This window comes from Streptomyces sp. PH9007 (genome assembly GCF_059813725.1).
Map to the genome: position 1 here is coordinate 1809814 of NZ_CM187440.1, position 227185 is coordinate 2036998.

The 227185-nt window shown below is 72.2% G+C and carries 203 protein-coding genes, 1 tRNA gene, 1 other RNA gene, 1 pseudogene and 1 riboswitch (2 of these 207 running past the window's edge); of the genes and pseudogenes, 100 read left to right on the forward strand and 106 right to left on the reverse strand.

Features of this window, described 5'->3' with window-relative positions:
* The 7 genes from ACTFAP_RS08115 to ACTFAP_RS08145 all read right to left on the reverse strand — a co-directional run.
* On the reverse strand, positions 1-340 hold the 5' portion of the coding sequence (locus ACTFAP_RS08115; RefSeq protein WP_500468612.1) for a hypothetical protein. 704 nt of this gene lie to the left of the window's left edge; only the first 340 of its 1044 coding nucleotides appear in the window; it begins with the start codon at positions 338-340; its stop codon lies off the left edge, out of view.
* A gap of 64 nt (positions 341-404) precedes the next feature.
* Positions 405-1952: a hypothetical protein gene (locus ACTFAP_RS08120; protein WP_495684023.1), complete on the reverse strand. Its 1548-nt coding sequence runs from the start codon at positions 1950-1952 to the stop codon at positions 405-407.
* 28 nt (positions 1953-1980) lie between these two features.
* On the reverse strand, positions 1981-2361 hold the full coding sequence (locus ACTFAP_RS08125) for a DUF6507 family protein (protein ID WP_495684024.1): 381 nt from the start codon (positions 2359-2361) through the stop codon (positions 1981-1983).
* A gap of 20 nt (positions 2362-2381) precedes the next feature.
* Positions 2382-2696, reverse strand: coding sequence for a pore-forming ESAT-6 family protein (locus ACTFAP_RS08130; protein ID WP_030725553.1), 315 nt, complete (start codon positions 2694-2696; stop codon positions 2382-2384).
* A 93-nt stretch (positions 2697-2789) separates the two neighbouring features.
* A complete protein-coding gene (locus ACTFAP_RS08135; protein ID WP_030725551.1) occupies positions 2790-3113 on the reverse strand; it encodes a hypothetical protein in 324 nt (107 codons plus the stop codon).
* A gap of 129 nt (positions 3114-3242) precedes the next feature.
* Complete coding sequence (locus tag ACTFAP_RS08140) at positions 3243-4028, reverse strand: M23 family metallopeptidase (RefSeq protein WP_500468613.1); 786 nt, start codon at positions 4026-4028, stop codon at positions 3243-3245.
* A 172-nt stretch (positions 4029-4200) separates the two neighbouring features.
* Positions 4201-5355: a PP2C family protein-serine/threonine phosphatase gene (locus ACTFAP_RS08145; protein WP_390116281.1), complete on the reverse strand. Its 1155-nt coding sequence runs from the start codon at positions 5353-5355 to the stop codon at positions 4201-4203.
* Between the two features lie 128 nt (positions 5356-5483).
* On the opposite strand from ACTFAP_RS08145, the gene ACTFAP_RS08150 reads away from it, so the two are divergent.
* Positions 5484-6713, forward strand: coding sequence for a GNAT family N-acetyltransferase (locus ACTFAP_RS08150; RefSeq protein ID WP_500468614.1), 1230 nt, complete (start codon positions 5484-5486; stop codon positions 6711-6713).
* A 196-nt stretch (positions 6714-6909) separates the two neighbouring features.
* Positions 6910-7305, forward strand: coding sequence for an HIT family protein (locus ACTFAP_RS08155; protein ID WP_495684027.1), 396 nt, complete (start codon positions 6910-6912; stop codon positions 7303-7305).
* Between the two features lie 110 nt (positions 7306-7415).
* On the opposite strand, the gene ACTFAP_RS08160 is transcribed toward ACTFAP_RS08155, so the two are convergent.
* From ACTFAP_RS08160 to ACTFAP_RS08180, 5 genes are all read right to left on the reverse strand, one after another.
* Complete coding sequence (locus ACTFAP_RS08160) at positions 7416-9029, reverse strand: dipeptide ABC transporter ATP-binding protein (protein ID WP_500468615.1); 1614 nt, start codon at positions 9027-9029, stop codon at positions 7416-7418.
* Complete coding sequence (locus tag ACTFAP_RS08165; RefSeq protein ID WP_500468617.1) at positions 9029-9985, reverse strand: ABC transporter permease; 957 nt, start codon at positions 9983-9985, stop codon at positions 9029-9031. The genes ACTFAP_RS08160 and ACTFAP_RS08165 overlap by 1 nt, the downstream gene beginning before the upstream one ends.
* Positions 9982-10938, reverse strand: coding sequence for an ABC transporter permease subunit (locus ACTFAP_RS08170; RefSeq protein ID WP_495684030.1), 957 nt, complete (start codon positions 10936-10938; stop codon positions 9982-9984). The genes ACTFAP_RS08165 and ACTFAP_RS08170 overlap by 4 nt, the downstream gene beginning before the upstream one ends.
* Complete coding sequence (locus ACTFAP_RS08175; RefSeq protein ID WP_500468618.1) at positions 10935-12620, reverse strand: ABC transporter substrate-binding protein; 1686 nt, start codon at positions 12618-12620, stop codon at positions 10935-10937. The genes ACTFAP_RS08170 and ACTFAP_RS08175 overlap by 4 nt, the downstream gene beginning before the upstream one ends.
* Positions 12621-12872: 252 nt before the next feature.
* A complete protein-coding gene (locus tag ACTFAP_RS08180) occupies positions 12873-13052 on the reverse strand; it encodes a putative leader peptide (RefSeq protein ID WP_451752071.1) in 180 nt (59 codons plus the stop codon).
* 17 nt (positions 13053-13069) lie between these two features.
* Positions 13070-13188: riboswitch (SAM riboswitch) on the forward strand.
* A gap of 97 nt (positions 13189-13285) precedes the next feature.
* Here ACTFAP_RS08180 and ACTFAP_RS08185 point away from each other — a divergent pair.
* Positions 13286-14620, forward strand: a complete 1335-nt coding sequence (locus ACTFAP_RS08185; protein WP_500468620.1) for an aminotransferase class V-fold PLP-dependent enzyme — start codon at positions 13286-13288, stop codon at positions 14618-14620.
* On the opposite strand, the gene ACTFAP_RS08190 is transcribed toward ACTFAP_RS08185, so the two are convergent.
* From ACTFAP_RS08190 to ACTFAP_RS08200, 3 genes are read right to left on the reverse strand one after another with little or no spacing between them, the layout of a single operon-like run.
* Positions 14599-15444 (reverse strand): Fpg/Nei family DNA glycosylase, encoded by an 846-nt coding sequence (locus ACTFAP_RS08190; protein ID WP_500468621.1) that lies wholly within the window; start codon positions 15442-15444, stop codon positions 14599-14601. The two genes, ACTFAP_RS08185 and ACTFAP_RS08190, sit on opposite strands and share 22 nt — an antisense overlap.
* A complete protein-coding gene (locus ACTFAP_RS08195; RefSeq protein WP_390116252.1) occupies positions 15444-15920 on the reverse strand; it encodes a ribose-5-phosphate isomerase in 477 nt (158 codons plus the stop codon). The genes ACTFAP_RS08190 and ACTFAP_RS08195 overlap by 1 nt, the downstream gene beginning before the upstream one ends.
* A gap of 33 nt (positions 15921-15953) precedes the next feature.
* Complete coding sequence (locus ACTFAP_RS08200) at positions 15954-16535, reverse strand: biotin transporter BioY (RefSeq protein ID WP_500468622.1); 582 nt, start codon at positions 16533-16535, stop codon at positions 15954-15956.
* Between the two features lie 221 nt (positions 16536-16756).
* On the opposite strand from ACTFAP_RS08200, the gene ACTFAP_RS08205 reads away from it, so the two are divergent.
* The gene (locus ACTFAP_RS08205) at positions 16757-17026 is read left to right on the forward strand and encodes a hypothetical protein (protein ID WP_390116248.1); all 270 of its coding nucleotides are present in this window, start codon (positions 16757-16759) and stop codon (positions 17024-17026) included.
* A gap of 6 nt (positions 17027-17032) precedes the next feature.
* Here the strand turns inward: ACTFAP_RS08205 and ACTFAP_RS08210 are convergent, their stop codons facing one another.
* The gene (locus tag ACTFAP_RS08210) at positions 17033-18376 is read right to left on the reverse strand and encodes an NsdA family TPR-like regulatory protein (RefSeq protein WP_500468624.1); all 1344 of its coding nucleotides are present in this window, start codon (positions 18374-18376) and stop codon (positions 17033-17035) included.
* A 125-nt stretch (positions 18377-18501) separates the two neighbouring features.
* Between ACTFAP_RS08210 and ACTFAP_RS08215 the strand changes: the two genes are divergently transcribed.
* From ACTFAP_RS08215 to ACTFAP_RS08230, 4 genes are all read left to right on the forward strand, one after another.
* The gene (locus ACTFAP_RS08215; RefSeq protein WP_451752081.1) at positions 18502-19629 is read left to right on the forward strand and encodes a tetratricopeptide repeat protein; all 1128 of its coding nucleotides are present in this window, start codon (positions 18502-18504) and stop codon (positions 19627-19629) included.
* Positions 19626-19871 (forward strand): hypothetical protein, encoded by a 246-nt coding sequence (locus ACTFAP_RS08220; RefSeq protein ID WP_390116244.1) that lies wholly within the window; start codon positions 19626-19628, stop codon positions 19869-19871. Before ACTFAP_RS08215 ends, ACTFAP_RS08220 begins: the two co-directional genes overlap by 4 nt.
* A 170-nt stretch (positions 19872-20041) precedes the next feature.
* A complete protein-coding gene (locus tag ACTFAP_RS08225; RefSeq protein ID WP_451752083.1) occupies positions 20042-20227 on the forward strand; it encodes a hypothetical protein in 186 nt (61 codons plus the stop codon).
* Positions 20228-20299: 72 nt separating this feature from the next.
* Positions 20300-20938: a superoxide dismutase gene (locus ACTFAP_RS08230; RefSeq protein WP_390116242.1), complete on the forward strand. Its 639-nt coding sequence runs from the start codon at positions 20300-20302 to the stop codon at positions 20936-20938.
* A gap of 115 nt (positions 20939-21053) precedes the next feature.
* Here the strand turns inward: ACTFAP_RS08230 and ACTFAP_RS08235 are convergent, their stop codons facing one another.
* Positions 21054-21683: a mycothiol-dependent nitroreductase Rv2466c family protein gene (locus ACTFAP_RS08235; RefSeq protein WP_451752086.1), complete on the reverse strand. Its 630-nt coding sequence runs from the start codon at positions 21681-21683 to the stop codon at positions 21054-21056.
* Between the two features lie 145 nt (positions 21684-21828).
* Between ACTFAP_RS08235 and pepN (ACTFAP_RS08240) the strand changes: the two genes are divergently transcribed.
* The 3 genes from pepN (ACTFAP_RS08240) to pepN (ACTFAP_RS08250) all read left to right on the forward strand — a co-directional run bounded on the left by pepN (ACTFAP_RS08240) (position 21829) and on the right by pepN (ACTFAP_RS08250) (position 30751).
* Positions 21829-24456, forward strand: coding sequence for an aminopeptidase N (gene pepN, locus ACTFAP_RS08240; RefSeq protein ID WP_500468625.1), 2628 nt, complete (start codon positions 21829-21831; stop codon positions 24454-24456).
* Between the two features lie 236 nt (positions 24457-24692).
* Positions 24693-28028: a S8 family serine peptidase gene (locus ACTFAP_RS08245; protein WP_500468627.1), complete on the forward strand. Its 3336-nt coding sequence runs from the start codon at positions 24693-24695 to the stop codon at positions 28026-28028.
* Positions 28029-28171: 143 nt separating this feature from the next.
* Positions 28172-30751, forward strand: coding sequence for an aminopeptidase N (pepN, locus tag ACTFAP_RS08250; RefSeq protein ID WP_500468629.1), 2580 nt, complete (start codon positions 28172-28174; stop codon positions 30749-30751).
* Positions 30752-30865: 114 nt separating this feature from the next.
* Here the strand turns inward: pepN (ACTFAP_RS08250) and ACTFAP_RS08255 are convergent, their stop codons facing one another.
* Positions 30866-32311, reverse strand: a complete 1446-nt coding sequence (locus ACTFAP_RS08255) for an amidase (protein ID WP_500468631.1) — start codon at positions 32309-32311, stop codon at positions 30866-30868.
* A gap of 128 nt (positions 32312-32439) precedes the next feature.
* Here ACTFAP_RS08255 and ACTFAP_RS08260 point away from each other — a divergent pair, with 128 nt between their 5' ends.
* Positions 32440-33099 (forward strand): TetR/AcrR family transcriptional regulator, encoded by a 660-nt coding sequence (locus tag ACTFAP_RS08260; protein WP_500468632.1) that lies wholly within the window; start codon positions 32440-32442, stop codon positions 33097-33099.
* 239 nt (positions 33100-33338) lie between these two features.
* On the opposite strand, the gene ACTFAP_RS08265 is transcribed toward ACTFAP_RS08260, so the two are convergent.
* From ACTFAP_RS08265 to ACTFAP_RS08275, 3 genes are all read right to left on the reverse strand, one after another.
* The gene (locus ACTFAP_RS08265) at positions 33339-33524 is read right to left on the reverse strand and encodes a hypothetical protein (RefSeq protein WP_390116991.1); all 186 of its coding nucleotides are present in this window, start codon (positions 33522-33524) and stop codon (positions 33339-33341) included.
* A gap of 151 nt (positions 33525-33675) precedes the next feature.
* Positions 33676-33954, reverse strand: a complete 279-nt coding sequence (locus ACTFAP_RS08270; protein WP_234389877.1) for a hypothetical protein — start codon at positions 33952-33954, stop codon at positions 33676-33678.
* A 153-nt stretch (positions 33955-34107) separates the two neighbouring features.
* Positions 34108-34647, reverse strand: coding sequence for an HNH endonuclease (locus tag ACTFAP_RS08275; protein WP_030725505.1), 540 nt, complete (start codon positions 34645-34647; stop codon positions 34108-34110).
* A gap of 98 nt (positions 34648-34745) precedes the next feature.
* On the opposite strand from ACTFAP_RS08275, the gene ACTFAP_RS08280 reads away from it, so the two are divergent.
* From ACTFAP_RS08280 to ACTFAP_RS08290, 3 genes are read left to right on the forward strand one after another with little or no spacing between them, the layout of a single operon-like run.
* Positions 34746-35765, forward strand: coding sequence for a mechanosensitive ion channel family protein (locus ACTFAP_RS08280; RefSeq protein ID WP_500468634.1), 1020 nt, complete (start codon positions 34746-34748; stop codon positions 35763-35765).
* A gap of 31 nt (positions 35766-35796) precedes the next feature.
* Positions 35797-36702, forward strand: a complete 906-nt coding sequence (locus ACTFAP_RS08285) for an NADP-dependent oxidoreductase (protein WP_030725502.1) — start codon at positions 35797-35799, stop codon at positions 36700-36702.
* 34 nt (positions 36703-36736) lie between these two features.
* A complete protein-coding gene (locus tag ACTFAP_RS08290) occupies positions 36737-37387 on the forward strand; it encodes a GNAT family N-acetyltransferase (RefSeq protein ID WP_500468635.1) in 651 nt (216 codons plus the stop codon).
* Between the two features lie 42 nt (positions 37388-37429).
* Here the strand turns inward: ACTFAP_RS08290 and ACTFAP_RS08295 are convergent, their stop codons facing one another.
* A complete protein-coding gene (locus ACTFAP_RS08295) occupies positions 37430-37987 on the reverse strand; it encodes a GNAT family N-acetyltransferase (protein WP_390116226.1) in 558 nt (185 codons plus the stop codon).
* Positions 37988-38143: 156 nt separating this feature from the next.
* Positions 38144-39259, reverse strand: a complete 1116-nt coding sequence (locus tag ACTFAP_RS08300) for a glycoside hydrolase family 5 protein (RefSeq protein WP_400009756.1) — start codon at positions 39257-39259, stop codon at positions 38144-38146.
* A 275-nt stretch (positions 39260-39534) separates the two neighbouring features.
* Here ACTFAP_RS08300 and ACTFAP_RS08305 point away from each other — a divergent pair, with 275 nt between their 5' ends.
* The 9 genes from ACTFAP_RS08305 (at position 39535) to ACTFAP_RS08345 (ending at position 52625) form a co-directional block, all read left to right on the forward strand.
* Entirely contained in the window at positions 39535-40992 is a 1458-nt protein-coding gene (locus ACTFAP_RS08305) for a GlnX family signal transduction membrane protein (RefSeq protein WP_500468636.1), read from the forward strand.
* 26 nt (positions 40993-41018) lie between these two features.
* Positions 41019-42074 (forward strand): glutamate ABC transporter substrate-binding protein, encoded by a 1056-nt coding sequence (locus ACTFAP_RS08310; protein ID WP_390116221.1) that lies wholly within the window; start codon positions 41019-41021, stop codon positions 42072-42074.
* A gap of 137 nt (positions 42075-42211) precedes the next feature.
* Complete coding sequence (locus ACTFAP_RS08315) at positions 42212-43459, forward strand: hypothetical protein (RefSeq protein ID WP_500468637.1); 1248 nt, start codon at positions 42212-42214, stop codon at positions 43457-43459.
* A complete protein-coding gene (locus ACTFAP_RS08320; RefSeq protein ID WP_390116218.1) occupies positions 43456-45960 on the forward strand; it encodes a serine/threonine-protein kinase in 2505 nt (834 codons plus the stop codon). Before ACTFAP_RS08315 ends, ACTFAP_RS08320 begins: the two co-directional genes overlap by 4 nt.
* A gap of 2 nt (positions 45961-45962) precedes the next feature.
* On the forward strand, positions 45963-48563 hold the full coding sequence (locus ACTFAP_RS08325) for a PP2C family protein-serine/threonine phosphatase (protein WP_500469437.1): 2601 nt from the start codon (positions 45963-45965) through the stop codon (positions 48561-48563).
* A complete protein-coding gene (locus ACTFAP_RS08330; RefSeq protein WP_500468639.1) occupies positions 48560-49837 on the forward strand; it encodes a vWA domain-containing protein in 1278 nt (425 codons plus the stop codon). Before ACTFAP_RS08325 ends, ACTFAP_RS08330 begins: the two co-directional genes overlap by 4 nt.
* Positions 49838-49879: 42 nt before the next feature.
* Complete coding sequence (locus ACTFAP_RS08335) at positions 49880-50800, forward strand: FHA domain-containing protein (protein WP_495684053.1); 921 nt, start codon at positions 49880-49882, stop codon at positions 50798-50800.
* A 14-nt stretch (positions 50801-50814) separates the two neighbouring features.
* On the forward strand, positions 50815-51558 hold the full coding sequence (locus ACTFAP_RS08340) for an ATP-binding cassette domain-containing protein (protein ID WP_495684054.1): 744 nt from the start codon (positions 50815-50817) through the stop codon (positions 51556-51558).
* Positions 51555-52625 carry an ABC transporter permease gene (locus ACTFAP_RS08345; RefSeq protein ID WP_390116211.1) on the forward strand — a complete coding sequence of 357 codons (1071 nt, stop codon included), beginning with the start codon at positions 51555-51557 and terminating at the stop codon, positions 52623-52625. The genes ACTFAP_RS08340 and ACTFAP_RS08345 overlap by 4 nt, the downstream gene beginning before the upstream one ends.
* A 57-nt stretch (positions 52626-52682) precedes the next feature.
* Here ACTFAP_RS08345 and ACTFAP_RS08350 read toward each other — a convergent pair whose 3' ends face one another.
* Complete coding sequence (locus ACTFAP_RS08350; RefSeq protein WP_500468641.1) at positions 52683-53087, reverse strand: globin; 405 nt, start codon at positions 53085-53087, stop codon at positions 52683-52685.
* A 134-nt stretch (positions 53088-53221) separates the two neighbouring features.
* Between ACTFAP_RS08350 and ACTFAP_RS08355 the strand changes: the two genes are divergently transcribed.
* Positions 53222-54076: a Scr1 family TA system antitoxin-like transcriptional regulator gene (locus ACTFAP_RS08355; RefSeq protein WP_500468643.1), complete on the forward strand. Its 855-nt coding sequence runs from the start codon at positions 53222-53224 to the stop codon at positions 54074-54076.
* 84 nt (positions 54077-54160) lie between these two features.
* On the opposite strand, the gene ACTFAP_RS08360 is transcribed toward ACTFAP_RS08355, so the two are convergent.
* From ACTFAP_RS08360 to ACTFAP_RS08375, 4 genes are all read right to left on the reverse strand, one after another.
* A complete protein-coding gene (locus ACTFAP_RS08360; RefSeq protein ID WP_495684057.1) occupies positions 54161-54811 on the reverse strand; it encodes a DUF8185 domain-containing protein in 651 nt (216 codons plus the stop codon).
* Positions 54808-55233 (reverse strand): acyl-CoA thioesterase, encoded by a 426-nt coding sequence (locus ACTFAP_RS08365; RefSeq protein WP_390116204.1) that lies wholly within the window; start codon positions 55231-55233, stop codon positions 54808-54810. Before ACTFAP_RS08365 ends, ACTFAP_RS08360 begins: the two co-directional genes overlap by 4 nt.
* Positions 55234-55250: 17 nt before the next feature.
* Positions 55251-56915 (reverse strand): energy-dependent translational throttle protein EttA, encoded by a 1665-nt coding sequence (ettA, locus tag ACTFAP_RS08370; protein WP_495684058.1) that lies wholly within the window; start codon positions 56913-56915, stop codon positions 55251-55253.
* Positions 56916-57137: 222 nt separating this feature from the next.
* Positions 57138-58550, reverse strand: coding sequence for a Cys-Gln thioester bond-forming surface protein (locus tag ACTFAP_RS08375; protein WP_500468644.1), 1413 nt, complete (start codon positions 58548-58550; stop codon positions 57138-57140).
* 432 nt (positions 58551-58982) lie between these two features.
* Here ACTFAP_RS08375 and ACTFAP_RS08380 point away from each other — a divergent pair, with 432 nt between their 5' ends.
* Positions 58983-59828, forward strand: a complete 846-nt coding sequence (locus ACTFAP_RS08380; protein WP_500468645.1) for a DUF1684 domain-containing protein — start codon at positions 58983-58985, stop codon at positions 59826-59828.
* A 47-nt stretch (positions 59829-59875) separates the two neighbouring features.
* On the opposite strand, the gene ACTFAP_RS08385 is transcribed toward ACTFAP_RS08380, so the two are convergent.
* From ACTFAP_RS08385 to ACTFAP_RS08395, 3 genes are all read right to left on the reverse strand, one after another.
* Positions 59876-60562: an OsmC family protein gene (locus ACTFAP_RS08385; RefSeq protein WP_500468647.1), complete on the reverse strand. Its 687-nt coding sequence runs from the start codon at positions 60560-60562 to the stop codon at positions 59876-59878.
* Positions 60563-60973: 411 nt separating this feature from the next.
* Positions 60974-62965 (reverse strand): GTPase, encoded by a 1992-nt coding sequence (locus ACTFAP_RS08390; protein ID WP_500468648.1) that lies wholly within the window; start codon positions 62963-62965, stop codon positions 60974-60976.
* A gap of 42 nt (positions 62966-63007) precedes the next feature.
* Complete coding sequence (locus tag ACTFAP_RS08395; RefSeq protein ID WP_500469438.1) at positions 63008-64600, reverse strand: ATP-binding protein; 1593 nt, start codon at positions 64598-64600, stop codon at positions 63008-63010.
* A 294-nt stretch (positions 64601-64894) separates the two neighbouring features.
* Between ACTFAP_RS08395 and ACTFAP_RS08400 the strand changes: the two genes are divergently transcribed.
* The 4 genes from ACTFAP_RS08400 (at position 64895) to ACTFAP_RS08415 (ending at position 68370) form a co-directional block, all read left to right on the forward strand.
* Positions 64895-64967, forward strand: a tRNA-Arg gene (locus tag ACTFAP_RS08400).
* Positions 64968-65169: 202 nt separating this feature from the next.
* On the forward strand, positions 65170-67071 hold the full coding sequence (locus ACTFAP_RS08405) for a heavy metal translocating P-type ATPase (RefSeq protein WP_500468650.1): 1902 nt from the start codon (positions 65170-65172) through the stop codon (positions 67069-67071).
* A gap of 43 nt (positions 67072-67114) precedes the next feature.
* Complete coding sequence (locus ACTFAP_RS08410) at positions 67115-67876, forward strand: RDD family protein (RefSeq protein WP_500468651.1); 762 nt, start codon at positions 67115-67117, stop codon at positions 67874-67876.
* Between the two features lie 89 nt (positions 67877-67965).
* Positions 67966-68370: a hypothetical protein gene (locus ACTFAP_RS08415; RefSeq protein WP_495684064.1), complete on the forward strand. Its 405-nt coding sequence runs from the start codon at positions 67966-67968 to the stop codon at positions 68368-68370.
* A 146-nt stretch (positions 68371-68516) separates the two neighbouring features.
* Here ACTFAP_RS08415 and ACTFAP_RS08420 read toward each other — a convergent pair whose 3' ends face one another.
* The gene (locus ACTFAP_RS08420) at positions 68517-69242 is read right to left on the reverse strand and encodes an alpha/beta fold hydrolase (protein ID WP_495684065.1); all 726 of its coding nucleotides are present in this window, start codon (positions 69240-69242) and stop codon (positions 68517-68519) included.
* A 159-nt stretch (positions 69243-69401) separates the two neighbouring features.
* On the opposite strand from ACTFAP_RS08420, the gene ACTFAP_RS08425 reads away from it, so the two are divergent.
* The 3 genes from ACTFAP_RS08425 to ACTFAP_RS08435 all read left to right on the forward strand — a co-directional run bounded on the left by ACTFAP_RS08425 (position 69402) and on the right by ACTFAP_RS08435 (position 71574).
* On the forward strand, positions 69402-69785 hold the full coding sequence (locus tag ACTFAP_RS08425; protein WP_495684066.1) for a winged helix-turn-helix transcriptional regulator: 384 nt from the start codon (positions 69402-69404) through the stop codon (positions 69783-69785).
* A 257-nt stretch (positions 69786-70042) separates the two neighbouring features.
* Positions 70043-71002, forward strand: coding sequence for a LysR family transcriptional regulator (locus tag ACTFAP_RS08430; protein ID WP_500468652.1), 960 nt, complete (start codon positions 70043-70045; stop codon positions 71000-71002).
* Between the two features lie 29 nt (positions 71003-71031).
* The gene (locus tag ACTFAP_RS08435) at positions 71032-71574 is read left to right on the forward strand and encodes a DapH/DapD/GlmU-related protein (RefSeq protein ID WP_500468653.1); all 543 of its coding nucleotides are present in this window, start codon (positions 71032-71034) and stop codon (positions 71572-71574) included.
* Between the two features lie 101 nt (positions 71575-71675).
* Here the strand turns inward: ACTFAP_RS08435 and ACTFAP_RS08440 are convergent, their stop codons facing one another.
* The 3 genes from ACTFAP_RS08440 to ACTFAP_RS08450 form a co-directional block, all read right to left on the reverse strand.
* Entirely contained in the window at positions 71676-72215 is a 540-nt protein-coding gene (locus ACTFAP_RS08440; RefSeq protein ID WP_246156855.1) for a GntR family transcriptional regulator, read from the reverse strand.
* Positions 72216-72334: 119 nt separating this feature from the next.
* Entirely contained in the window at positions 72335-72547 is a 213-nt protein-coding gene (locus ACTFAP_RS08445) for a DUF397 domain-containing protein (RefSeq protein ID WP_046723437.1), read from the reverse strand.
* Positions 72544-73416: a helix-turn-helix domain-containing protein gene (locus ACTFAP_RS08450; RefSeq protein ID WP_500468655.1), complete on the reverse strand. Its 873-nt coding sequence runs from the start codon at positions 73414-73416 to the stop codon at positions 72544-72546. Before ACTFAP_RS08450 ends, ACTFAP_RS08445 begins: the two co-directional genes overlap by 4 nt.
* Before the next feature lie 230 nt (positions 73417-73646).
* Here ACTFAP_RS08450 and ACTFAP_RS08455 point away from each other — a divergent pair, with 230 nt between their 5' ends.
* From ACTFAP_RS08455 to ACTFAP_RS08470, 4 genes are read left to right on the forward strand one after another with little or no spacing between them, the layout of a single operon-like run.
* Positions 73647-74075: an ATP-binding protein gene (locus ACTFAP_RS08455; protein ID WP_376046085.1), complete on the forward strand. Its 429-nt coding sequence runs from the start codon at positions 73647-73649 to the stop codon at positions 74073-74075.
* Positions 74072-74347: a hypothetical protein gene (locus ACTFAP_RS08460; RefSeq protein ID WP_500468656.1), complete on the forward strand. Its 276-nt coding sequence runs from the start codon at positions 74072-74074 to the stop codon at positions 74345-74347. Before ACTFAP_RS08455 ends, ACTFAP_RS08460 begins: the two co-directional genes overlap by 4 nt.
* Positions 74344-74727, forward strand: coding sequence for a hypothetical protein (locus tag ACTFAP_RS08465; protein ID WP_500468658.1), 384 nt, complete (start codon positions 74344-74346; stop codon positions 74725-74727). Before ACTFAP_RS08460 ends, ACTFAP_RS08465 begins: the two co-directional genes overlap by 4 nt.
* 20 nt (positions 74728-74747) lie before the next feature.
* The gene (locus tag ACTFAP_RS08470) at positions 74748-75284 is read left to right on the forward strand and encodes a GNAT family N-acetyltransferase (RefSeq protein WP_500468660.1); all 537 of its coding nucleotides are present in this window, start codon (positions 74748-74750) and stop codon (positions 75282-75284) included.
* A gap of 25 nt (positions 75285-75309) precedes the next feature.
* On the opposite strand, the gene ACTFAP_RS08475 is transcribed toward ACTFAP_RS08470, so the two are convergent.
* From ACTFAP_RS08475 to ACTFAP_RS08520, 10 genes are all read right to left on the reverse strand, one after another.
* Positions 75310-75918 (reverse strand): hemerythrin domain-containing protein, encoded by a 609-nt coding sequence (locus ACTFAP_RS08475; protein WP_500468661.1) that lies wholly within the window; start codon positions 75916-75918, stop codon positions 75310-75312.
* 21 nt (positions 75919-75939) lie between these two features.
* Positions 75940-76560: a DUF6875 domain-containing protein gene (locus tag ACTFAP_RS08480; RefSeq protein WP_500468662.1), complete on the reverse strand. Its 621-nt coding sequence runs from the start codon at positions 76558-76560 to the stop codon at positions 75940-75942.
* Between the two features lies 1 nt (position 76561).
* Positions 76562-78361 carry an acyl-CoA dehydrogenase gene (locus tag ACTFAP_RS08485; protein ID WP_500468663.1) on the reverse strand — a complete coding sequence of 600 codons (1800 nt, stop codon included), beginning with the start codon at positions 78359-78361 and terminating at the stop codon, positions 76562-76564.
* Entirely contained in the window at positions 78358-79440 is a 1083-nt protein-coding gene (locus ACTFAP_RS08490) for a pyridoxal phosphate-dependent aminotransferase (protein ID WP_500468664.1), read from the reverse strand. Before ACTFAP_RS08490 ends, ACTFAP_RS08485 begins: the two co-directional genes overlap by 4 nt.
* 91 nt (positions 79441-79531) lie before the next feature.
* The gene (locus ACTFAP_RS08495) at positions 79532-80539 is read right to left on the reverse strand and encodes an acyl-CoA desaturase (RefSeq protein WP_500468665.1); all 1008 of its coding nucleotides are present in this window, start codon (positions 80537-80539) and stop codon (positions 79532-79534) included.
* A gap of 37 nt (positions 80540-80576) precedes the next feature.
* The gene (locus tag ACTFAP_RS08500; protein ID WP_500468667.1) at positions 80577-81557 is read right to left on the reverse strand and encodes an SDR family NAD(P)-dependent oxidoreductase; all 981 of its coding nucleotides are present in this window, start codon (positions 81555-81557) and stop codon (positions 80577-80579) included.
* A gap of 5 nt (positions 81558-81562) precedes the next feature.
* Complete coding sequence (locus tag ACTFAP_RS08505; protein WP_500468668.1) at positions 81563-82585, reverse strand: SDR family oxidoreductase; 1023 nt, start codon at positions 82583-82585, stop codon at positions 81563-81565.
* A complete protein-coding gene (locus ACTFAP_RS08510; RefSeq protein ID WP_500468669.1) occupies positions 82582-83913 on the reverse strand; it encodes an FAD-dependent oxidoreductase in 1332 nt (443 codons plus the stop codon). Before ACTFAP_RS08510 ends, ACTFAP_RS08505 begins: the two co-directional genes overlap by 4 nt.
* 5 nt (positions 83914-83918) lie before the next feature.
* Positions 83919-84851: a class I SAM-dependent methyltransferase gene (locus tag ACTFAP_RS08515; RefSeq protein ID WP_500468670.1), complete on the reverse strand. Its 933-nt coding sequence runs from the start codon at positions 84849-84851 to the stop codon at positions 83919-83921.
* The gene (locus ACTFAP_RS08520) at positions 84848-85099 is read right to left on the reverse strand and encodes an acyl carrier protein (protein WP_030725380.1); all 252 of its coding nucleotides are present in this window, start codon (positions 85097-85099) and stop codon (positions 84848-84850) included. Before ACTFAP_RS08520 ends, ACTFAP_RS08515 begins: the two co-directional genes overlap by 4 nt.
* A 206-nt stretch (positions 85100-85305) precedes the next feature.
* Here ACTFAP_RS08520 and ACTFAP_RS08525 point away from each other — a divergent pair, with 206 nt between their 5' ends.
* From ACTFAP_RS08525 to ACTFAP_RS08535, 3 genes are read left to right on the forward strand one after another with little or no spacing between them, the layout of a single operon-like run.
* Entirely contained in the window at positions 85306-87132 is a 1827-nt protein-coding gene (locus ACTFAP_RS08525) for a thiamine pyrophosphate-binding protein (RefSeq protein ID WP_500468671.1), read from the forward strand.
* Between the two features lie 7 nt (positions 87133-87139).
* Positions 87140-87739, forward strand: coding sequence for an SRPBCC family protein (locus ACTFAP_RS08530; protein WP_495684083.1), 600 nt, complete (start codon positions 87140-87142; stop codon positions 87737-87739).
* Positions 87736-88752, forward strand: coding sequence for a 3-oxoacyl-ACP synthase III family protein (locus ACTFAP_RS08535; RefSeq protein ID WP_390116144.1), 1017 nt, complete (start codon positions 87736-87738; stop codon positions 88750-88752). The genes ACTFAP_RS08530 and ACTFAP_RS08535 overlap by 4 nt, the downstream gene beginning before the upstream one ends.
* 74 nt (positions 88753-88826) lie before the next feature.
* Here ACTFAP_RS08535 and ACTFAP_RS08540 read toward each other — a convergent pair whose 3' ends face one another.
* Entirely contained in the window at positions 88827-89501 is a 675-nt protein-coding gene (locus tag ACTFAP_RS08540; protein ID WP_500468672.1) for a 4'-phosphopantetheinyl transferase family protein, read from the reverse strand.
* A 59-nt stretch (positions 89502-89560) separates the two neighbouring features.
* Entirely contained in the window at positions 89561-91402 is a 1842-nt protein-coding gene (locus ACTFAP_RS08545) for a LuxR C-terminal-related transcriptional regulator (RefSeq protein WP_500468674.1), read from the reverse strand.
* Between the two features lie 436 nt (positions 91403-91838).
* Here ACTFAP_RS08545 and ACTFAP_RS08550 point away from each other — a divergent pair, with 436 nt between their 5' ends.
* Both ACTFAP_RS08550 and ACTFAP_RS08555 read left to right on the forward strand, forming a co-directional pair.
* Positions 91839-93470 (forward strand): AMP-binding protein, encoded by a 1632-nt coding sequence (locus ACTFAP_RS08550; RefSeq protein WP_500468675.1) that lies wholly within the window; start codon positions 91839-91841, stop codon positions 93468-93470.
* A 20-nt stretch (positions 93471-93490) separates the two neighbouring features.
* Positions 93491-94507: a beta-ketoacyl-ACP synthase III gene (locus ACTFAP_RS08555; protein WP_451750122.1), complete on the forward strand. Its 1017-nt coding sequence runs from the start codon at positions 93491-93493 to the stop codon at positions 94505-94507.
* Between the two features lie 13 nt (positions 94508-94520).
* Here the strand turns inward: ACTFAP_RS08555 and ACTFAP_RS08560 are convergent, their stop codons facing one another.
* Positions 94521-95231: an LbetaH domain-containing protein gene (locus tag ACTFAP_RS08560; RefSeq protein WP_495684088.1), complete on the reverse strand. Its 711-nt coding sequence runs from the start codon at positions 95229-95231 to the stop codon at positions 94521-94523.
* Positions 95232-95313: 82 nt separating this feature from the next.
* On the opposite strand from ACTFAP_RS08560, the gene ACTFAP_RS08565 reads away from it, so the two are divergent.
* Positions 95314-96189 (forward strand): glycosyltransferase, encoded by an 876-nt coding sequence (locus ACTFAP_RS08565; protein ID WP_495684089.1) that lies wholly within the window; start codon positions 95314-95316, stop codon positions 96187-96189.
* On the opposite strand, the pseudogene ACTFAP_RS08570 reads toward ACTFAP_RS08565, so the two are convergent.
* Positions 96190-97270, reverse strand: a pseudogene (locus tag ACTFAP_RS08570) (NAD-dependent epimerase/dehydratase family protein).
* Positions 97271-97507: 237 nt separating this feature from the next.
* Here ACTFAP_RS08570 and ACTFAP_RS08575 point away from each other — a divergent pair.
* Positions 97508-98929: an NsdA family TPR-like regulatory protein gene (locus ACTFAP_RS08575; protein ID WP_500468677.1), complete on the forward strand. Its 1422-nt coding sequence runs from the start codon at positions 97508-97510 to the stop codon at positions 98927-98929.
* Between the two features lie 74 nt (positions 98930-99003).
* Here the strand turns inward: ACTFAP_RS08575 and ACTFAP_RS08580 are convergent, their stop codons facing one another.
* The 4 genes from ACTFAP_RS08580 to ACTFAP_RS08595 form a co-directional block, all read right to left on the reverse strand.
* Positions 99004-100341 carry an enolase C-terminal domain-like protein gene (locus ACTFAP_RS08580; protein WP_500468678.1) on the reverse strand — a complete coding sequence of 446 codons (1338 nt, stop codon included), beginning with the start codon at positions 100339-100341 and terminating at the stop codon, positions 99004-99006.
* Between the two features lie 168 nt (positions 100342-100509).
* Positions 100510-101901, reverse strand: a complete 1392-nt coding sequence (locus ACTFAP_RS08585) for a cation:dicarboxylate symporter family transporter (protein WP_400009817.1) — start codon at positions 101899-101901, stop codon at positions 100510-100512.
* Between the two features lie 163 nt (positions 101902-102064).
* Positions 102065-102514, reverse strand: a complete 450-nt coding sequence (locus tag ACTFAP_RS08590) for a universal stress protein (protein ID WP_500468679.1) — start codon at positions 102512-102514, stop codon at positions 102065-102067.
* Between the two features lie 7 nt (positions 102515-102521).
* The gene (locus tag ACTFAP_RS08595; protein WP_500469439.1) at positions 102522-103814 is read right to left on the reverse strand and encodes an SLC13 family permease; all 1293 of its coding nucleotides are present in this window, start codon (positions 103812-103814) and stop codon (positions 102522-102524) included.
* Positions 103815-104027: 213 nt separating this feature from the next.
* On the opposite strand from ACTFAP_RS08595, the gene ACTFAP_RS08600 reads away from it, so the two are divergent.
* Genes ACTFAP_RS08600 through ACTFAP_RS08615 form a run of 4 tightly spaced genes read left to right on the forward strand, consistent with a single transcriptional unit; the run spans position 104028 to position 109867 of the window.
* Positions 104028-106280 carry an MMPL family transporter gene (locus ACTFAP_RS08600; RefSeq protein ID WP_500468681.1) on the forward strand — a complete coding sequence of 751 codons (2253 nt, stop codon included), beginning with the start codon at positions 104028-104030 and terminating at the stop codon, positions 106278-106280.
* 9 nt (positions 106281-106289) lie between these two features.
* Complete coding sequence (locus ACTFAP_RS08605; protein WP_495684096.1) at positions 106290-107675, forward strand: FAD-dependent oxidoreductase; 1386 nt, start codon at positions 106290-106292, stop codon at positions 107673-107675.
* Between the two features lie 50 nt (positions 107676-107725).
* The gene (locus tag ACTFAP_RS08610) at positions 107726-109492 is read left to right on the forward strand and encodes an ABC transporter ATP-binding protein (RefSeq protein ID WP_500468682.1); all 1767 of its coding nucleotides are present in this window, start codon (positions 107726-107728) and stop codon (positions 109490-109492) included.
* Positions 109493-109534: 42 nt separating this feature from the next.
* Positions 109535-109867 carry a heavy metal-responsive transcriptional regulator gene (locus tag ACTFAP_RS08615; protein ID WP_030725327.1) on the forward strand — a complete coding sequence of 111 codons (333 nt, stop codon included), beginning with the start codon at positions 109535-109537 and terminating at the stop codon, positions 109865-109867.
* Between the two features lie 42 nt (positions 109868-109909).
* Here the strand turns inward: ACTFAP_RS08615 and ACTFAP_RS08620 are convergent, their stop codons facing one another.
* Entirely contained in the window at positions 109910-110671 is a 762-nt protein-coding gene (locus tag ACTFAP_RS08620; protein ID WP_500468684.1) for an SDR family NAD(P)-dependent oxidoreductase, read from the reverse strand.
* 133 nt (positions 110672-110804) lie between these two features.
* Here ACTFAP_RS08620 and ACTFAP_RS08625 point away from each other — a divergent pair, with 133 nt between their 5' ends.
* Complete coding sequence (locus ACTFAP_RS08625; protein WP_495684099.1) at positions 110805-111365, forward strand: TetR family transcriptional regulator; 561 nt, start codon at positions 110805-110807, stop codon at positions 111363-111365.
* A gap of 21 nt (positions 111366-111386) precedes the next feature.
* Here the strand turns inward: ACTFAP_RS08625 and ACTFAP_RS08630 are convergent, their stop codons facing one another.
* A complete protein-coding gene (locus ACTFAP_RS08630) occupies positions 111387-112265 on the reverse strand; it encodes an alpha/beta fold hydrolase (protein ID WP_500468686.1) in 879 nt (292 codons plus the stop codon).
* Positions 112266-112623: 358 nt separating this feature from the next.
* On the opposite strand from ACTFAP_RS08630, the gene ACTFAP_RS08635 reads away from it, so the two are divergent.
* Positions 112624-113574, forward strand: a complete 951-nt coding sequence (locus ACTFAP_RS08635) for a phosphotransferase (RefSeq protein WP_500468687.1) — start codon at positions 112624-112626, stop codon at positions 113572-113574.
* 111 nt (positions 113575-113685) lie between these two features.
* Here the strand turns inward: ACTFAP_RS08635 and clpX are convergent, their stop codons facing one another.
* From clpX to ACTFAP_RS08695, 12 genes are all read right to left on the reverse strand, one after another.
* Positions 113686-114948, reverse strand: a complete 1263-nt coding sequence (clpX, locus tag ACTFAP_RS08640; RefSeq protein WP_030725313.1) for an ATP-dependent Clp protease ATP-binding subunit ClpX — start codon at positions 114946-114948, stop codon at positions 113686-113688.
* A 96-nt stretch (positions 114949-115044) separates the two neighbouring features.
* Positions 115045-118080: a BTAD domain-containing putative transcriptional regulator gene (locus ACTFAP_RS08645; protein ID WP_500468688.1), complete on the reverse strand. Its 3036-nt coding sequence runs from the start codon at positions 118078-118080 to the stop codon at positions 115045-115047.
* 37 nt (positions 118081-118117) lie between these two features.
* A complete protein-coding gene (locus ACTFAP_RS08650) occupies positions 118118-118594 on the reverse strand; it encodes a pilus assembly protein TadG-related protein (RefSeq protein WP_495684103.1) in 477 nt (158 codons plus the stop codon).
* Positions 118595-118614: 20 nt separating this feature from the next.
* Positions 118615-119028 carry a TadE/TadG family type IV pilus assembly protein gene (locus ACTFAP_RS08655; RefSeq protein ID WP_390123347.1) on the reverse strand — a complete coding sequence of 138 codons (414 nt, stop codon included), beginning with the start codon at positions 119026-119028 and terminating at the stop codon, positions 118615-118617.
* Between the two features lie 5 nt (positions 119029-119033).
* Positions 119034-119513 carry a TadE family protein gene (locus ACTFAP_RS08660; RefSeq protein WP_390123345.1) on the reverse strand — a complete coding sequence of 160 codons (480 nt, stop codon included), beginning with the start codon at positions 119511-119513 and terminating at the stop codon, positions 119034-119036.
* A 90-nt stretch (positions 119514-119603) separates the two neighbouring features.
* Positions 119604-119834: a hypothetical protein gene (locus tag ACTFAP_RS08665; protein WP_030725299.1), complete on the reverse strand. Its 231-nt coding sequence runs from the start codon at positions 119832-119834 to the stop codon at positions 119604-119606.
* A 21-nt stretch (positions 119835-119855) separates the two neighbouring features.
* Positions 119856-120812: a type II secretion system F family protein gene (locus tag ACTFAP_RS08670; protein WP_030725296.1), complete on the reverse strand. Its 957-nt coding sequence runs from the start codon at positions 120810-120812 to the stop codon at positions 119856-119858.
* Positions 120809-121738, reverse strand: coding sequence for a type II secretion system F family protein (locus tag ACTFAP_RS08675; protein WP_390123342.1), 930 nt, complete (start codon positions 121736-121738; stop codon positions 120809-120811). The genes ACTFAP_RS08670 and ACTFAP_RS08675 overlap by 4 nt, the downstream gene beginning before the upstream one ends.
* A 7-nt stretch (positions 121739-121745) precedes the next feature.
* Positions 121746-123047, reverse strand: a complete 1302-nt coding sequence (locus tag ACTFAP_RS08680) for a TadA family conjugal transfer-associated ATPase (protein ID WP_390123340.1) — start codon at positions 123045-123047, stop codon at positions 121746-121748.
* Complete coding sequence (locus ACTFAP_RS08685; RefSeq protein ID WP_436980721.1) at positions 123044-123946, reverse strand: hypothetical protein; 903 nt, start codon at positions 123944-123946, stop codon at positions 123044-123046. The genes ACTFAP_RS08680 and ACTFAP_RS08685 overlap by 4 nt, the downstream gene beginning before the upstream one ends.
* 31 nt (positions 123947-123977) lie before the next feature.
* Positions 123978-124679, reverse strand: coding sequence for a hypothetical protein (locus ACTFAP_RS08690; protein WP_495684106.1), 702 nt, complete (start codon positions 124677-124679; stop codon positions 123978-123980).
* Positions 124680-124825: 146 nt separating this feature from the next.
* A complete protein-coding gene (locus ACTFAP_RS08695; RefSeq protein WP_500468690.1) occupies positions 124826-129406 on the reverse strand; it encodes an FtsK/SpoIIIE domain-containing protein in 4581 nt (1526 codons plus the stop codon).
* A 281-nt stretch (positions 129407-129687) separates the two neighbouring features.
* Here ACTFAP_RS08695 and ACTFAP_RS08700 point away from each other — a divergent pair, with 281 nt between their 5' ends.
* The 11 genes from ACTFAP_RS08700 to ACTFAP_RS08750 all read left to right on the forward strand — a co-directional run bounded on the left by ACTFAP_RS08700 (position 129688) and on the right by ACTFAP_RS08750 (position 139296).
* Positions 129688-129993: a WXG100 family type VII secretion target gene (locus ACTFAP_RS08700; protein WP_030725286.1), complete on the forward strand. Its 306-nt coding sequence runs from the start codon at positions 129688-129690 to the stop codon at positions 129991-129993.
* 163 nt (positions 129994-130156) lie between these two features.
* Complete coding sequence (locus tag ACTFAP_RS08705) at positions 130157-130459, forward strand: hypothetical protein (protein ID WP_500468691.1); 303 nt, start codon at positions 130157-130159, stop codon at positions 130457-130459.
* The gene (locus ACTFAP_RS08710; RefSeq protein WP_500468693.1) at positions 130456-131730 is read left to right on the forward strand and encodes a putative T7SS-secreted protein; all 1275 of its coding nucleotides are present in this window, start codon (positions 130456-130458) and stop codon (positions 131728-131730) included. Before ACTFAP_RS08705 ends, ACTFAP_RS08710 begins: the two co-directional genes overlap by 4 nt.
* Before the next feature lie 10 nt (positions 131731-131740).
* Complete coding sequence (locus tag ACTFAP_RS08715) at positions 131741-132406, forward strand: hypothetical protein (protein ID WP_495684110.1); 666 nt, start codon at positions 131741-131743, stop codon at positions 132404-132406.
* Entirely contained in the window at positions 132403-133023 is a 621-nt protein-coding gene (locus ACTFAP_RS08720; RefSeq protein ID WP_495684111.1) for a hypothetical protein, read from the forward strand. The genes ACTFAP_RS08715 and ACTFAP_RS08720 overlap by 4 nt, the downstream gene beginning before the upstream one ends.
* A 16-nt stretch (positions 133024-133039) precedes the next feature.
* Positions 133040-133993 (forward strand): hypothetical protein, encoded by a 954-nt coding sequence (locus ACTFAP_RS08725; protein ID WP_495684112.1) that lies wholly within the window; start codon positions 133040-133042, stop codon positions 133991-133993.
* Positions 133994-134255: 262 nt separating this feature from the next.
* On the forward strand, positions 134256-134993 hold the full coding sequence (locus ACTFAP_RS08730; protein WP_500468694.1) for a hypothetical protein: 738 nt from the start codon (positions 134256-134258) through the stop codon (positions 134991-134993).
* A gap of 417 nt (positions 134994-135410) precedes the next feature.
* Positions 135411-136205, forward strand: coding sequence for a DUF8017 domain-containing protein (locus ACTFAP_RS08735; RefSeq protein WP_495684114.1), 795 nt, complete (start codon positions 135411-135413; stop codon positions 136203-136205).
* 311 nt (positions 136206-136516) lie between these two features.
* Entirely contained in the window at positions 136517-137434 is a 918-nt protein-coding gene (locus tag ACTFAP_RS08740) for a DUF8017 domain-containing protein (protein ID WP_500468695.1), read from the forward strand.
* Positions 137435-137581: 147 nt separating this feature from the next.
* Positions 137582-138250 (forward strand): hypothetical protein, encoded by a 669-nt coding sequence (locus ACTFAP_RS08745; RefSeq protein ID WP_500468696.1) that lies wholly within the window; start codon positions 137582-137584, stop codon positions 138248-138250.
* A gap of 440 nt (positions 138251-138690) precedes the next feature.
* Complete coding sequence (locus ACTFAP_RS08750) at positions 138691-139296, forward strand: hypothetical protein (RefSeq protein WP_500468698.1); 606 nt, start codon at positions 138691-138693, stop codon at positions 139294-139296.
* 12 nt (positions 139297-139308) lie between these two features.
* On the opposite strand, the gene ACTFAP_RS08755 is transcribed toward ACTFAP_RS08750, so the two are convergent.
* Entirely contained in the window at positions 139309-140844 is a 1536-nt protein-coding gene (locus ACTFAP_RS08755; protein ID WP_500468699.1) for a N,N-dimethylformamidase beta subunit family domain-containing protein, read from the reverse strand.
* Between the two features lie 74 nt (positions 140845-140918).
* Between ACTFAP_RS08755 and ACTFAP_RS08760 the strand changes: the two genes are divergently transcribed.
* Positions 140919-141452, forward strand: coding sequence for an HAD domain-containing protein (locus tag ACTFAP_RS08760; protein WP_500468700.1), 534 nt, complete (start codon positions 140919-140921; stop codon positions 141450-141452).
* Between the two features lie 8 nt (positions 141453-141460).
* Here the strand turns inward: ACTFAP_RS08760 and ACTFAP_RS08765 are convergent, their stop codons facing one another.
* The 5 genes from ACTFAP_RS08765 to ACTFAP_RS08785 all read right to left on the reverse strand — a co-directional run bounded on the left by ACTFAP_RS08765 (position 141461) and on the right by ACTFAP_RS08785 (position 150862).
* Positions 141461-142186 carry a Clp protease N-terminal domain-containing protein gene (locus ACTFAP_RS08765; protein ID WP_495684120.1) on the reverse strand — a complete coding sequence of 242 codons (726 nt, stop codon included), beginning with the start codon at positions 142184-142186 and terminating at the stop codon, positions 141461-141463.
* 147 nt (positions 142187-142333) lie between these two features.
* Positions 142334-142993 (reverse strand): hypothetical protein, encoded by a 660-nt coding sequence (locus tag ACTFAP_RS08770; RefSeq protein ID WP_495684121.1) that lies wholly within the window; start codon positions 142991-142993, stop codon positions 142334-142336.
* A gap of 106 nt (positions 142994-143099) precedes the next feature.
* A complete protein-coding gene (locus ACTFAP_RS08775; RefSeq protein WP_500468701.1) occupies positions 143100-147932 on the reverse strand; it encodes a DNA repair ATPase in 4833 nt (1610 codons plus the stop codon).
* Positions 147933-148064: 132 nt separating this feature from the next.
* Entirely contained in the window at positions 148065-150095 is a 2031-nt protein-coding gene (locus ACTFAP_RS08780) for a flotillin family protein (protein WP_400013564.1), read from the reverse strand.
* Between the two features lie 122 nt (positions 150096-150217).
* On the reverse strand, positions 150218-150862 hold the full coding sequence (locus ACTFAP_RS08785; protein ID WP_500468703.1) for a hypothetical protein: 645 nt from the start codon (positions 150860-150862) through the stop codon (positions 150218-150220).
* Between the two features lie 97 nt (positions 150863-150959).
* On the opposite strand from ACTFAP_RS08785, the gene ACTFAP_RS08790 reads away from it, so the two are divergent.
* The 3 genes from ACTFAP_RS08790 (at position 150960) to nhaA (ending at position 154375) form a co-directional block, all read left to right on the forward strand.
* A complete protein-coding gene (locus ACTFAP_RS08790; protein WP_500468705.1) occupies positions 150960-152300 on the forward strand; it encodes a TrkH family potassium uptake protein in 1341 nt (446 codons plus the stop codon).
* A gap of 85 nt (positions 152301-152385) precedes the next feature.
* A complete protein-coding gene (locus ACTFAP_RS08795) occupies positions 152386-153060 on the forward strand; it encodes a potassium channel family protein (protein WP_500468706.1) in 675 nt (224 codons plus the stop codon).
* Between the two features lie 79 nt (positions 153061-153139).
* On the forward strand, positions 153140-154375 hold the full coding sequence (gene nhaA / locus ACTFAP_RS08800) for a Na+/H+ antiporter NhaA (protein WP_500468708.1): 1236 nt from the start codon (positions 153140-153142) through the stop codon (positions 154373-154375).
* A gap of 149 nt (positions 154376-154524) precedes the next feature.
* Here the strand turns inward: nhaA and ACTFAP_RS08805 are convergent, their stop codons facing one another.
* From ACTFAP_RS08805 to ACTFAP_RS08815, 3 genes are all read right to left on the reverse strand, one after another.
* Positions 154525-155190 carry a hypothetical protein gene (locus ACTFAP_RS08805; protein ID WP_500468710.1) on the reverse strand — a complete coding sequence of 222 codons (666 nt, stop codon included), beginning with the start codon at positions 155188-155190 and terminating at the stop codon, positions 154525-154527.
* A 146-nt stretch (positions 155191-155336) separates the two neighbouring features.
* Positions 155337-156587, reverse strand: a complete 1251-nt coding sequence (locus ACTFAP_RS08810) for a CehA/McbA family metallohydrolase (protein ID WP_500468711.1) — start codon at positions 156585-156587, stop codon at positions 155337-155339.
* A gap of 121 nt (positions 156588-156708) precedes the next feature.
* Positions 156709-157368: a formylglycine-generating enzyme family protein gene (locus ACTFAP_RS08815; protein ID WP_500468713.1), complete on the reverse strand. Its 660-nt coding sequence runs from the start codon at positions 157366-157368 to the stop codon at positions 156709-156711.
* Positions 157369-157641: 273 nt separating this feature from the next.
* Here ACTFAP_RS08815 and ACTFAP_RS08820 point away from each other — a divergent pair, with 273 nt between their 5' ends.
* Positions 157642-158253, forward strand: a complete 612-nt coding sequence (locus tag ACTFAP_RS08820; RefSeq protein WP_500468714.1) for a DUF4232 domain-containing protein — start codon at positions 157642-157644, stop codon at positions 158251-158253.
* A gap of 93 nt (positions 158254-158346) precedes the next feature.
* Here ACTFAP_RS08820 and ACTFAP_RS08825 read toward each other — a convergent pair whose 3' ends face one another.
* Together ACTFAP_RS08825 and ACTFAP_RS08830 are read right to left on the reverse strand one after the other, a co-directional pair.
* Complete coding sequence (locus ACTFAP_RS08825) at positions 158347-158538, reverse strand: DUF397 domain-containing protein (RefSeq protein ID WP_500468715.1); 192 nt, start codon at positions 158536-158538, stop codon at positions 158347-158349.
* Positions 158539-158547: 9 nt separating this feature from the next.
* Positions 158548-159378 carry a helix-turn-helix domain-containing protein gene (locus tag ACTFAP_RS08830; protein ID WP_452631215.1) on the reverse strand — a complete coding sequence of 277 codons (831 nt, stop codon included), beginning with the start codon at positions 159376-159378 and terminating at the stop codon, positions 158548-158550.
* 266 nt (positions 159379-159644) lie between these two features.
* Between ACTFAP_RS08830 and ACTFAP_RS08835 the strand changes: the two genes are divergently transcribed.
* The 10 genes from ACTFAP_RS08835 to ACTFAP_RS08880 all read left to right on the forward strand — a co-directional run bounded on the left by ACTFAP_RS08835 (position 159645) and on the right by ACTFAP_RS08880 (position 165217).
* A complete protein-coding gene (locus tag ACTFAP_RS08835; RefSeq protein ID WP_500468716.1) occupies positions 159645-160061 on the forward strand; it encodes an ATP-binding protein in 417 nt (138 codons plus the stop codon).
* Positions 160049-160408, forward strand: coding sequence for a hypothetical protein (locus ACTFAP_RS08840; RefSeq protein WP_451750186.1), 360 nt, complete (start codon positions 160049-160051; stop codon positions 160406-160408). The genes ACTFAP_RS08835 and ACTFAP_RS08840 overlap by 13 nt, the downstream gene beginning before the upstream one ends.
* Positions 160405-160773: a hypothetical protein gene (locus ACTFAP_RS08845; protein WP_500468718.1), complete on the forward strand. Its 369-nt coding sequence runs from the start codon at positions 160405-160407 to the stop codon at positions 160771-160773. Before ACTFAP_RS08840 ends, ACTFAP_RS08845 begins: the two co-directional genes overlap by 4 nt.
* A gap of 107 nt (positions 160774-160880) precedes the next feature.
* On the forward strand, positions 160881-161072 hold the full coding sequence (locus tag ACTFAP_RS08850) for a hypothetical protein (RefSeq protein WP_500468719.1): 192 nt from the start codon (positions 160881-160883) through the stop codon (positions 161070-161072).
* A complete protein-coding gene (locus tag ACTFAP_RS08855; RefSeq protein WP_500468720.1) occupies positions 161056-161580 on the forward strand; it encodes a DUF6879 family protein in 525 nt (174 codons plus the stop codon). The genes ACTFAP_RS08850 and ACTFAP_RS08855 overlap by 17 nt, the downstream gene beginning before the upstream one ends.
* The gene (locus tag ACTFAP_RS08860) at positions 161577-162404 is read left to right on the forward strand and encodes a helix-turn-helix domain-containing protein (protein ID WP_500468722.1); all 828 of its coding nucleotides are present in this window, start codon (positions 161577-161579) and stop codon (positions 162402-162404) included. The genes ACTFAP_RS08855 and ACTFAP_RS08860 overlap by 4 nt, the downstream gene beginning before the upstream one ends.
* Positions 162401-162916: a DUF6879 family protein gene (locus ACTFAP_RS08865; protein WP_500468723.1), complete on the forward strand. Its 516-nt coding sequence runs from the start codon at positions 162401-162403 to the stop codon at positions 162914-162916. Before ACTFAP_RS08860 ends, ACTFAP_RS08865 begins: the two co-directional genes overlap by 4 nt.
* 168 nt (positions 162917-163084) lie before the next feature.
* On the forward strand, positions 163085-163219 hold the full coding sequence (locus tag ACTFAP_RS08870) for a hypothetical protein (RefSeq protein ID WP_262832830.1): 135 nt from the start codon (positions 163085-163087) through the stop codon (positions 163217-163219).
* Complete coding sequence (locus ACTFAP_RS08875) at positions 163216-164337, forward strand: methyltransferase domain-containing protein (RefSeq protein ID WP_500468724.1); 1122 nt, start codon at positions 163216-163218, stop codon at positions 164335-164337. The genes ACTFAP_RS08870 and ACTFAP_RS08875 overlap by 4 nt, the downstream gene beginning before the upstream one ends.
* A 271-nt stretch (positions 164338-164608) precedes the next feature.
* Positions 164609-165217: a DUF4232 domain-containing protein gene (locus ACTFAP_RS08880; protein ID WP_500468726.1), complete on the forward strand. Its 609-nt coding sequence runs from the start codon at positions 164609-164611 to the stop codon at positions 165215-165217.
* A 76-nt stretch (positions 165218-165293) separates the two neighbouring features.
* On the opposite strand, the gene ACTFAP_RS08885 is transcribed toward ACTFAP_RS08880, so the two are convergent.
* The 7 genes from ACTFAP_RS08885 to ACTFAP_RS08915 all read right to left on the reverse strand — a co-directional run bounded on the left by ACTFAP_RS08885 (position 165294) and on the right by ACTFAP_RS08915 (position 172268).
* Positions 165294-166367 (reverse strand): ABC transporter ATP-binding protein, encoded by a 1074-nt coding sequence (locus ACTFAP_RS08885; protein WP_500468728.1) that lies wholly within the window; start codon positions 166365-166367, stop codon positions 165294-165296.
* On the reverse strand, positions 166367-167194 hold the full coding sequence (locus tag ACTFAP_RS08890; protein ID WP_390123271.1) for a carbohydrate ABC transporter permease: 828 nt from the start codon (positions 167192-167194) through the stop codon (positions 166367-166369). Before ACTFAP_RS08890 ends, ACTFAP_RS08885 begins: the two co-directional genes overlap by 1 nt.
* Entirely contained in the window at positions 167191-168093 is a 903-nt protein-coding gene (locus ACTFAP_RS08895) for a carbohydrate ABC transporter permease (RefSeq protein WP_500468730.1), read from the reverse strand. The genes ACTFAP_RS08890 and ACTFAP_RS08895 overlap by 4 nt, the downstream gene beginning before the upstream one ends.
* Positions 168068-169438, reverse strand: coding sequence for an extracellular solute-binding protein (locus ACTFAP_RS08900; RefSeq protein ID WP_500468731.1), 1371 nt, complete (start codon positions 169436-169438; stop codon positions 168068-168070). Before ACTFAP_RS08900 ends, ACTFAP_RS08895 begins: the two co-directional genes overlap by 26 nt.
* Positions 169439-169517: 79 nt before the next feature.
* Positions 169518-170258 carry a GntR family transcriptional regulator gene (locus ACTFAP_RS08905; protein WP_500468733.1) on the reverse strand — a complete coding sequence of 247 codons (741 nt, stop codon included), beginning with the start codon at positions 170256-170258 and terminating at the stop codon, positions 169518-169520.
* Between the two features lie 34 nt (positions 170259-170292).
* Positions 170293-171339 (reverse strand): Gfo/Idh/MocA family protein, encoded by a 1047-nt coding sequence (locus tag ACTFAP_RS08910; RefSeq protein WP_500468734.1) that lies wholly within the window; start codon positions 171337-171339, stop codon positions 170293-170295.
* Between the two features lie 32 nt (positions 171340-171371).
* On the reverse strand, positions 171372-172268 hold the full coding sequence (locus ACTFAP_RS08915) for a sugar phosphate isomerase/epimerase family protein (RefSeq protein WP_500468735.1): 897 nt from the start codon (positions 172266-172268) through the stop codon (positions 171372-171374).
* A 203-nt stretch (positions 172269-172471) separates the two neighbouring features.
* Here ACTFAP_RS08915 and iolC point away from each other — a divergent pair, with 203 nt between their 5' ends.
* The 7 genes from iolC (at position 172472) to ACTFAP_RS08950 (ending at position 179396) form a co-directional block, all read left to right on the forward strand.
* A complete protein-coding gene (gene iolC / locus ACTFAP_RS08920; RefSeq protein WP_500468736.1) occupies positions 172472-173524 on the forward strand; it encodes a 5-dehydro-2-deoxygluconokinase in 1053 nt (350 codons plus the stop codon).
* Positions 173521-174399 carry a Cgl0159 family (beta/alpha)8-fold protein gene (locus ACTFAP_RS08925; RefSeq protein WP_500468738.1) on the forward strand — a complete coding sequence of 293 codons (879 nt, stop codon included), beginning with the start codon at positions 173521-173523 and terminating at the stop codon, positions 174397-174399. The genes iolC and ACTFAP_RS08925 overlap by 4 nt, the downstream gene beginning before the upstream one ends.
* Positions 174400-174429: 30 nt before the next feature.
* Positions 174430-175317, forward strand: a complete 888-nt coding sequence (iolB, locus tag ACTFAP_RS08930; RefSeq protein ID WP_400013540.1) for a 5-deoxy-glucuronate isomerase — start codon at positions 174430-174432, stop codon at positions 175315-175317.
* The gene (iolD, locus tag ACTFAP_RS08935) at positions 175314-177194 is read left to right on the forward strand and encodes a 3D-(3,5/4)-trihydroxycyclohexane-1,2-dione acylhydrolase (decyclizing) (protein WP_500468739.1); all 1881 of its coding nucleotides are present in this window, start codon (positions 175314-175316) and stop codon (positions 177192-177194) included. The genes iolB and iolD overlap by 4 nt, the downstream gene beginning before the upstream one ends.
* A 16-nt stretch (positions 177195-177210) precedes the next feature.
* The gene (locus ACTFAP_RS08940; protein WP_500468741.1) at positions 177211-178704 is read left to right on the forward strand and encodes a CoA-acylating methylmalonate-semialdehyde dehydrogenase; all 1494 of its coding nucleotides are present in this window, start codon (positions 177211-177213) and stop codon (positions 178702-178704) included.
* Positions 178705-178874: 170 nt separating this feature from the next.
* Positions 178875-179063, forward strand: a complete 189-nt coding sequence (locus ACTFAP_RS08945) for a MerR family transcriptional regulator (RefSeq protein ID WP_030725159.1) — start codon at positions 178875-178877, stop codon at positions 179061-179063.
* Positions 179064-179177: 114 nt separating this feature from the next.
* Positions 179178-179396 (forward strand): heavy-metal-associated domain-containing protein, encoded by a 219-nt coding sequence (locus ACTFAP_RS08950; protein ID WP_390123248.1) that lies wholly within the window; start codon positions 179178-179180, stop codon positions 179394-179396.
* 309 nt (positions 179397-179705) lie between these two features.
* On the opposite strand, the gene ACTFAP_RS08955 is transcribed toward ACTFAP_RS08950, so the two are convergent.
* The 5 genes from ACTFAP_RS08955 to ACTFAP_RS08975 all read right to left on the reverse strand — a co-directional run bounded on the left by ACTFAP_RS08955 (position 179706) and on the right by ACTFAP_RS08975 (position 186917).
* A complete protein-coding gene (locus tag ACTFAP_RS08955; protein WP_500468744.1) occupies positions 179706-181010 on the reverse strand; it encodes a citrate synthase in 1305 nt (434 codons plus the stop codon).
* Between the two features lie 235 nt (positions 181011-181245).
* Positions 181246-183456: an SF1B family DNA helicase RecD2 gene (gene recD2 / locus ACTFAP_RS08960; protein WP_500468745.1), complete on the reverse strand. Its 2211-nt coding sequence runs from the start codon at positions 183454-183456 to the stop codon at positions 181246-181248.
* A 189-nt stretch (positions 183457-183645) separates the two neighbouring features.
* The gene (locus ACTFAP_RS08965; RefSeq protein ID WP_500468746.1) at positions 183646-184587 is read right to left on the reverse strand and encodes an LLM class flavin-dependent oxidoreductase; all 942 of its coding nucleotides are present in this window, start codon (positions 184585-184587) and stop codon (positions 183646-183648) included.
* A gap of 43 nt (positions 184588-184630) precedes the next feature.
* Positions 184631-185641, reverse strand: a complete 1011-nt coding sequence (locus ACTFAP_RS08970; RefSeq protein ID WP_495684145.1) for a DUF1015 family protein — start codon at positions 185639-185641, stop codon at positions 184631-184633.
* A 13-nt stretch (positions 185642-185654) separates the two neighbouring features.
* Positions 185655-186917: an ATP-grasp domain-containing protein gene (locus ACTFAP_RS08975; RefSeq protein WP_495684146.1), complete on the reverse strand. Its 1263-nt coding sequence runs from the start codon at positions 186915-186917 to the stop codon at positions 185655-185657.
* 402 nt (positions 186918-187319) lie between these two features.
* Between ACTFAP_RS08975 and ACTFAP_RS08980 the strand changes: the two genes are divergently transcribed.
* Complete coding sequence (locus tag ACTFAP_RS08980; RefSeq protein WP_400013534.1) at positions 187320-188249, forward strand: helix-turn-helix transcriptional regulator; 930 nt, start codon at positions 187320-187322, stop codon at positions 188247-188249.
* On the forward strand, positions 188250-189245 hold the full coding sequence (locus ACTFAP_RS08985) for a LuxR C-terminal-related transcriptional regulator (RefSeq protein WP_495684147.1): 996 nt from the start codon (positions 188250-188252) through the stop codon (positions 189243-189245).
* Between the two features lie 137 nt (positions 189246-189382).
* Here the strand turns inward: ACTFAP_RS08985 and ACTFAP_RS08990 are convergent, their stop codons facing one another.
* On the reverse strand, positions 189383-190327 hold the full coding sequence (locus ACTFAP_RS08990) for a cupin domain-containing protein (protein ID WP_500468747.1): 945 nt from the start codon (positions 190325-190327) through the stop codon (positions 189383-189385).
* An 81-nt stretch (positions 190328-190408) separates the two neighbouring features.
* Here ACTFAP_RS08990 and ACTFAP_RS08995 point away from each other — a divergent pair, with 81 nt between their 5' ends.
* Positions 190409-191050 carry an NAD(P)H-dependent oxidoreductase gene (locus tag ACTFAP_RS08995; protein ID WP_495684148.1) on the forward strand — a complete coding sequence of 214 codons (642 nt, stop codon included), beginning with the start codon at positions 190409-190411 and terminating at the stop codon, positions 191048-191050.
* 9 nt (positions 191051-191059) lie between these two features.
* On the opposite strand, the gene ACTFAP_RS09000 is transcribed toward ACTFAP_RS08995, so the two are convergent.
* Positions 191060-192064, reverse strand: a complete 1005-nt coding sequence (locus ACTFAP_RS09000) for a LysR family transcriptional regulator (protein WP_500468748.1) — start codon at positions 192062-192064, stop codon at positions 191060-191062.
* Positions 192065-192167: 103 nt separating this feature from the next.
* Here ACTFAP_RS09000 and ACTFAP_RS09005 point away from each other — a divergent pair, with 103 nt between their 5' ends.
* Positions 192168-193547 carry an MFS transporter gene (locus ACTFAP_RS09005; RefSeq protein ID WP_500468749.1) on the forward strand — a complete coding sequence of 460 codons (1380 nt, stop codon included), beginning with the start codon at positions 192168-192170 and terminating at the stop codon, positions 193545-193547.
* On the opposite strand, the gene ACTFAP_RS09010 is transcribed toward ACTFAP_RS09005, so the two are convergent.
* The 6 genes from ACTFAP_RS09010 to ftsE form a co-directional block, all read right to left on the reverse strand.
* Complete coding sequence (locus ACTFAP_RS09010; protein ID WP_500468751.1) at positions 193436-195271, reverse strand: penicillin-binding transpeptidase domain-containing protein; 1836 nt, start codon at positions 195269-195271, stop codon at positions 193436-193438. The two genes, ACTFAP_RS09005 and ACTFAP_RS09010, sit on opposite strands and share 112 nt — an antisense overlap.
* A gap of 203 nt (positions 195272-195474) precedes the next feature.
* Positions 195475-195845: a transfer-messenger RNA gene (gene ssrA, locus ACTFAP_RS09015) on the reverse strand.
* Positions 195846-195939: 94 nt separating this feature from the next.
* Positions 195940-196440 carry an SsrA-binding protein SmpB gene (gene smpB / locus ACTFAP_RS09020; RefSeq protein ID WP_030725125.1) on the reverse strand — a complete coding sequence of 167 codons (501 nt, stop codon included), beginning with the start codon at positions 196438-196440 and terminating at the stop codon, positions 195940-195942.
* An 89-nt stretch (positions 196441-196529) separates the two neighbouring features.
* Entirely contained in the window at positions 196530-197672 is a 1143-nt protein-coding gene (locus tag ACTFAP_RS09025; protein ID WP_495684152.1) for a S41 family peptidase, read from the reverse strand.
* 78 nt (positions 197673-197750) lie between these two features.
* Entirely contained in the window at positions 197751-198662 is a 912-nt protein-coding gene (ftsX, locus tag ACTFAP_RS09030) for a permease-like cell division protein FtsX (protein WP_495684153.1), read from the reverse strand.
* Positions 198663-198705: 43 nt separating this feature from the next.
* Positions 198706-199395, reverse strand: coding sequence for a cell division ATP-binding protein FtsE (ftsE, locus tag ACTFAP_RS09035; RefSeq protein ID WP_030725116.1), 690 nt, complete (start codon positions 199393-199395; stop codon positions 198706-198708).
* A gap of 229 nt (positions 199396-199624) precedes the next feature.
* On the opposite strand from ftsE, the gene ACTFAP_RS09040 reads away from it, so the two are divergent.
* Positions 199625-199825, forward strand: coding sequence for a hypothetical protein (locus ACTFAP_RS09040; RefSeq protein ID WP_390123219.1), 201 nt, complete (start codon positions 199625-199627; stop codon positions 199823-199825).
* A gap of 93 nt (positions 199826-199918) precedes the next feature.
* Here the strand turns inward: ACTFAP_RS09040 and ACTFAP_RS09045 are convergent, their stop codons facing one another.
* The 4 genes from ACTFAP_RS09045 to ACTFAP_RS09060 all read right to left on the reverse strand — a co-directional run bounded on the left by ACTFAP_RS09045 (position 199919) and on the right by ACTFAP_RS09060 (position 205290).
* Positions 199919-200686: a hypothetical protein gene (locus ACTFAP_RS09045; protein ID WP_500468754.1), complete on the reverse strand. Its 768-nt coding sequence runs from the start codon at positions 200684-200686 to the stop codon at positions 199919-199921.
* A 236-nt stretch (positions 200687-200922) separates the two neighbouring features.
* Complete coding sequence (prfB, locus tag ACTFAP_RS09050; RefSeq protein WP_495684155.1) at positions 200923-202029, reverse strand: peptide chain release factor 2; 1107 nt, start codon at positions 202027-202029, stop codon at positions 200923-200925.
* Between the two features lie 180 nt (positions 202030-202209).
* Entirely contained in the window at positions 202210-203454 is a 1245-nt protein-coding gene (locus tag ACTFAP_RS09055) for a serine/threonine-protein kinase (protein WP_500468755.1), read from the reverse strand.
* Positions 203455-203580: 126 nt separating this feature from the next.
* Entirely contained in the window at positions 203581-205290 is a 1710-nt protein-coding gene (locus ACTFAP_RS09060) for a serine/threonine-protein kinase (protein WP_500468756.1), read from the reverse strand.
* A gap of 361 nt (positions 205291-205651) precedes the next feature.
* Here ACTFAP_RS09060 and ACTFAP_RS09065 point away from each other — a divergent pair, with 361 nt between their 5' ends.
* The 4 genes from ACTFAP_RS09065 (at position 205652) to ACTFAP_RS09080 (ending at position 213789) form a co-directional block, all read left to right on the forward strand.
* The gene (locus ACTFAP_RS09065; protein ID WP_500468757.1) at positions 205652-209899 is read left to right on the forward strand and encodes an FHA domain-containing protein; all 4248 of its coding nucleotides are present in this window, start codon (positions 205652-205654) and stop codon (positions 209897-209899) included.
* A 227-nt stretch (positions 209900-210126) separates the two neighbouring features.
* The gene (locus tag ACTFAP_RS09070) at positions 210127-211524 is read left to right on the forward strand and encodes an ABC transporter substrate-binding protein (RefSeq protein ID WP_500468759.1); all 1398 of its coding nucleotides are present in this window, start codon (positions 210127-210129) and stop codon (positions 211522-211524) included.
* Between the two features lie 25 nt (positions 211525-211549).
* On the forward strand, positions 211550-212860 hold the full coding sequence (locus ACTFAP_RS09075) for an ABC transporter permease subunit (RefSeq protein ID WP_500468760.1): 1311 nt from the start codon (positions 211550-211552) through the stop codon (positions 212858-212860).
* Positions 212857-213789 carry an ABC transporter permease subunit gene (locus ACTFAP_RS09080; protein ID WP_495684161.1) on the forward strand — a complete coding sequence of 311 codons (933 nt, stop codon included), beginning with the start codon at positions 212857-212859 and terminating at the stop codon, positions 213787-213789. Before ACTFAP_RS09075 ends, ACTFAP_RS09080 begins: the two co-directional genes overlap by 4 nt.
* Before the next feature lie 98 nt (positions 213790-213887).
* On the opposite strand, the gene ACTFAP_RS09085 is transcribed toward ACTFAP_RS09080, so the two are convergent.
* The gene (locus ACTFAP_RS09085) at positions 213888-214706 is read right to left on the reverse strand and encodes a methyltransferase domain-containing protein (protein WP_495684162.1); all 819 of its coding nucleotides are present in this window, start codon (positions 214704-214706) and stop codon (positions 213888-213890) included.
* Positions 214707-214911: 205 nt separating this feature from the next.
* Between ACTFAP_RS09085 and ACTFAP_RS09090 the strand changes: the two genes are divergently transcribed.
* The 6 genes from ACTFAP_RS09090 to ACTFAP_RS09115 are packed head-to-tail and all read left to right on the forward strand — an operon-like array spanning position 214912 to position 221751.
* A complete protein-coding gene (locus ACTFAP_RS09090; protein ID WP_500468761.1) occupies positions 214912-217149 on the forward strand; it encodes a bifunctional glycosyltransferase/CDP-glycerol:glycerophosphate glycerophosphotransferase in 2238 nt (745 codons plus the stop codon).
* Complete coding sequence (locus ACTFAP_RS09095; RefSeq protein WP_495684164.1) at positions 217146-218744, forward strand: glycosyltransferase; 1599 nt, start codon at positions 217146-217148, stop codon at positions 218742-218744. Before ACTFAP_RS09090 ends, ACTFAP_RS09095 begins: the two co-directional genes overlap by 4 nt.
* A gap of 16 nt (positions 218745-218760) precedes the next feature.
* Positions 218761-219735, forward strand: a complete 975-nt coding sequence (gene galE / locus ACTFAP_RS09100) for a UDP-glucose 4-epimerase GalE (RefSeq protein WP_495684165.1) — start codon at positions 218761-218763, stop codon at positions 219733-219735.
* 27 nt (positions 219736-219762) lie between these two features.
* Positions 219763-220293, forward strand: coding sequence for a helix-turn-helix domain-containing protein (locus tag ACTFAP_RS09105; protein ID WP_495684166.1), 531 nt, complete (start codon positions 219763-219765; stop codon positions 220291-220293).
* 10 nt (positions 220294-220303) lie between these two features.
* On the forward strand, positions 220304-221140 hold the full coding sequence (locus ACTFAP_RS09110; RefSeq protein ID WP_500468762.1) for a M23 family metallopeptidase: 837 nt from the start codon (positions 220304-220306) through the stop codon (positions 221138-221140).
* A gap of 26 nt (positions 221141-221166) precedes the next feature.
* Positions 221167-221751 (forward strand): helix-turn-helix domain-containing protein, encoded by a 585-nt coding sequence (locus ACTFAP_RS09115; protein WP_200366851.1) that lies wholly within the window; start codon positions 221167-221169, stop codon positions 221749-221751.
* On the opposite strand, the gene ACTFAP_RS09120 is transcribed toward ACTFAP_RS09115, so the two are convergent.
* From ACTFAP_RS09120 to ACTFAP_RS09130, 3 genes are read right to left on the reverse strand one after another with little or no spacing between them, the layout of a single operon-like run.
* Positions 221748-223727 carry a PLL family lectin gene (locus ACTFAP_RS09120; RefSeq protein ID WP_500468763.1) on the reverse strand — a complete coding sequence of 660 codons (1980 nt, stop codon included), beginning with the start codon at positions 223725-223727 and terminating at the stop codon, positions 221748-221750. The two genes, ACTFAP_RS09115 and ACTFAP_RS09120, sit on opposite strands and share 4 nt — an antisense overlap.
* The gene (locus ACTFAP_RS09125; RefSeq protein ID WP_495684170.1) at positions 223724-224131 is read right to left on the reverse strand and encodes a GtrA family protein; all 408 of its coding nucleotides are present in this window, start codon (positions 224129-224131) and stop codon (positions 223724-223726) included. Before ACTFAP_RS09125 ends, ACTFAP_RS09120 begins: the two co-directional genes overlap by 4 nt.
* Complete coding sequence (locus ACTFAP_RS09130; protein ID WP_495684171.1) at positions 224128-225141, reverse strand: glycosyltransferase; 1014 nt, start codon at positions 225139-225141, stop codon at positions 224128-224130. The genes ACTFAP_RS09125 and ACTFAP_RS09130 overlap by 4 nt, the downstream gene beginning before the upstream one ends.
* A gap of 148 nt (positions 225142-225289) precedes the next feature.
* On the opposite strand from ACTFAP_RS09130, the gene ACTFAP_RS09135 reads away from it, so the two are divergent.
* Positions 225290-226864 (forward strand): DUF6056 family protein, encoded by a 1575-nt coding sequence (locus ACTFAP_RS09135; RefSeq protein ID WP_500468764.1) that lies wholly within the window; start codon positions 225290-225292, stop codon positions 226862-226864.
* On the forward strand, positions 226861-227185 hold the 5' portion of the coding sequence (locus ACTFAP_RS09140) for a bifunctional glycosyltransferase/CDP-glycerol:glycerophosphate glycerophosphotransferase (RefSeq protein ID WP_500468765.1). It continues 2459 nt past the right edge of the window; the window shows 325 of its 2784 coding nt (coding positions 1-325); its start codon is at positions 226861-226863; its stop codon lies off the right edge, out of view. Before ACTFAP_RS09135 ends, ACTFAP_RS09140 begins: the two co-directional genes overlap by 4 nt.

The following is a 227185-nucleotide window of genomic DNA, read 5'->3' on the forward strand; positions in this document are numbered from 1 at the left end:
GTTCGTGGGTGAGGCCCGCGAGTGCGGCCGCCAGGCCGAGCAGCGCGGACGCGACGAGGGCCCAGCGCGTCCAGGGGCCACCGAGGACCACCGGGCCGGCCGCCAGCAGGCCTGCCATGAGCCCGGAGAGCGCGAGCAGGGCCAGCGAGAGCGTGAGGGCGCCGTCCACGGGGCGGACCTGGGACGTCAGCAGCAGGATGGCCAGTGCCGCGTAGCCGGTCTGGGTCCAGAGCAGGACCCGCAGGGCACGGACGGCGCCGGGCAGCGGTGCGGGCGGTGTCGGTCGCGGTTCGGGTTCGGGTTCGGGTGGCGGTGGTGGCCCGTTGGTGAGATCGGTCATGGAAGCGCCGGCCGGCCGGTTCCCGGGCCGGAGCCCGGAAACCGGCCGTGCGTCCCTTCTCTCCTTATCGGGGCAGCGCCGGTTCCGGCTCGGGGGCCGGGGCGTCCGCCTTGTACTTGGAATCGTTGATCTGGCCCCAGGGAACCTTGCCGAGGTTGTCCGCGGCCGTGCCCAGGGCGCGTTCCACCTCGGTGGGCGACATGGTCGGGTAACGGTCGCGGAATTCCCGCGGGCTGCTGAAGAGCCGGTCGAGTTCGGCGGCGGAGAGCGGCGGGTCGGGCCGTATCTCGGTGCCGTCGATCCTCATCGTGCCGTCCGGCTTGATCTCCTGGATCGGGCCGGAACCCTGGGGCATCCGGATGGTGTTGTCCGGCAGGACGGTGGTGCCGTTGGCGTGCTCCACGGTGCCGTCGATCCGGTGGGTGGTGCCGTCGTGCAGCCGGATCGAGCCGTCCGGCAGCATCCGGGAGCCGGCGTTGAGTTCACCGAGCCTGGCCAGGTTGCCGCCCAGGTTGGTGGCCCCGGTCATGCCCTTGCCGACGTACAGCATCGGGTCGGAGTACTTGCCGATGGTGCCGAGCGCGGTCAGCGCGCCACGGGCGCCCTTGGAGGCGCCGGAGACGGTCGTGCCGCCCTTGCCCATCTTGAGCAGGGTGCCGGAGCCGATGGTGACGCCGTTGAACAGCACGACGCCCACCGCCCGGCCCGGGTCATCGCTCCAGGTGTCCCAGGCCAGGAACTCCTTGCCGAAGTTGCGGAACGCCTGCCGGCCGTCCTGCCCCAGCGGGGCGATCCAGTCGTCCGGCAGGAAGCCGAACGGCGGGATGTACGTCGCCGCGCCCACACCCACCAGGCCCAGTTGCTTCCACGCCGCCCCCGTGTCGCTCCATTCGGCGCGCCCGATCAGCGGGTTGAGGGGGATGAGGGTGAAGAAGCTGTCGACCGTGCCCCACAGCCCGGTGTAGAAGAAGCCGGAGAAGAAGCTCCCGGCATGCTCGTACCAGGCCCGGCTGGGCTCGCTCGGGGTGCCCCAGGGCACGTCCTCCATCGCGTTGAGCTGGTCGGCGCTCAGCCCGTACTCGAAGGGCTGCCCCTGGTGTCCGGCGGGGATGAGCGCCTTGTCCGCGCCGTACGGGATGGCCATCGGACCGCCGTACAGCACGGCGATGCGGTTGTAGGCCGCCATCTCCGCGCGCTGGAACTCGGAGACGATGGAGTTGATCTCGCGGACCAGTTCGTCCTTGAGCTCCTGCTCCCCGCTCGTGTCGTCGTCCACCGAGCAGACCAGGAACGGGGCGGCGCGCTCGCGTACGCTCGCCAGCCGCGCCACCACGCCCTGCACCGAACACACGTACTCGGACAGGGCGTTGCTGACCTCGCCCAGTTCCTCCTTGAACTCGTCGCCCTCGGTGGTCACCTCCAGCGTGCTGAGGAAGAGGTCCTCCCCCTCGGGCGCCTGGTAGTACGCGCGCAGCAGCTGGAAGTTGTCGTGCAGCGACTTGGCCGTGGTGCTGATCGACCCGGCCAGCGCGGTGATGGACAGGTAGTCGTCGGTCAGACCCTCCAGATTGCCGGTGAACCGGGGGATCTTCAGCACGTTCAGTGTGGCCATGGCGTGTCCTCCTTTCCCGCCGGGCCGCTCACCGTCGCCCTGGTTTCTCGAAGGGCGTGCTGTCGAAGTCGATGCCGAGCGTCCCGGCCCGCTGGGCCGCCGCCGCCATGTCCAGGTCGCCGGCGGCGTACGCGCTGGTGGCGCCGGCCGCCCCCTGCCAGGACCGTCCGTGGCGTGCGGCCACGGACTCCAGCCGGTCGGCGGCGTGCTGGACGAACGCGGTCAGTGCCGCGCCGACCAGCCCCGGCCCGCCGTCATCGCCGTCCCAGGCCAGGGCCCCGGAGTTCGGGATGGCCGTGCCCAGGCTCTCGCCCAGATCCGACGCGTGCTCCGCGAGGTCCTCGGCGATGGGCGTGGCCAGTTCCTGGATGCGGGCGACCTCGCCGATGTCGATGTCCCATGTGCTCATGGTGTGGTGTGCCGCCCCGGTCAGCGGCGGATCGCGGCGACGGCCGCCGCGGCGCGCTGGCCGGTGGACTGGGCGATGCTGTCGTTCTCCTCCAGCACCCGGCGCAGTTCGTCGACGATGATCCGTACGTTGACGGAGACCTGCTCCCAGTCGATCTCCAGGCCGTGGTACTCCTCGGAGACCCCGTCCGCCTGGAAGTTGGACATCGCCTGGTTGACGGAGCCGGTGCGGTCCGTGGTGAGCGTCTCCAGCAGCCCCACGATGGTGCTGATGTTCAGTTCGGCCTCCGCCGAGGCGGCCGAGTCGTAGCTGCGCCGGTCCAGAAATCCACTCATCGCTGTGTGTCCTCTCCCCTGTGGTCCGTGCTGTGTTGCCGCGTCGGCGCGTGCGGACGCGCGACGCCTGATGGTGTGTGGATGCTCCGGGCCTCAGAACTTCGCGGCGTCGAAGTTCATGGCGCTCTGCGACTGGCGCGCGTTGTCCTCCTGCTCCTGATCCCCGGAAGCGAAGGCGGTCTCCATGCCGGACTGCCCCTCCTGGATCTGGCCCAGCGAGATGCGCAGCGCGACGGCGATCTCGTCGGCGTGCTCCTTGAAGTACTGGAACGCCTCGCGGCCGCGTCCGTTGAACTTGCCCTCCAGGGGCTGGATCGAGTCCACCAGCCGGGTGACGAGACCGGAGAGGTCGTCCCCGCTGGTGATCGTCTGTCCCCCGAGGGTGGTGAGTGTGTCGGCCCCCATGTCGAACTTCATTCCGAGACTCTCCTTCGTAACCCCGTTGCCCCGAACGCCTCTTGCGACACGGGCGCAACCGGAACGACGCTCGGTACGACGTTCGAGCGTACGTTCCGGTTGCGTGGGGAAGAAGTGAGTTTCGAGCGGTCAGCCCGTGGCCACGCCGTGCCCGGCGAGATAGGCGAGCGGATCCACATCGCTGCCGTACGCGCGGCTGGTGCGCACCTCGAAGTGCAGGTGCGGACCGGTGCTTCGGCCGGTGTTGCCGGACAGCCCGGCGCGTACCCCGCCGTTGACGCGCTGGCCCTCCTGGACGTGGATCTCCGAGAGATGCGCGTACAGGGTGTAGTGCTGGTCGGCCATCTCGATCAGCACGGCCTTGCCGTAGTCGCCCCAGTCACCGGCGAAGACGACGGTGCCGGGGCCCACCGCGCTCACCGGGGTACCGGTCGGGACGGCGAAATCGGTGCCGGTGTGGCGGCCGGCCGCCCAGCCGCCGGGGATGCCGTAGCCGGCGCTGATCGGGAAGCCGGTGACGGGCATGGTCCACAGCTCCGTGCTCACAGCCCCGGCCAGCGAGGCGGAGACGGCGGTCAGCCAGCTCTCGCCCAGGACGGCGAGGTCCGCGAGCACCGGCGGCTGGTCCTGCGGCGGCCCGGGGAGCGCGGCGGCCCGCTGGCTGGCCCGCGACGGCGGCCCGGACGCCGCGCCGAAGGCCGCCGGACCGTACGCCCCGGCCTGCACGACGGCCTGTTCCGGCGACGGTGCCGGTGCGGCGCCGGTGGCCGCCGCCGGGACGGACCACGGTCCCGCTATCACCAGCGCGCCCAGCAGGCTGCCGGCCAGAGCGCGGCGCAGCGTACGGGGGCCGGTGAGCGTGGCGAGGACGGCGGGCGCGGCGGGGCCTGCGGACATGGGTCGTTCGGTGCTCATGACGTCGAGCCAAGATCAGCGTCCGGCGCTTCGCATCCGCCCGGCGCTCCCGGCCCGCCGCCGTTCGGCGCACGGCGGACGGGGTGCCACGGCCCGCGTCGTGCTGGTGGGGGCGGCCTGTCGCCCCTCGTACCGCAGGCCGCCATGATCACCTGCGCGAGTGATCGTGCGATTACTCTCTGGTGATGAGCAGCAGGGCCCGGTCGTCGTTGACGTCCTTGGCGACCGCCTCGATCAGATGCCAGGCCGCGCCCCGGAAGCCCATCGGCACGTAGCGGTCGGCCTCGCCGGTGAGCCGGTCGATGCCCTCGGACAGATCCCGGGCCGGACGCTCCACGAGGCCGTCGGTGAACAGCATGAGGACGTCGCCGCGGCGCAGGGTGCCCTTGGCCGGGTGGAACTCGGCGCCGTCGTACACCCCGAGCAGCGGCCCCTCGGCGGCGACCTCCGACCAGCGGCCGGTGCCGGCGTTCAGCTGGAGACCGGGAACGTGGCCCGCGGAGAGCAGTTCGTAGTCGCCGGTGTCCAGGTCGAGCACGAGATGGATGGAGGTGGCGAAGCCCTCGTCCCAGTCCTGCCGCAGCAGATAGCCGTTGGCGGCGGGCAGGAAGGAGTGCGGCGGGAGCGAGCCCAGCAGCCCGCCGAACGCGCCGGACAGCAGCAGCGAGCGGGAGGCCGCGTCCATGCCCTTGCCGGAGACGTCCGTGAGCACCGCCTCCAGGGTGCGCCCGGTGGGCCCGGTGCGGGCGGCGACCACGAAATCGCCGGAGAAGGACTGGCCGCCGGCCGGACGCAGCGACATGTTGGCGTACCAGCCGGGCGGCAGCTTGGGCAGCGTGCTCTGGGTCTTGATGCGTTCGCGCAGGTCGAAGAGCATGGTGCCGCCGCGCCGCCAGGGCACGCCGACGCGGCTGCGGAACTGCGCGATGAGCAGGCCGGCCAGGGCCACGGCGGCGACCACCAGGATGGTGCCGGGTGTGACCGGGTCGATGTTGGCGCGGCTGTTGTCTATGAGGGCGGTCTCGGCGACCAGCGCGGTGGCGGCCACTCCGTACAGGCCGAGCAGGCTGGCGGGGCGCAGCAGCAGACCACCGGCGACCAGCGGGAGGGCGAGCGCCTCGGGCGGGCACCACTCGGAGCTGATGAGCGTCCCGGCGGCGAGCAGCGGCACCGAGCACAGCAGCACGGTGAGTGCGCCGGAGTCCGAACCGCCGCCCCGGAAGGAGTCGACGGCGGCGCGGCGGAGGGTCGTGCGCAGGCGGTGATACGCCTTGTGGACCCGGTGTTTCCAGGTCGTCGGGGGTGGATTGTCGCTACCGCGTGCCATGTCCTAGGACCTTATCCACCCATTCGGGGGTGCGTCGAACCTCCCACGCTCCCGTACCTGCGTGCGGGACGCCGGAGCGGCGGAAATACCGTCGCCCCGTACGGAAGGGGGCTGATAGGGATGGAGGTATGACAATTGAGCTGCGCGTTCTGGCCGAGGATGAGTGGGACGTCTGGTACCGCACCCTGAACTGGGCGTTCGGCGGAGCGGTCGGCTCCGACGAAGAAACGGAGCTGTGGCGGTCACTGACCGAGGTGGAACGGTCGATCGCGGTATGGGACGGCGACCGTGTCGTGGCAACGGCGAGCACCTTCTCGTTTGGCCTTTCGGTACCGGGCGGCGATGTGGTGCCGGCCGGTGGGCTGACGATGGTGGGAGTGGCACCGACCTATCGGCGGCGCGGGATTCTGCGGCGGATGATGCGGCAGCAACTGGACGATGTGCGGGCCGCCGGGGAACCCCTGGCGGTACTGACGGCCTCGGAACCCTCAATCTACGGCCGCTTCGGTTACGGTACCGCGACCTGGCAGCTCTCGGCCGAGATCGAGACGCGTGATGTGCGGCTTTCGCCGCCGCCCGGCATCGATGATGTGCAGATCCGGGTGGCGGAACCGGCGGATGTGCTCGCCGAGTGCGAGGCGCTGTACGCACGCCAACTGCCGCTGCGGCCGGGGCGACCGGCCCGCCCGCCCCGGTGGGGACGGTTCCCGCTGCACGTACCCGCGCACCACCGGGCTGGGGCCTCGGACCAGTTGTGCGTGCTGGCGGAGCGCGCCGGCGAACTGCTGGGCTACGTCCGCTATGTCACCGCACCGTCGTGGCAGGAGAGCGGACCCGACGGCACGGTCATCGTCCAGGACCTGGAGGCGGTGGACCCGGCGGGGTACGCGGCGCTGCTGCGCTACCTCATGGAGATCGACCTGATGTCGTCGGTGCGGCTGGCGAACCGGCCGGTGGACGACCCGCTGCTGCACCTGCTGTCGGACGTGCGGCGCTGCGCACTGCGGACGCGGGACGGGATGCATCTGCGGCCGGTGGAGGCGGGCGCGGCGCTCGCCGCGCGCCGGTACGCGACCGAGGTGGACGTGGTGCTGGAGATCACGGACTCCTTCTGCCCGTGGAACGAGGGCCGCTGGCGGCTGTCCGGCGGCCCGGACGGCGCGGTGTGCGCGCGGACGGCCGACGCCCCGGATCTGGCCCTGTCGGCCAACGAGTTGGGCGCGGCCTACCTGGGCGGCATCTCCCTGACCGCGCTCGCGGGCGCTGGCCGGGTCCAGGAACTGCGCCCGGGCGCCCTGACGGCGGCGTCCACGGCGTTCACCTCACCGGTGGCGCCGTGGCTGCCGCACAATTTCTGACGGTGCGTCACCGATGGGCGCCGGGCCGGCAGGGCCGGAGGAATGCCGTCAGCTGTCATGGTGGCTGTCGGCTTCATCGCTGCGGATTCTGCGTAAACTGCCGCGCGTGGATGTCACAGGGTGTCTTGGGTGTGACCTTCTGGCCGGGCGCCGGGAGTTGCCCGGGGGTGTCCTGCACGAGACAGCCGGTTGGGTCGTGAACCACGTCGTCGGTCCGATGAATCTCGGAACCTTGATCGTCAGCCCGCGGGATCACGTCGTGGCCATCGCGGACCTCGACGACACCGCGGCGGCGGTGCTCGGCCCCTTGTTGCGCGATACCGCTCGTGTCGTGGAGACTCTGTGCCGGCCGGAGCAGACCTATGTCTGCATGTGGTCGCACGGCCGTGACGCACGCAAGCACCTGCACATCGCGGTCCAGCCGGTGACCGCTGAGGTGCGAGCCCGCTACGGCGGGCTGCGCTCCGAACAGCTCCAGGCCAGGATGCTGGCGAGCGGTGCCGAGCCGGACATCACGGAGGTCGAGCAGTTCTGCGAGCGGGCACGCGAGCTGTTCCGAGCAACCACCACCAGCGCCGAAGTCCCCGGCTGATCACCGGTACCGCGCCGACGTCACGACGCAGGCCGGCAACCATGTGCGAGTAGGCACCGCGGTCTTCTTCATCTCGCACCCTCAACGTGAGGTGGGAAAAGGCTCAGGCTTCACCCCGCGAGCGGTTCGCGGACGCGGCGGCCCGGGATGGCCGAGAGGAGGTCCTGGGTGTACGGGTGCTCGGGGTGGTCGAAGACCTGGGTGACCGGGCCGGATTCCACGATGCCGCCTTCGCGCATCACCGCGACCCGGTCGCAGATCTGGCGGACCACCGCCAGGTCGTGGGAGATGAACAGGTAGCTGAGCCCGAACTCGGCGCGCAGGTCCGTCAGCAGTTCCAGCACGCTGGCCTGGACGGAGACGTCGAGGGCCGAGACGGGTTCGTCCAGGACCAGCAGCTTGGGGGTGAGCGCCAGCGCGCGGGCGATGGAGACGCGCTGGCGCTGGCCGCCGGAGAGTTCGCTGGGGCGGCGGTGGGCGGTGGAGGCGGGCAGGCGTACCAGGTCCAGGAGTTCGGTGACCCGCTCGCGCCGGCCGCGGCGGCCGGTGACGCGGAAGGCGCGCAGCGGTTCGGCGATGGAGTCGGCGACGGTGAAGTGCGGGTCCAGGGAGCCGTACGGGTCCTGGAAGACCGGCTGGATGTCGCGGCGCAGCCGGCGCAGCGCGGCCGGGGCCAGGGTGGACAGGTCCTGGCCGTCGAGGGTGATGGTGCCGGCGTCCGGGCGGTCCAGGCGCAGCACGAGTTTGGCGGTGGTGGACTTGCCGGATCCTGACTCGCCGACGATGCCGAGTGAGCCGCCGGCCGGGAGGGTGAAGCTCACGTCGTCGACGGCGACGGTACGGCCGCCGTCGAAGGTGCGGCGCAGTCCGCGCACGTCGAGGAGCGGCGGCCGGTCCCCCTCGGGCGCCGGGCGCGCCGGTTGTGCGGTCATGTCGGGGACGGCGGCGACCAGTTCGCGGGTGTAGGCGTGGGTCGGTTCGGTGAGGACGCGGCGGCCCGGGCCGCGTTCGACGATGCGGCCCCGGGACATGACGGCGATCTCGTCCGCGCGGTCGGCGGCCACCGCCAGGTCGTGGGTGATCAGCAGCAGGGAGGTGCCCAGGCGTTCGGTGACGGTCTCCAGGTGGTCCAGGATGCGCCGCTGCACGGTGACGTCGAGGGCGCTGGTGGGCTCGTCGGCGATGAGCAGCCTGGGTTCGCCGGCGAGCGCGATGGCGATGAGCACCCGCTGGCACATCCCGCCGGACAGCTCGTGCGGCAACTGGCGGGCGACGCGCGCGGGGTGGGGCAGGCCGGCGTCGGCGAGCAGGTCGACGGCCCGTTCCCGGGCGGCCTTGGTGTTCTCCGCCAGGCCGTGGATGCGCAGGACTTCGGCGACCTGGTCGCCGACCCGCTGCACGGGGTTGAGGGAGACCATCGGGTCCTGGGGTACGAAGCCGATCTCCCGGCCCCGTACGGTGCGCCACTCCCGTTCGCGCAGGCCGGTCAGTTCGCGTCCGGCCAGGGTGACCCGGCCGCCCAGGACCTTGGCGCCGGTGGGCAGCAGGCCCAGCACGGCGAGGCCGGTGGTGGACTTGCCCGAGCCCGACTCGCCCACCAGTGCCAGGGTGCGGCCGGGCGCGAGGTCGAGGTCAAGGCCGCGCACCGCCCGCACGGTGGAACGGCGGGAGTGGAAGGCCACCGTCAGGTCCCGGATGGTGAGCAGGGTTTCTGGTGAGCTCATCACTGTGCTCCGGTTCGTTCGAGGGCGCGTCCGACGCGGTTGGCGGAGAGCACGATCAGGGCGATGGCCAGGCCGGGGAAGGTGGTCAGCCACCAGGCGGTGGAGATGTAGTCGCGGCCCTGGGCCACCATGGCGCCCAGTTCGGGCGCGGGCGGCGCCGCCCCGTACCCGAGGAAGCTGAGCGCCGACACGGACAGCACCGCGCCGCCGATCTCCAGAGCGGCCAGGACGAGCACGGGCTGGGAGGCGTTGGGCAGCACGTGCCGCGCGAGGATGACCGGGGTGCGGGTGCCGCTGGTGACGGCGGCCTGGAAGTACACGCTGGACTTGATGCGCAGCACTTCGGCGCGGATGACGCGGGCGAAGCCGGGGACGCCCGAGATGCCCACCGCGATGGCGACGTTGGTGACGCCGAAGCCGAGGATGGAGACCACGGCCAGGGACAGCAGCAGCCCGGGGATGACGATCAGCACCTCGACGAAGCGCATCAGGGTCTGGTCGACCCAGCCTCCGAGGTAGCCGGAGAGCACGCCCAGCACGGTGCCGGCCACCAGCGACAGCGAGACGGCGATGAGCGCGGCGGTGATGGAAGTGCGGGTGCCGTGCACGACGCGGGTGAACAGGTCGCGGCCCAGGTTGTCGGTGCCGAACCAGTGCTCGGCGCCGGGCGGGGTGAGCGAGGCGGCCGGGTTGGTGCGCAGCGGGTCCTCGCCGGCGAACAGCGAGGGCAGCAGCGTCCAGGCCAGGATCAGCGCGAGGTAGAGGACGGCCAGCAGCAGCCCGGGGCGGGCGGCGAGGGAGCCGAGCGCCGAGCGGAGCCGGGCGGCCCGGCCGTGCGCCTGTTCCTGCGCCTGCGCCTGCTCCTGGTCGTGGCCGTGGCTGTGGCCCTGCTCGGTGCCGGCGCCCGCGTCGGGGACGGCGGACGTGGTCCCGGTGGTCGTCCCGGTCGTCGTCATGAGGTCGCTCCGGCCTGGAGGACGATCCGGGGATCGACCTTGGGGTAGATGAGGTCGACGGCGAGATTGACCAGCACGTACAGGGCACCGGCGAGGAAGATGATCGCGCGGATCACCGGGAAGTCCTGGTCCGCGATGGCGTCGGCGGTCAGCCGGCCGATGCCCGCGCGGGCGAAGACGGTCTCGGTGATGATGGCCCCGGCCAGGATGTTGCCGATCATCATGCCCAGCATGGTCAGCGCCGGGATCGACGCGTTGCGGAAGGCGTGGTGCCAGGCGGTGCGCAGCCGCCCGGCTCCCTTGGCGCGGGCGGTGCGCACGTACGGTTCGGCCAGCGCCGTACGCAGCCCCTTGGCCAGCAGCTGGGCCAGCACCCCGGCGCTGGGCAGCGCCAGGGCGATGGCGGGCAGCACCAGCCGTGAGGTGTCGCTGTCGCCGTACGCCGGGAACCAGCCGAGCCCGAAGGAGAACACCTGGATCAGCAGGATCGCGGTCCAGAAGCTGGGCAGGGAGATCCCGGCGACGGTGGTGGAGAGCACGGCGTTGCGCAGCGGTGCCCAGGGCGCCAGGGTGGCCGCCAGCGCGGCGGCCACCCCGAGCACGACGGTGAGCAGCAGGGACGCGGTGGCCAGTTGCAGGGTGGAGGGCAGGGCGCGCGCCAGCATGGCGCTGACCTCGTCCCCGGTCCCGAAGGAGGTGCCGAAGTCCAGGGACAGCGCGCGGACCACGAAGTCCGTGTACTGCTCGTACAGCGGCCGGTCCAGGCCCAGCTCGGTGCGGAGCGCGGCGGCCTGCGCGGCGTCGACGCCGACCGGGTCGCCGCCGCCGCCGGAGCGCAGCATGATCGACACCGGGTCGCCGGGGACGAGATGCAGCACCAGGAAGGAGAGGCTCAGCGCCGCCCACAGGACGATGAGTCCGTTGGCGAGCCGGACCAGGACGTAGCGGCTCACTGTGCGATCCACACCTCGTTCAGCAGCGGCTTGCCCTCGATGTCGGCCGCGAAGCCGCCGACCTTGGGGCCGAAGCCGTAGGACCAGTAGCGGTCGTAGACGGGGATGGTGTAACCCTGCTCGACGATGCGCTGCTGGGCCTGCTCGCCGATGGCCTGGCGCTCGGCGGGATCGACGGTGGACTGGAGGGAGTTGAGGAGGGTGTCCAGTTCCTCGTCCGGGTGGTTGTAGAGCATGCTCATCTCGGGGTGGGAGGAGCCGTAGACGAGGCGTATGACGTCGACGTCGGCGCGGCCCTGGCTCCAGGTGGTGAGGTCGCCGGGGAACTCGTCGATGGGCACGTCGGGGAGAGTGGCGACCGGGTCGAGGACGAGTTCGACGCCGATCTCCTTCCACTCCTGCTGCACGAGCTGGTGCTGTGCCTCGGCGTCCGGGGAGCCGGACTGGTAGGTGATGGTGAGGGAGAGCTTGTCGCCGTCGGCGTCGCGGCGGATGCCGTCGTCGCCGACGGTGTCGTAGCCCGCGCCTTCCAGCAGGGCGATGGCGGCCTCGGGGTCGTGCCGGATGTCCTCGGACTGGTCGGTGTAGCCGGGGGTGGCGGCGGTGACGACGCCGGAGGCCGGCTGCTGGGTGCCCTGGAAGATGGCGTCGACGATGGCCTGGCGGTCGATGGCCAGGCTCAGCGCGCGCCGCACGTCCGGGTCCTGGAGCTTGGGGCTGGAGGCGAGCGGGATGTACGGGATGGCGATGCCCGGGGAGGCGCCGGTGACCAGGCCGTAGCCGGGGAGGTTGGTCAGTTCGGCCTGGTTGGTGAAGGGGATGCCGTCGGCGAGGTCGATCTGGTCGCTGGTGATGGAGCCGTAGCGGACGCCGCCCTCGGGGACGACCTCCAGGACGATCTTGTCGAGGTGGGCGGCGCCCTGGTTGGCGGCGATCGGGGAGGCCCAGGCGTAGTCCTCGCGCTTGAGCAGCTCGACGGACTTCTCCGGGGTGAAGGAGCCGAGGGTGAACGGTCCGGAGGCGGCGAAGTCGCCCAGGCACAGGTCGGCGGGGTCGTTGCCGAGGGAGGCCGGGGAGAGCTGGACGAAGGAGGCGGTGGCGGTGGCCTGGAGGAACTGGGCGTTGGGGCCGTCGAAGTCGACGCGCACGGTGTACTCGTCGAGGACGGTCGAACCCTGGTAGCCGGCGATGAAGCTGCTGCCCTGGGGGGCGCGGGCGCCGAGGTCGACGACGGCGTCGAAATTGGCCTTGACGGCCTCGGCGTCGAAGGGCTCGCCGTCGGAGAAGGTGACGTCCTCGCGCAGGTGGAAGGTGAAGGCGCTCACGTCATCGCTGATCTCCCAGGAGGTGGCGAGCCAGGGCTTGATCTCCTTGGTCTGCGGGTCCTGTTCGGTGAGCTGGTCGCCGAGCTGGCGGCCGACGTTGCGGGAGGTGAGCTGCGGGCGCTGGCGCGGGTCGACGCAGTCGATGGTGTTGGCGAAGGCGTACTTCAGGGTGCCGCCCGCCACCGGTTCGCCGGAGGCGCCGGCGCCGTCCGAACCGTCGCCCGAGCCACCGCCGTTGGTGGTGCCGTCGGTGCCGCAGGCGGTGAGGGCGACGGCGATCGCGGCGATCAGCGCGGTGGCGTGGGCGGGGCGGGACATGCGGCGGCTGAGCCGTCTGGGCGTGGGCGAGGTGGCCACGGCGGAGGGTCCTTTCAGGACGAATCACCCGGCCGGTGGCGCGCGAAGGCGCGCGGCGGGACGGGCCGGGGTGAGGAAGGTGAGGTGGAGGGGGCCGGGGGCGACGAGCGGCGCCGCACGGTACGGCAGGGCGGGGCGGAGCGGGAGAGGGCACGGCAACGCGGTGCCCATCCCGCACAGAAGTCCCGGCGCGCCAGGGGCGGTTACGGGCGCGGCCGGGGGCCGGCGCTCACCGCCGCGCGGTGGGAGGAATCAGCAGCCCGCACAGGACGCCGACGTGACGCGGAGCAGGTCCACGTGTCGGCGCGATGTCAGAAGCGGCAGGGCTGGCATGCGGTAAATATCAGCCAACCCTCGGTGAGCTGTCAAGGCGGCGGTCATGTGCCGTGGATCTCGCGATATGGACACAAGGTGTTCATCGCCGATCGGCATGACATAGTCTGCGATCAGGTCACGAGTGACAGCGATCAAGGCCCCGGCCCGCTGTCCGGCAACCCTCCAACCGTCGGCGGGGTGCCCCGGGTGATGACCGGGCCGCAGGCAGCGAGGTCTGTGGCAAGCACGGTTCTTGAGGGAGTTCTTCCATGAGCACGCGAATGCGTTAGGGCGCACGCCCCCGACCCAGCCTGCCTCTGCCTGCCTTCAGCCTTTCCCGGAGCTTTGTCATGCCCACTGCGCCGATCGCCCCTGCCCCGAACACCGCCGACTGTTCCCTCCCGCACCCCCTCCCCCTCCCCGTCCTCGGCGACGAGGTCCGCGCCCCGCTCGCGGACGGCGGGGAGATCGGCTACGCCGCACTCGACTACGCCGCCAGCGCCCCGGCCCTGCGCGCGGTGTGGGACGAGGTCGCCGCGTACGCCCCGTACTACGGCAGCGTCCACCGCGGCGCCGGCTACCTCTCCCAGCTGTCGACCGACCTGTACGAGGAGAGCCGGGCGACGGTGGCCGCGTTCCTCGGCTGCCGCCCCGACGACCAGCTGATCTTCACCCGTTCCACCACCGACTCCCTGAACCTGCTGGCCGGCGCCCTGCCCGCGGGCACCCAGGTGTTCGTCTTCGAGACCGAACACCACGCCGCGCTGCTGCCCTGGGCGCACCACGGCCACCCGGTGACGTACCTCCCGGCGCCGCGCACCCCGGGGCAGGCCATCGCCACCGTGGTCAACGCGCTCGCCGACGCCGCCCCCGGGCCCAAGCTGCTGTGCGTCACCGGTGCCTCCAACGTCACCGGCGAACTGTGGCCCATCGCCGAACTCGCCACCGTCGCCCGCCGCTCCGGCGCCCGCACCGTCCTGGACGCCGCCCAGCTCGCCCCGCACCGCCCCGTCGACATCACCGAACTCGGCGTCGACTGGGTCGCCTTCTCCGGGCACAAGCTGTACGCGCCGTTCGGCTCCGGTGTCCTGGCCGGACGCCCCGACTGGCTGCGCGACGCCGCGCCGTACCTGGCCGGCGGCGGCGCCAGCAACACCGTCACCGCGCAGGACGGCGCGGTCGGCGTCGTGTGGAACGACAACATCTCCCGGCACGAGGCCGGTTCGCCCAATGTGATCGGCGCGTTCGCCATCGCGGCCGCCTGCCGGGCGCTGACCGACGCCGGGTTCGAGCAACTGGTGGCACGCGAAGAGGAGTTGCTGACGGCGCTGCGCTCCGGGCTGGCCACCGTCCCCGGGGTGCGGCAACTGGCGCTGTTCGGCCCGGACGCGCCCCGGGTGTCGGTGCTGTCCTTCGTCGTGGACGGCTGGTCCAGCGAGGAGTTCGCCAAGGCGCTCTCCGAGCGGTACGGGATCGGGGTACGCGACGGGCTGTTCTGCGCCCACCCGCTGGTCCGTACGCTGCTGGGCCCGGAGGGCGACGGCGCCCGGGCGGCCGGCTGCGACGGGCCGCTGAAGGCCATCCGGGTCAGCTTCGGTGTGGGCACCCCGGCCGAACACGTGGAGCGCGTGGTGCGCGCCGTGCGCGAACTGGTCGCCGAGGGTCAGCCGGTGGCGGCGGGCTGACCGCGCCCGGTGGCCCGGGCCGGCTGGCACACCGGGCACCAGAACAGGTTGCGGGCCGCGACCTCGGCACGCCGGACCGGGGTCCCGCACACCAGGCAGGGCAGCGTCGCGCGCCGGTAGACGTACACCTCTCCCCCGTGGCCGTCCACGCGCGGCGCCCGGCCCATGGCCCGGGGGGTGTGCTCCGGCCGCACCGTGTCGATGCGGTTGTTGCGCACCCCCTCGCGCATGAGCGGGATGAGGTCCTCCCACATCGCGTCCCACTCCGCGCGCTCCAGCGAACGGCCCGGCAGGTAGGGGTCGATCCCGTGCCGGAAGAGGATCTCGGCCCGGTAGACGTTGCCGACACCGGCGATGATCCGCTGATCCATCAGCAGTTCGGCGATCGTGGTGCGGCTGGCGGAGATCCGCCGCCAGGCGAGGTCGGGCTCGGCGTCCGCGCGCAGCGGATCGGCGCCCAGACGCCGCTGCACGGCCCCCTTCTCGTCCTGGCTGAGCAGCGCGCAGGTGGTGGGGCCGCGCAGTTCCGCGTACGCCTCGGCGGTGGCCAGGCGCAGCCGGATCTGCCCGGTGGGCGGCGGGGGCGGGCCGTCGCCGAAGGCGACCTTGCCGTACAGCCCCAGATGGATGTGCACCCACTTGCGCCAGCCCAGGCCCAGGAAAAGGTTCTTGCCGTGCGCCTCGGTCTCGCGCAGCACCTCACCGTCGATCAGGGCGGCGCCGCCGGCGAACTTCCCCTGCGGGGAGTCCACCCGCACCGCCCGGCCACCGAACCACTCGCGGTAGTCGGCGGCCAGCCGGTGAATGGTGTGGCCCTCGGGCATCAGGCGCCGGCGGGCAGCGGCGGCAGCGTGCCGTCCGTCTCGTAGGCGCTGAGCATGTCGATGCGGCGGGTGTGCCGGTCCTCGCCGGAGTACGGGGTGGCGAGGAAGACCTCGACGAAGGTGGTGGCCTCGTCGGTGGTGTGCATGCGGGCGCCGATGCCCACCACGTTGGCGTTGTTGTGCTGCCGCCCCAGCTTCGCGGTCTCCACGCTCCAGGCGAGGGCGCAGCGTACGCCCGCGACCTTGTTGGCGGCGATCGCCTCACCGTTGCCGCTGCCGCCGATGACGACGCCGAGCGCTTCGGGGTCGGCGGCGACCGCCTCGGCGGCACGCAGGCAGAACGGCGGGTAGTCGTCCTGCGCGTCGTACGCGTGCGGACCGCAGTCGACCGGCTCATGGCCGTGCGCCGTGAGCCAGTCGACGAGGTGGTTCTTCAGTTCATAGCCGGCGTGGTCGGAGCCGAGATAGACGCGCATGGGGATGAGTCTGACATGCGCGCGGTGGCCCGGTTACGCGCGCCCCCGGCGACCGGCGATGCGCCAGGCGGTGGGCAGCGCGCCCATCGCGAGGGCCGCCTTGAGGGCGTCACCGATGAGGAACGGCACCAGACCGGCGGCCATGGCCTCGCCCGCCGACATGCCGGTGGCCAGCGCCAGGTAGGGCACGCCGATCGCGTACGTGACGGCCATGCCCGCCACCATCGTCCCGGCGGTCCGCAGCACCGTACGGTCCCCGCCGCGCCGCGCCAGCTCACCGACGACGGCGGCGGCGACGGTCATCCCGATGATGTAGCCGAAGGACGGCATCCCGAACCCGGAGGACGCCTCCGCGAACCACGGCATTCCGGCCATGCCGGCCAGCGCGTACAGCAGCATCGACAGCAGGGCGCGGGCGGGGCCGAGCGAGACGCCGACGAGCAGGGCGGCGAACGTCTGGCCGGTCACCGGCACGGGCGACCCCGGAACGGGCAGCGCTATCTGCGCGGCCACCCCGGTCAACACGGCGCCACCCACGACCAGTGCCACATCCTGCACCCGGGCCCGGGAGACGGTCGGGGCGGGCAACAGATCCGCGAGTACAGCGGTGCTCATATACATCCTCCAAAGAACGAAATCCCCCAGCCCCTATCCGACCCCACCCCACCCACCCGGAACAAGAGCCCAATCCACTGCCCGAACCCCTCCCCTCTTATCCACACCCCACAAGACGCCCCGAACACCTCGCGCGGGGGCGGCGCCCCCTGTTCGCGGATGGCCCGCCCCGATACGGTGAGTGAGAATCCGGCAATGGCCACGCTCCGATCGGAGGCACCATGGCACCCCCGTGGGAGGCGGACCCGTCCGCGGCGTTCGCGCGACGCCTGGGCAGGACGGCTCAGGACCTGGGCAACTCGGAGGACGAGGAGCTGTGCCCGGACATCTGGCAGCTGGACAACGGCGACGTGGCGGTCATCGGCCGCGACCTGACGGCCGCCTATGACTCCCGGCTGCCACCGGGGGTGAGGCTCGGCCCCGGCGAACGCCTGGTGATCATCCCGGGCAACATGCTCAGCGCGGCGAAGCCAGACATCCCGGACGCGTGACCGCGCCTATGAGTGCAGCGCGGCCGGGGTGACGGCGCGGGCTCGTTCGTCGAGGCTGCGGGCGGTGGCGTTCTTGAGGTGGGGCCGGATCAGGCGGAACATCTCCCGGATGTGGCCGTCGACCCGGCCGGAATGCACCTGCGGATAGTGTTCGAGGACGCGGTCCCACGAAGAGCATGCCGCCTCCAGGTGACCGATCTTGAGTTGCCTTTCCGCAAGCTTGGCGTTGAAGCGCAGTCCACTCCTTCTTCTGTCGCTGCTGTCACGCAGCCGGAAGTGCGACTCCAGTGACCGGATGCTTCCGGAGACATCGCCCAACTCGCTCTGGACTTCTGCCGTGTGCAGCGCGACGGTGGCGGGTGAATAGCCACCGAAAGTCGGAGCCTGACTCGTGGCCTTGTCCATGCCCACCTCCGTCTCCCGCAGCAGGCGGAGCGCCTTCCGGCGATTCCGGTCCAGGGCGTACGCGTGCGCCTGCTGTCCCGTGAGGAAGGCCTGCATGCGGGGCCCCGCTGTCGGCGCCGCAGCGGCTGCCGCGTCGGCGTAACGCACTGCCGCCTTGGCATGTCCAAGATCAGTCGCCTGCACGGACATGCCGCGCAGGATGTGGCAGTAGGTCATGTGGCCGCCCGCAGCACCGGCGAGTTCCAGGCCCTTCACGTAATACCGCTGTGCGAGTCCATCCCGTCCTTCGTCCATCGCCATCCACCCCGTGATGTAACAGAGGAAGGACGCGGCCTCCATCATCCTGGCTCGCACGTCTTCCGGGCCCTCGGCCCGTAGATATGGCGCCACCGTGTTGACCAGAAACGCCGCCGCCATGGGACGGGCGTGCCTGCCACCGAAATCGTCATCGAGTTCGGAGAGGCGTTCCGTCATCGCGCGGACCACGTCGACGTCCGGATCCCCCATACGCCGCAGGTTGCCGGCCTGCACCGCCTCCATACGGCCGACCACGTCGGGCCAACCGGGCACGGTCAGGGCAACGGAGAAAAGCCCCACCCCGAGCACGCCACGCCGGGACGGATCCATGTCCTGCCTCCCGAGGTCGATCAGAGCTTCCACCGTAGAGGCGCGGGTGTCGAAGGAGCCGAGAGCAGGCGGAAATCCGGCCTCCCCCGCCGTCACCGGGCGGCCCAGCCTTCGGGCGAGTGCTTCGAGGATCAGCGGACGCACCTGCGGCATCGGCAGACCACCGTTGAGCCACTGGTGCACCGACGACTCCCGGTATCTCAGCGGCGTTCCGCGCTCCGTGCCGAGACGGTTGACCGCCTGGGCGAACTGGCGGAGCGTCCAGCCCGCTTCACGGTGCAGGCGGTCGAGTGAGTGGTTCGGTGCGGGAATCGGCATGATCCACAACCCCTCGTGCACTGAAAGCTCTTAAACGCTCACGCGCTGCCAACGGTACCGCTCTCCGCAATCGGACGGTTACCTCTGGCGAGTGAAGGTGTTCACCGCCAACCGAAGGACGTTCGATGATGAACGAGCAGGCCACCCCGCCGACACCACAGAGCGACGCACCCTCCGCTTCCCCCGTGGACTGGGCCGCGTGGGAGCAGAAACACTTCGTCCCGATCGTGCAGGCCGCCGAGGCGGATGGTCCCGACCGGTTCGCCTGGCTGCTGGCCGTCGTGCTCTGGGACACCAAGCTGTCCTCCCTGTCCCTGGACGACTGGTCGGTGGTCGCGGACCGAGGCTTGCTGGCCGTCCGCCGACTCGGCGACCGGGACGGTGAAGCGCGGCTGCTGGAATGCGTCGGCATGGGTCACGCCCGGGTCAACCGATTGACGGAGAGCCTGCACTGCCATCAACAGGCGCTGGAGATCCGTAGCGAACTGGGAGACCGGCGGGGCGAGGCGTCGTCGACGAATCTGCTGGGGATCGTCCATCTCCACCGACGTGAGTTGAGCGCAGCCGAGGAGCACTTCACGCGTGCCCGCGCCCTCTTCGAAGAACTCGGCGACCGGCATCGGGCGGCCATGGCCCTGGCCAATCTGTCGAGCACCCGCTGCGCGGCAGGCCGGGTGGACGAAGCCGAGGCGGACGCGCGGCGTGCTCTGGAGGCCCACCGCGCGCTCGGCGCCCGGCGCAGCGTGGGTAACGCCCTGCGGCAGCTCAGCGTGATCCACCGCGAGCGAGGGGAAACCGAAGCCGCCCTGGCCTGCGCCGAGGAGGCGGTCGCCCTGGCCGTGGACCTGCGATCCGAGACGCTGGAGGGATATTGGCTGCTCGCCCTCGGGAAGGCACAACGGGCGGCGGGCCGGGCCGAGGAGGCCCTGGCTTCCTTCCACCGTGCGGCCGACCTGCACGCCCGGAGCGGCAACCGCTCCCGAGAGGCCATGGCGTGGCAAGCGGTCGCGCAGGTCCTCCTCGATCGGGGACAGCGTTCCGAGGCTGCCGACTTGGCCGGGCGCGCCGCGTCCGCCCACCGGGGACTGGACGACCCCTGGCACGAGGCCCTCGCGCTGGCCTGCCTGGCCGACGCCACCCCCCGCGAGGAATCACAGGGCCATCGAGAACGCGCACTCGAGCTGCTGTCCCGCTACCCGGACGAGCGGGCGGCCGCCCTCCGGCGAACGTTCGGTGAGGGCGGGCTTCGATGACGAACGATCAGCACAGCACCCCGCCGCCCCTGCCCGATGTCGGGTCGCTGGTGCGCGACACGTGGAACGGACGGATCGGGGTCGTCATGGACCGGGTCGGTGGACGGGTCGCGCTGCGGCCTCAGGGTGGCGGCGTGGAGTGGTTCGCGCTGCCGGGGGATCTGGAGGCGGTGGCGCTGTCGGAGGGGTTGTCGCAGCCGGTGCGTGAGGCGAACGCCCGGAGCCGGGGTGGGCGCCGGTGACGCCGCGTACGCCGTCTCCCGCGCAGGTGTGGCTACGTACCGGCCTGTTCGCGGGCTGGGCGCAGAACGGGGCGTGTTCCATGTGCCGGGCCGGGGACGTGCCGACGGTCTGGGCCGGGTCGGTGGCCGGGTTCGGGCGGTCGAGAGCCGTTCACGCCTGCGTCCCGTGCATGACCACACTCATCCGCTTCGTGCACGGTGAGGCCGCCTCGCCGTGCGGGCCGACGCGGTACGGCGCGGGGTTCGTCCGGCTGCGGCGGTCCGGGCCGCCTCCGAAGGGTGGGATCTGTGCGGCGGCCGGGCTGGTCGTGCTCGGGCTGCTCGCCACCCTTCTGGGTGTCATCGGCGCCCGCTGACGCGGTAGATGCTGCTAACTTGTTGTTGCAAGTCTTATGCAATTACTCGAGCGAGACGGGCAAGGCACCGGCATGGCCACCTACACGCTTCCTGAGCTGCCGTACGACTACTCCTCCCTGGAGCCGGTCATCAGCGGGGAGATCATCGAGCTGCACCACGACAAGCACCACGCCGCCTACGTCAAAGGCGCCAACGACACCCTCGAACAGCTCGCCGAGGCGCGGGAGAAGGATCAGTGGGGGAACGTCACCGGCCTGGAGAAGAACCTCGCGTTCCATCTCTCCGGGCACATCCTGCACTCCATCTACTGGCGCAACATGACCGGTGACGGCGGCGGGGAGCCGCTGGAGAAGGACGGGACCGGGGAGCTGGCCGACGCCATCGCCGAGTCGTTCGGGTCCTTCGCGCGCTTCAAGGCGCAGCTGTCCAAGGCGTCCGCCACCACCCAGGGCTCGGGCTGGGGCGTGCTGGCCTACGAGCCGCTCAGCGGCCGGCTGGTCGTCGAGCAGGTCTACGACCACCAGGGGAACATCGGCCAGGGGTCCGTCCCGATCCTCGTCTTCGACGCCTGGGAGCACGCCTTCTACCTGCAGTACCGCAACCAGAAGGTCGACTTCGTCGAGGCCATGTGGCGCGTCGTCAACTGGCAGGACGTCGCCGCCCGGTACACCGCCGCCAAGGCCGGCGGCGGCAGGCTCCTGCTCGCGTGATCGTCTTCTCACCGTTTCACCGGGCAGGTGAAAAAGAGCGGCCCCCGCGTGCCACATACGCGGGGGCCGTTCAGCATCTCGCGCGCCGGATGACGCGCGGCGCGCGGCGCGCGCCTCAGTCGAACTGCGGCTTCGCGTCCCGGGTGCGCTTGATCTCGTAGAAGCCGGGGGTGCTCGCCACCAGCAGCGTGCCGTCCCACAGCCGTGCCGCCGCCTCGCCCTTGGGGGCCGGGGTCACCACGGGGCCGAAGAACGCGATCTGCTCGCCGTCCGCGCCCGGCACCGCGATCACCGGGGTCCCCACGTCCTGGCCCACGAGGTCGATCCCGGCCTTGTGCGAGGCGCGCAGCGCCGTGTCGTACGCGTCGGTGTCCCCCGCGTCCGCCAGCTCCACCGGCAGCCCGGCCTCCTCCAGGGCCTCGACGATCGTCTCCTTGGTACGCGGCTTCTCCTGAAGGTGGAAGCGGGTACCGAGCGCCGTGTACAGCGGGCCGAGCACCTCGCTGCCGAACCGCTCCTCGGCCGCGATCAGCACCCGCACCGGGGCCCAGGCGGTCTCCAGCACCTTCGCGTACTGCTCGGGCAGCTCGTCCTTGCGGGGCTCGTTGAGCACCGCCAGGCTCATCACGTGCCAGCGCACCTCCACCGGCCGTACCTTCTCGACCTCCAGCATCCAGCGCGACGTCAGCCACGCCCACGGACACAGCGGGTCGAACCAGAAATCGGCGGGGGTCTTCTCCGACATGGTCTCGGCTCCTCCAGAAGGTGACGGTTGTTGCCGCTACAACCTCACCATCCCCGGGCGCATTCCCGGTACCCGCCGGTGATCGCACGGCCCCATGACATGCTGGCCGGGCCCCTTCCGTATGCCAGACATGAGGAGAAACGTCGTGCCCGGAGAGAACCTGACCCGCAACGAGGCGGGCGTACGGTCCCGGCTGCTGACCGTGCACGGGTACGAGGTGGTCCTGGACGTACGCGACGCGGCCGGTCCGGCTCCCGCCTCCGGGCCCCGTACGTTCCGCTCCACCACCACCATCCGCTTCTCCTGCGCCGAGGAGGGTGCGGACACCTTCGCCGATCTCATCGCCCCGCACGTCCACTCGGTGACGCTGAACGGGGAGTCGCTCAACGTCGACCGGGTCTTCGACGGCACCCGCGTGCGGCTGGAGGGCCTGCGCGCCGAGAACGAGCTGATCGTCGACGCCCGCTGCGCCTACAGCCGTACCGGTGAGGGCCTGCACCACTTCACCGACCCGGAGGACGGGGAGACCTACCTCTACACCCAGTACGAGCCGGCCGACGCCCGCCGGGTGTTCGCCAACTTCGAGCAGCCGGACCTCAAGGCGCCCTACGCCTTCACGGTGCTCGCCCCGCGGGAATGGGTGGTGCTCAGCAACGGCGCCGCCACCGGCGAGTCGGCGCCCCCGGAGGGCGGCGGGGTACGGCACACGTTCGCGACCACGAAGCCCATCTCCACGTACATCACCGCCGTGCTGGCCGGCCCGTACCACCAGGTGCGCGACCACTACTCCCGCACCTTCGCCGACGGCACCACGCTGGAGATCCCGCTCGGCGCGCTGTGCCGCAAGGGGCTCGCCAAGCACTTCGACCCGGACGAGATCTTCGCGACCACGAAGGCCGGTCTGGACTTCTTCCACGACCACTTCGACTTCCCCTACCCCTTCGGGAAGTACGACCAGGCGTTCGTGCCCGAGTACAACCTCGGCGCCATGGAGAACCCGGGCCTGGTGACCTTCCGCGAGGAGTACGTCTTCCGCGGCCGCACCACCCGCGCCGCCTACCAGGCCCGCGCCAACACCCTGCTGCACGAGATGGCCCACATGTGGTTCGGCGATCTCGTCACCATGGAGTGGTGGGACGACCTGTGGCTCAAGGAGTCCTTCGCCGACTTCATGGGCGCCTACGCCTCGCACGGCGCCACCCGCTTCGACGAGGCGTGGATCACCTTCGCCAACCGCCGCAAGGCGTGGGCGTACCGTGCCGACCAGCTGCCCTCCACGCACCCGATCACCGCGGACATCCGCGATCTGCAGGACGCCAAGCTCAACTTCGACGGCATCACCTACGCCAAGGGCGCCTCCGTCCTCAAGCAGTTGGTGGCGTACGCCGGGGAGGACGCGTTCCTGGAGGGCGCGCGGCGCTACTTCAAGCGGCACGCCTACGGCAACACCCGGCTGTCGGACCTGCTGTCCGTGCTCACCGAGACCTCGGGGCGCGACATGGCCGAGTGGGCGCGGGCCTGGCTGCAGACCGCCGGGCTCAACTCCCTGACCCCGCGCCTGCGGCACGACGCGGACGGCCGGATCGCCGAGCTGGCCATCGAGCAGGACGCGCCGCAGGACCACCCCACGCTGCGCCCGCACCGGGTGCAGGTCGGTCTCTACCGGCTGGCGGAGGGCGGGCGGCTCGTACGGTACGCCGTGGCCGGCGTCGATGTGGCCGGCGCGCTGACGGTGGTGGACGAGCTGGTGGGCACGGAGCGGCCCGATCTGGTGCTGGTCAACGACGAGGACCTGACGTACTGCAAGACCCGCTTCGACCCGGCCTCGCTGGAGACCCTGCGCGAGCACCTGGGCGCCGTCGAGGACCCGCTGGCCCGCGCGCTGTGCTGGTCGGCGCTGTGGAACCTCACCCGGGACGGGCTGCTGCCGGCCGCCGACTTCCTGACGCTGGTGCGCCGCTTCGGCGGCGCCGAGACGCAGATCGGCGTGCTCCAGATGGTGCTCAGCTGGGCCGACTCGGCGCTGGAGTGGTACCTGCCGCGGGCGCGGCGCGCGGAGGAGGCGGCCGAGCTGGCGCGGGCGGCCGGGGAGGAGCTGCGGCGGGCCGAGCCGGGCGGCGACCACCAGCTGGCCTGGGCGCGGTTCTTCGCCGGCCGGGCGGACTCGGACGCGGACTTCGCGCTGCTGGAGGGGCTGCTGTCCGGCAAGGAGCGGATCGAGGGCCTGGTCGTCGATCAGGAGCTGCGCTGGACGATGCTGCTGCCGCTGGCCGCGCACGGCCGGATCGGGGAGGCGGAGCTGGCGCGGGAGCTGACGCGTGACGACACCGCCTCGGGCCGCCGCCACCAGGTGCGCTGCCTGGCGGCGCGGCCCTCGGCGGAGGTGAAGGAGGCCGCCTGGGCGGCGGTGGTGGAATCCGACGCGCTGTCCAACGCGCTGGTGGAGGCCACCATCGACGGTTTCGCGCGGCCGTCTCAGAGGGAGCTGCTGGCGCCGTTCACCGCCCGCTACTTCGAGGTGATCGAAGGGGTGTGGGAGCAGCGGTCGATCGAGATCGGCATGTCGGTGGTGCGTGGCCTGTTCCCGGGCCATCAGCAGGACCGGGCGACGCTGGAGGCCACCGACGCCTGGCTGAACGCCCATCAGGATGCGGCCCCGGCGCTGCGCCGGCTGGTGCTGGAGCAGCGGGACGATCTGCACCGGGCGCTGCGGGCGCAGGAGGCGCAGGAATCCCGGGAGGCGCGGGAATCCGAGGAGGAGCACGGAGCGTAACCGGCGCTCCGCTGGCGGATGGACGCCCGCAACGGCCTGGGCCGTTGCGGGCGTTCCCATTTTTTGGGGGCTTTACGACCCTTTTGCGGCGATCCTCGCGCGTAGATACCCCGGGCACGATTTCTTCAATCGTCCATGACAGGAATGCGACAACTATCTTGTAAAGCCATTACATCAAGTGATCATTTACGTATGATGACCGGTCATCCGGTTCCGGAATCCGAACAAGGATGCCCATGTCTCATACTTCTCCCCTGTTTCCCCCTGCCACCGGCAGGAGACGCTCGGCACGGACCGCCCGGGTGGCGCTCGCCGCCGGGCTGGTGAGCGCGCTGGCCGTCACGGGTGCGCTGCCCGCCTTCGCCGCCGAGAGCGACGCGCTCACCCGTTCGGCCGCGGACAAGCCGATCGACGACAAGTTCGGCACCCATGACGCGACGCTGCTCGCCGAGGCCAAGGCCGCCGGCGAGCCGCACGTCACCCTGATGATCGCCACCGAGCCCGGCCAGACCGACGAGGTCAGCGACGCGCTCGACGCCGTCCGGGGTGCCTCCGTCGGCTACACCCTCGACGAGATCGGCTACGTCCGCGCCACCGTGCGCACCGGCGCCGCCGACGAGGCCATCGACGAGGCGCGGGCGCTGTCCTCCGTGTACGCGATCGACCTCAACGAGGAGATCCAGGTACCGGACCCGCTGCCCGACACGGAGCTGGGCCGCGGCCACGGCTCCGGCGGCAACGGAACGTCCTACCCGGCTCCCGACGCCACCACCAAGGCCGCCAACCCGTACCAGCCCTCGCACGAGACGGGCGCCGTCGACTTCGTCAAGCAGAACAAGAAGTACGACGGCCGCGGCATCACCATCGGCATCCTGGACACCGGCGTCGACCTCGCCCACCCCTCCCTCCAGGAGACCACGACCGGCGAGCGCAAGGTCACCGACTGGGTCACCGCCACCGACCCGATCATCGACAGCGACGGCTCCTGGCGCCCGATGACCACCGCGGTCTCCGGCGAGACCTTCAGCTACAACGGCCGCGACTACAAGGCCCCGGCCGGCGACTACTACGTCTCGATCTTCCGGGAGAACATCGCCGCCGGTGAGCTGGGCGGCGACGTCAACCGCGACGGCCGCACCGACGGCGCCTGGGCCGTGCTGTACGACCCGGCGGCCGGCACCGTGCGCGTGGACCTGAACGACGACGGCGACTTCACCGACGAAGCCGAGATGAAGCCGTACCGCGAGAACCACGACATCGGCTACTTCGGCACCGACAACCCGGACACCGAGATCGCCGAGTCCGTCCCGTTCGTGGTGGAGATCCGCGAGGACGTCCCCATGGACCCCTACGGCGGTGACTGGATCGGCGAGACCCGCGACTTCGTCAACATCGGCATCGTCTCCGGGCGGCACGGCACCCACGTCGCCGGTATCACCGCCGCCAACAGCCTGTTCGGCGGCAAGATGGACGGCGCCGCCCCCGGCGCGCAGGTCGTCTCCTCGCGCGCCTGCCGGTTCGGCGGCGGCTGCACCGCCACCGCCATGTTCGAGGGCATGATCGACCTCGTCGTCAACCGCGACGTGGACCTCGTCAATGTCTCCATCGGCGGTCTGCCCGCGCTCAACGACGGCAACAACGCCCGTGCCCGCGTGTACAGCGAGCTGATCGACACCTACGACGTCCAGCTGTTCATCTCGGCCGGCAACGACGGCCCGGGTGTCAACACCGTCTCCGACCCCTCGGTCGCCGAGAAGGTCGTCAGCGTCGGCGCCGCCATCTCCAAGGAGACCTGGGCCGCCAACTACGGCTCCGGGGTGACCAAGAAGTACGCCATGCTGCCGTTCTCCTCCGCGGGACCGCGCGCGGACGGCGGCTTCAAGCCCACCATCACCGGGCCCGGCGCCTCCATCAACACCATCCCGACCTGGCAGCCCGGCGCACCGGTCGCCGAGGCCGGCTACGACCTGCCGCCCGGCTACGGCATGCTCCAGGGCACCTCGATGTCCTCCCCGCAGGTGGCGGGCTCGGCGGCGCTGCTGCTGTCCGGTGCCAAGCAGCGCGGCATCGAGCTGTCGGCCGCCGACCTGCGCACCGCGCTGACCTCCTCGGCCGACCCCATCTCCGGGGTGCAGGCGCACGAGCAGGGCGCGGGCCTGGTGGACACCGTCGCCGCGTGGAAGCTCATCACCAAGGGCGCCACCGCGCACGAGTACACCGTCAAGGCGCCGGTGAGCAGTGATCTCGCCGAGTTCCTGGCCACCCCTGGCTTCGGCACCGGCGTGTACGACCGCGAGACCGCCCCCAAGGTCGGCGAGCGCAAGACGTACGACATCACCCTGACCCGTACCAGCGGGCCGAACCGCAACGTCCAGCACAAGCTGACCCTGGACAACAACCACGACAAGACCTTCTCGCTGGTCGGCAACAGCTCCGTCTCGCTGCCGCTCAACAAGCCGGTCACCGTCAAGGTGCAGGCCAAGCCGCGCTCGGCCGGGGCGCACAGCGTGCTGCTGGGCGTGGACGACCGCTCCACCAAGGGCGTGGACCTCCAGGTCCTGAGCACCATCCTGGTGACCGAGCAGCTCGCCGGGCCCTCCTACGCGGTGACCACGTCCTCGACGGTGCAGCGCAACGCCAGCACCTCGTACTTCATCAAGGTCCCCGAGGGCACCAAGAGCCTCGAGGTCAAGCTGGACGGCCTGACCGACGGCAGCCAGACCCGGTGGATCGCCATCACCCCGTGGGGCACGCTGGCGGACAACTCCTCCACCGTCAACTGCTACCCCAACTACACCAACCCCTCGAACACCTGCCGCCCCGATCTGCGGTCCTACGAGAACCCGACCCCGGGCGTGTGGGAGATCGAGGTCGAGGCCCGGCGCACCTCGCCGCACCTCGACAACCCGTACACGATGACCGCGACCGCCCTGGGCACCGTCTTCGAGCCCGGCACGGTCACCGTCGAGGAGGCCACCGTCGGCACCCCGCTCCCGGTGAGCTGGGAGGTCAGCAACACGCTGGCGCCGATCGAGGGCTCCCTGTCCGCCGGTGACCTGGGCTCGGTGGTGACCGACCGGCCCACCATCGAGACCGGCGCGTACCAGACCAGCACGGTCGAACTGGCCGCCGGCGTCACCCGCTTCGAGGCCGTCATCGGCGGCACCTCGGACCCGGCCGCCGACCTGGACCTGTACGTGTACCGGGACGGCACGCTGGTCGGCCAGTCGGCCTCCGGCGGCTCCGAGGAGAGCGTGGTCCTGACCAACCCGGCGGCCGGCACGTACACCGTCGAGGTGCACGCGTACGCCATCCCGTCCGGGTCCACCGCCTACGACTACCGCGACGCCTACCTCTCCCCCGAGCTGGGCACGGTCGCCGTGGACGAGGAGCAGGTCGTCTCGCTGGCCAGCGGCGCGAGCGCGGAGATCGACGCCGAGGTGACCGTCATCTCGGCCGCCGGTGACGCCTCCGCCGGGCGCGAGTTCTTCGGCGAGGTGAAGCTGCTGAACGCCGCCGGAACGGTGACGGGCAGCGGCGGGATCATCATCGAGAAGGTGAGCGGCTCCTGACCTCACCCTGACCCCCACGCGGGGACGGTGAACGGCACCGGGGCGGGCGCGGCACAGGTCGCGCACCGCCCCGGTGTGCGTGGCCCGTGGAAGGATGACCGGACGGAGTACAGGAGTACCCACGTGTACGTGAAGGAGAACTGGTGCCTGGCACGAATCTGACCCGAGAAGAGGCCCAGGAGCGGGCCCGGCTGCTGAGCGTGGAGACCTACACCATCGCGCTCGATCTCTCCGGTGCCCAGGAGGGCGGCACCTTCCGCTCCGAGACGACCGTGCACTTCACGGCGCGCGAGGCCGGGGCGAGCTTCATCGATCTGGTGGCCCCCTCGGTCAGCCATGTGGCGCTCAACGGGGAGGTGCTGCCGGCCTCGGACGTCTTCGCCGACTCCCGGATCGTGCTGCCGCACGTGGCGGAGGGCCACAACGAGCTGGTGGTGATCGCCGACTGCGCGTACACCAACTCGGGCGAGGGTCTGCACCGGTTCGTGGACCCGGTGGACGAGCAGGCGTACCTGTATACGCAGTTCGAGGTGCCGGACGCGCGGCGGGTGTTCGCCTGCTTCGAACAGCCCGACCTGAAGGCGTCGTTCCAGTTCACCGTGCGGGCGCCCGAGGGCTGGACGGTCATCTCGAACGCGCCCACCCCGCAGCCCGCCGACAGCGTGTGGCGGTTCGAGCCGACCCCGCGCATCTCCAGCTACATCACGGCGCTGATCGTGGGCCCGTACCACTCGGTGCACAGCAGCTGGGAGGGGCCCGAGGGGCGTTCGGTGCCGCTGGGCCTGTACTGCCGGCCCTCGCTGGCCGAACACCTCGACGCCGAGGCGATCTTCGCCGTGACCCGGCAGGGCTTCGACTGGTTCGAGGAGAAGTTCGACCACCCCTACCCGTTCGCCAAGTACGACCAGCTGTTCGTCCCGGAGTTCAACGCCGGCGCCATGGAGAACGCGGGCGCGGTCACCATCCGCGACCAGTACGTCTTCCGCTCCAAGGTGACCGACGCCGCCTACGAGATGCGGGCCGAGACGATCCTGCACGAGCTGGCCCACATGTGGTTCGGCGACCTCGTGACCATGGAGTGGTGGAACGACCTGTGGCTGAACGAGTCGTTCGCCACCTACACCTCGATCGCCTGCCAGGCGCACGCGCCGGGCAGCCGCTGGCCGCACGCCTGGACCAGCTTCGCCAACTCCATGAAGACCTGGGCGTACCGGCAGGACCAGCTGCCCTCCACCCACCCGATCATGGCCGAGATCCGTGACCTGGACGACGTCCTGGTCAACTTCGACGGCATCACGTACGCCAAGGGCGCGTCCGTCCTCAAGCAGCTGGTGGCGTACGTCGGCATGGACGCGTTCTTCGCGGGCGTGCAGGCGTACTTCAAGCGGCACGCGTGGGGCAACACCCGCCTCACCGATCTGCTGAGCGCGCTGGAGGAGACCAGCGGCCGGGACCTGGGCGCCTGGTCCAAGGCCTGGCTCCAGACGGCCGGCATCAACGTGCTGCGTCCGGAGTTCACGGTGGACGGGGACGGCGCGATCACCTCGTTCGCGGTACGGCAGGAGGCCCCGGCGCTGCCGCCCGGCGCCACCGGCGAACCGACGCTGCGCCCGCACCGGATCGCCATCGGTCTGTACGAGCTGACGGACGGCGCGCTGGTGCGGCGCGACCGGATCGAGCTGGACGTCGACGGAGAACTGACGGACGTCCCACAGCTGGTGGGGCAGATGCGTCCGGCGGTCGTGCTGCTCAACGACGACGACCTGTCGTACGCCAAGGTGCGTCTTGACCCGGAGTCGCTGGCCGTGGTGCAGCGGCACCTGGGCGACTTCACCGAGTCGCTGCCGCGCGCGCTGAGCTGGGCCTCGGCGTGGGACATGACCCGCGACGGCGAACTGGCCACCCGCGACTACCTGGCGCTGGTGCTCTCGGGCATCGGCAAGGAGACGGACATCGGCGTGGTGCAGTCCCTGCACCGCCAGGTGTCCATGGCGCTCGACTTCTACGCCGACCCGGAGTGGCGCGAGAGCGGACTGCTGCGCTGGAGCGAGGCCGCCGAGCGGCACCTGGCGGAGGCGGCGCCCGGCAGCGACCACCAGCTGGCGTGGGCGCGGGCGCTGACCTCGGTGGCCCGTACGGACGGGCAACTGGCGCTGATCGCCGGGCTGCTGGACGGCTCGCGGAGCGTGGAGGGGCTGGCCGTGGACACGGAGCTGCGTTGGTCGCTGCTCCAGCGGCTGGCGGCCACCGGGCGCGCGGACGAGAAGGAGATCGCGGCCGAGCTGGAGCGCGACCGCACCTCGGCGGGCGAGCGGCACGCGGCGTACGCGCGGGCGGCCCGGCCGACGCGGGAGGCGAAGGCCGAGGCGTGGGCGCTGGTGGTGGAGAGCGACAAGCTGCCCAACGCCATGCAGGAGGCCGTCATCGGCGGCTTCGTCCAGGCGGACCAGCGCGAGCTGCTGGCCTCGTACACGCCGGAGTACTTCGCGGTGCTCAAGAGCGTGTGGGACTCCCGCAGCCATGAGATGGCGCAGCAGATCGCGGTCGGTCTGTACCCGGGCATCCAGGTGAGCGGGGCGACGCTGACGGAGACGGACGCGTGGCTGGAGGCGGCGAAGCCGTCGCCGGCGCTGCGGCGTCTGGTGACGGAGTCCCGCGCGGGTGTGGAGCGCGCGCTGAATGCCCAGCTCGCCGACAAGGCGGCGGCCGAGGCGCAGGCGTAGCGGGACGGCGGCACAACGGGGCCACGGCCCACGGTGACGGGGGCGCAGGACCGAGCGGTCCGGCGCCCCCGTCCGTACGAGCGGGGTGCGCGTTCGCCGTACGGACCCGACCCGCTACCGCCCGGGAGGCGCGCCGGCCGGGCCGCCCGCTCGCGGGTCGACGGGGGTGAGCACCCCGAGCCGGTCTTCGATGGCCTGGGCCGCGTCCAGGCACAGGTCCTCCCGGAAGGCGCGCCCGGCGATCTGCACCCCGCAGGGCAGGCCGTCGGCCAGCCCGGTCGGTACGGCGACGGCGGGGACGCCCACGAAGCTGGTCGCGGAGCACAGGCGCATGGCCGACCCGACCCGGTCCCGCCCCGCCCGGTCGCGCGATTCGATCCCGGGCTCCACCGGTGGCTCGGTGAAGACCGGGCCGAGCAGCAGCGGGTAGGTGTCGAGGAACTCCGCCCAGGAGCGGCGGACGGTCATCCAGGTGCTCATCAGCGTCATGAACTCCGCCGCGTCCGCGGGCGGGGTCTGTTCCATGGCCATCGCGAGGTAGCGGTCCCCGCCGTCGCCGAGCAGCCCGCGCACCGCCGGCCAGGACGGCGCGAACTCCGTCACGACGATCCGGCCGTACGCCTCCAGAGCCTCCTCCAGCCGGGGCACGTCCGGCACCTCGCGCACGTCGTACCCGGCGTCGCGGAGCGCGTCGGCGGCGGTCGCGACGGCCGCGCGGATCGCGGGGTGGACGCCGTGCCCGCCGGGGTCCGTCACGACCGCGACCTTCACGGGCCCGGGCAGCGGTGCGCCGTAGGCGGGGACCGGCACGGCGCGCGGGTCCCGCGGGTCGGTGCCCGCCAGCGTCTCGTACGCCAGCCGCAGATCGCCCACGGTACGGGCCAGCGGGCCGTCGGTGACCAGGATCTGGGACGCCGGGCCCGGGTCGGCCGGGCCCAGCACCCGGTGGTCGGCGGGGAAGCGTCCCGTGGACGGCTTGAGTCCGGCCACCCCGCAGAACTGCGCGGGGATGCGCACCGATCCACCGGAGTCGTTGCCGAGCCCCAGCGCGGCCATGCCCGTGGCGACGGCCACCGCGTCGCCCCCGCTGGAGCCGCCGGGGGTGCGGCCGCTGTCCCACGGGTTGACCGTGTCGCCGAACAGTTCGCTGCGGGTGTGCATCCCGGCCATGATCAGGGTGGGGATGTTGCTGTGCCCGATGGGGATCGCTCCGGCCGCGCGCAGCCGCGCCACCGGCGGCGCGTCGGCCGCCGCCACCAGGTCGCGGAAGCGCGCGGTGCCGAACGTGGTCGGTACGCCTTCGACGGGCGTGCTCTCCTTCACCGTGAAGGGGACGCCGGCCAGCGGCCCCAGCGTCTCACCGGCGGCCCGGCGGCGGTCGACGTGTGCCGCGGCCTCGCGTGCGCGCTCCGCCATGAGCTGCGTGACCGCGTTCACCCGCGGGTTGACCTCGGCGATGCGATCGAGGTGACTGTCCACCAGTTCGGCGGCTGAGATCTCCGCGCCGCGCACCGCCTCCGCCTGCGCGGCGGCCGGCATCCTCCACAGGGCGTCCCGCATGACCGCTCACCTTTCCCGTCCTCGTACCAATGCGCTTGCATCGGAACGGTACCCCGGAAACCGATGCGAGCGCATCGAATAAACTGTGCCGTGCACCGGGACACGAGGAGCAGGGGAGACGAGCCGAGATGCCCAGGCAGGTGGACCACGCGGGCCGACGCCGCCTCATCGCCGAGGCCGTGTGCCGGCTCGCCGACGAACGCGGACTGGAGGGCGTGACCCTGCGCGATGTCGCCGCCCGCGCGCAGGTGTCGATGGGCGCGGTGCAGCGCTGCTTCCGCACCAAGGAAGAGATGCTGGTGTTCACCCTGGAACAGATCGGCGAACGGATCGGCGAACGCGTCCGGGCCCGGCTCGTCGAGAGCCCGGCCCAGTCGGCGGGCACGGCCCTGGGGCACGCGGCCACCGAGGTCTCCCTGCTGCGCGAGGAGCACCGCGCCGAGGCCAGGGTCTGGCTCGCCTTCGTCGCACAGGCGGCGGTCAGCGAGCCGCTCGCCAGAACGCTCACAGCGAACTACGCGGACCTCCAGGAGGCGTTCACCCGCCTCATCGCGGAGGCCGTCGAGGGCACCGAGGGCGCTGGGGGCACCGACCACGCCGTGTCCCTCGATCCGCGGCGCGAGGCCCGTACGCTGCTCGCCCTCGCGGACGGCCTCACCGCGCACGTCCTCATCGGTCACCTCAGTGCGCCGGAGGCGCACGAGGTCCTCGACGCGCATCTGGCCGGACTGTGGGAGCGACCGGCCCGGGCGCCGCACCACCCGAACGGCTCCCCCGGCACCCGCTGATCCGCCCGGCCCGTACCGCACGCGACCGGGGCCGGGCGAGGCCCGCACACCCCGCCGGTGCCGGATCCGGGCATGCGAAAACGCGGGCCCCGGGTACGGGGCCCGCGAACAACACGCATGGGTCGCGAGGGCCAGGCCGCAACCTTGGCAGACCTCGCGGTGCGCGCAGCGCCGTTCGCCTCATGCCCCCGACCGGGCGCGCCCCGTTCCGGAGCGCGCCGCCGCGCGGGCGGCGGCGATCAGCTCTGCTGCTTGGCGGGCTTCTTCTTCTCGCCCAGAATGACCAGACCGGCGATCACCACGAACAGGACGATCGGGGCCGCCACGAACAGGCCGAGGGTCTCGATGACGCTCAGGCCGGAGCCCGGGTCGTCGCCGTCCTCGCGCGTCAGGGCCTGGGCGGCCGGGGACGTCATGAGCAGCATCAGCAGCGTGCCGGCCGTGAGGGCTCCTGCGCGCAGGCCGCGCTGGCTCAGTCGCTTCTGCCCACGGGCGTTCTTGTTCGCGTTGACCACGCCCCCCACAGTAACGAACCCCTTCCGCGGCCTTTCCCACGCCCCCGCCGTTTCGTACGGATCAGTGCGGGGTGGCCCCGGTCGGCTCGGAGGTCAGCGGCAGCTCGGCGGCGGCCAGCGGCTGCTCCGAGGTGAGCGGCGCGATGTCCCAGGGGGCCGGCTCGCTGGTGAGCGGCGGGTCGAGGGCACGGGCCGCCGCGTCGGGGTCGGTGAGCTCCGACAGGTCGAGCTCGCCGGTCTCGTCCCAGGGCATGGCCGGCAGCTCGTCGTACGGCACTGCGGGCTCGCCGATGAGGGCGGGCGGATGGGGGGCGACGGCGGGTTTACTGGGTGCGGCCACGGGCCTCACTCCGTTCACGGGCGGTAACGCGGACTTCGGTGCCCTCGTTGCCCTACCCAGTCAACGCCACCCCATCCGTCCTCGCGACCGCAATTACGGGAAAGCGATCGATATCACCCACGGTCGGCGAAAAGATTTACGGCGCTGCTCTCCTCAGGCGGAGGTCCGTCCCTCGATTCTGGCCAGCGCGTCGTCCGCGCCGTACGGCTGGAGGTACGGCAGCCACCGCGGATCGCGGTGGCCGGTGCCGATGATGCGCCAGGCGAGCCCGGAGGGCGGCCCCGGCTTGTGCCGCAGCCGCCAGCCCAGCTCGGCGACCTGCCGGTCGGCCTTGATGTGGTTGCAGCTGCGGCAGGCGGCGACGACGTTTTCCCAGGCGTGCGCGCCGCCCCGGCTGCGCGGGATCACATGGTCGACGCTGGTGGCCACGGCCCCGCAGTACGCGCACCGGCCGCCGTCGCGGGCGAACAGCGCCCGCCGCGTGAGCGGCACGGAACCCCGGTAGGGAACCCGGACGAAGCGTTTGAGCCGTACCACGCTGGGTGCCGGTATGGCATGGGTGGCGCTGCGCATCAGGACGTCCGAGTCCTCCAGACTCACCGCCTTGTCGTTCAGCAGCAGAATGAGCGCGCGGCGGATGGGGACGACGCCGAGCGGTTCGTACGAAGCATTGAGAACCAGGACCTGCGGCACGGATGCCCTCCAGTTCCGTCGGCGGCGCGTGGCTCGCGCCGGGACGATCTCCCACAGTGTGTCCCGGCCGTGGGGGAAAGCGCCACCACGAACAGGGAATGCACCGATGGTGTCATTCGCCACACCTGCCCCGTATTGCTCATACTTCTCCCCCTCCCCCGAGCCACAACGGGGCCGGTGGGGGCCCCTCCCCCGATTACGGTGGACGGGTGAGCAGGGAGAACTGGGAAGCCTGGCTGGGCACGGGCCTGCGCGTCGCGCTGATCGTGGTGATCGCCCTCGTGCTGCGCGCCGTTGTGCGCCGGTCCATCAGCCGGCTCATCAAGCGCATGCACCGCGACGACAAGCGCCGCACCGGCGGCCGGAGCGGCGGCTCGCTGCTGGCCAGCCCCGAACGGCGGATCCAGCGCGCCGCCGCCATCGGCTCCGTGCTGCGCAGCGCCGCCTCCGTCCTGGTGCTGGGCACCGCCGCGCTGATGATCCTGTCCCAGCTGGAGATCGAGCTGGGCCCGCTGATCGCCAGCGCCGGCTTCCTCGGCGTGGCGATCGGCTTCGGCGCGCGCAACCTGGTCACCGACGTGCTGAGCGGGATGTTCATGCTGCTGGAGGACCAGTACGGGGTCGGGGACCGGATCGACGCGGGCGAGGCGACCGGGACCGTGGTGGAGATAGGGCTGCGGGTCACCACCCTGCGCGGCGAGAACGGCGAGCTGTGGTACGTGCGCAACGGCGAGATCAAGCGCGTCGCCAACCTCAGCCAGGGCTGGGCCACCGCCCAGCTCGACATCGAGGTCCGCGCGGACGCCGACTACGAGCAGGTGCGCAAGCTCATCACCGGCGCCGGCGAGGAACTGCGGACGGCCGGCACCCCCTGGGACGAACTGGTGTGGGAGCCCCTGGAGGTCCTGGGTCTGGAGTCGGTGACGCTGGACTCCATGGTGGTGAAGGTGCGGGCCCGCACCATGCCCGGCAAGGCCGTGACCGTGGAACGGGAACTGCGGCGCCGCATCAAGCAGACGCTGGACGAGGCCGGGATCGCGCAGGTGGACGCGGCCGGCGTGACGCTGGAGAAGCTTCGAGCTGCGCCGGGCGCGACGCTCCGTAACACTGAGGGGTGAGGAGCGAAGCGACCTGGGAGGCGATCTCACGATGCGCGCACTGACCTACACGGATTACGGCGACCCTTCGGTGCTGCGGGTGACCGAACAGCCGGAGCCGCACGCGGGGCCCGGCCAGGTCCGGATCGCGGTGCGCGCGGCGGCGGTGAACCCCATCGACTGGAAGATCCGGCGCGGCCTCTTCGACGAGACCTCTCCGCTCGCCTTCCCCGCCATCCCGGGCACGGACGCGGCCGGTGTGGTCGACGAGGTCGGCTCCGGGGTGGCCGGGGTGTCGGTCGGTGACGAGGTCTTCGGCTCCGGGCAGAGCGCCTCCGCCCAGTACGCGGTGCTCGACCACTACACGGTGAAGCCGGCCGAGCTGACCTGGGAGCAGGCGTCCGGGCTGCCGGTGACCTCGGAGACCGCGATGCGCGCGCTGCGCCTGCTGGGGGTGACGACGGGGCAGACGCTGCTGATCGAGGGCGCGGCCGGCGGAGTGGGCAGCGCGGCGGCGCAGTTCGCGGTGGCCAACGGCATCACCGTGATCGGCACGGCGAGCGACCGCAACCAGGACTACCTGCGCTCGCTGGGGGTGCTGCCGACGACGTACGGGGCGGGCCTGCGGGAGCGGGTGGCCCAGCTGGCGCCGCAGGGAGTGGACGCGGTGTTCGACACCGCGGGTTCCGGCTCGCTGCCCGAGCTGATCGAGATCGCGGGCGATCCCGGCCGGGTGGTGAGCATCGCGGACTTCTCCGCGCCGCAGCACGGGGCGCGGGTCACCTCGGCGATGTCGGACGAACCGGCGTACGACGCACTGCCGCAGGCCGCCGATCTGGCCCGGGAGGGCCGGTTCACGGTGGCGATCGACTCGGAGTATCCGCTGGACGCGGGCGCGAAGGCGCACGAGCGCAGCGAGGGCGGCCACGTGCGCGGAAAGATCGTGCTCACCGTCTAGTCGATCACCCCGGGCGGGCCACACAATGGCGCGCATGACACATACCGATGTCGCGGCCGGGGTCGAGGCCGAGGTCGAGATCCGCCGCTACCGTCCGGGCGATGCCGCCGACGCCGCGGCCCTGCGGCGGATCTGCGTCCGCACCGGGTACAACGGCGGGGACGCCCGGGGCCATTACCGCGATCCGGGGGTGCTGCCGGCACTGTTCGCCACCCCGTACGCCGAACTCGCCCCGGAGCTGGTGTTCGTGGCGGACGAGGGGGACGGGCCGATCGGCTACATCGTGGGCGCGGCCGACACCCGGGCGTACTACCGCGACTTCCGCGCCACGTGGCTGCCCCGGGTGCGGGACCGCTTCCCGGAGCTGGCCGGGGCGACGGACATGGACGGCGAACTGCGGAGCCTGCTGCACGCGCCGGAGCGGATGATCGACGCCGAGGTGGTGCGCGAGCACCCCGCCCATCTGCACATCGACCTGCTGCCGCGGGGGCAGCGGCGTGGTCTGGGCACCCGGCTGATGACGGCGTACCTCGACGCGCTGCGCGAACGCGGCGTCCCCGGCGTGCACCTGGGGATGAACCCGGCGAACACCGCCGCGCACGCCTTCTACACCCAGCTGGGCTTCGTCACCCTGCGCGAGCCGACCGAGGAGGCCCAGGTGCTGTATCTGGGCCTGCGGCTGTAGGACGGCCGGCGGCGCGGCGTCCCCCGGCGGCCGGACGGCCGGTCAGGGGTGCCGGGCCCAGGTGAGCAGGGTGACCGCGCGGCCCCGGATCTCACGGTGCAGCGGCTGGTCGGGCGCCAGGGCGAACCCGGCGGCGCGGGCGACGGCGTTGGAGGCCGCGTTCTCCGGCTCGATCCGCAGGATCACCCGCGTGACGGGCAGCTCGGTCAGGGCGTACTCGGCCAGCAGCCGCACCGCGCGGGCGGCCAGCCCCCGGCCGCGGTGGGCGGGGCCCACGGTGTAGCCCAGTTCGGCCTCGCGTTCGGCGTCCGCGTTGGGGAACAGCACCGCCTCGCCCAGCGGGACGGCCCCGTCCAGCGTGATGGCCAGCTGGACGCGGCGGCCCGCCGGCCGGGAGTCGCGGGCCTTCGCCAGGTAGTCATCGGCGGCGGCCTCGTCGAACGGTGAACGCAGCGGGGTCCACCGGGCGATCTCCGGGTCGTCGAACAGCGCCACCATGGCGGCCCGGTCGGCCGCCGTCCACTCGCGCAGCTGCACGCCGTGCCCCGCCAGCCGCAGCGGGGCCAGGGGCAGCACGTATACGGGTTCCTCGCCGGTCATGCTGGTGATCTTGCCCGGTGATCATCGATCTTGGAAGTGGTCGTTCACATCACGGAAGCGGGCGTGGCGGCCGACCGGGCAGGTACGGACGTACGCGGTGCCGCGCACCCCGTACGTGTGTCCGGGCCCCGGCCGGCCGCCACGGCGTGGTGTGTGTCAGCCCACCCGGTCCCGGACCCACACGCCCGCTTCCTTGAGCGGCGCGGTGCCGGAGAACTGACCGGCGGCGCAGGAGCCCTCGCGGAAGACGGCGCCCGAGCGCCAGTCGTCGGAGAAGTTCCAGTTGGCCCAGCTGATGCCCTTGGCGGCCATCAGGTCGAGATAGCGCTGCGACATGGCGAAGTCGTTGGCGCCCTCTCCCGAGTAGTCCTGGGTGCCCCACTCGGTGACGAAGATCGGCAGCCGGTCCGAGGCCCGGTCCAGGACGGAGAGGTAGTGGTCGCGGTGCGAGGCCGCGTAGAAGTGGAAGGTGTACGCGATGTTGTCGGCGTTGACCGGGTTGGCGACGATCTCGTTCTCGTCGGACCCCTCGGAGACGCCGAGCGAGGACCAGCCACGAGTGCCGACCAGGACGACGGCGTCGGGCGCCCCGGCCCTGACCACCGGGATGACCTCCTCGGCGTAGCTCTTGATGGACTGCCAGCTGACCCCGTTGGGCTCGTTGGCGATCTCGTAGAGCAGGTTGTCCTGGTGGCCGTGGCGGTCGGTGATGTCGGTGAAGAACCGCTTGGCGAGGGCGGTGTTGGCGTTCGGGTCGCCGGGGCTCAGCTGGTGCCAGTCGACGATCACGTACAGCCCGCGCGCGGTGGCCTGGTCGATGACCCGGCTGACGATGTCGGTGAAGCGCTGCGGGTCGGTCTCGTAACCGCCCTCCTGCACATAGGTGGACACCCGCAGCAGCGACGCGCCCCAGTCGTCGGCGAGGGCGTCCAGCGAGCCCTCGGTCAGACAGTGCTCGAACCACTGGGTGCCGTGGCTGCTCATGCCGCGCAGCTGGACGGGGCTGCCGTCCTCGCCGCACAGCCTGAGGCCGCAGATCTCCAGGGCGCCGTGCTGCTGGTACGGGGTGACGGCCTCGGAACGCCGCGGCTCGTCGGGGCTCTCGCCGCCGGAGGCCGTGGCGGTGGCGGTGCCGCCGCCCAGCCACAGCGCCGCGGCGGCGCCGGTCGCGGTGAGCAGCGCGGCGAGCGAGGCGATGGCGCGGGTTCCGGGCCGGGTCCGGCGCCGGTGCGCGGCGGGAGCGCCGCTGTCGGTGGTGGGGGTGTGGCTCATGGGACCTCTCGTCTGCCGTGGGGGGGGGGAGGGATCGAGACCGATGTGAACGTAAGTGCAACCTGACGGGTGGTCAATGCGTGTCAGTTGGGGGACGGTGAAGCCGGCCTTAAGGGGGCTTAAGAGCGGACTCCGGCGCCCCCCGGGCGGGTTCGCGGCGCGCGGGACGGGGCGCAACATCGCGATCGCGACAAGATCCCGGTAAAGACTGTCTGGATCCCGGCACAACGGCCATACTTCTGGCCGTGGCCACACACCAGGGGGGAGGGCCCGACGTGAGGCAGCCACCGCACATTCCGGCCCCGCCCGGCCTGCCCCCGGACACCCCGCCGCCACTGCCCGTGGCGCCGGAGGTACCGGCCGCACCGCCGCCCGTACCGCCCTCCCCGTCCCGCGCGCCGGGCCGCCCCCGGCTCTCGGACTGGGCGAAAGGGGTGCGCTCGCTGCGTACTTCGGCCCGTACCGAGCCGGGCCGGCTGCGGATCATCGGGGCCGCCGTCGCCGCCGCGCTGCTGCTGTTCGGCGCGGCCACCGCCTGGCAGATCGGCGACCGCTCGGACGCCGCCGACACCCTCATCAGCAGCAGCCAGCCGCTCAGCGCGGAGGCCGCCGACATCTACCGCTCGCTGGCCGACGCCAACACCACAGCGGCCGTGGCCTTCCTGACCGGCAGCGGCTCCGAACCCCAGGTGCGCGAGCGCTACGAGGAGCGCATCGCCACCGCCGCCGCCCTGCTCACCCGCGCCGCCGCGCACACCGGCAACTCCGAACAGGCCCAGCAGCTGATCGCGCTGCTCAACGCCGAACTCCCCGTGTACACCGGGCTGGTGGAGACCGCACGCGCGAATGACCGGCAGGGACTGCCGCTGGGCGGCGCCTATCTGCGGTACGCCGACAGCCGGATGCAGGAGGTCCTGCTGCCGGCCGCCGAGTCGCTGTACGCGCTGGAGACCGGCCGTTTCCAGGACGACGCCCGGCGGGCGGGCGCCTGGCCCTGGTTCTCGCTGGCGGCCGCCGCGCTCGCGCTCGGCGTGCTGGCCTGGGCGCAGCGGCGGCACTGGCTGCGTACCCACCGGGTGTTCAACCAGGGCCTGCTGGCCGCCACCGGGGCGGCGCTGGTGCTGCTGCTGTGGCTGGTGGGCGCGCACACCTTCGCGCGGGCGGCACTGGACGAGGCGGACCGCGGCGGGGCGCAGTCGCTCAGCGCGCTCAACGACGCCTGGATCGCGGCCCTCCAGGCCCGGGGCGCCGAGAGCATGACGCTGGTGGCACGGGGTTCGGGCACGGGGTTCGAGGAGAGCTACCAGGAGCGCATGGCCGAACTGGCCGGGCCGCAGGCCGACGACGCGCAGGACGGCGCGCCGCGCGGGCGGCTGGGCGCGGCCTGGCGGCTCGCCGACGACGAGGACGGGCGGGAGCCGATCGGGGCGGCCCACACGGCGGTCGGCGAGTGGCGGGCCCTGCACGAGGAGGCCCGGCAGCGGGAGAACGCCGGGGAGTACCAGGAGGCGGTGGAACTCGTCATCGGCGAGGACTCCACGGGCAGTTCCTTCGACCGGGTCGACGAGGCGCTGAAGCGGGCCGTCGCCCACGAACAGGGCCAGTTCACCCGGGCCGCCGAACGGGCCGCCGCGGCGCAGACCGGACTGCTGGTCGGGGCGCTGGCCCTGGCGGCGCTGGCCGCCACGGGCGCCGTCCTCGGCATCAACCGCAGGCTGGCGGAGTACGGGTGACCCGGGGTGAGGGTGGAGGTGCGGCGATGGGCGCGCTGAGACGGCCGGGCGGTCGCTCGCTGCTGATGGTGGTGGGCGGCATGGCGCTGGCCGGCTGGATGCTGGCCGGCTCGCTGCCCGCCCCCGGCGACGGCGGACCGGAGGACGCGCCGGGCCCGGTGACCGGCGGACACCTGGTCCAGGTGGACGACGGCGACGGCGACAGCGGCGGGAGCGGCCCGGACGGCGACGGCATCGGCTCGCTGGCCGCCCGCGAGACGTGCGACAACGGGATCGACCCGGCCGGCAACAGCTGGTCCCCCTCCCGCGAGGAGGGCGACGCCGTGCGCCGCATCACCGAGCGCGGCCGGCTGATCGTCGGCGTCGACCAGAACAGCTATCTGTGGGGCTACCGGGCCCCCGACGATCCGCAGACCGTCATCGGCTTCGACATCGACCTGGCCCGCGCGGTCGCCGCCGACCTGCTGGGCGACCCCGAACTGGTCACCCTGCGCCCCATCCCCACCGACCAGCGCATCCCGCTCCTGGAGAACAGGGAGGTGGACATGGTGATCCGCAGCATGTCCATCACCTGCACCCGCTGGGAGTCCGTGGCGTTCTCCGCTCCCTACTTCGACACCGGCCAGCAACTGCTGGCGCCCCGCTGGTCCACCATCACCGGCTTCGACTCCTCGCTGGCCGGGATGCGGGTGTGCAGCGGCGACGACACCACCGCCCGGGTGCTGCTGGAGAGCGAACCGCACGGCGCCGCGCTGGTGGAGGCCGGCGGCCATCTGGACTGCCTGGTACGGATCCAGCTCGGCGAGGCCGACGCCCTGATGACGGACGGCGCGCTGGCCGCCGCCCACGCCGCGCAGGACCCCACCATGCGGCTGATCGGCGAGCCCATCAAGGAGGAGTCCTACGGCATCGCGATGAATCCCGGTGACGAGGACCTCGTGCGCCGGGTCAACGCCATACTGGAGGACTACCGGGCCGGCGGCGACGGCAGCGACTGGCGCGTCTCCTACCGGGCCTGGCTCGCCGACTACTTCCCACCGGACCAGTCCCCGGAGCCGGCCGCGCCCCGATACCGGGACTGACCGGTGAACCGTACGCGGACGGGGGAAGGATCAACGAGCGCGCACATGCGGCGACGTCACAGCCAGTACCAGAGCCAGTACCAGAGCCAGTACCAGAGCCACAGTCACAGCCAGAGCCACAGCCAGAGGGGAGAGCGATGGCCCCGGATTCCGGTCAACGGGTGCTGAGCCGGGAGGAGGTGGACCGCGCCCTGACGCGGCTCGCCGCCGAGCACGAGGCGATCGAGACGTCCCTGCTGTCCCTCCAGGACCACGCCGGGCGGCGGCTGCTCGAAGGCGCGCACCTCACCGGGCTCACCCTCGAACGCTGGCGGCACGCCGAGGCCATCGTCTCCGACCTGTGGTCCTGGTTCGAGACCTGCACCGAGACCCTCGCCAAAGCCCGCGAACTGCGCGGCCGCCGCCGCTTCCCCGGCCGCGAGGAACTCAGCCGCCTCAGCCACCTGCTGGAGGGCCGCAACCTGGTGATCTCCGGCGGCGAACTGCTGGCCGAACACACCAGCTGGCAGCAGCTGGTGACCCGGATGAACCGCGGCTACGCCGAGGTCCTCGGCGTGGTCGCCGCCGCCGACGCCGTGTGGTCCGCGCTGCCGGCCCGGATAGACCTGCTCTCCGCCGAACTGCGCCGGGTCAGCGAACTGGCCCACTCCGCCGGGGTGCGCCCCGGCACCCACCCCTCGGGCGACGACCTGGAGCGGGTCACCGCCGAACTGACCGCGCTGCGCGCCGAGGTCATCGCCGACCCGCTCGCCTTCTGGCTGCCCGAGGGCGGCTCCGGCGCGGTCGCGGGCGGTCGCCCCGACACCACCCGCTACGACACGGCCGCCCGCACCCTGGACGACATCCGCCGCGAGGTGGACGCCGTCTTCGGCGTGCGCAAGGACGCCGAGGCCCGGCTGGTGGGGCTGCGCGACGTGCTCTCGCGCGCCGACCGCACCCTGGCCGAGGCCCGCGCCGCCCGCGTCGAGGTGCTGTCCAAGATCGCCGCCAGTGAGGTCCCCGCCGTCAGCGGGCCGCCGGTCGTCCTCCAGCAACAGCTGGCCACCGCGGGGGAGTACCGGCGCCGCGCCCAGTGGCACCGGCTCTCCCCGCTGCTGGACGCGCTGGAGGTACGCGCCGAGGAGGAGCTGGAACGCGCCCGTTCCTCCCTGTCGGCCGTCACCGCCCCGCTCGCGATACGCGCCGAACTGCGCGGCCGTCTCGACGCCTACCGCGCCAAGGCCGTCCGGCTCGGCAAGAACGACGACCCCCTGCTGTCCGAACGCTACGACGCCGCCCGCCGCCTGCTGTGGACCGCGCCGTGCGATCTGCGCGCCGCCGAGAGCGCGGTGCAGCGCTACCAGGACGCGGCGGCCGACGTGCTGACAGGGCGGAGCGAGTCATGAACGAGAGCGGCCCCCTGTCCGTGCCGTGCCAGCGGCCCGGCTGCGCCGGCCACTACGAGGACGTCGGCGACGGACAGCTCTACTGCGACCTGTGCGGGCTCGCCCCCGTCGTCTCGGCGCGCGGCGACATCGGCGGCGTCGGCACCGGCCTGACCCACGCGCCGCGCCGGGGTGACGTACCCTCCCAGCGCTCGGCGCCCGCCTCGGTACCGTCGGCCGCCTCCGAACGGTCGCTGCCCAGCTCGCGGCTGTCGCACCGCTCGGTCTCCGGCGCGCTCTCCCGCTCCCTGTCGGGGCCGATGTCGGAACGCCCGGTCTCCGTGCGCAGTTCCCGCGCCAGCTCCTCCCGCCACCGCTCCCGGCTGGGCGCCGGCCTGGTGACCATCCCCGCCGTGCCCCGCCCCGAACCGCTGGACCAGGTGCTGGCCGACCCCGAGGTGCCCGAGCGAAAACGGTTCTGCGGCAACAGCGACTGCGGCGAACGGGTGGGCCGTACCCGTGGCGAGCGCACCGGGCGCAGCGAGGGGTACTGCACCCGCTGCGGCCACCCGTACTCCTTCGTGCCCAAGCTGCGCCCCGGCGACCTGGTGCACGACCAGTACGAGATCGCCGGCTGCCTGGCGCACGGCGGGCTCGGCTGGATCTATCTGGCCAAGGACACCCGGGTCAGCCACCGCTGGGTGGTCCTCAAGGGCCTGCTGGACACCGGCGACGAGGACGCCATGGAGGTGGCGATCTCCGAACGGCGCTTCCTCGCCGAGATCGAGCACTCCACGATCGTGCGGATCTACAACTTCGTCGAGCATCTGGACCGCCGTACCGGCAGCCTGGACGGCTACATCGTCATGGAGTACGTGGGCGGCCGGTCGCTGAAGGAGATCGCCAACACCCGGCGCAGCGCGGACGGGCGGCGCGATCCGCTGCCGGTGGAGCAGGCGTGCGCGTACGGCATCGAGGCGCTGGACGCGCTGGGGCATCTGCACAGCCGCCAGCTGCTGTACTGCGACTTCAAGGTCGACAACGCGATCCAGCAGAACGACCAGCTCAAGCTGATCGACATGGGCGCGGTGCGGCGCATGGACGACCACGAGAGCGCGATCTACGGCACCGTCGGCTACCAGGCGCCCGAAGTCGCCGAGGTGGGCCCGTCCGTGGCCTCCGACCTGTACACGGTGGCGCGCACGCTGGCCGTGCTGACCTTCGACTTCCAGGGCTACACCACGATCTTCGCGGACAGCCTGCCGGAGCCGGAGCACGTGGAGGTCTTCCAGCGGTACGAGTCGTTCTACCGGCTGCTGGTACGGGCCACCGACCCGGACCCGGAGCGGCGGTTCGCGTCCGCGCAGCAGATGTCGGAGCAGCTGACGGGGGTGCTGCGGGAGGTGGTGGCGCTCCAGTCGGGGCAGCCGCAGCCGGCGCTGTCGCAGCTGTTCGGCCCCGAGGTGCGGGTGCCGGACACCGAGCTGATGCCGGGCCTGGGCCGTGAGGTGTCGGCGCTGGGCGCGCGGCGGCGGGTACGCGGGCGGGCGGCACGGGCCGCGGCGGCGTCGGCGCTCCCGCCGGCCGCCGGCCCGTTGACCACGCCGGTGGACATCGAGGCGGCGGCCCTGGCGCTGCCCGTTCCCAAGGTGGACCCGGAGGACCCGAACGCGGGCTTTCTGTCCGGGCTGATGGCCGGCGCTCCCGCCGACCTGCTGGCCGCACTGAGCGCCGCCCCGGTGGACTCGGTCGAACGGCGGCTGCGCGAACTGCGGGCCCTGCTGGAACTGCCGGACGGACGGGGGCGGGAGAGCGCGCGCTGGCTGCTGTCCGCGCTGGAGGACGAGTGCGGCGACGACTGGCGGGTGGTGTGGTACCAGGGCGTGGCCGCCCTGGCGACCGGCGACCTCGGCACGGCGGCGCTGTCCTTCGACGCGGTGTACGACGCGTTCCCGGGCGAGGTGGCCCCCAAGCTGGCGCTCGCGGTCTGCGCGGAGACGCTGGGCCAGCAGGACAACGCGGCCGACTACTACGAACTGGTGTGGCGGACCGATCCCAGCCATGTGAGCGCCAGTTTCGGTCTGGCCCGGGTACGGCTGGCCACCGGCGACCGCGAGGGGGCGGTGGCCGCGCTGGAATCGGTGCCGGACACCTCCGCCCACCACATCGCCGCCCGGGTGGCGGCGGTCCGCGCGAGGCTGCGGCACCGCTCACCGGCCGAGCCGCTGCTGCCGGACCTGCTGGCGGCGGGCCGGCAGGTCGAGACGCTGCTCGCGGGGGGACTGGAACCGGCACTGGGCGAACAACTGTCCTGTGAGGTGCTGGGGTCTGCGCTGGACTGGCTGCTGTCCGGCCATTCCGGACAGAATGGGCGGCTCCTGGGTGCGCCTCTGGAGGAGACGGGCATCAGACTGGGTCTGGAACGCTCCTACCGGCGGCTCGCGCAGTGGGCGCCGGACAGTAGGGAACGGATTGAACTGGTGGAGGCGGCCAACCGCTTCCGCCCTAGGACATGGGTGTGACGATGCCGCAGCTCGACCAACTCTCCGCCTGCCCCGGCTGCGGGGAGCCGCTGGAAGCCGACGACGAGTTCTGCGGCAACTGCGGCAAACACCTGCGCACCACGGCCCCGACGGGGGCGAAGGGTCCGGTGGCCCCCGCTCCCCCGCCCCCGCCCATGACCGCCCGGCGCCCCGCGGCCCCCACGGCACCGGGCGGGACGCCGCCCGCACCGGCAGGCACCGCGACTCCCCCCGGGTCGGCACCCGGCAGCCCGGCGAGCTCCCACACGCCCGGCGCGGCCCCGGCCCCGGCGGACCCCCGCCCCGCCACAACGGGCACCCCCGGCACCGGCCCGGCCCCGGCCGAAACCCCGAACCCCCACCCGGCCCCGGCCCCGGCCCCGGCCGGGCAGCAACCTGCCGCCCCGGGCAGCGCGCCGGGAACGCCGACGGCACACGGCGCCGCCCAGCCGGGCCCCAACGCACCCCGCACCGGCACCGTCAGCGCCACGCCGGCCGCCGGGCAGCAGCCTGCCGCCACCGGCACACCCACCACGCCCCAGGCTCCGGCAGCGCAGCAGCCGGACCCACCGGCACCCGCGCCACAGGGCGCCACTCCGCCCGCGCCGAACACACCCGCCGCACCCACCGGTAACACCACCTCGGCCACCACTGCGGCAGCCGCGCCCGGCCAACCCGCCGCCACCGGCACCGGAAACGCGCCCGGCACCCCGGCGGCGCACGGCGCGGCCCAGCCGGGCCCGAACGCACCCGACGCAGGCCCCGGCAGCGCCACCTCGGCCGGTGCCCCGGCCAGCCCGGCACCGGCCGCACCCGCGCCGCAGGGCGCGGCCCCGCCCGCGCCGAACACGCCCGCCGGTAGCGCCGGCTCGGCCACCACTGCGGCACCGGCGGCAGGGCAGCAGCCCGCCGCCGCCACCGGCAACGCGCCCGGTGGTCCCACCCCGCAGGCCGGACAGCCGGGTGTGGGTGGCCCGGGTTCCGCCACCCCGCGTACCGGTGCGGCGGCAGCGCCGACCACGCCCCCGCAGCAGCCCGGCGGCCGTTCCGCCGGGGCGCCGCAGGCTCAGGCCCCGGCAGCCACGACTCCGCAGAGCCCGAACCCCACCGCTCCCGGTGGGACGCAGCCCCCGGCCACCAGCCCGGCCGCGACTCCCGCGACCCCGGCACCGCAGGCCAAGAGCCCCGCCTCGGCACCGGCCGTACCCGCACCCGCAGCGCAGCAGCCCCAACCGGCCACCGCGCCACAGGGCTCAGCAGCCACGACCCGGGCTCCGCAGGCGGCCCAGCAGCCCGCCGCTCCCCCGGCCCCGGCCCCGCAGAGCCCGAACACTGCCCCGGCTGTCACCAGCCCGGCCCCAGCCCCCGCCGCGCAGGCCAAGGGCTCCGCCCCGGCCAACTCGCCCCAGTCGCCGGCCGCCAAGCCGGCCTCCGCGCCCGGCGCCCCCGCGCCGCAGGCCACGGGTTCCGGTCGGCCGGCGGCCCAGCCCGCCGGTGCCGCCGACGGGTATACGCCCACCGAGCCGGACTTCACCCTGCCGCCGCCGCAGCCCGCGTCCGGCGGGCCCCGTCTTCCCTCGCTCGACCCCCGGGCCACCGCTGCCGCCGCCACGCCCCCGCCGGCCCCAACCCCGGCCACCGCGCCCGCCGATCCCCGCGCCGCCGCCGATCCGCGCACGCGCGACTCCCGGCCGCCCACCCGCGAGACGAACCCCGTCCTGTGCGCCGTCTGCGGCACCGGCCACGTCGACGGCGACGGCTACTGCGCCGACTGCGGTCGCGCGCAGCCCGGCCAGCGCGACCACGTCGAGCGCGCGCTCGGCGGCGTCGCCGCCGTCAGTGACCTCGGGCTGCGGCACCACCGCAACGAGGACGCGTTCACCGTCTCGGCGACCGCCCTCGCCGACGGCTCGCCCGCCGTCATCGCCATCGTCTGCGACGGCGTGTCCTCCTCCTCCCGCCCCCACGAGGCGTCTGCCGCGGCCTCCGACGCGGCGGCCGAGTCGCTGCTCGTCTCCCTCCCGCGCGGCGTCTCGGGCCAGCAGGCCATGCACGACGCCGTCCTGTCCGCCGCCCGTGCCGTCGCCGATCTCGCCGACCCCGCCGCCGAGCCGGGCCAGAACGCCCCGGCCTGCACCCTGGTGGGCGCCGTTACCGCAGGCGGCATCCTCACCGTGGGGTGGGTCGGCGACAGCCGCGCCTACTGGATCCCGGCCGAGCGCGGCGCCGCTCCCGCCCGGCTCACCGAGGACGACTCGTGGGCGGCGCAGATGGTCGCGGCCGGCCTGCTCAGCGAGGCCGAGGCGATGGCGGATCACCGCGCGCACGCCATCACCGCCTGGCTGGGCGCGGACGCCGTCGAGGTCGAGCCGCACACCGCGTCGTTCAAGCCGGACCGTCCCGGCGTGGTGATCGTGTGCACGGACGGCCTGTGGAACTACGCCGAGTCCGCCGAGCGGCTCGCGCACCTGGTGCCTGCCACGGCCCGCGAGACCCCGCTGCCGACCGCGCAGCATCTGGTGCGGCACGCCCTGGAGTCGGGCGGCCACGACAATGTCACCGTCGCGGTCATTCCCTTCCCGGTGGTGGAAGCGGCCGGATGAGTACAGAGCCGGTCTTCGGCGTCGACGTCTACCAGAACGAGTTCCTGCACCGGGGCGCCGACGAGGTGCACGCCATCGTCACGGTCTCCGCCACCGGCGGCGACCGCGCGGGCGAGGCCGCCGTCGTCATCATGGTGGACTGTTCCGGCTCGATGAACTACCCGCCGTCCAAGATGGACGGCGCCCGCCGCGCCACCGAGGCGGCCATCGACACGCTGCGCGACGGCACGGCCTTCGCCGTCGTCGCCGGCACCCACCGGGCCCGGGAGGTCTTCCCGGGCGCGGGCCGGCTGGCCGTGGCCGATGCCGCCACCCGCCGGGCGGCGAAGGCGTCCCTGGAGGGCCTGACCGCCACCGGCGGCACCGCCATCAGTACGTGGCTGCTGCTCGCCGAGCGCCTGCTGGCCACCTCCACCGCCCCGATCCGGCACGGCCTGCTGCTGACCGACGGCCGCAACGAGCACGAGGAGCCGGAGCGGCTGGCCGAGGCCCTCGCCCGGTGCGCGGGCCGGTTCACCTGTGACGCGCGTGGAGTGGGCACGGACTGGGAGGTCGGGGAGGTCACCCAGATCGCCGCGGCGCTGCTGGGCTCCGCCGACATCGTCGCCGAACCGGACGGTCTGACGGCCGACTTCACCGCCATGATGGAGTCGGTCATGGGCAAGGAGGTCGGCGATGTCAGCCTGCGGCTGTGGACGCCGCTGGGGGCCTCCGTCCGCTCCGTGAAGCAGGTGGCGCCGTCCGTCGCTGATCTCACCGACCGCCGTACGGAGGCGCCGCCGCGCGCCGGCGACTACCCGACCGGTGCGTGGGGCGCGGAGTCCCGCGACTATCACCTCGCTCTCCATGTGCCACCGTGCGACGTGGGGCAGGAGATGCTGGCGGCCCGGGTGTCGCTGGTGCGGGCCGGTGGCGAGCCCGTCGCTGCCCGGCCGGGGCTGATCCGCGCTGTGTGGACTTCCGACATGGCGGCCGCCACCGCCCTCAACCCGCAGGTCGCCCACTACACCGGGCAGGAGGAGCTGGCCTCGGTCATCCAGCAGGGCATTGACCTGCGCAAGCGCGGTGACGCGCGCGGCGCGACGGCCAAACTGGGCCGCGCCGTCCAGTTGGCGCACAGCTCGGGGAATGAACAGACCTCACAACTGCTGGCAAAGGTGGTGGACGTGGAGGATGCGGCGAGAGGTACTGTTCGACTGAAGGCGAAAGTCGCCGAGGCCGACGAGATGACCCTGGAGACGAGGTCGACGAAGACGGTCCGGGTAAAGAAGTAGTCGACATGAGACGAATCAGCGGAAGCAGGGGGAGGGCGTAACGTGCCGACTTGCCCGAACGGTCACCAGTCGTCGGCCGAGGACTGGTGCGAGGTGTGCGGCTACCGCATGCCGGCGCCCGCCGCCGCGATGCCCCCGCCCCCCGGCGCCTTCGGCCAGCACCCGGTTCCGCCGGGTCCCCCCGTTCCCCCCGGCCCGCCCGGTTACCCGGCCGGCCCGCCGATGCAGCACCACCCGGGCCGGCCGCCCGAGGTGTGTCCGCAGTGCCGTACGCCCCGCGAGGCGCAGGCGCCGTTCTGCGAGGGCTGCCGGTACAACTTCCTGACCAACTCCCCCACCACCTACATACCTCCGGCGCGCGCGGACGGCCCGCCGATACCCGGCGCACCGCCCCACCAGCAGCCGTACGGTCACCAGCCGCCCCCCGCCCCGCCGGCCCCGATGCCGGGCGGCGGCGCCCCGGGCCAGACCGGTGACTGGGTGCTCCCGCCGCCGATGCCGCACCAGCAGCAGGGGCAGCAGCAGGCGCAGGGCGGTTACGGCTATCCGAACACCGCCGCCTCCTGGATGGTGACGGTGGGCCCCGACCCCGACTACTTCCAGGCGATGATGCGCCGTTCGGGCCCCGAGGCCGCCCAGCTGAGCCTCCCCCCGTACGCCCCGCCCCGGCAGGTGCCGCTGAACGGCCCGCAGGTCACCATCGGCCGCCGCCGCCAGTCCACCGGGGAGAGCCCGGACATCGACCTGTCACAGCCTTCCGAGGACCCCGGCGTCTCGCATCAGCACGCCGTCCTCGTCCAGCAGCCGGACGGCAGTTGGGCCGTGGTGGATCAGGACTCCACCAACGGCACCACCGTCAACGGTTCGGAAGATCCGGTCCAGCCCTTCGTCCCGGTCCCGCTGCGCGAGGGCGACCGGGTGCATGTCGGGGCGTGGACGACCATCACTCTCTACCGGGGATAGGGGCCCAGCACGTCGTGAGCACTGACCAGGGGGGCGGACCCGCCATATCGGTGGCGGGTCTGCGCAAGAAATACGGGGACACACAGGCCGTCGACGGCGTCAGTTTCGAGGTTCCGCGGGGGGAGTTCTACGGAATCCTCGGGCCGAACGGCGCCGGCAAGACCACCACACTGGAAATGATCGAGGGGCTGCGCCGCCCCGACGAGGGGACCGCCGAGCTGCTCGGCATCCCGTCCTGGCCGCGCAACCGGGGCCTGCTGCGCCGTATCGGCGTGCAGCTTCAGGCGTCCGCGTTCTTCGAGAAGCTGTCGGCACGCGAGCAGATCCACAGTTTCGCCGCGCTGTACGGGGTGTCCACCGACCGCGCCGACGCCATGCTGGAGTCGGTGGGTCTGGCCGAGAAGGCCGATGTCCGCGACAGTGAGCTGTCCGGCGGGCAGGCGCAGCGGCTGTCGATCGCCTGCGCGCTGGTGCACGATCCGGAGCTGGTGTTCCTGGACGAGCCCACCACCGGCCTGGACCCGCAGGCCCGCCGCAATCTGTGGGACCTGCTGCGGCAGATCAACTCCGAGGGCCGCACCGTCGTCCTCACCACGCACTATCTGGACGAGGCGGAGGTGCTGTGCGACCGGGTCTCGATCATGGACGCGGGCCGCATCCTGCGCACCGGGCCGCCCGCCGAGCTGATCAGTGAGCTGGGCGTCGACACCCTGGAGGACGTCTTCCTCCAGCTGACCGGACGGGAGTTCCGCGAATGAGCCGCTCCTCCGGGCTGCTGCCGCTGTCCAAGAACATGATGCTGGGTCTGCTGCGCGACCGCACCGCCGTGTTCTTCATGATGATCTTCCCGCTGATGTTCCTGGTGCTGTTCGGCGCGCTCTTCCAGGACAACAGCATCTCGCGCTCACCGATCGCGCAGGTCGGCGAGGTCGAAGTACTGGACGGGCTGCCCGAGGACGCCCGCGCCGAGCTGGACAAGGTGGTGGAGTTCCGGCGCGCCGCCGATCTCGACAGCGCGCTGGAGGACGTGCGCACCGGCGAGGTGGCCGGTGCGATCTGGCAGTCGGGCGACACCGTCGAGCTGCGCTATTCGGAGTCCGACGGCGTACGGGCCGGCACCGTCCGCAGCGTGCTCCAGTCGCTGGTGGAGGCCGCGAACCAGGCGGCGACGGGCCAGCCGCCGGCCTACCGGCTCGCCATCGACACCGTCGAGGACGACTCGGTCAAGCCGATCCAGTTCCTGGCGCCCGGCCTGCTGGGCTGGGCCATCGCGATGGGCGGGGCCTTCCTGTCGGCCCTCACCCTGGTGGGGTGGCGCAAGTCCCGGCTGCTGCGGAGGCTGTGGCTGGCACCCATCCACCCGGCGACGATCATCGGCGCCCGGGTCGGGGTGACGCTGGCGCTGGCGCTGGTGCAGACGGCGTTGTTCCTCGGCATCGCCTGCATCCCGTTCTACGGTCTGCAGCTGAGCGGGAGCTGGTGGCTGTCGATCCCGCTGGTGCTGAGCGGCTCGCTGGCGTTCATGTCGATCGGCCTGGTGATCGGGGCGGTGGCCAAGACCGAGGAGGCGGCCAATGGCATTCTCCAGGTCACGATCATGCCGATGGCGTTCCTGGCCGGGTCGTTCTTCCCCACCGAGGTGATGCCCGGCTGGCTGAGCGGGATCGCCCAGTTGCTGCCGCTGCGCCATCTCAACGACGCGCTGTCGGATGTCCTGAGCCGCGGTGGCGGCTGGGAGACGGCGCTGCCGGTGATCGGCGGGCTGCTGCTGTTCACCGCGGTGCTCACCGCGATCGCGGCGAAGCTGTTCCGCTGGGACGCCTGAGCGTCCGCGGGGGTCCGGCCCCGCGCCCCGGCGGCCCGGCGGTGTCCGTGCCGCCGGTCAGCCGGGGGTGTTGATCATCGAACCGGCCGCGTACACCATGTAGCGCCACAGCTCGGCCTCGTCCTCCTGGGCGAGGCCGAGCGTGTCGATGGCCTCCCGCATGTGCCCCAGCCAGGCGTCGTGCGCCGCGCGGTCGACCGTGAAGGGGGCGTGCCGCATCCGCAGCCGGGGGTGGCCCCGGTTGTCGCTGTAGGTGCGCGGGCCGCCCCAGTACTGCATGAGGAAGAGCGCGAAGCGCTCCTCGGCCGGGCCCAGGTCCTCCTCGGGGTACATGGGCCGCAGCAGCGGGTCGTCGGCCACGCCCTGGTAGAAGCGCTTCACGAGCGCGCGGAAGGTGGCCTCGCCACCGACCCGCTCGTAGAAGGTCTCGGTCTGCAGGGTGCCGCGTCGGATCTCAGTCACTCCTCCATGGTCGCAGACCCGTTCCTCCCTCCGGAATGTGTCCGGGGAGCGCCCCCGGCCGGGAACTCACGGAGAGTAGACCGGGGGCGACAGGGCGCGGCAGACTGATCCGGTCGTGAATGAGGAGGGCGAGGATGCCGCCGAGGGATCTTCCGAGCGCGCGTGAGGCGCGGCTCGGGGCCGAATTGCGGAAGTTGCGGGAACAGGCCGGTAAAGCCGCGCACGAGGCGGCGGCGTGGATCGGTACGGATCGCGCGAAGATGTCGAATATCGAATCCGGGCGGCGCGGAATCAGTGAGACGCGGATCCGGCGGCTGACCGAGTTCTACGGGTGCCGCGATCAGCGGCTGGTCGGTGAATTGTGCGCGATGGCCCGGGAGCACCGGGGCGGCAACTGGTGGGACGCGTTCCGCGGGAAGGTGCCGCAGGGGAATGTGGACATGGCGGAGCTGGAGCACCACAGCACGGCGCTGCGGATGGTGCATCTGCTGCTGGTGCCCGGGGTGTTCCAGACGCCTCAGTACGCGCGCGCGGTGATGGCGGGCTCGGTGCCGCCGCCGGACGAGGAGTTGCTGGCGGCGCGGGTGGCGGTGCGGCTGCGGCGCGGGGAGTTGCTGCGGGGGGAGAACCCGCCCAGGTGCCAGGCGATCATCCACGAGGGCGCGCTGCGGATGCGGTACGGGGGCCGGGCGACGGCGCGCGGGCAGCTGGAGTGGCTGCTGAAGGTGACCGAGTGGCCCTCGGTCGAGCTGCGGGTGATTCCGTTTTCCCAGGAGGACATTCCCGGGCACGGTCAGTCATTTCTCTATGCGTACGGGCCGGTGCGGGAACTGGACACGGTCGAGGTGGACACGCCTTTCGGCGGTGATTTCCTGCACGCGGCGGACGAGTTGGAGAAGTACCGCAGACTGCTGGAGGTTTCCGAGAAGATCGCCCTCGACGAGGGTGAGTCGCGGCAGCTGATCCAGTTCATCGCCCGCGAGATGTGATCCGGACGGGGCCGGTGCCCCGCCCGTGGCGCACCGCCCGCCGGGACCGATGTCAACCCCGCGGTGATCGGCCACCCGAACGTGTCAGCGCGGGGTGACCGTCAGGCCCGGGGTGGTGGTGCCCGGCCGGCGCACCGCGATCGACCCCAGCGGAGTGCGCAGCCGCAGCCACACGCCCCGGGCCAGCACCGCCACCGGCGCCGCGGCCCGCAGGAAACCCAGCGAGCGGGCCGCGTGCACGGCACGCAGCGGCAGCGGGGTGCCGGACAGCGTACGGCTCCAGATCTCCTCGGCCAGGGCGTCCAGCGCGTCCCTGGTGCGTTCGGTGGCGGCCAGCGCCTCCGTACGCTCCCGGAACTCCGCGACCACGGCCTCGGCCGCGCCCCGTACCCCTGCGTGGTCCAGCTCGGCCACCGGCTCCCAGCCGCCGCGCGGCGGCAGCACGCCCGCCCAGGACGGGCCGGTCACCGCCGCCGGGACGCGCGCCGTGCCGGTGGCCTCGTCGATGCCCTCCAGCAGCTCGCCCGCCGAGACGGTGATGTCCAGGCGGGCGGGCTCGGCGAGCCGCAGCGGGCGGATCGCCAGGACGTCGAAGCGGGCCGGCTTGGCGAACACGCCGAGCACCTGCCCGTCCGCCTGGAGCCGGGCCGCCGCCGCCTTCTCCCAGCGGAGCAGCCGGGCGAGGAGGGCCGCCAGCTCGGCGGCCTCCCCCCGCTCGGCGAACGACAGGCTCACGCGGTACCGCTCCCGGCCGCGTCGTCCTGGTAGTGCGCGAGGAAGCGGCGCTCCTCCTCGGTGATCCGGCGCGGCCGGCCCGCCTGGAGGTCGTAGGGCACCACCACGGTGGCGGCCCGTACGTACACCTGCTCGGGGTCCTTGACCTCGTAGGCCACGGTCACCGAGGCGCCGCCCACCTTCGCCACCCACAGCTCGACGGTGACCGGCGTGTGCCGGTGCACCAACGGGCGCAGATAGTCGATCTCATGCCGTGCGACGACCGAACCGCCGGTGAACGCACCGGAGTCGGCCTGCCGCGCCAGCCGGAACATGAAGTCGATCCGGGCCTCTTCCAGATACCGCAGGAAGATCACATTGTTGACATGCCCGAAGGAATCCATGTCCGACCAGCGCAAGGGGCACTCGTACACATGCCGCACGGCTCTGCCTCCGCCCCTCAGCCCCGGGTGAGCTTCTTGTACGTCGCCCGGTGCGGGCGGGTGGCCTCCGGGCCCAGGCGCTCGGCCTTGTTCTTCTCGTAGGCCTCGAAGTTGCCCTCGAACCAGAACCACTTGGAGTCACCCTCGTAGGCGAGGATGTGGGTGGCGATCCGGTCCAGGAACCACCGGTCGTGGGAGACGACCACGGCGCAGCCGGGGAAGTCCAGCAGGGCGTTCTCCAGGGAGGAGAGCGTCTCGACGTCCAGGTCGTTCGTCGGCTCGTCGAGGAGCAGCAGGTTGCCGCCCTGCTTGAGGGTGAGCGCCAGGTTCAGGCGGTTGCGCTCACCGCCGGACAGGACCCCGGCCGGCTTCTGCTGGTCCGGGCCCTTGAAGCCGAACGCGGAGACGTACGCCCGCGAAGGCATCTCGACCTGGCCGACGTTGATGTAGTCCAGCTCGTCGGAGACGACGGCCCACAGCGTCTTCTTGGGGTCGATGTTGGCGCGGGACTGGTCGACGTAGGAGACCTTGACCGTGTCGCCGGTCTTGACGCTCCCGGAGTCCGGCTCCTCAAGACCCATGATCATCTTGAACAGGGTGGTCTTGCCGGCGCCGTTGGGGCCGATCACGCCGACGATGCCGTTGCGCGGCAGCGTGAACGACAGGTCGTCGATGAGCACCTTGTCGCCGAACGCCTTGCCCAGGCTGTCGACCTCGACGACCACGTTGCCCAGGCGCGGGCCCGGCGGGATCTGGATCTCCTCGAAGTCCAGCTTGCGGGTCTTCTCGGCCTCCGCCGCCATCTCCTCGTAACGGGCGAGGCGGGCGCGGGACTTGGCCTGCCGGCCCTTGGCGTTGGAGCGGACCCACTCCAGCTCGTCCTTGAGCCGCTTGGCGCGCTTGGCGTCCTTCTGGCCCTCGACCTTCAGGCGCGCCTGCTTGGTCTCCAGGTACTTGGAGTAGTTGCCCTCGTAGCCGTGCAGCCGGCCGCGGTCGACCTCACAGATCCACTGGGCGACGTTGTCGAGGAAGTACCGGTCGTGGGTGATGGCCACCACGGTGCCCGGGTACTTCGCCAGGTGCTGCTCCAGCCAGTTCACCGACTCGGCGTCCAGGTGGTTGGTGGGCTCGTCCAGCAGCAGCAGGTCGGGCTGCTCCAGCAGCAGCTTGCACAGCGCCACGCGGCGCTTCTCGCCACCGGAGAGCTTGGTGACCTCCCAGTCGCCGGGCGGGCAGCCCAGGGCGTCCATGGCCTGCTCCAGCTGGGCGTCCAGGTCCCAGGCGTTGGCGTGGTCCAGCTTCTCCTGGAGCGCGCCCATCTCTTCCATGAGCGCGTCGGAGTAGTCGGTCGCCATCAGTTCGGCGATCTCGTTGAACCGGTCGAGCTGCCCCTTGACCTCGGCCACGCCGTCCTGGACGTTCTCCAGCACGGTCTTGGTCTCGTCCAGCGGGGGCTCCTGGAGCAGGATGCCGACGCTGTAACCCGGGGTGAGGAAGGCATCACCGTTGGAGGGCTGCTCCAGACCGGCCATGATCTTCAGCACGGTGGACTTACCCGCGCCGTTGGGGCCCACGACACCGATCTTGGCCCCGGGCAGAAAGCTCTGGGTCACGTCGTCAAGGATCACCTTGTCGCCGTGTGCCTTGCGCGCCTTGCGCATGGTGTAGATGTACTCAGCCAACAGAAACCGTCCGGCTAATCAGTGAAGGGGCGGAAGAGTGGATGCGTCCATCCTGCCGCATGGCATGCCCCGGGCGGAAACCGGCCGGGGGTGTGCTAGAGGCGGAGGAGACACGAAAGGGGCGGGTCCCGGGTGGGACCCGCCCCTTCTGGTACGGGCGGCGATCACCGTGTGACACGGCCGTTCACCGCCGGTACGGGCAGTGCTGGGTGGTGCTGGTGCTTACTCTGCGGCGGAGCCCGCGGCCCGCTTGCGGAGGAAGAACACCGCGCCGCCACCGACGGCCAGCAGGGCCACGGCGATGCCGGCCATCATGCCGAGGTTGGAGCTGGAGCCGGTCTCGGCCAGGTCCGGACCGCTGCCGCCGGTGGTGGCCGGGGCGGGCTCGTTCTCGGCGGGGGTCTCGGGCTCGGGCTCGGCGATCGGCTCCTCACCGGCGGTGTCGCAGTTCAGGACACCGGAGAAGACCCAGGGCTCCTTGCCCTCAAGGTTCTCGACCGTGATCTCGTAGGCCTGGCCGTTCTCGACCGGGACCAGGACCTTCTCCTCGACGCCCGGGGCGATCTCGTAGGACTCGCCCTCCAGCTCGAAGGTGAACGGCTGGTCGCCGTCGTTGGTGACGGTCAGCTGCACGCCGCCGTCGACGCAGACCTCTTCGGCGGTGATGGCCGGGTTCGGACCCTCGCTGGCCCAGTTGACGCTGGCGCCCGCGGTCACGGACGACTCGGAGGAGCCGGCCAGGATCATGGTCTGGGTGCGGACGTCGACACCGGTGAAGACACGGCCGACCGGCACCGGGGAGGTGGCGGTGGCGGTCAGGGAGGCGGAGCCGTCCTCGGCGCCCTCGGGCACGGAGAAGAACAGCTCGGTACCGTCGGTCACCGGGGTGGACTCGGTGATGGTCTCGCCGTTGGCGTCCACGACGGTGACACCGGCGGCGGCAGCGGCGGCGTCGGTGGAGACGACGACGGCGTCGGCGCTGGTGTGCACGGTGACGGGGCCGGCCAGCTCACCGGGCTTGCCGGTGACCTCCTGCGGGGAGAGCCCCAGGGAGGCGCGCGGCTCCTCGACGGCCTCGGCGTTGTCGCCGAGCCAGTCCGCGAGCTTCGCGGCGTTCTCGTTCTTCGGGGTGGCCTCGACGCCGTCCGACAGCTCCCAGATGGCGGCCTGGGTACCGGCGGCGGCCTGCTCGGCGGTCAGCCCGTTGGCACCGGCGGCCTCGGCGAGGGTGTTGAGGTCATCGACGACCGGGTAGGAGTTCTGCAGGATCCAGTGGATCTTGGCGGCCTCCTCCTGGAGGTCGTGCAGACGCGAGGAGTTCCAGTCGGTCTCCTTGTACTTGGCGTTCGGCGAGGTGGGCGTGCCGAAGTCGATGCAGTACGTCTTCAGGGTGCCGCCGTCGTCGGCGCTGAGGTAGAACAGACCACCGCTGTAGGTGCTGGTCCGTCCGTCACGCGTCACGTCGATCTTGTCGCTGACGCGGAGCCCGTCCAGCGTGGCGGTCGCACCGCCGTTGCCCGGGGTCTGGTCGGCGAGGGCCGGGCCGGCGGTGGCCAGCACGCCGGCGGCGGCAAGCCCGGTGGCGACGGCGGTAGCCGCAAGGCGGGCGGCGACCCGCTTGCGTGCAAACATCATGTAAGTCCCCTCCACGGCGATCACGGGGGCGCGCAGCCGCACTTGAGGCGGCACGCTCATCAACTTCCCCGTGCGTACTGCCGGATCGTAGAGAGGGAGTTGCTCTGTGTCCCCGCCCGTAGACAGTCTTAAGCCTTCCGACGTGGAATCGTTACCTCAGAATCGCTCGGAATGGGAACATTCACGGCACCCGCCCGACCGGCCGGTCGGAGGGCCCTTCCGGGGCGCCGGGACGGTGCCGGGTGTGCTCCACCTCATTGACGTTCCGGGGCGATCCCGCGCATTCTCGTCCCCATGCGAGCGGCAGTCCTGACGTCCCGTCGGCACATCGACCTGGGGCGGGTCACCACGGCCTCCTGTACGGCCTGACGCCGGAACCCCCGGCGCCCTCCCCCCGCCCCCGTACGCCCGCTCCCCCGGCCGGAGACCCCTGTGACGACCGCGTCCGCCGCACACCCCACCGACCCCGACCCCGATCCCGCGTCGTTCGCCCGCGACTGGCGGGCCTGGCACGACGCACGCGACCGGTCCCTGGCCGCCCCTCACGGCTTCCTCGCGATCACCAGCATGCGCTGGCTGACCCCGGAGCCCACCCGGTTCGAGGACGCCCCCGGCACCTGGTCCACCGACGAGGACGGAACGGTCCTGGTCGAACTCTCCGACGGCGAAACACTCGCCGTGGACGGCGAACCCCTCCCCCGGCGGCACCGGTTCACCGGTCTCCCGGACGGCGGCAGCGTGCTGGCCACCTCCGGCGATCTCGTGGTCGAGGTGGCCCGGCGCGGCGGTCAGCCCGTGCTGCGCCCCCGGGACCCGGCCAATCCGCTGCGCACCGGCTTCTCAGGCACCCCCGTCTACGCCCCCGACCCGGGCTGGGCGCGTCCCGGCCGCTTCCTGCCGTTCGACGTTCCCCGGCCGGTGACGGTCGGCGCGGTGGTGGAGGGTCTTGAACACGTCCTGACCGCGCCGGGCGAGATCGAGTTCGCGATCGACGGCGTCACCCACCGGCTGACCGCGTTCAACGGCGGCCGGCCCGGCGCGCTGTTCGTGCTGTTCACCGACGCCACCTCGGGGGTGACCACGTACGCGGCGAACCGTTCCCTGTCGATCGCGCCGCCGGACGCCGGGGGCCGGGTGACCGTGGACTTCAACCGGGCGGTCAACCTGCCCTGCGCGTACACCGATCTGGCGACCTGCCCGCTGCCGCCCCGCGAGAACCGGCTGACGCCGGCCGTCGAGGCGGGCGAGCGGCTGCCCCGCGAACGCGGCGGCGCCTGACCGTGCGGGTCGTGGCGGGCGCCGGACAGGCGCCCGCCGCCCCGCTGTCAGACCTCGCGCGGGCTGCCGGTCAGCACCACACGCCCGCTGACCTGCTGCGGGTTGACCAGCAGGTTGTAGATCGGGCAGTTGCGCTCGACCGCCTCGTGCAGTTCACGGATGCGCTCGGGCGGCGCGGGCGAGGTGACGTGCACGGTGTAGCTGATGTTGTGCGGGTAGATCGGAGTGTCCTCGAACCCCGGCTTCCCGGCCCGGGGATCCAGGTCGGCGTCCACCTCCACCTCCAGCGAGTCCAGCGGCACCCGCAGGTCGGCGGCCTGGATCAGGAAGACGTGAGTGAGGCAGCTGGAGAGCACGCCCAGCTGGATCTCGGGCGAGGCCGGGCCCAGGTCGTACCCGGCGAAGTCCAGCGGCGAGTCGCTGAGGATCTGGTGGTGCCGGATCCGGATGCGCCGCACCCCGCTGCGCGCCTCGGCGGCGGCGCGGGCCCGCAGCCGGTTGGGCCGGGTGGGCGGGTTGGCGCGCGCGGCCTCGCGCCGGGCCAGCAGGGCGGCCCGCTTGACCTCCAGGTAGGCGCGGAGCCCGGGCTGCGGATCGGGGGCGGTGTCCAGCACGTCGGCGTCGGAGACGGCGACGCCCGTACCGGCGTCCGTACCGGCGTCGTCACCGGTGCCGGCGGGCGCGGTTATCCCGCCCCCGGCGGGCTTCCTGGCGGACTTGGGGGTGGTGGTCATGGCGGGGTGTCCTTCCGGTGACGGTTCCCGTCCCCGCCCCGGCACGGAGCACGCGGGAGCACGCGCGGACGCGGCCCGGCGTGCGGAACGCACGGGGCGGGGAGGGAGGGAATCAGAGGGCGCGCGCGAAGGCGCGAAGGTGCGCGGATCCCACGGACACCCGGGTACGTACGAACGTCACGTACCCGGGCGGGCGCGGGCCGGGCGTCGGGCGCGTCAGGCGCGACAGAGGGTGCCGGCGACCCGCAGCAGATCGATGTGCCGGCGCCGGGCGGGCGCGAAGCCGACCAGGGGACGGACGGGGGCGTCGTACGGGCGTGGCAGCACGACGGCTCCTCTCCGCGGGTCCTGTTCTTCCTGGCCGGTCGCGGCCGACGCTATGCAGGCACCTTTGCCGCGTCAAGGGCCATGTCAGCCCTCGGACATCACGGCCGGGGGGATCGGGTCCTCGGCGGAGCCGGTCGGTGAGGCGGCGATGGCGTACTGCTCGCGGACCTCCCGGTAGCGCATGAGTTCCGCCGCCACGGGCTCCAGGACGTGGCTCTGGCCCGCGTCGGCGGCGAGCCGGCGCAGCCGCCACTCCTCCTTGCGGCCCCAGCTGTGCGCCGGGCCCCTGGCGGCGAGGCGGCAGGTCCAGGCCAGCAGCGGGCCGCCGACCGAGCCGCCGAGCAGCAGTACCAGCGGCAGCCAGCGGCCGGCCACCGGGAGGCCGACGAGGGCGGCCAGCAGCCAGCTGACGCCGAGCAGTTGGGTGGCGAGCAGCAGCGCCTGCCCGAAGGCGGCCACCGACCACCAGCCGGGGCGCGGCAGTTGCAGGGCCGGGTTCGCCGGGCCGGTCGGCAGGGGGGCGGCCGGCAGGGTGCCGGGCGGCGGCTTGAGCACCGTCAGTTCGGGCTGCCGGTGGCGGGCGAACCAACGCCTGGGGCGGTCCGGCTTGTCGTTCTTCCCCCTTTTTTCTTTCCCCTCTTCTTTCTCCTGCTTCTGCCGCCGTGTCGACTTGTCGCTGTCCGCCTGCTCCGGCGGGCGGGCCAGTGAGGACTCCAGGGCGCGCGGCAGGCCCTGCGCGCCGCGCCAGGCCGCGTCGTGCACGGCGGTGGACCAGGGCAGCGGCAGCCCGCGCGAGGCGTCCTCGGCCAGCTCCCGTACCGCCTGCTCAAGTCCCGGGCGGGAGACGGCGGGGACAGGGTCGCCGGCCAGCCGGCGGGCCAGCAGCGCCGGCGGCTCGCCGCGCCGCTGGGCCTGCCGGAAGGCCATCCGGCGCGCCAGCTGCGCCCACGGCGTGCCGCACGCCCGGTCGGCTCGGCGCAGCCAGCCGCGTTCGGCGGCCTGCCCGGCGGCCTGGGCGCCGACCGCCTGGGCGAGCCGGTCCTCGAAGTCCTCCCGGGTGCGCTGGGTCAGCCCGGCGGGGCTCTCGGCCCCCTCCCCCACGTACAGCGGGCGCAGCCGCCTGGTGACCCCGTCCACGTCCGCCGTGAGCCGCTTGGCGGCGGCCGACCGGCCGCCGACCAGTTCGCCGACGAGCTGCCGCAGTTCGGGCACGCCCTGCCCGGTGAGGGCGGAGACGGCCAGCACCGCGGCGCCGGGTTCGCCGTGTTCCCCGAGCGCGACGCCGCTCTCGTCCAGCAGCCGGCGCAGATCGTCCAGCACGGCGTCCACCGCCTCGCCGGGCAGCCGGTCGGCCTGGTTGAGGACGACGATGCTCACCTCGGCGTGTCCGGCGAAGGCCCGCAGATAGCGCTCGTGGAAGAGCGCGTCGGCGTACTTCTCGGGGTCCACCACCCAGATCACGGCGTCGACCAGGCCCAGCAGCCGGTCCACCTGTTCGCGGTGGTCGGGGGCGATGGAGTCGTGGTCGGGCAGGTCGAGCAGGATCAGGCCGCGCAGCGCCGGGTCGGGCACGTGGGCGCGGCGCCGGGCGCGGACGGGAATGGCGAGACGTTCCAGCAGCCCGTCGCCGCCGCGTCCCTTGCCGGCAGGCCAGCTGCACGCGACGGCGTTGGCGGTGGTGGGGCGGCGCACCCCGGTCTCGGAGAGGTTGGCGCCGGCCATGGCGTTGAAGAGGGTGGACTTGCCGCTGCCGGTGGCGCCCGCGATGGCGACGGTGGTGTACGTCCTGGGCAGCCGGTGGCGGGCCGTCGCCTCGTCGATCACCTTGCCGGCATCGGTGAGCGCGCCGGCATCCAAGCGGGCGCGGGAGAGGCCGATCAGCTCGCGCAGGGCGCCCAGCCGGGTCTGGAGGGCGTGGTCCTCGGGTGCCTCGGCGCCGTGCGCGGGGGCGGGCACGGCGGTGGCGAGTTCGGTGGCGCGCCCGGTGGGTACGTCGTCGATGAGCGCGCGGCGGGCGATGAGGCCGTCGTCCCAGCCGTTGCCCTGGTGTTCCGCCGTCATGGTCCTCTGCGGCACCGGCGGTCTCCTTGTCGTGGATGGGATGGGGGCGGGCGGCGGTCAGGCCGCGGTGCGCAGCCGTTCCGCCTGGAGGGTGGACAGGGCGGCGATCAGCTCGACCTGGTGGCCCGCGCTGATGCCGAGGTGGTGCAGGGGGTCGCCGCGCCGGTCGCGCTCCTCGCCGAGGACCTGGTCGACGCAGTCGTTGAGCATGCCGCGGCCGTTGTCGCGCATCCGGTTGGCGGCGAGGGTGCCCAGGACGCCGGCGAGGGTGTGCTGGGCGATCTGGGCCTCCTTGCCGCCGAGCAGTCCGGCGGCGAGCAGGGCGGCGAGTTCGCCGTCGTCGCCGGTCTTGACCCGGGCGGGGCCGCCGCGTTCGCCGATGACGGGGCCGTTGTGCCCGCCGGAGGCGGCGCGCGCCTCGTCGGCCAGTTCCTCCAGGCAGCGGCGCAGCCGCCGGACGCGGATGCCGACCCGTTCGCGGACCTCTTCGGGGGTGTCGCAGCCGCCGGGCGGGGCGCCGGCCTCACGGCGCCAGGCGGCGGTGGTGTGTTCGTCGGCGGCGGCGACGGCCTCGGTGAGCAGGGCGGTGAGCGCGTCGGTGAGGGCGTCCAGGAGTTCGGAGCTGCTGGTGTCCTCGGGGAAGGCGGCCCAGTGGGCGCGGGCGGCGCCGGTGAGGACGCCGCCGGTGGTCAGGCACTGGCGTACGCGCTTGACCGACTCCTGGTAGGCGTTCTGGAGCTGCTGGTCCAGCCGGACGGCGGTGGCGTACTGGGCCGCCGCGGCGGAGGCGAGGGCGGCGACGGAACCCTTGAGCGCGGCGAGTGCGCCGGTGGCGGTGCGGGCGGCGGCGTGGGAGCGGGCGGAGGGACTCTGGGCCTGGTGGGCGAGCCATTCGCGCAGCGCGGCGACGGCGGTGCGGGGCAGCAGTCCGTTGCCGCCGCCGGCGGATTCGGGCAGTTCGGGGACGGTGAAGCGCGGGATGTCGTCGAGTCCGGCGTGTTCGAGGAGGGCGGCGTAGTGGCGGGAGACCTCGGCGGCGATCTGGTGCGGCACCCGGTCCAGGACGGTGGCCAGCGTGACGTCGTACTCCTGGGCGCTGCGCAGCAGGTGCCAGGGCAGGGCGTCGGCATAGCGGGAGGCGGTGGTGACCAGGATCCAGATGTCAGCGGCGCACAGCAGGTCGGCGGCGAGGTCGCGCTGTCCCTCGACGAGGGAGTCGATGTCGGGGGCGTCCAGCAGGGCGATGCCGGGGGGCAGGGTGCGGGTGGTCTCCATGGCGAGTGCGCCGCTGGCGCGGTCCAGCTGGGGCAGTACGCGGTCGCCGGCGAACCAGTGCCGGTCATCGGGGTGGCAGACCAGGACGGGGGTGCGGGTGGTGGGGCGCAGCACGCCGGCCTCGGTGACCGGCCGGCCGATGAGGGAGTTGACCAGGGTGGACTTGCCGGCCCCGGTGGATCCGCCGATGACGGCCAGCAGCGGGGCGTCGGGGCGGCGCAGCCTGGGCAGCAGGTATCCGTCGAGCTGGGCCAGCAGCTCCGCCCGCGAGCGCCGCGCCCGCGGGGCGCCGGGCAGCTCCAGCGGGAAGCACGCGGCAGCGAGGCGCTCCCGCAGTACGGTCAGCGCTTCGAGCAGTTCGGGCCGTGCGTCCAAGATCGCCACATGCGAAGAATGCCCAATTTCACGCGGTTTCCAAAGCATATTCGCCCGAACGCGCCCGATTCCGGGCGGCAAACCCGGCGCTGTGGCATAACGAGTGCGCAACACCCCTCGCGCGAGCCCGCGAAATCGCTGCGCGCATCGCACTCGCCTGCGATTATCGGGGCTGCTTCACTGGATCTCCACACGACGGCGTCGCCGTGAAGCATCCGGGGCGAACCTCGCGACGCTCTATCCTGTGCGTCGAGGTCAGCGAGGGCATCCGTCCCGGGCCGTGATGGAGCTCATGCCCCCGTAGCTCAGTGGATAGAGCAGGTGCCTTCTAAGCACTTGGCCGCAGGTTCGAGTCCTGCCGGGGGCGCGCGCACATCGACGGCGGGCGACCTCGGGGAGGGCGACCCGCCGTCCGCCGTGCACGGGTCCGGCCGCCCCGCGGCCGAGTGAGCACCGTACCCCTTCGAAGGCCGGTTCCCCGCGAGCCTCCCGCGCCACGGCCCGCCGCACCCGGTCAGGGTGAATCTTCACACCGCGACCGCGCCGACTCCTCTGCTATATATGAATAGGTGTTCACGTCTACGTATGTACGGCTGCCGGAGGCGCGCTGGGCGCTCGCCGCCCTGGCTCTCTTCCTTCTCGCGCTGCCCCCGCACCTCCTCGGCGCCCCCGCCTGGACCTGGGCCCCGCTGTACGCCGCCACCTACGTCTGCGGCGGCTGGGAGCCCGGCTGGGAAGGGCTCAAGGCGCTGCGCGAACGGACCCTCGACGTGGACCTGCTGATGGTCGTGGCCGCGCTCGGCGCCGCCGCCATCGGGCAGGTCCTGGACGGCGCGCTCCTCATCGTCATCTTCGCCACCTCCGGCGCCCTGGAGGCCATCGCCACCCACCGCACCGCCGAGTCCGTCCGCAGCCTGCTGGATCTCGCCCCGGCCACCGCCACCCGGCTGCTGCCCGGCGGCGCGGGCGAGGAGACCGTGCCCGCCGACACGCTCGGCATCGGCGACACCGTCCTGGTCCGCCCCGGCGAACGCGTCGGCGCCGACGGTGTGGTGACCGAGGGCGAGAGCGAGATCGACCAGGCCACCATCACCGGCGAGCCGCTGCCCGTCGCCAAGCGGCCCGGCGAGGAGGTGTTCGCCGGGACGGTCAACGGCACCGGCGCGCTGCGGGTGCGGGTCACCCGCGACCCCGCCGACTCCGTCATCGCCCGGATCGTCACCCTGGTGGAGGAGGCGTCCGGGACGAAGGCCCCCACCCAGCTGTTCATCGAGAAGATCGAACAGCGCTACTCGTGGGCGATGGTGACCGCCACCCTGGCGCTCTTCCTCATCCCGCTCTCCCTGGGCGCCACCCTCGACGACACCCTGCTGCGCGCCATGACCTTCATGATCGTGGCCTCGCCGTGCGCCGTCGTGCTGGCCACCATGCCGCCGCTGCTGTCCGCCATCGCCAACGCCGGGCGGCACGGCGTGCTCGCCAAGTCGGCCGTCGTGATGGAACGCCTCGCCCAGATCGACGCCGTCGCCCTCGACAAGACCGGCACCCTCACCGAGGGCACCCCGCGCGTCACCGACCTCCGGCCGCTGCCGGGCTCCGGACTCGACGAGGACGCCCTGCTGGCGCTGGCCGCGTCGGCGGAACACCCCAGCGAACACCCCCTCGCCCGCGCCATCACCGGCACCGCCCGCGAGCGCGGCCTGGTGCTCGCCGAGGCCACCGACTTCGCCTCCGCACCCGGCACCGGGGTCACCGCCACCGTCAAGGGCCGCGAGATCCGCGTCGGCGCCCCGGCCCGGCTCTTCCCCGGCGGTGCCACCGACCTGGAGGCGTCGGGACGTACCGCGGTGGCCGTCCTGCGGGACGGCACCCCGGTCGGGCTCATCGGTCTCGCCGACCGCCCCCGCCCCGGCGCCGCCGCCACCGTCGCCGCGCTCACCGCGTACACCGGCCGCTCCCCCGTCCTGCTCACCGGCGACAACGAGGCGGCGGCCCGGCGGCTGGCCGCCGAGGTCGGCATCACCGAGGTACGCGCCGGGCTGCTGCCGCAGGACAAGGCCGCCGCCGTACGGGAGTGGGAGCAGGCCGGACGCAAGGTGCTGCTGGTCGGCGACGGCGTGAACGACGCCCCGGCACTGGCCGCCGCCCACACCGGGGTGGCGATGGGCCGGGCCGGCTCCGACCTCGCCCTGGAGACCGCCGACGCGGTCGTGGTCCGCGACGAACTCGCCACCATCCCCGCCGTCCTGGACCTGTCCCGCCGGGCGCGGCGGCTGGTGATCCAGAACCTGGTGATCGCCGGAACGTTCATCGCCGTCCTGGTCACCTGGGATCTGGTCGGCCACCTGCCGCTCCCGCTGGGCGTGGCGGGCCACGAGGGCTCCACGGTGCTGGTCGGCCTCAACGGCCTGCGGCTGCTGCGCGAGTCCGCCTGGCGGCGGTCGGCGTCCACCCCCGAACTGAGCGCCTAGGATGCGGAGTTGATCATCACAACACCACATCTTCGGGGGAACGATGAGTCAGCCGGCCACGGAGCCACTTCCGGTCGCGGCACCCGTTCAGGCACCTGTTCAGGCACCGGTACCGGCAGCGGACCGCGCTCCGCGCACCCGTCGCCTGCTCGCCTGGCTGCTGGACTTCACGGTGATCCTCGCCGTGGCCGCGCTCCTCGGCTGGCTCACCTTCAACCGGATCAGCGCGAAACTGACCGGCGTACCGGGGCTGGTGGGCATCTCCGCCTGGCAGCTCGCCACTTCCGGTGGTGATCTGGTGGGCGCGGGCCAGGGCGTGGGTACCTCGCTGTGGCGCTCCTCGGTCCGCGCCGTGTGGCAGGGCTTCGCCGGGCTGGTGCTGTTCGCCTTCGCCTACCGCTTCGCGTCCCTGGCCCTGATGGGCCGTACACCCGGCCAGGCGCTGCTGGCCCTGCGGGTGGTGAACCGCCGCGACGGACAGCGTCCCGCCCGCTCCGCGGCGGCCGGCCGGGCGGCGGCCGGCTCCCTGGTGGACGTGGGCTGGTACGCGCTGGCCTGCTGTCTGCTGGTGGGCGGCGCGATCGGCCTGTCGGTGCTGTGCTGGATCCTCGCGGTGGCCGTGTTCCTCCTCCACGCCCTGCTCGCCCTGGCCGGTTCCCGCCGCTCCCTGGCGGACCGCCCCTCGGGCACCGTCGTCACCAGTGCCTTCCGCCTCCAGCCGGTCTGGACCCGCCTGCCGGGCACCCTGCGGCGTCGCACGCCCGACGAGGACGCGCCGCCTCCGACACCCGTCGCCGCCGCCTGACCTCCGCCTCCGCCGCCTGACCTCCCCATCACCCGCACGCCACGGCGCGCGTCCCCGGCCCGCCCGTCCGGCGGTCCTACGGTGCACGCGTGACGGCCACCGAACTGCTGCCCATCATCGCTCTCTTCTCCCTGGTCACCGTCGAATTCGGCGGTCACGCCCTGCTGCGCGTCATCACCGTGGACCGGGAGCAACTCGGCCCGGCGCGCGAACAGTTCTTCCGCGCCGGGCACGCCCACGCCGGGGTGCTGCTGATCCTGGCGCTGGCCTATTTCCTCTACTTGGACCGCACCGACTGGGGCGGCTTCCTCCAGTGGCTGTTCGGCATCATGCTGCTGGTGGGAGTGCTCGCCCAGTCCGGCGGCTTCTTCCTCCACCTGACCGCGGGCGCCCCCGAACGCACCACCGCCGGCACCACCCTGACCCGCGCCGGCGCCCTGCTCATCGCCGCAGCCCTGATCGCCCTGGCCATCGGCCTGATCCAGACCCTGTGAGTACCGTTCTCGCCGGGCGGCCGACCCGCGCCCGCTGACGGCGCGGCTGTCCGGCCGGGGCACTTCCGGGTCCGGCTGACGATGACGGTGGTGGCGGTGACGCCGTCCGCCGATGATCTGGCTCCGCCGTGCGACGGCCGATGCCGTCAAAGGCCGACCCTCAGCAGCAGCTCGCTCAGTTCCGTCGGCATGGTGATCATGCAGTCGTGCCCGGTCGGCAACTCCCACACCCGTGCCGGGGAACCATTGGGCTGCAGGGCGGGGACGGGTCGCCGGGCGATACCTTCCGGCTTCACGGCGCAGTGGATGTGCGTGCGGGAAATCGCGTCCACGGCCGGGTTGTCCAGCCGCACCGGCTGCCGCAGGCAGCGCACCGGCTGATCGGTGAGCATCGCGCGCAGCCACGCGACGTCCGCCGGGTCGGTGACCCCGAACAGACCGAAGGGCGGCGGCATCTCGGGCAGGGGCGGGATGCGCCAGCCACTGCCGGATTCCTCCGCCCTGTGGATCAGTTGCCGGGTCATGGGCTGGATGTCGATGGCCGCCTCGCCGTGTTCCGGGACCATAGCGTCCAGGTACACCATGTGCGCGATGCGTTCCGGGACATCGTTGGCGACGGACGAGATCACCAAGCCCGCGTAGCTGTGCCCCACGAGCGTCACTTCGGTCAGCTCCTCCTCGTGGAGGAGTTTGACGATGTCCTCGACGTGCGTGTCGAGCCCCACCTCGGGGCTGAGCAAGTGCGCCTTGTCCCCGTAGCCGGTCAGCGAAGGCGCGTACACGCGGTGTCCGGCCGACTCCAGCAGCGGCACCACACGATCCCAGCACCGGCCGCTGTGCCAAGCGCCATGGATCAGCAGGAATGTTGACATGAGGGAAACGATCTTCCTATCCGGGGAAGGCGAGACGGGGAAGCATCATGGTTCCGATGCGTTCCTCAGTACTCTTTGAGAACCAATGTCATCGTGGTGCACCCGCCGCGCTCCGCGCAATAAGGCACATTCCGGTGCCCCGGTTCCCTGGAGGTAACCATGAACCCAGTCGGCGGCGAGGCGCAGTCGGCCCGGCAGGAAGACCCGTGCCGCACCCGCGAAGTGCTCGACATCGTCGGTGACAAATGGGCACTGCTGGTGGTGCGCAACCTCAGCCAGGGGCCGCGCCGCTTCACCGAACTCAAGCGAGCCATCGACGGAATCAGCCAGCGCATGCTCACCGTCACCCTGCGCGACCTGGAACGGGACGGAATCCTCACGCGGACCGTCCGCAACGTCATGCCACCGCACGTCAGCTATGAACTCACTCCGATGGGCACAACCCTTCGGCAGGCCACCGCTCCCCTGCTGGAGTGGAGCGCCCTGCATCTCACACGCATCGACGCCGCACGCGCCGCGTACGACGCCCGGCCGCAGGCGTAGGAGGCCGTACGCGAACGAGCCCGCCGCCCGGTCCCGACCACGGACCGCGCCCGGGTCCGGGTCCGGCGCGCTGCGGCGGGCCGCTCCGGTCGCCATCCGACGCGCGCCGGTGGACCGGGCGTTCACGACCATCACCGTGCCGGGCCCGGCATCGCCCGCCGCGCCTGTGGCCGGCGTGTGGTGGACCCTCCGGTGATCCCGGACAACCAGCCTCCAGAGAGCCACAACCGCTGGTTGTGCGTTCCTAGCATGAGGTCGTGGACACCGAAGCACTGCGATCGTTCGTCCGGGCTGCCGAGCTCGGACAATTCCGGCACGCGGCCGATGAACTGGGCGTGACCCAGCAGGCGATCTCCAAGCGGATCGCCTACTTGGAACGCGAGCTGGAGGTCCGGCTGTTCACCCGCACCGCGCGGGGCGTCGAGCTGACGCGGGACGGCCGGACGTTCCTTCCGCACGCCCGTGATGTCGTCGCGAGCGTCGAACGCGCCCTGACCGCCGTCCGGCCGGGCGCCCGCACCCTGCGGATCGACGTACTCGGCCTGCGCACCGCACAGGCCGTCCTGCTGCACGCGTACTGGCGGTCGCGCCCCGGCAGCAAGATCGACGTGGTCACCCTCAAGGTCACCGACCCGTGGGAGGCGGTCGCCGCCGTCGCGGCCGGCGAGGTCGACGCGGCGTTCCGCTCGGTCACCGACCCCTCCGCGCTGCCACACGGCGTCCGGATGCGGCACGCCTTCGACTCCCCGGTGGAACTGCTCGTCGGCCCGAAACATCCGCTGGCCAAGGCGGCGGAACTGACCCCGTACCAACTGCGCAAGCACCGCATCTGGGTACCGGGCATCGCGCCCGGCAGCGAATGGGCGGAGTTCTACGACGAGTTGGTCACCGAGTTCGACCTGCGCATCGACGCCGCCGGGCCGCACTTCGGGGACGAGGTGCTGCTGGACGTCCTGGCGGAGTCCGGAGACGTGGCCACCCTCGTCGGCGCCCGCGACCGCTACCAGTGGCCGGCGCACCACAACCTGCGCCGCATCCCCATCGTGTCGCCGACGATCGCGTACCCGCTCTCGCTCATCCTGCCCCGCGCCAACCCGCACCCCGAACTGCGCGGAATCCTGGCTCACTTCGCCGGGCTGCCGAGGCTGCCGGAGGGGACCTGGGTCCCGTCCTGGGCGACCCGGCCGCACGACGGCGACAACCAGCCCACCACCTGACGCACCCCTTCACCGGAAAGGCCCGCCCCATGTCCAGCGACCGCCTCATGCTCGTCCGCAGCCCCGAATTCCAGGCCCACATGGACCGGGTCCAGCGGGTCACCGACCTCACCTCCCGCCTCAACGTGCTGCCCTTCGGCGACGAGGCGGGCAAGGCCGACCTGTTCGCACAGATCCTCGGCAAGCCGCTGCCCACGGGAACGGCGATCTACCCGCCGTTCTACACGGACCACGGTCTCCGCCTCGACCTGGCCGAGCGGGTGTTCATCAACCAGAACTGCACGTTCCTGGACTACGCGGGCATCCGGCTGGCCGAGGGCGTGTGGGTCGGCCCGAAGGCCACCTTCATCACCGGCGGCCACCCGGTGGACCCGGCGGAGCGGCTGCTCTACCTCACCGGTGAGCCCATCGACGTGGCGGAGAACGTCTGGATCGGCGCGGGCGCCACGATCCTGCCGGGCGTCACGATCGGCCGCGACGCGGTCATAGCCGCCGGCGCGGTCGTCGCCGACGACGTACCCCCCGCCACCCTGATCACCGGCCCGAAGGCAACCGTCCGCCGCCAGTACTGACCCTCCGGATACCCCGGAACGGGTATCGCGCCGTCGCGCCCTGATCGCCGGCGGTCAGGGGCACCGGCACCCCTCCGGGCGGAGGGCCGGTGCCCTGGCGTTCACCGACCGTCGGGGGCGTCCTGGCCGACTCTCATCTCGTAACGCAGTCGCTGCGTGGGGGCGGCGAAGACAGACACATCCACCTGGAAGGGCGCGCCCTCGCCATCCAGCGTCTGCCGCACCAGTTGCAGCACCGGGTCGCTCGGCCCCAGGCCGAGAACGGCCCGTTCGTCGTCGTCCGGCATCCGGGCCCGGACTTCTTCCCGCACCACATGGGCGGCGTGACCGAGTTCGGCGAGCAGTGCGACCGCACCGCCCTTGATCTTGCGCGCCTGCGTCAGCGCGGTCCCGCCGGCGATAGCGACGGGCCAGTACGTCCGCGTCGACTCGACCGTGCGCCCGTCGAGATGGATCAGTCGCCGCCGCTCGACCACGGCGCTGCCCTCCGGGATCCCCAGCAGGCCGGCCACCTCGGTGGACGCGGTGGCCTCCCCGGCCCGAACGATGCGCTGGGTTCCCCGACGCCCTTGGGCAGCCGCCTCCTCGGCCCATACGTCACCCCGCCCCGACGCCGCTACGTACGGCGTGGACGTATGCACCCAACCGCCACCACTCACAGGCTCCTCCTCATCAACCCCGGGCCCCAAGCCAGGTACTCAGCGCGAAGGCCCTCCCCACAGCGTGTGGGGAGGGCGTGTTCCTGCGTCGGGGCCCGAAGCTAGAGCGCCCCGTCGTTCACAGCCTGGCAGAAGGCACCCCACTGGCCGACGGGGCAGCGCAGGGTTCCTTTGGCCGGGTCCTTCGAGTCCCGGACAGCTATGCCGCCCGGCAGACCGGCGACCTCGACGCAGTGCTCCCCGCCGTTGCTGAACGACGACGTGTACCAAGCGGCGTCGCTGAGGTCGAAGGCATACAGATCGCCTATGTTCATGTCCTGTCCTTCATGGTGGTTTCGATGAGCTCCCGTGAATCGTCCACGGACAGAGCGGTCGCGACAACGCGGTCAAAGGCAGTTTCGAACACCGCCACATCGTCGGTCCCCTCCACAAAGTAACCGCCTCGGATGTTTTCGAGACTGACGACGGTCGGCCAAGGCTTCGGGAACCGCACAATCTCGAAGAGCCCCATCAGGCCGGGATGTGGGGTGGCCGTCAGTGGCATGATCTGGATGGTGATGCTGGGCAGCTCGCCCATGTCCAGCAGATTCCTGAGCTGTTCGCGCATGACGTTGGGCTGTCCAACGAAGCGCTGATGCAGGACCGCCTCATGAATCACGGCCCAGAACGTGAGTGGGCTTCCGCCCGGTCGGGCCGTCAGAATGGCCTGGCGAGCCTTACGGACTTCGGCAAGTGCGGCGACCTCCTGAGGCGGCCGAGTGATGGCGGTTGCCGCGATGATTTCACGGGCGTAGCCCGTGGTCTGTAGCAGACCCGGGACCAGGTCCGGGGAGTAAATGCGGGTGCTCTCAGCGTCCGATTCCAGCGTCAGGTGGTCCCTGTATCCGGAGGAGACGACATCTCCGTATCCCTGCCACCAGCCTTGTTTGCCGGCATCGCGAGCCAGTGCTTCCAAAGGCTCAACGACGCTGCTATCCGTCACCCCGTACAGCGCCAGCAAGGGCGCGACCGACGCGGGGGACAGCCTGGCCTTCGCGGTTTCGATCCGGGACATCTTGCTCTCGTCCCAGCCCAGCGCCGTCGCGGCGGCGCCAAGACTCATCCCGGCGGTGTTCCGGTACTTGCGGAGGGCTTCGCCGAGGCGACGCCGACGAAGGGTGGGTACTGCGCGCTGGTTCGGCATGGTGCTGTCCGACACCTCCAAGGTGCATGAGCGAAGTGTGCGGTGCAGTCTGCCCGGCCTCCGGTGCGCAAGTCGATAGCTAAAAGGGTCGGTCATTTGTTCACGCAGGTGCCATGCTTGCCACCTTTTCCATTTCTCCGGCATCCTGAGCGCGCAACAGCGCGGGAGAGCCCAGTACCTGGCGGCCGACCGCGCCACTTCCCCGTGTGATGCGAAGCGCTGGAGGTGTCATGGCGAGTTCCGTACGAATCACGAACAACCAGAACGTGTACGGGCAGTCGTTAATCGCCGAGAGCCAGCACATCGAGTGGTGGCGGCGGGAGGCGGCCGATGTGGTGGGGAGATGGGGGGCGTCGGCTTCGGCGGTGGAGGTGGTACGGCTGGGGGTGAGTGAACTGCTGTCGAATGTGATCCGGCATGTGGCGGAGCGCCGTTGCTATCTGCGGATCGTGCGGATCGGTGGTGAGGTGACGGTGCAGGTTTTCGACCGTTCACGGCAGCTCCCGGTCATCGGTGAGGCCCCGGACTGGGACGCGGAGTCCGGGAGAGGGCTGTGGATGCTGCGGGAGATGGCCACCCGGTTCGGCTGTGAACACACCTGCCACTGCGACGGGAAGATCGTCTGGTTCAGCTGCGACCTGCACGGAGACCCGCGATGACAGCGGCGGGCGGCAACAGCCGGACACGGATGACGGTGACACTCGACCTGCCGGTGGAGCAGGTCAGGGACTGGGACCGCATCGACATAGGTGGACAGACGGAGCGGGTGGAGTCCGTGACCGTGCTGCACAACGGGCGGCGCCTCCACTTCCTGCGGGGCGGCCGGCTGACGCTCAGTACCGGCCGGGTTCTCACCATCACCCGCACTGTCCTCGCCGCCGAACACGCCGAGCACCCCGAAGCCACCACCCACGAAAGCGGCCCCGCATGACCGCCCCCACCCCGCTCACCTGGCTGCACGCCGACGGGTTCGCCGACTGGGCGCAGCACGCCAGTTGCTCGATGTGCAGGACCGAGGACGTACCGGTCATCTGGGCCGGTTCGGTGATCGCCCACGGCCGTGCCCGGGGCGTGTGGGCCTGTTGCTCCTGCCTGAGGACACTGCGCGAGTTCGTCCAGGACGAGGCGGACAGCCCCCAGGCACCCACCCGGCGCGGGACCGGAGCCCTCCGGCCCACCGCGCCTCCCGCATCTCCCCCGAGTCCCCGCGCCCTCCGCAGCGCCACCGACCGGGCGTTCGCCACGATCACCGCACTGGGGGTGACCTCGCTCGTCGCCAGCGTGGCGAGCGCCTGGTGGACCGCCCGCTGAGGGCTCGGTAGGTTCCCGTCATGACCGGACCCGCTCCCACGCCCCGTATCAGGACCGAGCGGCTCGTGCTGCGCACCTCCGAGGCCCGCGACCGGGACGCTTTCATCGAGTTGTTCGCGTCGCCGGAGGTGACCGCCTACACCGGCGGCCCTCAGCCGCGTGCCGACCTCGGACGCACGGCACCGGAGATACCCGGGCGCCGTCCACGCCTCTTCGTGGCGGAACGGGACGGCGCCATGATCGGCATGGTGTCGCTGGACCAGCGCGACGCGGAACGCCCCGGGCCCGCACGTCCGGATATCGGACAGGTCGAGCTGGGCTACCTGTTCCTGCCCCACGCCTGGGGCCACGGGTACGCCGCCGAAGCGTGCGCGGCCGTACTCGACTGGTACGCCGCCACCCACCCCGGCGAACCCGTCGCGCTGTGCACCCAGATCGCCAACACCCGCGCGCTGCGCCTCGCGACCAAGCTGGGATTTCACGAGGTGGAGCGCTTCGAGGCGTACGGCGCCGCACAGTGGCTCGGGGTACGGCCCTCGGCAACGCCGTCCCCCTGATGTCCCCCCTGATACCCCCGTGCGCTCAATACTGCTCGCCGAAGGCCGCCCGCTGGCGGCGTTCCAGGCTGCCGCGCATCAGGGCGGCGACCGGCCGGGCGGGGATGCCGGCGCGTTCGGAGGGTTCGGCGACCGAGGCGAGCCAGGGGGGCATGAAGGTCAGGGTCCAGCGGGCCGCCGACGTCACCATCGACTTCTCGAACCGGGCCCACACCTTCGCGTTCAGGGCCGGGGCCAACCGGCCCGCCAGTTCGCGTTCCTCGTCCGCCGTGTGGACGGCGAGCAGTTCCCGTACGGCGGTGGCCGCGTCCGCGAGTTCCTCGGCGCCGGTGCCGTCCGGGGACAGCGCCTCGATGGCCTCGCCGAAGGCGGTCAGTTTCCCTTCCAGGGCGGCGTGTTCCTCCTGGAGGAGGGACAGCGCCTCCTCATCGGCGCCGTGCTCGCGCAGCACCGGCCACAGCACCTCGTCCTCGCCCTCGTGGTGGTGGTGGATCAGCTCGGTCAGCCGCCGGGCGTACGCCACCAGAGCCCGGGTGCGGTCCGGGTCCGGGGTCTTGGCCAGGGCCGTGGCGGTGCGGGCGATCCGGTCCAGGTCGCGCAGCATCGCGCGGTGGGCGAGGACCATGGTCAGCATTGCGGTGCCTTTCGTCGGGTGTCACACCAGGCTGCCGCCGGCCGCCACGAGGGCGCCGGCGTCGAAGAGGCGGACGTAGTGCGGGTCCACCCGGTCCGGTGAGCGGTACAAGTGGCCGTAGTTCTCCTGGTACTTGGTGAACCAGTCCGGCCGGTGGTGGAGGAACAGGATGTCGTGGAAGGCCATTCTGCGCACCACCATCTGCGGCAGCGGGGAGCGGTTGGCAGGGAAGAGCGGGTTGCGGGCGGCGCGGGCGTCACAGTCGGGGTGCATCTGGCCGAGCATCAGGCCCCGGCCCACCGCCTCGTCCTTCACCTCCTCGTACACGTCGTCGATCAGGTGCCACTCGCGCCGTTCCAGGCCGTCGAAGACCACGATCAGGCTGTCCAGGGACGTGGGCTGGGCGGCGAAGCGGCGTTCGAAGGCGTCCATGGCGGCGTGGATGAGGCGGGACATCGCGGGCAGTCCGTCGCCCGGCCGCCACGGGAAGCGCGCGCTGTGCAGCACCCCGGAGCGGATCGACGGCGCCACGAACGGGCAGACCGGCCCCTCGCGGCCCAGTTCGGGATGCGGGGCGGTGACGTAGCCGGTGAGCCAGCCGGACAGCACCGCCTCCTGTTCGGGGCTCAGCGGCAGGAGCATCTCAGAACGCCTCCTCGGGGAGGGCCATCAGCCGCTCGTCCGCGCGGGTGACGGTGTGCAGTTGGGCCGCCACCAGCGGCAGCACGTCGTGGGCGAAGACCGAGGCGGCGGCGATCTTGCCCTCGTAGAAGGCCCGGTCCGCGCTGCGCACCTCCCGCGTCAGCCGCTCCGCCGCCATCGCCGCGCCCCGCAGCAGCAGCCAGCCGATGACCACGTCACCGGCCGCCATCAGCAGGCGGGTGGTGTTGCGGCCGACCTCGTACAGGGCGGTGGGTTCGGCGAAGCTCGTCAGGAGGTGACCGCCCAGGGTCTCCGCGATCTTCTGCAACGCGCCCACCGCCGCGCCCAGTTGCTCGCACTCCGGCCGCAGCTGGTCACCGCCCGCCCGCGAGGTCGCGAACTCCTTGACCTCTGTGAGCAGTCCGGTCAGCGCCGCGCCCTGGTCGCGGGCGATCTTGCGGAAGAACAGGTCCATGCCCTGGATCGCGGTGGTGCCCTCGTAGAGGCTGTCGATCCGGGCGTCGCGCAGGTACTGCTCCAGCGGGTGGTCCGCCAGGTAGCCGGCGCCGCCGAAGATCTGAAGGGCTGCGCTGAGCTGCTCCCAGGAGCGTTCGGCACCGTACCCCTTGACCAGCGGCAGCAGCAGATCGCTCAGCGCGCGGTTCCCGTCGTCCTGGGCGCTCGCCGTGTAGAGGACGAGGGCGCGCAGGCCCTCGGCGTACGCCTTCTGCGTGAGCAGGGAGCGGCGCACCTCGGGGTGGCGGATGATCGGGACGCGCGGGGCGCTCTTGTCGGTGGCGCGGGTGAGGTCGGCGCCCTGGAGGCGTTCGCGCGCGTACACGACGGCGTTGCGGTGGCCGCTGGAGAGGGTGGCGATGGCCTTGGTGCCGACCATCATCCGGGCGTGTTCGAGGATGGTGAACATCTGCCGGATGCCGTCGTGGCGTTCGCCCACCAGGTATCCGATGGCCGCCTCACCCTCGGCGCCGAAGGTCAGTTCGACGGTGCTGGAGGCTTTGAGGCCCATCTTCTCCTCCAGCGCTGTGGCGCGGACGCCGTTGCGCGCGCCGAGTTCACCGGTGGCCCAGTCCGTCACGCGGTACTTGGGCACCACGAACATCGACAGGCCCTTCGTCCCCGGGCCGTGGCCCTCGGGGCGGGCGAGGACGAAGTGCACGATGTTGTCGGACAGATCGTGCTCGCCCGAGGTGATGAAGCGCTTGACGCCCTCGATGTGCCAGCTGCCGTCGGGCTGCGGCACGGCGCGGGTGCGCAGCGATCCGACGTCGCTGCCCGCGTCGGCCTCGGTCAGCACCATGGTGCCGCCCCACTCGCGTTCGACCATGGTGCGGGCCAGCCGGCGCTGTTCCTCGGTGCCCAGGGTGTGCAGCACGGACGCGAAGCCGCCGAAGGACTGGTACATGTGCAGCGCCGGGTTGGCGCCCATGACGAGTTCGGTGGCGGCCCACTGGAGGGAGGGCGCGATCCGGGAGCCGCCGAGTTCGGGCGGCAGCCACAGCCGGTGCCAGCCGCTCTCCATCCAGGTGCGGTACGCCTTGGTGAAGGCGTCGGGCAGGGTGACGCTGTGGTCCAGCGGGCGGTACTCGGGCGGGGTGCGGTCGGCGGCCACGGTGGCGTCGGCGAGTTCGTCGGTGGCCAGGCGGGCCACTTCGGCGAGCATGGTGCGCGCGGTGGCCTCGTCCGCGTCGGCGAACGCGTCCTTCCCGTAGACCTCGCCCCGGCCCAGTACCTCGAAGAGGGTGAACTCGATGTCGCGGACGTGCGGGCGGTAGTGGCTCATGACGAGGGCTCCATGGTGTGCAGTACGGCGGCGAGCGCGCTGACCGCCTGCTCGACCTGGGGAACGGTGCCCACGGTGATCCGCAGCCGGCCGGGGAGGCCGAGCAGGGTCAGATCGCGGACGAGGACGCGGTGTTCGGCGGCGAGGCGGGCGGCGACGCGGCTGCTGTCGGCACCGTCCGGCAGCTCGGCCATGACGAAGTTGGCGGCGGAGGGGAGGGCGGTCACCCCGATGGTGTCCAGGGACTTGATCAGGTGCTCGCGGGCGCGGGCGGTCTCGGTGCGCACCCGCTCCAGGTGGGCGGGCCGGCCCAGGGCGGCGCGTACGGCGCGCTGTGCGGGGCGGCTGACCCGGAACGGCAGGGCGCGGGCGGTGCGTTCGACGCGGGCGATGTCCCCGCGCGGTCCGATGAGCACGCCGAGCCGGATCGAGGCCAGGCCCCACGCCTTGGAGAAGGTGCGGGTGACCAGCGCCGGAGCGCCGTTCCTGACCCGTTCCAGCGCGTGGTCGTGGTCGGGTCCTGCGAAGTCCAGGTACGCCTCGTCGAAGAGCAGCCGGCCCGGCGCGTCCTGGGCGGCGGCCAGCAGGTCCGCGACCTCCGCGGCGGCCAGGACCGAGCCGGTGGGGTTCAGCGGGTTGCAGACGAACGCCAGGTCGGTGCCGTCGGCCAGGGCCGCCGCCATCGCCGCGGTGGGGACGGCGTGCCGTTCGGTGAGCGGCAGGGCCCGTACGGTCGCGCCCACCGCGCGCGCCGCCTCGCCGTAGCCGGGGAACGTCCCCGCCGTGCAGGTGACTTCGGCGTCCGGGCCGGCGGCGAAGGTGAGCGCGGTCAGCAGGATCAGCTCGTCCACGCCGTTGCCGACCGTGAGCATCTCCGGATCGACGGCGAAGTGCCAGGCCAGTGCGGCGCGCAGGGTACGGGCGGAGGGGTCGGGGTAGTGCGCCAGGTGACCGTCGGCCTCCTCCCGTACCGCCTCGACGGCGCCGGGCGGCGGGCCGTACGGGGTCTCGTTCAGGTGCAGCCGCAGCCGGCCGGGGCCCTCGTCGTCGGAGCGGAAGAAGGAGGCGTTCTCGCTCATCGTGCTGTGCTCCCTGGGGTGTGCGGATGTACCGTCCGGCCGCCCGGGTCGGTGGCACCGGCGCGGCCGGACGGTGACTGGGGGGCGGTGGCTACTCGACGTCGACCAGGGAGGGCTTGGCGTCGGCCGAGCGCTCCGCGAGCGGGGCGATCTGCTGCTGGGAGTCCAGCAGTTGCTGCCGGTCGGCGCCGGCCGCGCTCACCCGGGAGATGCCGGCCTCGCGCATCGTGAGCCGTTCGGTGTCGATGCGCACGACCTTCCAGGCGAGCCGGGTCTTCTCCAGCGACCAGATGAAGACGGCGCTGATGTCGACCTCGTACCAGCGCATGCCGTGCCGGGCGGAGCGCGGGAAGGCGTGGTGGTTGTTGTGCCAGGCCTCGCCGAAGGAGGGGATGGCCAGCCAGGCGACGTTGCGGGACTCGTCGGTGGTGGTGAAGCGGCGGCGGCCGAAGACGTGGCCGATGGAGTTCACCGCGTAGGTGAGGTGGTTGACGAGGAACAGCCGCACCAGGCCGCCCCACAGCATGCCGGTGAGGAACCCGGACAGGGTGCCGCCGGTGAACGCGAAGCCCAGCAGGCCGGGGAGGGCGATGCCGGCGAGGACGACGAGGACGAAGTTCTCGCTGATCCAGCGCAGCGGCTTCTCACGGGTGAGGTCGGGGCAGTAGCGCAGCGGGTCGGAGGTGAGCCCGGTGTCGAACAGCCAGCCGAGGTGGGCGTGCCAGACGCCGGCCAGGGTGCCCTTGACGCCGGGTTCGAAGCCCAGGTGGGGGCTGTGCGGGTCGCCTTCCTTGTCGGCCACCCGGTGGTGGCGGCGGTGGTGGGCGGCCCAGATGATCGGCGGGCCCTGGCCGGCCATGGCGCCCCAGGTGGCCAGGGTGTAGCGGATCGGCTTGTACGTCTCGAAGGAGCGGTGGGTGAGCATCCGGTGGTAGCCGGTGGAGACGCCGAACCCGCAGATCACGTACATGATCACGAGGGCGGCGAGGTCGCTCCAGCCGAAGATGCGGTTCCACAGCAGGATCATCGCGGCGATGACCCCGAGCACGGGGATGATGGAGGCCGCCAGGATGAACCAGCGGTGTTCCTTGCCGTCCATGGGCAGGTGCCTTTCCGGTCGGTCGGATCGGGAGCGGTCAGGTGTTCTTCCCGGCGGTGGCGCCGGTGGCGTTCGCCGCCGCCACCACCCGGTTGAGCCGGTCCATGCGGGTGGCCAGGGTCATCCGGCCCTCCAGGCGGAAGGCGGGCGGGCGGCGGCCGTCGACGTCGTCGAAGCCGTACTCGGCGGCCAGGTCCCCGGTGGTGAGGACGGTTCCGGCGCGCTCGGACACCTTGGGGTCGGCGGCGAGTTCGGCCACCGCGCGGCCGACGTACTCCACCGAGTGCAGGACGGCGGCCGGTCCGCTGCTGAGCGCCTCCCAGGCGGCCTCGACGCGTTCGGTGCGCACGAACCCGGGGTGCAGGGCGAGGGCGGTGACGCCGTGCTTGCGCAGGTCGGCGGCGAAGGCGCGGTTGAGCCGGTCGGAGCCGTGCTTGAAGACGTCGTAGGCGGCCTGGCCCAGGTAGGTGTCGCCGTCCGTGAAGCCGATGCCGATGACCAGGCCCCGGTCGGCGGGCAGCATGAGCGGGACGAGCAGGCGGGTGACGTCGTACTGGGCGCGCAGGGAGGCGGCGCACAGGTCGTAGCGCCACATGGGCTGCTGCCAGAACGGGGCGTCGAACCGTACCTCGGCGGAGCGTTCGTACCCGGCCCAGGCGTTGTTGACGAGCAGGTCCAGGCGGCCGTGGCCCTCGCGCACCCGGTCGGCGAGCGCCTGGTTGTCGGTGCCGGAGGTGTGGTCGCAGCGCACCGCGACGCCGGTGCCGCCGCGCGCGGTGATCTCCTCGGCGACGTCCTCGACGGTGCCGGGCAGGCCCTCGGTGCGGTCGCCGGTGCGCGAACTGCGGCCGGTGACGTACACGGTGGCGCCGGCCGCGCCGAGCGCGAGCGCGATGCCGCGTCCCACGCCACGGCTGGCGCCGGTCACCACGGCCACGGTCTCCGCCAGCCGGGGCGGCTGCCAGCCTTCCGGGTCCGCCGCGCTGTGGACTGCGGTCTCGGGCGCGGTCTCTGACATGGAGGTCAGCTCCTCTCCGCGGGCGGCGGCACCGACGCGTGGCGCAGGGTGCGCAGATAGGCGTCGGTGTCGCGCACGACGGGCAGCGCGAAGCGTTCGCGCAGTTCGGGCATGGAGGTGGGCAGGACGCCGCCGGAGGCCATGGTGACCTCGCTGACGTCGCGCAGGACGGACAGGTACGAGCGGGTCATCGGCGCCAGGTCCGACAGGTCACGGCCGCGTTCGCTGTCGGGGTGGAGCACGGGAACCTCCGGCAGGGTGCGGCCGAGGGAGGCGGCGTGCTCGGCGCACAGCGCGAGGGTGGTCTCCATGTCCATCGCCTCGGCGCCGTAGGTGACCCAGAACTCGCCCTCGTCCACACCTTGTTCGATGGCGCGCAGGACGGCCTTGGACAGCAGGTCCTGGGGCACGATGTCGGTGCGGTTGCCGGGGTGGGCGAGGACGAACGGGGCGCGGCCCCGGCACATCCAGTCGGAGAGCAGCTGGACGACCTGCGGGCGTGAGGTCCAGCCGGTGACGGAGTCGCCGATGAGGTTGGTGGGGCGGAAGACGGTGTGCGGGACGCCGCTCTTGGCCAGCAACTGCTCGGCGGTGAGCTTGGAACGGACGTACGGCCTGGTGATGTTGGTGTCGGGCAGCGGCGCTGCGGCGCCGGGCAGCAGCGCGGCGACGAACGCGGTGGACATGAAGTGCACGGGTGCCCCGGCCGTCTCGGCGAACTCGGCGACGCGGCGGGTGCCTTCGATGTTGACCGGCTCGTACCGTTCGGCGGGCAGGCCCCATTCGGTGAGCCCGGCGGAGTGGATGACGACGTCGACCTCGGCGGCCAGCGCCCGGTAGGCGTCGGCGTCCAGGCCGAACCGGTCCTGGGCGAGGTCGCAGTGCACCACCCGCTCGGCGCGGCCTGCGTCGATGGGGCCACGGGCGGCGGCGATCAGCCGTACGGCCGAGGGCTCGCGCAGCAGGGACTGGCCGACGACGCCGCCGGCGCCGGTCAGCAGCACGGTGGGGCGGGCGGCGGCGCTCATGCCCGGCCCTCCCGCCACTCCAGCAGCCGGGTCATGCCCCGCACGCCGGCCGACAGCAGCGGCTCGGGCGGGAAGGAGGGCTGCTTGCGGCCCCGGCGGTCGACGTACAGCAGCCGGGTGAAGTCGGAGTCCTTGCCCAGGGTCAGGTCGCGCAGCACCTTGCCGCCGGTGTGGGTGGCGGAGATGCCGTTGCCGCAGAACCCGTACCCGTACAGCACGTTGCCCGGCATCGAGCCGAAGTGCGGGGCGAAGTCGCGGGTGATGTCGATGGTGCCGCCGTACGCGTACCGGAACCGGACGTCGTCCCACATCGGGAAGAAGCGGCGGAAGTCCTTCAGCAGTTCGCGGTAGGCGCGCGGCTCGTTCATGCGGCGGCGGCGCAGATCGCGGCCGGTGAAGTACAGCACGGGCCCGCCGGCCCACAGCACCCGGTTGTCGGCGGTGAAGCGGGCGCAGGTGAGGAACGTCTTGGCCTCCACCAGGCCCTCGCGTCCGGCCCAGGCGATGCGGCCCAGTTGCGCGTCGGTCAGCGGGTCGCTCACCAGGGCGTAGCTCCACACCGGCAGGACCTTGTTGCGGAAGCCGGGGAAGGTGAACTGGTGGGCGTTGGCGGTCAGCACGACCTTGTCGGCGGTGATCCGGCCGCCCGGGGTGTGCACGGTGGGCCGCACGCCGGGGTCGATGCGCAGCGCCGGGGTGCGGTCGTGGATGACCACGCCCTGCTCGCGCACCACCCGGGCCAGGCCGCGGGCGAGCTTGTACGGGTTGATCAGCGCGCCGCCGGTGCGCAGCGCGCCGGTGATCGCCGGGGAGCCGATGATCTCCTGGGCGGCGCGGGCGCCGAGCAGTTCGGGCGCGGCGCCGCCGGACAGGCGGGCGGCCAGGGCGCGGTCCTCGGCGAGGCGGCTCAGCTGGGCGGGGCTGGTGGCGGCCAGCAGGTAGTCGTTGGCCTCCCAGTCGGCGTCGACCTTGTTGCGGCGCAGGAAGCGGCCGATCTCCAGGATGGAGCGGCCGACGGCCGCGGACGCCTCGGCGGTGCGGCGCTCGCCGAACTGCTCCACCAGGGCCTGGATGTCCTTGCCGATGGTGGGTGTGACGAAGCCGTCGGCGCGGCCCGAGGCGCCGTAACCGGAGTACTCGGCCTCCACGACGTGGATGTCGAGGGCCGGTTCGGCCTGCTTGAGGAAGTGCGCGGTCCACAGTCCGGCGTAGCCGCCGCCGACGATGGCGACGTCGCAGTCGACGCTCTCGCGCAGCGGCGGTCCCGGCTCGGCCTGTTCGGTCTCGTGCCAGTACACCACCTTTTTCAGGTCGTCGAGCGGTCGCATACGCTTCACCTGACCTTTTCGAAGGTGATACGGGCCAGGCCGAGATGGCGCCGGTCGAAATGGTCCGCGGCGGAGCTGAGATAGCGCTCGTAATGCGCGGTGGTCTCCTCGCCGACGAGGGCGACGGCCTCGGCGCGGCGGGACACCAGGCGGCGGTGCCATTCACGCAGGGTGCGGCTGTAGTGCGGGGCGTCGTTGCGGAGCGAGACCACGTCGAATTGCCGCTCCGAGCCGTGGATGACCTCGGAGAGCGCCGGAATCTCGGATTCCGGGAAAATCATCTCCATGATGAACAACTGGTCGCGGACCGTGGTGCGGTCCATGACGACGTTGTTGCCCTTGACATTGGTCTGGAGCGCCAGCCGCCCGCCGGGCGGCAGCCAGCCCGCGCAGCGCTCGAAGAACTCCCGGTAGGCGGCGACCCGTTCGGTACGGGACAGGCCGGGGGCGGCGAAGTGCTCGAACGCGCCGATGGAGATGATCGCGTCGTAGCCCCCGTCCTCGGGCCGGTGCTCCTGCCAGGGTTCGAGCCGCACCTCGACGCCGGGCGGGGCCTGCTCGCGCACCAGGGCCGCCTGGGTGGCGCTGAGCGTGAGCCCGACCGCGCGCGGCACCTCGTGCACCTCGGCCAGCCGGCGCAGCAGACTCCCCCAGCCGCAGCCGATGTCCAGCACCCGGCGGGCGCTGTCGGCGCGGGACTCCTCGATGAGGTGGTGCAGTTTGCGGCGCTGGGCCTGTTCCAGGGTCTCGGCCGGGTCGGCCAGGTCCTGGTAGAGGGCGCAGGTGTAGGTGAGGGAGGTGTCCAGCCACAGGGCGTAGAAGTCGTCCGAGACGTCGTAGTGGTGCTGGATCGCCTCGGCGGTGGCGCCCTGGTTGGCCACGGCGGCCGGGCCGGGGGCGGGCCCCGTGGTGGGGTGGGCGGTGGTGGCGGTGCTCATGCCTCGACGCTGCCGAGCTTGGTGGCGCGGGCCAGCTCGACCAGGTCGCCGACGGTCTTCACATTGGCCGCCTGGCCGGGGTCGAATTCGATGCCGACCTCGTCCTCGATGGCATAGACGATGTCGGCGATCTGAAGGCTGGAAAGACCGACGGTCTCGAATTCGGTATCGGCGTTGAGCGTGTGCTGATCCGCCTTGCCGCCGAGCTTCTTCGCCATCAGTTCGCAGACCATGGAAACAGTGACCATCGGGGAATGCCTTGCCTTTCCGGTGGGTGAGGGATCACACCCTAGGTCGGTGGTACCGGCCGGCGGGATGACAAGCGGCTAGCAGCAATCTGCCAGCAGGGGTGTGGCAGGTGGAATGACAAGTTGCTGCGGGTGGTGGGCGGTTGGCGGACGGCATAGAAAGTCCTGACCCCCGCACCACGACCTCTCGGGAACGGGCCACCACCATGGGTCACTCATCGCGCACGGTTGATTACGTCGTCGGCTTTCTGCGGGAGCAGGGACTGCACGACGTCTTCGGAGTGGACGGAGCGAATATCGAGGATCTCTACGACGCCGTCGCACTGGCCGGTGCGCCGCTGCGGGCGCTGGTGGCCAAGCACGAGTTCTCGGCGGCGACGATGGCGGACGGCTACCACCGCGCGTCCGGCCGCCCGGCGGTGGTCGCCGCCACCTCGGGGGCCGGGGCGATGAACCTGGTGCCCGGGCTCGCCGAACTGCGCGCATCCCAGGTCCCGGCACTGGCCCTGATCGGCCAGCCACCGGCGGCACTTGACGGCACCGGCACCTTCCAGGAGACCTCGGGCCTGGCCGGCACGATGGACGCGGAGCGGCTGTTCGCCGAGATCGGCGTGTTCTGCGCGCGGGTGACGGAGCCGGACCGGATCGTGGCGGCGCTGCCCAGGGCGCTGGAGGCGGCGCTGGCCGCCCCGGGCCCGGCGATCCTGCTGCTGCCCAAGGACGTCCAGCAGTCCGTGCTCGGCGCCTGGCCGGAGCGGATCGCGCGCGTCGGCGCGCCGCTGCGGCCGCTGTCGGCCGAGCCGCTGCGGGCGGAGGCGGTCACCGTCCTGACGGCCGCGCGGGCGGCCCGGGGCCCGGTCGCGGGCGAGCCGGGCGAGGGGCGGCAGAACGGTGTGCCCGGCGCCGCCACCGACGCGTGGGAGGACACCGGCGACCGCGCCGGGCGTGCGGCGGGCGGGGTGGTCGTCCTGGCCGGGCCCGGGGTCATCCGGGCGGACGCCCGCGCGGAACTGGCCGCGCTGTGCGAGGCGTTGGATGCCGACGTCGCCGTGGCGCCGGACGCCAAGGACGTCTTCGACAACACCCACCCCCGCTGCCTGGGCGTGCTGGGCCCGTCCGGGACGCCGGAGACGGACCGGCGCATCGCGCGGGCGTCCGCCGTCGTCGTGGCCGGCCACCGGCTGCCGCAGATGGCCGGCGGCTCCCTGCGCGAACAGCTCAAGGGCATACCGGTCATCAGCGTGGACGGCGGCGAACCGCCGCTGCTGCCCGCCGACCACCCGGCCCTGATCCGGCTGACCGGACCGATCGCGGCGGAACTGGACGCACTGGCGCGGGCGCTGGAGCCGCCCGCGACCGCGCCGGGCGCGGCTGCGGCCACCGGCGCCGGTGCGCGTCCCACCCCACCGGCCCCGCACCGGGCCGCCGTTGACCCCGCCGCCCGCCCCGCCACCCACCCGGCCGCCGCGCTCGATCTGCCCACGGCCCTCGACATCCTCGCCCGGCGGCTGCCCGAGGACGCCAACCTCGTCGTCGACGCCGGGAACACCGGGGCCACCACCGTGCACCGGGTCCCCGCGCCCCGCCGGGGGCGGTTCATCACCGCGCTCGGCATGGGCGGCATGGGGCACAGCTTCGGGGCCGGGATCGGCGCCGCGCTCGCCACCGGCGCCCCCACCTATGTCGTCGCCGGTGACGGCGCCTTCTACATGCACGGCATGGAGATCCACACCGCCGCCGAACTCGGGCTGCCCGTCACCTTCCTCATCGTCAACAACAACGCGCACGCCATGTGCCACACCCGCGAACAGGTCTTCTTCACCGGCGACTACACCTTCAACCTCTTCCGCCCCGCCCACATCGGGGCCGGCGTCGCCGCCCTGTTCCCCGGGGTCCGCGCCCACCACGCCACCGACGCCGCCGAGCTGGACCGGGCGCTGGCCGCGCCGCACGACGGCCGCCCCGTCCTGATCTCCATCGACGTCGACCCGCACCAGGTACCGCCGTTCCGCCCGTTCCACACCAACCGTTAGGACCCCCATGCCCAGCAGCATCGACGACATCCCCGGCCTGATCCGGATCGAGAACACCCCGCAGGAGCAGGCCATCGGCCTCGCCGCCTCGTACACCCCAGGCCCCTCCCCCTTCGTGACCGTCGAGGAGTACATCGACGCCCCGCCGCAGGCCGTCCACGCGTACCTCAGCGACATCCGCAACCTGGACGAGTTCACGTACAGCACCCGCGCCTTCCAGCCGGTCGAGGGCAAGCCGGGCCTGTACGAGGGCCGCGACCCGCTGGCGCACCCGGACACCAAGATCTTCATGCGCGTCGAGGCCGACCCCGCCGCGCTCACCGTCGACATGCACTGCGCCTGGGACCAGGGCGAGGAGCTGTGGATGGTGTACCTGCACCGCGTCGTCGACGCGCAGACCGTCCTGGGCCGGCCGGGCTCCGTCGTGCTGTGGACCAACAGCCGGCACCCGTACTACGACAAGAACCCGTTCCCCGAGCTGGCCCCCACCCCCGAGCGGCCCTGGGTCGGCGACTTCTGGGACATCTTCGCCGCCGCCCACGCCCTCGAACTGCAGAACCTGAAGAAGATCCTGGAGCACCGGCACGGCAACGGCGGCGCCGCGTGAGGACCGTCAGCCTGCTGGAGGTCGCCTCGTACCTGCCGCCCGAGAAGGTACCCACCCAGTACTTCCTCGATCACCGGGACCCGGACAGCCCGATGTCCGACAGCGCGATGTTCGGCGCCCCCGCCTTCCGGCACCACGTCAGCCGCGACGAGAGCGCCGCCGACATGATCGAGAAGGCGGGGCGGGTGCTGCTGGACCGCATCGGCCCGCGCGAGGCCGCGCAGATCGACCTGGTCATCACCAATGTGCTGCTACCCGACCTGCCGATCACCGGGTCGGGGGCGGAGATCACCCACCGGCTGGGGTTGCGCCCCAGCTGGGTGCTCGACGCGCACAACGGCGGCTGCGCCTCGTTCATCCACATGCTGAAGCTGGCCCGCGCGCTGATCGGCAGCGGGCAGGCGCGCTCGGCACTGCTGTGCAATGTGCAGAACTGCGCCGGGAACGTCATGACGCAGTCGGAGGTGCGCAAGCTGCCGGAGGCGGTGGTGCCGGGCGACGGCTGCGGCGTCGCGTACGTGGCGGCGTCCGAGGAGTCGCCGGTACTGGCGATCGAGACCCGCAACCTCGGCGAGTACGCCAAGGACTGCGGTGTGACGCTCAGCGACGGCCGCAAGTACTGGGAGGCGGGCGAGTCCCAGGTGCATGTCGGTTTCACCCCGGGCAAGGTGGCCGACATCGTCGAGCGCGGCAACCGGCTGGTGCCCGAGGCGGTCCGCGCGGTGTGCGACCGGCTCGACATCGAACCGTCCGATCTCGACACCCTGATCACCAACCAGCCGAACCGGGTGTTCCTGCGGAAGTGGCAGGAGCGGCTCGACATCAAGCCGGAGCGGCACCTGGACACCTACGACCGGTTCGGGAACCTGTTCGGCGCCGCGGTGCCGGTCACCCTCGACCACGGGGTGCGGGAGGGCCGGATCGCGGACGGCTCGCTGCTGATGCTGGCCGGGTTCGCGCACGCCGGGGACTTCGCCGGGGCGGCGGCCGTACGGTGGCGGGCCGGCGCGTGAGGTACGGCGGGCCGGCGGGCCGGGGACCGGTGCGGGTACGCCCGCGCCGGTCCCCGGCCCGCCCTCGCCGTCCGCTAACCGGGGTCGCCCGGCCGGTCGACCGGGCCGACCGGGCCGACCGGGCCGGCCAGGGCGCCCACCAAGCGGCGCCCCAGCGGGAGTTCGGCCACCGGCCAGTCGGGCCGGCCGGCCCGGCGGACCACCGCCGCCCGGTGCCCGGCGGGCCAGGCACCGGCCAGCACCTCGACCGAGCCGAGCCCGGCCGCGGTCCCCGTCCCGGTGCCCCAGCCCTTGGTGACGGCCTCCTTGCGCACCCAGCCGCGCAGCGCCTCGCGCTGCCGCCACGCGGCCGGCAGGGCGGCGATCCGCTCCCGCTCCGCGTCGCTGAAGCAGCGGCGCAGCACGGCCGGACCGACATCCGTACGGTCCACCTCCAGATCGACGCCGACCGGCCCCGCGTACGACAGCGCCAGCAGCCACCACGGCCCGGCGCGCGAGACGCTCAGCCACATCTCCCGCTCCGCCCGCGGGCCTTGGCCCAGCAGCACGGGCGGGCCGTGCCGCGCGCTGCCGCAGCCGGGGCAGGGGGCCCGGCCGAAGGACACCTGCGCCGGGGGTGTGCCCAGGGCCGCCCCGAGCGTCCGGCGGATGCCGGCCCTGGCGGCGATGTAGTGGGCGCGGGCGACCGGGTCCGTCATGCGGTCGGCGCGCTCCCGCTCCGTGCCGTCCAGCAGGGCGCCGTCCGCCACGGGGCGGGGCGCCGCGGGGGCGTGGCCCAGCCACACCGCGCAGCGCCCGCCGGGCACCGTCAGCCGGCGCGCTGCCCCAGGATGCGGGCCACATGAACGCGGGACGGGCAGCCGAGCTTGCGCATCACCTCGCGCAGATGATTGACGACGGTCCATTCGGAGATCTCCAGCTCCCGGCTGATCTGACGGTTGGTGAGGCCCTCGGCGACGAGCTGCGCCACCTCGTGCTGCCGTGGCGTGAGCCCGGCGTCGTGCGGCGGCGCTGTCGCCGTCGCGGCTGCCGTAGCCGTCGCGGTGGCCCGCGCCGGGGGCTCGGGCGGCGGTACGGGGGCCGGCCGGGCGCGGTCCCCGAGCGCGGCCAGCAACTCCCGTGCGCCGTCCGGGATGTTCCGCTCGCCGTGGCCGCTCAGGGCGATGGCGCGGCGCAGCGCGGCGCCGGCGCGTTCCGGGTCGCCGGTGCGGGCCGCCAGGTGGGCGAGGGTGAGCAGGGCGGCGGCGGCCGGGCCCCGGCCCTCCGCGCCGCCGTCCTCGACGGCCCGTTCGGCGCTCTCCTCCAGCTGGGCGGTGTACTCGACGCCCCCCGGCCCGTCCGGGCCGGCCATGACGAGCAGCAGCCGCAGGACGTCGGCGTACCGCCCGGCCTGGCGCAGGTGCCGTACGGCAGCGCGCAGATCGGGGAGGCGGCGGGCGATGGCGGCGGCCCGGCGGGCGTCGCGGCCGTCCTCGGCCCCCGCGTCCGGGTCGCTGCCGAATGCGGCTCCGATGCCGGTGACGCCGATGCGCTCGGCGAAGGCCAGGCACACCGAGGCGTGCTGGGCGCGGGCCATGGCCAGGGCGGCGGGGTCGCGTTCCAGTTCCTGCCGGTAGTGGCTGCGCGCCATGTGGGTCATGGCGAAGGAGTAGCCGCCGAGCCCGTTGTCGACGCTGGTGAGCAGCCCCTGGTGGACGAGCCGGCGCAGCCCGCCGGCGATCTCCTCGCGGCCGATGCCGCTCAACTGCCCGGCCGTGTCGATGTCGATGAGCGATTCGCACACCGACAGCCGTTTGAGCAGGGCGATGTCCTCCTCGCGCTGGGCGCTCTCGCCCCAGCTGAGCGCGTGACCGGCCGAGCGGTGGCGTTCGGCCAGGTCGCGCAGCCGGCCCCGGGCGGGGTACTCGCCGCGCCGCAGCCGGCCCTCCAGCTCGGCGGGGCTGAGCGGGCCGACCGCCTCGGCGGCGATCTCGATGGCCAGCGGGACGCCGTCCAGGACCTCGCAGATGCGGGCGATGGCGGCGCGTTCGGGGGCGCCGGTGATGCCGTGCCGGTAGTACGGGCTCACCCGGTCGGTGAACAGCCGTACCGCGTCGCCCTCCGGGCCGAGCCGCAACGGGCCCACCGGCAGGATGCGTTCGGCGTAGACGTCGAGCGGGGTGCGGCTGGCGCACACCACCACCGTCCAGGGGGCGGCGGCCAGCAGCCGGAGCGCCCCTTCGGCGACGGCGTCGATGACCGGGTCGCAGTTGTCGAGGAAGACGAGTTGCCGTCCGCCCTCGGGGCGGCGCGGGCCCTCGGCGGTGAGGGCGCGCAGGGTGCTGTCGACCATGGCGGGGTCGCGCACCTCGGCGAGGTCGAGCGCCACCACGGCGCACCGGCCCTCGGCGGCCGTGGCGGCGAGCGCGGCGTGGGCGAGCGCGCTCTTGCCGATGCCGGCCGGGCCGGAGAGGGTCAGCAGCCGCAGTCCCGGTGCGGCGAGCAGTTCGGTGACACAGCGGAGTTCCTCTTCGCGTCCGATGAGCGGCGGTGCGGGTATCGCCCATACCGGCGCCGGATCGGGTTCTGTACTTCGGGCCTCCTGGGTTTCGGCGGCGGTATGTTCGCGGCGATGACGGCCCGTCTGACTCAGTTCATAGCGAATGAACATACGGCTCGCCCCCGTTCACCAGCGTGTGTGCGCATATATTTCCCCGTGATGCACTTTCGATTTCACCCCGCCGTACCCAGGTCTCGGATTTCGGCAGGACCAAACCGGTTGACCAATAAACTTGCCGGACCTGCGGAAGCCCCGGGCGCGGCGCTCGTGCAACAGCCGCTCATCTGGGGCCCAGCAGACCCATACTGCCCCACAAGTGCCCGGTTCGCCAGTACTTTCGACACATTGACTCCCTCTCCACGCAATGCCCCTGCGGGACTTCCCCGGGCGTTGCTCCGGCGGTACTGTCGGCCCCGGACGCCAACCGCTCGCGCCGGAATCCCATAACGGCCAAGGCGGCATTCCCGGAATCATTGCCGGGCGCCGCGACAATCCCGTACCAATGGCCGGCTCCGTCCGATCAGAAAGAAGCAAGGGGGACATTTCGATGCGGTTGTGGAAGGCGCTCACCAATGGCTCGGCGCGCGGCACCCTGCACGCCTGGGCCGGCGAGGACTTCGAGCACACCACCTGGCGCGAGGTCGCCGCGCGCGCCCACTCCCTGGCGGCCGGCCTGCGCGCCGCGGGGGTCCGCCCCGGCACCCGGGTCGCCACCATCGCCACCAACGGCCCCGCCACCGTGCGCGGTCTGCTCGCCATCTGGCTGGCCGGCGGCACCCCCGCCTCGCTGCCGCTGCCCACCCGGGGCCAGAGCCCGCAGGAGTACGGCCAGTTGCTCACCGCGCTGACCGAACGTCTGGACCCGGTGCTGTTCCTGGCCGACGCGTGGATCCTCTCCCTCATCCCGCCCCACCTCACCCGGGCGCTGCCCACCAGCACCTGGGAACTGCCCGACACCGGGCGCCGGGTGGACCCCAGCCCGCCGGGGCCCGACGATCTCGCCTTCATCCAGTACTCCTCGGGCTCCACCTCCACCCCCAAGGGCTCCGCCCTGACCACCCGGGCCGTCGAGGCGCAACTGGATCTGCTGCTCCACCTGACCGGCGGCCGGCCGGGCCGGGACACCGGCGTCTCCTGGCTGCCGCTCTCCCACGACATGGGCATGTTCGGCTGCCTGCTCTACTGCTGGGCCCACGACTTCGACTTCGTGCTCTCCACCCCCGAACGGTTCGGGATGGCGCCGCGCAGCTGGTTCCGGGACCTCACCGAGTACGGGGCCACCCTGACCGCGGGCACCAGCACCGCCGTACATCTGGCGGCCCGCGCCCAGGGCCGCGGCGCCCTGCGCGGCGACCTGGCGGGGCTGCGGACGGCGGTGATCGGCGCCGAACGCGTCGACTGGGGCAATCTGCGGGCCGCCCAGGAGCGGTTCGGCCCGTACGGGCTGTCGCCGACCGCCTTCCAGCCCGCGTACGGGATGGCCGAGGCGACCCTGGCGGTGGCCGGCAAGCCGTGGCGGCAGGAGCCCACCTCGCGGCTGTTCGACGGCGCCGCCCTCGGCGCGGGCACGGTGCGCGAGGTCGGCGAGGATCATCCGCGCGCCACCCGGCTGGTCTCCAACGGCCAGGCCCTGCCCGGGGTGACCCTCGCGGCCGGGGAGCCCGGCCGGCTCGGCGAGATCAGCGTCGGCTCCCCCGCCCTGGCCAGCGGCTACCACGCCGACCCGGACCGTACCGCCGCCCGCTTCCCCGGCGGCCGGCTGCGCACCGGTGACATCGGCTTCCACCACGAGGGCGAGCTGTATGTGGTGGGCCGCGAGGACGACATGCTGTCGGTGGGCGGCCGGAACGTCTACGCCGCCGAGATCGAATCGGCGATCGAGGGCCACGCGCAGGTCCGCAAGGGCTGTGTCGCGGTGGTCGACGCCGGCGTCTCGGGGCTGCCCCATCTCGTCCTGCTGCTCGAACCCCAGGGCCGGCCCCGCGACTTCGCACCGATCGCCGATCACGCGGCGACGGTGGCACGGGAGAAGTCAGGGGTGGCCCTGGCCGAGTGTCTGTTTCTGCCACGTGGCACGCTGCCCAGGACCCCCAGCGGAAAGATCCAGCGATTCCGCTGCCGGACGTTGCTCGCCGGAGGGCGGTTCGACCCCCTCGCCCGGGTAACATTCGCCGACTGAGGATGAGAAAGGCCAGCACCATGAAGCCTCGGATCACCCCCGCCGGGCGCCACGCCACCGGTGGCTCGCCGCACGCCAGGATCTCCGGAGTGGGCGGCTACCGGCCGCACCGGGTGGTCGACAACGCGGAAGTGTGCGAACGCATCGACTCCTCCGACGCGTGGATCCGCGAACGCACCGGGATCGTCACCCGGCGCTGGGCGGGCCCGCACGAGACGCTCACCGAGATGGGCACCGCCGCCGCGGGCAAGGCCCTGGCGGCGGCGGGCATCACGGCCGACGCCCTGGACTGCGTCATCGTGGCCACCTTCACCCACCTGTGGCAGACCCCGGCCGCCGCCACCGCGATCGCCCACCGGCTGGGCGCGCGGCACGCGGCGGCGTTCGACCTGTCGGCGGGCTGCGCGGGCTTCGTCCACGCGCTGTCGCTGGCGGCCGACACGGTGCGCGCCCGGGGCGGCCACGTCCTGGTCATCGGGGCGGAGCGGATGACCGACCTGCTGGACGTGGAGGACCGTTCCACCGCCATGATCTTCGGCGACGGGGCGGGCGCCGTGGTGGTCAGCCCGTCCACCACCCAGGGCATCGGCCCGGTGGTGTGGGGCGCGGACGGCGGCCAGTGGGACGCGGTCACCCAGACCGCCCCGTGGGACGCGGTGCGCGCCGACCCGGGGATGCGCTGGCCCGCGCTGACCCAGAAGGGCCAGCAGGTCTTCCGCTGGGCGGTCTACGAGGTGTCCAAGGCCGGCCGGGAGGCGGTGGCGGCGGCCGGGCTGGCCCCGGGGGACCTGGACGCGTTCATCCCGCACCAGGCCAACGTGCGCATCATCGACGGCATGGCCAGACGCCTGGAACTGCCCGACTCCACGGTGATCGCCCGGGACATCGTCACCACCGGCAACACCTCCGGCGCCTCCATCCCGCTGGCGATGGAGGCGATCATGTCCACCGAGGACGTCGGCTCCGGCGACCTGGCCCTGCTGCTGGGCTTCGGCGCGGGCCTGTCCTACGCGGCCACGGTGGTCGAACTGCCCTGACCGCCGCGTCAGGTCACGTCGTACAACCGCCGGGCCCGCATCCGGGCCGCCGCCGGATGTGGACGTCCGCTGTATGGGGTGCGGTGATGATGCTGTCGGCGGGCAGTACTCGGGCGGCGAGGGTGACGCCGCTGGCGATGCGGCTGTCCGGCCCGAGTGCCAGGCCGGGGCCGAGGCTGATGGAGTTGCCGGTCTGGCAGCGGTCACCGAGCAGTGCGCCGAACCGGGGGGTTCCGGTGCGGTAGAGGCCGTCCGGATGGCGGAGGAGGATCTCCCGCTCGGGTCGGCTCATGTGGGGGCTCCACATACTGATGGCGGCGACGGTGAGCCCGGCGGACAGATGGGCGTCGGCACCGACCAGGGTGCGGCTGAGGCCGATGCGGTGGCCGAGGATCGTTCCCTCGCCGAGGTACGACTTCGTCACCTCCGAGTTGAACCCCACGGAGACGCCGGCGCACAGTACCGAGCCGGCTCGGACGGTGGAGAACTCCCATACCCGCACGCCGGGACCGATGATCACGTCTTCGCCGATGATGGCGGTGGGGTGGATACGGGCGGTGGGATGGACGCGGTGCGGAACGCGCTCCAGGGCCTGGCGGTGCCACTCGTCCCAGTTGGCGAGGAACGCTGCGAGGTCGGTGTCCTCGATGGCGGCGTAGGGGGTGTCGCACAAGGGCCGGCTCCGCGGGCCGGTGAGGTAATCGCCGATGCGGAGTACTGGCATGAGCCGTCCGTCCTTCCGGTGGTCGAGGGCTCCGTTCCCGGGTGGCTAGCATCGTCATCCATCCGAGCATCGGAGTTCATCTGTGAGCCATCTGCGCGTGGGTGTCGCTGTGCTGACGATGGGGGACCGCCCGGCCGAACTGGGCGCGCTCCTGGAGTCGGTGGCCGCCCAGGAGACACCTGCCTCCCGTGTCGTGGTGGTGGGCAACGGCTGTGGGCTGCCGGAGCTGCCGGCGGGCGTCACGGGCGTGGAAGTGCCCACCAACCTCGGGGTCAGCGGTGGCCGGAACGTCGCGCTGGAGCGGCTGCGCTCGTTCGGTGATGTCGATGTCGTGCTGGACCTCGACGATGACGGATTGCTGATCGCCCCGGATGTCCTCACCCGGCTGGTGGAGTTGTACGTGGCCGATGAACACCTGGGCATCGTCTCCTTCCGCATCGCGGATGAACGAGGCCGCACTCAGCGCCGGCATGTTCCCCGGCTGCGGGCGGGGGATCCCCTGCGCGGTGGTTACGTGACCACCTTCCTGGGCGGCGGTCACAGCCTGTCGATGCGGATGCTGGACGACATCGGAGGCTGGCCGGACGCCTTCTTCTACGCACACGAGGAGACCGATCTGGCGTGGCGGGCGCTGGACCGGGGGTGGCGGGTGCTGTACGAGCCGGAGCTGGTGCTGCAACATCCGTGGACGGCGCCGACCCGGCACGCGCACTTCCACCGGATGGTGGCCCGCAACCGGGTATGGCTGGCCAAGCGACATCTGCCGGCTCTCCTCGTCCCGGTGTATCTGTCGGTGTGGGCGGGACTGACCGTTGCCCGTACGCGTTCGCTGACCGGGCTGCGGGCGTGGCGGCACGGGTTCGTGGAAGGGGTACGAACTCCATGCCCACCGCGCCGTCCGATGCGCTGGGCGACCGTGTGGCGCATGACGCGCCTGGGACGTCCTCCGGTGATCTGATCAGCCCGTGGCGGCCCGCTGCTCCCGCAGCCAGCCGGGAATCGCCGCGGGAGTACGGGCCAGCCAGGCCGCGTAACGGTTGACGCCCTCCGCGATCGTGATGGCCGGTCTCCAGCCGAGTGCGGACTCCATGCGGCGGGTGCAGGCATAGCCACCGAGCGGGTCTCCGGGGGGCGGCGGAGACTCGACGAACCTGGTTCCGGGGTACCGGCGGGCGACCAGTTCCGCGACCTTGCGGACGGAGGTGGGGGTGCCGGTACCGATGTTGAGGGTCTCGTTGTGGGCTCGCGGGGCGATCAGTGACCGCACGGTGGCTGCGGCGATGTCGTCCACGTGCACCAGGTCTCTCGTCTGGTGTCCGCCGCCGTTCAGATGGAGCGGCAGCCCGGGCGGCGAACCAGGCGACGACCCAGGAATGGCTATTTTTCTTGATCACCTGCGGTTCTCCGTAGACGGAGAAATAACGCACGACGGTGTACGAGGTGCCCACCGCTCCGAGAGCCAGGGCGGTCTGTGTCTCACCCCAGGCCTTGGTGTTCGCGTAGCCGGACATCGGCCGCAGGGCCGTGAATTCGGCGAACTGGGGCGGGGTGCGGCCGTACACCGACTCCAGCAATTGCCGCATGACCCGGTACTCGTCCTCCGGCCGTGCCCCATCCCGCTGATCTCCGTTGCCGTAGACGCTCGCGGAAGACACGAAGACGAACCGGCGAAGACGATCGGAGGCAACCGCGGCATCCAGCAGCACTTGGGTCCCCGTGATGTTGGTGGTGATCGCGTCCGCCGGGCACCGGGTGCAGGCCGCGACATCGGCGAGAGCGGCGGCATGGATGACGTAATCGCTCTCGGACACCAGCCGCTTCACGAGGGCGGTGTCCGTGACGCTGCCGCAGACGATGCTCGGGTCGCTCAGGCTCATGCCGAACAAGTCCTGGTACACGCTGTGGGGGTAGGCGTCCAGCGTGCACAAGGTGGTGGCCCGGGCGCCCAGCCCGCGCAGCCGGCCGACGATGCGGCTGCCGATCAGCCCCCCGCCCCCGGTGATCAGAACGGTGCGGCCGGCGAGTTCGGATTCATTCATGATCAGCACCTCATGGTGGAAGTGGGTGAGGGACCGTTGATGACGGGCACGATGCCCTCGGCTTCCGCAGGTTGCTCGCCGCGGGGCGCCCGCGTCATTGCCGTGGTCGGCGGCGGTGATTGCGGATGCCCGCAATGAGAAGTGCGGACCCGTGCGCCCCCTGAACACGCCCTCCCCCGGCGTGTCCGGGCGGGCTACCTTGAGCGCCCGGGCCGTCAAGCCCCAGAGGGGGATGCCATGGCTGTGGTCACCCGAACGAGACGTGCGGCCATCGTCCGCGAGGCGGCACACATCCGCCGGGACAGCCAGCGCCAGGGGCAGCACACGCGGCAGATCGCCGCCCGGCTGCGCCGCGAATTGCCCGAGGTCGGCGCTCTGGAGGCGTGGCGCCTGGCCCTGGGGTGGTCCAGGACGGAGGCGATCGGGCAAATAGCCGACTGCTATCGCCTGGACGGATTGGCGCCGCCCGGGCCTTCGGAATCCATGCTGTGCCGCTGGGAACATGACTCCCGCGAGCGGCCCGGACCCGAGTACGCCGTGATGCTGGCCCGCGCCTACGGGACCACGCTGGAAAACCTCGAACTGACACACCCGGGCGGGCTCGCGCTTGCAGCGCCCACCCGGGCTGCGGCCTTCGGGTACGGTCGGCCAGACTGTCCGCTGCCACCCGCATGGGGAGAGCCGATGACCACAGCTGCCGGACTGCCGGCCGTCCGCGAATCCCTTCACCTGGCGCTGCTGGCGGATCCGAGTGCCGGGCCGGACGTGCTGGAAGCCGCCCACGCTGCCCTTGACCACTACGCGCTGGGCTACAGCAAGCATCCGCCCCACGTGCTGTTCGGTGAGGTCCGCGCTGTCCGTGAAATGCTGACAGGGCCCATGACCGCCGTCCCCGGGAACATCACGGAGCTGTCCCGGGTGACGGGCTGGCTCTCAGCTCTCCTGGGGAACTTGGCTTATCACCTGGACGACCTCACGGGCGCGGATGTCCATGTCACCGCCGCCGCTCACATCGGAGCACGGGTGGGGGACGCGCGGCTGACCGCTTGGTGTTGCGGCGCACGGAGCATGATCGCCCGTGCGCGCCACCGGCCGGACACCGCGCTTCAGTTCGCCGAACGCGGCCTTGCCGCTGCTCCCACGCCACTGGTGCGTGCACAGCTCCTTGGCTGGGCGGTATCGCCCTCCCTGGCGGATCAAGGCCGGGACAGGGAAGCGGAGGACACCCGGGCTGCCGCCGACGCGGCACTCTCCGCCGCCGGGGGTGACGGAGAGCCGGGGCGTTTCGGCTACGACCTCGCCGAGCACCGCTTGCACGAGGCGAAGGCATGCCTCGCGCTGGACAGAGCCACTCGGGCCGTCGAACTGGCCGAGGGTTCCGCCGCCCGCTGTGCCGTGGGTACTCCGGGGTGGGCTGCCGCCACGCTGCTGCACGCCCATGCCGAGGCGGCCGCCGGCGAGCCGGGGGACGCGGCGGCCCGTGCCCTCACCGTGCTGGACACCGTGCCTCCCGCGCGCCTGCGCTCCACCGCCCGCGCTCGCCTCACCGAGTTGGACCGTGTGCTGACCGGCACTGCCACCTCCACCGTGCGAGACCTCCACGAACGGCGACGTGCCCTCCCCGCGCTGATCGACCCACTGGGTCGGGCCGGCGACTGAGAAATCCGTGCCGGGCGAGACTCCACCGGCTCAACGGCGCGCGCCGGCTGCCTCGTTCACCGGGCTCCCGGCCATCAGCGCACCAGGGCCGGCCGCTTCGGGTCGAAGGTCCAGCCGGGGACGAGCAGCCGCATCGCCGCCGCGTCGTCGCGGGCGCCCACCGCCTGCTCGCGGTACAGCTCGGCGGCGGCCGCCAGCCGGTCGCGGTCCACGGTGATGCCCAGGCCCGGGGCGTCGTACGGGACGGCGACCTCGCCGTTCACGATCCGCGGCGGGGAGACGGTGAGCCGCTCCAGGCCCTCCTGCCAGATCCAGTGCGTGTCCAGGGCGTTGTACGCGCCCGGGGCCGCCGCCCCGCAGTGCGTCATCATCGCCAGCGAGATGTCGAAGTGGTTGTTGGAGTGGCAACCCCAGGTCAGGCCCAGGGCGTTGCACAGCTGCGCCACCCGCACCGAGCCGCGCATCGTCCAGAAGTGCGGGTCGGCCAGCGGGATGGACACCGACTGGAGTGCCAGGGCGTGGGTGAGCTGCCGCCAGTCGGTGGCGATCATGTTGGTGGCGGTGGGCAGGCCGGTGGCCCGGCGGAACTCGGCGAGGATCTCGCGTCCCGAGTAGCCGTCCTCCGCGCCGCACGGGTCCTCGGCGTACGCGAGGGTGTCCAGCAGCGGCCCGCACAGCTCGACCGCCTCGCGCAGCGACCAGGCGCCGTTGGGGTCCACGGTGATGCGGGCCCCGGGGAAGCGGTGCTTCAGCTCGCGGACGGCGGCCACCTCCTCGTCGCCCGGCAGCACCCCGCCCTTGAGCTTGAAGTCGCGGAAGCCGTACCGCTGGTGGGCGGCCTCGGCCTGCCGGACGATCGCCGCCGGTGTCAGCGCCTCCTCGTGCCGCAGACGGTGCCACGCGTCCGCCGCGCCGGGTTCGCGGGTGTAGGGCAGGCCGGTGGTGTCCGGGTCGCCGACGTAGAAGAGATAGCCCAGCACCCGTACGGCGTCCCGCCGTTGGCCCTCGCCCAGCAGCGCCGCCACCGGGACTTCCAGGTGCTGGCCGAGCAGGTCGAGCAGGGCGGACTCCACGGCGGTCACCGCGTGCACGGTGGTGCGCTGGTCGAAGGTCTGGGCGCCGCGTCCGCCCGCGTCGCGCCCGGCGAACCGGGCGCCGATCTCCGCCAGCACCCGCTGGTAGTCGCCCACCCGGGCGCCGAGCACGAGGGGTTCGGCCTCCCGCAGGGTGCGGGTGATGCGCTCCCCGCCGGGCACCTCGCCGACGCCGGTGCGGCCCTCGGAGTCCTCCAGGACGACGACGTTGCGGGTGAAGAACGGGCCGTGGGCGCCGGAGAGGTTGAGCGCCATGGAGTCCCGGCCGGCGACGGGGTGGACGGCGTACGCGGTGATGGTCGGCTGACGGTGGGCCATGAGACTGCTTCCTCCGGGCGTGGGGGCGGCGCGGTCGGATGCAGAGAGTGGCGTACTCCGGTCACCCGCACAAGAGCGGGCTCCCGAAGGCGAGCCGGTCCCGGCACGCCGCAGCCGCGCCCCTCCGTACGGGGGGGCGCGGCTGCGGCGGGGGGAACGGTGGGGTGGTCAGACCTTGGCGGGGGTCTTGTCCAGGGTCGGGGCGTCCGGCTCCGGTGGGGAGGGCGGGGTGCCGTGGCTGTCGTCGACCAGGGTAGCCTCGTCGAACGGGTGCCGGCCGGCGAGGACTTCCCGCATGCGGTCCTTGTCGACCTCCTTCGTCCAGGTGCCGATGATGACCGTGGCGATCGCGTTGCCCGCGAAGTTGGTCAGGGCGCGGGCCTCGCTCATGAAGCGGTCGATGCCGATGATCAGGCCGACGCCGTCCAGGAGTTCGGGGCGGTGCGAGGAGAGCCCGGAGGCCAGGATCGCGATGCCGGAGCCGGAGACACCGGCCGCGCCCTTGGAGGCGATGATCATGAACAGCAGCAGGGAGAGCTGCTCGCCCAGGGCCAGCGGGGTGCCCATCGCCTCGGCGATGAACAGCGAGGCCATCGTGAGGTAGATGGCGGTGCCGTCCAGGTTGAAGGAGTAGCCGGTGGGCACCGTGATGCCGACGACCGGCTTGCTGACGCCCGCGTGCTCCATCTTGGCGATCAGACGCGGCAGCGCGGTCTCGGAGGAGGAGGTGGAGACGATCAGCAGGAACTCGCGGCCCAGGTACTTCAGCAGCGAGAAGATGTTGACGCCGGTGGTCAGCTTCAGCAGGACGCCGAGCACGACGACGATGAACAGCACACAGGTGACGTAGAAGCCGATCATGATGACGGCCAGCGACTTGAGCGCGTCCACGCCGGTTTCGCCGACGACGCCCGCGATCGCGCCGAACGCGCCGATCGGGGCGGTCCACATGACCATGCCCAGCACCCGGAAGACGACCTTCTGGATGCTGCCGATGCCGCGCAGCACGGGCTCGCCGGTCTTGCCCATCGCCTGGAGCGCGAAGCCGACCAGCAGCGCGACCAGCAGGGTCTGGAGGACCTCGCCCGCGGTGAAGGCGGAGACCATGGTGTCCGGGATCATGCCGAGCAGGAAGTCGACGGTGGACTCGCCGGCCTTCTCGGCAGCCTCGGCGCCGGCGTTGGTGTCGACCTCGGAGAGGTTCAGACCGTGGCCCGGCTCCAGGAAGTTGCCCACCAGCAGGCCGATGCCGAGCGCGAAGGTCGACATCACCATGAAGTAGCCGAGGGCGAGCCCGCCCACCGCGCCGACCTTGGCCGCCTTACGGACCGAGCCGATGCCGAGCACGATGGTGCAGAAGATGATCGGCGAGATCATCATCTTGATCAGGGCGATGAACCCCTGGCCCAGCGGCTTCAGCTCCACCCCCACGCCCGGGGCGAGCAGACCGATCGTGATACCCGCGGCGACCGCGATGATGACGGCGATGTAAAGCCAGTGCGTACGGTCACGCCTCTTGCGCGGGGCGCCCGGCGCCTCGGGCGGGCTGGTTGCGGCCACGGTGGTCTCCTCGTCCTTGTGGAGTCATTCGGCTCGGGGGGCCGGATTGCACTTGACGCAATATCCACCAGGCTGTGACCGAGGTCTCGCTTACGTTCATTTCGTTCGCAAGGATTTTCGTACGGCTGTCACCGTGCCGTCACACGGCCGACATCGGCACCCCTCACCACACCAGCAGCACCGGGCACGGCGCGTGGTCCACCACGAACCGGGTGGGCGGCGCCAGCGTGTGCGGGCCCGGCCGGGAGCGGTCGCCGTCCCGGGCGCAGATCAGCAGGTCCTCCGCGCCCCGCCCGGCCAGCTCCGCCATCACCTCGTCCTCCACCCGGCCGGTGCGCGCCACCCGCCGCGCGGGCCGGCCCAGCCGGGCGGCGGCCCGCTCCAGCAGTCCGGCGGCGGCGCCGGCGGCCTCCTCCGCCAGGCGGCGGCCCGGGTCCTGGCCGGGGCCGTGACCGCGCCCCAGCAGCCTGGTGAACGCGCCGTGTGCCGCCGCCGCGACCCCCTCGTCCGTCACGCCCAGCAGCGTGACCGGCTCCCGCTCGGCGCACCGCGCGCGGGCCGCGTCCACGCACGAGGCCCAGGTGGGTTCGGCGATCCAGATGATGACGGTCATACGCTCCTCAGCCTCCGATCAGCAGCAGTCCGGCCCACAGCGCCACCACCGCCGCCACCAGGGAGGCGGGCACCGTCACCAGGCCGAGCCGGGTGAAGTGGCCCAGGCCCGGGTCGGTGTCGTGGGCGTGCAGCACCCGCCGCCACAGCAGGGTGGCCAGCGAGCCGACGTACGTGAGGTTGGGCCCCAGGTTCACCCCGATGAGGGCGGCCAGCACCGGGCCCGCCCCGCCCTGCGCCGCCAGCGCGGGGAGGACGACCAGGATGGCCGGCAGATTGTTGATGAGGTTGGCGAGCACGGCGGCCAGCGCCGCGATCACCAGCAGCCCGGCGAGCGAGGAGCCCTGCGGCAGCAGCCGGTCCACCGCGTCCCCCAGGCCGTGGTCCACCACGGCCTTCACCACCACGCCCAGCGCCAGGACGAACAGCAGGAACGGGACGTTCGCCGCCCGTACCAGCACCGGCACCGTCGTACGGCGGGCCGCCAGGCCCCGTACCGCCAGCACCAGCGCACCGGCCAGCGCCGCCCAGGCCGGGTCCGCGCCGGCCAGCGAGGTCAGCGCGAACCCGGCCAGGGTCAGCGCCAGGACCGTCAGCGCGAACACCGGGCGCGGCGCCGGCCCCCGCCCGCCGCTGTGCGCCGCCGGCTCCGGCTCCGGCTCGGGGACGGGCGCGCCCCGCCCCGCCAGGTCGCCCGCAAACCAGCGGCGGAAGACCACGTACTCCACCGCGATCGCCGCCAGCCACGGCAGCAGCATCAGCGCCGCGAACCGGGTGAACGTCAGCCCGCTGGCCGCGAACGCCAGCAGATTCGTCAGATTGGAGACCGGCAGCAGCAGCGAGGCCGAGTTCGCCAGATGGGTGCAGGCGTACACGTGCGGACGCGCCGCCGCCCCCACCCGTGCCGCCGTCGCGAAGACCACCGGGGTCAGCAGCACCACCGTGGCGTCCAGGCTCAGGACCGCCGTCACCGCCGCCGCCAGCGCGAACACCCCGGCCAGCAGCCGCCGCGGCCGGCCGCCGCACCAGCGCGCCACCACCCGCCCGGCCGCCGTGAACAGGCCCTCGTCGTCGCACAGCCTGGCCAGCACCAGCACCGCCGCCAGGAAGCCCGTCACCGGGAGCAGTTCGCGGATCTGGTGCCACGCACCGCCGGCCGTCACCAGGCCGAACGCCAGCGCCGCCCCGGCCGCGGGCACCGCCGCGACCGCCTCCGGCAGCCCGCGCGGGCGCCACACCGCGAACACCAGCACCCCCAGCAGCAACACCACCGAGAGCGTCTCGGCCACCAACGTACTCAGCGCGCGCCTCCCGGCCGGTGCCCCTGACCCCGCGGATCACCCGGATCACCGCACCAGCTTCCCACCCGGTGTGACCCACGTCTCGCCGGACGCCACATCCGTCATGTCACATTCCGGCCGCCCCGCCCCTCTCCCCTGGCAACGCACGAGTCCCCGCCGCCGGCACCGCCGGTGCGCGGGACTCCAGGGCTCCCGGGAGAGGGGACAGGAACCATGTTCGCGAGGCTTTCCGCGCTGGTGCTCGGGCACCGCCGCGCCGTGCTGTGGGTGGCCGTGCTGCTGGCGCTGATCGGCGGGGCCAGCAGCGCGACCCTGTTCGACGACGTGAAGGGAGGCGGCTTCACCAACCCCGGCGCGGAATCCGGGCAGGCCGCCGACGCGCTCGCCGAACACTTCGGGCAGACGGACCCCAACCTGGTCCTGCTGGTGCACGCGCCGGACGGGGTGGACGACCCCGCGGCACAGGCCGCTGGCACCGCGCTGGCCGAACGGCTGGCGGGCGAGGACGGCGTCAGCGGCGTCATCTCGTACTGGACCGCGGGCGGCGCCGACCAGCTGCGCTCGGCCGACGGCGAGCGCGCCCTGGTGCTGGCCACCGTGGCCGGCGACGAGACCGAGGCCGGGCACCGGCTCACCGAACTGCGCCCCGGCTACGAGGGCGAGCGGGACGGCGTGGAAGTCGCCGTCGGCGGCACCGCCATGATCAACAACGAGGTGAGCGAACTCAGCGAACGCGATGTGATCAAGGGCGAGACCATCGCCTTCCCGATCATGCTCATCGTCCTGGTGCTGGTCTTCGGCAGCCTCGTCGCCGCCTCACTCCCGCTGGCCACCGGACTGATCACGATCCTCGTCTCGATGGGCCTGCTGTGGGCGATGGCCCAGCTCACCGACGTCTCCGTCCTGGCCGTCAACGTGGTGACTCTGCTGGGGCTCGGCCTCGCCGTCGACTACAGCCTGCTGATGGTCAACCGGTACCGCGAGGAGCTGCGGGCCGGCCGGGACAGCGCCACCGCCATCCGGGTGATGATGGGCTCGGCCGGGCGGACCGTGCTGTTCTCCGCGATCACCGTCGCCGTCACCCTCGCCGGGCTCGCCTGGTTCCCGCTGCTGGCCCTGCGCTCCATCGCCTACTCGGGCATCGCCATCGCCGTCCTGACCGCGCTCACCACCCTCACCGTGCTGCCCGCGCTGCTCGCCGTACTCGGCCCGCGCTTCGAGGCCGGCCGGGTGCTGCGCCGCCGCCGCGCCGCCGCCCAGGAGGACAGCGCCGCCGAGAACGGCTTCTGGCACCGGCTCGCCTCCCTGGTGATGCGCCGCCCCATCCCCTTCGCCACCCTGGGCACCCTCTTCCTGCTCCTCCTCGGGCTGCCCTTCCTCTCCCTGAACATGGGCTCCCTCGACGAGCGGGCCCTGCCCACCTCCTCCGCCGGCCGGCAGGTCGCCGAGGTGATGCGCGCCGAGTTCGACAGCGGCGAGAGCATGGCCGTACGGGTGGTGCTGCCCGAGGGCGCCGCCGAGCAGGAGCTGGCCGCCTACGCCACCGGCCTGTCCGCCCACCCCGACGCCGCCCGGGTGGACGCCGCCACCGGCTCGTACGCCCAGGGCACGCAGGTGGCGCAGCCGGGGCCGCAGCACGCCGCGCTCACCGCCACGGACGCCTCGGACGCCGCCACCCTCACCGTGGTGCCCGCCCCCGGCGACCAGGGCCGCGCCGAGCAACTGGTGCGCGACATCCGCTCCGGCGCGGCGGCCGAGCCGCCCTCGCCCATCCTGGTCGGCGGCCCGGCCGCCGTCGCCCTGGACGGCATCTCCGCCATCACCGACCGGCTGCCGGTCGCCGCGCTCACCCTGGGCGCCGCCATGGTGGTGCTGCTGTTCCTGCTCACCGGCTCCGTACTGCTGCCGTTCGTCGCCATGCTGCTCAGCGCCCTGGGCCTGACCGCCACCTTCGGCGCCCTCGTGTGGGGCTTCCAGGACGGCCATCTGGCGGGGCTGCTCGGCTTCACCGCCACCGGCTCCATCAACGGCACCGTGCCGGTGCTGCTGTTCGCCGTCGCCTTCGGCCTGGGCATGGACTACCAGGTGTTCCTGCTCTCCCGCATCCGCGAGGAGTACGAACGCAGCGGCGACCCCACCGCCGCCGTCGCGCTCGGCCTGGAACGCATCGGACGCATCGTCACCGCCGCCGCCACCGCCCTGTCGGTCGTCTTCCTGGCGTTCCTCGTCTCCGACATCAGCTTCATGAAGGCCATGGGCATCGGGCTGCCGCTGGCCGTGCTCATGGACGCGACCCTCATCCGGGGCGCGCTGCTGCCGGCCGCCATGCGCCTGGGCGGGCGCGCCATCTGGTGGCTGCCCGCGCCGCTGCGCCGCGTCCACGACCGGTTCGGACTGCACGACGCGGACCCGCACGAGGACGCGGCGGGCGGCGCACGGCGGGCGGAGCCCGCGCGATTGCCCTAGCCTGACGACGTGGCCGAAGAGACAGATGTGATTGTGCTGGGCATGGGTCCCGGCGGCGAGTACGTCGCCGGGAAGCTCGCCGCCGCAGGGCTCGACGTGGTCGGCGTGGAGGCCGAACTGGTCGGCGGCGAGTGCCCGTACTGGGCCTGCGTGCCCAGCAAGATGATGGTGCGCGCCGCCGACCTGATCGCCGAGACCCGCCGGGTGCCCGGCATCGCGGGCAGCAGCGAGGTCACACCCGACTTCGGCGTCGTCGCGCACCGCATCAGGTCCGAGGCCACCGACAACTGGGACGACACCGTCGCCGCCGACCGCTTCACCGACGCCGGCGGGCGCCTGGTGCGCGGCCGGGGGCGGCTGTCCGGGCCGGGGCGGGTGGCCGTCAAGCCTTCCGACGACGGGCCGGAGACCGAGTACGGGGCGCGGGTCGGCATCGTCATCGCCACCGGCAGCCGCCCCGTCGTGCCGCCGCTGCCGGGCCTGGCCGGGTCGCCGTACTGGACCAACCGGGAGGCGGTCTCGGCCGAGGCCCCGCCGCGTTCCCTGCTGGTGCTCGGTGGTGGGCCCGTCGGGCTCGAACTCGCCCAGGTGTACGCCCGCTTCGGCACCACGGTGACCGTGGTCGAGGGTGGCGAACGGCTGTTGTCCCGGGAGGAACCCGAGTCCTCGCGGCTGATCACCGATGTCCTCACCCGGCAGGGCCTGATCGTGCACGTCAGCTCGCACGCCACGGCCGTGCGCTACGACGACGCCACCGGCTTCACCCTGAGCCTGGACGACGGCGAGGAACTGACCGCCGAACGCCTGCTGGTGGCCACCGGGCGCGCCCCCGACCTTGCCTCCCTGGGCCTGGAGCACGCCGGCATCGAGCTGGAGCCGAAGGCCCGCGCGCTGCCCGTCGACGAGAAACTGCTGGCGGCGCCCGCGCTGTGGGCGATCGGCGATGTGACCGGCGTCGGCCAGTTCACCCATGTCTCCATGTACCAGGCGCAGTTGGCCGCCCGCACCATCCTCGGCGAGGAGGCGCCGGCGGCCGACTACCGGGCGCTTCCCCATGTCACCTTCACCGACCCGGAGATCGGCTCGGTGGGCCTCACCGAGGCGGCGGCCCGCGAGGCGGGCATCGACGTCCGCACCGGCATCGCCGACCTGGCCTCCAGCACCCGCGGCTGGATCCACCAGGCCGGCAACGAGGGCTTCATCAAGCTCGTCGCCGACGCCCGGCGCCAGGTGCTGGTGGGCGCCACCTCGGCGGGACCGGCCGGCGGCGAGGTGCTGTACGGGCTGGCCGTCGCCATCCAGGGCGAGGTCCCGCTGGACCGGCTGCGCCAGATGATCTACTCCTACCCCACCTTCCACCGCGCGGTGGAGACGGCGCTGGCGGATCTTTCCTGACCCGCTGATCCGGCCCGCTGATCAACCCCGGGCGCCCCACGCGCGTCCTGGTGAGCGTGACCACTGTCGAAACCCCCGGGGCTCCCCCCGCCTGGCGTGTCCTGCTGAGCTATGTACGGCCGCACCGCTGGGCGCTGGCCGGCGGTGCGTTGCTGGCGCTGGCCACCGGCGCCACCGGCCTCGCCCTGCCGCTGCTCGCCCAGCGGCTCATCGAGAACCTGTCGGCCGACCGCTCGGTGGGCGGGGCGCTCGCCGTGATGACCGTGCTGATGCTCGCCAACGCCGTCCTGGGTGGATTCGGCGCGTACGTGCTGCACCGCACCGCCGAATCCGTCGTGCTCACCGCCCGCCGCGCGCTCACCTCCTATCTGCTGCGGCTGCGGATCACCGCCGTGGACCGCTCGGAGCCCGGCGATCTGCTGTCCCGGGTCACCTCCGACACCACGCTGCTGCGCGGCATGACCACCAACTCGCTGATCGGGCTGGCCACCGGCGGGCTCACCCTCATCGGCACGCTGGTGATGATGGCCATCGTCGACCTGGTGCTGCTCGGGGTCACGGTCGCCGTCATCGGGGTGATGGCCGTGGTGATCGGCATCATCGCGCCGCGCATCAACCGGGCCAGCAAGCAGGCCCAGGAGGCGGTCGGCGCCATGGGCACCGCCGTCGAACGCGTCCTCGGCTCGCTGCGCACCGTCAAGGCGTCGGGCGCCGAGACCCGCGAGGAAACGGTGGTGCACGAGGCCGCGCAGGACGCGTGGCGGCAGAGCATCCGGGCCGCCAAGTGGCAGGCGATCGCCGGGAATCTGTCCGGCGTCGCGCTCCAGGCGGCCTTCATCACCGTGCTGGGGGTGGGCGGCGCCCGGGTCGCCACCGGGTCGATCGAGGTCGGCGCGCTGGTCGCGTTCCTGCTGTACGTCTTCTACCTGATGTCCCCGATCAGCGAAGTGGTGAGCGCCATCACCGGCTACCAGGTCGGGGCCGCCGCCATCACCCGGATCCAGGAGGTGCGCGACCTGCCCTCCGAGCCCCCGGCCGCCACCGCGCCGCCCCGGCCGGCCGCACCGCACGCCGCCCCGGCCGCCGTCGCCTTCCACGAGGTCCGCTTCCGTTACACCGAGGAACTGCCCGAGGTCCACCACGGGGTGAGCTTCGAGGTGCCGCCGCGCGGCATGACCGCCTTCGTCGGCCCCTCCGGCGCGGGCAAGACCACGGTGTTCTCCCTCGTGGAGCGGTTCTACGACCCCACCGAGGGCCACATCACGCTGGACGGCCGGAAGCTGGAGGACTGGGACCTGGCCGAACTGCGCGCCACCATCGGCTACGTCGAGCAGGACGCGCCCGTGCTGTCCGGCTCGCTGCGCGACAACCTGCTGCTCGGCGCGCCCGAGGCGGACGAGGCGGCGGTGGCCGAGGTGCTGCGCACCACCCGCCTGGAGGGCCTGGTGGAGCGGCTGCCGCAGGGCCTGGAGACCCTGGTGGGGCACCGGGGCACCAAGCTGTCCGGCGGCGAACGGCAGCGGATCGCGATCGCCCGCGCGCTGCTGCGCCGCCCCCGGCTGCTGCTGCTGGACGAGGCCACCTCGCAGCTGGACGCCGTCAATGAGGCGGCGCTGCGCGACACGGTGGCGGAGGCGGCGCGCGAGACCACGGTGCTGGTGGTGGCCCACCGGCTGTCCACCGTGACCTCCGCCGACCGCATCGTGGTGATGGAGGCGGGCCGGGTCCAGGCGGTCGGCACGCACGCCGAACTCGTCGCGGACAACGCTCTGTACGCGGAACTGGCGGCCACTCAGTTTCTGGCCACGACATCATGAAGAACGGACGTGGTCAGGCAACGCTCACCTAAGCTACGGGACATGCGCATTGGGACGCTCGCACACGCGGCGGGGGTGACCACCAAGACGGTGCGGTTCTACGAACAGGCCGGGCTGCTGCCCGAACCCCCGCGCACCCCTTCCGGCTACCGGGACTATCCGCCGGAGAGCGCCGACCGGCTGGTGTTCATCAGGACCGCCCAGTCCGCCGGTCTCTCCCTCGCCGAGATCGGTGAGCTGCTGCTGCTCTCGGACACCGACCGTCCGCCGCCCCCGGACACGGCCCGGGTGATCGCGGGCCATCTGCACCGCATCGAGTCCCGGATCGAGGCGCTCACCCACACCCGGGACGCCCTGCGGGCCCTGCGCGGCTGAAACACGCCGGGGGCGGCACCGCTTGGCCCCGCCCCCGGCCGCTCACAGCAGCGCGCCGCCGGACACCTCCAGACGCTGGGCGGTGACCCAGCGCATCCCGGGCGAGACCAGCGTGGCGATGGCGTCGCCGATCTCCTCCGGAGTGCCCACCCGGCCCAGTGCCGTGTGCGCCGCGAGGAAGTCGCGCAGTTCCTGGTCGTCCCGCATGGCGCCGCCGTTGAAGTCGGTGGCGCTGGGCCCGGGGGCCACCGCGTTGACCCGGATGCCGCGCGGCCCCAACTCGCCCGCCAGGCTGCGGGACAGGGCCTCGACGGCGGCCTTCGAGGCCGCGTACACGGAGGTGCCGGGGCTGACGTGCCGGGTCAGGGAGGTCGACACGTTGACGATCCGGCTGCCGTCGGCGAGGTGCGGCACGAGGGCCTGGATGAGGAAGAACGTGCCCCGGAAGTTGATGCCGACCTGTTCGTCGAAGCGTTCGGGGGTCACCTCCCCCAGGGCGTCGAAGAGGCCGACCCCGGCGTTGTTGACGAGGACGTCGAGCCGGTCGTGTCCCCACCGGTCGAGCAGTTCGCCGGTCAGCTCGCCGGCGAAGTCCTGAAAGGACCCCGCGTCGCCGAGGTCCAGACGCAGGGCGCACGCCTCGCCGCCCTCCTCCTCGATCATCCGTACCGTCTCCGCCGCGCCGGCCGCGCCGCCCCGGTAGGTGAGGGCGACCTTGATGCCGCGCCGGGCGAGCGCGCGGGCGGTGCTCCGGCCCAGGCCCCGGTTCCCGCCCGTGACCAGGGCATTTCTCGGTTCGGTCATGTCGGCTCCTCAGGGTGTCCGCCTCCCGCGGGCACGGCGGCCCGCGAAGGCTAAGTAAGTAAATACTTATTTATTGCTAGCCTAGGAGGCGCCCTGATCACTGTCAACCGCCCGCCCGCGGGCTGGAGAGCACATGCCGCCACGCGACGCAGAGACGACGAAGGCCCGGATCCTGGGGGCGGCGCTCTCGGAGTTCGCCGGACACGGGCACGCCGGCGGGCGCATCGAGCGGATCGCCAAGGCGGCCGGGACCAACGTCCGGATGATCTACGCCTACTACGGCAGCAAGGACCAGCTCTTCGACGCCGCGCTCACCAAGGCGATCACTTCCATGGCCGCCGCCGTGCCCCCGCGCCCCGATGACCTCGCCGCCTGGGCCGGTGACCTCTTCGACTACCACCGGCGCGAGCCCACCACCCTGCGGATCACCATGTGGGCCCAGCTCGAACGCCCCCACTCCGCGTCCGAGCCCATGGACAGCTACCTCGCCAAGACCACGGCGGTGTCGGCCGCCGAGAGCGCGCCGCTGACCGCCGTCGACCTGCTGGTGCTCATCTACGCGGTGTCCCAGGCGTGGTACCTGAGCCCGGTGGGCCTGCTGCGCGCGGACGGGCGGGATCCGGAGGACCCCGCCCGCGTCGCGGCGCACCGGGAGGCCGTCGTCACCGCCGTGACACGCATGCTGAACGGCTGAGTCCGGGGACGTCCGGGGAGGTCAGCGCGCGAGGAGGTCACGCAGCCGCCGGGTGATGGTGTCGGGGTCCTCCTCGGCCATGAAGTGCCCGCAGGAGACGGTGCCGTGGTCGAGGTCTTCGGCCCAGGCTCCCCACAGGGCGGCGGCCTCGTAGCCCAGCTGCGCGCCCCAGTCCTGCTGGAGGACGGTGACCGGCATGGCCAGCTTGCGGCCCCGCGCGCGGTCGGCCTCGTCGTGCTCGATGTCGATGCCGGCCGAGGCCCGGTAGTCCGCCACGATGGAGGGGACGGCCGCGCGGCAGGCGTCGAGGTAGACCTGGCGCACGGCCGGCGGCACAGCCTCGGGGTCGTTCGCCCAGATGTCCAGGAAGTATGCGAAGAACGCGTCCGAGCTGTTCCGGATCATCTCCTCGGCCAGGCCGGGCGGCTGGGCCATCAGGTAGAGATGGAAACCGACGGCCGCCCGTACCCCGTGCAGGGCGTCCCACATGTCCACGGTGGGCAGGACATCCAGACAGGCCAGGTGGGTGATGACGTCCGGGTGGTCCAGGCCGGCCCGGAAGGCCACCAGGGCGCCGCGGTCGTGCCCGGCCAGCGCGAACCGCTCATGGCCGAGGGCACGGGCCAGCGCGACGATATCGGCGGCCATGGTCCGCTTGGAGTAGACGTCGGGCCCGTCCTCGGCGGGCTTGTCGCTGTCGCCGTAACCCCGCAGGTCGGGACAGATGACGGTGTGGTCGGCCGCCAGGTTCCGGGCGACGTGCCGCCACATCAGGTGCGTCTGCGGGAAGCCGTGCAGCAGCACGACGGGCGGTCCTGAGCCGCCCACCGCGACGTTCAGCTCCACACCGTCCGCCACCGCCACCCGCTGATAGGCGAAACCGGGAATGCTCTGCGTCATGGGACTGTGCCTTTCGTTCCGCGGCCCTCGCGCTCCGGGCGCCGGCCGATGCCACCACCCTGGGTGCCGCGAATCAGCAACGGATGAGCACGCCCGGCTCCGCCCGGTCCGCCGTCCGCGCAGAGCGGCGCGAGGGCGCGTCCGGTACGTGGCCTGTGCCGGGGATCACGGGCAGCGTCTCCCGCACGCGTTGAGGCGAGACGGTTCGTCTTGTTAGGCTGTGGTCATGGCTTACCACTTCTTCGTCTGAGCCCGGCCCCGGGCGATGCCGCCGTTCGCGCGGCCCACGGCCCGGCCCCGCCCCGACCCTCCCGCCGTACCCGCGGACATCCGCTGAGACGAAGGACCCGTGACGCCCATGACCACCCATCTCACCGCGCGCCAGCTCGCCGACCGGACCACCGCCGCCGTCGAGGCGGCCGTCGCCGCCGGGCGCGCGCTCGGCCTGACCGTCACCGACCCCACCGTGCTGCACGACGTCTTCTCCGTCGTCGTCCACCTGGCGCCCTCACCCGTCGTGGCCCGGATCCCCACCGTCCTGCCCCGCCCCGACGACCTGGACGCCCTCGCGCGCCGCCAGCGGGACGAGCTGGACGTCACACAGTGGCTCGCCGGCCAGGGCGTTCCCGTCCTCGCCCCCAGCCCGCTCGTGCCGCGCGAACCCGTGCGGCGCGGCGGATTCTCGATGACCTTCTGGGCCTACGTCGAGGAGGACCGGACCAGGGAACCCGACTACGCGGCGAACGCCGAGAGCGTCCCCGCCCTGCACGCGGCGCTGCGCTCCTACCCGGGCCGCCTGGAGTTCCTGTCCTCGGCCGAACCCTGGTTCGTCACCGAAGGGCTCGCCCGGCTGGAGGGTCACCCCGACCTCATCGGGGCGGACGATCTGGAGCGTGCCCGCCGCGAATGGCGGGCCCTGGAACCCCTCGTGCGCTCACGCGCGGCCTTCGAGGCCCGGTTCCCCGGGATCGGCCTCCAGCCCGTCCACGGCGACTGCCCGCCCGCGAACATCTTCTCCGGGGCGGACGGGGACCGCTACGCCGACTTCGAGATGATCACGCTGGGGCCGGTCGAGTGGGACCTGGCCGCGCTGGGGCCGGAGCTGGAAGCCGCCTACGACCGCGGCGCCCGGGAGAACGGCATGCGGCCGCTGGACGGGGACGTGCTGCGCTTCGTCAACGCCGTGGGCATGCTGCGGGTGATCGCCACCCTCACGCTGGTCCCGCAGCTTCCCCGGCTGACGGAGTACCTCATGCCGGCCGTCGAGCAGTGGCGGAGCACGCCGTTCGCCGGCGGCCTGCACAGCTGACCACCACCGTCGGGGCCGCGCCGCACGGCCGGCCCCCGGCGGGTGAGGAGACGGCCGGGCCCGCGCACCCGGGCGGCTCGCGCCCGGCCGACGACGCGTCCCCGACTCAGGTCACTGGCCGCGCCGTTGGCGCGGAAAGCGGGCCCGGTCCGCGTTCTCGATGACGGTGCGCTCGTCGACCACCACGTGGCTGATGTCGGAGCGGCCGGGGATCTCGTACATGAGGGGCTGCAGCACGCGTTCCATGACGCCGCGCAGCGCCCGCGCCCCGGTGCCCCTGCTGATCGCCCGCTCGATGATCGCGTCCAGCGCGGGACGGTCGAACTCCAGCTGCACGCCGTCGAGTTCGAACAGCCGCTGGTACTGCTTGACCAGCGCGTTGCGGGGCTCGGTCAGGGTGCGCAGCAGGGCCGCCCGGTCCAGGGCGGTGACCCGGGTGATGACCGGGAGGCGGCCGATGAACTCCGGGATGAGCCCGTACCGCACCAGGTCGGCCGGCTGCACCCCGGCGAACGGGTCGCCGGGCGGCGGCGCGGTGGCCGCCCGCAGTTCGCCGCCGAAGCCGATGCCGCGTCCGCCGAGCCGGTCGCCGACGATGGTCTCCAGGCCCGCGAAGGCCCCGGCGGCGATGAACAGCACCTGGGAGGTGTCGAGTTCGATCAGCTCCTGCTGCGGGTGCTTGCGCCCGCCCTGCGGCGGGATCGCGGCGACCGTGCCCTCCATGATCTTCAGCAGCGCCTGCTGCACCCCCTCCCCTGAGACATCGCGGGTCAGGGAGGGGTTCTCGCTCTTGCGGGAGATCTTGTCGATCTCGTCGAGGTAGATGATGCCGGTCTCGGCGCGTGCCACGTCGAAGTCGGCGGCCTGGAGCAGCTTGAGCAGGATGTTCTCGACATCCTCGCCGACGTAGCCGGCCTCGGTCAGGGCGGTGGCGTCGGCGATGGCGAAGGGCACGTTCAGGGAACGGGCCAGCGTCTGGGCCAGGTACGTCTTGCCGCAGCCGGTGGGGCCGAGCAGCAGGATGTTGGACTTGGCCAGCTCGACGGGCCGTTCGCCGTTCTCCTCGGCGGCGGCGGTGCCGCGCACCCGTTTGTAGTGGTTGTAGACGGCCACCGCCAGGGCGCGCTTGGCGTCCTCCTGGCCGATGACGTACTGGTCCAGATAGCGGTGGATCTCGCGGGGCCTGGGCAGTTCGGTGGGCAGGCTCTCGTCGGGCCTGCCCAGCTCCTCCTCGATCAGGTCGTTGCACACCCCGACGCACTCGACGCAGATGTAGACCCCGGCGGGGCCGGCGATCAGCCGGCGGACCTGCTCCTGGGTCTTGCCGCAGAACGAGCACTTGAGCGAGTGGTCGGCGTCATCGTCGCGCGCCATGACCAAGTGTCAGCCCTCCTCGGTGCCCTTCTCGACATGTCATCAGATGATCTTGCCACCTGAGCGCAGGTGAGGAACCCGGGGAGGGCCGTACCGTCAGCCGGCCGCCGCCACCGTGCTCCGCCACCCCGGCAGCAGTTCGTCCAGCAACGCCTCCGTCTGCGCCGGCAACGCCTGTGCCGGGCCGTACAGATGCGCGTGGTGCGCGAGCAGCCAGTCGGCCGCCCCGCGCAGCCAGTCCGCCTTGCCGGTCGCCTTCGCCGACCGCAGCAGCTCGTTCCACAGCCGCTCATCGGTCGGCGAGGCGGCGAGCGCGGACCTGATCGCCACATACGCCTGCTCACTGCCGCCGCTCGCCAGCTGCTCGGCCGCCAGCTTCAGCGCGATCTCCGAGACCAGCAACGGGTATTGCGCATCCACGATCTCATGCTCCAGCCAGCCGAACCGGCCGCCCTCCCGCTGTCCCTGGAGCAGCGGGCCGCGCGCCAGGCTCAGCGCGTCCGTGAGCTGCCGCTTGCGCTCGGCCGCGACACCGCCGCCGACCGAGACCGCCTGGTGGTGCAGGGTGCGCAGCACATCCCAGTCCGAGACGATGCCCGGCGCCAGCGACAGCCGTCCGTCCTCGGCCGTCAGCAGCCGGGGCGCGCCCGCCGCGTCCGTGCCCAGCCACTCCCGCAGCCGGCCGATCAGGGCCTCCCGTACGTCCTCCGGCACGCCGCGCGGCCACAGCGCGGACGCCAGCACCCGGGGGTGCACGCCCTCGCGGTGCAGCAGCAACAAGGCCAGCGCCTCGCGCAGTTGCTCACCGCGCTCCGGATCGGGCACGGACAGCCCGGTGATCTCGTACCCACCCATCACCTGGGCATACACGTCGGGCTTGCCGCGCTGGCTCAGGTCCACGGCGAACGCGGGCCCGGCGGCACCCGCCGCGCCACCGCCGCCCGGCTCCCGGGTCAGCTCGGCGAACAGCTCGACCACCGCGGCCCGCTGGGCGGCGGGCAGCAGCTGGGCGGTCAGTTCCAGGCCCATCTCCGGCTCGGTCAGCACACCTTCGCCCGAGATCTCGAACTCCCAGGCGATGCCGGGCAGATCGGGCCGGTCCGAGGTCACCAGATAGCCGATGCCCAGCTGCGCGGAGACCGCGGCGAGCGCCGCCAGCCGGTCCGCCTGCTCGGCCGTCGGCACCGCGCCGATCAGCACCAGATGCGGCGCCCACTGCTGCTGCCTGGCCGGCCCCGTGCGCCCCGTCAGGATCGACTCCTGCCCGGTGTGCCGCAGCGCGCCGCGGCGCAGATTGGTCTCGGTCTCCATGACCTCCAACAGCCCGGCGACATCGTCGAGATACCGCGCGCGGGTGGGGGCCAGGGCCGTCAGCTCGCCGCCGAAGCCGACCAGGGTGACCGTCATCCGGTCCGCCCAGCCGCTGGTGGCCAGTTCGGCGGCGATGGAGGCCAGCACCGCCTCGCGGTCGGCGCGGGCGCCGGTCACCGAGACGATGCCGGGCACCGCCTCCAGGTTGAGCAGCAGCCGCATGTCGTCGCGCACGCCCAGGGACACCAGGCCGGGGTACGGGGCCTCCGCGTCCGGCGCGCCGCCGTCGGTGGGGAGCGCGTCGCGGCGCACCGTCCAGTACGTGTCGGACTGGCCCGGCCGCCACGGGGCGGGCGGGCGTCCGGCCGGTGCGGCCAGCTGGAGGTGGAGTTCGTGGTCGGTCAGCCAGGCCGCGTACACCGGGGGCAGCACCTTGCCCTCGGAGTCCAGCGCGGCGGACAGCCGGCGGAGCGCGTGGTCGAGGAAGGCGACCGCGTCGGGGGCGGCGCCCACCAGCAGCGCGTCCCGGACGTTGTGCGCGGCGGTGGAGCCCGGCGCCAGGTCGTCGCCCACGCCACGGCCCGCGAGGGTCCCGGCGGCCGACTGCCACAGCGCGTTGCGGCGGGTACGGCCCAGCGCCATCAGCAGTCCGGCGGCGAGCAGCGGGGCGCCGAGCAGCGCCTCGGGCAGGCCGAACCCGCCGTCGTCCTCGGCGGCAGCGGCGGCCTCGGGAGCGTCCTGCGGCGCCTGGTCGGGCAGTTGCTGGAACGGCGTGGTGTCGAAGGCGGGCAGCGAGGGGGCGCTGCCGGCGTCCTCGGGTGCCAGGCCCAGCTCGGGAACGCCGATCCCGGCCTGATCGGCCCCGGTGTCGGCGCCGCCGGATCCGGCGTCGGTTCCGCCGTCCCCTCCCGCGCCCGGGTCGGCCGAGGGCCACGCGGTGTCACCGGTGCGCTGGTAGTCCCGGAACTCCTCGACCTCGTCCTGCGACAGTTCCTCGGCCTCGTGGGGCATCTCGACCAGCTCGCCGCCGTGCGCGTCGGCCGGCATCTCCAGGATCCAGCCGGGACGGATCAGGGATGCCTCGGTCAGCTTCGAACCGTCCGGCTGCACCCGGTCCTTGTTGAGCTGGTAGATCTCCTTGTAGCGCAGCCCGTCGTCCAGATGCCGCTCGGAGATGCCCCACAGGGTGTCGTGGTGCCGGCCCTCCGGCGGCTGGATGCGGTAGTACTTGGTCGCCGCCTCCGCCGACTCCTCCTCGCCCGCCGCCTCGTGGGGCAGTGCCATGGCGGGCTCCACGTCGTTGCCGCCACCGCCGCCGCCCGGCAGATACGCGTGCTCGGGCCCGGCACCTCCGGGGGTCTGCTGGGCCTCCGCCACCACCTGCGAGGAGTTCCCGCCGTCGAAGGCCCCGCCGATGCCGCTCAGCCCCGGCACGAACGACGCGGCGGAGGCGGTGACCAGCAGCAGCATCCCCACCAGTTGCCGCGCCAGCAGCTGGCTGGGCCCGGCGCCCGGCACCCGGGCCGGGATGCCCACCCCGGACAGCGCGGCCTTGACCTCCACCAGCACACACGCGGTGAACTGCGCCCAGGCCACCCACACCAGCAGCGCCAGCACCTTCATGAAGGCGGTGGTGCTGATCTCCTCCTGGAGGGTGTCAAGCCCCGGCATGGTGCGCGGCAGCGGCCAGCCGATCAGCGTGGCCAGGGAGAACGGCACGCCGACGACGAGCGCGGCCAGCGCGACGAAGGCGAGGGCCGCCTTCATGATGTCGCTGAAGCTGCGCCCGGCCTTCACGGGCACCGGCGTTCGGTTCGCCATGACGTGAACTCCCCGATGGTGATGGATCAGTGGCGGATCAGTTGATCTGGGCCTCGGCGGTGGCCGTGCCCCAGACCTCGAGCGGACGGTCGAAGAAGAACCCGGTGAACACCGGGCGGTAGGTCAGCCGGATCTGTACGGTGACCCGGTCCACGGACGCCTGCGAACAGGCGGACGCGGCGATGTCCGCCGCGTTCATGTCCACCGAAGCAGCGTACTCGGCGACCCGGTTGGCACAGTTCCCGAAGTTGATGGGGGCGTTGCCGAGCCCTTCGCGCAGCGCCTCCTCGTCGAGGTCCTGGGCGGCGTACCTGGCGGCCTGTTCGGCGATGTCGGCGGCCCGCTCCCGCTGGTGGATGGCGAGTCCGCCGTCCACCACGAACGCGGCCAGCGCCAGCACGACGATCGCGAAGAAGATGACCAGGACGGCGCCCGAGCCGCGGTCGGAGCCGGCCGCGGGGTCGGTGAGCCGCCGCCACCGGGACACCGCGCCCGCCCCGCCGACGCTGTCCACCGCTGTCCCCTTCTCCCCGTTCACCCCGACCTCCGGTACGGGTCGATCGGCGAACTGGACGCCCCGCTGAGGGTGGAGGCGACGGGCACCCCGAGCATGTCCAGGGCCCGCACCTTGCAGCTGACCCGCACGCTGAACAGCGAGCCCGCCTCGTGCCCGCCGCCCGAGGTCACCTCGACCCGGACCGTACCGCCCACGCACACCTCGCCCAGCTCCCGCTCGGCGGTGCGGGCGGCGGCGGAGGCGGCGGAGGCGCCGTCCCGCTCCAGCGAGCCGGCCCGCGCCGCGTCCCGGGCCGCGCCGCTGACGGCGGCGCGCCCGGAGACCTGCTGGCCCATCGCGACCAGCACCAGGATGAAAGCGATCATGAGCGGCGCGAGGATCACCACTTCGACGGAGGACAGGCCCCGGTCGTCGCGCTGCGCGGCGGCCACGGACCTCACCCCCCGTCCGGCACGAAACGCTCGACCGGACCCTCGGAGGAGGCCCGTACGGTCATGGTCATGCCCGGCACGATGGACGGCACGGTGGCATGCACCTCCACCCGTACGGTGTCCGGCGCCGGCAGGGTGGTGAACACCGACGGCGGGGAGTCGAACATGCCCCGGCCGAGCTGGTCGATGTAGTCGTACGACTTCTCCCGGGCCTTGGACTGCCAGCCCATCGGATCGGCGTCCGCCTCCGCGCGGGCGGTGCGGGCGCCGGCCTGTGCGGCGGCCTTGGCGACGTCCTGGGCGAAGGAGTACATGGCGAACTGCACGGCCCCGAAGATCAGGAAGAACATGAGCGGGGTGAGGAAGACGAACTCGATCGCCGAACTGCCGCGGTCACCGCGCTCGCCCCGGCGCAGCACGGCGCCGCCCCGGTCGGAGCCTTCCCCGATCCGGCGGCGCAGCCAGCGGCCCGCTCGCTTGGTCATCCCCGTGCTCCCCGTGCTCCCCGTGTTCCCCGTTGTCCGGTGCTCCCCGTGCTCCCGTGCTCCCCGCTTGCCCGGGGTGCGGGCGCCCGCTCAGCAGTCCGCGTAGTTCACCGCGCCCTGGATGCACTCGCTCACGTTGCCGGCCCGGTCGTCGATCGCGTTCATGATCACGGCCGCCACACCGGCGACGATGCCGACCACGACCGCCGCGATGATGACCCACTCGATGGCGGAGGCACCGCGGTCACGGTCGGCGCCCGCCGTCCGGGAGCGCACCAGGGCGACCAGATAATCGGCCGCCGCGAAACGGAACTTGCTCATGTCACTTACCTCTCAAGCTGGTCATGCCGAGAACACCCGCATTCCGGCCGGATAGATCAGAAAGATCAGAAATCCCAAGCACAGCAGCAGCTGCGCGATCAGCATCGACTGCGATTTCTCCCCCGCGCTTCCCTCGATCTCGGCGAGTTCGCGGTGCCGCATCGTCTCCGAACGGGCGGAGAGCGAGGCCCGTACCTTCGCGCCGTCGTCCGCGACCAGCGCCAGGGACGCGGACAGATCCTTCAGTTCGTCGACGCCCACCTCGTCACCGAGCTTGCCCAGTGCCTGCCACTGGGTCAATCCGGTGATCCGGGCGTCCGCCAGCGCCGACTGGATGCGCCGCAGCGCCCAGCCGTCGCTCACCTCGGCCGCTGCCTTGAGCGCCTCCGGCAGGCCGCGCCCGCCGGCCAGGCTCATGGCCACCAGGTCCAGGTAGGCCGCCACCACCCGGCGGAAGTCACGCCGCCGCGCCTTGGCGTCCCGCCGGACCTCCAGATCGGGGAGGAAGAAGAACACGGCGGCGAACACCAGCGCCATCCACACCGGGATGACGGGGCTGGCGCCGAAGCCGATCAGCCAGGCCATGGAGAACAGGAAGGGCCCGAAGAACAGCCCGGCCGCCGCCAGCACCACCTTCTGCGCCAGGAACGACTCCCAGGTGCGGTCCAGCAGCGCGAGGTCGGCCCGCAGCGAGCGCTGTTCCCAGCCGCGCTGCACGTACAGCTCGGCCAGCCGCTCCCCGATCCGCTCCTGCGCCTCGTCGAACCGGCTGGGCTTCTTCCCCGCGTCCGCGCCGCCCTGGTGCGGCACGGCGCTGTACGGGACGTGCCCGAACCCGCCGCGCTGGCGCAGCGCGTCGATGCGGGCGACGGTGGCCACCGAGCTGCGCCGGGTGGGCATCAGGGCCCGGATCAGGGCGTACGCCCCGAGGCCGAAGACCGCTCCGACCAGAACGGCCGTGGTGATGTCGGAGTTCACGACCGCACTCCCCCTTGTTCGGACGGCTGCCGCTCGCGCAGCTGCTCGCTCTCGTCGGCCCGCGCCATGAACCGCTCGGGCACCTCGATCTTCGCCAGCCGCCGCATCCACCAGAAGCCGAGGCCGAACAGGCCGCAGACGATGGCGAGTACCGCCTGGCCCAGGGTGTCGCCGAACGGCTCGACGAAGCCCGGGTTGAAGATGGCGAGCCCGAGCGGGAACGCGACGGAGACCCCGACGACGATCTGCACGCTGCGCCGGGTCGAGGCGCGCTGGGCCATGACGCGCTGGCGCATGTCCACTTCCTCGCGCGCCGACTTGGCGAGGGCGCCCAGCACTTCGCGCAGGCCGGGGCCGCGCAGCCGGGCGTTGAGGATGAGCGAGGCGATGATGATGTCGGCGGAGGAGTCGTCCAGCTCCTCCGCGAACTCCTGGAGCGCCTCGGGCAGCGGCATCCGCGAACGGAGCCGGTCCACCAGGTTGTTGAGCGGTACGCGCAGCGCGGGCGCGGCGGCACGGGCCGAGGAGGGGATGGCCTGTTCCAGGCCGACGGCCCCGGCGATGGTGTCGCGCAGGGACTCGGTCCAGCCGGCCAGCGCCTCGACGCGGCGCATGTTGGCGCGTTCCTCGGCGGCGCCGCCGAACAGCTTGCTCCAGGAGAAGACCAGCAGGGCGGTGCCGATGGCGGCGATCGGCCAGCGGGTGAGCAGCAGGACGAGAACGGCGGCGGCCCCGGCGATGGTGCCGCGGCGGCCGGCGAAGCGGGCGAGTTCGGTCCTGCGGCGCTCGGCGCGGGCGCGTTCCTCAGAGGTCTTCGGGGGCACGCCGCGGATCGCCGTCACCAGCAGTGCGATGCCGCCGCCGACCGCGACGCCGCAGACCAGCGCGTAGAGCGCGGTCAGCGAGAACAGCCCGGATCCGGTCATGGTGCGCTCACCCCCAGGCCCCTCGGTAGCCGTGCAGGGCGAGTTCGTCGCCGCACGAGAGCGCGGCGTGCGCGCGCGGCACCCCGTCCGGGCCCTCGGCGAACACCTCGCTGGACAGGACGCGGCCGTCCACGCCGTTGACCTCGCGGATGGAGGAGACGATGCGGTGGAGTTTGCCGCCCTGGGCGTAGGTGTTGCGGCGTTCGATGAACACCACGAAGTTGACGGCGCCGGCGATCAGCATCTGGCTGGCCTCGATGGGCAGCCGCTCACTGGCCTGGAGCGCGTAGGTGGAGATGCGGTTGAACACCTCGGCGGAGGAGTTGGCGTGGATGGTCGACAGCGACCCGTCGTTGCCCTGGGACATGGCGTTGAGCATGGTGACGATCTCGTCGCCGAGCACCTCGCCGACGATGACCCGGGAGGGGTTCATGCGCAGTGACCGGCGTACCAGCTCGGCCATGGATATGAGGCCCTGGCCCTCGGAGTTGGGCAGCCGCTCCTCGAACGCCACGACGTTGGGGTGGAGCTCGGGAAATTGATCAAGCCCGAGCTCCAGAGCCCGCTCGACGGTGATCAGGCGTTCCTCGGCGGGGATCTCGTTCGCCAGGGCGCGCAGCAGGGTGGTCTTCCCGGCGTTGGTGGACCCGGCGATCATGATGTTTTTGCGGGCCCGGACGGCGGCGCCGAGGAAGCTGCCCAACTCCGGGGTGATGGTGCCGTTCCCGACCAGGTCGGCGAGGAAGACCTTGCCGAGCCGGGCACGCCGGATGGACAGCGCGGGGCGCCGGGTGACGTCCATGACGGCGGAGAGCCGGGATCCGTCGGGCAGCCGCAGGTCCAGCTGCGGGTTGGCGGAGTCGAAGGGCCGGGAGCTGAGGCCGGAGTAGGCGCCCAGGATCTGGATGAGTTCGACGAGTTCCTCGTCGCTCTCGGCGACCGGGTCCCCGCGGACCTCACGTCCGTCGGAGTAGCCGATGAAGACCTGGTCGCAGCCGTTGATGTCGATGTTCTCGACGTCGGCGTCGTCCAGCAGCGGCTGGAGCCGGCCCACGCCGAACAGCGCGGCGTGCACGGCGGAGGCGTAGTCCTCCTCGGACTGGGCGTCCAGCGGCGCCCGGCCCTCGGAGATCTCGGCCCGCGCGTACTCCTCCAGCACCTGCGCGATGACGGCGCGGGCGTAGTGGCGTTCGTCCTCGGCGGTCATCGGCCGTACGCCGCTGGCCTGGTCGATGCGCCGCTGTTCGGCGAGGCGGTCGCCCGCCTCCTGCCGGAACCGCTTCACCAGCTGGTGGTTGACCTCGCTCATGCGCCGGCCCCCGGCTGTCCGTAGGAGGGCGGCGGCGCGTACGCGGCGGCCTGCGCGCCCGGCTGCTGCTGCGGTACGGGCGGGCGGACGGGGTTGAGGTCCGCGCCGTAGGTCTGGTGCACGTCGGTGACGACCTTGCGGGCGGAGCGGATGAGGAGCGACTTGTCGAGCCGTCCGCGCCTGCGGCCGGCCAGTTGCTCGGCCCCGGCGGTGTCCTCGGCGATGAGCCCGACGACCCGGGCGCCGCTCTGCGAGGCGATGAGCATCTCGTTGACCTGCGCGGCGATCTTGGCGCCGTGCTGCGGTTCGGCGACCAGCAGCACCCCGATCCGGGGCTGGCCCAGGTGGGAGGTGCCGCGCTGCTGCCCGTGCAGCTTGTTGTGCAGGGCGGCGGCCCGGTCCCGTACGTGGGCGAGGTTCTCCGGCTGCCCGCGGGTGACCAGGAGCAGCAGGGCGGCGTGCGGCAGCAGCGCCTGCGCCGGGGAGTGCGCGTCGAGCCGCCCCAGGTCGGCCAGCACGTCGGCGGCGGCCTCCTGGTGCGGGGACTGCGCCAGCTCGGCGAAGGCCCGCCCCAGTGCGCCCCATTGGCCGGTGAGCCCGCCGGACTGGTCGGAGGAGGCCAGGCCGATGATGACGTCGAGGCCGCCCGCGACCCGCTGCGAGTGGTCCCACAGCTGCTCGGCGGCGATCCCGCGGCGCGCGGTGGCGGCGAGCGAGAGTATCCCGGTGCTCGGGTCGAGCGGGCGGCCGTTGGCGCCGACCGACCGGTAGACGAGATCCCCGCCGGCCGGGTCGGCCTCGGCGAGCAGCACACGGCGCGGCCACAGCGCGGCCAGCGCGACAGCCGTGGTGGTGACCCCGGGGGCCCCCTTGTCCGCGGCCAGTGCGATCAGCGCCATCTGCTCAGTTTCTCCTCGTCATGGGCTCGGCTCAGTTGCTCGCGGCGATGATGACGAGCGAGACCTCACCGGCGGAGGCCGCCCGGGTCAGGGCCGCGGCGTCCTCGCGGGCCACCCGCAGGGTCACGGGCAGCGAGGTGTTGCCGATGGAGTCGCCGCTGCCGTGCACGACGGACACGTGGGCCTCCTCGGTGATGACGGTCTGCTGGGTCGTGCTCTCCTCGTCCCCGCTGTTGCGTTCGCGTCCGACCCAGTAGGCGGCGACGGTGTCGCCCGCCTTCAGGCCGGCCGGGAACTGCCCCGGCTGGAGGGAAACTCCGACAATGACTTCGTCCTCGGGCAGGGTCTCTTCCCCGGTCAGCATTTCGCCGATCAGAATAGTGCCGCCCACCAGATCGGTGGCCGCCCGGAGTTCTTCTTTCAGCTGGCCGCGCTGTTCCCAGCGCACATAGTTGACGGATGAATCATCAGCCACGAGAACCGAGGTCATCGCGGATTCCGGAATGGTGCCGCCCATGGGCACCCGTTCCGTGATCCGCACGGCCTCGATCCGGTCCCCCGCCTGCATGACCAGCATGGTGGCGCCCAGCGCCCCGGCCAGCACCAACAGGGCGGCCAGGGCGGCGAGCGCCGGCTTGCGCTCACGCGGCGGGGCGGGCAGCCGGTCCCCCATCACCGGCCCTGCGGCGATGGACTTCTTCGCAGCCGCAGATGCCCGGTCCTGAGTTCTCATGCCATCATCCCCGCCATCGAAATCCCCGAGCAAACAAGCAATCTTTACTTCTCCAGCAAAGCCGTCGAAACGCTATCAGCAGCTCCGGAGGCGCAACAACGCTCCTGGCGTCACACCTGGGCAACAGCTGGGCGACAGCGATCGGCTCACGGCACCGGAATCCGCACCGACACCGGCGCACCGTCACCGAGATGGAGAATGCCCTGGCCCGGCTTGGGCTGCGCGACGGCCACACTGCGGGAAAGCTTCGCCCCGATGAGATCTCCGTGCCGGTGCGACTGCGGCGACAACAGCACACCCCGGCGGGCCTTCTTCACCTCGGCCTGCCAGCCGGTGAATCCGGCGCACACACTCTCGGCGTCGCCCGCGACCACCACGGCCCGGCCCGTCTCGCCGCCCCGCGTGACAATCGCCCGCAGTTCCTCGTCCGCCTTGCAGCGGCGCAGATCCTCCGCGTCGTCCATCAGCAGAACGATTGGCTCCTCACGCGAGGATGTCCCCATGACCTCCCGCAGTTCGGCCCCGCTCATCTCCGCTTCGGTCAGCACCGCCAGAACGCCCGGCCGACCCTCGAGATCACGCATGGGCGACTCCCGGGGGGCCGAGACCACCACGCGTACTCCCTTGCGCAACAGGGACATCGCCAGCAGGTGCAACACCGTGCTGCGGCCGGACTTGGCCGGCCCGGCGATGACGAAGCTGCGGATGCCAGTGCCCAGGTCCGGGCCGAAAGCGGTCAACTCGTCGCCGCCCACCCCGACCAGACCCCACAGCGGAGCGTCGGACGCGGCCGGGTCGCGCATCTCCCATGCCGCGTCGAACGTGAGCCGCTGCGGCAGCACATCCACCCGGAAGGGCCGCCGGGCGCGGGCGACCTGCGCGTCGCGCCGGGTGACCTGCTCGGCGATCTCGGTCAGCGCCGCGGCCTGACCCTGTCCGCTCACGTCCTCGCTCAGCACGGCGACCTGGCTCTCCCCGGCCGAAACCGCCCGGAACATCCGCCCCTGCGGCATGTTCTCCGGAAGCTTCCGCGCGTTGAGTCCAGCTGCCGCGTAGTCGGTGCGATCCGCCATCCGGAAGACGAACTTGTCCTCGCTCAGACCACTGATCCGCCCGGCCATCAGTCGCTGATCCCCCGTGATGACGGCGTGGATGCCGACGCTGGCGCCCTCCCGCATGATGAATTGCAGCTGATCCGTCAGGGCGCCCAGATCGATCTCCCCCAGTGTCGCCGTCCAGCCCTCCCAGCGGTCCAGCAGCACCACGATGTGCGGCAGCCGCTCCCCGGGAGCCGCGGCCTGCCGCTGCTCCGTGATGTCCGCCAGGGCGTCCTGGGAGAGCAGTTCCTGGCGCCGCAGGACCTCCTCCTCCAGCCTCTTGAGCAGACGCTTCGCCCGGTCGACCTGGCTGCGCGCCACCACCGCGCCGCAGTGCGGCAGCTTGGTCAGAACGTTCAGCGCACCGTTGCCGCAGTCGAATCCGTACAGATGGACGTCCTCGCTGGAGTGCGTCAGCGCGAGGGAGCCCGCGATGGTACGCAGCAGTTGGGAGCGGCCCATCCGGGGCGCACCCGCCACCAGCAGATGACCGAAGGTCTTGAAGTCGATGGCGAGCGCGCGGCGGCTCTGCTGTTCCGGCAGGTCCTCGATGGCGTACGGGACCGCGGCGAGCGGTCCGGACGCCTGGGCCCGGGGCAGGTCGCTCAGCAGGATCTGGTCGGGCAGCGGTGGCAGCCACGGGCTGTGCTGCGGCGGGAGCCCGAGCCGCTGGTTGGCGTCGATCACGGTCTCCACCAGCACCCGCAGATCGGTGTTGACGTCCTCCGGCGCCCTTCCGGCGCCCGCAGGGCGCTTCTGCTGGGGCCGGCCGAGGCCCGGCCACAGCAGATCCGTGGACCAGGGCCGGGCGATCGCGGGGTCCGCGGCGCCGGGGCGCCGGCCACCGACACGGCCGGATTGGAAGGGGACCAGCGAGGCGTGGCCGAGTCGTACGTAAGCGCGGCCCGGCGTGTTCTTGGCGATCATGCTGGCGTCGGGCGCGTCGATGACGTCGGTGGACTCGGCGGGGTCCGTCACCCGCAGCGCGATCCGCAGGTTGGTGTTGGCGCGGATCTCCGGTGAGATCACACCGGAGGGACGCTGAGTGGCGAGCAGCAGGTGGATACCGAGCGAACGCCCTCGTTGAGCGATATTGACCAGGCCCTTCACGAAGTCCGGCAGTTCGCGGACCATCGAGGCGAACTCGTCGATCACGATCAGCAGCCGGGGCATCGGCCGGTGACGTCCTGGCTCGCGCCGGCACAGATCCTGGTAGTCCTCGATGTCCTTGGCGCCCACCTCCGCCAGGATGTGTTCCCGGCGGGTCAGCTCGGCTCCCAGCGACCGCAGGGCCCGCTCCACCAGGTGGTTGTCCAGGTCGGTCACCATGCCCACGGTGTGCGGCAGTTGCACGCAGTCCTTGAACGCGGCGCCACCCTTGTAGTCCACCAGGACGAAGGTCATGTTCTCGGGGGTGTTGGCCACCGCCAGTGAGGCGACGATCGTCTGCAGCAGCTCGGACTTGCCGGAGCCGGTGGTACCGGCGATCAGTCCGTGCGGTCCGTCCCGCCGCAGGTCGATGGCGAACGGGCCGTCGTACGACTCGCCCAGCACGGCGACGGTGGACTGGCCCCCCGCTTGCCAGCGGGCCATGACGGAGCCGGCCGTGGGCGGCTCCATCCGCAGTACGTCGAGCAGCCGACTGGCCGCCGGGAGGCCGGCGTCCTCCGCCTCCGCACTGATGTCCCGCAGCGGGGACAGCGAACGTCCCAGCAGATCCGTCCACTCCGGCGCCACGAGATCGGGGCGCACGCCCCGGATCCTGGGTTTCTTGGCCTGTTCCACCCGGAGCCGGTCGAAGGAGGAGGCAGCCGGCTGCGAGGTCTGTCCCACACCCGGCCAGGCCGGCGGCCCGCCCGGCGCTCCGAACCCGGCGCCCGGGGGCTGGCCGGTGACGGCGGGGGGCTGTCCGTAGCGCTGGAACTGCTGGTACGCCTGGAGCTGGTAGCCGGGCTGGAACTCCCACGCGGCGTGACCCGCGCCGGTGTCGCGCGGCTCGGCCACCGCCACCGCCTGGCACTCGCCGGGCAGAAAGCGTTCCTCGTCGTCGAGACACAGGGAGTACATGGAGACGCCCGGGCCCTCCTTGAGGAGACGGATCACCCCAGGAAGCGAGCGCAGCCGACGTGAGCCGTCGAAGACGATCACGATGTCGGGGTCGCCGAAGGACCCCTTGCCCCGGGTCTTGCGGCTCGCGGAGAGACGGCCTTCCAGCAAGGAGCTCAGCTCGGCAAGCCGGGCCCCCACCGTCTCGGCGTCGTTACCGATCAGGACGTGGGCGTCCTGGTCCGCGGTCGGCCTGGAGTGCGGCAGCCAGCGCAGCCATTCCCAGCTCGACTGCCCACCTGAGTCCGTCAGGACATAGAACTGCACATCGAGCGGACTGTGCAGGACGGCCAACTGCCCCACCGCCCAGCGCCCCATGGCACGGGCCATGTCCCCGGGGGCCGCGAAACCGACAACGCCGTGCTCGGCCAGGGGAATCGTGACGGGGGCGTCCGCGATCCGCCAGGTGACCTCGCGGCGGTGCTCGTCCTGTTCAGGATCGGTCAGGACCACAGCGGAATCGAGTTCAGCCGTACCCACCCGCAGCAGCAGATGGTCCTCATCCGTGCGACGGCGCTCCCACAAGCGGGTACGGGGGCCGGTGGCCGCGGACAGGACGGTGGCCGGATCAGGGGCGATGTGACGGCGGATGTACCGCTCGGCGATCAAGGCCGCCTGAGCGTCCCGCTCGATCCGCTCCTTGGTCTCCTTGTACTCCCTGACCGTTTCCGCGTGCTTCTTACCGCCACGCTTCTTTTGGTAGTAGTAGTTGCCGAACAGCATGATCGGGGTCAGCACCGCGAGCAGCAGGAAGATCCACCGGTCCCGGATGATGGCCAGCATCACGGAGCCGACCAGGGGAACGAACGCGGTGATCCACGGCAGCGGCCGGGGCTCCGGATCAGCGGGCTTCTTCGGCAGCCGGAAATGGTCCGGCTGCTCCGGGGGATGCAGCCGGGGCGGGCGGTTGTAGTCCAGACCGACACCGTCGTCGGACACCTTCAGCGCGGCGTCCGGGGGAAAGTACGGGGTCAGTTCCAGCAGCGAGTTACCCACCGCGATCTGGGCGCCCAGCGGCCAGTCGTGCCGTGCTCCCGGGTCCTGTGGGGCCACTCCGTCGATGGTGATGGCCGTGTCGTGGGCCTGAACGGAGGCCGTACCGTCCGCCATGATGCGCAGCGTCAGGGCTCGTCCGGCGAGTTCGGGGTCGTTGACACGTATGGGTACGGCTCCCTGGCCGATATCGATCCGTCCCACGCCCAGGCGGTGTACCGCGCCCGCCGCGGGGCCACCGACGACACGCAGCTCCGCGATCCCCGTCGGCTCCAACGGCGGGCAGCCGGACGGATCGCGCAGGCTCACCACGACACCCTCACGCAGTGGCGACCGCTCCAACGACAGGGCGGGATCCACCGGCGCGCCGTCGACGAACACGGGTACCATCGCCGGCTGTTGCGCGTAGGCGCCGAGCAGGCCCAGGAACTCGGGAATAAGGTCGGCCACGGCGATCTGAGGGTCGGCGTCGAGCACGCCGTCCACTCGATGGCCCGCTACCGGATCGACGACGGTCAGGGACAGCCGCACTGCTCACTCTCCGAATGGTGGGGGATTCGCTCGTGATGTCGGCCAACTTAGCCGACCGGCCCACGCGCCTCGGCGGCGAGTTCCGGACCGTCTGCGACCACCTTGTCATGGGCCGGCCCAACGATTGTCACAGCCATGTACCACGACGGCATCAAGCCATGTGCCCGCGCGGCGTACCGACGTACCCTGAGGTGCGGAACACGGGGGCCGCTCGGCCACCACACTGACCGTTCTTCGCGGTCGCCGGGGACGGTGCCGCACATCGAGGAAAGGGGCCTACTGTGGCCACCGACAAGCTTTCTCTCACACCCGATGACATGCGGGACTTCGGCGCGCATCTGCAGGCGGAGCAGGAGCGCTTCGAGCGAGAGCTGGGAGAGCTGAAGTCCCAGGTCAACGACCTGACTTCAGAGGGTTTCAACACGCCGCAGGCGTCCGAGGCGTTCGACGAGGTGTACGAGGAGTTCACCACCAACGTCACGCAGCTGCTGGAGAGCATGGGTGGCCTGGGCAACTTCCTGATCATGGCCGCCGACGGCTTCGAGGGCCAGGACATCGACTTCGCGGCGGCGGTCAGCGGCAGCTGACCCCTGCGGGGCGGCGGAAGCCGCCCGTCCGTCTCATCCTCCCGCTGGGGGGCGGCACGCTGCGAGGAGCGCGCCGCCCCCCAGCGGGCCATCGTTGTCCACTCTCCACCTCACGACATGTTCCATAAGGGGGACCGCCGGCATGGGCGGTAACACTGACGAGATGCGGGCCGATCTCGAACGTATCCGCGAGTGTGCGGACGCGATTCTGGGGATTCACGACACCTTCGCCAACTCGGCCAACCCTGCCGAGGGTTATGGCAAGTCAGAACTGGGCGCCACCACGTTGCTCGACGCGTTCGACGAATTCGAGGACAACTGGAGCATCCGACGCGGCAAGCTCACCGACGAACTGAAGGCATTGGGCGACATCGTGGCCGGCGCCGCCGAGATGTACGAAGGCATCGACCGCGAACTGGCACAGGCGCTCCGGGACAACGACGCAGTGCGGGAGGGGGAATCGTGAGCAGGTCATCCGCGGGGGGCGACTGGTCACTCGTCGGGGAGTCGAGCGATCCCGTCCCCGGCGATCCGGAAGAGGTCGCCACCCTGGGCCGGGAGCTGCGGCAGATGGCGGACGCCATCCAGCAGCAGGCCAGTGAGATCGAGGCGCTGGCCAACGTCGACAACTGGAACACCCCCACGGCGGTCGAGTTCAAGGACAAGGCCGATGGGACCAGCGACCGGCTGCGCAAGGCGTTCGACCGCTACGACACCGCGGCCAAGGCCCTGGGCACCGAGGTCAAGGACTTCGGCGAGGACTACGAGGACCACACCGAGTACGCCTCCGAACTGCACCGCGCCCAGCTGAAGGCGGACCGGGCGCTGTCGGACGCGGAGGAGGCGGACCAGGACCTGCGCACGGCGACCAATGCCCTCGATGCGCTGGACGACGATGTCGAGGACGACGACCCCGACAAGACTCGGCTGGAGGACAAACAGGAGGCGGCCGAGGGCACACTGAGTACCGCCCGGACCCTGATCTCGACCGCCAAGCAGATCCGCGACAACGCGGCCGACGCCGCCGCCGGAGCCATTCGCGAGGTCATCAACAACGACGGCATGAAGGACAGCGGTTGGGACAAGTTCCGCAGCGCACTGTCGGTCGTCGGCACCTGGGCCGGCCGAATAGCTGCCGTTGCCGGATTCCTGTCCCTGTTCCTCGGCTGGGTCCCGATTCTGGGACAACTACTCACCATCATCGCTATCACGGCCAGTGTCGTATCGCTGATCAACAGCGTGGTCCAGTACGCCTCAGGAGATGGCAGTCTGCTGGATGTTGTGCTCGATGTCGTCGGCGTAGCGAGCTTCGGCGTCGGTGCCGCATTCCTGCGCAGCGGTCGGCTGGCAGCGGGTGCTGCCAGGGCGACGGCCCGACAGGTATACACGACCGCGGCCCGCAGAACGGGCAATGTGCGTCAGGCGATGAGCAACGCCGGAATCAACGCCCCCAGTGGCGCGGCCATGCGCCGGGCCATCGATGCGATGCCGCCCCGCCGGATGAGCAGCCTTCCGATGCCGTCCTCCATGCGCAACCCGTTGACGTCCATCGCAAGCCGGTCGGACAGGAACATCGGGCAGATCGCCGATGAGTTCAGCCGAATGCCGGCCCAGGTTCTCCGTCACCCCGCAGTGCAGGCCGCGACCCAGAATTTCAACTCCCAGGTGGCGGGCTGGGCCGCGACGACGGGTATCGCAACGGGGGCGGCCTGGTGGGCCGTCGGCCGGGGACTGTGAGGAGCACACCATGACGATTCCCGCACAGCGAGTGGACCGGGGACGACCGGCGGAGGCGCCGTCGGCAGCCTCTGCGCCGGCGGAGACTCCGAGTGACTATTCGCTGATCCTTCCGGACGGCTGGTATCGCATTTCGCTCGATCCCGAACAGTGCGCCCGTTCCGTGGACGCTCTGCTGGAACGGCAGTTCAAAGGCACCGACAACCAGCCGCACGCGAAACGACAAGCGCGCGACGCCCTGCTCGACGAGGCCGACCGGGCGATCGGCAACGGCGGTATCGAGATGTACCTGTGTCTTCAGGAGGCCGGTCCGATCACCCTTCCTGCCAGCCTCTTGGTCACGCTGGCACCCGAGGCCTGTGAGCCGGACACTTCCCTGGAAGAGGTGTCGAGAGATCTGGCGCACCACGGCCCGGTCGGAACGGAGGCGACAGTCGAGAACCTGCCCTCGGGGCCAGCCGTACGCACCCGCAGCCGCACCGAGTCAGCCCGTGATGAAACAACCGGCGAGGTGGTGTACAGCACCGCGGTGGACTACTACCTGCCGGTGCCCGGCACCACTTCGTTCCTGGTCCTGTCGTTTTCCACTCCCCTGGATATGATCGCCGACGCCCTCGTCGGGCTGTTCGACGCGGTGGCCAAGGCGTTTACGTGGAGGGGAATGAGTACCGCATGAGGATTCCGCCCGTCATCACACTGGACTACCCCGAGCCGTGGTTCCCGGTGCCGCTCGAACCGGACACCAACCTCGACAGCTGGGCCAGGCGACACGCCGAGCGGCTGATCGAGGAGACGGCCCAGGCCGGGGAAGACCTCTCCCGGGGCTTCACCGGAAACCCCGATCGAATCGCCCGCGAGATGGCAAGTCGGGCGGAGGGCTACAGGGGCCGGGACCTCGCCCTGGCTTTCCTCTGCTACCCCCCTGGCATGGACAGCGCGGATGTGGGTCTGGAGGTCATGACGATCTATCCGGAGGAGGGAGACCCCGAGCCCACGCTGGAATGGTTCGCCGATATCTGCACAGTCCGGGAACTGGGTGAACCCCACATTCAGCACGCAGACCTCCCTGCGGGCCCGGCCGTGCGGCTTCGGCAGAACTATCTCGGTGAGAAGCGCAGTTGGTTCGGCGGACGTCCAGTCATTCGTAGCCTCATCTACGGAATCAGGCCACCCGGCTGTACGGATCTGGTGACCGCCACCGCGCTGTGGCGGGAGCCCGTCATCGACGATGTGATCGAGCAGTGGACCGACCAGATGGTGGAGACGCTGCGGGTCACGGAACCAACGATCTGAACTGAACGGCTCGAACATGGACAAAAGACAAGAGAACCGCATCGCCCTGATTCTGGCGGCCGTCCTGGCTGTGGGCATTGTGGCTGCCGTGCTGTTGTCCATCGCCTTGCGGGAGAGCCTGATTTCCTGGGCTCAGGGCTGGCCCGGTGGCCCGGTGGCGTTCCTCGTCTCCCTGGGTCTGATCGGGGCACTGGGCCTTGCCGCCACGGCGGCGGTGTGGCTCGTCCACGCCTGGCCACAGCGGTCCCCTTGGCAACCCCAGCTGAACCCGCCCGTGCGGTACGTGATCACCACGATCGGCGCCGCGGTGGCGCTGATCAGTACGGTCGTTCTGATCAGCGCCATGCCACCGCGTGATCGCGACCCGAGCGGCTGCGACGAGTTGGGCTGCTGGCTGGAGGTACACGAATCCGGCGCCTGGGTGTGGGGGCTCACCGCCCTGGGTGTGACGACCTGGCTGGCTTCGCTCATGCTGGCATATCTGTTCGCGTCGGACGCGAACCGCCGGTGGGCAGCCGTCATTCCTCAGGTTCTCATCGGCACCGGGTTGGGCGTCCTGCTCGTCACCCTCGCGAGCGCGTTCCGTTTCCAGGAGGCGTACTACGACATGGCCGAGAGCTGGCCGGGTGGGCCGCGGCTATTCCTGATCAGTGCGGGTGCCACGGTCGGGCTGGGTGCGGGCGGTTCCGTGTGGTCCTGGACCCGACGGCGGCGGCTGACCCTTTGGGGTGCGGTGCCACTCGTCCTGGCGGGCGTCGCTGTCACGGCAGCGGCGTTGTCGGTATTGATCGCTGCCCTGGCACCGCGCCGCTACCAAAGCTCTGCGCTGTGCGACGGAGGTTTCTACTGCCGTCTCGACCAAGCCCACGAAGATGCGACCACAACGGTGGCGATGGGCTGGCTGACTCTTCTTGTCGCAGTGGTCTTGATATTCACCGTTCTCGTGCGCTCCGCCAGGGCCCGCAGGTGACGCCGCATTCTGGGAGGGCCCACCCGGCTCCGTCCCTCCAAGGCCACCAACGGGAGGCTGTACGACCGGGCTGAACACTTCCGGACCCGCCATCGACAGAGGATCCATGCCCAAAGCCACCTCGGTCCCAGCCCCGTCCCCATGGGTTGTCACCGTCACTGTCCTCGTGGGGTTCCTCAGCGCTGTGGTCCTGGTCCTGGCGGTGAGGCACAACCTTCGCGCCACAGCCGGGAGCTGGCCCGGTGGCCCGACCGGATTCGCCGTGACACTCGGTTTCCTCAGCGCTCTGGGAGTGCTGGTCGCGGTGTTCTTCAGTGTGGCCGGGAAGTGGCCGCATCGCGTGGGCCCGAAGTTGCGGGTCGGCGCACGGACGACGCACTGGATCATGGTCACGGCCGGCTTCCTGAGCGCCGTCACTCTCCTGTCCCTGCCATTCTCCGGCGCGGCCGTCAGCGGATTGGTCGTCGGTCTGGTTGCCCTGCTCGCCGGGGCGTTCGTCCTCGCGGGCAACATCGGCGGTGACAACTCCCGTGAACGGCTCGATCTGATGGTCAGGATGTGCGGCGCACTGCTGTTCCTTTCGCTGTTCATCACGATGGTGGCGTCGGCCATCCTGTTCGACGAGGCGTACTTCACCCTGGCGGAGAAGTGGCCCGGAGGGCCCATGGTCTTTCTGCCGTGTGCCGGGGCCGCCGTCGTCCTGGGCATCGGAAGTACGGTCTGGGCCGCCAACCGCCGGGCTCGGCTGACACGTGCGGGAGCAACGCCGATCATGGCGCTGGGCATCGCGCTCACTACCGCGTCACTCTCCGTCCTCTTCGCCACCGCGCCCCCGCGCGACTACCGGGGCCCGGTGCTGTGCGACGAGGGGTTCTACTGCCTCCTCGACCAATCCCACAGCAACGCCGGACTGACCGTCGGCACGGGCTGGCTGGCCATCGGGGTCACCGGTGTGCTGCTCGGCTACGCAACGGTCAAAATGAAGAGGCGCAGTCGCTGATGATGACCTGCACGGGTGTTCCCTGTCGTCCGTGTTGTCTCCGGCGTACGACCGCACGGCCGGAGGGATCGTATGGCGGTCCGTCGAGTTCGGGCAGGTCACGTGCTGGTGGCCGGACACGGGAACAGTGTCCGCACCGAAAGCGGCCGGTAGGGTCGGCCCATCCTGACCGGTGGCGAGCGGACGACGATGGCGAGACGGCCGATAAACGACAAGCTGTGCGCCGCTTCCCGCAGCGACCAGCGAGCTACCACGCGGGGGCAGGACGGCAGGACGAGTGACGGGCCATCGGGAAACCGCTCTCTCTCACTGGTTACGATCGCGAGCATGACACAGCGCGACAACCCGTCCGGACCGTGGCAGGGATACCACTCGCCGTCAGGGCCGCCTTCTCCGTACGGGCCACACCCGCCGGCCGTGAAGACGCCACGGCGCGGCAAGGCGCTGGTGGTGCTGGTCCCCCTCACGGCTCTGATCGTGGGCATGGCACTCGTGGCGTATTTGGTGATCAGCGGCGAAAGGGGCCGGTGGCACAAGGACTCCGCACAGGGCAGCGTCACCGACGACACCACCACCGAACCCTGGCGGCCCGCCGGTCCCACGGATCCCCGCGTTCCGGCGCGCGCTCCGGAGGAGCCGGTGGTCGCCGACGACTGGCAGGTCGTCCTGAGCCCCCGGGGCGGGATGGCCTACGACGTACCCGCCGAGTGGAACGTCCACGAGGAGGGCAGCAACACCTTCTGGCCGGCGGACGACCCCGAGGAACACGGCTCCGAATGGGCCTACACCCTGCGGGATCCCGCCAGTCAGGCTGTGACGGCCTGCGACGGCAGAAGAATCGCCTATGTCGGCACCCGCTACATTCAGGGCGTCAGCGGTACGGAGGAAGCGGCACGGTCCGTCTCCAGCAATCTGGCCTGGGCGCTGTACGACCAAGCTCTGGAGGGCGACCTCACCACCACGGAGGCCGAGCCCTTCGAGAACGAGCACGGCGTCAACGGACACATCGCCTACTCGACCTCTTCCGACGCCCCCGAGCACGGGGAAGGTGCCTGCGCCTCGACCGAAGGGCGTGCGATCGGTGTCTCCTTCATCACTTCCTCCGCCGATATCGTCTCCTGGGGTCTGGTGGCCGATACCGGTCATGAACACGCGGTGTCGGCAGAGACGATTGAGCTGATCGTGAGCAGCATCCGCCCGTACGAGGGCTGATCGGCTTCACGCATCGCGACCCGCTTCCGAAAGCAACCGCTTCCCGCTCCCTTGGAAAGACACGCCCCGCCCCGCTTTCACCGAGTCATGGGCGCGGACCCGGGCGCCGGTGGCCGCAGGCGCGGTCACTCGCGAAACGAACTCCCCTGTCCGCGCGTCCAGTCCGCGCCTGCTGCCGTTCTCGCCCGTCCCCGCCATCAGGACTTCCACCCAGCGCTCGGTGCCGACCGCGAGACCAGGGCCTCACCCACCGTCCTCCTCAGCCCCAGGGGCCCGGGGCCGCCCCGTACCCGCTCGGTAAAGTTCCTCCCATGGGATCAGCACAGGATTCCGGGTGGGGGGCTCACGGAAGCCAGGACCCGTACCGGACACAGAACCCGTATCAGCAGCCCACCATGCCCCCCGGCTGGCCCGGCGCACCCACGCCGGTGCCGCCACCGCCGGGCAGGGGCCGGAAGGCGGCGCTGCTCGGGGTCGCTGGGGTGGTCGTGGCCGCCCTGGCCGTGACCGTCGGTGTGGTGCTCACCCGCGGCGGCGGTGAGGACGGGGACGGCGGAGCGGCGGCGGCCGAGGACGAGCAGACGCCGCGGACCCCCTCCGCGCAGGACCCAAGACGGCCGGTCGAGGAGTCCGAGGAGCCTCTTCCCGTCGTCGCGGATGACTGGCAGGTGGTCCTCAGCGACCGGTGGCACACGGCGTTCGACGTGCCCCCCGACTGGCGGGGGCCGTCGCGCGACTCCAGTTTCCGCTGGGAGACCTGGGAGCCCGAGGACCCCGACGTCCCCGACTACGCGTTCAGCCTCACCGATGTCTCCGCGGTCATCGACACGGAGTGCGGCAAGCCGGGCCACCGGCTGGTCGCGGGCACCCGGGGCGCGCAGGGCGCGACGGACACGGCGGACGCCGCCGAGATCATCGCCGGCAACCTGCTGTGGGCCAACTACGACCAGACCAGGTCGGCTTCCTTCGACGTCGGTGAGCCCGAACCGTTCGAGACGGAACACGGCATCACCGGCCACATCGTCCGGGCGACCATCACCGATGTCCCCGACGGCATCCCCGAGCGCGACTGCCCGGTCACCGACGGCATGTCCATCGCCGTGTCCTACCTCAGCCCCAACTCCGACCTGGTGGGATGGGGTCTGGTGGCCGACACCGGCCACGACGGCGAAGTCGACCCGGACGTCATCGAGTCGGTACTGAGCAGCATCCGGCACTACACCCGCTGAGCGGCGCACCACGGCACAGGGCGGGCGTCATGGCCGGTGACGGGACCACGGGTTGGTAACACCTCCGGGCCCTGGGTCGCACGGTGCAGGCACGAGTTCGTAGGGTGAGGGTTCAAAGCACTCAAACCCCGCCGATACGGAGCCGCCGTGACCCGCCGCCGGACCAGGACCGCCCTGATCGCCGCTACCGCGGCCACCGCCCTGCTGCTGACCGCCTGCGGCGGAAGCGACAACAGCGACGCCAGCGACGACATTCCCGGGGTCGACGAGACGACCGAGGAACCGGGCGGGCCCGAGGACGAGCCGGAGGAACCCCCGGCCGATGAGGGCCGGGAGGGGCGCCCGGACATCGACCTGGGCGGTAATTACGAGAACGTCTATGCGGATGAATTCACAGGCGATCCTGCCATCGATGAGATTCTCCTGGACAATCAGGGTTTTCAAGACGCTGTCGCAGAGGCCATCGTCAGCTACGACAACGAGCGGCCATCCCTGAGGTATTACGTCGCTGATCAGGCTCTTTACAGCACGCTTGACCTTCTGGACAACGTGTATCAGACAGGGAATTCATCCGCAGGAGTCGCCACGTACTTCAATCGCAATGTCACTCTTCGCGAGGAAGGTATCGCCACGATCACCTTCTGCCGAGATTTCAGTGAGATCTACACCATTGACTTCGAAACCGGAGAGACCGTGGAAGAAGCCGAACCCGGATCACCGGCTTCCCGGTACGTGGCACGCATGCAGCAGAATGATGAGGGCGTCTGGCAGACAGTCGAATACGAGCTGTTCAGAGAGGATGCCGAATGTCGGTGAGACAGAGGCACAACAGGAAGGTCACAGCCATCACCGCCCTGGCCATTACTGTAGTCGCCATACCGTCGGCGGCCGGCGCGGACTTGCAAGATGGACTGGACAACACCCCCTCAGGAAACGCCGATGGAAAGTCCATCGAGGCCAGCGTCGGAAGGCCGGAGGGGGTCCGAATCAGCTACAGCGGCAATGGCCTTGGTGGGAGCGGAGGACTCACCAGCGTCGATACATCCTGGACGCCGCCCGCCTGCTACTACGCTCCGATGTATACACCCGAGGAATACCAGGCGTATTGGGCCGAACTTTCCCGCGAGTTCTACAGTTCTGGCTGGCCACAGGATGACAAGGACCTGCTTCGGGAGAATCTCGAGGACTCCTACGGCGAGAAGGGAGAGTATCCGAACTACAACATTGAAAAGCAGGGGGAGGGAATGTTTTGGCAGGTGGTCAGGAATGACGCCTACCCCATCGAGGATCAGCTGGCCTGCGAATACCGCACCTTCTTCGTGGAGTTCGGCGATCCTCCCCCGGACGTTCCTCGCGTGGTGAACATCTCCACCCTCGCCGAGCTCGCCTACGAGCGCGTCCGCGTTCCCGACACCGACATCGAGCTGAATCCGGACGGCGAGCAGACCGTCAATCTCGCGACCTGGGTGTGGCTCGATCAGGCGGCCTTCGAGCCGGTGTCCGTCACCGCGTCCCTCGATGACTACGGGCTGTGGGCCACCACCACCGCCACGCCCACCACGCTCACCATCGAGCCGGGCACGTCCGACGCCCGCCTGCATCCGGCGTCCGGTGAGTGCGCCGTCGGCGGTGACGGAAGTATCGGGGAGCCGTACAGCCGGGGGCGGTCCGGGGAGGAGCCGCCGTGTGGGGTGACCTATCTGCGGGCCACGCACGCCACCGGTTCCTACGGGCTGACGGCCTCGCTCACCTGGGAGATCTCCTGGGAGGGGTCGGACGGCAGTGGGGCCTCGCTGCCGTCGGGGGTGTTCGAGACGACGCATGAGATCACGGTGAGCGAGGTGCAGGCCATCGTGCGGTAGGGGCCGCCGGTCTCAGGTCCGGTCGCCGTACACCTCGGGGACGTTGCCGTGCGCCGGGTGGGTGCGAGCGGCCGGGCCCTCGGCGAAGGTGCGGAGGACGTTCTCCGTCACCCTCGTCACGAACTCCCCCGTCCGCGCGTCCATCCCATGGTTTCCGCCGTTCTCGTCCGTCCCCGCCATGAGGGCTTCCACCCAGCGCATCGTGCCGACCGCGAAGACTCCGGCGCCGCTGTCGACCGTGTAGTACGCCGAATCCTGATGGCTGGCACGGCCGTTGCACACCAGAGGCGAGTGCGCCACGATCTCGATGCCCTCGGGGGTGGGCGCCTCGGGCGTGACGCGGTCGTACTCGGCCCCCACCAGGTGGTCGAACGCGTCGCCGGCCCGCACCCCGGTCCCCTCGAAGGCCCAGTGCTCGGGGCGGTGCACGACGTACGGGGCGTCCACCGGGTAGCCCTCGTACAGCACGCCGGTCAGGGACGATTCGGGGTCGGCGCCGGGGTCCGCGCGGAAGTCGGTGGTGACCAGGGCGTCCTGGTGGCCGTGGTGGGGGTCCCGGGCGGCGGCCGACTTGTAGCAGGCGACGATTCTGCGTTCGCCCGCGTGCTTCGGCTCCAGCGGTGTCGGCTCCAGGCGGATCCGGCGGAAGCAGGTGTTCGCCCCGAGGATCGCGAGGTTGGTGCCCGCGTCCCGCGCCCGCGTCAGGTGCTCTCGCTGGGCGGGGGTCATGTATTCGTCGTGGCCCAGGATCACCACCGAGGCCGCGTCCTTCAACACCCCTGGGTCGCGGTCCACATCGTTCCCGGTGGTGTACGCCAGCGGCAGCCCCAGCCGTTCGGCCAGCACCACCGCCGCCCGCTCGTACGCCAGGAACTTCTCGGCCCCGTCCTTGTCGTAGGGCCGGTCGAAGCTCACCACCAGGGCCCGGGTGCGGTCCTGGCCGTCCTTGCCCTCGTACAGGCTGTACCCGCCCCAGCGGTTGTACGCCTGCCAGGTCGCCGGCGCGTGCAGCAGGACCGTACGGCCCGCCGCCTCCCGCGAGCGCACCACCAGCGGCACGTACCGCTGTCCGCCGTCCCCGCCCTCCGCGTCGAGCCGCAGCAGGTAGGCGCCCTCGGGCCACCCCTCGGTGGGCACGGAGAGGCCGCGTTCCCAGTCGGCCCGTACGGTGCCGGTGGCGGGGAAGAACGACGGGGCCCCCTGCACCACGCCCGGCTGCGGCTCGGAGTGCCACACGCGGCGGGCCTGCGCCCCGCCGTACCAGCCGATCCGGTAGGCGGAGACCCGGTATGCGGGCGCCGGGGTGGAGACGTACAGGCCGAACTCCTCCCCCGGGTCCACGCTCACCCGATCGGCGTACCCCTCGATGGCGTCATCGGCCCCGGTGTCGGTGATCCGCCAGCCGGGGTCGCCGGTCTGGGCGGCCTCGCCCGCCGGGTCGGGGTCCTGGCCGCCCCACAGGAAGCAGGCGCCCGCGATTCCGGCCCCGGCCGCCGCGCAGGCGCCCAGGAAGCTCCTGCGGTCCAGGCCACCCTCCTGCCCTGTCATGACCTCAGGCTGTGACACCCCCCGGGGCCGGGCAACTCTTCCACCCGGCATCCCGCGCTGCTACGGTCCCCCGCGTGGACACGCGTCCGGTGCTCTTCCTCGATGTCGACGGACCACTCAATCCCTTCGCGGCCGGACCGGAGCAGGACCTGCCCGGGTACGGCGCCCATCGGATGGAACCGCCCAGTTGGACCGCCCGGTACCCGGGGCGGTCGCTGCTCGTGCGGCTCAACCCCGCGCACGGCGAGGAGTTGCTGCGGCTGGCGGGCGCGTACGAGCTGGTGTGGGGCACCACCTGGCAGGACGAGGCGAATTCCTTCATCGGTACGGTGCTGGGCCTGCCGCCGCTGCCCCATGTGCGCTTCGGGCCGGTGCCGTTCCTGGCGGCGCCGCGCACCGCGCCGCTGCACTGGAAGACCCGCACCCTGCTGGCGTACGCGGGGCGCCGGCCGTTCGCCTGGGTGGATGACGAACCGACCGACGCGGACGCCGCGTTCGTACGCGAGCGGCACCCGGCCCCCGCGCTGCTGCACGGGGTGGATCCGGCGCGCGGGCTGGGCAGTGCGGATTTCACCGCGCTGGCCGAGTGGGCCGCCGCCCTGCCCTGAGGAGCCGTTCAGCCCTGCTTCTGCTCCAGGAACACCGCGAGTGCTTCGACAAGTTCGGTCTCGGCCCGTTCCTTGCGCACGCCGAGCCCGGACAGCACCCCGTTCCCGTCCTCCAGTTCCAGCAGCGCCAGCAGGATGTGCTCGGTGCCGACGTAGTTGTGGCCCAGGCGCAGCGCCTCGCGCAGCGTCAACTCCAGCGCCTTGCGCGCCCGTACGTCGTAGGGGACGAGCGAGGGCGCCTCGCCGTCGGTGGCCTGCGGCAGGGCGGCGATGGCGTCCTGCCGTACAGCGTCGAGCAGCACGTCCTGGCCGGTGATGAGCTTGGCGGCCAGGCTGTCGGGGTCGGCGATCAGGCCGAGCAGCAGGTGCTCGGGGGTGATCATCGTGTTGCGGGCGGCCTGGGCCTCGTTCTGGGCGGCCATGACGACGTTCTTGGCGCGCGGGGTGAACTGTCCGAAGTCCTGGGCGGCGCCCTCGCTGGGGACGAACCGCTTCTGGGCGGCCTGCCGGGTGACGCCCATGCTCTTGCCGATGTCGGTCCAGGAGGCGCCGGAGCGGCGGGCCTGGTCGACGAAGTGGCCGATGAGATGGTCGGCGACGTCGCCGAGGTGGTCGGCGGCGATGACGGCGCTGGTCAGCTGCTCCAGCGAGTCGGTGTGGGTCTTCTTGATGGCCTCGATGAGGTCGTCGAGGCGCACGGAGCGGTTGATCTGAGTGCGTTCGGCGTCAGTCATGTGTCAACCTTAGGTTGACAGCCCGGAGAGTGTCAACCTTCGGTTGACGCCGTCCGGCAGGGCGGCCGGACACATGACGGTGGCCGCCGGCCCGCAGGCCGGCGGCCACCGTGTGACGCGCCCGGGTCCCCCGAAGGGATCAGAGGATCAGTTCAGCGCCCAGGTGTACTCGGCGTCATCGGCCGCGGCCCACGTGACCTCGGTCAGCTCGCTGCCGTCCGGCACCAGGTACATCTTGCAGTCGTTCCACACGTCGCCCTCGGCGAACGTCTTGGGATCCTCGGCCGCCGGGCAGCCACCCGGGATGTCCATGCTGCCGATCATGATCACGGAGGGCATGTACTGGCCGGTCGCGAGGCGCGCCGACTGCTCCAGGCTGGGACGCGCGTACTCCAGGGCCTCGCCCCCGACATGGGCGTAATCCGTGTACAGGTACATCGGCGTGGTGCCCTCGAGGTCCTCCGGGTCGAAGATGTCCAGCGCCTCGACATCGGCGATGTCGCCGGTGTCCAGCTTCTGCACGGTCACTTCCAGTTCGGCCGCGGCCTCGCTGTACTCGTACGGGAGCGGCCCGGCGGTCTCGCCCAGGGCGAGGTTGCCACCGGAGCCCTCCGTCGCGTCGTCGTCCCCGGCGGAGTCGTCCTCCGCCGCGTCCTCGTCCTGGTCCGTGTCCTGCTCCTGGCTCTGGTCCGGCCCGGATCCGGCGTCCGAGCTGTCGCCGTCGTCGCTGCCACAGGCGGTCAGCGTCAGCGCCAGGACGGCGGCGGGAGCGGCGGCGCGCAGCCAGAGGTTCTTGCGGTGTGACACGTGGAACTCCCCGTTGGTTTCTTACATCGAACTGACATCCACCCTAGGTGGCGCATATCCGCGTTCTGTCACACGGACGTAGCAGCCGGACACGCGAAGCGACCGATCACCCCGCGTAGGCCAGCTTGATCCGCTCCCACCGCGCCTGCTGCTCCGGGCCGAGCCGGCCGCGCAGTTCCGCCAGCTTCAGCAGGTTGGCCTCGGCGCCCGTGGTCAGGGTCTGGGCCTCCGCCAGGTAGTGGTCGTCGATCAGCGCCTCCAGCTCGTCCTGGTTCATCACCGGGACGATGCGCTCCGCCAGCTTGTTGGTGTTGCGGTACGAGCCCTGGAGCCGGAACGGCGGCTCCGTGCGGCTCGCGTCGTCCTGCGTCGCCGAGGCGATGTACGCCGCGTTCACCGCCAGCGTCGTGCGCTGCACGTACAGCAGCTTCCGCAACACGGACAGGATCTGCTCCAGATCGGCCGCCCCGTACGGATGGGCGAGGCGGTCCGCCGTCACCGACTCGTCGCCGCGCGCCAGCCGCACCAGCAGGTCCACGTCCGAGCGCTCGCGCGCCGCCAGCGGGGCCAGCACCGGGTTCGCGGTCAGCGCGTTCTCGATGTGGCTCAGCGCGAACAACTCGTCCCGGCCGGAGAGCACATCACCCAGGTTCCACACGTCCGCGCGGTTGGCCAGCATGTCCGGCACCCGGAAGCGGGTCCCGGACTCGGTGAACGGGTTGCCCGCCATGCACACCGCGAACCGCTTGCCGCGCAGGTCGTACGTGACGGCCTCGCCGTCCCCGACCCGGACCCCGTCGATGCGGCGCTGCGCGTCGCACAGCGGGATGAACCGCTGGAGCAGCTCGGGCGAGGTGTGCTGGATGTCGTCGAGGTAGAGGAAGACGTTGTTGCCCATCTCCAGGCCGAAGTTGAGCTTCTCCACCTCGCGCCGGGCCGCCGCGTCCGGAGCCGCCGCCGGGTCCAGGGAGGTGGTGTCGTGGCCCAGCGCGGGGCCGTCCACCTTCACGAACACCAGGCCGAGCCGGGCCGCCACGTACTCCATCAGCGTCGTCTTGCCGTACCCGGGCGGGGAGAGCAGCAGGAGCAGGCCCTGGCTGTCGGTGCGCCGCTCCTCGCCCGCCGTGCCCAGCTGCTTGGCGAGGTTGTCGCCGATCAGCGGCAGATACACCTCGTCCAGCAGCCGGTTGCGCACGAACGCCGACATCACCTGCGGGCGGTACGCGTCCAGTCGCAGCCGGCGCCGTTCGGCGTCCAGCAGCGCGTTGCGGCGCCGGATGTACTGCCGGTGGGCGGGCACCCGGTGCGTCCTGAACTCCGTGGTGCGGGAGAGGAACTCATCCAGCCGCAGCGGCAGTTCGCCGGAGGCCACGCGCGGGTGCGCGCCGAGCAGGCCGTCCACGCGGGCGGTGAGCGGGGCGTCGATGGCGCGGTGTTCCACGTCCTCGCCGCACAGTTCGAGCACGGCGGCCTCGGCGAGGTCGGTCGCCTCGCGGCCGGACGACTCGGTGAACGCCGTCAGCCACGCGGTCACGAGCTGGTGCCGGGCCGCCAGGTCGTCGCCGAGCGAGACGACGTCCTGCGCGAACTCCTTGGTGCCCGCGGTGCCCAGCGCCGTACGGAAGTCCTCCAGCAGGTTGCGGGCCGCGGCGCTGGTGGCGAAGCGCGGGGTGTGGCCGGTGGCCAGCGCCAGTTCCTCGAAGAGGTAGCCGCCGGCGTCCTCGCCCGGTGCCGGTGGCAGGGCGTGCTCGATGCGGAATGTCTCGATGGCGGTGGTCAGTTCGGCCGCGAGCCGCTCCACGGCCGCGACCTGCCCGAAGGCGGTGCGCGCCCGGCCCAGCGACTGGGCGCGGGTGGTCCACGCCCGCCGGTCGGCGTCGGTGGCGCCGTACGCCCAGAACAGCTGGGCGGCGGCACGCACCTCGGGCCCGTAGCGCAGCAGGTCGGCGTGGTCGCGCAGGCGCAGCAGCACGGCGAGGATGCGGGCCGCGTCCTGGTCGTGGACGCCGCGGTCGTACCCCTCGTCGTAGGCCGCCTCCGCCGTGCGGCGCACCTGCGACAGCAGCTCCGCCTCGCTCTCCCCCGCCGCGCCCTGGGACAGCACCGTGGCCGCCAGGTGCTCCGCGCGGTACACGGCCGGGGACTCCGAAGCGAGCGGCTGGTCCCAGAAGTCCTGGGTGGCGGCGAACTCCGGGTCGGTGACCGGTGCCCGGTAGTCGGTGCCGGTCACGGCGAACGACAGGGCGCCGTCCTGCGGCACCAGCGTCAGGTCGATGGGCTGGGTGTTGACGCCGAAGCTGTGCCGGCCGAGCCGCACCGTACCGTCCGCGCCGAACAGGTCGGCGCGGTCGCGCAGCGCCCGCCCCGCCTCCTGCCGGATGGCCTTCAGCCGGCCGGTCAGCTCCTCCGCCCGGACGGTCTCGCCGATCTCGCGCAGCTCGCCTGCCGTGGCGCGCACCCGCTCCACCAGCGGATCGGCGGCGAAGTAGGCGTTAATGTCGTCGAGTGTGGGCAGCGCGGTCGCGCGCCGGGTGACGGTGGACAGGATGCGGTTCGCGGAGGAGGCGAGCCGCTCGGCGTGCCGCGCCCGCTCGTCCAGCTGGGCCTGCTTGCGCGCCGAGAACGTCTCGTAGATCTCCTCGCGCTGCCCGGCCAGCTGGGTGAGGAAGTCGTCGAACGAGCCGAACCGTGACTCCAGGTTCTCCAACTGGAGCAGCAGCCTGCCCAGTTGCTCGTCGCACTCCTCGGGGGTGCGGGAGGCGGCCAGGGCGCCGGAGACCGCCTGGCCCAGCAGCGCGTACTCGGCGGCGAACTCGGCCCGCCCCTCCCGCTCCAGCAGTTCCCGGCGCCGCCCGTCGAGCACCGCTCGGGCCCGGTTGACGGCGCCCATCACCTCGCCGATGCGCTCCAGCAGCCCGGTGCGCACGGTGGCGTCCGCGATGTCCAGGCCGCCGATGACGTCGGTGACGATGCGCAAACCGTCCGCGTGTTCGCCGATCTCCGCCAGCAGCGGGTCGGCGACGGCGACGCTGTCCACCCTCGCCGCCCGCTCCGTGAGTTCGGCGATCGCGGCCCGGGTGTCGTCGAACGCGTCCTCGCGGGAGAGAAAGGCGACCGCGCGCCGCCCGGTGGCCGCCAGCGACTCCCCGAGGCGCTCGCCGATCGCGGCCAGCGCGTCCAGGTCGATGTGCCGCACCTCGCGCAGCGACTCGGTGTGGCCCTGGGCGCGGCGCAGTTCGGTGAGCACGGTGACCCACTCGGCCGCGCCCTTGGGGGCTTCGCCGCGCGCCCGCCGGATGAGCCGTTCGGCGTGCTCGCCCGCCTCGGCCAGTTCCTTCGCCGCCCGCGCCCGCTGCTCCTGGACGCGCTGGTACTCGTCGATGACCTGCTCGGCGGTGGCCCGCAGGGTGGCGGTGGGCTCGTCGAGACCGGCGAGGCCGTCGAGGCCCAGCCAGTGGTACTGGTCGGTCAGCCGGTCGCAGGCGGCGGTGATCGCCTCGAACACGGCGGTGCCGGCGGCGAGTTCGCTCGCCAGCCGGCCCACGGTGAGGGCGTCGGAGATGCCGCGCACCAGCTCCGCGTTGCCGATCCGGGTCAGCGGTCCTTCGCCCACCGGGGGCGCGGCGGCGGCGTACGCGTCGGAGGTGAAGGGGCTGCGCCACACCTGCACCGGGTGGACGAGGGCCGGTTCGCCGTCGTTCCCGGCGCGGCTGATGGCCAGGGTGCCGTCGTCGAACAGCGCGAAGCCGTGCGAGGGCAGCGGGTTGGCCACTTCCTTGCGGATGAGGTTGTAGGGCAGCAGGAGCGTGTGGCCGGTGGCGGGGGCGTGGAAGACGTACAGCACGTCCTCGCCGTTGGGCGAGCGGATGGCCTTCTCGTACGCGAGCCCGGCGGTGTCGGTGGCCTCGAAGGTACGGGCGGCGGCGCCGGGCGGGGCGGCGGCGAGGTAGTAGCCGCCGGGGAAGATGATGCCCTGTTCGTCGGGGAGCGTGCGGCAGGCCTGGCCGATGCCGTCGAGGCGGACCACGTCCTGGGTGCGGGTGTTGAAGACGAGGTAGCGGTGGACGCTCTCGTTGTACGGCAGAACGCGCAGCAGGATCAGCGGCCCGACGCGGGCGTACGCGATCTCGGCGTCGGCGAGGGACTGGAGCGGTTCGTCCACCGGCTCGTGGTGGATGCCGTCCGCGCTGTCGGTGTCGTTCTCGGTCTTGAGGGTGAGCCGGCCGCCGACGGTGGCGACATACAGCGCGCCCTCGATGCTCACATGCGGGTGCGTGCCCAGGATGTGCTGCTCGCGCCCGGTGTCGGTCCAGCCGAAGTCGTAGGGCTCGGGGAAGACATGGTCGCGCTCGCCCTTGGCGTCCAGGTACTGCGGGGTGCCGTCGGGGTGGATGCGCCAGCGCAGCACGCGGATGTCGCTGAGCCGGTCGCCGGTGCGGAAGACGGCCAGCAGCAGGCCGCCGGTGAGCCGCAGCCGCAGCAGCTGGGCCTGCCGGAAGTAGCGGTAGAGGCTCTCGAAGTCGCGCTGGAACGCGGGGTCATCGAGCAGCCCGGGGACGGCGTCGGGCGGGGCGGGCAGGAAGTGGCCGTCGTCGGCGCCGCCCGCGCTGAGCCGGTGCAGCCCGAAGACGTCGCCGATCGCGGTGTTCTCGGTGCCGGAGGCGCCGGTGCCGCGCGGGTTGTAGCCGGCCAGCAGGACGCCGCCGACCTGGACGATGTCGCGCGGGACGCTCTCGCGCCCGGTGCGGACCCGTTCGGTGGCGAGCAGGGCGAGTTCACTGCCGCCGAAGGTCTCGATGCGGCGGGCGTTGAGCGTCTGCGCGCGGGCCGCCAGTTCGGTGGCCGCGGCGGACATCCGGGCCCGCAGTACGTCGTAGGTGCCGGCATCGAGCCGGGTGTCCTGAGTATCCTGGGTTTCCTGGGTGTCCTGGGTGCTCACGTCGTCAACCGTTCCCGTATCCCGTTTCCGATCCCGCTCCGGTCACGTCACCCGTCACCGGATCTTCCCCCGCCCCGTCCGTCCGCCGCCGGCCCGGCCCCCGCGGGCCGGACCGGCGGCGGACGACGCGCCCTACTTGTCCAGCGCGACCGCGCCGTTGACCTTCGCCAGGTCGGTCAGCCGGACCTCGCCCAGACCCTGGGCCGTGACGGCCTTCAGCACGCCGCGCAGCTGCCCGGTGTGCTCACCGCCGCCGGCGATCAGGGAACCCAGCAGCCCGGCCAGGGTCAGGTCGCGCACCCCGGCGGCGCCGAGACCGGCGGCCATCGCGCCGATGTCCTGGGTGAAGGTGGAGTTCTCCTTGTCCAGCCACGGCCCGGCCAGCGCCTGCGCGTGCTCGGAGCTGTTGACGAACCCGTCCAGGCCCCGGCCCGCCGAGATCGCGCCGATCAGCTTGTCGAAGAAGACGGTGTCCCCGCCGACGATGTCGATCTTGGCGTTCTCCAGGCCGGTGGCGACCACCGTGGCCTGCGCCTCGGCGATCTGCCGCTGCACGTCGATCCCGGCGATCCGGATGTCCTTCTCCGCCTCCAGACGCAGCCGGTACTCCTCGTGCTCCCGGCTGGCGGCGTCCAGCGCGGCCATCGACTCGGCCTTGAGCTTGAGGCCGTCCGCCTCGGCGGTCATCTTCTCGCGCAGCGCCTCGGCCTCGGCCAGGCCCATCTCCTTGGCCGCCTCGGCCTCCGCGTGCCGGGTCTTGGCGATGGCGTCCGCCATCCGCTCCTTGACCTCGGCCTCGGCCAGGCCCTCGGCAGAGGTGTCGGCACGCTTGCCCTCGGCCAGCCGGATCGCGGCCTGCGCGTCCAGGTCGGCCGACTTCAGCCGCGCCTCGGCGAGCGTGAGTTCTTCCTTGGCCTTGTGCACGGCCGCGGCCTCGGCCGCCTCCGCCGCCTTGATGTCCTTGACCAGCTGCTCCTGCGCCTGGGCCTCGGCGGTGATGATCAGCGCCTGGCGGTCGCGCTCGGCCTCCTCGACGGCCCGCAGCTTCTTGATCTCCTCCTCCTGCTGGGCGACGGTCTTCTCGACCGCGATGCGCTCGCGCACCACGTCCGCGATGTCCCGCTTCTCGCCCTCCAGCTCCTTGTCCTTGGCGATGCGCTGGAGTTCGGTCTCCCGCTCGCGCGCGATGACCTCCAGCATCCGGTCCTTCTCGATGCGCTCGTTCTCGATCGCCACGACGCGGTCGCGGTTGAGCTTGGCGACGGCGACCTCGCGCTCGCGGTTCTCGTTCTGCACGCCGAGGGCTTCCTCGGTCTTGATGTGCGCGGTGTGCGAGCGCAGCCGCTCCTCGGCCTGGACGCGGGCGGTCTCGGCCTCCTCGCGGGCGCGTACGGTCTCGATCTCGCGGGTCTGCTTGATCTCGGCGTCGGCCTGGCGGCGCTCCAGTTCGAGGACGGCCTCGCGGGCGTCGACGTTCTGCCGGGTGATCTCCTTCTCCTCGTTCCGGCGGAACTCGTTGGTGAGCACGTGCTGGTGCGCGGTCAGCTCGGTGATCTTCCGGATGCCCTGGGCGTCCAGGATGTTGTCCTTGTCGAGCTGGGAGAGCGGGGTCTGCTCCAGGTAGTCGATCGCCGCGTCCTCCAGGCTGTAGCCGTTGAGGTCGGTGCCGATGACGGCGATGATCCGGTCGCGGAACTCGTCGCGCTTGGTGTACAGGTCGGCGAAGTCCAGCTGCTTGCCGACGGTCTTGAGCGCCTCGGAGAACTTGGCGTTGAACAGCTCCTGGAGCGTCTCGCGGTCGCTGGCGCGCTCGGTGCCGATGGCCTGGGCCACCTTGATGACGTCCTGCACGGTCTTGTTGACGCGCACGAAGAACGAGATCCGGATGTCCGCGCGGATGTTGTCCTGGCAGATCAGGCCGTCCCGCCCGGTGCGCCCGATCTCGATGGCCTTCACGGAGATGTCCATGGTCTCCGCCCGGTGCAGGACCGGGAGGACCACGGCGCCGGTGAAGGTGACATCGACCTTGCGGACCTTGGAGACGATCAGGGCCTTGCCCTGCTCCACCTTGCGGAAGAGACGGCTGAGCATGAAGACGACGGCGATGACGATGATCAGCGCGGCGGCGATGAGCACGCCGAGGCTGGTTCCTATGGTGTCCATCCGGTTGTGAACCCCTCGTGGTCGGTCGAGAAGATGTGCGGCTGTAGAAGGAGATGCGGTGAAGACCGCGTGGCGCGCGGGGGCGCCGTTTCACGGGTGGGGCCGTCGAAGGGGGGACGCGCTCAGCGCGGCAACTGGTTCTCGAGGTACCCGGTCGCCGGGCCGGCGTCGTACGGCGCCACCCAGAAGAACTCGCGTTCAGGTTCGTAGCCGAAGATCAGCGCCCGGCTGCCGGCCCCGAGGTCGGCGCCCTCGGGCCCTTCGGCGCGTACTTGCACGATGGCGGTGCCGCCGTCCTCGGCGGTGACCTCGGCCTGGCCGAAGTCGGCCGTGACGCGGCTGGTGCGCACGACGCACACCTTGCCCACGAAGTCCTCGTGCTGGGAGCCGGTGTCGGCGGCGAAGACCTTGCGCAGCGGCAGGACGGCCAGCCGTGCGGCGCCCCAGCCGGCCACCAGGGCGACCGGGACGGTGGCGACGCGCAGTGCGGTGGCGTCCAGCAGTTCGGTGCCGGCCATGGCGGTGAACCAGGCGACGGCGATGAGCAGCGAGAGCGGGATCGCGGCGGGCACGCCGCTCAGGCCGAGCAGGGCCATGACACCCGCGAAGCCGCCGATGTCGCCGTCACCCGCACCGTCGCCGCCCTCGGCGACCGAGCCGCCGACGCCGAACAGCACCCCGAAGATCCAGTACAGCAGCACCACGGCGAGAGGGAAGGTGAAGATCACGGCCGGAAACGCCATGGCCGTCGTGAAGAACTCCCCCATCCTTCAACCCCCCTATGGTGATATTGACAATATTTATACGCGACGATCGTCCCCGGTGGTACCCCAGGGGCGTATCGACCGCCGTTACGTTCAGGACGTGCACACCCACCCGGCACGCATGGTGGCCCTCGGTTTCGCCCTCGCGGTCGTCGTCGGCACCACCGTGCTGGCGCTGCCGATCTCCCGCGCGGGAGACGGTGCGGCGCCCCTGCTGACCGCCTTGTTCACCGCCACCTCCGCCGTCTGCGTGACCGGTCTCGCCGTTGTAGACACCGGAACGTACTGGAGCGGTTTCGGCGAAGTGGTAATTCTTTTCCTGATTCAGGCGGGCGGCCTCGGCATCATGACGCTCGCCTCGCTGCTGGCGCTCCTGGTCGTCGGGCGGCTGCGGCTGATGACCACGCTGCGAACGCAGGCCGAGTCCAAGATCGGGATGGGTCAGGTACGCGGCGTGCTCAAGCGGGTCGCGCTGATCACCGTGACGGTGGAGGCGGTCACGGCCCTGATCCTGGCCCTGCGCCTGTGGCTCGGGCACGGACAGTCCCCGGGAACCGCCGCGTACTCGGGGATCTTTCACGCCGTCTCGGCCTTCAACAACGCCGGCTTCGGGCTGCACGCCGACAGCCTGACCGGCTACGCGCACGACCCGTGGGTGCTGCTTCCGGTGTCCGCGGCGGTGATCCTGGGCGGCCTCGGCTTCCCGGTGATCCTGGAACTGCTGCGGCAGTGGCGCGGGGGGCGCCGCCGGGCGAGAACCCCCCGTGCCTGGTCCCTGCATCTGCGGCTGACCCTGTGGCTGACCGGAGCGCTGCTCGCGGCGGGGACAGCGCTGACCCTGCTGTTCGAATGGTCCAATCCCGGCACGCTGGGACCACTGGGCAGCGAGGACAAGGCCCTGGGCGCGTTCTTCCACTCCGCGATGCTGCGTACCGCGGGCTTCAACGCCACCGACATCAGCGCCCTGGAACCCGCCACGCTGCTCGGTTCCTGCGTCCTGATGTTCATCGGCGGCGGCAGCGCCGGAACAGCCGGCGGCATCAAGATCACCACCTTCGCCGTCCTGGGAGTGGCCATCCTGGCGGAGGTGCGCGGCGAGCCGGGCGCGAGCATCTTCGGACGGCGCCTGGCGCCGCAGGTGCTGCGCCAGGCCCTGACCGTCGCACTGCTCGGCGTGGCCGCTGTCATGGCGTCCTCCATCGCGCTCCTGGCCATGGTGGACGCGCGCGCCGAGATCGTGCTGTTCGAGGCGGTGTCGGCCTTCGGCACGGTGGGCCTGTCGGCCGGGCTGACCGGCGACCTCGACGGTCCCGGTCAGCTGATCATCACCGCCCTGATGTTCCTCGGCCGGGTGGGCCCGATCACCCTCGCCTCCGCGCTGGCGCTGCGCCACCGCAAGCAGCGGTACCGGCTGCCCGAGGAACGCCCGATCATCGGATGAAGCCCCGGCCCCCGCTCCCGACGCCCACACCCACCGTGCGCACGCACGGACGTCATCACCCCCTCGCACGGAACGGAGCACAGTGATGCCCAGACGACGCCGCGGTCACCCCGATCAGCGGGTGGCGGTCATCGGCCTCGGCCGGTTCGGCATGTCCCTCGCCGGAGAGCTCATGCGCACCGGCTGGGAGGTGCTCGGAGTCGACGCCGACGAGCAGCTCGTCCAGCGGCACAGCGACGCCCTCACCCACGCCGCGGTCGCCGACTGCACCGACCACGAGGTCCTGCGCCAGCTCGGCATCCCCGACTTCCACCATGTCGTGGTCGCCATCGGCAGCGCCGTGGAGGCCAGCATCCTGGTCACCTCCCATCTCCTGGACGACGAGGTGCCGAACATCTGGGCCAAGGCCATCAGCCACCAGCACGGCCGCATTCTGGAGCGGCTCGGCGCCCACCACGTGGTGCAGCCCGAACACGAGATGGGCGAGCGGGTCGCGCACCTGGTGGCCGGACGGATGCTGGACTTCATCCCCTTCGACGAGCACTACGCCCTGGCCAAGACCCTGGCGCCCCCGACCGCCACGGGGCGGCCCCTGGGCGCCACCGCGGTGCGCTCCCGGCACGGGGTGACCGTGGTCGGCGTCAAGCGGCCGGGCGGGCACTTCACCTATGCGACGGCGGAAACCGTGCTCGAACCGGGCGATGTGATCATCGTCACCGGGGAGACGTCCGCCGTGGAGGCGTTCGCGAATCTGGGTTAGCTTTGCGGGCAGGTGCGCCGGGAAGTCTGGTCGGCAATGTGCAAACATTTGTCCCTTTACAGCCCCGGAGGCTCTCTTCATGACCCCGCCGCAGACCACCACGCCCGCCCCGAACGCGGAAGATCAAGACCGCCGTTCGATCGCGGAATTCCTGCGTCTGGAGGTCACCGGCGGCCTGATGCTGCTGATCGCCGCCACACTGGCGCTGATCCTGGCGAACTCCCCGGTCAGCGACACATACACCTCGGTGCGCGACCACCACCTCGACATCCCCTGGCTGGGCCTGAACCTCTCCATCGGCCACTGGGCCTCGGACGGGCTGCTCGCTGTCTTCTTCTTCATCGCGGGTGTCGAGCTGAAGCGGGAACTGGTCGTCGGGCAGCTGCGCAAACCGGCCGCCGCCGCCCTCCCAGTGGTCGCCGCCATCGGCGGCATGGCCGTACCCGCCCTCATCTACGTGCTGGTCAACGGCCTGCAGGGCGGCGCCATGGACGGCTGGGCCGTCCCGATGGCCACCGACATCGCCTTCGCGCTCGGCGTCCTGGCCGTCGTCGGCCGCAAGCTCCCCTCCGCGCTGCGCACCTTCCTGCTGACCCTCGCCATCGTCGACGACCTCATCGCGATCATCATCATCGCGGTGTTCTTCGCCTCCGACCTGAACCTGTGGTTCCTGCTCGGCTCGATCGCCGGACTCGCCCTCTTCGGCTTCCTGCACCACCGGGGGGTACGCGGCTGGTACATCTACGTGCCGCTCGCGCTGGTGATCTGGGGCCTGATGTTCAACAGCGGCGTGCACGCCACCATCGCCGGTGTCGCCATCGGCATGCTGCTGCGCACCACCACCAAGCCGGGCGAGGAGACCGCCCCCGCCGAGCACATCGGGCACCTCGTCCACCCCTGGTCGGCGGGCCTGTGCGTCCCGCTGTTCGCGCTGTTCGCGGCCGGGGTGGCGGTCTCCGGTGACACCTTTGCCGACATGATCCACGAGCCCGAGGCGCTCGGTGTGACCCTGGGCCTGGTGGCGGGCAAGATCATCGGCGTCTTCGGCGCCACCTGGCTCGTGGCCACCTTCACCCGGGCACAGCTCCACCCCTCCCTGAAGTGGCCCGATGTCTTCGGCGCCGCCATGCTGGCCGGCATCGGCTTCACCGTCTCGCTGCTGATCGCCGAACTGGCCTTCGCCGACCTGCCGCACCTGATGGAACACGTCAAGGTCGCCGTCCTGCTCGGCTCGGTCATCGCGGCCATCGGCGCGGCCATCGTGCTCACCCTGCGCGGCCGGGCCCACGAGCGGGCCGGCACCTCCGAGGAGTAAGCGGTACGTCCCCGGACCACGGCGCCCGGCCGGGCTCACCCGGCCGGGCCCTCCGGTGCGCAGCCGTTCAGCGAGGTCATTCCGCAGGTTGCCGGCCGGAGAGCGCGTGGTACGACTTGCGGGCGCCCCTCACCCGGCGGTACGGACCATCACCGCTGGGACCGCCCGCCCTCGCGCTTCGGCGGAATCCACCAGCAGTGGCGGCCTGACGCGGAGGCCAGCAGGACGCCGGAAAGAGTTCCGGTGACCATTCCCACCCCCGCGAGCCACGCGACCGCCGCCACATAGGACGGAGGGTCATCCGTGCGGGGCTTGACATGGCCCTGCGGGTCGTAGATCACGTTCACCCGCGAGCCCTCGATCAACCCGACACATCCCCTGGGGACATCGAGGTGCGGGCGGATGCGTTCCCCTTCGGCGGTCTCCAGCCGGCACGCCGGGGATGTCTCCCCCACTCTGTGGTTTTGGGAAGGGCCGCCCGCCACGGTCCCGGTCACCACGGCCTCCGTCCAGCGGCCTCGGGTTTCGAGTGTCAGGGACTCCGCGGCGGAGTACGCGACCACCCCGGCGGCGAAAGTGGGAAGGGCGGTGATGACCACCAGTATGGGGACGGGCGCGACGCGCAGCCGTTCGCCGGCGATCGAGGTGAACGCCAGCCAGACCGCCGCGACCAGCAGCCCGATGAGCAGGAGGGACAGACCGACCGAGGGCCACAGGTCGAAGCTGACGCCAACCACGGACAGGAGGAGCACGACCGTAATGACCAGGACGCTCAGCGCCAGTTGCACGACCAGAAGTCCGGCTATTTTCTTCATAAGTGTCTCCCCCTACCCCTTTGCGGAGACGTTCGATCACGGGGCCTGGGCCGGCCGAACAACGGGGTCGGCCATGTCGGTTCCCCTCCCACCGCTCGACCCGTATCGTGGCCGGCCCGCCGCCTCACGAGGCACCCGAGGGGTCCCTACTGGCACAGGGCCAGCACTTCGTTGCCCGGCCCCTCCAACCGGTAGGGCCCGCCGGGCTCGTCCGGCCCCGGGGGCGGTGCCGGGAGCAACTCCCGCTCCCCCGACACCACCTGGCGCCCGCCGTCCGGGCGCACCAGCACCGTCCCGGCGGCGTTCAGCGCCAGCAGTTCGCCACCGGTCCGCAGCAGCAGCGCGGCGCGCGGGCCGCCCGCGTGGACGGCGGTACGCCCGGCTGCCAGGCCCGCCAGGACGGAGCGGACACTGTCATCCCGCGCCAGCACCCATGTGGTGGGCGACCCGGGCGGGGGCCGTTCACCGCCCGGCCGGTGGAAGTCGCTGCCGCCGATCGCGATCACATCGGGCCGCCAGGCCAGCGCCCACGCCAGCGGCGCCCCGTACCTGCGGTCGCGCCACGTCGGATGCCACAGCTCCACATGCCGGGGCCGCAGCCGTGGGGCGAGCGGCAGCCGCCAGGAACAGTCCGTGGCCACCGGGTGGTTGACCGAGAGCACCCCGCCGCGCCGCTCGATCTGCGCGCCCCAGGTGTCGGCCGGCTCCCGGAAGTCGACCCAGCCGGTGTCGCCGAAGACATTGGCGTGCCCGAGGTCGGTGGTGACCTCCTGGCCGGGCACGAGGGTGATCCCGTACCTGGCGCCCACCGCGGCCAGCTCCGCGTGGTGCGAGACGGTGTTGTGATCGGTGACGGCGAGGAAGTCGAGCCCCCGGGTGACCGCGAGCGCCGCCAGTTCGGAGACGGTGAGCGCCCCGTCGCTGTGCACCGTGTGCGCGTGGAAGTCCCCCGCCAGCCAGCGCATCCCGTCCACGGCGGGCAGCGGCGTGCGCGGCGGCCGTTCGGGGGGCACCGGCGGCGCGGCCTGCGCGGGCGGCACTGGCCGGCGCCCGGTGGTGACCACCCGCAGCGTGTACGCCACCCCCTGCGGCGGCACCCGGTGCAGCCGCAGCAGCACGTGCCACAGCCCCGGCTCCGGTTCACCCGGCAGATAGCCCGGTGTCGCCCAGTCGGCGGCGACGGTAAAGCTCTCGCGCGCCCCGCCCGACCAGCCCCGGAACCCGCCGGGCCCCCAGCAGCCGAGGTCCAGCACACCGCCGCTGTCCCGGTCGTACGCGAGCTCCACGCGTACCGCCGCCACCCCCGCGCCCACCTCGAAGGGCAGCCGGCGCACCTCCCCCGCCACCCGGTCCGCAACGCTCCACCTGCCGCGAAGCACCACCTCGCTCAACCCCACACCACCTCCCGCCACCAGACTCCCGCGATCCCCGCCCGCGCACCACCCCGCCGGTACGGGTGGGGCGAACGTGCCTGATGAGGACCGTCCGGCCCGGGAGGAGCAGCCGGAAGACACCCTCTCAGGGCTGGGGCAGCGGCACGGTGCGCGCGACGCGGAACCCCACGTCGTCGATCCGGAAGGTCGGGTGACTGCGCCGCCGCACCGACGCCCGGCAGCTCCAGTGCTCGTCGGCCCACCCACCCCCGCGCAGTACCCGGTAGGTGCCGTACACCTCGGCGTCGTAGAGGTCCCAGCACCAGTCCCACACGTTGCCGAGCATGTCGTACAGACCCCAGCTGTTCGGCAGCCTGCCGCCTACGGGGTGCATCCCGCCCTCGGAGTTGCCCCGGTACCAGGCGATCTCGTCCAGCCGGCCGTACCGCGCGCCGGTGCTCCCCGCGCGACAGGCATGCTCCCATTCGGCCTCGGTCGGCAGCCGGTACCCGTTGGCGGAGGCGTCCCAGGCGGCCCGCTCGTCGTTGACACCCAGCTCGTACGCGGGCGTCAGCCCCTCGCTCTCGGACAAGGCGTTGCAGAACCGGACCGCATCCCACCAGGAAACACCCTCGACCGGCAGCCGATCGCCCGGAACGCTGCTGGGCCGCAGGCCCGTGACGCGTGCGTACCAGGACTGTGTGACCGGGAACGCCGACATCCGGAACGGCGCGACCTCGACCGTCCACGTGCTCCGCGTCCGCCGGTCGGACAGCGTCACCCGCCCCGACGGAACGGCCACCATCTCGTCTGCTGCCCCCGCGTCCACAAGAGCCCACCCTAGGTCCTGCCTGGCGCACGGGACCGCGGGGTGAGGTGATGGCCGCCGGGCGGCGAGGGGAGAGGCAGGGCTGCCCGCGAAGGGCAGCCCGATGGACGAAAGGGCCACCGCCGCGTTCGCGGGGACAGCGCCGTGAAACAGAACCCGGACATGTACGCGATCATTTGATGAACGCTCCTGACCTAGTGTTTTCCGTGTCAGTACGACACCCCACACCAGCACCTGATGGAGCCTCCGATGCGTACGCGTCTCGCCACCCGCCCCGCTCGCCTCGTCCTGGCCGCCGCTGCGGCGGTCGCCCTGACCGCGACCATGACCGCCTGTGAGGACGACTCGGCCACCCCGGCGGCCCCCTCCACTGGCGGCTCGGACAGCGACGACGCGACGGACGAGGACACCACCGACGAGGACGCCCCCGGCAGCGGCCACGAGGGTGAGCCCGTCACCCAGGGCTGCGGCACGACCGACCTGACCTTCACCGTCACCGAGGAGACCCAGGCCGGGGGCTACTTCCTGGTCGCGGCCCAGGCCAACGAGGGCATCACCTGCACGCTGGAGGGCTCCTACCCGATGGCGTTCTTCGGTTCCGCCGAGGAGAGCCACGTCTCGCCCGCCGGGCAGTCCGTGGACGACAGCATCGAGATGTCCGGCGACACCATCGCCTACGCCGGCATCAACCCGAAGACCACCAACGACGACAACGGCGCCGAGTACGAGCAGATCTTCATCAGCATCCTGGGCGAGGACGGCGCCAACGCCGTGGAGTTCCCGATCTCCGCCACCCTCGTCGACCAGCCCGAGGCGACCAACTGGAGCCTGCGGGACATCGACGCCGTCCCCATGAGCTGACGCCTTTGCGGAGCGACCGAAGCGGTACGCCAGGGTTGCGACCCGGCGGTCATGACGACCGCCGGGCGTCCGCCCGTTCAGGGGCGGCGGGGCTCAGCCCTTGACGTGCCGGAGGAACACGCTCCAGGCCGCCCCGGGGAACACGAACGCCCCCCGCGAACGGTCCTTGCTGTCCCCGACCGCCACCAGGCCGTCGTCCGTCAGCTGGGTCTCCACACAGCTTCCGCTCCCCCCGTTCGAGTAGCTGGACTTACGCCACCTCGCTATCGGCAGCCCATATCGCATGACTTTCCCCTACGCGTGATCGAGTTCCACCGCGATGGCAGAGATCAACTTCATCGAGTCGGCAGAGGACAGGGCTTGAGTCCGCAAGTGCTCCTCAGCGATCCGATACGGCTCCAGATCGGCCTCTTCCTCGATGAAGAGCCTACTCGTCTTCTGTTCGAGAAAGACGATGTCCATGTGCCCCGGCGCCGGGTATACGAATCGCAGGAACGAGCCATCCATACCGGCGTGGGCGCCCGCGCTGTTCGGGATGACCTGGATCGACAGATGGGGCGGCTTCGCGAGGCCAACGAGCTTCCGCAACTGCTCAGCCATGACGGACGGACCTCCGATCTGTCGATGGAGGGCTGCCTCATCCAGAACGCAGATGATCCGGGGAGCGTTGGGACCGACGAGTACCTTCTGTCGTTCCAGCCGGATCTGAACCGCCTGGTCAACGGACGGGCTGAAGGGGTCCGGAAACCCGTCGATGATCGCGCGGGCGTATGCCTCGGTCTGGAACAGACCCGGGACCACGTTGGCTTCGTACTGGAAGACCTTGCTGGCCGTTGACTCAAGCTCGATCAGCTCCATGAGCTTCGGCGTCAGAACATCCTTGCGTTGCTGCCACCAGCCACGCTTACGACTGTTCCGGTTGAGCTCGCCCAAGCCCTCGCGCAGCTCCTGGTCCTGGACGTCGTAGAAGTCGAGAAGGGCGACGAGTTCGAGGCGGCTCAGACCGGTCTTCCCGGATTCCACCCGGCTGATCTTCGCGTCACTCGCGTCAACGACCTCTGCGGCCTCCAACTGCGACTTTCCCGCGTGCTCCCGCAGCCGCCGCAACTCCATCCCCAGCCGCATCCTTCGGACCGTCATCACTGGTCGACCCACGGCAACCCCCTCTTGTGTCTATTGGGTTCGGCTCAGTGTGCCGCAACCGTCGCCCGGGACGGGTTCAGATTCACTCCGCAGAGGTAATCGTCGCAACTTGCGACGCGATGCCTTGCGGATCGCCGTCGGCTACGCCACCCTGGTGACGCTGACGTTGCGCTTCCACCCGGCTACAGCACGTGGCTCTCTCTGCGCACGTCACAACGCCCCCTGTCAGCAGACACGTTGGAGGTGTGATGAGGAATCCGGTGCAGGTCGCCTACAGCAAGAACGTGTACGGGCAGTCGTTAACGGCCTGTGCCGTCCAGGTCGAACGCTGGCGCACGGTGGCCGCCGAGGTGGTGCGGGGCTGGGGCGGCGGGCGGGACTGCGCGGAGCTGGTGCGGCTGGGGGTCAGCGAACTGATCACCAACGTGGCGCGGCATGTGGAGAGCCCCCGCTGCTATCTGCGCATGACCCGCATCGAACTGGAGGTCACCGTGCAACTCTTCGACCGCTCCCGCCAACTCCCGGTCCTCCTGGGGCACGCGCCCGACTGGGACGCGGAAGGCGGACGCGGCCTGTGGATGCTCCGGGAGATGGCCGACGACTTCGGGTGCGAGCGCACTCACCGCTGCGCCGGGAAGATCGTGTGGTTCCGATGCACGCTGTGAACCTCTCGCCGCAGGTCTGGGTGCAGACCGATGCGATCTCCGGCTGGGCGGAAGAAGGGGACTGCCTGATGTGCCAGCGCTCGGGCGTCCTGGTGATGTGGCTCGGCCCGGTGGTCGGGTTCGGACGCAGCCGGCCGTTCCATGCCTGCGAGCCGTGCGCCACCCGGCTGGCGCGCTGGGTGCGGGGTGCCGAGCCCGAACCGTGCGAGCCCCTCCCGCGTTCGGGTGGCGAGACCACCCATGAACGACGCTACGAGATCGCCGTCAACTCCGTCGCGGCGGTGACCATCTCCGGCCTTCTCTCCCTCACCTCCACCGCCGCCGGACTCTGGCTGGGGGCACGGTGAGGAATCCCGTCACCGCCCCGGTCCTGGCGCGCGCACTCGCCGATCTCCTCACCGGCGCCCGTGCGACGACAGTCGGGCCCGAAGGGCGGCAGATCATCACGCTGGCCCTCACCACTCGCGGCGCCGATCTGTTGATCCGCACCCTGGCCGGAGCCGGGCGGCTGTACACACCCGGCAGCCTGCTGTGGTGCGCCAAGCAACGACGCGTCGGCACGGTCCTCGCCCGCGAGCAACGCCTGGTCCGGCTGCGGGCCGTCGCCGACGACCTCCCCTTCCACGCCCCACCCGGCACCCTCCGGCCCGCCACCCTCCCCCAGATCCAAGCGGCCCTCGCCATACGCCAACGCTGGCACGGGCCCGACTGACCCGACTTTCCCGTTACGGAAACCGCATCGCCTTGTGCGCTGCGTAATGACCCTGCCAGGATCAGGACACGACGTGCACCGCCACGGACATGGGGGTTTTCATAGCGATGCGTGTGACGCAGCTGGTGAGTGAGTGCGAGCTCGGAGACTGCCCCACCCTCTACGCAACGGACCGGGGGACCTTGCTCGTGCAGGGAGAAACGCCCGACGACCACGGCTTGCAGCTACCGGCGCATGAGACGGTTGTGGAGATCCCGGTGGACCTGATCCGAAAGGCAATTCGTGACCAGCTCATCTGAGACCCTCGGGGACCTCTTCGCCACGTTCCAGCGGGAGGCGTTTCGGCTGGAGACACTGGATGTGTACAACATCCCCCGGAGCGCGGCCAACCTCCAGGCGTTCCTGGACGGCAAGCCCCAGCCGGAGGGTTACAACGCCGAGTGGGTGGAGCAGATTCGCTCCCACACCAGCGCGGGGAAGAGGGTCTACCGCGTACACATCCTGTCCCGCCCGCTGACGCCTTACCTCAAGTACGAGCTGGGCTGGGGTTACCGGACGAACATCTCGGGTGGCGAGGAGTTCTTCATCCTGGACACGACAGACCGGCCCAACCCCCTGCCCGGGATCGGTGACTTCTGGTTCTTCGATTCCCAACGCCCCGCGATGATGCATTACGACGAGACCGGCGCCTTCCTGGGTGCGGAGACACTGCCGGACGACCGGGCCGAGGAGTTCATCCGCTACCGGGAGGCCGCCCTCGCGCACGCCCGGCCCTTCCCGGAGTGGTGGGCAGAGCACGGCGAGTGAACCGCGCACAGCTCGGGAGTGTGCTGCGGGAACTGCGGCTGGCCTCCGGAAGACAGGCCAATGGCGTGGCCCGCAGCGCAGTCATGTCCCCGAGCAAGCTCAGCAAGATCGAGAACGGGAGACTCACCCCAAGCACCGCTGATGTCGAACTCATTCTCTCCGCTCTCGGTGTCACCGGCGACATAAGGGACCAGTATCTGGAGATTGCCCGCACCCAGGCGACAGAGGCGCTCGCCTGGCGTCTCCTCAAGCGTTCCGGGGTGCACAAGGCACAGCAAGAACTGAGGTCCGTCGAAGCTCAGATGACAACGCTGCGACTGTTTCAGCCCGCGCTGGTTCCCGGGCTTCTCCAGACCCCGGAATACATGCGTGCGATTCTGGGCCGCCACGGGCTGAGCGAGGATTCCCTGCACCGCACCACGCTCGCGAGGCTGGAGAGGCAGGGCGTTCTCCACGATTCGGGCAAGAGGTTCTCCTTCGTCATCACAGAGACGGTGCTCCGATGGCTGATCGTGGAGGCCGATGTCATGGCGCGGCAGTTGGAGCGGATCATCTCTCTGTCGCGACTGCCTCAGGTGGACATCCGGTGCGTGCCTCTGTCCGCCCGACAGACAGACATCGCAAATCACTCCTTCGTCATCCGCGATGATCGCACCGTGACGGTCGAGACCATCCATGCGGAACTCACGGTCACCGACCCTCGTGACATCGATCTGTACATTGCCAGATTCGAAGCATTTCAGCACAGTGCCCTGGCAGATGACGCCATGCGGTCCGCATTGAGCGCCATCCGCGTTGAACTTCTGAAAGGTGGGGCCTCATGATCAGTGGCGAGGATTTCAGTCGGCTGTTCCGCGACTTTCAGCGAACGGCCTTTCGGCTGGAAACGCTGAGTGTCTACGATGTGGCCGAGGAGCAGGAGGAGTTCGCGGCGTTCCTGGCCGGCGAACCGATGGACGATTCCTGGCACGACAGCCCGTGGGTTCGGTCGATGACCGACCTGGGGAAGGAGCTGTCGCGCGTGCATGTCCTTCGCTCGCCGCTCACGGATTACCTCCGGTACGAGCTGGCCGCCTACCCGGGGAACATCACCGCCGGCGAGAACATCGGGATCATCGACCTCGCACATCAGGAGGTCAACGGGTTGCCGGATCACGACTTCTGGCTGTTCGACGATGCGGAGGTCTACCGCATGAACTACACGGACGCGGGGCAGTTCATCGGCGCGGAGTTGCTCCCGAGTGAGTCCGTGCGGCGTTATCAGGGCTATCGCGATATCGCCCGCAAAAACGCCATGCCGTTCGCGGAGTACCGCGATCAACTGCTCCGGGATTGAGCGGCGGGGACCAGCGACACGCGCCATCCACCCTCGCGGTGCGATAATGCGCCCGCTGGAGCACATCCGGGATGGATTCTTGACGCAACGGGAAAGTGGGTAGTCCACCGATATACGGGTGGGCATGCTGGTGACACTGACAGCGAAGAATGAAAGGGAGTTGGTGTCATGAGCGGTAAGCACGGTGATGGCAAGGGCGGTTCCGAGGGGGATCAGCAGCAGTCGCCCCGGGAATCGGACGGGCAGTGGAAGCGCCCCGTTCCGCCCGCCGGGCCGCAGCAGCCCGGAGGCGGCAAGAAGTGACGTACACCGAGGACGCGGAGTATCGGCGGCTCATTCACCGGATGGGTGAGAGCGGTGATCTCGCGGCGGGCTGGCGGGGGGCGTTTCTGCGCACCCCGCGCGGCTCTTTCGTACCGGACACCATCTGGGCCGAGGACGGGCCCAGCGGGTACCGGGCCGTCCGTCAGCACGAACAGCCCGGGGAATGGTGGGCGCGGGTCAACTCCGACGCCGTCGTGGTGACCCAGCTCGACGACGGGAACTCGGACGGGCCGGGGGTGGCCACCAGTTCGGTCTCCATGCCCTCGCTCGTCGCCCGCATGCTCGGGCATTTGGACGCCCGGGCCGGCCACCGGGTGCTGGAGGTGGGCACCGGGTCCGGCTGGTCCACCGCGCTGCTCTGCGCCCGCGTCGGGGACGGGCAGGTCACCTCCGTGGAGATCGACGGTGCCCTCGCCCACCGTGCCGCCCTCGCGCTCGACCGCGTCGGGCTCCGGCCCCGGCTGCTGGTCGGGGACGGGGAACTCGGCAGCACCGGGCACGCGCCGTACGACCGGATCGCTTCCACCGCCGCCGTCGCCCGCGTGCCCCACGCCTGGGTCGCACAGTGCCGGCCCGGTGCGCTGATCGTGACACCGTGGGGGACACCGCTGTGCAACGCCGGGTTGCTCAGGCTCCGCGTCGCCGACGACGGCACCGCCGAGGGGCGGTTCGTCGACAGCGTCCACTTCATGTGGGTACGGGGGCAGCGCCCTCCTCCCGCCGACACCGACACCGACACCCACACCCACACCGAGGAACGCGGCTCGGTGACCACCGTCCAGCCCCAGCACGTACTCGACTCCGTGCACGCCGCCTTCGCCATCGGGCTGCGGGTGCCCGGCGTGCGGTACCGCGAGGAGTGGAACGGCTCGGACCCGCACGGGACCTGGCGGCTGGTGCTGTGGGACGAGGGAGGGTCCCGCGCCCTGGTCCGCGCCGACGGGGCGGTCCGGCAGTGTGGGGCGCGCGGCCTCTGGGACGAGGTCGCGGCGGCCCGGCAGTGGTGGGACGGGGCCGGACAGCCCCCGCTGACCGCGTTCCGGGTACGGGTCGGACCGGAGGGGCAGCAGGTTCGGCTGGGTACGGCGTCACCGTAGAGCGGGCGGGGAACGCACGGGGACCCACGTCGGGGCCGCCACGCGGCGGGAACGGGACCCCCGCCGTGCCGCCGACGGGGGCAGGGCGGGATGAGCGCCGCCCGGTACGGGAAGGGCAGCGCCGTGACCCAAGGGGTCACCGCCGCGTTCGCGGGGACAGCGCCGTGAGACAGAACCCGGACATGCACGCGATCATTTGATGAACGCTCCTGACCTAGTGTTTTCCGTGTCAGCACGACACCGCACCACCCACAACCCCCCGGAGCCTCCGATGCGTTCGCGCCTTGCCAACCGCCCCGCCCGTCTGATCCTGGCCGCCACCGCCGCCGTCGCGCTCACCGCCACCATGACCGCCTGTGAGGACGACTCGGCCACCCCGGCGGCCCCCTCCACCGGCGGCTCGGACAGCGACGGCGCGGACGACACCACCGACGAGGACGCCCCGGGCAGCGGTCACGAGGGCGAGCCGGTCACCCAGGGCTGCGGCACCACCGACCTGACCTTCACCCTCACCGAGGAGTCCCAGTACGGCGGCTACTTCCTGGTCGCCGCCCAGGCCAACGAAGGCATCACCTGCACCCTGGAGGCCACCAACCCGGACGTGTTCTTCGGCTCCTCCGAGGAGAGCCACGCCTCCGCCATCGAGTCCGGGAGCGGGAGCTTCGAGCTGTCCGGCGACACCATCGCCTACGTCGGCATCAACCCCAAGACCACCAACGACGACAACGGCATCGAGTTCGAGCAGGTCTTCCTCGGCATCGCGGGCGAGGACGGCGCCAACGCCGAGGAGTTCCCGATCTCCGCCACCCTCATCGACCAGCCCATCGTCTCCAACTGGACCCTCGACCCGTCCGACCTGACCGGCTACATGGGCGGCTGACGCACACGCGGAGCCTCCGAAGCGGCATACGGGGCTACCGCCCGGCGGTCACGACGACCGCCGGGCGTCCGCCCGTTCACAGCAGTTCGCCGTCGCGGTAGACCAGCACGCGTTCGGGGCGCGGAATCGCGTACCCCCGCTCGCCCACCGTCACCGGGAGGTCCTCCGGGACGGTCACCTGGAGCGAGGCGCCGGCTTCCTCGGAGTCCAGGGTGAGGAGTTGGGTGCTGCCCAGGTTCTCGATCACCGTGACCCGCCCGGGCAGCGACCCCGGGGCGTGGTGCGCGGTGTAGCGCAGATACTCGGGACGGATGCCGTACACCACCTCGGCACCGTCCGGCAGGGGGCGCGCCCCCTCCCCCATCGGCCCCGGCAGCAGGACCCCGGCGACGCTCACCCACGCGCCGCGTACCGTGCCGGGCAGCAGATTCATCGGGGTGGAGCCGATGAACGAGGCCACGAAGGTGTTGGCCGGACGGCGGAAGACCTCGGTGGGGGTGCCGAGTTGACGGATCCGCCCGCGTTCGAGCACCGCGATCCGGTCGGCCAGGGCCAGCGCCTCCGCCTGGTCGTGGGTGACGAAGACGGTGGTGACGCCCAGTTCGCGCTGGAGCCGCTTGAGGAAGGTACGGGCCTCCAGGCGCAGCCGCGCGTCCAGGTTCGACAGCGGTTCGTCGAACAGGAACACGCTGGGACGCACCGCCATCGCCCGGGCCAGCGCGACCCGTTGCTGCTGGCCGCCGGACAACTGTCCCGGGCGGCGTGCGAGATAGTCCCCCAGCTCCAGTTCGCCGGCGACCTCGGCCGCCTTCGCCGCGCGTTCGGGCCCCGGCACCTTCCTGATCCGCAGCGGGTAGCCGATGTTGTCGCGCACCGTCATGTGCGGGAAGAGCGCGTAGTCCTGGAAGACCATGGCCACGTCCCGCTTCCCCGGCGGCAGCGCGGTGACGTCCCGCCCGCCGATCGCCACCGTGCCGCCGGTGGCCGCCTCCAGGCCGGCGATCGTCCGCAGCAGTGTCGTCTTGCCGCATCCCGAGGGGCCCAGCAGTGCGAAGAACTCCCCGTCCGGCACCACGAGATCCAGGGCGTCGAGGGCGGTGACGTCCCCGGGGTAGACCTTGGTCAGCCCGGTCAGTGAGATGGCCGCCATCAGCTCTTGATCCCTCCGTGGAAGCGGAAGCCGTAGCGGGAGCTGACGAACAGGAACATCAGCACCACCGGCAGCGAGTACAGCAGCGAGAAGGTGGCGATCAGCCCGAGGTCCGGCTGCCCGCCCTCGGTGTAGAAGGTGTACATGACGACCGCCGCCGGGGATTTCTCCGGCGAGCGCAGCAGCAGGAACGGGATGAGGAAGTTCCCCCACACCTGGGCCACCGACCACACCCCGATGGTGGCCAGCCCGGGGCGCACCAGGGGCACCACCACGTGGCGGACGATCTGGAGCGGGGAGGCGCCGAAGACCCGCGCGGACTCCTCGTAGGAGCGGGGCGTGCCGTCCATGAAGTCCTTGAGGATGAAGATGGCGCTGGGCAGCAGTCCGCCGCCCATGACCAGGATCACGCCCAGCTGGGCGTCGATGAGCCGCAGTTCGTGGGCGAGGTTGAACAGCGGCACCATCGCGGCGGTGCCGGTCACGATGGAGGACAGCAGGAGCAGGACGTACAGCAGCGCGTCGCGGCCGGGCAGCCGCACCCGGCTCAGGGCGTACGCGGCCAGCGCCGCGGTGACCACCACCAGCGTGCCGGTGCCGGCCGCCAGCAGCGCCGAGTTGCGCAGCGAGCGCAGCGCGCCCGGGTTGTCCAGCAGTTGCCGGAAGTTGTCGAGGGTGAAGGACGGCAGCGAGGCGGCGATGGTGGGGGTGCGGTCGAAGGGGGCGAACGCCAGCCACAGCAGGGGCAGGGAGAAGAACGCGAGCAGCACGGACAGCGCGGTGTAGCGGGCGAGGGTCCGCAGGGTGCGGGTCACGGTCTCGTTCACGCGGCGGGCTCCTTGCTCCGGGAGCGCAGCAGCCGCACGTACACCAGGGCGATGACCAGGTTCGCCAGCAGCATGAGCACCGACAGCGCCGCCCCGTAGCCGAGTTCGCCGCCCTGGAGGGCGGTGCGGTAGAGCAGCACCGGCATGATCTCGGTGCGGTTGTCGGGGCCGCCGCCGGTGAGCAGGAACGGGGTGAAGTCGTTGAACGTCCACAGGCTGATGAGCAGCAGGTTGGTGAGGACGTGGCCCTTGATGCGGGGCAGGACGACATCCCGCAGCTGCTGCCAGGTGGACGCCCCGGCCAGCCGGGCGGTCTCCAGCTGCGAGGGCGGGACGTTCCCCAGGGCCGCCGCGTAGAGCATCATCGAGAAGGCGGTGCCGCGCCAGATGTTGAAGACGATGATGGACGCCATGGGGTGTTCGAGCAGCCAGGCGGTGCCGGGGGTGCCGAGCAGGGCGTTGAGGGTGCCGTCGTCGCGGTCCAGCAGGGCGATCCACAGGAACGCGACCACCGAGCTGGGCAGGATCCAGGCCAGCAGCACCAGTGATTCGACCAGGCGCCGCAGCAGCCCGGTGCGGTTGCGCAGCAGCCAGGCGATGCCGAAGCCGAGCAGGGCCTGGCCCAGGACGGCGGAGCCGACGACGAATTGCAGGGTGAGCCACAGGGAGTCGGTGAACCGGTCCTCGTTGAGGGCGCGTTCGAAGTTGTCCAGGCCAACGTTCTGCGGGTCGGCGGCGGCCAGTCCGGTGAGCCGGTAGTCGGTGACCCCCAGGTAGAGCGTCCACAGCGCGGGGAACAGCAGGAACGCGGTGATCAGCAGCAGCGCGGGGGCGGCGAAGGCGCCGGCCCGGCCCCGGCCGAGGCCGGCGGCGTCACCGCCCGGCGACGTGCTCGGCACCGCCGACGACCCCCGTGAGTGCTTCCTGGTACGCCTGGGCCGCCGCTGCCGGGTCGCCGCCGGAGATCACCTCGGCGGTGGCCTCCTGCAACAGCAGCGACACCTGCGGGTAGGCGGCCAGCGGCGGGCGGTAGAAGGTGTACGGCAGGACCTCGCCGGCGACGAAGGACAGCATCGGATCGCCCGCCAGGACCGTCTCGTTGACGTCGGTGCGGGCCGTGATGCGGGCGTCCTGGCCGCTCATGGCGGCCTGGAGCGCCTCGGCCGAGTTCATGAACGCCAGCAGTTCGAAGGCGAGGTCGGGGTCCTCGCCGGCGGGGTTGAGGACGCGGACGCTGCCGCCCGACATGCTGACGAAGTCCTGTCCGCCGGCCCCGGCGCCCGGGGTGACGGCCGGGATCTTGGCGTAGCCGACGGCCGTGTCCCGCTCGGCCATCGGTGCCGTGCCGCTGTCCGGGTCCAGCACGCCGCGCCACAGGTAGTCGCCCTCGGCGAGGATGCCGACGCGGCCCTCGGCGAACCACTGGAAGGACTTGTCGCGGCCCTGCGCCTCCTGTTGGAGCAGCGGGTCGCCCAGGCCGCCGCCGTACACCTCGGCGTACAGGCCGAGTACCTGGTCGAGCGCGGGTCCTGCGCCCGTCCAGGTGCCGTCCTCGTGGATCTGCGCCCCGGCGCCGGCCAGCAGCGGCAGCACGCCCTGCATGGTGGTCGCCTCGCCCATGGCGGTGCCGCCGTTGAGCTGGATCGGGATCACGCCGTCCAGGTCGCTCAGTGCCCGCCCGGCGTCGAGGATCTCCGCCCACGAGGCGGGCTGCCACGTGGTGGGCAGTCCGGCCTGGGCGAACAGGTCCTTGTTGTAGTAGAGGACCCGGCCGTCGGTGCCCCAGGGGATGCCGTACAGCTCGTCCTCGAAGCCGGCGAGTTGCCGTACCGCCTCGGGGATCTGGGCCCAGCCGTCCCACTCCAGCTGCCCGGCGGTCAGCGGCTCGATGTAGCCGGCCTGCGCGAACTCACCGACCCAGATGCCGTCCAGGGTGATGATGTCGGGGCCCGCCCCGGCCTGGAGGTCCAGGGCGGTCTTGGTCTTGTACTGCTCGTCGTCCACGCCGCTGGGTTCGAAGGAGACCGTTACCTCGACCCCGTTCGCCGCCTGCGCCTCCTCGAAGCGCGGGATCACCCAGTCCTCGATCCACGCGGCCTCCTCGGCGTTCTTGCCGCCGGCCACCGCGTTGGCGCTGATGGTGAGGTGCGCCGAACCGTCCCCCGCCCCGCCGCCCGATCCTCCGCAGCCGGTCAGCAGCAGTCCCAGGACCACCGCCCCGCCCGCGTACGACACCGCCCGCATCGCCCTCAGCCCCTCTCCGCTGCGAGACGCCTGATGAGGGAGAAGTACCCGAGGAACGGATCACCGTAAAGGGCTGCCGTCAGGGGCGGATGAGGAGTTGCAGCTCAAACGTGTAGCGCGAGGCACGGTAGAGGTGCGCGCCGTACTCGACCGCCCGCCCCGTGTCGTCGAAGGCGGTGCGCTGCATCGTCAGCAGCGGGGCGCCCGGCTCCTCTTCCAGGATCGCCGCCTCGGCCGCGGTGGCCGCTCGGGCGCCGATGGACTGCCGGGCGCTGTGCAGGGTGGTACCCGCGCCGCGCATCAGCCGGTACAGGCCGGTGGCCTCCAGCTCGTCCTTCGTGAGCGGCATCAGGTCCACGGGCAGGTAGTTGCGCAGCCGGGCGATGGGGTCGGCGCCGTGGGTGAGGCGGAGCCGTTCGACGCGCCGTACGGGGGTGCCCTCGGCGATGCCGAGCGCCGCGGCGACCTCCGCGGGTGCCTCGGTGTCCTCGATGGCCAGGACCCGGGTGGCGGGCCGCTGGCCCGCCGTCTCCAGGTCGTCGTAGAGGCTGCTCAGTTCGAGGGGGCGGCGGACCTGGCTGTGCACCACCTGGGTGCCGACGCCGCGGCGGCGCACCAGCAGGCCCTTGTCGACCAGGACCTGGATGGCCTGCCGGACGGTGGGGCGGGAGAGCCCGAGCCGTCCGGCCAGTTCGATCTCGTTGCCCAGGAGGGTGCCGGGCAGCAGCTCGCCGCGTTCGATGGCGGCTTCGAGCTGCTGGGACAGCTGGAAGTACAGCGGTACCGGACTGCTGCGGTCGATGCGGAACGCCAGGTCCACCCGGGGTCACCCTCTCCTGAACACCGTGCTCCGATCAGTTTGTCCGGACATACGATACTGGGCTGTAGAAGGCGGGCCGTTCGATCATCTCGACCTCCGTGCGCTGCCCGCTGCGCTGCGCCGCCACCCCCGCCGCGCACCCGGCCGCCGCCGCGTACCCGTCCCAGGCGCTGGGCCCGGTCACCCGCCCGGCCCGGGTGGCGTCCACCCACTCGCGCACCTGGTGGTCGTACGCGTCGGCGAACCGTCCGGTGAAGTCGTCCGCGATCTCCCCGCCCCACCGCCCCGCCGTGTTGGCGAGCAGCCCGTGCGCGTCGCCGATCCGGGCCGTGCCGTGTTCGCACACCGCCTCGGCCTGCACCTGGTAGCCGAAGCCGCAGTTGACGAAGATCTCCACATCCACGAGCGCGCCGCCGCTCGTCTCGAAGATGATCAGCTGCGGATCGCCGAGCCCCTCGGGGGCGGCGGACGAGGGCGTGGGCCGCAGCACCGTCACGGCCGTCAGCTCCTGCTCCAGCAGCCACCGCGCCGCGTCCATCTCGTGCACCACCGAGTCGTTGATGAGCATCTCGGTGGTGAACAGCGGGTGCGAGACCGTGTTGCGGTGCCGGCAGTGCAGCATCAGGGGCCGCCCGTGCGTGCCGCCCGCCAGCAGCCGCTTGAGTTCGCGGTACTCGCGGTCGAACCGCCGCATGAAGCCCACCTGGATGCGCCGGTGGCCCAGCGCCTCCTCGGCAGCCATCACCCGCAGCGCGCCCTGCGGATCGGGGGTGAGCGGCTTCTCGCACAGCACCGGCAGGTCCCGCTCCAGCGCGGCGAGCAGCTGCTCCTCGTGCGCGGCCCCGGGCGAGGCGATGAGGACGGCGCCGACCCCGGGCGCGTCCATCGCGGCGGCCGGATCGGTGTGCGCGGCGCAGTGCGGCCCGACGGTACCGGCGACCTCCTTGGCCAGGACCTCGTCCACATCGGCGACGGCGGCGACATGGGCTCCGCTGATGAGCCGTTCGATGCGCCGTACATGGTCGGCGCCCATCCGCCCGGTGCCGAGGACGGCGATGCCCAGCGAGTTCTCTGTGTTCACGGCGAGCCTTTCGGTGCGGGTGCGTGCTGCCGCTACGCGCCGCAGGAGCGCAGGTAGCGGCGGGTGCGGGTGGCGATGGGGAGCGGGGCGTCGGGCGGGCAGGGGTACATGTCCTGCTCGACGATGGCGAACAGGTCCACGCCCAGGCCCTGGGCTGCGGCCAGTACCGGCGGCAGATCGGGCAGGCCGTGCGGCGGTTCGCACATGACGCCGCTTGCCACCGCCGGGCCGAACGGGGTGCCCTGCGCCCGGACGTCGGCCAGGATCGCCGGGTCCACCTGCTTGAGGTGCAGATAGCCGATCCGCTCCCCGTAGGTCTTGATGAGCCGGACGCTGTCGCCGCCGCAGTACGCGTAGTGCCCGGTGTCCAGGCACAGGCTGACGGCGTCCGGGTCGGTGGCGTCCAGGAAGCGGGTGACGTCCCGCTCGGTGGCCAGGTGGGTGTCGGCGTGCGGGTGGACGACGATGGTTAGCCCGTACCGCTCGCGCACCTCGCGCCCCAGCCGCTCCATGCCGGCGGTCAGCTCGCGGAACTGGTCGGGGCTCAGGTGTTCGGGGTCGGTCTGCTCGCCGGTGACCGAGTCGCGCCAGAACTCGGGGATCACCACCAGGTGGGCGGCGCCCATCGCCGAGGTGAGCGCGGCGACCCGGGACACGTGCTCCCAGGTGGCGTCCCACACGGCCGGGCCGCGGTGCAGCGCGGTGAAGACGGTGCCGGCCGAGACGGTCAGCCAGCGGCGCGTCAGTTCGTCGCCCAGCAGGGCCGGATCAGTGGGCAGATAGCCGTACGGGCCCAGCTCGATCCACCGGTAGCCCGCCTCGGACACCTCGTCGAGAAAGCGCTGCCAGGGGGTCTGCTGCGGGTCTTCGGGGAACCACACGCCCCAGGAATCGGGGGCGGATCCGATCCGGATGCGGTCGAGGTCCATGCGCGAGCCTGCCTTCCGTACGTCGTCCGTGTCGTCGGGTCGTCCAGGTCGTCCGGGTGGTCGCGATCCACACCGGTAACGACCGTACCTCTGGGGGAGTATGGATGTCATTATGTAAAGACAAACCATTGACAGCCGCGCCCGCCCCGTCTACATCTGGGGGGCGGTCAGCGCGTCAGGGCAACCGGAAGGGGCAGTTCCGCATGGGCATGGACCTCATCACCATGGGACGCATCGGGGTCGATCTGTACCCGCTCCAGACCGGGGTGCCGCTGTCCGAGGTCGAGACGTTCGGCAAGTTCCTGGGCGGCTCCGCCACCAATGTGGCGGTGGCCGCCGCCCGGCTCGGACGGCGCTCGGCGGTCATCAGCCGCACCGGCGCCGACCCGTTCGGCGACTACTGCCACCGCGCGCTGCGCGAGTTCGGCGTCGAGGACCGGTGGGTGACGGCGGTGGAGGACCACCCCACCCCCCTCACCTTCTGCGAGATCTTCCCGCCCGACGACTTCCCGCTGTACTTCTACCGCCGCCCCAAGGCGCCCGATCTGGTCATCCACCCGCACGAGCTGGACCTGGACGCAGTCCGCGCCGCCCGCATCTTCTGGATGACCGGCACCGGGCTCAGCGAGGAGCCCAGCCGCACCGCCACTCTCACCGCGCTGGCCGCCCGCGACCCGGGCCACCCGGACCATGTCGCCACCGTCTTCGACCTCGACTGGCGCCCGATGTTCTGGGGCGAGGCGCCCGAGGAGCGGGCCCGGCCCCGGTACGCCGAGGCCCTCGCGCACGCCACCGTCGCCGTCGGCAACCTCGCCGAGTGCGAGATCGCCACCGGGGAACGCGAACCGCGCGCCGCCGCCGAGGCGTTGCTCGCCGCCGGGGTCGAACTCGCCGTCGTCAAACAGGGCCCGGCCGGCGTCCTCGCCCTGCACCGCGACGGCCGCGCGGCCGAAGTGCCGCCGCACACCATCGAGGTGGTCAACGGCCTCGGCGCGGGCGACGCGTTCGGCGGCGCGCTGTGCCACGGGCTGCTGGCCGGCTGGGAGCCGCGGCGCCTGACCCGGTACGCCAACGCCGCCGGGGCCGTCGTCGCCGCCCGGCTCGCCTGTTCCACCGCCATGCCCTACCCGGCCGAGGTCGAGGCCCTCCTCGCCGGCCACGCCCCCGCGCCCGACGCCCGCCCCGATCCCGACAGCGACAGCGACAGCGACAGCGACAGCGATCGAGGCGGCCCCGTGAAAGCGAGCCACCCGTGAGCATCACCATCCCCGACCTCGTCACGGTGCGTGCCCAGCACCCCGAGGCGATCGCCGAGGCGGCGGCACGGCGCGAACGCCGCCCGCTCACCGGCGACTCGGGACGCCTGATGATCATCGCCGCCGACCACCCGGCACGCGGCGCGCTCGCCGTGGGCGGCGACCGGCTCGCCATGGCGCACCGCGGCGACCTGCTGGAACGGCTCGTGCTCGCGCTCTCCCGCCCCGGCGTGGACGGAGTCCTGGGCACCGCCGACATCCTGGAGGACCTGCTTCTGCTCGGCGCCCTGGAACACAAGGTCGTCATCGGCTCCATGAACCGCGGCGGCCTGGCCGGCGCCGCCTTCGAACTCGACGACCGCTTCACCGGACACCGCGCCGAGGACCTCGCCCGGATGCGGTTCGACGCCGGCAAGCTGCTGCTGCGCATCGACTACGCCGACCCCGGGTCGCTCGCCACCCTGCACTCCACCGCCCGCGCCATCGACGCCATGGCCGCATGCCGACTGCCGGTCTTCGTCGAGCCGTTCCGCTCCCGCCGCATAGACGGCAAGGTCACCAACGACCTCGGGCTCGAGGCCGTGGCCACCTCCATCGCCATCGCCTCCGGCCTGGGCGGCACCTCCGCGTACACCTGGCTCAAGGTCCCGGTGACCGCCGACCCCGCCGACATGGCGCGGGTGATGGAGACCTCCACGCTGCCCGCCGTCCTGCTGGGCGGCGAGGTGCACGGCGATCAGGAGGGCGCGTACGAGAAGTGGCGCACGGCGCTGCGGCTGCCGACCGTACGCGGCCTGGTGGTCGGCCGCTCCCTGCTGTACCCGGCGGACGGCGACGTCGCGAAGGCCGTGGACACCGCTGTCTCCCTGCTCTGACGCTCCGCCGAGACGAAAGGCACCACCCACGTGAGAACCAGGACAGCCCACCGGCCCGCCGGTACCGCGTCCTCCGGCCCGTATCCGGTGCACATCACCCCGCAGGACGCCGGCTGGGCGTACTGCTCGCTGCGCGTGGTGCAGTTGCCGCCCGGCGGCACCGACACCTTCGCCACCGGCGACAGTGAGTGGATCGTGCTGCCGCTGGCCGGCGGCGCCGACGTGAGCGTGGACGGCCAGGAGTTCACGCTGGCGGGCCGCGAGAGCGTCTTCACCTCGGTCAGCGACTTCGTGTACGCGCCGCGCGACGCCGAGGTGACGCTGCGGGCCCCGGCCGGCGCCGGCGTACGGCTCGCGCTGGCCGGCGCCCGCTGCACCCGGCGGCTGCCCGCCCGGTACCGGCCGGCCGCCGGCATCCCCGTCGAACTGCGCGGCGCCGGGGCCTGCTCCCGGCAGGTCAACAACTTCGCCGCCGCCGACACCTTCGAGGCGGACCGGCTGATCGCGGTGGAGGTCCTCACCCCCGGCGGCAACTGGTCCTCCTATCCCCCGCACAAGCACGACGAGTTCCGGGCCGAGCAGGAGTCCGAGCTGGAGGAGATCTACTACTTCGAGATCGCCGGGGCCGGCTTCGGCTACCAGCGGGTCACCCCCTCCGGGCACGGCAGCGGCACCGACGTGCTCGCCGAAGTACGCGACGGGGACGTGGTGCTGATCCCGGACGGCTGGCACGGCCCCTCCATCGCGGGCCCCGGCCACGACATGTACTACCTCAACGTCATGGCGGGCCCGGGCGCCGAACGCGCCTGGCTGATCAGCGACCACCCCGACCACGCCTGGATCCGCGACAACTGGCGCCACCAGGCCGTCGATCCCCGGCTGCCCCTCTACCGCGCCCCGGAGGTGACGCCGCGATGACCACCACGATCCGGCTGACCGTCGCCCAGGCCCTCGTCCGCTTCCTCGCCGCCCAGTACACCGAGCGAGACGGGGCACGGCAGCGGCTCATCGACTCCTGCTGGGGCATCTTCGGCCACGGCAACGTCGCCGGCCTCGGCCAGGCCCTCGTCGAGTCGGGCCAGGGCCCCGACGCCCCACTCCCCTTCCACCAGGGCCGCAACGAACAGGCCATGGTGCACGCCGCCGTCGGCTTCGCCCGGCAGCGCGACCGGCTCTCGGCACAGGCCGTCACCACCTCCATCGGCCCCGGCGCCACCAACCTCGTCACCGGCGCGGCGCTGGCCACCATCAACCGGCTGCCGGTGCTGCTACTGCCCGGCGACACCTTCGCCACCCGCCCCGCCGACCCCGTGCTCCAGCAGCTGGAGCACCCGGGCGCCGGCGACCTGTCCGTCAACGACACCCTGCGCCCGGTCTCGCGCTGGTTCGACCGGGTGCACCGCCCCGAGGCGCTGATCCCGGCCGCCCTGGGCGCGATGCGGGTGCTGGCGGACCCGGTGGAAACCGGCGCGGTCACCCTGGCCCTGCCGCAGGACGTCCAGGCGGAGGCGTACGACTGGCCGGCCGCGTTCTTCGAGGAGCGGGTGTGGCGGGTGCCGCGCCCGGGGCCGGACCCGGACGCGCTGGCCCAGGCGGCGGCGATGGTCCGGGCGGCGCACCGGCCGCTGCTGATCGCCGGCGGCGGGGTGCACCACAGCGCGGCGCAGGACGCGTTGTGCGCGCTGGTGGACGCGACCGGCATCCCGGTGGCGACCACCCAGGCCGGCAAGGGCGCGCTGCGCCACGACCACCCCGGGGAGGTGGGCGGGGTCGGGCACACCGGGACGGCGGTGGCCAACGACCTGGCCCGCACCGCCGATCTGGTGATCGGGGTCGGCACCCGGTTCACGGACTTCACCACCGCGTCCCACACCCTGTTCGCCGACCCGGCGGTGCGCTTCGTCCATCTCAACATCGCCTCCGCGGACGCCCACAAGCTGGCCGCGCTGCCGCTGGTCGCCGACGCGCGCACCGGGCTGCGGGAGTTGTCCGGGGCGCTGGCCGGGTACCGGGTCGATCCGTCCTGGGCGCGGGCGTGCGCGGCGGGCAAGGAGCGCTGGGAGGCCGTGGTGGACGCCGCCACCGCGCCGCGCGGCGACGCCGGGCCGCCCACCCAGCCGCAGGTGCTCGGCGCGCTCGCCGCGACCGTCGGTGACGAGGACGTGATCATCAACGCGGCCGGTTCGCTCCCCGGCGATCTGCACAAGCTGTGGCGGGCCCGCTCACCTCGCCAGTACCACCTGGAGTACGGCTACTCCTGCATGGGTTACGAGATCCCGGCCGCCATCGGAGTGGCGCTGGCCGCCCCCGAGCGCGCGGTGTGGGCCCTGGTGGGCGACGGCACGTATCTGATGATGCCCACCGAGATCGTGACGGCCGTGCAGGAGGACCTTCCCATCAAGCTGGTGCTGATCCAGAACCACGGCTACGCGTCGATCGGCGGCCTGTCGCAGGCCACCGGCGCGGAGCGGTTCGGTACGGACTACCGCTTCCGTACGGCGGACGGCGCCTACCACGGGGCGCCGCTGCCGGTGGATCTGGCGGCCAACGCCGCCTCGCTGGGCATGACGGTGCTGCGCGCCCACTCCTGCCAGGAGCTGCGCGAGGCGCTGGCGGTGGCGCGCGAGGCGCGGGGCCCGGTCGCGGTGTACGTGGAGACCGACCCGGATTCCAACGCCCCGGCCGCGCAGGCGTGGTGGGACGTGCCGGTGGCCGAGGTCGCCGGCCGGCCGGCGGCCGTCGGGGCGCGATCCGGGTACGAGCGCGAGGCGGCCGCCCGCCGCCGCTATCTGTGAGGAGAACGGACCACCCATGAGGACCATCGGTCACTTCATCGACAACAAGCCGGTGGCGCCCGCTTCCGGCCGCTACGCGCCCGTTTTCGATCCGGCGACGGGGCGGCAGCCGGCCCAAGTCGGGCTGGCCTCCGAGGCGGAGGTGGACGCGGCGGTGGCGGCGGCCCGGGCGGCGTTCGTCTCCTGGCGCGCGACGCCGCTCGCGCGCCGTACCGCGCTGCTGTTCCGCTACCGGGAGCTGCTGGACGCGCGCCGTGACGAGCTGGCCCGGCTGATCACCGCCGAGCACGGCAAGGTACACGCCGACGCGCTGGGCGAGGTGGCGCGCGGGCTGGAGATCGTGGAGCTGGCCTGCGGCATTCCGCAGCATCTGAAGGGGCAGTTGTCGACGCAGGTGTCCAGCGGGGTGGACGTGGCGTCCATCCGGCAGCCGCTGGGGGTGGTGGCGGGCATCACCCCGTTCAACTTCCCGGCGATGGTGCCGCTGTGGATGTTCCCGCTGGCCATCGCCTGCGGGAACACCTTCGTGCTGAAGCCGAGCGAGAAGGACCCGGGGGCGGCGCTGCGGCTGGTGGAGCTGGCGGCGGAGGCCGGGTTCCCCGAGGGGGTGCTGAACGCGGTCAACGGCGACAAGGCGGCCGTGGACCGGCTGTTGGAGCACCCGGACGTGGCGGCGGTGAGCTTCGTGGGTTCCACGCCGGTGGCGCGGGCGATCCAGCGCGGCGCGGTGGAGCACGGCAAGCGGGTGCAGGCGCTGGGCGGGGCGAAGAACCACATGCTGGTGCTGCCGGACGCCGATCTGGACGTGGCGGCGGACAACGCGATCAACGCGGCGTACGGCAGCGCGGGCGAGCGCTGCATGGCGGTGTCGGTGGTGGTGGCGGTCGGGGACATCGGGGACGCGCTGGTGGCGCGGATCGCCGAGCGGGCGGCGGCACTGCGGATCGGTCCCGGCAGCGATCCAGACTCCGAGATGGGGCCGCTGATCACCGCCGAGCACCGGGCGAAGGTGGCCTCGTATGTGGCGAGCGGCCGGGCGCAGGGCGCCGAGGTGGTGGTGGACGGGACGCGGTACACCGTCCCCGGGCACGAGGAGGGCTTCTTCCTGGGGGTGTCGCTGCTGGATCACGTCACCCCGGGGATGGACGCGTACCGGGAGGAGATCTTCGGCCCGGTGCTGTGCGTGGTGCGGGCCGGCTCGTACGAGGAGAGTCTTGAGCTCATCAACTCCTCGCGCTGGGGGAACGGTACGGCGGTCTTCACCCGGGACGGCGGCGCGGCGCGGCGCTTCCAGCTGGAGGTGGAGGCCGGGATGGTGGGGGTGAACGTGCCGATCCCGGTGCCGGTGGGGCACCACTCGTTCGGCGGCTGGAAGGACTCGCTCTTCGGGGACCAGCACATCTACGGGGAGGACGGGGTGCGGTTCTACACCCGCGGCAAGGTGATCACCACCCGCTGGCCCGACCCGGCGGACGGCGGGATCAATCTGGGCTTCCCCAGCGGACACTGACCATCCTTCGATGGCATCAGCCCACTATCGGGGATGGGCAACAGCCGTCTCCGTTACGCGCCTTCGCCGTCACAGCTGATCAACAGGGTGCTGCGGCGCGCCGCCCCGCGGGCCGGGGCGGCGCAGGCTCGGTGGTGATCATCAACGCCGAGTGCGAAGAGGTGTGGACGATGGCCGATCGAGGACTGTGGTCGTACAAGGAGATCGCCGCGCACATCAAGGTGCAGCCGGACACGGTGCGCTCGTACCGCAAGCACGGCCTGCTGCCGCCGCCGGATGTGACGGAGGGCGGCAAGCCCTTCTGGTACCCGCACACCATCGAGCTGTGGGTGAGCCGGCGGCCGGGCAGCCGTCGCTGAACCGCATGCCACGCGATACCCCCACCGGGTAGCTTGAATACCCGGTGGGGGTATAAACTCGCGCTGTCGGCGGGCAGCACCGAGCGGCCCCTGGAGAGGAACGAGGATCCTTCCATGAGCACCACGACCTACCAGGTTTCCGGCATGACCTGCGGGCACTGCGAGTCGTCCGTACGCAGCGAGCTCTCCGCGCTGGAGGGGGTGAGCGAGGTGACCGCCAAGGCGAGCAGCGGACTGGTCACCGTCGTGTCCCAGGCTCCGCTGGACGAGGAGGCCGTCCGGGCGGCGGTCGACGAGGCGGGCTTCGAGCTGGTCGGCCCCGCCGCGAGCTGAGAGAGCGGCACCGGCGACAGCCGGACCGGGCGCCCGATCAGGGCGCGGAAACGGAAATGCGCCCCGCAGCGGGTCCCCCCACAGGGCCCGAAGCGGGGCGCTTCCTGCCGCCCGTTCGAAGCGTCCCCCCACGGGACCCCGGCCGGACGACCGACGGCGTGAATCCAGCCGAATTCGCGCTGTCGTTGCCCGGTTAGACCCGCCAACCGGCAAAAGGTTGCACGCCCGGCGATGTGACCTGCGTCACATTGCCGGGCGTGCTCTGTTCCGTACCCCGAAGGCCCTTCCCGGACGGCGTCCGGGGAAGGATTACCGCTGCTCGACGGGCACGTAGTCGCGCTCGACGACACCGGTGTAGATCTGCCGGGGGCGGCCGATCCGCGAGCCGGGCTCGGTGATCATCTCTTCCCAGTGGGCGATCCAGCCGGGCAGCCGGCCGATCGCGAACAGCACGGTGAACATGCTGGTCGGGAAGCCCATGGCCCGGTAGATCAGACCGGTGTAGAAGTCGACGTTCGGGTAGAGGTTGCGCGACACGAAGTACTCGTCGCTGAGCGCGTGCTCCTCCAGCCGCAGGGCGATGTCCAGCAGCTCGTCGGACTTGCCCAGCGCGGACAGCACATCGTGCGCCGCCGCCTTGATGATCTTCGCCCGGGGGTCGAAGCTCTTGTAGACGCGGTGTCCGAAGCCCATGAGGCGGACACCGTCCTCCTTGTTCTTCACCTTGCGGATGAAGGCATCCACATCGCCGCCGCTGGCCTGGATCGACTCCAGCATGTCCAGCACCGCCGCGTTCGCGCCACCGTGCAGCGGGCCCGAGAGCGCGTTGATGCCGGCCGAGACGGAGGTGAAGAGGTTCGCCTGCGAGGAGCCGACGAGCCGCACCGTGGAGGTGGAACAGTTCTGCTCGTGGTCCGCGTGCAGGATCAGCAGCTTGTCCAGCGCGTTGGTGACCACCGGGTCCGGGACGTACTCCTCGGCGGGGACCGAGAAGGTCATCCGCAGGAAGTTCTCCACGTAGCCCAGGTCGTTGCGCGGGTAGACCACCGGCTGGCCCACGGACTTCTTGTACGCGTAGGCCGCGATCGTGGGCAGCTTGGCCAGCAGCCGGACCGCCGAGATGTTCCGCTGCTTCGCGTCGAACGGGTCGTGGCTGTCCTGGTAGAAGGTGGACAGCGCGCTGACCACGGAGGACAGCATCGCCATCGGGTGCGCGTCGCGCGGGAAGCCGTCGTAGAAGCGCTTGACGTCCTCGTGCAGCAGCGTGTGCGTGGTGATCTCGTTGCGGAAGGTCGCCAGCTCGTCCACGGTGGGCAGCTCGCCGCTGCGCAGCAGATAAGTGGTCTCCAGGAACGAGCCGCGCTCGGCGATCTGCTCGATCGGATAGCCCCGGTAGCGCAGGATGCCCTGCTCACCGTCGAGATAGGTGATCGCCGATTTGTAGGCCGCGGTGTTGCCGAAACCGGAGTCCAGGGTCACCAGACCGGTCTGGGCCCGGAGCTTGCTGACATCGAAGCCGGTGTCCCCGATGGTGCTGTTCACGATCGGGTAGCTGTAGGTGGCGCCGTCGTAGTTCAGTTCTACGGACTGCGCGCCGTCGCGGTGTTCGCTCACGTCATCCCTCACCGACGTTGTCCTCTTCTTCGAGGTCCTTCGAGTTTCCTTCGGGGTGCCCTGACTCCCTCCCAGTGTCCCCCATCCGGGGCCAATATGTGCACTCAGGGTCGGCAATCGGCCCAGTTTCTGGCACGCCGTGCCGCTGGAACCGGGATGATGCGGACTATTCTGCCCCCGCAGCCGGACAGGCGCCCGCCGACGTCCCGCCCGCCGGCCCCCGCGTCACCCCGCGTCACCCCGCGAGCCGCATGTCGAGCCCCGTGAACCGGCGCCCCGCCGAGACGCTGCGTACCGCCTGCTCCAGGGCGCGCCGCGAACCCACCAGCACCACCAGCCGCTTCGCCCGCGTCACCGCCGTGTACAGCAGATTGCGCTGGAGCATCATCCAGGCGCTCGTCGTCACCGGGACGACCACACACGGATACTCGCTGCCCTGCGAACGGTGGATCGTCACCGCGTACGCGTGCGCCAGCTCGTCCAGCTCACCGAACTCGTACGCCACGTCCTCGTCCTCGTCAGTGCGCACCACCAGCCGCTGCTCGTCCGCGTCCAGCTCGCGCACCACCCCGACCGTGCCGTTGAAGACGCCGTTGGCGCCCTTCTCGTAGTTGTTGCGGATCTGGGTGACCTTGTCGCCCACCCGGAAGATCCGGCCCCCGAACCGCTTCTCCGGCAGCCCGGGCGCGGCCGGGGTCACCGCCTCCTGGAGCAGCCCGTTCAGCGCCCCCGCCCCGGCCGGGCCGCGGTGCATCGGGGTGAGCACCTGCACGTCCCGGCGCGGATCGAGCCCGAACCGCGCCGGGATCCGGCGCGCCGCCACGTCCACCGTCAGCCGCCCGGCCGCCTCCGTGTCCTCCTCGGCGAACAGGAAGAAGTCCGCGAGCCCCCGCGTCAGCGGCGGCCGCCCGGCGTTGATGCGGTGCGCGTTCGTCACCACCCCGGACTGCTGCGCCTGCCGGAAGATCCTGGTCAGCCGCACCGCGGGCACCGGGGAGCCGTCCGCCAGCAGATCCCGCAGCACCTCGCCCGCGCCCACCGACGGCAGCTGGTCCACATCCCCCACCAGCAGCAGGTGCGCGCCCGGCGGCACCGCCTTCACCAGCTTGTTGGCCAGCAGCAGATCCAGCATCGACGCCTCGTCCACCACCACCAGATCCGCGTCCAGCGGCCGGTCCCGGTCGTACGCCGCGTCGCCGCCCGGCTTCAGCTCCAGCAGCCGGTGCACCGTGGACGCCTCGGCCCCCGTCAGCTCCGCCAGCCGCTTCGCCGCCCGCCCCGTCGGCGCCGCCAGCACCACCTTCGCCCGGCGCGCCCGCGCCAGCTCCACCACCGAGCGCACCGTGAACGACTTCCCGCACCCCGGGCCGCCGGTCAGCACCGCCACCTTCTCGGTCAGCGCCAGCCGCACCGCCGCCTCCTGCTCGGGCGCCAGCTCCGCCCGGGTGCGCTGCGCCAGCCAGGCCAGCGCCCGGCCCCAGTCCACGTCCGCGAAGGCCGCCAGCCGGTCCTCCCCGGCCCGCAGCAGCCGCCGCACCTGCCCGGCCAGCGACAGCTCGGCCCGGTGGAAGGGCGGCAGGTACACCGCCATCACGGTGCCGTGCGGGTCCTGCGGGTCGGGCACCGGCTCGCGCACCGCCCCCTCCGGGTCCTGCGCCAGCTCCCCCAGACAGTCGATGACCAGCCCGGTGTCCACCTGGAGCAGCTTCACCGCCTCCGCGATCAGCCGCTCCTCGGGCAGGAAGCAGTGCCCCTGGTCGCTCGCCAGGGACAGCGTGTGGCGCAGCCCGGCCCGCACCCGCTCGGGGCTGTCGTGCGGGATGCCGACCGCCTGCGCGATGCGGTCGGCGGTCAGGAAGCCGATCCCCCACACGTCGGCGGCCAGCCGGTAGGGCTGGTTCCGCACGACGGAGATCGAGGCGTCCCCGTACTTCTTGTAGATCCGCACCGCGATGGAGGTGGACACCTCCACGCTCTGCAGGAAGACCATGACCTCCTTGATGGCCTTCTGCTCCACCCAGGCCGCGGCGATCAGCCGGGTGCGCTTGGGGCCGAGCCCCGGCACCTCGATCAGCCGGCCCGCGTCCGCCTCGATGACCTCCAGGGTGGCCACCCCGAAGTGCTCCACGATCCGCTCGGCGGTCCTGGGCCCGATGCCCTTGATCAGCCCGGAGCCCAGATAGCGCCGGATGCCCTGGACGGTGGCGGGCAGCACGGTCGTGTAGTTCTCCACCGTGAACTGCCGTCCGTACTGCGGGTGCGAGCCCCAGCGGCCCCGCATCCGCAGCGACTCCCCCACCTGGGCCCCGAGCAACGCCCCGACGACGGTGAGCAGTTCCCCGCCACCGCCGCCGGTGTCCACCCGGGCGACGGTGTACCCGTTCTCCTCGTTGGCGTAGGTGATGCGCTCCAGGACCCCCTCGAGCACCGCGCTGTGCGACGACATGCCCGCACGGTATCCACCGGCGCCGACAGGACGAAGGGGGCTGTGGAAAACTCCGAAGGGCCCGGCTCCCCCGCCGGGCCCTTCGCTCCCCTCCTGCACCCCCGTGTTTCCCCGACCCCTACGACACCGATCACGCCCGAACGGTTGCACCGATCCGCGAAGAGTTTTCCCGCACATGTGCCCGAACGGTCACAGGACCCGTCCGAGCCCCTCCAACGCCACCAGCGGGTCGGGCCCCGCGGGCATCAGGACCACGCTGCCGGCGCCCGCCGCATGCAGCGCCGCGATCCGCTCCCGGGCCTGCCCGGGGGTGCCGGTGACCGCGAGCTGATCCACCCACTCACCGGGCAGCCGCGCGGCGAACTCCGCACGGTCCGCGCTGTCCTCGCGCAGCCGGGCGAACTCCGCCGCGAACGGCAGCGGGGTGATGTGCGGCGCCCAGTCCGGTTCGCCGATCCACTCCAGCGCCGGCCGCACCGCCGCCCGCGCCACCTGGGGATCGTCGTCCACCGCCGCCACGTTGTACGCCACCACGCGGTGCCCCTCCGCCACCGCCCGCGCGCCGATGTGCCCGCGCGCCGCCGCCAGATACTCGGGGGTCACCGGCTCGGCCAGGATCGTGCCGTCCGCCTCCCGCCCGGACAGCGCCAGCGACCTGGGCCCGCGCACCCCGGCCAGCACCGGCGGCACCACCGCCACCGGCAGGTCGGGCGTCACCGCGTCCAGCCGCTCGTCGCGCACCGTCTCTCCCCGCAACAGCGCCCGTACGGTGCGCAGATGCTCGCCCAGCGCGCCCAGCGGCGACGCCGGGTACGCGCCGACCTGCCGCATCCAGCCGGGCATGCCGTGCCCGATGCCCACGACCGGGCGGCCGGGGAACAGCTGGGCGAGCGTGGCCGCCTCCATCGCCGTCAGCGCCGGGTTGCGCAGCACGGCGGGCAGGATGCCGATCCCCACCCGGATCCGTTCCGTGACCGCCAGCGCGACGGCGGCCTGCGTGAAGCCGCCCCGGAAGAAGCAGTCCTCGACCACCCACACCTCGGCGAAGCCCAGTTCCTCCGCCCGCCGGACGTACCGGACGAACCGTTCCGCCGCCAGATCGCGCGGCACCATCACACCGATATCCGTCATGGCCGTGAGCCTATGCGGCAACCCCCGCCCCGGCCACGGCGAATCAGCAGGGCAGCGGGGGCAGCAGTCCCGGCAGCGGGGCGGGGCCCAGCGAGGTGGTCCTGGGCGGCATCACGGTGCCGCCGGCGGCGCCCGACCAGATCTGTTCCCAGGTGGGCGGCGGCAGGATCAGCCCGGCCTCGTCGTCCGCCGGATGGCGCTCGGTGTACCCGGGCGTGGGGTCAAGTCCCTGGTCCTCGCAGAGGATCGGGATCAGGACGTGGTCGCTGATGGCGGCCGACAGCTCGGCCCACTCCGAGGGCAGGAACCGCAGCCGGCGCGCCGTGGTGACCGGGGAGACCCGGGAGATGGCCCAGATCCTGGACTTGCCGGTGAGTAAAAACGTGCCGGCGCGCGGCACCGGGCGCGGCGAGCCGGCCGGAAGCTCCGTCACCCGGGCGAAGCCGGAGGCCACATCGGCCGCCCGGTACGGGTCGAGGCCGGGCATCGTGCGGTGGGTGGCCGCCAGCCGCAGCGGGTAGCGGCCGTGGTCCACGACCAGGGCCGGCAGCCGGTCGCCCATCCGGGCGGGCTGGCCGCGGTGCAGCCGGCGGGCCGCCTCGAGACGGTGGTGGCCGTCGGCCAGCAGCACCGGCGGCAGCGCCGGGGGCCGCCGGCTCCACTCGCCGGCCACCGCCCACAGCCGCTGGGTGCCGCCGCGGGTGGCCGGCCCCGTACGGTCGGGCGGGCGGCGGACGGTCTCCTCGATGCAGCGGCGGAACGCGCCCGGGTCGGGGGCGGCCAGCAGCAGCGGTTCGGCGGGGGTGCGGCGCTCGCGCAGCAGCCGGGTGTGCAGCCGCACTTCGGGCTCGCCCACCTGCTGGTGCCGCAGGATGTGGCCGCTTTCGGTGCCGTGCAGGCTCAGGGCGCCCAGGACGCCGCGCTGTTCGACCCGGCCGTGCACGTCCAGGCGTTCCAGGACGACGTAGCCGGGGCGGGCGGGCGGTCCGGCGAACAGGCCGGGGAGGGGAAGCAGCAGGTCTGCCCGTGGGGCCGGGGTCGCGGGGAATCCCATCCCGGGGAGCAGCTCAGGCAGCAGTGTGCTCCTCCTCCTTCTCGGGATGCGCGGGCTGCCCGCACGCTCCGGGATCCGCGCCGCCGACGACCGGGCGCAGCAGGCCAAGGGCCTTGCCGAGCACCGCCTCCACTTCCTGCGGGCTGGACGCGACGGCCGTGATGAAGCCATGCCCGGCGGCCCGGCTGGTGGCCTCCGGGACATGGCTTCCGACGCGAACGGTGATGCCGATGTCGGCGACGCCCGGCAGGGCGTACGCCTCGTCGATCCCGTGCACGGCGTCGAGCCGGCCGGGGGGCAGCCGCAGGGTGCGGATGCCCGCGTACCGCCGGCCGGACGAGGGGTGCGGCGCCGGTACGGGCAGCCGCAGCGCGGTGGCGACGGCGAGCGCCACCGGGTCGGTGCCGGTGGCCAGCGCCAGCAGGTCGCCGAGCCGGCCGGGGCCGGGGTGGGCGTGCGACTCGATCAGCCGCGGTCCCTGTGCGGTACGGACCACCTCGGTCAGGGACAGTCCCGCCCGGTGGCCGGCGGCCCCCAGGGTGGCGGTGACCAGGTCGCCGATCCGTGCCGTGTCCCGCGGGCCGAGGTCGGCCGGCAGATCGTGGCCCTCCTCGGTGAACCCGGGGCCGTCCGACAGATGCTTTCTGGCCACGGCGAGCACGGTGTGCTCACCGTCCCTGGAGTGGGCGAGCACGCTGTACTCGGGGCCCTCCAGGAATTCCTCGATGATCAGCGCCGGTTCGCTCACCAGTTCGGCGGCCAGGAGTGCGGCATCCGCGACATCGCGCAGAAGATGCACCTCCTGGCCGCCCGAACCGGTGCGCGGCTTGGCGACGCACGGGAAGCCGACCCGCTCGGCGGCGGCCACCAGACGCGTCACCCGATCGCACTGCTCGAACCGGACGGGGGTACCGGTGAGCTGATTGACCTTGCCGCGCAGCGCCACTTTGTCCGTGAGATACGCGACGGCGGCGTGCGGATTGCCCCGGAACCGCAGGGCCTCGTTCACCCGCGCGGCGACCAGCGCACTGGCCTCCGCGAAGCCGAACACCGACACCCTGGCGGGATGACCGGCCAGATGACCGATCGCCATCAGCAGCCCCTGGTGATCCAGCCAGTCCACGGTCAGCGCGTCGTGCGCCGCCGCGACGGCCTCCCGGATCCCCGGAGCCGCCCGGTCGGGAGCGAGGACAAGAGTGCGGGCACCGACCTCCCGGGCCGCCTGTACCTCTTCGAGGCGCGGGCTCAGCAGCACCGCCAGCGGGGCCTGGGCCATCACCGCACCACTTTCCTGTCCACCGATCCGATCCGATCCGTCGTATCAGCGGGCCGTGGTCAGTCCCAGAGGCTGTCGGTCGTGATGACCTCACCCTTGGCGGCCGGGGAACCGGCAGCCATGGCGACCCCACCGGAGGCACCCACGAGCAGGAGAGCTGCGATAACGCTCAGAGCAAACTTCTTCACGGGATCCCTCTTCCGTGTCCACATAGGCGAACATGAATGGCATGTTGGCCCAATCATGCTCACGAGCATTCACGAGGAAGTCGATAGAGTCCCTGTGGCATCATCTCGCCTGTCCAGTTGACGCCAAGGTGCTTGCTGACGTCATGCGAGGAAGATGAGCGTGTACGAACCCGGGGAAATAGACGCCGCGACGACACGGGTTTACCGGTTTCGCGTGATTCATCCCACCGACTCGGTGGCACAGATCGCCGCCCGCGCCGGCATTTCCACCGCCGAGGCCGCCTCCGCCGAGGCCCGGCTGACCGAACTCGGCCTGCTGCGGCCCTCGCCCGGCGGCGGACTGGTCGCCATCTCCCCCGAAAGCGCCGCCGACGCCCTGCTGGCACCCATCGAACAGGACATCCTCCAGCGCCGCATCGCCATGGCCGCCACCCGCGCCCGGCTGCACGCGCTCTCCGGCGACTACCTCGAAGCCCGCAGCATGCGCTCGGCCAAGAGCAGCATCGAGGTCGTCGAGGGTATCGACAACACCCGCGCCGTCATAGCCGATCTGGACCGCACCTGCGCCAAGTCGGTCGACGCGCTGCACCCGGGCGGCGGCCAGAGCCGGGCCGCCATCCAGGCCGCGACCCCCGGCGACCTGGAGATCCTCGAACGCGGCGTGAAGGCCCGCACACTCATGCAGCACACCGCCCGCCGGCACCAGCCGACCGTCGGGTACGTCACCACCCTCATCGAGGCCGGCGCCCAGGTGCGCAGCATCACCGCGCTGCCCTCCCGGATGCTCATCTACGACGGCAGCTGCGCCGTCCTCCCGCTCGACCCGCTGCACACCAAGTCCGGTGTGGCGCTGGTGCGCGACCCCACCGTGCTCGGCTTCCTCCAGCAGCTCTTCGAGCACTACTGGGACCGGGCGGTGGACTTCGTCGAGGGGCCCAAGAAGTCGGGCTCGGCACCCGTCGGCGTGGACCGCGACGTCCTGGTGCTGATGGCCGCCGGGAAGAAGGACGAGGCGATCGCCCACCAACTGGGCATGTCCCCGCGCTCGGTGAGCCGCGTGGTGGCCCGGCTGCTGGAACAGCTGGACGCCGACAGCCGGTTCCAGGCCGGCGTCCGGGCGGCGCTGAACGGCTGGCTCTCCTAGATGCGGATCCACGAGGTCGAGGACATCGACGCCACCGCGCTCCAGGTCTACCTGCTGCGGGTACGCCACCCCGCGGACGACGCCGACCGGCTCGCCGCACGCGCCGGGCTGCGCCCCGACGACGTCACCCGCGCCGAGGCCCTGCTGTACGGGCTCGGCCTGCTCCAGCCGTCCCCGGCGGGCGGCTGGGTGGCGGTCAGCCCGGAGAGCGCCGCCGACCAGCTGCTCGCCCCCGTGGAGGCGGACATCCTGGCCCAGCGCATCACGATGGCCGCCGCGAGGGAACAATTCCAGTCACTTTCGGGTGAGTACGTGGCGGCGCGCGGCATGCGGTCCGCCGAGATCAGCATCGAGGTCGTCGAGGGCATCGGCAACACCCGCGCCGTCATCGACGACCTGGCGCGTACCTGCGTCGAATCGGTGGAGACCCTGATGCCGGGCGTCCCCACCGAGGAGGCGATCGATGCGGCCGTCCCGCTCGACCTGGAGCTGCTGGCGCGCGGCGTCGGCATCCGCGTCCTGATGCAGCACAGCGCCCGCACCCACCGCGTCGGCCTGCGCTACGCCGAGACGATCGGCGCGGCGGGCGCCCAGGTGCGCAGCGCCGGGACGCTGCCCTCGCGGATGCTGATCTACGACCGGCGGTGCGCGGTCCTCCCGCTGGACCCGCTGCACACCGGGACCGGGGTGGCGCTGGTACGGGACCCCTCCGCGCTGAGCTTCCTGTGCCAGGTCTTCGACCACTGCTGGGACGACGGCATCGACATCCCGGTGACCGCCGCCGCCGGGGAGGCGGGGGACGGGGTGCCGGGCGGCCTGGAGCGCGAGGTGCTGCGGCTGATGGCGGTCGGCAGGTCGAACGACGACATCGCCGAGCAACTGGGCATCTCCCGGCGCTCCGTGAGCCGTCTCGTCTCCCAGCTGATGGCCCATCTGGGCGCCACCAGCCGGTTCCAGGCCGGGGCACGGGCCGCCCTGAACGGCTGGCTCGGCTAGGTCCTCTCCGGGCGATCTTCTTCGGGCCCGCACGGTCCGTCAGGCAGGCGCCGGGCACGGGCTACCGGGGTGCGGCCGACGGAGAGGGGCGGGCACCGCGGCGTCCGCGACGGCCGCCCACCGAATACACCGCCGCGTCATCGCGTCTCGGCCAGGCGGCGGAACTCGCTGGGGTTGGCGCCCCGGATCCTCTTGAACGCCACGCTGAACGCGAACGGATCGCTGTAACCGACGGCACGGGCGACGTGCGCGACGGTCGAGGCCCCCTGCTCGACCAGGAGATCCGCCGCCAGCGTCATGCGCCAGCGGGTGAGGTAGGCCAGCGGCGGTTCACCGAGCAGATCGGCGAACCGTTTGGCGAGTGTCGAGCGGGACACCCCCGTACGCCGGGCCAGTTCGCCCACCGTCCACGGTGCCGCCGGCTCGCCGTGCAGGAGGCGCAGCGCCTGGCCGACCACCGGGTCCTTCTGGGCGGTCCACCAGGCAGGGGGGCGGCCACCGGGCCTGTCCAGCCAGGTACGCAGCGTGCAGACCAGCATCCAGTCGAGGAGCCGGTCGAGCACGACCTGCTGGCCCGGTTCGTCGCGGGCCACCTCGGCGGCGAGGTGGTCGAGCACCGGGTCGCCGGTGCCTCCGCAGTCCACCCGCAGCACAACCGGCAGCGCCTCCATCAGCCGCCGGCTGATCTCGCCGCGGACCGGGTAGGCCCCGACCACCAGAGTCGTCGCGCCGCTGTCGTCGCCGCCCTCTTCCCCGGGATCGTGCCAGCCCAGCCGGTGCCGGGTGCCGCCCTGCTCGGGCGTCGCGCAGTCCTCTCCGCAGCTGATCGGCTCGGCCGTACTGCCGGGCTCGTCCACGAAGGTGAAGGTCGTGGGACCGCGCACCACGATCGTGTCGTGGGCGCCGAGGCGCTCGGGCGGATGGCCCTCCGGCACGATCCAGCCCGCCCCGGTGAGGACGGTGCACAGGGTCAGCGGCGCACCGTCCACGAAGTGCAGTGACCAGGGCGCGGAGAGCGTCGAACTGCCGAACAGGGAGCCGCGGGCCCGCACTCCGCGGAAAAGGTCACTGGTCACGTCCACACCGACAGGCTAGACGATTGCAAAGGCATTTCGGCCTTTCACCCATGTGATCGTGCGTCCCGTGCGTGTTCTGTAGGAGCCATGACGCGTAACACTGACCTGACACCCGACGCCCACGACCCGCTGACCCTGCTGGTCACCGCACACCCGGACCCCGGCTCCCTGACGCACCACGTGGCGCGTCAACTCGCCTCGGCCCTCCGTCCCCGGGCCGTCGAGGTGGCGGACCTGCACCGGGAGCGGTTCGACCCCCGGTTCACCCCGGCGGACCGCCGCCACTACCAGGAAGGCGGCCCCCACGCTCCCGATGTGGCCCGCGAGCACCGTCGTCTCGACCGCGCCACCGACCTCGTCCTGGTCTTCCCGGTGTACTGGTGGTCCATGCCGGCGCTGCTCAAGGGGTGGATCGACCGCGTGTTCGTCAACGGCTGGGCCTTCGACCACTCGGCCGGGTCGGGGCTGCGTCCGAGGCTCCAGCGGCTGACCACGCATCTGCTGCCCATCGCCGGCGAGGACCCCGGCGGCTTCGAGCGGCACGGATACGAACGGGCGCTGCGGACGCAGATCGAGCACGGCATCGTCGACTACGTCGGAAGCCGCCGCGGTGCCACCGCGTTCATCCATGAATCCGAGCAGCCCTCCTCCGAGGCCACGGCGGAGAGCGTCACACGGGCCGTACGCGTCGTCGGCGAAGCCGTACGGGCCGGCACTCCTGCCACGTGAGCCATCCACCTATCCCGACCCGCGCGAGGGGGGCGGGACCGCCGGCCGCACGAACCGGCGGTCCGGCTCGGGCAGCCAGGCGCCCGGCGGGCGGTGCAGCCAGTTCCCCGCGGCGCCCAGCGCCGCCGCCGTGTCCAGCAGCGCCGCCAGCCCCGGGTGCCGCAGGGCGCGGGGCCACACCACCGAGACCGGCGACAGCGGCACCGGATCGGTCAGCGGGCGCAGCACCATGCCGGGAACCCCGGTGAACTGCTCGCTGGCCAGCACCCACCACCCGCGCGCCCGCACCAGCCGGACGAACTCCTCCTCGCCGTCGATGCGCGGGAACGGCGGCGCCACCGCGATGCCGCGCCCGGCGAACAGCCGCTCCGCGTAGTCCGTCCACTCGGTGGTCTCCGGATTGCCGGCGCCCGCGTACAGCTCACGCCCGGCCAGCCGGTCCAGCGGGATCTCCGCGAGGCGGGCCAGCGGATCGTCGGCGGGCAGCAGCACCGCCGTCCGCTCGTAACGCACCAGCCGGTGGTCAAGCCCCGCGCGGACCCCCGGGTCAAGGCCCGCGAACCGGCCGAAGGACACATCCAGCTGGCCGCGCGTCATCTCGGCCACCGCCCCGGCCAGGCCGCTGTGGAAACGGGCCACGAACTCCACCCCGGGCGCCGCCTCGCGGGCGGCGTCCAGGACCAGCCGGGCCGTGGTGACCGGCGCCGACACATCCACCACCAGCGGACGGGCCCCCGCCCCGGCGCCGCGCACCGCCGCAGCGAGGTCCCGCTGCGCCTCCAGTGCCCGGCGCACCGGGGCCAGCAGCCGCTCGCCGTCGGCCGTCAGCGTCACCTGACGGGTGCTGCGGACGAACAGCCGCGTCCCCCACTGCTCCTCCAGCCGTCTGATGTCCCGGGACAACGCCTGCTGCGCGACGAACAGCCGCGCGGCGGCGCGGGTGAAGTGCAACTCCTCGGCCACCGCGACGAAGGCGCGCAGCAGCCGTGGATCGGTGTCACGGTCGGCGGACATTCCCTCATTGTCGCCGGTCGGGGCCGATTCACTACCAGGGTGTGTGAATGGCCGCCGATCAGGTGTTGGACGCCCCGCGCGGCCCGGCCCGAAGGTGATCACCATGCAGTTCGCCCTCACCGGCCACACCCTCGTCCACGTTCCCCTCTCCCCCGACCGTCACCGCCGCGGCCGCCGCCCCCGGCGCCCGCGCGGCCCGTACGCCCGGCTGTTCGACGCCCCTGGCGCGCTCGCCTTCACGCTGCCCAACCTGCTGGCCCGGCTGCCGATGGGCATGTTCAGCATCTCCGCCGTGCTGCTGATCACCGGACTGCACGGCTCGTACGCGCTGGCCGGCGCGGTCGTGGCCGGCACGCTCGCCGCCTCCGCCGTCGGCGGCCCGCTGCTGGCCCGGCTCGTGGACCGGTACGGGCAGGCCAGGATCACCGTCCCGGCCGTGCTGCTGACCGGCACCGGACATCTGGGGCTGCTGTGGTGCGTCACCGGCGGCGCCCCGCTGTGGGCCTGGTTCTGCTGCGTCCCGCTCATGGCGGCCACCCCCAACACCGGCGGCATGTCCCGGGCCCGCTGGGCGCACCTGTACCGGGGCGATCCCGCCGCCCGGCACACCGCCAACTCCTTCGAGCAGGCCATGGACGAGCTGTGCTTCCTGCTCGGCCCGCTGATCGCCGCCGGGCTGTGCACCGCGCTGTTCCCGGCGGCCGGAACCCTCACCGCGGTCGCGCTGCTGGCGACCGGCGGCGTGCTGTTCGCGGCCCAGCGCCGTACCGAGCCGCCCGTCGCCCCCCGTGAGCCGGGGCGGGCCCGTACCGGGCGGGCCCCGCTGCTGCTGCCCGGGATACCGCCGCTGCTGGTCACCTTCCTGTGCACCGGCGCCGTGTTCGGGTCGCTGGAGGTGGTGACGATCGCGTACGCGGACGGCCTGGGGCTGAAGGCGTGGGCGGGTGCCGTGCTGGCGGCACAGGCGCTGGGGTCGGGGGCTGCCGGGCTCGCGTTCGGGCTGCTGACCCCGGGGGCCGCCCCGGTACGGCGCCGGCTGGTGCGCTGGGTGACGCTCATGGCCGTGCTGATGGCGCTGCCGCTGCTGGTGGCGGCCACCGGCACGCTGCTGCCGCTGGTGCCGGCACTGCTGATCGCCGGGATGGCGACGGCGCCGGCCATGGTCACCGGCATGACGCTGCTCCAGGAGCTGACGCCGGCGCCCCGGCTCAACGAGGGCATGTCCCTGGCGGTGACGGCGCTGCTGTCGGGCATCGCCGCGGGCGCGGCGGCCGGCGGCTGGGCGGCCGAACATCTGCCGCCCGGCGCCGCCGGCTACGTCACTCCGCTGACCGCCGCCACGCTGGCGGCGGCGGTCGCCCGGCTCGCGTTCTACTCCTGGAAGCCGGTGAGGAAGTCCACCGCGACCGGGCCCGCCGTGGCGCCGCCCGAGCCGCCGTCCAGCAGCAGCACGGCGAAGGCCAGGTCCGCGTCGCCGAGGTAGCCGATCAGCCAGGCGTTGGTGGACAGTTCGCCGTCGCCGGTGTCGAACTCGGCCGTGCCGGTCTTGGCGTGCGGCGTGCCGGGCACGGAGCCCAGCACGGTGGCGGTGCCCTCGGTGACGGTGTCCCGCATCATCGAGCGCAGCGCCGCGTAGGTGTCCGCGCTCAGCTCCGACGGCGCGGACGCGGGCTCGGCGACCGCGTCGGGCACCAGCACCGGCTGGTGGAAGGCGCCCTCGGCGACGGTGGCCGCCACCGAGGCCATCACCAGCGGGCTGGCCTGCACCCGGGCCTGCCCGATCAGCGAGGCCGACAGGTCGTTGGCGCCCTCGGCGTCCGGCACGCTGCCGTCGAACGAGCCGGCGCCCAGGTCCCATTCGACGCCGATGCCGAACGCCTCGGCGGTCAGCCGCAGCGTGTCGGGCTCGAAGCGGTCCCGGTTGGCTATGTAGGCGGTGTTGCAGGAGGCGGTGAACGCCTCGTGCAGCGTGGTGGCCGGGCCCAGCTCGAACTCGTTCTGGTTCTGGAAGCGGTAGCCCTCCACGGTCTCGTACTTCGGGCAGCCGATCGCCTCGCCGGGCGCGGTGCCGCCCTCCAGCAGCGCCGCGGTGGTGATCACCTTGAAGGTGGACCCCGGCGCGAGCTGCCCGCTGAGCGAGCGGTCCCCGCCGTCCAGCGGGGAGTCGGCCGCCGCCAGCACCTCCCCGGTGGAGGGCCGCACCGCCACGATGGAGCCGGCCTGGTCCGTACCCTCCAGCGCGGCCTCGGCGGCACGCTGCACATCGGCGTCGATGGTGGTCTGCACGGGCGTGCCGGGCTCGCCGCCCTCCTGCTCGTACAGCACCTCCACCGCGTCCCCCGACTCACGGTCGGCGATGACGACGGCGGCGCTCGGCGTACCGGCCAGCTGCTCCTCGTACCGGCCCTGGAGCCCCGAGGACCCGGCGCCGGTCGCGGGGTCCAGGCCGCCGACCACGGTGCGCGCCAGATGCGCCAGCGGGCGGCTGTCCTCCGCGAACTGGAGGCCCTCCACCGCGCGCAGCGCGTTCTCGTGCTCGCGGAAGACCTCGTCGCGCAGGCTCACCACGGACACGGCCTGGTCGGGATCGGAGGCTTCCACCCGGTCCGCCAGCGCCTCGGTGTCCAGGCCCACGTCCAGCCCGTCCAGCGCCTCGTAGGCGGCCTCCGGGTCGCTCAGCCGGGCGGGCCAGATGCTCAGGTCCCACACGACGGAGGGGCCGGCCAGCTGGCTGCCGTCCGCGGCGAGGATGGGGGCGCGCTCCGACTGGTCGGTGCTGAGCACCAGGGTCTGGCCCTCGGACAGCTCGGGGTGGACCAGCGGTGACTCCCAGTGCACGTGCCAGGTGTCCTCCTCGACCCCGTCGGGCGCGGCGTACAGGGACGACTCGTAGGACCACTCCCCCACCCCGGGCAGGGTGAAGGAGGCGGTGAAGGGCACCGTGTACGCCGCCTCGGGCGCACCGGTGTCGAGTTCGGCGCGCACCACCTCCCCGCTGATGGTGAGCGCGGTCTCCTCGGCGCCGAGGTTGCGCTGGACCGACTCCAGCAGCGACTCCGCGGCCTCCGCGTCGTCCGTGCGCGCGGCGGCCCCCTCCAGGTCGCCCTCCGCCCAGGCGTCCAGGAACTTCTGGGACTCGGACCGCGCGGCGCTCGCCGGGTCCTCGTCGCCGTCGCGCAGCAACAGGACGGCGCCGATCGCCAGCACGGTGACAGCGACTGCGCCCCCTATGATCCACTTTGTTCGGTTTCCGCCGGTCGTCTCGGGCTCTGGCCGGCCCTGAGGACCCCACCCCGGTGCACTGTCTGCCATGCCGGTGACCCTACCGGGCCCCACGGACAGTCACCCCGGGGTTCGAACAAACGCAGGCCCCGGTCCGCGCGAACGCGGGCCGGGGCCTGACGGTGAAACGGTGGAGATGGCGGGAATCGAACCCGCGTCCAGTGACGTGGAAAGAGGGCTTCTCCGAGCGCAGTCCGCTGCGATTTTCTCGGCCCCGGAGATCACGCGGACAAGTCTCCGACGGGCTCAGTCACTGTTAAATGTCCCGCAAGCCTCCGTGACCGAGGCTAACGGTGAAGTCCCCTAGCTGATACCAGGAACCGGGACGGGAACAGGCCCGGGCTGGCACCTCACCAGTCGCTACTTATGCAGCGAGGGCGAAGGAATCGCGCTTGGTATTGGCGATTATTTTTTTGCGACATATGGTTTACGAGATCATTGCCGCTTCCTCGGCTCGCTTCCCCTGCTTCGACAACCACTGTCGAAACCGATCATCCCCATGTTGAGTTAACAAGCAGCCGAGCCCCGTGGGGCCCGCTGTGCACCAGTGTACGCCACCCGATGCCGCGACGCCCGGGCTTTTTCCGCGCCGCTCAGGCGCGCTGCCGGCGACGGGCCGCCGACATCGCGCGCTCCGCCTCCCGGGTGTCCTGCTTCTCCCGCAGCGTCTGCCGCTTGTCGTACTCCCGCTTGCCGCGCGCGACGGCCAGCTCGACCTTCACCTTGCCGTTCGTGAAGTACAGCGCCAGCGGCACCAGCGTCAGACCCGACTCCTGCACCTTGCCGACCAGCTTGTCGATCTCCGCGCGGTGCAGCAGCAGCTTCCGCTTGCGGCGCGCCGCGTGATTGGTCCAGGTGCCCTGCGCGTATTCCGGAATGTGCACATTGTGCAGCCAGACCTCACCCCCGTCGAGCTGCCCGAAGCCGTCCACCAGCGAGGCCCGGCCCTGGCGCAGCGATTTCACCTCGGTGCCCGTGAGCACCAGGCCGCACTCGTACGTGTCCAGGATCTCGTAGTCGTGCCGCGCCTTCTTGTTCTGCGCGATGAGCTTGCGCCCCGACCCGATCGCCGTCTCTTTCTTCTTCTTAGCCATGACGTGATCAGTCTACGGCGCCACGCCGCCGCACCGCCGCCCGTTTAACGGCCACCCGCCGGGCCGCCCGGCCACCCGAGACCGGGCCCTCAGCCGGGCCCGGTGGCCAGCCCGTCCAGCACCGTGCGTGCCTTCTCCTCGGCGTCCTCGCCCGCGCCCACCGGCAGATCCGGCTCCACCGGCCGCTCCTCGTCCACCGTCCGCCCCGAGGGCGTCGCGTAGTACCCCACGGTCAGCTCGGCCACCGACCCGTCCGGCTGCTCGCTCGGCATCTGCACCGTGCCCTTGCCGAACGTGCGCGACCCCACCAGCACCGCCCGGTTGCGGTCCTGCAGCGCCGCCGCCAGCAGCTCCGCCGAACTCATCGTGCCGCCGTCCACCAGGACCACCAGCGGCGTACGGGTGTCCCCGCCCGGCTCCGCGTGCAGCGCCCGCTGGTCACCGTGCACGTCGTACGTCGCCACCAGGCCGCCGTCCAGGAACACCGACGCCGCCTGCGCCGCCTCCGTCAGCAGCCCGCCGCCGTTGCCCCGCAGGTCCAGCAGCACCGCGTCCCCGGCCGGGACGCCGCCCACCGCCTCGCGCAGCTGACCGGCCGAACCCCGGGTGAAGGAGGAGACATGGATCCGGGTCACCCCGGGCACCTCCCGGGACACCGACACCGTCTCGGCCGTGAGCCGGGCTCTGGCCACCTCGGCCTCCCAGCGCTCCCCGGCCCGTACCAGCCCCAGCAGCACGGTGGAGCCGGGCCCGGCCGCCGCCGGCTGATCACTGCCGCGCAGCCGCCCGACCGCGTCGGTGACCGCGCCGCCGTCCAGTCCTGCCCCATCGATGGTGACGATCTCGTCACCCGGCAGAATCCCGGCCCGCTCGGCCGGGCTGTCCACGTGCACCTCGTTGACCACGATCCGGCCGTCCGCCGTGCGGCTGACCGCTATCCCGGTGCCCACGTACTCGCCCTCCAGGGACAGCCGCAGCCGCTCGTACTCCTGCGGCGAGTACGCCGCCGCCCAGCGGTCACCGCTGCGGCTGACGAGCCGGGCGGCGTCACCCGCGTCCCGTGGCGCGTCGTCGCCGGCCGCCACAGGGACGCTGTCGGCGCCCTCGCCCTCCGGCTCCTCGATCCAGGAGCCGGTCGCGGCCCCCGACATGAGCACACCGGCGAACACACAGGCCAAAGCCGCCCCACGCCGGACAGACCGGGGCGTCAGCCGATCAGTCGGACCTGACATGGACGGGAGTGTAGGTCACCGGACCGGGGCGCGCGGAGGGCCTTTCGGAGGTGCGTGGCGTGATTCATCACACCCGCGTCACACCTTCAAGTACTTGCGCAGCGCGAAGAACGCCGCCACCGACGGCATGAGGGCACCCACCGCCAGCACGAACGGCAGCACCGAGATCACCGCGTCCCAGCCGATGAAGTTGATCAGCGGGATCTCCTGGGCCAGGAAGTTGTTGATCGCGAAGTACTTGACCCCGACCAGCAGCACACAGGCGAACAGACCGCCCAGCAGCCCCGCGATCGCCGCCTCCAGGATGAACGGCATCTGGATGTAGAAGCTGGACGCGCCCACCAGCCGCATGATCCCGGTCTCCCGGCGGCGGCTGAACGCCGACACCCGCACCGTGTTGACGATCAGCAGCAGCGCCACCACCAGCATCAGCGCCATCAGGCCCAGGGCGGCGTAGTTGACGCCGTTCAGCAGCGCGAACAGGTTCTCCAGCTGCGCCCGCTGATCCTCCACCGAGTAGACGCCGTCGCGCCCGGCGAACGCCGTCGCGACCACGTCGTACCGCTCGGGGTCCACCAGCTTGACCCGGAAGGACTCCTGCATCTGGTCGGGCGTCACCACGGCGGCGATCGGCTGACCCTGCTGCTGCTCCTGGTAGCGGTCGTACGCCTCGCTCGCGGACTCCTCGTACACCTCGTCGACCAGCTGCATGGCCTCCAGCTCGCCGAGGATCTCCTCCTTCTGGTCCTCGGTCACGGCGCCGCGCGCACACTGCGGAGCGTTGTCGGCGTCGTTCTCGTTGCAGAGGAAGATCGAGACCTGGACCTTGTCGTACCAGAAGTCCTTCATGCTGTTGACCTGCTGGTTCGCCAGCAGGGAGCCGCCCAGCAGCGCCAGCGAGAGGGCGACCGAGACGATGACCGCGAAGGTCATCGTGAGATTGCGGCGGAGACCGACTCCGATCTCCGACAGGACGAAGTGGGCGCGCATGGCGTCCTTTCAGTGCGGGGGTGAGTGCGTGAAGCGCCGGAGGTCAGTTCTGGTAGCCGTACACGCCGCGCGTCTGGTCACGCACGAGTCGGCCCTTCTCCAGCTCGATCACCCGCTTGCGCATCTGGTCCACGATCTGCGCGTCGTGCGTCGCCATGACCACGGTGGTGCCGGTGCGGTTGATGCGGTCGAGCAGCTTCATGATGCCCACGGAGGTGTCGGGGTCGAGGTTGCCCGTGGGCTCGTCGGCGATGAGCAGCATGGGGCGGTTGACGAACGCGCGGGCGATCGCCACCCGCTGCTGCTCACCACCGGACAACTCGCCCGGCATCCGCTCCTCCTTGCCGCCCAGGCCCACCAGATCGAGGACCTCGGGCACGGTCTTGCGGATCTTGCCGCGCGCCTCGCCGATCACCTCCATGGCGAAGGCGACGTTCTCGCCGACCGTCTTGTTCGGCAGGAGGCGGAAGTCCTGGAAGACGGTGCCCAGTTGGCGGCGCACCTGCGGCACCTTCCAGTTGGACAGCCGGCCCAGGTCCTTGCCCAGGACGTGCACGGTGCCGGTGCTGCAGCGCTCCTCGCGCAGCAGCAGGCGCAGGAAGGTGGACTTGCCGGAGCCGGAGGAGCCCACCAGAAAGACGAACTCGCCACGCTCGACCTCCAGGGAGACATCGCGCAGTGCCGGCGCGGTCTGCCGGGGGTACGTCTTGGAGACATTGTCGAATCGGATCACGGTTACACCACGTCAAGGCTGGGTACATGCGGCGGAAGCCCCTGGCGGTATCTCCCGGCCGATGGCTGGGGGAGGCTCCCCCCTCGCTGGGCACAGACCTTACGCGACGCGGCGCATGGTGCGCAGACAGCGACCGCTACCACCCGCTTTGCCCTGATCTGGCGTCTGCGGTTACGGCCAAAGCCTGGCACAGTAGGTAAGGAGGGGGACATGAGAGGAGACGATCGCCATGACCGCCGCAGACTGGCTGGTGTGCGCGAACTGCGCCGGGCGCGTGAGCGAGGGCCGGTGCGCCGTGTGCCGGGACCGCCGGGCCCGGATGCGTGAGGAGCGGGGGGCGTGGGGGCCGCTGGGCGCCCCGGGGGCGCTGCTGATGGCGGCGCTGCTGGCGCTGGTGACCGTGGCCCTGCTGGTGGCCAGGCCCGCCTAGAAGTCCTCGGAAACAGCCGTACGGGCCCGGAGCGAGTGGATCGCTCCGGGCCCGTGGGCGTTACGCGAGTGACGCGTGAGGTGCGGGCCGTCGTCAGGCGGCGGCAGCACCCTTGTTGACCAGACGCGGCAGGTAGCGGAAGGCCACCCCACCGGCGATCATGGTCGCGGCACCGATGATCAGCAGCGCCTCGCCACCGGAGGCACCGGTCTCGGCCAGCTCGCCACGCTCCCCGTTCGGGGTCTCCCCGGCGGGAGTGGTGGTGTCCGGCACGGTCTCGGTGATGTCCTCGGCCGGCGGGTTCTGCTCGATCGGGCTGGCACCGCCCTCGGTCTGCGGACCGGGGCCGGTGGCGCCCTCGTTCACACCGGGGCCGGGGCCACCGTTGCCGGAGCCACCGTCGTCGGAGCCACCGTTGCCGCCATCGACGTCACCGTTGCCACCGTTACCACCGTTACCACCGTCGGCGTCACCGTTGCCACCGTTGCCGCCATCGGCGTCACCGTTGGCACCCTCGTCGGCGCCCTCGTCGGAGCCACCATCGGCACCTTCGTCGGAACCGCCGTCGGCGCCCTCGTCGCCACCCTGGTCCGCACCCTCGTCGGAACCGCCGTCGGCGCCCTCGTCGCCACCCTGGTCGGCGCCCTCGTCGGAGCCGCCGTCGGAACCGTCGGAGCTGCCGCCCAGGATGCCGGTGCCGACGGAGTCACCGTCGTCGCCGATCCCGATGAGCGTGGTCTCGTTCTTGTCGGAGCCACCGGTCGCGTTGGCCGTGCCGACCACCGCGAGCGAAGCACCGGCCGCGAAGATCGCAGCCGCGGCCACCCGCGCGACGTTGGCGCGCGTCTTGGAACTGGCCATAAATCCACTACCCCCTGTAGTTATTGATTCTCGACAATGTCTTGTCGTGGGGTCGCAGCCTCACTCAAGGGCTGCGGCGGTGCGGCGGGGGCACCCGCGGCTCGTGCCGGTACGCACCCCGCTGCAACACGCACCCCAGAACACAGGCATGCCGCGAACAGCTTTCCCGCTCGTCATGCGAGCGTCAAGCGGGATGTCCGTTAAATACCCTGCATGGCGTGAGAATTGGGTGAAGGTTACTTCTCCTGCTGTTTGCGCCACCGGATTCCCGCTTCGAGGAAGTCGTCGATGTCACCATCGAGAACCCCCTGCGGGTTGCCGACCTCGTGCTCCGTCCGCAGATCCTTCACCATCTGGTACGGCTGAAGCACGTAGCTGCGCATCTGGTTGCCCCAGGAATTGCCTCCGTCGCCCTTGAGCGCGTCCATCTTGGCCTGCTCCTCGGCGCGTTGGTGCGCCAGCAGCCTCGCCTGGAGGACGCGCATCGCGGCCGCGCGGTTCTGGATCTGGGACTTCTCGTTCTGACAGGAGACGACGATGCCGGTCGGCAGGTGGGTCAGCCGGACCGCGGAGTCGGTCGTGTTGACGGACTGCCCGCCGGGGCCGGAGGAGCGGAACACATCGACCCGGATCTCGTTCTCCGGGATGTCGATGTGGTCGGTCTGCTCCACCACCGGCAGCACCTCGACACCCGCGAAGGACGTCTGTCGCCGGCCCTGGTTGTCGAACGGCGAGATCCGCACCATGCGGTGGGTGCCCTGCTCGACGGAGAGCGTGCCGTACGCGTACGGGGCCTTCACGGTGAAGGTGGTCGACTTGATGCCGGCCTCTTCGGCGTACGAGGTGTCCAGCACCTCCGTCGAGTAGCCCTTGCGCTCGGCCCAGCGCAGGTACATCCGCTGGAGCTGCTCGGCGAAGTCCGCCGCGTCGACCCCGCCGGCCTCGGCGCGGACGCTGATCATCGCCTCGCGGCCGTCGTACTCGCCGGACAGCAGGGTGCGGACCTCCAGCTCGTCCACGGCCTTCTGGACGGCCGCCAGTTCCGCCTCGGCCTCGCGCCGTGTGTCGGCGTCGTCCTCGGCCTCGGCCAGCTCGAAGAGCACTTCGAGGTCGTCGATCCGGCTGTGCAGTTCATCGGTCTTGCGCACCTGGCCCTGGAGCAGGGCCAGCTTGCTGGTGACCTGCTGGGCGTGCTCGGGGTCGTCCCACAGCGAGGGCGCCGCCGCCTGCTCCTCCAGCACGGCCACATCGGCCCTCAACTGGTCAAGGTCGAGGACGGCCTCGATCGACTCCATGGTGGAGGCGAGAGACTTCAGAGCTTCGGATACATCGACGGCTGCCACATACACCAGCGTAACGGCTGCCGCATCCCACCCCGCCGCCAGTCGCCCTCCGGGCGGGCGCCGGGCCGTGGGGGCCCGGCCGGAGCTGGGCGGTGGTCCCGTCGTGCCCGCACCCGGCACGGGGCCGGACGGGCGCCACGGTGCGATCCGCTGCCGGTGGCCCGGGTGGCCCGCCGGGTGTCAGGGGGCGAGGGCTGGTTCGCCGGTGGTGGTGTGCGGGAGCCGGTGGGAGTTGCTGTCGCCGTCGCCGCCCCCGGTCAGCAGCCAGCCGCCGACGGCGGCCACGGCCAGGACGCCCGCCGCCACCGTGATCGCCAGCCGGCGCTTGCGGCGGGCCGCCGCCGCGTGCCGGGCCGAGCCGGCCCGGGCCTGGCCCGGTGCGCGGGGCGTGCGCGCCGTGCCGTGCGCGCCGCCGGCCAGTTCCTCGGCGTCCGGCACCCGCATCCGGGTGTGCGTGGCGCGCTCGTCGTCGGGGATGTCGGACCGCACCAGCGGGACGGCGGCCGGCAGCGGCCCCGGCACCGGCTGCGGCAGGTTCGCCGGCTCCTGGGGCTCGTCCGCCTCGTCCGGGTCGCCGATGTCCAGCGGCGGCAGCCCCTCCAGCGACGGCAGGATCTCCCGCAGCCGGGAGGCCAGCTCCGCGGCGCGCAGCCGCGAGGCCGGGGCCTTCGCCAGGCACTGCTGCAGCACTTCCCACAGCGGGTCCGGCACCCCGGGCAGCCGGGCGGCCGTCTCCGTCACCTGGCGGCGCAGTACGGCCCCGGTGTGCCCGCCGCCGAACGGCGTGAAGCCGGCCAGCAGCTCGTACAGCACCGTCACCAGGGCGTAGATGTCCACGGCCGCGCGCGGCGGCAGGCCCTCGACGATCTCGGGGGCGACGTAGTCGGGGGTGCCGACCACCCCGCCCTTGCCGCCGTGCCGGGGTTCGTCGATCAGCTTGGCGACGCCGAAGTCGGTCAGCAGGGCGGTCGGCGGTGTGCCGGTGCCCTCGGGGGCCGGCTCCAGCAGGATGTTCTCCGGCTTGATGTCGCGGTGCACGATGCCCGCCGCGTGCGCGACGGACAGGCCCGCGGCGATCTGGGCGGTGATGGCCACCGCCTCGTGCGGGGCGAGCCGCCGTTCCCGTTCCAGGTGGGTGCGCAGGTCGGGGCCGCGCACCAGGTCCATCACCAGGGCGAGGTCCTGGCCGTCCTCGCCCCCTATGACGAGGTCACGCACGCCGACGATGTGCGGGTGCTCCAGGCCCAGCAGGGCGTGCCGCTCGTGGGCGAAGCGCTCGGCCAGTTCCGGGTCGGTGGCGAGGTCCTCGCGCAGCAGCTTGATGGCGACAGGGCCCTGGGGCCCTTCCCCGAGCCACACCGTTCCGGCACTTCCGCGTCCCAGGACGCGGTGGGTCGTGTACTGGCTGCCGATGTTCCGTGCCATGGCGTGAGGCTACGACGGCGATCCGGCCACCGGCGGCCCCGGCCGCCCGCCTTGCCCCGCTTTGTGGGCAAGCGGCGGCCGGAATCCATCTCCGGAAGTCGACAAATCCCCCAGGTCACCGACGCGTCAGGAGCCGGAGGTCGCGTCCTGCGCCTTCTCCACCAGACCGAGCCACTCCCCGACGGTGTTGAACCAGTCCTTGGTCGCTTCCCAGAAGCTCTGGCCCTCGGCCACCCATTCCGGCAGCGGCGTGAAGTTCCACAGCAGGAACGCGATCACGGCCATGATCACCACCATGAACAGGCAGCCCTTGAGGCAGCCGAGGCCGGGAATCCGCATGGGATTGGCGCTGCGCGAACGGCCGCGCGGCTCGCGGTCGCGCTCCGGCTCCCGGCGGCGCGGGGGCTCCTGGTACCGCTGGGGCTGAGGCTCGTGGTAGCGCTGCGGCGGCTGCTGGTACGGCTGCGCCTGGGGCTGCGGCTGCTGCTGATAGCGCTGCTCGTCCGCGTACCCGAAGTGCCCGGCCGCCGCCGCCGAGCTGCGCCGCTGCGGACGGCGCTGCGGCTGCGGCTGGGGCTGGGGCTGCGGAGGCTGGCGGCGCTGCGGCTGCCGCTGCGGCGCGCGGTAGAGGGGGTCCTGCTCGGGGTCGAGCTGCTGGAACTGGGTCTGCTCGTTGCGGTCCCGGGCGGCGCGCATCTGGTCCGCCCACGGCGGCGGCGCCTGCGGCTCGTCGGGGCCCTGCTGGGCGGGCATCACCCGGGTGCCGTCCAGGCCACCGTCCGCACCGGCTCCCGCGCCGCCGGCCCCGCCGGCGGAGGGCAGCACGCTGGTGGCGGCGCCGGGGTCGTAGGAGCCCCCGGACAGCGCCTGCGTCGGCTGGGCGTCGGGCCCGCCCGGGCCCGTCACCTTCACCGGCGTGCTGTCGGGCAGCAGCAGCGCCGCCACCCCGTACGCCGCGTCCGACTGCTCCTGGGTGGCGTGCTCGCCGATCCCGGCCACGACGGTGCGCAGCGCGCGGCCCAGGCTCACGGCGCTGGGCCGCTCGTCGGGGCTCTTGCGCAGACAGCGTTCGATGACCGTCCACAGCGGCTCCGGCAGCCCGTCGATCCGGGCGGGCTGCTCGCTGAGGTGGCGCTGGAGGACCTGGAGGGTGTTCTCCCCGGCGAAGGGGGGACGGCCGGTGATCAGCTCGTACATCAGGATGCCGGCCGCGTACACGTCCACGGCCGAGGTCTGCGGGCGGCCCTCGGCGGACTCGGGGGCGATGTAGGAGGGGGTGCCGACGAACTCGTGGGCCCGGGTGACCCCCGGTGAGTCCGCGAGCCGGGCGATGCCGAAGTCGGTGAGCAGCGGGCGCAGCGGGGCGCCGTCCTGGCCGCCGCCGGCCATCAGGACGTTCGCGGGCTTGAGGTCGCGGTGCACCACGCCCTTGGCGTGCGCGGCGGCCAGCGCGTCGGCGACCTGGGCGGTGACCAGGGCGGCGCCGACGGGGCTGAAGGGGCCGTTGTCGCGCAGGTAACGGTGCAGGTCGGGGCCGTCGACGAGGTCCATGACGAGGGCGAGCAGCTCGCCCTCGACGACCAGGTCACGGGTGCGGACGATGTTGTCGTCGGTGAGGCGCAGCAGCACGGAACGCTCGCGCAGGAAGCGCATCACGACATCGGGGTCGTGGGCGAGCTCCTCCTTGAGCACCTTGATCGCGACCAGCTCGCCCGGTGCGCCGGTGACGGCCGCCTCGTCCCCGGCGGCCTCCCGCTGGCGGCCCCGCCACACGGTCCCGGTAGCGCCGCGCCCGAGGGGCTCTTCGAGCAAGTATTTGCTGCCGACCGGCCGCACGTGTGCTCCCTGATGCTTCGCTGATGGTGGTGATGATGACGAGTGAGGACGTGTGGTGACGAGACCGAGTTCTCCACTCTAATGCCGCCGCCGGTGCACCCGGGCGGCCGTCTGTTCGGAAGGTTACGATGCCGCGCCACGGGGAGCTGGTTCCCGGCGGGAGGACCGGCTGAGCGATCAGATCTGGTCAGATCCGGGCAATCAAGATCATTAACTGCGGCTGACGGGGCCAGGTGTCGGCGCCGGGTGCGAGGATGCTTTCACCATCAGCATCCGATGCGATCGAACGGATGCGTTCGGGCGAACGAGCAGACGACCGACCGGAGATGACACCGGGCGGGCGGGGCGAGCGGGAGGGCCGATGCCGATCCAGATCAGGTTGACCGTTCTGGGACGGGGCACCGCCGACGGCGGGGTGGACGTCCAGATCACCGCTCCCGCCGACACCCCGCTCGCCGCCGTACTCGGCTCGCTGGCCGCCGCCGCGGTGCCGGGCGCGGGCGCGCCGGGCACGGTGTACTGCGAGGACGAGCGCCTGGACCCGCAGCTCGCCCTGCTGGGGCAGCCGCCGCTCGTCGAGGGCGCGGTGCTCTCCTTCCACCAGCCGCTCACCGGGCCCCGGCCGCCCGCCACCGCGGCCAGGCTGCTGGTGGTGGCCGGGCCCGACGCGGGTGGGGTGCACCTGCTGAACGGCGGCGAGGTGCGGATCGGGCGGTCCTCCGGCGCCGACGTCGCGCTGCGTGACCCCGATGTGTCCCGGCTGCACTGCGCGCTGACGCTGGGCCCGGACGGCTCGGTCACGGTCACCGACCTCGACTCCACCAACGGCACCCAGATCGACGGCCGGCCGGTCACCGCGCCGGCCACCCCGCTTCCGGCGGGCGCACCGCTGCGACTCGGCGAATCGACACTGCGGGTCGTCCCCGCGGCGACGGTCCGGGCGGCCGGGGCCGCGGAGGGATCCGCCCCCGGGCTGCCCGGTCGGGGCACGACGGCGGGGGAGGCCGACCCGTACGGCGTGACACCGGCCGGTGCCGGGGGCGCGTCCCGGCCCGACGCGGCGCCGTCCGGCGCCCGGACCCGGCCCGGAGGCTACGCACCGGAGACGGAACGGGCGGCAGGCCACGACCGGGAGAACGACTCCCGGGACGGCTCCACGATGCCGGCCCAGCGCGACGGCCACGCGTCCGAGGACTCCCGCGCGGGCGGGGCGCCCCGGCGGCGGGAGGAGCGCACCGCCCACCACACCGGCGCGGACCGGCCGCCCCACGCCCCGGAGACGGCCCGGCGCCACGACGAGCGCCCCGGCACCGCGACCTCGCCGGTCCCCGGGGCCCGGGGCTCCGGGGGCGCCGGCGAGCGCGACCCCTTCTCCGCTTCCCCCGGTGACGCCCGGGGGCGGGCGGGGGACACCGCGACCCCGGCGGAGCGGGAGAGCGGTGACCGCGCGCGGGAGCAGAGCGGCACCACCACGGGCACCACCACCGGCCGGGGCCCCGGCGATCGGGACGGCACCGACAGCACCGGCGGGCGCGAGCGCGACCCCTTCGACAGCGCCCGCCCCGACTCCCGGGGCCGCACCGGCAGTACCGCCTCCGGCCAGGACGCCGCCGCTCCACCGGACGGCGGGCGCACCGTCCGCAGCGAGCCCCCGGCCGCCGGCGGCCACGAGGCCCGCGACACGCCCGGCACCCGCCGTACCGTCCGGAGCGCGCCCGCCCCGTCGGACGGCGGCGACCGGCGTGAGCACACGGGAGGCGTGGCGGAAGGCCGTCCGCACGACGGCCCGGCCACGGCCGGAACCCCCCGGGGCCCGAGCACCCACGGCACTCTCGGCGGCGGCCCCGGCGCGCCCCGTCCGGATACTCCGGGCGGGGCGGGCGGCGGCGGCACGGCAGGGGCCGGCTCTCCCGGTGGCCGTCGCGGGTCCGCGTCTGTCGCCGGCACCACGGACCGTCCCGAACGTCTCCCCGGCACCGGAAGCCACCCGGGCCGGGACACCGGTGACGGGCGCGACACCGGCCAGGACTCCGGGCGCGCGTTCTCCCGTCAACCCGGCGCCCCCTCCGCCTCCCCGTCGCAGGCGCAGGCGCAGGACAGCCGCGTCACGGCAGGACGGGCCGGCGCCGGGGAAACCGGCGGCGGCACGGACCGGCCCGCAGCCCGTCTCACCGGAAGCACCGGAAGCACCGGAAGCACCGGAGGCACCGGAAGCACCGGAAGCACCCAGGACCGGTACGCGGCGGCCGGGCCCACCGGCGGACATGCCTCCGGCCACCAGCTCACCGACGTGCCGGTCCAGAGCCGGGGCAGCGTGGCCGAGGCCGAGGCCGAGCGCCATGCCTCCGCCCACCGGGTACGGTCCGGGCCCACCGAACGCCCCGGCACCGGTGACGCCCCGGGCGCGAACCCGCCGCCGACCGGCGGCCGGCGCGGCAGCGCGGCGGAAGCCGGCGCGGCGCCGTCCGCCACGGGTGCCGCCCAGCACCCCCCGGCCGGTACCGGCGCTCAGCCCGGACGTGGGCTGCCCGACGCCGACGGCGACGGCGACCAGCCGCACACCACCCGGATCGCCGCCCCGCCCCCGCCGCGGGAGCGGCCACGGATCGGTTCCGGCCCGGAGGGCCACCGTCCGCCCCAGGGACAGCAAGGGCCAGACGGGCAGGTCACGCTCGTCGGGCAGCAGGCCGTCCGGCAGCGCAAGGGGATCGTGGGCTGGGCGCTGCGCGTCGGGCGCGGAGCCGGGCGCGCGGCCGACCCCGAGGAGGCCGCCGCCGCGCGGGCCGAGGCGGCCGCCGCCGACGCCCGGTGGCCGGATCCGGCCGCCATACTGCTGTCCGCGCTGGAGGGCGACCCCCGGCTGTGGGCGCGCGACGCCGCGCACCCCGAGGCGTACACGGTGCGTCTTGGCACCACCCAGCGCCCGGCCGGGCCACTGCTGCCGGTCACCATCGGCCTGCCGCAGGCGGGTTCGCTCGGGCTGGCCGGGCCGCGCGAGCGGCTGACCGGTCTGGCGCGGACCGTCCTCGCCCAACTGGCCGCCCTGCACGCCCCCTCCGCCCTGCGGATCGCCGTACTGGCGGACGGCGGGGCCCGCGAGTGGTCCTGGCTCGGCTGGCTGCCGCACCTGCGGCCCGCCCGGGGCGAGAACTGCCGGCTGCTGCTCGGCTTCGACCCCGCCCAGATCACCGCACGGCTGCGCGAACTCTCCCAGGTGGCCCGGGAGCCGGACGAGGGCCCGCGTACGGTCGTGCTGCTCGACGGCGACCCCGGCAGCGCCGCCGCCCGTGAGGCCGCCGCGCGGCTCGCGGCGGAGGGGCCGGCGGCCGGCATCCATCTGCTGGTGCTCACCGAGACCCCGCCGGCCACACCCGCCTCCCCCCTGGACGAGGCCCTCGCCGCCGCCCGGCGCTCCTCCGCCGCGTTCCGTGCCTGCGGCACCGCCGGAGTGCTCAGCGGCGCCGTCGCCACCTCCCTGCGGCTGATCGGCGAGGACGGGCAGCCGGGCCCGGTCGTCACCGCCGACGCCGTCTCCCCGGCGTGGGCCGAGCGGTTCGCGCGGGCGCTCGCGCCGTTGCGCGAGCAGGAGGACGTCGCCGTGGGGGCACCGTCCCCGCAGCCGCTGCCCGAGAACGTCCGGCTGCTCGATGTCCTGGCGCTGCCCCGGGTCACCCCGTCCACCCTGCGCGAGCGCTGGGCGCACCGATCCGGGCTGCCGTTCGTGCTCGGCCTGGGCGGTACGGGTCCGGTCGAGGCCAATCTGGCCGCCGCCCGCGCGCCGCTGATGATTTCGGGGCCGCCCGCCTCCGGCCGCACCGAACTGCTGTGTTCGCTGGCCGTCTCACTCGCCGCCTCGGCCGGTCCGGCCGCCCTGTCGCTGCTGCTGATCGAGGGGTCGGCGACCGGCGGCGGGCTGCGCCCGGCCGCCGAACTGCCGCAGGTGGCCGGGCATCTGGCGGCCACGGATCCGGTCCGGATGCGGGCGTTCGCACAGGATCTGCGCGCCGAACTCAAGCGGCGCGCCCTGCTGCTGGGCGAGGAGGCGTCCGGTGCCGCGTCACCGGGCGTGGTCGCGCCCCGGCCGCCCGCCGACGACGTGCGCCGCGAGGCCGCGCTCCCCCGGCTGGTGGTGCTGGTGGACGATCTGGACCTGCTGCTGGCGCCGCCGCTCGGCGCGCCGGGGCGGCCGGCCGCCGGCTCCGTCATACGGGTGCTGGAGTCGATCGCCCGCGAGGGGCATCGGCTCGGCGTGCATCTCATCACGGCCGGCTCCGGCGGCGCGCCGGGCACCGGCACCCCCGGGGGGCGGCTGCCGGACACGGCCTGGGCACGGGTCGCGCTGTCGGGTTCCCCCGCCGGACGCGCCGAACTGCGCACAGGGTCGGGGCAGCTGATCCCGTTCCAGGTGGGGCGGGTCACCGGCCGCATCCCGCGCACCGCGACGCTGCGGCCCACCGTCACCCTGGTCGACTGGACCACGGCGGGCGACCCGCCCGCCCGGCGGCCGGTGCGGGAGCTGGGGAACGGGCCGACCGATATCGCGCTGCTGGCCTCGGCGGCGGCGCGGGCGGGCCGCACGGACCCCGCGGGCACCGCCTCTCTCGTCTGACCCACACACTCCGACATCCCTCCACACATTCGAACGCTTTCCCTCGCTGAGCTGCGACAACCGATAACGGGGTAGTCACAAAGGGGAGTTGGCAGCACAGCTGCTCTTGCCTGCCCCGACGCCGGAGCGTAGGACGAGGGACACAAGGACGTGCGGCGTGGCATGCCCGGTACCGCACAACCGAGTGCCGTGAGCCCGCCACGCCAGATCGATGGAGGACGGAACTCATGCGCAGTTCGATTCGGGGACCCCGGAGAACGGCCCGCGCGGCCGCGGCGGTGGCCGTCGTATCCGCACTCGCCTTCACGGCGGCGTGCAGTGGCGACAGCGACAGCGACGGGGGGAACGGCAGCGGAGGCAACGACAGCGAGGGCGAGCACTCCTCCTCCATAGAACTGCCCGACCTCGGCGGCCAGTCGCTGGAGGTGGCGGCCGTGTGGACGGGCGCCGAGCGCGACAACTTCGTCGCGGTGCTCAACGAGTTCGAGGAGCGCACCGGCGCGAAGGTCAGCTTCGTGCCCAGCAGCGACAACGTGTCCAACTTCGTCGGCACCAAGATCGAGGGCGGCGCCCCGCCGGACATCGTCATGGTGCCGCAGGTCGGCGTGCTGCACGAGTTCGCGGAGAAGGGCTGGCTGGCCCCGGTGGGCCCCTCCGTCCAGGAGCAGCTGGACGCCAACTTCGGCCAGGGCTGGCAGGATCTGGGCGCGTACGACGGCGAACAGTACGGCGTGTACGTGAAGGTCGCCAACAAGTCGCTGGTCTGGTACAACGCCACCTCCTTCGCGACCGCGGGCGCCACCGAGCCCACCAGCTGGCAGGAGTTCATCGACACGGCGTGGCTGCTGTCCGACTCGGGCACGACCCCGGTGTCGGTGGCCGGCGCCGACGGCTGGACGCTCACCGACTGGTTCGAGAACATCTACCTCTCACAGGCCGGCCCCGAGGCGTACGACCAGCTCGCCGCGCACGAGATCCCGTGGACGGACGAGACCGTCACCAACGCCCTCACCACCCTGGGCGAACTCTTCGGCGAGGACACCCTGCTGGCCGGCGGCGCCTCCGGCGCACTCCAGACCGACTTCCCCGCCTCCGTCACCAACACCTTCTCGGACCTGGAGGCCCCGTCCTCCGGCATGGTCTACGAGGGCGACTTCGTGGCCGCGTTCATCGCGGGCAACACCGACGCGGTCGTCGGCGAGGACGCGCTGGTCTTCCCGTTCCCGGCCGTGGACGGCGAGGCCCCGGTGGTGACGGCGGGCGACGCCGCCGTGGCGCTGACCACCGACGGCACCGCCACCGAGGCGCAGGAGGCGCTGCTGGCGTTCCTGGCCTCCACCGACGCGGCGCGCATCTGGGCGGGCCCGGGCGGCTACCTCTCCCCCAACCACTCGCTGGAGCTGGAGGCGTACCCGGACGAGGTCACGCAGGGCATCGCCGAGGCGCTGATCGCCGCCGGTGACAACTTCCGCTTCGACATGTCCGACCAGGCGCCCGCCGCGTTCGGCGGCACCACCGGGCAGGGCATGTGGCAGGGCCTGCAGAACTTCCTGCGCGACCCGGCCGACATCGAGGGCGCCCAGGAGTACCTGGAGGCCCAGGCCGTGCGTGCGTACGGCAACTGACACGGAGCGGGGCTGACTTACGACCATGGCTTCCGCCAAGGCAGTGGCGGTCATCAGGGCTCGTCCCTGGGCCGTCGCCTGCTTTCTGCTGCCGGCCCTGCTGCTGCTCGGCGCGCTGATCGTCTACCCCATCGGGTACTCGATCCAGCGCAGTCTCTTCGACGCGTCGGGCAGCACCTTCGTCGGCCTGGACAACTTCCAGGATCTGTTCACCAATGACGCGACCCGCAAGGCGCTCAGCAACACCCTGATCTGGATCGTGGTGGCCCCGGCCGTCGCCACCGGGCTGGGGCTGATCTTCGCGGTGCTCACCGAACGCATCCGCTGGGCCACCGCGTTCAAGCTGGTGGTCTTCATGCCGATGGCCATCTCCATGCTGGCCGCCGGCATCATCTTCCGGCTGGTGTACGAGCAGGACCCGGACCGCGGTCTGGCGAACGCCGCGGTGGTGGCGGTGCACGACACCTTCTCCGGCGGGGCCGAGTGGCCCGACGCCCGTCCGCGCCCCAACGGGGAGCTGGCGGGGCAGGAGGACGGCTCGTACCTGCTGGCCACCCCGGCGCGCGCCGGGGAGCCGGTGCTGCTGCCGCTGGTCGGGGTCAAGCCGGCCGATGCCGAGGGCGCGGCGGAGGCCGCGCCCGCCGCCGCCGACCCGGGGGCGGTGACCGGCACCGTGTGGCTGGACTTCGCGCCCGGCGGCGGTGGCGCCCCGGATGTCATCGACCCGGGTGAGAAGGCCCTGTCCGGGCTCACGGTGGAGGCGGTACGGGAGGACGGCTCCGTCGCCGCCTCGGCCACCACCGGGGACGACGGCACCTTCAGCCTGCCCGCCGAGGACGCGGACGGTACCCAACTTCGGCTGTCCGCAGGCAACTTCACCGCCGCGTACAACGGGGTGGAGTGGCTCGGCCCGGCGCTGGTGACGCCCGCCATCATCGCCAGCTATGTGTGGATGTGGGCGGGCTTCGCGATGGTCCTGATCGCCGCCGGCCTGGCCGCCGTCCCCCGGGAAACCCTGGAGGCGGCGCGGGTGGACGGCGCGAACGAGTGGCAGGTGTTCCGCCGGATCACCGTGCCACTGCTGGCACCGCTGCTCGCGGTGGTGCTGGTGACCTTGATGATCAATGTGCTGAAGGTCTTCGACCTGGTGTACGTGATCGCGCCGAGTTCCTCCCAGGCGGACGCCAACGTACTGGCCCTGGAGCTGTACCGGTCGTCGTTCGGCGGCGGGGCGAATCAGGGTCTGGGCAGTGCCATCGCGGTGCTGCTGCTGGTGCTGTGCATCCCGATGATGATCATGAATGTGCGGCGGCTGCGACAGGAGAAGAAGCGGTGAGCGCCTCGACCGAAGCGGCCGCCACGGCCGCCCCCAACCCGCCGCCGCACCGTACGGACGCCCCGGCCGGCCCGCCCAAGCCCTCCTTCGCCTCGCGCGTCGGCGCGATCGCGGGCGGCGGCGCGGTCCGGGTGGTGCTGACGGTCCTGGCCGTCCTGTGGCTGCTGCCCACCGCCGGGCTGCTGGCGTCCTCCTTCCGGGACCCGCGGGACATCGCGTCCTCCGGCTGGTGGGAAGCGCTGACCGACCCGGGCCAGTTCACGGGGGCGAACTACAGCGCGCTGCTGAGCAACGACGCCTTCACCAGCTCGCTGTGGACGACGATCGCGATCACCGTCCCCTCCACCCTGCTGGTGATCATCCTGGGCGCGCTGGCCGCGTACGCCTTCGCCTGGCTGGACTTCCCCGGCCGGGACTGGCTGTTCGTGCTGGTGGTGGCGCTGCTGGTGGTGCCGGTGCAGGTCGCGCTGATTCCGGTGGCGCGGCTGTTCAACACGCTCGGCATCTTCGAGACGACGGTGGGCGTGGTCATCTTCCACTCCGCCTTCGGGCTGCCGTTCGCCATCTTCCTGCTGCGGAACTTCTTCGCGGAGATCCCGCGCGAGCTGCTGGAGGCGGCCCGTCTCGACGGGGCGGGCGAGCTGCGGCTGTTCACCCGGGTGGTGCTGCCGCTGGGCGGTCCGGCCATCGCGGCGCTGGGCATCTTCCAGTTCATGTGGGTGTGGAACGACATGCTGGTGGCGCTGATCTTCGCCGACTCCAGCTCCCCGCCCATGACGGTGGCGCTCCAGCAGGAGATGCGCCAGTTCGGCAGCAACATCGAGGTCCTCGCCCCCGGCGCGTTCCTGTCGATGCTGATCCCGCTGGGCATCTTCTTCGCCTTCCAGCGCCAGTTCGTCACCGGCGTGATGGCGGGCTCCGTCAAGTAACCACGCCGGAGCACACGCGCGAGGGGGCCGTCCCGACCGGGACGACCCCCTCGTTCACGCCTCAGCCACGTCGGCGCCCGGTGCGGGCGGGACACACCTCACGAGGTGCGGCCCGGCGACCGTCCGATCGCCAGCAGGTGGGAACTGGCGGCGAGCAGTTCGGGGTACGGGTCGGCCAACCGGGCCGCCGCGAGAGCCGACTGGAAGAGTTCGTCACTCGGCGCGGCACCCGACTGGACTTCCACGGCCTTGAGCAGCGCCCATGTCGGGCCCTCGACTCCGAACACCTGGACGTCCGCCAGTCCGGCCTCCCGCAGTTCCCCGGCGAGTTCCTCGGCACGGTGGAAGTAGGCGACGGTGAACCGCCCGAGGCCGTCGTGCACGGCGGACGCGAGGATTCCGGAAACGGACGCCTGCATACGGTCGGTGTGCAGCTGTGCCGCCGCGGTGTGGTCGAAGACACTCGCGTAGCGGTTGATACCCGCCGCCGCGACGATCCCGCCCGGCCGAACCGCACGTACGGCCTCCGCCAGCGCCTGCCGGCGGTCCGCTTGGTCCGGGAGGTGGTACAGCGGGCCCAGCAGGTTCACCGCGTCGTAGCCGGCGTCCGGCACGGGGAGGCTCCGCGCGTCTCCCAGCGTCGCCCCGCACACCTGCCTGGCCTGCTCGACGTGGCGCGCGACGGGGTCGATCAGGTCCACGTGATATCCGTCTTCGACAAGCCATCGCGCGTGAACGCCCGTACCGCCCCCGACATCCAGCACCCGCGCCGGGGCGGGCGGCAGGAAGCGGCGCAGGATCTCCTGCGTCCGCAGCATCTCCAGCCGCCCATCGGCGGAACGGGTCAGGCGCGCGTCCTCGTCGGTGCCGTGCGTGTAGTAGTGCTCGACCTCCGGCAACAGCTCTGCTTCCGTCATGGCAGAAGTGTGAGGTGGTCCGGTGGAGCGGTCCACTCCTTTGATCTCACGAGGAGCTGGGGCATCGCGCGCCCCGTCCCCGGGGGCGTTGGTCCGAACGGAGGGACCCGGCCCACGACATCCCAGGGATCCACCGAATCCCGCACGACTTGAGGGATTGTCGGATGGTCCGTGTATTGCTCCCTCGTCCGGTGGATGTGGTGCCGTGCCCCGCTTCAGCGTCATCGTGACCGTCCACCAGGCATCGCCCGAGCAGCTGCACGCCGCCCTCACCTCCGTCCTGGGACAGCGCCTCGCCGACCTCGAACTCATCGCCGTCGACGAGGCGTCCTCCGGCGCCAGCGACCAGGTCATCCGGGGGTACGCCGCCGCCGACCACCGCCTCGTACGGGTGCGGCTGCCCTACCCGGCGGGCCCCGGCGCCGCCCGCAACGCCGCCCTGGAACGGGCCCGCGGCACGTACGTCCTCTTCCTCGACGCCACCGACACCCTCGCCCCCGGCGCCCTGCCCGCCATCGACGCGCGGCTGCGCGCCACCGGCGACCCGCAGCTGCTGCTGTTCCGGGACACCACAGGCGACGACCGGCGCGGCCTGTACAGCCAGCAGCCCCCCGAGGTGATGACCCTCGCCGACCGCCCCGGGCTGCTGTGGCTGGACCCCGCCGCACACACCCGCGCCCACCGCCGCGACCTGCTGGACCGTCTCGCCCTGCGCTTCCCGCCCGGGCACGAAGCGCACCTCCCGTTCGGCCTGCGGGCCCTGCTCGCCGCCGGGTCCCTGGCCGTCCTGGACCGCTGCTGCGTACGCCGCCCCGCCGCCCCCGCCCGGCCACCGCGCGGCCGTGAGCACCTCGACGTCCTGCGCCAGTACGACCGGCTGTTCGCCACCGTCACGGAGCCCCGCTGGCGGGCCGCCCTCTACCACCGGATGCTCGCCCACCTCACCGAACTCCACCAGCGGCCAGGACTGCTCCCGCCCTCCACCCGCACCGAGTTCTTCCGGCGGGCCGCCGCGCTGTGCGCCCGGCACCGGGTCACCTCGGGGGCCACCGCGCTCACCGACGCCAGGAGCCGCACCCGCAGCCTCTCCGTCCTCGCCCGCCGGCTGCGCGCCACCACCGCACGGACCGTCCGCCGCGCCGTCCGGTTCCTCCTCCCCCGGCTGACGGCGTGCGGTCGCGGAGTGCGCGCCGCCGCGTTCCATCTCACCTACCGCTTGCACCTCCTGCGCCCCCTGCGGCCCGAACTGGCGGTGTTCCTCCCCGCCACCGGGGCCTACACCGGCCACCCCGCCGCCCTGGAGACCACCGCCCGCGCCCTCGCCCCGCACCTGCGCACCGTCTGGGTGGCCGGCCCCGAACACGCCCCGCACCTGCCCGACGGCGGCCCGCGCCGGCTGCACCCGTACTCCCTGGCCACCGCCCGCGCGCTGGCGCGCGCCCGCTACCTCGTCAGCGACGCCCCGTTCCCCGGCCCCGTCCCGCGCGCCCCGCGCACCGGACAGGTGCGGCTGCAGACCCACACCGGCACCCCGATCGCCCGGCCGCACGGCCCGGACGGCCCCGCCGATCTGCCCGCCCTGCTGCGGCAGATCGACTGCTGGACCGCCGCCCTGTCCGCCGGGCCGCACGCCACCCGCACCGCGCGGCACGCCTACCCCGGCGCGTACACCCTCCTGGAGTACGGCTCCCCGCAGGCCGACCGGCTGGTCACCGCGACCGACGACGACGTACGCGCCGTGCGGGCCCGGCTCGGCATCCCCGAGGAGGCGCTCGTCCTGCTGTACGCGCCGGCCGAGCGCCCCTACGAGCCGGCCCCGGCCATCCCGCGCCTCGATGTGCCCGGCCTCGCCGCCCGTCTGGGCCCCCGTCATCTCCTGCTGACCCACGCCCCGGAGGCGCCCCCGGCCGACGGCTCGGGCAGGAGCACGCGGGCCACCGGCCGCCCCTCGCTCATCGACCTGTGCCTCGCCGCCGATGTGCTGATCACCGACTACCACCCGGTGATCTTCGACTACGCGCTCCTGGACCGGCCGATCGTCGTGCACGCCGAGGACTGGGCCGACTACCGCACCGCCCGCGGTGTGTGCCTGGAACTCCCCGACTGCCCGCCGGGCCCCGTCACCCGCACCGAGGACGAACTCCTCGCGCTGCTCACCGACCCCGCCCGCCCGCTCTGGAACGATCCGGCCGCCGCCCGGCGCCGGGCGGCGTTCCGGGCCCGCTTCTCCCCCGGGGACGATGGCCGGGCCGCCGAACGCGTCGTCCGCGAGGTCTTCCTCGACGGCCGATCCGTCCCCCCGGTGACCCCGCCCGCCGGGGACGGTCCCCGGCCGGAGCCCGGCGCAGCGCACCCGCGGCAGCCGCACGCCCACCGCGTCACTGGCCCCGAGCCCCGCCGGCCCACCGGCCCCGTACCGGCCCGGCAGGGCGGCGCCCCATGACCTCCCGCAGCGTCAGCGTCGTCGTCATCGCCTACAACGACGCCGCCCACGTCGCCGACGCGGTGCGCTCCGCGCTCGCGCAGGGCCCCACCGTGGCCGAGGTGATCGCCGTAGACGACGCCTCCACCGACGCCACCGCCGCCGTCCTGGAACGGCTGGCCGCCCGGGAACCCCGGCTGCGGCTGCTGCGCCACCCCGTCAACAGCGGCGGCTGCGGCACCCCCCGCAACACCGGCCTCGCGGCGGCCCGCGGCCGGTACGTCATGTTCCTGGACAGCGACGACCTGCTGCCGCCCGGCGCCGCCGCCGCACTCCTCACCGCCGCCACCCGGCACGACGCGCCGGTGACCGCCGGCCGGTGCGTACGCCGCGAACTGCCCGCCGGCACCGAACGCCCCTGGCAGCCCGCCCTGTTCGAGGCGCCCGCCGCGCCCGCCGTGTACGACCCGCCGCGCCGCCACCCGGAGCTCGTCCACGACACGCTGTGCGTCAACAAGCTCTACGAGCGCGATTTCCTGCGCGCCCACCGCATCACCTTCCCCGAAGGCCGCTTCCCCTACGAGGACTTCGTCTTCACCGCCCGGGTGCTGGCCGCCGCACCGCGGCTGGCCGTGATCGCGGACCCGGTGTACGTCTGGCAGGTGCGCCGCCGCTCCACCGCCCTGTCCATCTCGCTCGACCGGGGGCGCATCGAGCACTGGGCGGGCCGCCTCGAAGCGCACCGCCAGGCCGTCGACGTGCTGCGGACGGCGGGCGCGGAGCGGCTCGCCGGGGCGGCCCGCACCAAGTTCCTCGACCACGACCTGCCGCTGTACATCCGCGAACTTCCCTCGCGCGGAGCGGAGTTCCAGCGCTGGTGGTGGTCGCTGACCCGCGCCCACCTGGCCGCCTTCGCCCCGGCGGAACGGGCCGCGGCCCGCCCCGCGCACCGCTGGCTGGCCGCCCTGCTGCTGGCCTCGCCCACCCCGCGCGAACTGGCCAGGATGGCGGCGCTGACCGCCGCCCCGCCCCGGCTGCTGCCCCCGCTGGCCGCCTCCGGCGGCCGGCCCGTGTGGTCCGCCGACCTGCCGGACCTGCCCCTGGAGGGCCTGGAGCACCTCCCCCTGGAGGCGCTGCCGCTCACCGTGGACGCCGAAGTCGCGGGCCCCGGCGCGTACCCCGTCCTGCGGCTGCGCGTCCACGAGCTGTACGGGCGGCTGGCGGCGGCCGACGTCTACGGGGTGGACGTGGAACTGTGGCACCGCGAGCGCGGCCGGCTCGGGCAGCGGCGCAGCGTGGCGCTGTTCCCCGACGGGACGGGCTGGGTCGCCTCCCCCCGGCTGGATCTGACCGCGCTGCCCGCGACCGACGCGGCCCTGGCGGTGTGGGACATCAGGGCGGGCATCCGCTGCGCCAGGGGCCGGACCATCATCACCGGGGTACGACCTGTGGGAGCGGCGCCGCGTCGCGCCGTGCTGCCCAGCCGGCGGCACGGACTGCTGCTGGTACAGCCGTACACCACCTCGCACGGCGCACTGGCGCTGCGGGTCGCGCCCGGGATGCGGGGCGCCACGGGGGTGGCGACGGCCCGGCTGCACCGCATGCTGAAGAACTGACCGAAGGAGAACCCGGATGACAACCTTCCTGATCACCGGCGGAGCGGGTTACATCGGCGCCCACGTCGTACGGGCGCTGCTGGCGGCGGGCGAACGGCCGGTGGTGTACGACGATCTGTCCACCGGGCTGCGGGCCCGGGTGCCGGAGGGGGTGCCGCTGGTGGAGGGCAGCACGCTGGACCGGGTGCTGCTGGACCAGACGATCGCCCGGCACGAGGTGGGCGCGGTCATCCATCTGGCGGCGAAGAAGCAGGTGGCGGAGTCGATCAGCCGGCCGCTGCGCTACTACCGGGAGAACGTGCACGGGCTGCAGATCCTGCTGGAGGCGGTGCGCGGGGCGCGGATCGAGACGTTCGTCTTCTCCTCCTCGGCGTCCGTCTACGGGGCCCCGGCGGACGATGGGCCGGTGACGGAGGACACCGTGTGCGCGCCGATCAGCCCGTACGGCGAGACCAAGCTGATCGGCGAGTGGCTGGTGCGCAACGCTGGGCGGGCGCACGGCATCTCCACGGCCTGCCTGCGGTACTTCAACGTGGCGGGCGCGGCGGCACCGGAGCTGGCGGACACCTCCGTCTCCAACCTCATCCCCATGGTGTTCGAACGCCTGGACGCGGGGCTGCCGCCGCTGATCTTCGGGGACGACTATCCGACGCCGGACGGCACCTGTGTACGGGATTACATCCATGTCGAGGACCTGGCGCAGGCCCATGTGGCGGCGGCACGGGCGCTGTCGGAGCAGCCGTTCGCGGGGGACCTGACGCTGAACATCGGGCGCGGGGAAGGGGTCTCGGTGCGGGAGATGGCCGAGCAGATCGGCGTGCTGACGCACCACGAGGCGCTGATTCCGCAGGTGGGGCCGCGCCGGGTGGGCGATCCGGCGCGGGTGGTGGCGCGGACGGACGCGGCGGCCAAGCACCTGGGCTGGAGTGCGCGGCGCGGCGTGCGGGACATGATCACATCGGCGTGGACGGGCTGGCGCTTCATTCGGTAATTCCGTAAAACATGTACGCTTCTCCGTATGAGTGACGGCCTGGAGGAACGGGTGGCGGCGCTGGAGAGCCGGGTGGCCGCCCTGGAGAGCGCGTCCGGCGGCGCGGGCGCGGGCCCCGCCGACGGACGCGGGTCCGGGCCCGCCGGGGACTTCTGGGCACTGGAGGGCCTGCGCGCGCAGCTGCCCGAGGACGGCACGGGCGGGGTGCTGTTCACCGGCTCCGCGCGGCTGCCCACCGAGGAGTTCGCCGAGTGGCAGTTCGGCCTGGCCACCGACACCGTGCTGGCCGCCGACTGGGAACAGGCGGCGGAGTCCTTCGCGGCGCTGGGCCACCCGGTACGGATGCGGCTGCTGCGGGAGATCGTGCACGGCCGCCGCACTGTGGCCGAACTGGCCGCGCTGGAGGACCTGGGCACCACCGGCCAGATCTACCACCACCTGCGGCAGCTGACCTCGGCCGGCTGGCTGCACACCCCCCAGCGCGGCCGGCACGAGATCCCGGTCACCCGCGTCATCCCGCTGCTGGTGGCGCTGGCCATCACCCAGTCACCCGGCTGAAGGGCCCCGCATGAGTACGTTCCGCTTGATAGCCCCCCGGCTGTACCGCGCCTGCTGGTGGGCGTTCCTCCCCCTGGCCCTGCTGAGGGAGCTCTACGACATCCCGGGGTTCCTGCCCTGGACCGTCCTGCTGGCCGGGGCCGCCGTCCAGTTCGCGGCCTCCCGCCCGCCGCGTCACCACGTGTACCCGCCGCCGGTGGAGGTGGCGGCGCCGGTCACCGGCCGCTGGATGGGGCTCAACAGCCCGGCGGACAAGGTGCCCAGTCATGGCACGCACGTGTACGGACAGAGCCACGCCATCGACATCGTCGCCGAGCCCGAGGACGGTTCCCGCCCCGCCTTCGGCTGGTGGCCGCCCTCCCGCCCCAACCGCGACTTCCCGGCGTTCGGCGCCCCGCTGCTGGCGGTGGCCGGGGGCACGGTGGTGCGCGCCCGTGACAACCAGCGCGACCACCGCAGCCGCAACTCCTGGCCGGCCCTGATCTACCTGCTGATCGAGGGCATCTTCCGCGACATCGCCGGCCCGTACCGCGTCATCGGCAACCACGTGATCCTCGACCTGGGCGACGGCACGTACGCGATGTACGCCCATGTGCGCAAGGGTTCCCTGCGGGTCCGCGAGGGCGACCGCGTTGCCCCGGGCCAGCTCCTGGGGGAGTGCGGCAACACCGGCAACTCCACGGAGCCCCACGTCCACTTCCAGCTGATGGATCACCCCGACGTCAACCGCGCCCACGGCATCCCCTTCACGTGGACGGGCGTGGGCGTCCCGGCGAACACCGAGACCTTCACCGTCCCGGATCCGGTGGTGGCGCCGGCCACATCCGGCAAGAACGCGTTGCCATAAACGGGACGCCGTGGTGCGCTGGGGCCATGGAGTTCACGGATGTACTGGCCGAGGTCGGGGGGCGGTTGCGGCGGGTGCGCCAGGAGCGGGGGGTGACGCTGGCCGCGCTGTCGGAGGTGACCGGCATCTCCACCTCCACCCTCTCCCGGCTGGAGTCCGGGCAGCGCCGCCCCTCGCTCGAACTGCTGCTGCCGCTCGCCAAGGCGTTCCAGGTGCCGCTGGACGAGCTGGTGGGGGCCCCGCCGGTGGGTGATCCCCGGGTACGGCTGGCGCCGCGCCAGATCCAGGGCGGGCGTACCGTCGTCCCGCTCAACGCCCACCCGGGACCGCTCCAGGCGTACAAGATGATCATCCCGGGCCAGCCGGAGGGGCAGCCGGTCCCCGATCAGCGCACCCACGAGGGGTACGAGTGGCTCTACGTGCTCAGCGGCCGGCTGCGGCTGCTGCTCGCCGACCGTGACCTGGAGCTGGGGCAGGGGGAGGCGGCCGAGTTCGACACCCGGCTGCCGCACTGGTTCGGCAGCGCCGACAGCCGGCCGGTGGAACTGCTCAGCCTGTTCGGCCCGCAGGGCGAGCGCATGCACGTCCGCGCCCGCCCCAAGAGCGGCTAGGTTCGCAGCGGCGCCTCGCCCGTGTCGAACTCCATGGAACGCAGCCGGGCGTCCGCACCCAGATAGGCGACCGTCGCGCGGCCCCTTGCCGTGGCCACCGCCGCCGGATTGCCCACCGCCATGTGGGGCTCCGTCACCCACGGCGCGGGCGACACCGCCACCGCGACCCGGCCCGTCTCGTCCCGCACCGCCACCAGCGCGTCGTCCGCCTCCGCCACCGGCCCGCACCCCACTCCGCCGGGCATCAGTGTGACCTGCGGCTTTACGCCTTCCACCCCGTCCACCACCGCCGTCTGCAAAGCACCGGTGCCCGGCCGGCGGAAGTACAGCGTCACCCCGGCCCCCGCCTGCCGCGCCGTCAGCGGCCCCGTGACGGCCGGCAGTCCGGCGTCCACCGGGTCGCCGAACCCACCGTCGGCCCGCTGCCGCCACAGCAGCACCTTCTCGTGCGTGGCCACCAGGATCCGTATCCGGCCGTCCCTGGCCGTCGCCGCCACCGGCCGGCTCCCGGCGTCGGAGCCGCCCAGGTCCTGCCAGGTGCCCCACTCCCCCGTCCCCGGGTCCCGCGTGCGGGCGCTCAGTCCATGCTCGGCGTTCCGCACCGCGACCACCACCCGCCCCGCCGCGTCCACCCCGACGGCGGGCACCGACAGCTGCCAGCTCGCCTCCGCGTCCGTACCGCCCGGCGCGCCGAGGGACTCCCACGGCCCGAGCCCCACCGAGGCGATCACCTCCCGCCGGTACCCGGCGTCGCCCGGCGCGCCGCCGACCGTACGGGTCCCGTACACCGCCGGCCGCCCGTCCGGGTGGCGCACCATGACGAGTCCGTCGTCGATGCCCGTTCCGGGCAGCAGCTCCGGGCCCTCCCACTGGGTCTCCCCCGTAGCCCGCCGCCACACGGCGAGCCGTCCGCTGAGCACCGCGCAGGCCAGCACCCCGTCGTCGTCCAGCCGGTGCAGCCAGTCGGTGCCCATCTCGCGCGGGTCGCGCATGACCGGCACCCAGCGCAGCACGGGGGTGGCACCCGTCTTGTAGTCGCCGCAGCCGTCCGGGTCGCCGCAGGTCGCGCCGACCCCGCCGTAGATGTGCAGGGTGCGCGCCTTGGCCTCGACGGCCGCCGGGCTCAGCGTGGGGGGCAGGGCACCGCCCCGGTACCCGAGGTAGCTCTGCACGCTGAAGTACGCCGGGTCCTCGGCGGCGTACCGCTCCAGTGCCAGCTGGGCGAACCTCGCCCCGTACATGTGGTCCTGGTGGTCGGTGTACTTCTTCTTGCCGGGCAGCCGGTCCGGGGTCGGGTCCTGGAACCTGACATGGGTGGGGCCGGACGCCCGCAGCAGTCCGGTGAGGGCGGCGGTCAGCTGGTCGCCGGTCACCGTGAAGTCCTCGCCGACCACGCTGCCGCGCGCCCGCAGCGATTCCAGCGTCCCGACCTGGCCGCGCCACAGTCCGCGCAGCGACTGCGGCACCTCGTCCGAGACCTTGCGCGCCTCGCGCAGTTGCAGCCATATGAGCCGCAGGGAGGGGCGGGCCAGCAGCGTGTCGCACTGGGCGGGGAAGCCGCCGGCGGTGGACAGGACGACGGAGTTCCAGCGGCTGTTGTGGTCGCCGGTCGCCATGTGGGCGTACGCGGCGCGCAGTCCGTTCTGCCGGGCGCGGGCGAAGCGTTCGTGGCCCTCGCTCGGGGAGGGCCGCCCGGGGCCGCCGTTGCCGTTGACGCCGTTGGACTCGCCGGAGGTGAGGATCACGGTGGTGAGCGCGGCGGCGCCGCCCAGCGTGCAGCTCAGGTCGGGGTTCATGAAGTACAGGTCGTCGTCCGGGTGGGCGATGACCTGCACGACCGAGGCGGTGTCCGCCGGGTCGGGGAGCGCGTCGTGGCCGTCGCCGCCGGGTATGGGGCGCAGGGCCTCGATGAGGGTGGCGGCCCCGAGGACGGAGGCGAGCCCGCCCCCGAGCAGCGCGCGGCGGGACAGACTCATGGAGCGGGTTCCTCGCGGGGATGGGGCAGCAGGATGCGCCGGGACACCAGATAGGTGAAGGGTACGGCTCCGGCGGCGGCGAGCAGCGGGGCGGTGGTGCTGTTCAGTCCGGCGCCGCTGACCAGCAGATACAGGCCGGCGCTCTGCGCGAGGTAGTTGGTGAGCTGGGTCAGCGGGAAGAAGGCGAACTTCCGCCAGCTGGGGCGGGTGCGGTAGGTGAAGTAGGTGTTGAGGAAGAAGGAGCCGACCATGCTGGCGAGGTAGGCGATGGTGAAGGCGGAGAAGTACGGCAGCCAGCGGTGCAGGGGCAGGTAGCAGAGGTAGAAGGTGCCGGTGTTGACGACGCCGATCAGGGCGAACCGGCCGAACTGGGCCAGCTGGGCCGCCCGGGGCCCCGTCGTCATCGTTCGAGGTCCTCGGCGGGGGCCGGCTCGACAGCCGGGCCCGGGGCCGGGCTCGCCCCGGCGAGGGGCCCGCGCGCCGGGGAGCGCACCTCGCCGCTCTCCTTCACCAGGTAGTGCGGCCGGCGCTTGGTCTCGTAGTAGATGCGCCCGATGTACTCGCCGATCAGCCCGAGCATCAGCATCTGGAGCCCGCCGAGCCCGGCGATGATGGCGACCAGGGTGACGTACCCGGGAACGGTGACCCCGCCGCTCAGGGCGGTGACGATCACCCAGCCGGCGTACCCGGCCGCGAGTGCCGCCAGCGCCAGACCGGTGTAGATGGCCATCCGCAGCGGCCGGTTGTTGAAGGAGATCAGGCCGTCCATGCCGTAGTTGAGCAGCGAGCCGAACCGCCACTTGCTGCCTCCGCCGCCCTGCCGTTCGGCGTCGCGGCAGTCGAAGGTGACGGTGTCGAAGCCGATCCAGGAGAACAGCCCCTTGGAGAAGCGGTTGTTCTCCGGCAGCGAGAGCAGCGCGTCCACCGCCGCCCGGGACAGCAGCCGGAAGTCGCCGACACCGCTCGTCAGCCGCACGTCCACCCAGCGGTTGACGGCCCGGTAGTACAGCCGGGACAGGAGTCCGCGCACCGCCTTGTCGCTGGAGCGGTCGCGTTTGGCGACGACCTGGTCGTGGCCGCGCCGGTGCAATTGGAGCATGTGGCCGATCAGCTCGGGAGAGTGCTGGAGGTCGGCGTCCATCAGGACCACCGCGTCGCCGCCGGCCGCCCGCAGTCCGGCGAGCATGGCGGCCTCCTTGCCGAAGTTGCGGCTGAAGGAGAGGTAGCGGGTGTTCGCGGGGTGTTCGACGCGCAGGGCGCGCAGTCGGGTGAGGGTGTTGTCGGCGCTGCCGTCGTCGACGTAACACAGCTCGTAGCCGACGCCGAGCCGGTCGAGGCTGGTGCGCAGCTGCTGGTCGAAGCGGTCGATGACGGCCTCTTCGTTGTAGCAGGGGACGACGACGGACAGCTTCATGGACGAGCTTTCCTTCCGGTTGTCCCGGATATCCCGATCTCCCGCACAACGCGCGGGATCCGCGCTGCCGTGGACAGCCCGGCGTGCCTCAGTATGGTGCAATGCACCTATTTCATCCCATTTGCGACATGCGAAGGAGGGCGTCCGGGTGACACCGCGCACCACCGCATCGCGCCGCCGCCCGGCACTCGCGGTGGCCGCCGGAGCCGGCGCGCTGCTCGCGGTGAGTGCCGCCCTGGGACGGTACGTACGTCCCACCTCCGACGACTGGTGCGCCGCCTGGAAGACCCGCGAACTGGGCATCCACGGCATCACCTGGGACTTCTACACCACCCAGAACGGCCGGGTCGCCAACGCCTTCCTCAACGGCGTCACCTACACCGCCGGGCTGCTCGGCCCGAAGCTGCTGCCCGCCTTCCTGCTCCTCACCCTCGCCGCCGGACTCGTCGTCCTGGGCCGCACCCTGGCCCTCCGCACCGGCCGCGAGGCTCCGCTGCCGGCCCTGATCGCCGCCGCCCTCGTCCTGCCCGCCCTGCTGGTGTACGCCTCGCCGCTGCCCTACCAGACCCTGCTGTGGGCCCCCGCCACCATCTCCCACACCCTGCCCGCGATCATCGGCCTGTGGCTGGTCGTCTGGGCGCTGTGGGCCCAGCGGCGCGGCAAGCGAGCCCGCCGCGCCGCGCTGCTCGGCGTCCTGGCCGCCGGGGTCTTCCTCGGCACCCTCAGCGAGGCGTTCAGCGCGGTCGCCCTCGTCCTGGCCGGCCTCGCCGGGCTCGCCGCCCTGGCCCGCCGCCGCACCCCCGACGGCCGCTACGTCCTCACCTGGTGCGCCGCTGGATGCCTCGGCCTGCTCGCCGGGCTCGCCCTGCTCTACACCTCCCCCGGCGCCCGCGCCCGGCGCCGCGTGCACCCGCCCGCCGGCGACCCCTTCTCCACCGCCGAACTCTCCGCCACCGTGCACGACTGGCTGCGGGTGTGGGAGTTCCTCGGCCGCGCCGCCGGCTCCTGGGTGTGGCTCGGCGCGTTCACCGTCGGCGTCCTGCTCGGCCTGGCACTGCGCACCGCGCCCCTGTCGCTGCCCCCGCTGACCGCACCCCACGTTCCCCCAGCCTCCGGCCGGGGGCGCCCCCGGCCGGCCACCGACACCCCCGTACGGCGCGGCGCCGACTCCGGCATGGTCGTCCTGCCCGCGCTGCCCGGGATCTCCGGCCGGCTCGCCCCGGCCGCCCCCGCCCTCGCGGTGGCGCTCGCCTCGCTGGCCGTCGTCGCCGCCCTGCGCCTGGGATACGGGGCAGGCGGCTGGACGTACTACCGCACCTGGAACAGCTTCCTGCTGCCCCTGCTGCTCGCCCTGTGCTGCTACGGCATGCTCGCCGGCCAGGCCCTCGCTACCCGGCTGCGCCCCCGCGCCCGCACCGTGGCCGCCCTCCTCACCACCGCCGCCACCCTGGGCGCCCTGGCCGGACTGCTCCCCGAGGTACGGTCCCTGGCCACCGAGACCCGCGACCGCGCCGCCGCCTGGGACGCGCAGGACACCCGCATCCGTACCGAGGCCGCCGCCGGTGCCACCGCCGTCGGCTACCAGCCGCTGCACATCGCCGGGCTCACCGAGCCCTTCATGGCCAAGAACGCCGAGGGCGACTGGGCCGCGCGCTGTGTCGCCGGCTTCTACCAGGTGGACCGCATCGAACCCATCGAACCCCGAGGGGGCGCAACCCCATGACCGACACGACGCTGACACCGGACGTCACGGTCGTCGTCATCGCCTACAACGACGCCCACCGGCTGCCCCGCGCCGTCCACTCCGTCCTGCGGCAGACCCTGCGCAACCTGGAGGTGATCATCGCGGACGACTGCTCCACCGACGACACCGAACGGGTCGCCGGCGAACTGGCCGCCACCGACCCGCGGGTGCGCGTCCTGCGGCTGCCGGAGAACAGTGGCGGCTGCAGCGCCCCCCGCAACGCGGGCATCGACGCCGCCCGGGCCCCGTACCTGATGTTCCTCGACAGCGACGACGAACTCCCCCGCCACGCCTGCAAAT

Excerpts from the sequence above, each read along its gene's own strand:
- ACTFAP_RS08525 (WP_500468671.1), top strand. The coding sequence starts at position 85,306 with ATGGGTCACTCATCGCGCACGGTTGATTACGTCGTCGGCTTTCTGCGG.
- ACTFAP_RS08690 (WP_495684106.1), bottom strand. The coding sequence starts at position 124,679 with ATGAGAACTCAGGACCGGGCATCTGCGGCTGCGAAGAAGTCCATCGCC.
- ACTFAP_RS08675 (WP_390123342.1), bottom strand. The coding sequence starts at position 121,738 with ATGACCGGATCCGGGCTGTTCTCGCTGACCGCGCTCTACGCGCTGGTC.
- ACTFAP_RS08825 (WP_500468715.1), bottom strand. The coding sequence starts at position 158,538 with ATGCGATATGGGCTGCCGATAGCGAGGTGGCGTAAGTCCAGCTACTCG.
- clpX (WP_030725313.1), bottom strand. The coding sequence starts at position 114,948 with ATGGCGCGCGACGATGACGCCGACCACTCGCTCAAGTGCTCGTTCTGC.
- ACTFAP_RS08285 (WP_030725502.1), top strand. The coding sequence starts at position 35,797 with ATGCGCGCACTGACCTACACGGATTACGGCGACCCTTCGGTGCTGCGG.
- iolD (WP_500468739.1), top strand. The coding sequence starts at position 175,314 with ATGACCACCACGATCCGGCTGACCGTCGCCCAGGCCCTCGTCCGCTTC.
- ACTFAP_RS08580 (WP_500468678.1), bottom strand. The coding sequence starts at position 100,341 with ATGGCCCACCGTCAGCCGACCATCACCGCGTACGCCGTCCACCCCGTC.
- ACTFAP_RS08840 (WP_451750186.1), top strand. The coding sequence starts at position 160,049 with ATGCACGCTGTGAACCTCTCGCCGCAGGTCTGGGTGCAGACCGATGCG.
- ACTFAP_RS08900 (WP_500468731.1), bottom strand. The coding sequence starts at position 169,438 with ATGCGGGCGGTGTCGTACGCGGGCGGGGCGGTGGTCCTGGGACTGCTG.
- ACTFAP_RS08665 (WP_030725299.1), bottom strand. The coding sequence starts at position 119,834 with ATGAGCAAGTTCCGTTTCGCGGCGGCCGATTATCTGGTCGCCCTGGTG.
- ACTFAP_RS08205 (WP_390116248.1), top strand. The coding sequence starts at position 16,757 with ATGGCACCCCCGTGGGAGGCGGACCCGTCCGCGGCGTTCGCGCGACGC.
- ACTFAP_RS08475 (WP_500468661.1), bottom strand. The coding sequence starts at position 75,918 with ATGCTGACCATGGTCCTCGCCCACCGCGCGATGCTGCGCGACCTGGAC.
- ACTFAP_RS08780 (WP_400013564.1), bottom strand. The coding sequence starts at position 150,095 with ATGGACACCATAGGAACCAGCCTCGGCGTGCTCATCGCCGCCGCGCTG.
- ACTFAP_RS08880 (WP_500468726.1), top strand. The coding sequence starts at position 164,609 with ATGCGTTCGCGCCTTGCCAACCGCCCCGCCCGTCTGATCCTGGCCGCC.
- ACTFAP_RS08755 (WP_500468699.1), bottom strand. The coding sequence starts at position 140,844 with ATGACAGGGCAGGAGGGTGGCCTGGACCGCAGGAGCTTCCTGGGCGCC.
- ACTFAP_RS08230 (WP_390116242.1), top strand. The coding sequence starts at position 20,300 with ATGGCCACCTACACGCTTCCTGAGCTGCCGTACGACTACTCCTCCCTG.
- ACTFAP_RS08295 (WP_390116226.1), bottom strand. The coding sequence starts at position 37,987 with ATGACCGGCGAGGAACCCGTATACGTGCTGCCCCTGGCCCCGCTGCGG.
- ACTFAP_RS08965 (WP_500468746.1), bottom strand. The coding sequence starts at position 184,587 with ATGACGGATATCGGTGTGATGGTGCCGCGCGATCTGGCGGCGGAACGG.
- ACTFAP_RS08765 (WP_495684120.1), bottom strand. The coding sequence starts at position 142,186 with ATGACTGACGCCGAACGCACTCAGATCAACCGCTCCGTGCGCCTCGAC.
- ACTFAP_RS08645 (WP_500468688.1), bottom strand. The coding sequence starts at position 118,080 with ATGGCGAACCGAACGCCGGTGCCCGTGAAGGCCGGGCGCAGCTTCAGC.
- ACTFAP_RS08375 (WP_500468644.1), bottom strand. The coding sequence starts at position 58,550 with ATGATGTTTGCACGCAAGCGGGTCGCCGCCCGCCTTGCGGCTACCGCC.
- ACTFAP_RS08330 (WP_500468639.1), top strand. The coding sequence starts at position 48,560 with ATGAGTACAGAGCCGGTCTTCGGCGTCGACGTCTACCAGAACGAGTTC.
- ACTFAP_RS08120 (WP_495684023.1), bottom strand. The coding sequence starts at position 1,952 with ATGGCCACACTGAACGTGCTGAAGATCCCCCGGTTCACCGGCAATCTG.
- ACTFAP_RS08345 (WP_390116211.1), top strand. The coding sequence starts at position 51,555 with ATGAGCCGCTCCTCCGGGCTGCTGCCGCTGTCCAAGAACATGATGCTG.
- ACTFAP_RS09130 (WP_495684171.1), bottom strand. The coding sequence starts at position 225,141 with ATGAAGCTGTCCGTCGTCGTCCCCTGCTACAACGAAGAGGCCGTCATC.
- ACTFAP_RS09115 (WP_200366851.1), top strand. The coding sequence starts at position 221,167 with ATGGAGTTCACGGATGTACTGGCCGAGGTCGGGGGGCGGTTGCGGCGG.
- ACTFAP_RS08245 (WP_500468627.1), top strand. The coding sequence starts at position 24,693 with ATGTCTCATACTTCTCCCCTGTTTCCCCCTGCCACCGGCAGGAGACGC.
- ACTFAP_RS09125 (WP_495684170.1), bottom strand. The coding sequence starts at position 224,131 with ATGACGACGGGGCCCCGGGCGGCCCAGCTGGCCCAGTTCGGCCGGTTC.
- ACTFAP_RS08805 (WP_500468710.1), bottom strand. The coding sequence starts at position 155,190 with ATGAAGAAAATAGCCGGACTTCTGGTCGTGCAACTGGCGCTGAGCGTC.
- ACTFAP_RS08495 (WP_500468665.1), bottom strand. The coding sequence starts at position 80,539 with ATGGACGGCAAGGAACACCGCTGGTTCATCCTGGCGGCCTCCATCATC.
- ACTFAP_RS08255 (WP_500468631.1), bottom strand. The coding sequence starts at position 32,311 with ATGCGGGACGCCCTGTGGAGGATGCCGGCCGCCGCGCAGGCGGAGGCG.
- ACTFAP_RS08355 (WP_500468643.1), top strand. The coding sequence starts at position 53,222 with ATGCCGCCGAGGGATCTTCCGAGCGCGCGTGAGGCGCGGCTCGGGGCC.
- ACTFAP_RS09040 (WP_390123219.1), top strand. The coding sequence starts at position 199,625 with ATGACCGCCGCAGACTGGCTGGTGTGCGCGAACTGCGCCGGGCGCGTG.
- ACTFAP_RS08740 (WP_500468695.1), top strand. The coding sequence starts at position 136,517 with ATGGGATCAGCACAGGATTCCGGGTGGGGGGCTCACGGAAGCCAGGAC.
- recD2 (WP_500468745.1), bottom strand. The coding sequence starts at position 183,456 with ATGTCGTCGCACAGCGCGGTGCTCGAGGGGGTCCTGGAGCGCATCACC.
- ACTFAP_RS08725 (WP_495684112.1), top strand. The coding sequence starts at position 133,040 with ATGGACAAAAGACAAGAGAACCGCATCGCCCTGATTCTGGCGGCCGTC.
- ACTFAP_RS09055 (WP_500468755.1), bottom strand. The coding sequence starts at position 203,454 with ATGGCACGGAACATCGGCAGCCAGTACACGACCCACCGCGTCCTGGGA.
- ACTFAP_RS08815 (WP_500468713.1), bottom strand. The coding sequence starts at position 157,368 with ATGGTGGCCGTTCCGTCGGGGCGGGTGACGCTGTCCGACCGGCGGACG.
- ACTFAP_RS08520 (WP_030725380.1), bottom strand. The coding sequence starts at position 85,099 with ATGGTCACTGTTTCCATGGTCTGCGAACTGATGGCGAAGAAGCTCGGC.
- ACTFAP_RS08160 (WP_500468615.1), bottom strand. The coding sequence starts at position 9,029 with ATGAGCTCACCAGAAACCCTGCTCACCATCCGGGACCTGACGGTGGCC.
- ACTFAP_RS08225 (WP_451752083.1), top strand. The coding sequence starts at position 20,042 with ATGACCACACTCATCCGCTTCGTGCACGGTGAGGCCGCCTCGCCGTGC.
- ACTFAP_RS08590 (WP_500468679.1), bottom strand. The coding sequence starts at position 102,514 with ATGACCGTCATCATCTGGATCGCCGAACCCACCTGGGCCTCGTGCGTG.
- ACTFAP_RS09075 (WP_500468760.1), top strand. The coding sequence starts at position 211,550 with ATGGCTTCCGCCAAGGCAGTGGCGGTCATCAGGGCTCGTCCCTGGGCC.
- ACTFAP_RS08885 (WP_500468728.1), bottom strand. The coding sequence starts at position 166,367 with ATGGCGGCCATCTCACTGACCGGGCTGACCAAGGTCTACCCCGGGGAC.
- ACTFAP_RS08680 (WP_390123340.1), bottom strand. The coding sequence starts at position 123,047 with ATGAGCGAGGTCAACCACCAGCTGGTGAAGCGGTTCCGGCAGGAGGCG.
- ACTFAP_RS08450 (WP_500468655.1), bottom strand. The coding sequence starts at position 73,416 with ATGCCGAACCAGCGCGCAGTACCCACCCTTCGTCGGCGTCGCCTCGGC.
- ACTFAP_RS08195 (WP_390116252.1), bottom strand. The coding sequence starts at position 15,920 with ATGCGCGTCTATCTCGGCTCCGACCACGCCGGCTATGAACTGAAGAAC.
- ACTFAP_RS09110 (WP_500468762.1), top strand. The coding sequence starts at position 220,304 with ATGAGTACGTTCCGCTTGATAGCCCCCCGGCTGTACCGCGCCTGCTGG.
- iolC (WP_500468736.1), top strand. The coding sequence starts at position 172,472 with ATGGGCATGGACCTCATCACCATGGGACGCATCGGGGTCGATCTGTAC.
- ACTFAP_RS08200 (WP_500468622.1), bottom strand. The coding sequence starts at position 16,535 with ATGAGCACCGCTGTACTCGCGGATCTGTTGCCCGCCCCGACCGTCTCC.
- ACTFAP_RS08315 (WP_500468637.1), top strand. The coding sequence starts at position 42,212 with ATGGCCCCGGATTCCGGTCAACGGGTGCTGAGCCGGGAGGAGGTGGAC.
- ACTFAP_RS09085 (WP_495684162.1), bottom strand. The coding sequence starts at position 214,706 with ATGACGGAAGCAGAGCTGTTGCCGGAGGTCGAGCACTACTACACGCAC.
- ACTFAP_RS08575 (WP_500468677.1), top strand. The coding sequence starts at position 97,508 with ATGGCTGTGGTCACCCGAACGAGACGTGCGGCCATCGTCCGCGAGGCG.
- ACTFAP_RS08625 (WP_495684099.1), top strand. The coding sequence starts at position 110,805 with ATGCCGCCACGCGACGCAGAGACGACGAAGGCCCGGATCCTGGGGGCG.
- ACTFAP_RS09005 (WP_500468749.1), top strand. The coding sequence starts at position 192,168 with ATGCAGTTCGCCCTCACCGGCCACACCCTCGTCCACGTTCCCCTCTCC.
- ACTFAP_RS08830 (WP_452631215.1), bottom strand. The coding sequence starts at position 159,378 with ATGCGGCTGGGGATGGAGTTGCGGCGGCTGCGGGAGCACGCGGGAAAG.
- ACTFAP_RS08135 (WP_030725551.1), bottom strand. The coding sequence starts at position 3,113 with ATGAAGTTCGACATGGGGGCCGACACACTCACCACCCTCGGGGGACAG.
- ACTFAP_RS08150 (WP_500468614.1), top strand. The coding sequence starts at position 5,484 with ATGACAATTGAGCTGCGCGTTCTGGCCGAGGATGAGTGGGACGTCTGG.
- ACTFAP_RS08505 (WP_500468668.1), bottom strand. The coding sequence starts at position 82,585 with ATGAGCGCCGCCGCCCGCCCCACCGTGCTGCTGACCGGCGCCGGCGGC.
- ACTFAP_RS08500 (WP_500468667.1), bottom strand. The coding sequence starts at position 81,557 with ATGTCAGAGACCGCGCCCGAGACCGCAGTCCACAGCGCGGCGGACCCG.
- ACTFAP_RS08600 (WP_500468681.1), top strand. The coding sequence starts at position 104,028 with ATGTTCGCGAGGCTTTCCGCGCTGGTGCTCGGGCACCGCCGCGCCGTG.
- ACTFAP_RS08190 (WP_500468621.1), bottom strand. The coding sequence starts at position 15,444 with ATGCCCGAGGGCCACACCATTCACCGGCTGGCCGCCGACTACCGCGAG.
- ACTFAP_RS08530 (WP_495684083.1), top strand. The coding sequence starts at position 87,140 with ATGCCCAGCAGCATCGACGACATCCCCGGCCTGATCCGGATCGAGAAC.
- ACTFAP_RS09065 (WP_500468757.1), top strand. The coding sequence starts at position 205,652 with ATGCCGATCCAGATCAGGTTGACCGTTCTGGGACGGGGCACCGCCGAC.
- ACTFAP_RS08325 (WP_500469437.1), top strand. The coding sequence starts at position 45,963 with ATGCCGCAGCTCGACCAACTCTCCGCCTGCCCCGGCTGCGGGGAGCCG.
- ACTFAP_RS08545 (WP_500468674.1), bottom strand. The coding sequence starts at position 91,402 with ATGTTCATTCGCTATGAACTGAGTCAGACGGGCCGTCATCGCCGCGAA.
- ACTFAP_RS08435 (WP_500468653.1), top strand. The coding sequence starts at position 71,032 with ATGTCCAGCGACCGCCTCATGCTCGTCCGCAGCCCCGAATTCCAGGCC.
- ACTFAP_RS08820 (WP_500468714.1), top strand. The coding sequence starts at position 157,642 with ATGCGTACGCGTCTCGCCACCCGCCCCGCTCGCCTCGTCCTGGCCGCC.
- ACTFAP_RS08850 (WP_500468719.1), top strand. The coding sequence starts at position 160,881 with ATGCGTGTGACGCAGCTGGTGAGTGAGTGCGAGCTCGGAGACTGCCCC.
- ACTFAP_RS08940 (WP_500468741.1), top strand. The coding sequence starts at position 177,211 with ATGAGGACCATCGGTCACTTCATCGACAACAAGCCGGTGGCGCCCGCT.
- ACTFAP_RS08165 (WP_500468617.1), bottom strand. The coding sequence starts at position 9,985 with ATGACGACGACCGGGACGACCACCGGGACCACGTCCGCCGTCCCCGAC.
- ACTFAP_RS08185 (WP_500468620.1), top strand. The coding sequence starts at position 13,286 with ATGCCCACTGCGCCGATCGCCCCTGCCCCGAACACCGCCGACTGTTCC.
- ACTFAP_RS08870 (WP_262832830.1), top strand. The coding sequence starts at position 163,085 with ATGAGCGGTAAGCACGGTGATGGCAAGGGCGGTTCCGAGGGGGATCAG.
- ACTFAP_RS08490 (WP_500468664.1), bottom strand. The coding sequence starts at position 79,440 with ATGAGCGAGAACGCCTCCTTCTTCCGCTCCGACGACGAGGGCCCCGGC.
- ACTFAP_RS08945 (WP_030725159.1), top strand. The coding sequence starts at position 178,875 with ATGGCCGATCGAGGACTGTGGTCGTACAAGGAGATCGCCGCGCACATC.
- ACTFAP_RS08560 (WP_495684088.1), bottom strand. The coding sequence starts at position 95,231 with ATGCCAGTACTCCGCATCGGCGATTACCTCACCGGCCCGCGGAGCCGG.
- ACTFAP_RS08290 (WP_500468635.1), top strand. The coding sequence starts at position 36,737 with ATGACACATACCGATGTCGCGGCCGGGGTCGAGGCCGAGGTCGAGATC.
- ACTFAP_RS08280 (WP_500468634.1), top strand. The coding sequence starts at position 34,746 with ATGCACCGATGGTGTCATTCGCCACACCTGCCCCGTATTGCTCATACT.
- ACTFAP_RS08970 (WP_495684145.1), bottom strand. The coding sequence starts at position 185,641 with ATGGGATTCCCCGCGACCCCGGCCCCACGGGCAGACCTGCTGCTTCCC.
- ACTFAP_RS08480 (WP_500468662.1), bottom strand. The coding sequence starts at position 76,560 with ATGCTCCTGCCGCTGAGCCCCGAACAGGAGGCGGTGCTGTCCGGCTGG.
- ACTFAP_RS08705 (WP_500468691.1), top strand. The coding sequence starts at position 130,157 with ATGCGGGCCGATCTCGAACGTATCCGCGAGTGTGCGGACGCGATTCTG.
- ACTFAP_RS09000 (WP_500468748.1), bottom strand. The coding sequence starts at position 192,064 with ATGTCCGCCGACCGTGACACCGATCCACGGCTGCTGCGCGCCTTCGTC.
- smpB (WP_030725125.1), bottom strand. The coding sequence starts at position 196,440 with ATGGCTAAGAAGAAGAAAGAGACGGCGATCGGGTCGGGGCGCAAGCTC.
- ACTFAP_RS08445 (WP_046723437.1), bottom strand. The coding sequence starts at position 72,547 with ATGAACATAGGCGATCTGTATGCCTTCGACCTCAGCGACGCCGCTTGG.
- ACTFAP_RS09120 (WP_500468763.1), bottom strand. The coding sequence starts at position 223,727 with ATGAGTCTGTCCCGCCGCGCGCTGCTCGGGGGCGGGCTCGCCTCCGTC.
- ACTFAP_RS09025 (WP_495684152.1), bottom strand. The coding sequence starts at position 197,672 with ATGTCAGGTCCGACTGATCGGCTGACGCCCCGGTCTGTCCGGCGTGGG.
- ACTFAP_RS08210 (WP_500468624.1), bottom strand. The coding sequence starts at position 18,376 with ATGCCGATTCCCGCACCGAACCACTCACTCGACCGCCTGCACCGTGAA.
- ACTFAP_RS08865 (WP_500468723.1), top strand. The coding sequence starts at position 162,401 with ATGATCAGTGGCGAGGATTTCAGTCGGCTGTTCCGCGACTTTCAGCGA.
- ftsX (WP_495684153.1), bottom strand. The coding sequence starts at position 198,662 with ATGCGCGCCCACTTCGTCCTGTCGGAGATCGGAGTCGGTCTCCGCCGC.
- ACTFAP_RS08130 (WP_030725553.1), bottom strand. The coding sequence starts at position 2,696 with ATGAGTGGATTTCTGGACCGGCGCAGCTACGACTCGGCCGCCTCGGCG.
- ACTFAP_RS09095 (WP_495684164.1), top strand. The coding sequence starts at position 217,146 with ATGACCTCCCGCAGCGTCAGCGTCGTCGTCATCGCCTACAACGACGCC.
- ACTFAP_RS08460 (WP_500468656.1), top strand. The coding sequence starts at position 74,072 with ATGACAGCGGCGGGCGGCAACAGCCGGACACGGATGACGGTGACACTC.
- ACTFAP_RS08835 (WP_500468716.1), top strand. The coding sequence starts at position 159,645 with ATGAGGAATCCGGTGCAGGTCGCCTACAGCAAGAACGTGTACGGGCAG.
- ACTFAP_RS08125 (WP_495684024.1), bottom strand. The coding sequence starts at position 2,361 with ATGAGCACATGGGACATCGACATCGGCGAGGTCGCCCGCATCCAGGAA.
- ACTFAP_RS08465 (WP_500468658.1), top strand. The coding sequence starts at position 74,344 with ATGACCGCCCCCACCCCGCTCACCTGGCTGCACGCCGACGGGTTCGCC.
- ACTFAP_RS08950 (WP_390123248.1), top strand. The coding sequence starts at position 179,178 with ATGAGCACCACGACCTACCAGGTTTCCGGCATGACCTGCGGGCACTGC.
- ACTFAP_RS08235 (WP_451752086.1), bottom strand. The coding sequence starts at position 21,683 with ATGTCGGAGAAGACCCCCGCCGATTTCTGGTTCGACCCGCTGTGTCCG.
- ACTFAP_RS08795 (WP_500468706.1), top strand. The coding sequence starts at position 152,386 with ATGCCCAGACGACGCCGCGGTCACCCCGATCAGCGGGTGGCGGTCATC.
- ACTFAP_RS08385 (WP_500468647.1), bottom strand. The coding sequence starts at position 60,562 with ATGACCACCACCCCCAAGTCCGCCAGGAAGCCCGCCGGGGGCGGGATA.
- ACTFAP_RS08215 (WP_451752081.1), top strand. The coding sequence starts at position 18,502 with ATGATGAACGAGCAGGCCACCCCGCCGACACCACAGAGCGACGCACCC.
- ACTFAP_RS09070 (WP_500468759.1), top strand. The coding sequence starts at position 210,127 with ATGCGCAGTTCGATTCGGGGACCCCGGAGAACGGCCCGCGCGGCCGCG.
- ACTFAP_RS08300 (WP_400009756.1), bottom strand. The coding sequence starts at position 39,259 with ATGAGCCACACCCCCACCACCGACAGCGGCGCTCCCGCCGCGCACCGG.
- ACTFAP_RS08985 (WP_495684147.1), top strand. The coding sequence starts at position 188,250 with ATGCGGATCCACGAGGTCGAGGACATCGACGCCACCGCGCTCCAGGTC.
- ACTFAP_RS08685 (WP_436980721.1), bottom strand. The coding sequence starts at position 123,946 with ATGGCGCTGATCGCACTGGCCGCGGACAAGGGGGCCCCCGGGGTCACC.
- ACTFAP_RS08320 (WP_390116218.1), top strand. The coding sequence starts at position 43,456 with ATGAACGAGAGCGGCCCCCTGTCCGTGCCGTGCCAGCGGCCCGGCTGC.
- ACTFAP_RS08510 (WP_500468669.1), bottom strand. The coding sequence starts at position 83,913 with ATGCGACCGCTCGACGACCTGAAAAAGGTGGTGTACTGGCACGAGACC.
- galE (WP_495684165.1), top strand. The coding sequence starts at position 218,761 with ATGACAACCTTCCTGATCACCGGCGGAGCGGGTTACATCGGCGCCCAC.
- ACTFAP_RS08975 (WP_495684146.1), bottom strand. The coding sequence starts at position 186,917 with ATGGCCCAGGCCCCGCTGGCGGTGCTGCTGAGCCCGCGCCTCGAAGAG.
- ACTFAP_RS08785 (WP_500468703.1), bottom strand. The coding sequence starts at position 150,862 with ATGGGGGAGTTCTTCACGACGGCCATGGCGTTTCCGGCCGTGATCTTC.
- ACTFAP_RS08995 (WP_495684148.1), top strand. The coding sequence starts at position 190,409 with ATGACGCGTAACACTGACCTGACACCCGACGCCCACGACCCGCTGACC.
- ACTFAP_RS09105 (WP_495684166.1), top strand. The coding sequence starts at position 219,763 with ATGAGTGACGGCCTGGAGGAACGGGTGGCGGCGCTGGAGAGCCGGGTG.
- ACTFAP_RS08455 (WP_376046085.1), top strand. The coding sequence starts at position 73,647 with ATGGCGAGTTCCGTACGAATCACGAACAACCAGAACGTGTACGGGCAG.
- ACTFAP_RS09045 (WP_500468754.1), bottom strand. The coding sequence starts at position 200,686 with ATGGCCAGTTCCAAGACGCGCGCCAACGTCGCGCGGGTGGCCGCGGCT.
- ACTFAP_RS08420 (WP_495684065.1), bottom strand. The coding sequence starts at position 69,242 with ATGTCAACATTCCTGCTGATCCATGGCGCTTGGCACAGCGGCCGGTGC.
- ACTFAP_RS08715 (WP_495684110.1), top strand. The coding sequence starts at position 131,741 with ATGACGATTCCCGCACAGCGAGTGGACCGGGGACGACCGGCGGAGGCG.
- ACTFAP_RS08915 (WP_500468735.1), bottom strand. The coding sequence starts at position 172,268 with ATGGACCTCGACCGCATCCGGATCGGATCCGCCCCCGATTCCTGGGGC.
- ACTFAP_RS08140 (WP_500468613.1), bottom strand. The coding sequence starts at position 4,028 with ATGAGCACCGAACGACCCATGTCCGCAGGCCCCGCCGCGCCCGCCGTC.
- ACTFAP_RS08615 (WP_030725327.1), top strand. The coding sequence starts at position 109,535 with ATGCGCATTGGGACGCTCGCACACGCGGCGGGGGTGACCACCAAGACG.
- ACTFAP_RS08220 (WP_390116244.1), top strand. The coding sequence starts at position 19,626 with ATGACGAACGATCAGCACAGCACCCCGCCGCCCCTGCCCGATGTCGGG.
- ACTFAP_RS08550 (WP_500468675.1), top strand. The coding sequence starts at position 91,839 with ATGCGGTTGTGGAAGGCGCTCACCAATGGCTCGGCGCGCGGCACCCTG.
- ACTFAP_RS08410 (WP_500468651.1), top strand. The coding sequence starts at position 67,115 with ATGAGTCAGCCGGCCACGGAGCCACTTCCGGTCGCGGCACCCGTTCAG.
- ACTFAP_RS08470 (WP_500468660.1), top strand. The coding sequence starts at position 74,748 with ATGACCGGACCCGCTCCCACGCCCCGTATCAGGACCGAGCGGCTCGTG.
- ACTFAP_RS08145 (WP_390116281.1), bottom strand. The coding sequence starts at position 5,355 with ATGGCACGCGGTAGCGACAATCCACCCCCGACGACCTGGAAACACCGG.
- ACTFAP_RS08660 (WP_390123345.1), bottom strand. The coding sequence starts at position 119,513 with ATGACCAAGCGAGCGGGCCGCTGGCTGCGCCGCCGGATCGGGGAAGGC.
- ACTFAP_RS08555 (WP_451750122.1), top strand. The coding sequence starts at position 93,491 with ATGAAGCCTCGGATCACCCCCGCCGGGCGCCACGCCACCGGTGGCTCG.
- ACTFAP_RS08310 (WP_390116221.1), top strand. The coding sequence starts at position 41,019 with ATGGGCGCGCTGAGACGGCCGGGCGGTCGCTCGCTGCTGATGGTGGTG.
- ACTFAP_RS08630 (WP_500468686.1), bottom strand. The coding sequence starts at position 112,265 with ATGACGCAGAGCATTCCCGGTTTCGCCTATCAGCGGGTGGCGGTGGCG.
- ACTFAP_RS08425 (WP_495684066.1), top strand. The coding sequence starts at position 69,402 with ATGAACCCAGTCGGCGGCGAGGCGCAGTCGGCCCGGCAGGAAGACCCG.
- ACTFAP_RS08260 (WP_500468632.1), top strand. The coding sequence starts at position 32,440 with ATGCCCAGGCAGGTGGACCACGCGGGCCGACGCCGCCTCATCGCCGAG.
- ACTFAP_RS08635 (WP_500468687.1), top strand. The coding sequence starts at position 112,624 with ATGACCACCCATCTCACCGCGCGCCAGCTCGCCGACCGGACCACCGCC.
- ACTFAP_RS08720 (WP_495684111.1), top strand. The coding sequence starts at position 132,403 with ATGAGGATTCCGCCCGTCATCACACTGGACTACCCCGAGCCGTGGTTC.
- ACTFAP_RS08265 (WP_390116991.1), bottom strand. The coding sequence starts at position 33,524 with ATGCTGCTCATGACGTCCCCGGCCGCCCAGGCCCTGACGCGCGAGGAC.
- ACTFAP_RS08180 (WP_451752071.1), bottom strand. The coding sequence starts at position 13,052 with ATGCCGATCGGCGATGAACACCTTGTGTCCATATCGCGAGATCCACGG.
- ACTFAP_RS08620 (WP_500468684.1), bottom strand. The coding sequence starts at position 110,671 with ATGACCGAACCGAGAAATGCCCTGGTCACGGGCGGGAACCGGGGCCTG.
- nhaA (WP_500468708.1), top strand. The coding sequence starts at position 153,140 with ATGACCCCGCCGCAGACCACCACGCCCGCCCCGAACGCGGAAGATCAA.
- ACTFAP_RS08485 (WP_500468663.1), bottom strand. The coding sequence starts at position 78,361 with ATGAGCCACTACCGCCCGCACGTCCGCGACATCGAGTTCACCCTCTTC.
- ACTFAP_RS08515 (WP_500468670.1), bottom strand. The coding sequence starts at position 84,851 with ATGAGCACCGCCACCACCGCCCACCCCACCACGGGGCCCGCCCCCGGC.